At 71.6% G+C, this 230,686-nt stretch carries 182 protein-coding genes and 3 pseudogenes (2 of these 185 running past the window's edge); 102 read left to right on the forward strand and 83 right to left on the reverse strand.

All coding sequences use genetic code 11. The features are described 5' to 3' along the window. Both OG746_RS44415 and OG746_RS44420 read right to left on the reverse strand, forming a co-directional pair. A protein-coding gene (locus tag OG746_RS44415) for a glycoside hydrolase family 28 protein (RefSeq protein ID WP_266725163.1) crosses the window boundary here: on the reverse strand, positions 1-1,272 show its 5' portion. 138 nt of this gene lie to the left of the window's left edge; only the first 1,272 of its 1,410 coding nucleotides appear in the window; the start codon lies at positions 1,270-1,272; its stop codon lies beyond the left edge, outside the window. Then, positions 1,269-2,975 carry a glycoside hydrolase family protein gene (locus tag OG746_RS44420; protein WP_266725165.1) on the reverse strand — a complete coding sequence of 569 codons (1,707 nt, stop codon included), beginning with the start codon at positions 2,973-2,975 and terminating at the stop codon, positions 1,269-1,271. Before OG746_RS44420 ends, OG746_RS44415 begins: the two co-directional genes overlap by 4 nt. A gap of 259 nt (positions 2,976-3,234) precedes the next feature. Between OG746_RS44420 and OG746_RS44425 the strand changes: the two genes are divergently transcribed. The 6 genes from OG746_RS44425 to OG746_RS44450 are packed head-to-tail and all read left to right on the forward strand — an operon-like array spanning position 3,235 to position 14,743. Next, positions 3,235-5,826, forward strand: coding sequence for an alpha-L-rhamnosidase (locus OG746_RS44425; RefSeq protein ID WP_266725167.1), 2,592 nt, complete (start codon positions 3,235-3,237; stop codon positions 5,824-5,826). Further along, complete coding sequence (locus OG746_RS44430) at positions 5,816-8,725, forward strand: glycoside hydrolase family 2 TIM barrel-domain containing protein (RefSeq protein ID WP_266725169.1); 2,910 nt, start codon at positions 5,816-5,818, stop codon at positions 8,723-8,725. Before OG746_RS44425 ends, OG746_RS44430 begins: the two co-directional genes overlap by 11 nt. Beyond that, positions 8,722-10,236 (forward strand): alpha-L-fucosidase, encoded by a 1,515-nt coding sequence (locus OG746_RS44435; protein WP_266725171.1) that lies wholly within the window; start codon positions 8,722-8,724, stop codon positions 10,234-10,236. Before OG746_RS44430 ends, OG746_RS44435 begins: the two co-directional genes overlap by 4 nt. Before the next feature lie 10 nt (positions 10,237-10,246). Further along, positions 10,247-12,979 carry a family 78 glycoside hydrolase catalytic domain gene (locus OG746_RS44440; protein WP_266725173.1) on the forward strand — a complete coding sequence of 911 codons (2,733 nt, stop codon included), beginning with the start codon at positions 10,247-10,249 and terminating at the stop codon, positions 12,977-12,979. Next, the gene (locus OG746_RS44445) at positions 12,951-13,919 is read left to right on the forward strand and encodes an aldo/keto reductase (protein WP_266725175.1); all 969 of its coding nucleotides are present in this window, start codon (positions 12,951-12,953) and stop codon (positions 13,917-13,919) included. Before OG746_RS44440 ends, OG746_RS44445 begins: the two co-directional genes overlap by 29 nt. After that, positions 13,916-14,743, forward strand: a complete 828-nt coding sequence (locus tag OG746_RS44450; protein ID WP_266725177.1) for an amidohydrolase family protein — start codon at positions 13,916-13,918, stop codon at positions 14,741-14,743. The genes OG746_RS44445 and OG746_RS44450 overlap by 4 nt, the downstream gene beginning before the upstream one ends. Before the next feature lie 40 nt (positions 14,744-14,783). Here the strand turns inward: OG746_RS44450 and OG746_RS44455 are convergent, their stop codons facing one another. Together OG746_RS44455 and OG746_RS44460 are read right to left on the reverse strand one after the other, a co-directional pair. Continuing rightward, entirely contained in the window at positions 14,784-16,142 is a 1,359-nt protein-coding gene (locus OG746_RS44455) for an MFS transporter (protein ID WP_266725179.1), read from the reverse strand. A gap of 150 nt (positions 16,143-16,292) precedes the next feature. Next, the gene (locus OG746_RS44460; RefSeq protein ID WP_266725181.1) at positions 16,293-16,958 is read right to left on the reverse strand and encodes a TetR/AcrR family transcriptional regulator; all 666 of its coding nucleotides are present in this window, start codon (positions 16,956-16,958) and stop codon (positions 16,293-16,295) included. 125 nt (positions 16,959-17,083) lie between these two features. Between OG746_RS44460 and OG746_RS44465 the strand changes: the two genes are divergently transcribed. Both OG746_RS44465 and OG746_RS44470 read left to right on the forward strand, forming a co-directional pair. After that, positions 17,084-17,986 (forward strand): shikimate dehydrogenase, encoded by a 903-nt coding sequence (locus OG746_RS44465; RefSeq protein ID WP_266725185.1) that lies wholly within the window; start codon positions 17,084-17,086, stop codon positions 17,984-17,986. 119 nt (positions 17,987-18,105) lie between these two features. Then, positions 18,106-19,914 carry a sugar phosphate isomerase/epimerase and 4-hydroxyphenylpyruvate domain-containing protein gene (locus OG746_RS44470; RefSeq protein ID WP_266725187.1) on the forward strand — a complete coding sequence of 603 codons (1,809 nt, stop codon included), beginning with the start codon at positions 18,106-18,108 and terminating at the stop codon, positions 19,912-19,914. A gap of 4 nt (positions 19,915-19,918) precedes the next feature. Here the strand turns inward: OG746_RS44470 and OG746_RS44475 are convergent, their stop codons facing one another. After that, positions 19,919-20,497 carry a DinB family protein gene (locus tag OG746_RS44475; RefSeq protein WP_266725189.1) on the reverse strand — a complete coding sequence of 193 codons (579 nt, stop codon included), beginning with the start codon at positions 20,495-20,497 and terminating at the stop codon, positions 19,919-19,921. 83 nt (positions 20,498-20,580) lie between these two features. Between OG746_RS44475 and glsA the strand changes: the two genes are divergently transcribed. Beyond that, entirely contained in the window at positions 20,581-22,383 is a 1,803-nt protein-coding gene (glsA, locus tag OG746_RS44480) for a glutaminase A (protein ID WP_266725191.1), read from the forward strand. A 67-nt stretch (positions 22,384-22,450) separates the two neighbouring features. Here the strand turns inward: glsA and OG746_RS44485 are convergent, their stop codons facing one another. Continuing rightward, a complete protein-coding gene (locus OG746_RS44485) occupies positions 22,451-23,170 on the reverse strand; it encodes a GntR family transcriptional regulator (RefSeq protein WP_266725193.1) in 720 nt (239 codons plus the stop codon). Between the two features lie 168 nt (positions 23,171-23,338). Between OG746_RS44485 and OG746_RS44490 the strand changes: the two genes are divergently transcribed. From OG746_RS44490 to OG746_RS44515, 6 genes are all read left to right on the forward strand, one after another. Further along, a complete protein-coding gene (locus OG746_RS44490; protein ID WP_266725195.1) occupies positions 23,339-24,370 on the forward strand; it encodes a BMP family ABC transporter substrate-binding protein in 1,032 nt (343 codons plus the stop codon). Beyond that, positions 24,367-25,929 (forward strand): ABC transporter ATP-binding protein, encoded by a 1,563-nt coding sequence (locus tag OG746_RS44495; protein WP_266725197.1) that lies wholly within the window; start codon positions 24,367-24,369, stop codon positions 25,927-25,929. The genes OG746_RS44490 and OG746_RS44495 overlap by 4 nt, the downstream gene beginning before the upstream one ends. Before the next feature lie 172 nt (positions 25,930-26,101). Continuing rightward, positions 26,102-27,244: an ABC transporter permease gene (locus tag OG746_RS44500; protein ID WP_266725199.1), complete on the forward strand. Its 1,143-nt coding sequence runs from the start codon at positions 26,102-26,104 to the stop codon at positions 27,242-27,244. Then, on the forward strand, positions 27,241-28,167 hold the full coding sequence (locus OG746_RS44505) for an ABC transporter permease (protein ID WP_266725201.1): 927 nt from the start codon (positions 27,241-27,243) through the stop codon (positions 28,165-28,167). Before OG746_RS44500 ends, OG746_RS44505 begins: the two co-directional genes overlap by 4 nt. Before the next feature lie 48 nt (positions 28,168-28,215). Next, on the forward strand, positions 28,216-29,211 hold the full coding sequence (locus OG746_RS44510; protein WP_266725203.1) for an ornithine cyclodeaminase family protein: 996 nt from the start codon (positions 28,216-28,218) through the stop codon (positions 29,209-29,211). Between the two features lie 42 nt (positions 29,212-29,253). Then, entirely contained in the window at positions 29,254-30,471 is a 1,218-nt protein-coding gene (locus OG746_RS44515) for a 4-hydroxybenzoate 3-monooxygenase (protein ID WP_266725205.1), read from the forward strand. Between the two features lie 68 nt (positions 30,472-30,539). On the opposite strand, the gene OG746_RS44520 is transcribed toward OG746_RS44515, so the two are convergent. Both OG746_RS44520 and OG746_RS44525 read right to left on the reverse strand, forming a co-directional pair. Continuing rightward, the gene (locus OG746_RS44520) at positions 30,540-31,274 is read right to left on the reverse strand and encodes a dienelactone hydrolase family protein (protein WP_266725207.1); all 735 of its coding nucleotides are present in this window, start codon (positions 31,272-31,274) and stop codon (positions 30,540-30,542) included. Positions 31,275-31,386: 112 nt separating this feature from the next. Next, a complete protein-coding gene (locus tag OG746_RS44525) occupies positions 31,387-31,902 on the reverse strand; it encodes a hypothetical protein (protein ID WP_266725209.1) in 516 nt (171 codons plus the stop codon). Positions 31,903-32,092: 190 nt separating this feature from the next. On the opposite strand from OG746_RS44525, the gene OG746_RS44530 reads away from it, so the two are divergent. After that, complete coding sequence (locus OG746_RS44530) at positions 32,093-33,373, forward strand: low temperature requirement protein A (protein ID WP_266725211.1); 1,281 nt, start codon at positions 32,093-32,095, stop codon at positions 33,371-33,373. 34 nt (positions 33,374-33,407) lie between these two features. Here OG746_RS44530 and OG746_RS44535 read toward each other — a convergent pair whose 3' ends face one another. The 8 genes from OG746_RS44535 to OG746_RS44570 form a co-directional block, all read right to left on the reverse strand. After that, a complete protein-coding gene (locus OG746_RS44535) occupies positions 33,408-34,985 on the reverse strand; it encodes a glycoside hydrolase family 13 protein (RefSeq protein ID WP_266725213.1) in 1,578 nt (525 codons plus the stop codon). Beyond that, positions 34,982-36,202, reverse strand: a complete 1,221-nt coding sequence (locus OG746_RS44540; RefSeq protein ID WP_266725215.1) for a Gfo/Idh/MocA family protein — start codon at positions 36,200-36,202, stop codon at positions 34,982-34,984. The genes OG746_RS44535 and OG746_RS44540 overlap by 4 nt, the downstream gene beginning before the upstream one ends. Continuing rightward, positions 36,199-37,284 (reverse strand): glycoside hydrolase family 130 protein, encoded by a 1,086-nt coding sequence (locus OG746_RS44545; RefSeq protein ID WP_266725217.1) that lies wholly within the window; start codon positions 37,282-37,284, stop codon positions 36,199-36,201. Before OG746_RS44545 ends, OG746_RS44540 begins: the two co-directional genes overlap by 4 nt. 8 nt (positions 37,285-37,292) lie before the next feature. After that, positions 37,293-38,147: a carbohydrate ABC transporter permease gene (locus tag OG746_RS44550; RefSeq protein ID WP_266725219.1), complete on the reverse strand. Its 855-nt coding sequence runs from the start codon at positions 38,145-38,147 to the stop codon at positions 37,293-37,295. A 1-nt stretch (position 38,148) separates the two neighbouring features. Continuing rightward, positions 38,149-39,039 (reverse strand): carbohydrate ABC transporter permease, encoded by an 891-nt coding sequence (locus tag OG746_RS44555; RefSeq protein WP_266725221.1) that lies wholly within the window; start codon positions 39,037-39,039, stop codon positions 38,149-38,151. Further along, complete coding sequence (locus tag OG746_RS44560; protein ID WP_266725223.1) at positions 39,036-40,328, reverse strand: extracellular solute-binding protein; 1,293 nt, start codon at positions 40,326-40,328, stop codon at positions 39,036-39,038. Before OG746_RS44560 ends, OG746_RS44555 begins: the two co-directional genes overlap by 4 nt. A gap of 112 nt (positions 40,329-40,440) precedes the next feature. Beyond that, entirely contained in the window at positions 40,441-41,463 is a 1,023-nt protein-coding gene (locus OG746_RS44565; protein ID WP_266725224.1) for a LacI family DNA-binding transcriptional regulator, read from the reverse strand. A 214-nt stretch (positions 41,464-41,677) separates the two neighbouring features. Then, the gene (locus OG746_RS44570; RefSeq protein ID WP_266725225.1) at positions 41,678-42,940 is read right to left on the reverse strand and encodes an MFS transporter; all 1,263 of its coding nucleotides are present in this window, start codon (positions 42,938-42,940) and stop codon (positions 41,678-41,680) included. A 134-nt stretch (positions 42,941-43,074) separates the two neighbouring features. On the opposite strand from OG746_RS44570, the gene OG746_RS44575 reads away from it, so the two are divergent. After that, positions 43,075-43,968, forward strand: a complete 894-nt coding sequence (locus OG746_RS44575; RefSeq protein ID WP_266725226.1) for a LysR family transcriptional regulator — start codon at positions 43,075-43,077, stop codon at positions 43,966-43,968. Positions 43,969-44,322: 354 nt separating this feature from the next. Here OG746_RS44575 and OG746_RS44580 read toward each other — a convergent pair whose 3' ends face one another. Genes OG746_RS44580 through OG746_RS44590 form a run of 3 tightly spaced genes read right to left on the reverse strand, consistent with a single transcriptional unit; the run spans position 44,323 to position 48,135 of the window. Continuing rightward, on the reverse strand, positions 44,323-45,975 hold the full coding sequence (locus tag OG746_RS44580; protein ID WP_266725227.1) for a thiamine pyrophosphate-binding protein: 1,653 nt from the start codon (positions 45,973-45,975) through the stop codon (positions 44,323-44,325). 2 nt (positions 45,976-45,977) lie between these two features. Next, the gene (locus tag OG746_RS44585; RefSeq protein WP_266725229.1) at positions 45,978-46,796 is read right to left on the reverse strand and encodes a cyclase family protein; all 819 of its coding nucleotides are present in this window, start codon (positions 46,794-46,796) and stop codon (positions 45,978-45,980) included. 49 nt (positions 46,797-46,845) lie between these two features. Continuing rightward, positions 46,846-48,135 (reverse strand): glucarate dehydratase family protein, encoded by a 1,290-nt coding sequence (locus OG746_RS44590; RefSeq protein WP_266725231.1) that lies wholly within the window; start codon positions 48,133-48,135, stop codon positions 46,846-46,848. A 262-nt stretch (positions 48,136-48,397) separates the two neighbouring features. Between OG746_RS44590 and OG746_RS44595 the strand changes: the two genes are divergently transcribed. Further along, positions 48,398-49,780 carry an MFS transporter gene (locus OG746_RS44595; RefSeq protein WP_266725233.1) on the forward strand — a complete coding sequence of 461 codons (1,383 nt, stop codon included), beginning with the start codon at positions 48,398-48,400 and terminating at the stop codon, positions 49,778-49,780. Between the two features lie 54 nt (positions 49,781-49,834). Here the strand turns inward: OG746_RS44595 and OG746_RS44600 are convergent, their stop codons facing one another. The 7 genes from OG746_RS44600 to OG746_RS44630 all read right to left on the reverse strand — a co-directional run bounded on the left by OG746_RS44600 (position 49,835) and on the right by OG746_RS44630 (position 58,142). After that, a complete protein-coding gene (locus OG746_RS44600; RefSeq protein WP_266725235.1) occupies positions 49,835-50,380 on the reverse strand; it encodes a DinB family protein in 546 nt (181 codons plus the stop codon). Positions 50,381-50,543: 163 nt separating this feature from the next. Next, positions 50,544-52,106 carry a PucR family transcriptional regulator gene (locus OG746_RS44605; protein WP_266725237.1) on the reverse strand — a complete coding sequence of 521 codons (1,563 nt, stop codon included), beginning with the start codon at positions 52,104-52,106 and terminating at the stop codon, positions 50,544-50,546. Continuing rightward, entirely contained in the window at positions 52,103-53,170 is a 1,068-nt protein-coding gene (locus tag OG746_RS44610) for a DUF917 domain-containing protein (RefSeq protein WP_266725239.1), read from the reverse strand. Before OG746_RS44610 ends, OG746_RS44605 begins: the two co-directional genes overlap by 4 nt. A 207-nt stretch (positions 53,171-53,377) precedes the next feature. After that, positions 53,378-54,481 (reverse strand): S-methyl thiohydantoin desulfurase family protein, encoded by a 1,104-nt coding sequence (locus OG746_RS44615; protein WP_266725241.1) that lies wholly within the window; start codon positions 54,479-54,481, stop codon positions 53,378-53,380. A gap of 37 nt (positions 54,482-54,518) precedes the next feature. Further along, positions 54,519-56,072 (reverse strand): hydantoinase/oxoprolinase N-terminal domain-containing protein, encoded by a 1,554-nt coding sequence (locus tag OG746_RS44620; protein WP_266725243.1) that lies wholly within the window; start codon positions 56,070-56,072, stop codon positions 54,519-54,521. A gap of 12 nt (positions 56,073-56,084) precedes the next feature. Continuing rightward, complete coding sequence (locus OG746_RS44625; protein ID WP_266725245.1) at positions 56,085-57,497, reverse strand: purine-cytosine permease family protein; 1,413 nt, start codon at positions 57,495-57,497, stop codon at positions 56,085-56,087. Positions 57,498-57,611: 114 nt separating this feature from the next. Beyond that, positions 57,612-58,142 (reverse strand): TIGR03086 family metal-binding protein, encoded by a 531-nt coding sequence (locus tag OG746_RS44630; RefSeq protein WP_266725246.1) that lies wholly within the window; start codon positions 58,140-58,142, stop codon positions 57,612-57,614. 104 nt (positions 58,143-58,246) lie between these two features. On the opposite strand from OG746_RS44630, the gene OG746_RS44635 reads away from it, so the two are divergent. Then, on the forward strand, positions 58,247-59,056 hold the full coding sequence (locus OG746_RS44635) for an SAM-dependent methyltransferase (protein ID WP_266725247.1): 810 nt from the start codon (positions 58,247-58,249) through the stop codon (positions 59,054-59,056). Positions 59,057-59,077: 21 nt separating this feature from the next. Here OG746_RS44635 and OG746_RS44640 read toward each other — a convergent pair whose 3' ends face one another. Both OG746_RS44640 and OG746_RS44645 read right to left on the reverse strand, forming a co-directional pair. Next, the gene (locus OG746_RS44640) at positions 59,078-59,362 is read right to left on the reverse strand and encodes a cupin domain-containing protein (RefSeq protein ID WP_266725248.1); all 285 of its coding nucleotides are present in this window, start codon (positions 59,360-59,362) and stop codon (positions 59,078-59,080) included. Between the two features lie 256 nt (positions 59,363-59,618). Further along, positions 59,619-60,056 (reverse strand): VOC family protein, encoded by a 438-nt coding sequence (locus OG746_RS44645; protein ID WP_266725249.1) that lies wholly within the window; start codon positions 60,054-60,056, stop codon positions 59,619-59,621. Positions 60,057-60,237: 181 nt separating this feature from the next. On the opposite strand from OG746_RS44645, the gene OG746_RS44650 reads away from it, so the two are divergent. Next, the gene (locus OG746_RS44650; RefSeq protein ID WP_266725250.1) at positions 60,238-62,817 is read left to right on the forward strand and encodes a beta-L-arabinofuranosidase domain-containing protein; all 2,580 of its coding nucleotides are present in this window, start codon (positions 60,238-60,240) and stop codon (positions 62,815-62,817) included. A gap of 52 nt (positions 62,818-62,869) precedes the next feature. Here the strand turns inward: OG746_RS44650 and OG746_RS44655 are convergent, their stop codons facing one another. From OG746_RS44655 to xsc, 4 genes are all read right to left on the reverse strand, one after another. Further along, a complete protein-coding gene (locus tag OG746_RS44655) occupies positions 62,870-64,330 on the reverse strand; it encodes a sodium:solute symporter family protein (RefSeq protein WP_266725252.1) in 1,461 nt (486 codons plus the stop codon). After that, positions 64,327-64,587 (reverse strand): DUF3311 domain-containing protein, encoded by a 261-nt coding sequence (locus OG746_RS44660; RefSeq protein WP_266725254.1) that lies wholly within the window; start codon positions 64,585-64,587, stop codon positions 64,327-64,329. The genes OG746_RS44655 and OG746_RS44660 overlap by 4 nt, the downstream gene beginning before the upstream one ends. Further along, the gene (locus OG746_RS44665; protein ID WP_266725255.1) at positions 64,584-66,263 is read right to left on the reverse strand and encodes an amidohydrolase; all 1,680 of its coding nucleotides are present in this window, start codon (positions 66,261-66,263) and stop codon (positions 64,584-64,586) included. The genes OG746_RS44660 and OG746_RS44665 overlap by 4 nt, the downstream gene beginning before the upstream one ends. A 97-nt stretch (positions 66,264-66,360) precedes the next feature. Continuing rightward, positions 66,361-68,187 carry a sulfoacetaldehyde acetyltransferase gene (gene xsc, locus OG746_RS44670; protein ID WP_266725257.1) on the reverse strand — a complete coding sequence of 609 codons (1,827 nt, stop codon included), beginning with the start codon at positions 68,185-68,187 and terminating at the stop codon, positions 66,361-66,363. Between the two features lie 269 nt (positions 68,188-68,456). On the opposite strand from xsc, the gene OG746_RS44675 reads away from it, so the two are divergent. Next, positions 68,457-69,227 carry an IclR family transcriptional regulator gene (locus OG746_RS44675; protein WP_266725259.1) on the forward strand — a complete coding sequence of 257 codons (771 nt, stop codon included), beginning with the start codon at positions 68,457-68,459 and terminating at the stop codon, positions 69,225-69,227. A 3-nt stretch (positions 69,228-69,230) separates the two neighbouring features. On the opposite strand, the gene pdxR is transcribed toward OG746_RS44675, so the two are convergent. Further along, positions 69,231-70,721, reverse strand: coding sequence for a MocR-like pyridoxine biosynthesis transcription factor PdxR (pdxR, locus tag OG746_RS44680; RefSeq protein ID WP_266725261.1), 1,491 nt, complete (start codon positions 70,719-70,721; stop codon positions 69,231-69,233). Between the two features lie 253 nt (positions 70,722-70,974). Here pdxR and ald point away from each other — a divergent pair, with 253 nt between their 5' ends. The 8 genes from ald to OG746_RS44720 all read left to right on the forward strand — a co-directional run bounded on the left by ald (position 70,975) and on the right by OG746_RS44720 (position 80,916). Next, complete coding sequence (gene ald, locus OG746_RS44685; protein WP_266725263.1) at positions 70,975-72,090, forward strand: alanine dehydrogenase; 1,116 nt, start codon at positions 70,975-70,977, stop codon at positions 72,088-72,090. 19 nt (positions 72,091-72,109) lie between these two features. Continuing rightward, positions 72,110-73,510, forward strand: coding sequence for an aspartate aminotransferase family protein (locus tag OG746_RS44690; RefSeq protein WP_266725265.1), 1,401 nt, complete (start codon positions 72,110-72,112; stop codon positions 73,508-73,510). Positions 73,511-73,662: 152 nt separating this feature from the next. Next, positions 73,663-75,102 carry an amino acid permease gene (locus OG746_RS44695; RefSeq protein WP_266725267.1) on the forward strand — a complete coding sequence of 480 codons (1,440 nt, stop codon included), beginning with the start codon at positions 73,663-73,665 and terminating at the stop codon, positions 75,100-75,102. Positions 75,103-75,119: 17 nt separating this feature from the next. Further along, positions 75,120-75,428, forward strand: a complete 309-nt coding sequence (locus tag OG746_RS44700; protein WP_266725269.1) for a hypothetical protein — start codon at positions 75,120-75,122, stop codon at positions 75,426-75,428. A gap of 169 nt (positions 75,429-75,597) precedes the next feature. Next, a complete protein-coding gene (locus tag OG746_RS44705) occupies positions 75,598-77,043 on the forward strand; it encodes a CehA/McbA family metallohydrolase (RefSeq protein ID WP_266725271.1) in 1,446 nt (481 codons plus the stop codon). Continuing rightward, positions 77,040-78,044: an extracellular solute-binding protein gene (locus OG746_RS44710; protein WP_266725273.1), complete on the forward strand. Its 1,005-nt coding sequence runs from the start codon at positions 77,040-77,042 to the stop codon at positions 78,042-78,044. Before OG746_RS44705 ends, OG746_RS44710 begins: the two co-directional genes overlap by 4 nt. A gap of 21 nt (positions 78,045-78,065) precedes the next feature. Further along, positions 78,066-79,757 carry an ABC transporter permease gene (locus OG746_RS44715; protein ID WP_266725275.1) on the forward strand — a complete coding sequence of 564 codons (1,692 nt, stop codon included), beginning with the start codon at positions 78,066-78,068 and terminating at the stop codon, positions 79,755-79,757. Positions 79,758-79,773: 16 nt separating this feature from the next. Then, positions 79,774-80,916, forward strand: coding sequence for an ABC transporter ATP-binding protein (locus OG746_RS44720; protein WP_266725277.1), 1,143 nt, complete (start codon positions 79,774-79,776; stop codon positions 80,914-80,916). Here the strand turns inward: OG746_RS44720 and OG746_RS44725 are convergent. After that, positions 80,861-81,550 carry a FadR/GntR family transcriptional regulator gene (locus tag OG746_RS44725; protein ID WP_266725279.1) on the reverse strand — a complete coding sequence of 230 codons (690 nt, stop codon included), beginning with the start codon at positions 81,548-81,550 and terminating at the stop codon, positions 80,861-80,863. The two genes, OG746_RS44720 and OG746_RS44725, sit on opposite strands and share 56 nt — an antisense overlap. Before the next feature lie 188 nt (positions 81,551-81,738). Between OG746_RS44725 and OG746_RS44730 the strand changes: the two genes are divergently transcribed. From OG746_RS44730 to OG746_RS44775, 10 genes are all read left to right on the forward strand, one after another. Then, positions 81,739-82,905, forward strand: coding sequence for an aminotransferase class V-fold PLP-dependent enzyme (locus OG746_RS44730; RefSeq protein ID WP_266725281.1), 1,167 nt, complete (start codon positions 81,739-81,741; stop codon positions 82,903-82,905). Between the two features lie 30 nt (positions 82,906-82,935). Further along, positions 82,936-84,444, forward strand: a complete 1,509-nt coding sequence (locus OG746_RS44735; protein ID WP_266725283.1) for an APC family permease — start codon at positions 82,936-82,938, stop codon at positions 84,442-84,444. A 346-nt stretch (positions 84,445-84,790) separates the two neighbouring features. Further along, positions 84,791-86,122, forward strand: a complete 1,332-nt coding sequence (locus tag OG746_RS44740) for an ABC transporter substrate-binding protein (protein WP_266725285.1) — start codon at positions 84,791-84,793, stop codon at positions 86,120-86,122. Further along, a complete protein-coding gene (locus tag OG746_RS44745; RefSeq protein ID WP_266725287.1) occupies positions 86,119-87,099 on the forward strand; it encodes a carbohydrate ABC transporter permease in 981 nt (326 codons plus the stop codon). Before OG746_RS44740 ends, OG746_RS44745 begins: the two co-directional genes overlap by 4 nt. Before the next feature lie 29 nt (positions 87,100-87,128). After that, on the forward strand, positions 87,129-87,941 hold the full coding sequence (locus tag OG746_RS44750; RefSeq protein ID WP_266725288.1) for a carbohydrate ABC transporter permease: 813 nt from the start codon (positions 87,129-87,131) through the stop codon (positions 87,939-87,941). A gap of 51 nt (positions 87,942-87,992) precedes the next feature. Further along, positions 87,993-91,163 (forward strand): glycoside hydrolase family 38 N-terminal domain-containing protein, encoded by a 3,171-nt coding sequence (locus tag OG746_RS44755; RefSeq protein WP_266725289.1) that lies wholly within the window; start codon positions 87,993-87,995, stop codon positions 91,161-91,163. Between the two features lie 48 nt (positions 91,164-91,211). After that, entirely contained in the window at positions 91,212-92,882 is a 1,671-nt protein-coding gene (locus OG746_RS44760; protein WP_266725291.1) for a DUF8485 domain-containing protein, read from the forward strand. Next, a complete protein-coding gene (locus OG746_RS44765) occupies positions 92,879-93,808 on the forward strand; it encodes an ROK family protein (protein WP_266725293.1) in 930 nt (309 codons plus the stop codon). Before OG746_RS44760 ends, OG746_RS44765 begins: the two co-directional genes overlap by 4 nt. Before the next feature lie 29 nt (positions 93,809-93,837). After that, positions 93,838-94,878 carry a LacI family DNA-binding transcriptional regulator gene (locus OG746_RS44770; protein ID WP_266725295.1) on the forward strand — a complete coding sequence of 347 codons (1,041 nt, stop codon included), beginning with the start codon at positions 93,838-93,840 and terminating at the stop codon, positions 94,876-94,878. Positions 94,879-94,936: 58 nt separating this feature from the next. Beyond that, positions 94,937-96,112 carry a damage-control phosphatase ARMT1 family protein gene (locus tag OG746_RS44775; protein ID WP_266725297.1) on the forward strand — a complete coding sequence of 392 codons (1,176 nt, stop codon included), beginning with the start codon at positions 94,937-94,939 and terminating at the stop codon, positions 96,110-96,112. Between the two features lie 9 nt (positions 96,113-96,121). On the opposite strand, the gene OG746_RS44780 is transcribed toward OG746_RS44775, so the two are convergent. Continuing rightward, positions 96,122-97,504 (reverse strand): sugar porter family MFS transporter, encoded by a 1,383-nt coding sequence (locus OG746_RS44780; RefSeq protein ID WP_266725298.1) that lies wholly within the window; start codon positions 97,502-97,504, stop codon positions 96,122-96,124. Positions 97,505-97,640: 136 nt separating this feature from the next. On the opposite strand from OG746_RS44780, the gene OG746_RS44785 reads away from it, so the two are divergent. The 3 genes from OG746_RS44785 to OG746_RS44795 all read left to right on the forward strand — a co-directional run bounded on the left by OG746_RS44785 (position 97,641) and on the right by OG746_RS44795 (position 101,293). After that, positions 97,641-98,822 carry an ROK family transcriptional regulator gene (locus OG746_RS44785; protein ID WP_266725300.1) on the forward strand — a complete coding sequence of 394 codons (1,182 nt, stop codon included), beginning with the start codon at positions 97,641-97,643 and terminating at the stop codon, positions 98,820-98,822. A gap of 63 nt (positions 98,823-98,885) precedes the next feature. Further along, a complete protein-coding gene (locus tag OG746_RS44790) occupies positions 98,886-100,361 on the forward strand; it encodes a sulfatase family protein (protein WP_266725796.1) in 1,476 nt (491 codons plus the stop codon). Then, positions 100,361-101,293, forward strand: a complete 933-nt coding sequence (locus tag OG746_RS44795) for a formylglycine-generating enzyme family protein (protein ID WP_266725302.1) — start codon at positions 100,361-100,363, stop codon at positions 101,291-101,293. The genes OG746_RS44790 and OG746_RS44795 overlap by 1 nt, the downstream gene beginning before the upstream one ends. Here the strand turns inward: OG746_RS44795 and OG746_RS44800 are convergent. Next, complete coding sequence (locus tag OG746_RS44800) at positions 101,281-101,982, reverse strand: B3/B4 domain-containing protein (RefSeq protein WP_266725304.1); 702 nt, start codon at positions 101,980-101,982, stop codon at positions 101,281-101,283. The two genes, OG746_RS44795 and OG746_RS44800, sit on opposite strands and share 13 nt — an antisense overlap. Before the next feature lie 51 nt (positions 101,983-102,033). Further along, positions 102,034-102,870: an EamA family transporter gene (locus OG746_RS44805; RefSeq protein WP_266725306.1), complete on the reverse strand. Its 837-nt coding sequence runs from the start codon at positions 102,868-102,870 to the stop codon at positions 102,034-102,036. Between the two features lie 133 nt (positions 102,871-103,003). Here OG746_RS44805 and OG746_RS44810 point away from each other — a divergent pair, with 133 nt between their 5' ends. From OG746_RS44810 to OG746_RS44825, 4 genes are all read left to right on the forward strand, one after another. Continuing rightward, positions 103,004-103,585 carry a helix-turn-helix domain-containing protein gene (locus OG746_RS44810; RefSeq protein ID WP_266725308.1) on the forward strand — a complete coding sequence of 194 codons (582 nt, stop codon included), beginning with the start codon at positions 103,004-103,006 and terminating at the stop codon, positions 103,583-103,585. 177 nt (positions 103,586-103,762) lie between these two features. Then, entirely contained in the window at positions 103,763-105,151 is a 1,389-nt protein-coding gene (locus OG746_RS44815) for a C4-dicarboxylate transporter DctA (protein WP_266725309.1), read from the forward strand. A 90-nt stretch (positions 105,152-105,241) separates the two neighbouring features. Beyond that, entirely contained in the window at positions 105,242-106,147 is a 906-nt protein-coding gene (locus OG746_RS44820; protein WP_266725310.1) for a LysR family transcriptional regulator, read from the forward strand. Positions 106,148-106,322: 175 nt separating this feature from the next. After that, the gene (locus tag OG746_RS44825; RefSeq protein ID WP_266725311.1) at positions 106,323-107,405 is read left to right on the forward strand and encodes a tartrate dehydrogenase; all 1,083 of its coding nucleotides are present in this window, start codon (positions 106,323-106,325) and stop codon (positions 107,403-107,405) included. A gap of 161 nt (positions 107,406-107,566) precedes the next feature. On the opposite strand, the gene OG746_RS44830 is transcribed toward OG746_RS44825, so the two are convergent. Further along, a complete protein-coding gene (locus OG746_RS44830; RefSeq protein WP_266725797.1) occupies positions 107,567-108,589 on the reverse strand; it encodes an endonuclease/exonuclease/phosphatase family protein in 1,023 nt (340 codons plus the stop codon). A 20-nt stretch (positions 108,590-108,609) separates the two neighbouring features. Further along, a complete protein-coding gene (locus OG746_RS44835) occupies positions 108,610-109,272 on the reverse strand; it encodes a M15 family metallopeptidase (protein ID WP_266725313.1) in 663 nt (220 codons plus the stop codon). Between the two features lie 87 nt (positions 109,273-109,359). Here OG746_RS44835 and OG746_RS44840 point away from each other — a divergent pair, with 87 nt between their 5' ends. The 8 genes from OG746_RS44840 to OG746_RS44875 all read left to right on the forward strand — a co-directional run bounded on the left by OG746_RS44840 (position 109,360) and on the right by OG746_RS44875 (position 117,282). Continuing rightward, on the forward strand, positions 109,360-110,049 hold the full coding sequence (locus OG746_RS44840) for a response regulator transcription factor (RefSeq protein WP_266725315.1): 690 nt from the start codon (positions 109,360-109,362) through the stop codon (positions 110,047-110,049). 4 nt (positions 110,050-110,053) lie between these two features. Next, positions 110,054-111,130 (forward strand): sensor histidine kinase, encoded by a 1,077-nt coding sequence (locus OG746_RS44845; protein ID WP_266725798.1) that lies wholly within the window; start codon positions 110,054-110,056, stop codon positions 111,128-111,130. 59 nt (positions 111,131-111,189) lie between these two features. Next, positions 111,190-112,698 carry an MFS transporter gene (locus tag OG746_RS44850; protein ID WP_266725317.1) on the forward strand — a complete coding sequence of 503 codons (1,509 nt, stop codon included), beginning with the start codon at positions 111,190-111,192 and terminating at the stop codon, positions 112,696-112,698. Further along, complete coding sequence (locus OG746_RS44855) at positions 112,695-113,252, forward strand: TetR/AcrR family transcriptional regulator (protein WP_266725318.1); 558 nt, start codon at positions 112,695-112,697, stop codon at positions 113,250-113,252. The genes OG746_RS44850 and OG746_RS44855 overlap by 4 nt, the downstream gene beginning before the upstream one ends. Positions 113,253-113,369: 117 nt before the next feature. Continuing rightward, on the forward strand, positions 113,370-114,086 hold the full coding sequence (locus OG746_RS44860; protein WP_266725319.1) for an MIP family channel protein: 717 nt from the start codon (positions 113,370-113,372) through the stop codon (positions 114,084-114,086). 95 nt (positions 114,087-114,181) lie between these two features. Next, positions 114,182-115,186: a non-homologous end-joining DNA ligase gene (gene ligD, locus OG746_RS44865; protein ID WP_266725320.1), complete on the forward strand. Its 1,005-nt coding sequence runs from the start codon at positions 114,182-114,184 to the stop codon at positions 115,184-115,186. A gap of 103 nt (positions 115,187-115,289) precedes the next feature. Next, a complete protein-coding gene (locus OG746_RS44870; protein WP_266725321.1) occupies positions 115,290-115,961 on the forward strand; it encodes a GntR family transcriptional regulator in 672 nt (223 codons plus the stop codon). Between the two features lie 43 nt (positions 115,962-116,004). Further along, the gene (locus OG746_RS44875) at positions 116,005-117,282 is read left to right on the forward strand and encodes an MFS transporter (RefSeq protein WP_266725323.1); all 1,278 of its coding nucleotides are present in this window, start codon (positions 116,005-116,007) and stop codon (positions 117,280-117,282) included. On the opposite strand, the gene OG746_RS44880 is transcribed toward OG746_RS44875, so the two are convergent. The 5 genes from OG746_RS44880 to OG746_RS44900 form a co-directional block, all read right to left on the reverse strand. Beyond that, the gene (locus OG746_RS44880) at positions 117,260-118,243 is read right to left on the reverse strand and encodes an Lrp/AsnC family transcriptional regulator (RefSeq protein WP_266725325.1); all 984 of its coding nucleotides are present in this window, start codon (positions 118,241-118,243) and stop codon (positions 117,260-117,262) included. The two genes, OG746_RS44875 and OG746_RS44880, sit on opposite strands and share 23 nt — an antisense overlap. Before the next feature lie 117 nt (positions 118,244-118,360). Beyond that, complete coding sequence (locus OG746_RS44885; protein WP_266725327.1) at positions 118,361-120,703, reverse strand: DHA2 family efflux MFS transporter permease subunit; 2,343 nt, start codon at positions 120,701-120,703, stop codon at positions 118,361-118,363. A 266-nt stretch (positions 120,704-120,969) separates the two neighbouring features. After that, positions 120,970-121,668, reverse strand: coding sequence for a GntR family transcriptional regulator (locus OG746_RS44890; RefSeq protein WP_266725329.1), 699 nt, complete (start codon positions 121,666-121,668; stop codon positions 120,970-120,972). 36 nt (positions 121,669-121,704) lie between these two features. Continuing rightward, a complete protein-coding gene (locus tag OG746_RS44895; RefSeq protein ID WP_266725331.1) occupies positions 121,705-122,475 on the reverse strand; it encodes a maleate cis-trans isomerase family protein in 771 nt (256 codons plus the stop codon). A gap of 121 nt (positions 122,476-122,596) precedes the next feature. Next, entirely contained in the window at positions 122,597-123,499 is a 903-nt protein-coding gene (locus OG746_RS44900; protein ID WP_266725333.1) for a maleate cis-trans isomerase family protein, read from the reverse strand. 371 nt (positions 123,500-123,870) lie between these two features. On the opposite strand from OG746_RS44900, the gene OG746_RS44905 reads away from it, so the two are divergent. Both OG746_RS44905 and OG746_RS44910 read left to right on the forward strand, forming a co-directional pair. Continuing rightward, on the forward strand, positions 123,871-124,878 hold the full coding sequence (locus OG746_RS44905; RefSeq protein WP_266725335.1) for a D-2-hydroxyacid dehydrogenase: 1,008 nt from the start codon (positions 123,871-123,873) through the stop codon (positions 124,876-124,878). After that, positions 124,875-126,347, forward strand: coding sequence for an amidase (locus tag OG746_RS44910; protein ID WP_266725337.1), 1,473 nt, complete (start codon positions 124,875-124,877; stop codon positions 126,345-126,347). Before OG746_RS44905 ends, OG746_RS44910 begins: the two co-directional genes overlap by 4 nt. A 34-nt stretch (positions 126,348-126,381) precedes the next feature. Here OG746_RS44910 and OG746_RS44915 read toward each other — a convergent pair whose 3' ends face one another. Beyond that, the gene (locus OG746_RS44915; RefSeq protein WP_266725339.1) at positions 126,382-127,350 is read right to left on the reverse strand and encodes an alpha/beta hydrolase family protein; all 969 of its coding nucleotides are present in this window, start codon (positions 127,348-127,350) and stop codon (positions 126,382-126,384) included. 72 nt (positions 127,351-127,422) lie between these two features. On the opposite strand from OG746_RS44915, the gene OG746_RS44920 reads away from it, so the two are divergent. Continuing rightward, positions 127,423-127,800 (forward strand): MerR family transcriptional regulator, encoded by a 378-nt coding sequence (locus OG746_RS44920; protein WP_266725341.1) that lies wholly within the window; start codon positions 127,423-127,425, stop codon positions 127,798-127,800. 9 nt (positions 127,801-127,809) lie between these two features. After that, entirely contained in the window at positions 127,810-128,325 is a 516-nt protein-coding gene (locus tag OG746_RS44925) for a putative immunity protein (protein WP_266725343.1), read from the forward strand. A 7-nt stretch (positions 128,326-128,332) separates the two neighbouring features. Here the strand turns inward: OG746_RS44925 and OG746_RS44930 are convergent, their stop codons facing one another. Then, positions 128,333-131,497: an amidohydrolase family protein gene (locus tag OG746_RS44930; RefSeq protein WP_266725345.1), complete on the reverse strand. Its 3,165-nt coding sequence runs from the start codon at positions 131,495-131,497 to the stop codon at positions 128,333-128,335. Positions 131,498-131,705: 208 nt separating this feature from the next. Between OG746_RS44930 and OG746_RS44935 the strand changes: the two genes are divergently transcribed. From OG746_RS44935 to OG746_RS44960, 6 genes are all read left to right on the forward strand, one after another. Next, entirely contained in the window at positions 131,706-132,662 is a 957-nt protein-coding gene (locus tag OG746_RS44935; protein WP_266725347.1) for a LysR family transcriptional regulator, read from the forward strand. A 168-nt stretch (positions 132,663-132,830) separates the two neighbouring features. Then, positions 132,831-134,123 (forward strand): FAD-dependent oxidoreductase, encoded by a 1,293-nt coding sequence (locus OG746_RS44940; protein ID WP_266725349.1) that lies wholly within the window; start codon positions 132,831-132,833, stop codon positions 134,121-134,123. A 12-nt stretch (positions 134,124-134,135) separates the two neighbouring features. Continuing rightward, positions 134,136-135,818, forward strand: a complete 1,683-nt coding sequence (gene ilvD, locus OG746_RS44945; protein ID WP_266725351.1) for a dihydroxy-acid dehydratase — start codon at positions 134,136-134,138, stop codon at positions 135,816-135,818. Continuing rightward, positions 135,815-137,095: an aconitase X gene (locus OG746_RS44950; protein ID WP_266725352.1), complete on the forward strand. Its 1,281-nt coding sequence runs from the start codon at positions 135,815-135,817 to the stop codon at positions 137,093-137,095. Before ilvD ends, OG746_RS44950 begins: the two co-directional genes overlap by 4 nt. Beyond that, positions 137,092-137,538 carry an aconitase X swivel domain-containing protein gene (locus OG746_RS44955; protein ID WP_266725353.1) on the forward strand — a complete coding sequence of 149 codons (447 nt, stop codon included), beginning with the start codon at positions 137,092-137,094 and terminating at the stop codon, positions 137,536-137,538. Before OG746_RS44950 ends, OG746_RS44955 begins: the two co-directional genes overlap by 4 nt. Next, positions 137,535-138,971, forward strand: a complete 1,437-nt coding sequence (locus OG746_RS44960) for an MFS transporter (RefSeq protein WP_266725355.1) — start codon at positions 137,535-137,537, stop codon at positions 138,969-138,971. Before OG746_RS44955 ends, OG746_RS44960 begins: the two co-directional genes overlap by 4 nt. 69 nt (positions 138,972-139,040) lie before the next feature. Here OG746_RS44960 and OG746_RS44965 read toward each other — a convergent pair whose 3' ends face one another. Together OG746_RS44965 and OG746_RS44970 are read right to left on the reverse strand one after the other, a co-directional pair. Next, positions 139,041-139,562, reverse strand: coding sequence for a DUF3830 family protein (locus OG746_RS44965; RefSeq protein ID WP_266725357.1), 522 nt, complete (start codon positions 139,560-139,562; stop codon positions 139,041-139,043). A 68-nt stretch (positions 139,563-139,630) separates the two neighbouring features. Next, positions 139,631-141,115, reverse strand: coding sequence for an NAD-dependent succinate-semialdehyde dehydrogenase (locus tag OG746_RS44970; RefSeq protein WP_403722490.1), 1,485 nt, complete (start codon positions 141,113-141,115; stop codon positions 139,631-139,633). A 165-nt stretch (positions 141,116-141,280) separates the two neighbouring features. On the opposite strand from OG746_RS44970, the gene OG746_RS44975 reads away from it, so the two are divergent. Beyond that, positions 141,281-142,549, forward strand: coding sequence for an aspartate aminotransferase family protein (locus OG746_RS44975; protein ID WP_266725359.1), 1,269 nt, complete (start codon positions 141,281-141,283; stop codon positions 142,547-142,549). 306 nt (positions 142,550-142,855) lie between these two features. Next, positions 142,856-145,801, forward strand: a complete 2,946-nt coding sequence (locus OG746_RS44980; protein ID WP_266725361.1) for an FAD-binding and (Fe-S)-binding domain-containing protein — start codon at positions 142,856-142,858, stop codon at positions 145,799-145,801. 42 nt (positions 145,802-145,843) lie between these two features. Here OG746_RS44980 and OG746_RS44985 read toward each other — a convergent pair whose 3' ends face one another. Continuing rightward, positions 145,844-146,053, reverse strand: a complete 210-nt coding sequence (locus tag OG746_RS44985; RefSeq protein ID WP_266725363.1) for a hypothetical protein — start codon at positions 146,051-146,053, stop codon at positions 145,844-145,846. Between the two features lie 155 nt (positions 146,054-146,208). On the opposite strand from OG746_RS44985, the gene OG746_RS44990 reads away from it, so the two are divergent. Next, on the forward strand, positions 146,209-146,781 hold the full coding sequence (locus tag OG746_RS44990; protein ID WP_266725364.1) for a dihydrofolate reductase family protein: 573 nt from the start codon (positions 146,209-146,211) through the stop codon (positions 146,779-146,781). An 18-nt stretch (positions 146,782-146,799) separates the two neighbouring features. Here OG746_RS44990 and OG746_RS44995 read toward each other — a convergent pair whose 3' ends face one another. After that, entirely contained in the window at positions 146,800-147,633 is an 834-nt protein-coding gene (locus tag OG746_RS44995) for an oxidoreductase (protein ID WP_266725365.1), read from the reverse strand. A 103-nt stretch (positions 147,634-147,736) separates the two neighbouring features. Here OG746_RS44995 and OG746_RS45000 point away from each other — a divergent pair, with 103 nt between their 5' ends. After that, positions 147,737-148,708: a LysR family transcriptional regulator gene (locus OG746_RS45000; protein WP_266725366.1), complete on the forward strand. Its 972-nt coding sequence runs from the start codon at positions 147,737-147,739 to the stop codon at positions 148,706-148,708. Here OG746_RS45000 and OG746_RS45005 read toward each other — a convergent pair. Then, positions 148,623-150,116 (reverse strand): UbiD family decarboxylase, encoded by a 1,494-nt coding sequence (locus OG746_RS45005; protein ID WP_266725368.1) that lies wholly within the window; start codon positions 150,114-150,116, stop codon positions 148,623-148,625. The genes OG746_RS45000 and OG746_RS45005 overlap by 86 nt on opposite strands. Before the next feature lie 137 nt (positions 150,117-150,253). On the opposite strand from OG746_RS45005, the gene OG746_RS45010 reads away from it, so the two are divergent. Beyond that, positions 150,254-150,745: a MarR family winged helix-turn-helix transcriptional regulator gene (locus OG746_RS45010; protein WP_266725370.1), complete on the forward strand. Its 492-nt coding sequence runs from the start codon at positions 150,254-150,256 to the stop codon at positions 150,743-150,745. Positions 150,746-150,757: 12 nt separating this feature from the next. Here the strand turns inward: OG746_RS45010 and OG746_RS45015 are convergent, their stop codons facing one another. After that, a complete protein-coding gene (locus OG746_RS45015) occupies positions 150,758-151,888 on the reverse strand; it encodes an LCP family protein (RefSeq protein WP_266725371.1) in 1,131 nt (376 codons plus the stop codon). Between the two features lie 275 nt (positions 151,889-152,163). Here OG746_RS45015 and OG746_RS45020 point away from each other — a divergent pair, with 275 nt between their 5' ends. After that, the gene (locus OG746_RS45020; protein WP_266725373.1) at positions 152,164-152,712 is read left to right on the forward strand and encodes a putative immunity protein; all 549 of its coding nucleotides are present in this window, start codon (positions 152,164-152,166) and stop codon (positions 152,710-152,712) included. An 84-nt stretch (positions 152,713-152,796) separates the two neighbouring features. On the opposite strand, the gene OG746_RS45025 is transcribed toward OG746_RS45020, so the two are convergent. Beyond that, positions 152,797-153,270, reverse strand: a complete 474-nt coding sequence (locus tag OG746_RS45025) for an SRPBCC domain-containing protein (protein ID WP_266725375.1) — start codon at positions 153,268-153,270, stop codon at positions 152,797-152,799. A 109-nt stretch (positions 153,271-153,379) separates the two neighbouring features. Here OG746_RS45025 and OG746_RS45030 point away from each other — a divergent pair, with 109 nt between their 5' ends. Beyond that, positions 153,380-155,056, forward strand: coding sequence for an isocitrate lyase/phosphoenolpyruvate mutase family protein (locus OG746_RS45030; protein WP_266725377.1), 1,677 nt, complete (start codon positions 153,380-153,382; stop codon positions 155,054-155,056). Between the two features lie 67 nt (positions 155,057-155,123). Here OG746_RS45030 and OG746_RS45035 read toward each other — a convergent pair whose 3' ends face one another. Continuing rightward, complete coding sequence (locus OG746_RS45035) at positions 155,124-155,915, reverse strand: thioesterase family protein (protein WP_266725379.1); 792 nt, start codon at positions 155,913-155,915, stop codon at positions 155,124-155,126. A 70-nt stretch (positions 155,916-155,985) separates the two neighbouring features. Beyond that, complete coding sequence (locus tag OG746_RS45040; RefSeq protein ID WP_266725381.1) at positions 155,986-156,642, reverse strand: TetR/AcrR family transcriptional regulator; 657 nt, start codon at positions 156,640-156,642, stop codon at positions 155,986-155,988. Between the two features lie 201 nt (positions 156,643-156,843). Here OG746_RS45040 and OG746_RS45045 point away from each other — a divergent pair, with 201 nt between their 5' ends. Next, entirely contained in the window at positions 156,844-158,016 is a 1,173-nt protein-coding gene (locus OG746_RS45045) for an acyl-CoA dehydrogenase family protein (protein ID WP_266725384.1), read from the forward strand. Continuing rightward, on the forward strand, positions 158,013-159,371 hold the full coding sequence (locus tag OG746_RS45050) for an MFS transporter (protein ID WP_266725386.1): 1,359 nt from the start codon (positions 158,013-158,015) through the stop codon (positions 159,369-159,371). Before OG746_RS45045 ends, OG746_RS45050 begins: the two co-directional genes overlap by 4 nt. Positions 159,372-159,377: 6 nt before the next feature. Here OG746_RS45050 and OG746_RS45055 read toward each other — a convergent pair whose 3' ends face one another. From OG746_RS45055 to OG746_RS45110, 12 genes are all read right to left on the reverse strand, one after another. After that, positions 159,378-160,361 (reverse strand): twin-arginine translocation signal domain-containing protein, encoded by a 984-nt coding sequence (locus OG746_RS45055; protein ID WP_266725388.1) that lies wholly within the window; start codon positions 160,359-160,361, stop codon positions 159,378-159,380. 35 nt (positions 160,362-160,396) lie between these two features. Beyond that, a complete protein-coding gene (locus tag OG746_RS45060; RefSeq protein WP_266725390.1) occupies positions 160,397-161,680 on the reverse strand; it encodes a TRAP transporter large permease subunit in 1,284 nt (427 codons plus the stop codon). Between the two features lies 1 nt (position 161,681). Beyond that, positions 161,682-162,287 carry a hypothetical protein gene (locus tag OG746_RS45065; RefSeq protein ID WP_266725392.1) on the reverse strand — a complete coding sequence of 202 codons (606 nt, stop codon included), beginning with the start codon at positions 162,285-162,287 and terminating at the stop codon, positions 161,682-161,684. After that, the gene (locus OG746_RS45070) at positions 162,284-164,410 is read right to left on the reverse strand and encodes a hydantoinase/oxoprolinase family protein (protein WP_266725394.1); all 2,127 of its coding nucleotides are present in this window, start codon (positions 164,408-164,410) and stop codon (positions 162,284-162,286) included. The genes OG746_RS45065 and OG746_RS45070 overlap by 4 nt, the downstream gene beginning before the upstream one ends. A 49-nt stretch (positions 164,411-164,459) precedes the next feature. After that, entirely contained in the window at positions 164,460-166,058 is a 1,599-nt protein-coding gene (locus OG746_RS45075) for an FAD-dependent oxidoreductase (RefSeq protein WP_266725396.1), read from the reverse strand. Between the two features lie 89 nt (positions 166,059-166,147). After that, positions 166,148-167,236: a LacI family DNA-binding transcriptional regulator gene (locus tag OG746_RS45080; protein WP_266725398.1), complete on the reverse strand. Its 1,089-nt coding sequence runs from the start codon at positions 167,234-167,236 to the stop codon at positions 166,148-166,150. Positions 167,237-167,445: 209 nt separating this feature from the next. Next, positions 167,446-170,571, reverse strand: a complete 3,126-nt coding sequence (locus tag OG746_RS45085) for a discoidin domain-containing protein (RefSeq protein ID WP_266725400.1) — start codon at positions 170,569-170,571, stop codon at positions 167,446-167,448. Positions 170,572-170,761: 190 nt separating this feature from the next. Beyond that, entirely contained in the window at positions 170,762-172,558 is a 1,797-nt protein-coding gene (locus tag OG746_RS45090; protein WP_266725401.1) for a sugar-binding domain-containing protein, read from the reverse strand. 48 nt (positions 172,559-172,606) lie between these two features. Further along, positions 172,607-173,230, reverse strand: coding sequence for a hypothetical protein (locus OG746_RS45095; RefSeq protein WP_266725402.1), 624 nt, complete (start codon positions 173,228-173,230; stop codon positions 172,607-172,609). Positions 173,231-173,239: 9 nt separating this feature from the next. Beyond that, entirely contained in the window at positions 173,240-174,076 is an 837-nt protein-coding gene (locus OG746_RS45100; protein WP_266725404.1) for a carbohydrate ABC transporter permease, read from the reverse strand. Then, positions 174,073-175,041 carry a carbohydrate ABC transporter permease gene (locus OG746_RS45105; RefSeq protein ID WP_266725406.1) on the reverse strand — a complete coding sequence of 323 codons (969 nt, stop codon included), beginning with the start codon at positions 175,039-175,041 and terminating at the stop codon, positions 174,073-174,075. Before OG746_RS45105 ends, OG746_RS45100 begins: the two co-directional genes overlap by 4 nt. After that, complete coding sequence (locus tag OG746_RS45110) at positions 175,038-176,375, reverse strand: ABC transporter substrate-binding protein (protein WP_266725408.1); 1,338 nt, start codon at positions 176,373-176,375, stop codon at positions 175,038-175,040. Before OG746_RS45110 ends, OG746_RS45105 begins: the two co-directional genes overlap by 4 nt. Before the next feature lie 211 nt (positions 176,376-176,586). Here OG746_RS45110 and OG746_RS45115 point away from each other — a divergent pair, with 211 nt between their 5' ends. Next, entirely contained in the window at positions 176,587-177,630 is a 1,044-nt protein-coding gene (locus tag OG746_RS45115; protein ID WP_266725410.1) for a LacI family DNA-binding transcriptional regulator, read from the forward strand. A 113-nt stretch (positions 177,631-177,743) separates the two neighbouring features. Here the strand turns inward: OG746_RS45115 and OG746_RS45120 are convergent, their stop codons facing one another. Continuing rightward, a complete protein-coding gene (locus tag OG746_RS45120) occupies positions 177,744-178,421 on the reverse strand; it encodes a GntR family transcriptional regulator (RefSeq protein ID WP_266725411.1) in 678 nt (225 codons plus the stop codon). A gap of 319 nt (positions 178,422-178,740) precedes the next feature. On the opposite strand from OG746_RS45120, the gene OG746_RS45125 reads away from it, so the two are divergent. From OG746_RS45125 to OG746_RS45135, 3 genes are read left to right on the forward strand one after another with little or no spacing between them, the layout of a single operon-like run. Further along, positions 178,741-180,153: an amino acid permease gene (locus OG746_RS45125; protein WP_266725413.1), complete on the forward strand. Its 1,413-nt coding sequence runs from the start codon at positions 178,741-178,743 to the stop codon at positions 180,151-180,153. A gap of 30 nt (positions 180,154-180,183) precedes the next feature. Next, on the forward strand, positions 180,184-181,458 hold the full coding sequence (locus OG746_RS45130; RefSeq protein WP_266725414.1) for an aminotransferase family protein: 1,275 nt from the start codon (positions 180,184-180,186) through the stop codon (positions 181,456-181,458). Further along, entirely contained in the window at positions 181,445-182,929 is a 1,485-nt protein-coding gene (locus tag OG746_RS45135) for a purine-cytosine permease family protein (protein ID WP_266725415.1), read from the forward strand. Before OG746_RS45130 ends, OG746_RS45135 begins: the two co-directional genes overlap by 14 nt. Positions 182,930-182,980: 51 nt before the next feature. On the opposite strand, the gene OG746_RS45140 is transcribed toward OG746_RS45135, so the two are convergent. Beyond that, positions 182,981-184,561, reverse strand: coding sequence for an APC family permease (locus OG746_RS45140; RefSeq protein ID WP_266725417.1), 1,581 nt, complete (start codon positions 184,559-184,561; stop codon positions 182,981-182,983). Positions 184,562-184,706: 145 nt separating this feature from the next. Between OG746_RS45140 and OG746_RS45145 the strand changes: the two genes are divergently transcribed. From OG746_RS45145 to OG746_RS45160, 4 genes are all read left to right on the forward strand, one after another. After that, on the forward strand, positions 184,707-186,098 hold the full coding sequence (locus OG746_RS45145; RefSeq protein WP_266725418.1) for a flavin monoamine oxidase family protein: 1,392 nt from the start codon (positions 184,707-184,709) through the stop codon (positions 186,096-186,098). Between the two features lie 6 nt (positions 186,099-186,104). Continuing rightward, positions 186,105-186,983, forward strand: coding sequence for a TetR/AcrR family transcriptional regulator (locus OG746_RS45150; protein ID WP_266725420.1), 879 nt, complete (start codon positions 186,105-186,107; stop codon positions 186,981-186,983). A gap of 153 nt (positions 186,984-187,136) precedes the next feature. Beyond that, positions 187,137-188,519, forward strand: a complete 1,383-nt coding sequence (locus OG746_RS45155) for a cation:dicarboxylate symporter family transporter (protein ID WP_266725422.1) — start codon at positions 187,137-187,139, stop codon at positions 188,517-188,519. 165 nt (positions 188,520-188,684) lie between these two features. Then, positions 188,685-190,358, forward strand: coding sequence for an APC family permease (locus OG746_RS45160; protein WP_266725424.1), 1,674 nt, complete (start codon positions 188,685-188,687; stop codon positions 190,356-190,358). 451 nt (positions 190,359-190,809) lie between these two features. On the opposite strand, the gene OG746_RS45165 is transcribed toward OG746_RS45160, so the two are convergent. The 5 genes from OG746_RS45165 to OG746_RS45185 form a co-directional block, all read right to left on the reverse strand. After that, entirely contained in the window at positions 190,810-191,883 is a 1,074-nt protein-coding gene (locus OG746_RS45165) for a glycoside hydrolase family 130 protein (RefSeq protein ID WP_266725426.1), read from the reverse strand. Positions 191,884-191,970: 87 nt separating this feature from the next. After that, positions 191,971-195,039, reverse strand: a complete 3,069-nt coding sequence (locus tag OG746_RS45170) for an alpha-mannosidase (RefSeq protein ID WP_266725428.1) — start codon at positions 195,037-195,039, stop codon at positions 191,971-191,973. 70 nt (positions 195,040-195,109) lie between these two features. Beyond that, a complete protein-coding gene (locus tag OG746_RS45175) occupies positions 195,110-196,018 on the reverse strand; it encodes a carbohydrate ABC transporter permease (protein ID WP_266725430.1) in 909 nt (302 codons plus the stop codon). Further along, positions 196,018-196,944, reverse strand: coding sequence for a carbohydrate ABC transporter permease (locus OG746_RS45180; RefSeq protein WP_406514614.1), 927 nt, complete (start codon positions 196,942-196,944; stop codon positions 196,018-196,020). The genes OG746_RS45175 and OG746_RS45180 overlap by 1 nt, the downstream gene beginning before the upstream one ends. Next, complete coding sequence (locus OG746_RS45185) at positions 196,941-198,317, reverse strand: extracellular solute-binding protein (protein WP_266725432.1); 1,377 nt, start codon at positions 198,315-198,317, stop codon at positions 196,941-196,943. Before OG746_RS45185 ends, OG746_RS45180 begins: the two co-directional genes overlap by 4 nt. Positions 198,318-198,582: 265 nt before the next feature. Between OG746_RS45185 and OG746_RS45190 the strand changes: the two genes are divergently transcribed. Next, positions 198,583-199,824, forward strand: a complete 1,242-nt coding sequence (locus OG746_RS45190) for an ROK family transcriptional regulator (protein ID WP_266725434.1) — start codon at positions 198,583-198,585, stop codon at positions 199,822-199,824. 138 nt (positions 199,825-199,962) lie between these two features. Here OG746_RS45190 and OG746_RS45195 read toward each other — a convergent pair whose 3' ends face one another. The 3 genes from OG746_RS45195 to OG746_RS45205 form a co-directional block, all read right to left on the reverse strand. Continuing rightward, complete coding sequence (locus tag OG746_RS45195; RefSeq protein ID WP_266725436.1) at positions 199,963-200,433, reverse strand: DUF3291 domain-containing protein; 471 nt, start codon at positions 200,431-200,433, stop codon at positions 199,963-199,965. A gap of 55 nt (positions 200,434-200,488) precedes the next feature. Next, complete coding sequence (locus tag OG746_RS45200) at positions 200,489-201,148, reverse strand: helix-turn-helix transcriptional regulator (RefSeq protein WP_266725438.1); 660 nt, start codon at positions 201,146-201,148, stop codon at positions 200,489-200,491. Positions 201,149-201,251: 103 nt separating this feature from the next. Continuing rightward, positions 201,252-202,850, reverse strand: coding sequence for a serine/threonine-protein kinase (locus OG746_RS45205; RefSeq protein WP_266725440.1), 1,599 nt, complete (start codon positions 202,848-202,850; stop codon positions 201,252-201,254). Positions 202,851-203,015: 165 nt separating this feature from the next. On the opposite strand from OG746_RS45205, the pseudogene OG746_RS45210 reads away from it, so the two are divergent. Next, positions 203,016-203,126: pseudogene (locus OG746_RS45210) on the forward strand (TetR/AcrR family transcriptional regulator); the annotation flags it as partial. Between the two features lie 4 nt (positions 203,127-203,130). On the opposite strand, the gene OG746_RS45215 reads toward OG746_RS45210, so the two are convergent. Further along, the gene (locus OG746_RS45215; RefSeq protein WP_266725811.1) at positions 203,131-203,451 is read right to left on the reverse strand and encodes a hypothetical protein; all 321 of its coding nucleotides are present in this window, start codon (positions 203,449-203,451) and stop codon (positions 203,131-203,133) included. A gap of 453 nt (positions 203,452-203,904) precedes the next feature. Between OG746_RS45215 and OG746_RS45220 the strand changes: the two genes are divergently transcribed. From OG746_RS45220 to OG746_RS45230, 3 genes are all read left to right on the forward strand, one after another. Further along, a complete protein-coding gene (locus tag OG746_RS45220; protein ID WP_266725442.1) occupies positions 203,905-204,486 on the forward strand; it encodes a hypothetical protein in 582 nt (193 codons plus the stop codon). Next, a complete protein-coding gene (locus OG746_RS45225) occupies positions 204,474-204,866 on the forward strand; it encodes a hypothetical protein (RefSeq protein ID WP_266725444.1) in 393 nt (130 codons plus the stop codon). Before OG746_RS45220 ends, OG746_RS45225 begins: the two co-directional genes overlap by 13 nt. A gap of 523 nt (positions 204,867-205,389) precedes the next feature. Further along, positions 205,390-206,019 (forward strand): hypothetical protein, encoded by a 630-nt coding sequence (locus OG746_RS45230; RefSeq protein ID WP_266718562.1) that lies wholly within the window; start codon positions 205,390-205,392, stop codon positions 206,017-206,019. 897 nt (positions 206,020-206,916) lie between these two features. On the opposite strand, the gene OG746_RS45235 is transcribed toward OG746_RS45230, so the two are convergent. Next, entirely contained in the window at positions 206,917-207,672 is a 756-nt protein-coding gene (locus tag OG746_RS45235) for an alpha/beta hydrolase family protein (protein WP_266718564.1), read from the reverse strand. Positions 207,673-208,358: 686 nt separating this feature from the next. On the opposite strand from OG746_RS45235, the gene tap reads away from it, so the two are divergent. After that, complete coding sequence (gene tap, locus OG746_RS45240; RefSeq protein ID WP_266718566.1) at positions 208,359-210,812, forward strand: telomere-associated protein Tap; 2,454 nt, start codon at positions 208,359-208,361, stop codon at positions 210,810-210,812. Then, a complete protein-coding gene (gene tpg, locus OG746_RS45245; RefSeq protein WP_266718568.1) occupies positions 210,809-211,366 on the forward strand; it encodes a telomere-protecting terminal protein Tpg in 558 nt (185 codons plus the stop codon). The genes tap and tpg overlap by 4 nt, the downstream gene beginning before the upstream one ends. Positions 211,367-212,508: 1,142 nt before the next feature. Here the strand turns inward: tpg and OG746_RS45250 are convergent. Together OG746_RS45250 and OG746_RS45255 are read right to left on the reverse strand one after the other, a co-directional pair. Beyond that, positions 212,509-213,183 (reverse strand): class I SAM-dependent methyltransferase, encoded by a 675-nt coding sequence (locus tag OG746_RS45250; protein ID WP_266718571.1) that lies wholly within the window; start codon positions 213,181-213,183, stop codon positions 212,509-212,511. 454 nt (positions 213,184-213,637) lie between these two features. Further along, entirely contained in the window at positions 213,638-214,060 is a 423-nt protein-coding gene (locus OG746_RS45255; RefSeq protein ID WP_266718573.1) for a MerR family transcriptional regulator, read from the reverse strand. Positions 214,061-214,115: 55 nt separating this feature from the next. On the opposite strand from OG746_RS45255, the gene OG746_RS45260 reads away from it, so the two are divergent. Together OG746_RS45260 and OG746_RS45265 are read left to right on the forward strand one after the other, a co-directional pair. Then, complete coding sequence (locus OG746_RS45260) at positions 214,116-215,087, forward strand: oxidoreductase (protein WP_266718575.1); 972 nt, start codon at positions 214,116-214,118, stop codon at positions 215,085-215,087. Positions 215,088-215,497: 410 nt separating this feature from the next. Next, a complete protein-coding gene (locus OG746_RS45265; protein WP_266718577.1) occupies positions 215,498-216,157 on the forward strand; it encodes a hypothetical protein in 660 nt (219 codons plus the stop codon). A gap of 1,053 nt (positions 216,158-217,210) precedes the next feature. Here the strand turns inward: OG746_RS45265 and OG746_RS45270 are convergent. Both OG746_RS45270 and OG746_RS45275 read right to left on the reverse strand, forming a co-directional pair. Further along, positions 217,211-217,867 (reverse strand): hypothetical protein, encoded by a 657-nt coding sequence (locus OG746_RS45270; RefSeq protein WP_266718579.1) that lies wholly within the window; start codon positions 217,865-217,867, stop codon positions 217,211-217,213. Between the two features lie 498 nt (positions 217,868-218,365). Next, positions 218,366-218,569, reverse strand: a complete 204-nt coding sequence (locus OG746_RS45275; protein ID WP_266718581.1) for a cold-shock protein — start codon at positions 218,567-218,569, stop codon at positions 218,366-218,368. Between the two features lie 554 nt (positions 218,570-219,123). On the opposite strand from OG746_RS45275, the pseudogene OG746_RS45280 reads away from it, so the two are divergent. From OG746_RS45280 to OG746_RS45335, 12 genes and pseudogenes are all read left to right on the forward strand, one after another. Then, positions 219,124-220,737, forward strand: a pseudogene (locus OG746_RS45280) (MFS transporter). Beyond that, positions 220,734-221,786, forward strand: a complete 1,053-nt coding sequence (locus OG746_RS45285; protein ID WP_266718583.1) for an NADP-dependent oxidoreductase — start codon at positions 220,734-220,736, stop codon at positions 221,784-221,786. Before OG746_RS45280 ends, OG746_RS45285 begins: the two are co-directional and overlap by 4 nt. 3 nt (positions 221,787-221,789) lie before the next feature. After that, a complete protein-coding gene (locus tag OG746_RS45290; protein ID WP_266718585.1) occupies positions 221,790-222,659 on the forward strand; it encodes a polysaccharide deacetylase family protein in 870 nt (289 codons plus the stop codon). A gap of 169 nt (positions 222,660-222,828) precedes the next feature. Beyond that, positions 222,829-223,836: an AraC family transcriptional regulator ligand-binding domain-containing protein gene (locus tag OG746_RS45295; protein WP_266718587.1), complete on the forward strand. Its 1,008-nt coding sequence runs from the start codon at positions 222,829-222,831 to the stop codon at positions 223,834-223,836. Positions 223,837-224,008: 172 nt separating this feature from the next. Beyond that, positions 224,009-224,334 (forward strand): annotated as a pseudogene (locus tag OG746_RS45300) (methyltransferase, FxLD system); the annotation flags it as partial. Positions 224,335-224,630: 296 nt separating this feature from the next. Continuing rightward, positions 224,631-225,839, forward strand: a complete 1,209-nt coding sequence (locus OG746_RS45305) for an ATP-binding protein (protein WP_266718589.1) — start codon at positions 224,631-224,633, stop codon at positions 225,837-225,839. A gap of 20 nt (positions 225,840-225,859) precedes the next feature. Then, positions 225,860-226,675 carry a roadblock/LC7 domain-containing protein gene (locus tag OG746_RS45310; protein ID WP_266719214.1) on the forward strand — a complete coding sequence of 272 codons (816 nt, stop codon included), beginning with the start codon at positions 225,860-225,862 and terminating at the stop codon, positions 226,673-226,675. After that, positions 226,668-227,051, forward strand: coding sequence for a DUF742 domain-containing protein (locus OG746_RS45315; protein WP_266718590.1), 384 nt, complete (start codon positions 226,668-226,670; stop codon positions 227,049-227,051). Before OG746_RS45310 ends, OG746_RS45315 begins: the two co-directional genes overlap by 8 nt. Position 227,052: 1 nt before the next feature. Then, on the forward strand, positions 227,053-227,616 hold the full coding sequence (locus OG746_RS45320; protein WP_266718591.1) for a GTP-binding protein: 564 nt from the start codon (positions 227,053-227,055) through the stop codon (positions 227,614-227,616). A gap of 10 nt (positions 227,617-227,626) precedes the next feature. Beyond that, on the forward strand, positions 227,627-229,057 hold the full coding sequence (locus OG746_RS45325; RefSeq protein ID WP_266718592.1) for a cytochrome P450 family protein: 1,431 nt from the start codon (positions 227,627-227,629) through the stop codon (positions 229,055-229,057). A gap of 89 nt (positions 229,058-229,146) precedes the next feature. Beyond that, complete coding sequence (locus OG746_RS45330; RefSeq protein WP_266718593.1) at positions 229,147-230,397, forward strand: cytochrome P450; 1,251 nt, start codon at positions 229,147-229,149, stop codon at positions 230,395-230,397. Continuing rightward, on the forward strand, positions 230,394-230,686 hold the beginning of the coding sequence (locus OG746_RS45335) for an enoyl-CoA hydratase/isomerase family protein (protein WP_266718595.1). 463 nt of this gene lie beyond the right edge of the window; 293 of the gene's 756 nt are visible here — the first part of the coding sequence; its start codon is at positions 230,394-230,396; the stop codon falls past the right edge of the window. Before OG746_RS45330 ends, OG746_RS45335 begins: the two co-directional genes overlap by 4 nt.

The raw sequence follows: 230,686 nt of genomic DNA on the forward strand, positions 1-230,686 counted from the left end.
GCCGAACAGGGTCCAGGCGCGCGGTCCGCTCGCGGCCGTCAGGCGCCGCACCTCGATGCCGCGCACATCGGGGTAGTACGCCCCGGTGTCGATGTTCTCGTAGTTCAGCGCCACCTCGACGACGACGTCGCCGACCTGCCCCACCTCGATGTCGGTGCACAGCACGTCGCGTACGTAACCGCCGCGCACAGGATTGGACTTGATGCGGATCGCCCGGTCCAGGTCCGGACTGGACATGCGGCAGTCGCGGGCCACGATGTCGCCGACACCGCCGGTCGTCTCGCTGCCGACGGTGACACCGCCGTGTCCGTCGCGCATCTGGCAGCCCTCCACCAGGGCGTGCTCCATGGGGACGTTCACGCGCCGTCCGTCGGCGTTCTTTCCGGCCTTGAACGCGACGCAGTCGTCACCGGTGTCGAAGACGCAGTCCTTGATGTGGACGTAGGAGCAGGACTCGGGGTCGATGCCGTCGTTGTTGGGTCCGTTCGGACTGTCGACGGTGACGCCGCGCACCGTGACGCTCGTGCACAGCACCGGATGGATGTTCCACATCGGCGAGTTGCGGACCGTGACGCCCTCGATGAGCACGTCGCGGCAGCGGTAGAACTGCAGCAGATTGGGCCGCAGACGGTGGCCCTCGCCGAACACCCGCTGCTCGACCGGCACTCCGGCCTCCGCCCACGCGAGCAGCTGCTGCTTCTCCGGTGACTCGGGCGAGGGCCCGCCGTCGACGCCCTTCGTCCAGTCCCACCAGTGCGTGGCGTCGGCCTGCCCCTCCAGGATCCCGGCGCCCGTCACGGCGATGGTCCGGCAGCCGTACGCGTACACGAACGGCGAGTAGTTCATGCACTCGGTGCCCTCGTAGCGCGTGTACACGGCGGGCAGATACGCGGCCGGGTCCTGGCGGAAGCGCAGGGTGGCGCCCTTCTCCAGGTGCAGATCGATGCGGTCGCGCAGATGCACCGCTCCGGTCAGCCAGTCGCCGGGCGGGACGACGACGCGCCCGCCGCCGGCCGCGGCGCAGGCCCGGATGGCGTCGCGGATCGCGGCGGTGCAGTCGTGTACGCCGTCGCCGACCGCGCCGTGGTCGGTGATGGACACGGTGCGGCGCGGGAACCGGGGAACGTGGATGCCCGCGAGGATGCGCCGCGCGCGGCGGTCCGCCTCCGCCTCCGCTCCCGAGGACGCGGCCCGCGCGACGGCGGGGGAGACCAGTAGCGCGGCGCCGGCGCCCGCGGCGGCGAGGAAGGCTCTGCGGCCGGGGGCGCTCACCAGGACCACTCCTGGTCCGGGACGTGCAGCGTGTGCTCGCGCAGCTTCGCCTGCGGCTCGATCGTGCGGGCGGTGTACATGGGGCGGGTCCTGCCTTCCGGTTCGATGCCGATGACGTCGTCACCGCGCCAGCGCACCTCGTACGCGCGCCCGGCCGCGGTCTCCTCGGTGACCCGCTCCGGCAGCGGGAACGTGACGGTGATGAGCTCGCCCGCCCGCGGCGCCGCGAGACGCAGCATGCCGTCCGGCGCCCACAGGCCCGGCTCGGCGCCGTGCGCGGTGTGCCCGGCGCGCTCGACCCGCAGCCGCGCGTACCCGGCCCACTCGGGCACCCGCATCCGCACCTCGCCGCAGTCGGCGCGTACGTGAAGGTCCACGCGACCTTCGTGCGGCAGATGACTGTGTACGTCGACGTGGGCGCTGCCCCGGTTGAGCAGCAGGTTCACCCGGACCAGGCGCGCGTCGCCGGTGACGGCCGCCGCCCACCCGGTGAACAGGCCGCGCACCCCTGAGCCGATGCAGCACGCCTGCACGTCGGCGGTGTGGCCGCGGCCGAGCACGGCGTCGTTGACGTAGTCGTTGGGCGCGCCGTATCCGGCGAACGCCCCGCGCACCCGCTCGCCCACCCGGTACCGGGTGATCCAGCCGGGCTCGTCGAGCGACCGGTCGGGCGCCGAGCGCACCCAGGACACGTCGGTGAGCTGGGATGCCGTCAGATGGTTGCGCAGGAACCGTTCGACGACCGGCCAGTACGCGTGGTGTCCGGCTCGGGCCAGTGTCGTGCCGATGCCGATGAGGTCCACGAGCGAGCACGTCTCGTGCTCGAAGCGCTGCCCGGCGAGATCGCCCGGTGTCCAGCCGTACGCCGTGCACCGGCCGAGCGCCCAGTCGAACGCCCGCCGTACGAACGCGGTCAGGGCGTGGTCCCCGGTGAACAGCGCGTACTTGGCGATGCCGTCGAGGGTGCCGAGCCGGGTGTGGAAGTGGCCGCTGCGGTAGGCGAGCGCCGAGTTGAACGAGCCGTCCTCGCCGAACACCCCGCTGTGATGGGTGATCAGTCGCGTGAACCAGCCGCACAGCTCCAACGCCTGGGCATTTCCCGTGAGTTGGTGCCAGCGCAGCAGCGGCATGATGAGGCGTCCGCAGAACGACGCGGGATCGGGCGCCAGGTGCAGCTGCACCGCGTGCGCCGACGGCCAGCCGTCGCGGGTGTACTCCGAGGCCGGGAAGTACCAGACGTCGCGCTCCTTGACCGCGATCCGGTGCAGCGCAGCGACCTGCCGGTCGGCCGCCTCGGCGACGGCCGGGTCCCCGTCGTCCTGGTACCAGGTGGTGAGCGCGAGCAGCGTGGCGCGCTGGTCGATCAGCCCTGCCGTCGCCTCCCAGTGGCCGCGCGGATGGGTGCGCCGCCAGGTCAGGCCGTCCGGGCCGAGCAGGTCGAGGAGTGTCTTCTTGTACGCCTTCTCGGTTGCCGCCCACCAGTCGGCGCCGGTCATCCGGCGGGCCAGTATGCAGGCGTCCGTGAGCCGGCCGTGACTGGAGCCGTAGTCCCAGTCGCCGTGCCGCAGTTCGGCCGGTTCGGCGAGCAGATCGGCCATGAAGAAGGGGATGCCGTCGAGATCCGGGTCGGCCAGCTGAACGACGGCGTTCATGGCGAGCTCGGCGCGTTCTTCCAGAAGCAGGGTTGCTGGTATGCCAGTCATCTGTGTCTCGCCGTCTCGAAGTCCGAAGGAGCGGTGCTGAGGGCGAACGCCAAGAACGCTAGGCGGGCCGGTCAGGAGCGTCAAGAGGCCGGAAAGCGCAGGACAAGGCCAAGTCGACGGCTTTGAAGGGGTGTTGACGCCGCGTGGGGGCGCGCTTACGGTTCGGGATGTCCGTCGAGGAAAGGTGGCATGCCACCTGGCACGGCGGTGCGGGTCGCGGGCCCGCGCCACCCCGCCCCGCCACGAGGGAGGCCCGACCATGACCCGGCAACCGCCGCCCCACACTCTGCGTACCGCCCACCTCACCGACCCCCTGGGCGTCGACGACCAACACCCGGACCTCGCCTGGCAGTTGGCGCGCGGCCGACAGGCCGCCCATCAGGTGCAGGCCGCCACCACGGCCGCCCTGCTCGCCGACGGCACCTGCGACCTGTGGGACAGCGGCCGCGTTCCCGGCACGGTCCATACCGGCGTCCACTACGACGGCAAGGCGCCCGGCGCGCGGCAGCGCGTGTGGTGGCGGGTACGCGTGTGGGAGTCGCGCGCACCGGACCACGAGGAGGACGGTCCGACCGCCTGGAGCGCACCCGCGACCTGGGAGACCGGACTACCTACCGCCGACGACTGGGCGGACGCCGAGTGGATCACCGCACCGGACCTCCGCCCCGGCGACCCCCTGCCCCTCCTCGTCCGCGACCTCACCCTCCCCGCCACCCCCGTCCGCGCCCGCCTGTACGCCACCGCACTCGGCGTCTACGAGGCCTTCGTCAATGGCGCACACGCCGGCGACGCCCGCCTCGAACCCGGCTGCACCGCCTTCGACAAACGCCTGCTCTACGCCACGTACGACGTCACCGACACGCTGCGGGCCGGAGCCAACACGATCGGCATCGCCCTCGGCAACGGCATCGCGCGCGTCCTCGAATCCGACGGCCGCTACACCAAACTGCGCGCCGACCACGGCAGCCCCCGCGCCCTCGCGCTCCTGTACGCCGAGTACGCGGACGGCACCACGACCACCGTGGTCACCGACCCGAGCTGGCGCACGCATCCCGGCCCGGTCACCCTGTCGGCCTGGTTCGGCGGTGAGGAGTACGACGCCCGCCTCGAACCCGACGACTGGCACCGCCCCGGCGCCGACCGCGGCGGCTGGCGGCCCGCCGTCCCCGCGCCGCTGCCCACCGCCGTCGCCCTGACGGCGCGCGCCCATCCGCCGGTCGAGGTCGTCGACACCCTCACGCCCGTCTCCGTCAGCGAGCCGCGGCCCGGCGTGCACGTCTTCGACCTCGGCACGAACATCGCGGGACGGCCGTGCCTCGACGTGACCGGGCCCGCCGGCACCTCCGTGGTGATCCGGCCGGCCGAGCTCCTGGCGCCGGACGGCACCGTCAACCAGCGGTTCACCGGCACGCCCTGCTTCGACCGCTACACCCTGCGCGGCGACCCCGACGGCGAACGCTGGCGACCCGCCACCGTCTACCACGGCTTCCGCTGGCTCCAGGTCGAAGGGCTGCCCGCACCACCCGCGCCGGACACCGTGAGCGGCGAGGTGATGCGCGTAGCCAACACCCCAGCGGGCGGCTTCCGTTGCTCGTCCGAGCTGCTCAACGGGGTCCACCGGCTGATCGACCGCGCCGTCCAGAGCAACATGTACAGCCTGCTCACCGACTGCCCGCACCGCGAGAAGCTCGGCTGGCTCGAACAGGTGCACCTCGTCTTCCCCGCCGTCGCCCACGGCTACGACGTCGCCGCGCACTACCGCAAGCTGGTGCGCGACATGGCCGACGCGCAGACCGCCTCCGGCCTCGTACCGGACATCGCCCCCGAGTACACCGTCTTCGAGGACAAGTTCCGCGACGACGCCAACTGGGGCGGCGCGCTGGTCCTCGCGCCGTGGTGGCTGCACCGCACCTACGGCGACACCGCCACGCTGCGCGCCCACTACCCGCGCATGCTCCGCTACCTCGACCATCTGCACTCCCGCTCGCCCGACGGGCTGATCCTCGAGCACGGGCTCGGCGACTGGATGGCCTTCGACACCTCCACCCCCAAGGCCGTCACCGCGACCTTCGCCCACCAGCGGATCGTCACCGCGCTCGGTGACATCGCCGAGGCGATCGGCGCGCACGGCGACGCCGCCGCCCACCGCCGCCTGGCGAGCGACATCGCCGACGCCTTCCACCGGCGGTTCCACGACGCGGACCGGCACACCTACGGCAGCGGCAGCCAGGCCTGCGACGTGCTCGCCCTCGCGGCGGGCGCCGTCCCTCCCGAAGAGACGCGAGCCGTCCTCGACCACCTCGTCGCGGGCATCCGCGCCGCGGGCGACCACGTGACCGTCGGCGAGATCGCCCTGCCGTCACTGCTGCGCGCCCTGTCCGACCACGGCCGCGACGACGTCGTATGGGATCTGCTCAGCCGCACCGACAACCCCAGCTACGGCTACCAACTCGCCCACGGTGCGACGGCGTTGACGGAACGCTGGGACGGCCCGACCCGAGGTTCCTCGCAGAACCACTACATGCTCGGCGCGGCCTCCGAGTGGCTGGTCGGCTCGCTAGCTGGTCTGCGTCAGGCCCCGGACTCGGTCGCGTACGAGCACATCGTGGTTCGTCCCGCCCCCGTCGGTGACCTGACCTGGGCGAGCGCCTGGTACGACACCCCGCGCGGCCGGGCCTCCGTGGCCTGGCACCGGGACGCGGACGTCTTCCGTCTGACGGTCACGCTGCCGCCCGGCGCCGACACCCGGGTGGAGCTGCCGCTGCCCAACGGCGACCGTGACGTACGCCAAGTGCCGCCAGGTAGCCATGAGTTCACGGTGCCCGGAGACTGGAGCCCCGATGTCGCCTGACGACCGGCAGGCGCACCGCATGCCCTACTGGGCCGACTTCACGCCCGGCACAGGCCTGCGCCGCCCACCTCGCATCGCCCCGCTCCCGTCCGACGCCGCCCGCCTCGACCTGGGCGGGGCCTGGTCGTTCCGGCTCTCGCCGACCGCCCGCGCGCCACTCGACTTCCTGACCGGGCCGCCGGCCCACGGCGCGGACGCCTGGTCGCCGCTGCCCGTCCCTTCGCACTGGGTGCTGCACGGCCACGGCGTCCCCCGCTACACCAACACCGCCTATCCGTTCCCCATCGACCCGCCCCATGTCCCCGACGCCAACCCCACGGGCGATCACCACCGCACCTTCGACCTGCCCGACGGCTGGCGCATCGGCGGCAGCGTCCTGAGGTTCGACGGAGTCGACTCGGCCTGCAAAGTCTGGCTCAACGGGCAGGAGTTGGGCACGTCGAAGGGGAGCCGGCTGCCCGTCGAGTTCGACGCGGCCCACGCCCTGCGCCCCGGCCGCAACGACCTTGCCGTTCGCGTCCACCGCTGGTCGTCCGGCAGCTACCTGGAGGACCAGGACATGTGGTGGCTGCCCGGGATCTTCCGCGACGTCACCCTCCTGGAGCGCCCTCCGGGCGGCATCGACGACTGCTTCGTGCACGCGGACTACGACCATGTGCGACGCGAAGGACGACTGGGCGTCGACACCTCGGCACCGGACGCCAGCCTCACCGTCCCCGAACTCGGCATCCATGAGCATCCCGCCGGCCGGAGCCTCACCCTGCCGGGCGTGGAACCCTGGAGCGCCGAACAACCCCGTCTCTACGACGCCGAGTTGTGTACCGACACCGAACGCGTACGGCTGCGCATCGGCTTCCGTACCGTCGCGATCGTCGACGGCCGCTTCACCGTCAACGGCGCCCCCGTACTGCTGCGCGGCGTCAACCGGCACGAGCACGACCCCGACCGGGGCCGCGCCCTCGACCTCCCCACGATGCGTCGCGACGTCGAGCTGATGAAGGCGCACAACATCAACGCCGTGCGCACCGCCCACTACCCGCCGCACCCCGCCTTCCTCGACCTCTGCGACGAGTACGGACTGTGGGTGATCGACGAGTGCGACATCGAGACCCACGGATTCATCTACGCCGACTGGGCGGGCAACCCGATCGACGACCCGTGCTGGCGCCCGATGCTCCTGGACCGGATGCAGCGCATGGTCGAACGGGACAAGAACCACCCCAGCGTCGTCATCTGGTCCCTGGGCAACGAGAGCCACGCAGGAACCAACCTCGCCGACCTCGCGACCTGGACCCGCGACCGCGACCCCTCCCGCCCCCTGCACTACGAACGCGACCGCACCTACCGCCACTCCGACTTCTACAGCCTCATGTACGCGCCGGTGGATGACGTCGACCGCATCGGCCGCCGTGCCGACCCGGCGACGCCCGAGAACACGGACCATCCCGAACTGGAGGAGCGGAGGCGCCAGTTGCCTTTCCTGCTGTGCGAGTACGCACACGCCATGGGCAACGGGCCGGGATCCCTGGAGGAGTACCAGCGCACCCTGGAGCAACACCCGCGCTGCGCCGGGGCGTTCGTGTGGGAGTGGATCGACCACGGCTTCCGGCGCACCACCGAAGACGGCCGGGAGTTCTTCGCGTACGGAGGCGACTTCGGCGACCGGCCGCACGGCGGGACGTTCTGCGTCGACGGCCTCGTCCACCCCGACCGCACTCCGTCTCCGGGCCTCGCCGCGTACAAGAAGGCCATTGAACCCGTCGGCATCACTATCGAGTCGGCTGATCCGGGGCGGATCACCGTGCGCAACCGCCACGACGTCCGCGACCTGTCGCACCTGCGCTTCACCTGGACAGCCGAGCGCGAGGGACTGCCGTGTGCCCAGGGCGAGTTGAAGGTTCCCGCCGTGGCCGCCCGTCAGTGCGTGGACGTGCCGCTGCCCACCGTGGACACCACGGGCGACGGGGAGGTGTGGCTGACCGTACGTGCCGTACTCGCCGCGGTCGCACCTTGGGCACCCGCCGGGCACGAGGTCGCCTGGGCGCAGGCCCGCCTGGCCGGTCCACGCCACCGTGCGACGGCCGCGCCTTCCGTACCCGCGACGACGGCCGCCCCGCTCCTCGACGGCCCCCACCTCGACATCTGGCGCGCCCCCGCCGACAACGACCGCGGCATGGGCGACAACTCCGTGCTGCGCGAGTGGCGTTCGGCCGGCCTCGACCGGCTCGTGCCCCGCACCCTGGCCGAGGGGCCCCACGGCGCCGAGGTCCGGCTGGCGCCCGAGGGGTTCCCGCACGGCCTGCGCATGCGGCACGAGTGGACCGAGGAGGGCGACGCGTGGCGCCTCGCCGTCGAGATCACCCCCGAGGGACCCTGGGGCGAGCGCACCCTCCCCAAGGCCGGCGTCCGCTTCACCCTGCCCGACCGCTTCGACCGGATCCGCTGGTACGGCAAGGGCCCGGGGGAGGCGTACCCGGACAGTGAACACGCCGTCCGCGTCGGCCTGTTCACCTCCACCGTGGCCGACCTGCAGACCCCGTACGTCGTGCCCCAGGAGAACGGACGGCGGGCCGACGTCCGCTGGGCCGAGCTCACCGACCCGGCCACCGGCGAAGGCCTGCGCGTCGAGGCCGCCGACCCCGACCACCCCTTCGGCCTCACCGTCCGCCCCTGGAGCACCGAGGCCCTGGAAGCCGCCGCCCACCCCTGCGACCTCACCCCCGACGGTCGCCTCCACCTGCACATCGACATCGCCCAGCACGGACTCGGCAGCGCCTCCTGCGGTCCCGGCCCGCTGCCGCACCACCAACTGCACCCGCAGCACTGGCGGTTCGCCCTGCTGCTGCGCCGCCCGGAAGCGCCCGCACCGGGGCCGACATCAGGAGAGGCAACCGTATGAGCAGCGTCGAAGAGCTCCGCCCCGCGACGACCGGGCGGGCGCCCTACACCCCCGACTGGGCGTCCCTGCGCCGGCACCGCGTCCCGGACTGGTTCCTCGACGCCAAACTGGGCATCTGGTCGCACTGGGGCCCGCAGTGCGCGGCACGCCGCGGCGACTGGTACGCCCGCCACCTCTACGGCCCCTACTCCGGCACCGAGGACTTCGAGGTCGAGCGCACCGCCCGCCAGACCGCCCACCACCGCGCCCACTACGGGCACCCCTCCCACTTCGGCCACAAGGACCTGTGCCACCAGTGGCGCGCCGAACGCTTCGACCCCGAAGCGCTGATGGACCGGTTCCGGCGCGCGGGCGCCCGCTACTTCGTCTCCCTCGCCGCCCACTGCGACAACTTCGACCTGTGGGACTCCGCGCACCAGCCGTGGAACTCCGTCAACGTCGGCCCGCGCACCGACATCGTCGCCCGCTGGGCCGTCGCCGCCCGCACCGCCGGCCTGCGCTTCGGCATCTCCATGCACGCCGGCTCCTGGACCTGGCGTTGGCTCGACGCCGCGTACGGAGCGGACGCCGAAGGCCCGTACGACGGTCACCTCACCGCCGCCGACGGGCGCGGCACCTGGTGGGAGGGGCTCGACCCGCGCGACCTGTACGGGCCGCCGCGCAAGCCCGGCGACGTACCCACGGCCGCGTTCGTCGACGACTTCTACGCCCGGCTGCGCGACGTCACCGAACGCCACGACGCCGACCTCGTCTACCTCGACGACTCCCGGATGCCCTTCGACGAGGGCAGCGTGTGCGTCGCCGACGGGCCGAGCCGCCGCCGCGGCCCGGAGTTCCTCGCCGACTACTACAACCGCACACCGGACGGGGCCGTCAGCATCAAGACCATCGCCGACGAGGACCGCGGCGCCGTCCTCCTCGACGTCGAACGCCACCAGCTCAGCGGCATCGACCCGCACCCGTGGCAGTACGACACCAGCATCGGCGACTGGTTCTACCGCGACGGCGAGCAGTACAAGAGCGCACAGGAGATCGTCCACCTGCTCGTCGACACCGTCAGCAAGAACGGCTGCCTGCTCCTCAACGTGCCCCAGCTGCCCGACGGCACCCTCGACGACGAGGTCAGCAGCGTCCTCGACTCCCTCGGCGCCTGGATGCGGGTCTGCGGCCGGGCGCTGTACGGCAGCCGCCCCTGGACCGTGTACGGCGAGGGCCCCACGAACGTGAGCGGCACGAAGGCCCGTGAGAGCCACCTCGCCTACACGGCGCGCGATCTCCGCTTCACCCGCGCCCCCGACGAGGAGGTCGTGTACGCGTTCGTCATGTCCTGGCCCGACGACCGCAGGATCCGCATCCACAGCCTCGCCGGCGCCACCCCGCCCCGCGAGGTCACGCTGCTGGGCGCGCCGGAACAGCCCACGTGGACGGCGGGGCCCGAAGGACTCGACGTACGGCTGCCCGACCGGCCGCCCACCCCGTACGTCCAGGTCCTCCGCATCGACTGGACCTGAGGGGGTGCGCATGGGCCGGGTCACCGCCCCCGTCTTCGAGCACCACCGCGAAGCCCTCGGTATCGGAGAGGCGGCTCCCCGCCTGAGCTGGCGGACCGAGACCGACGAACCCGACTGGACCCAACTCGCCTACCAGGTAAGGGTGATCGGGGGCGACGGTGACGTCGTCGCGGACACCGGACGCGTGGACAGTCCGGACTGCGTCCTCGTGGACTGGCCCGGCCCCGCGCTCACGTCCCGGCAGCGCGCCACCGCCCGGGTCCGGGTCTGGGGCGGGTCCGACGGCGCCGCCACCGACTGGTCCCCGCCCGCCACCGTCGAGGCCGGACTCCTGACCCGCGCGGACTGGCACGCCCGGCCCGTCACCCCGGACCGCGAACCGCCGGACGGGCCCCTGCCCGTCGCCCTGCTGCGCCGCGCCTTCACCGTCGACGGGCCCGTCCGCTCGGCCCGCCTCTACACCACCTCGTACGGCGTCCACGAGACCGAGATCAATGGCACCCGCGTCGGCGACGACGTCCTCGCACCCGGCTGGACCTCCTACCACCACCGCCTGCGCTACCGCACCCACGACGTGACCGGCCTGCTGCGCCGCGGCGAGAACGCGCTCGGGGCGCTGCTCGGCGAGGGCTGGTACACCGGCCGCCTCGGCTGGGACGGCGGACGCCGCGCCCGCTACGGGCCGCACCGTGCCCTGCTCGCCCAGCTGGAGATCCGCTACGCCGACGGCCGCACGCACACCGTCGCCACCGACCCCGACTGGCACTGGACCACCGGGCCACTGCTGCGCTCCGAGCTGTACGACGGCGAGGAGTACGACGCGAGGCGCGAACGCGACGGCTGGTCGAACCCGGGCCACGAAGACCGCGACTGGCAGCCCGTACAGGAACTGCCCTTTCCTGCGGCCGAGTTGGTGGCGCCCACCGCGCCGCCCGTACGCCGCGTGCGCACCGTCCCCGTCCGTGCCGTGCACACCACCCCGTCGGGGCGCACCGTCGTCGACTTCGGCGAGAACGTCGTCGGCCGACTGCGCATCCGGGTGACCGGACCCGCCGGACACACCGTCACCCTGCGGCACGCCGAGGTCCTCGACGGCGGTGAACTCGCCCGCCGCCCCCTGCGTGACGCCGCCGCCACCGACACCTACGTCCTGCGCGGCACGGGCAGCCTGGAGACGTACGAACCGCGCTTCACCTGCCACGGCTTCCGGTACGCCGAGATCGACGGCTGGCCGGGGGAGTTCGACCCGGCGTGCGTGGCGGCCGTCGTCATCCGCACCGACCTGCGCCGCACCGGCTGGTTCCGCTGCAGCGATCCTCTGGTCGACCGGCTCCACGGCAACGTCCTCGCCTCCCTGCACGGCAACTTCCTCGACCTGCCGACCGACTGCCCCCAGCGCGACGAACGCCTCGGCTGGACCGGCGACATCGCCGTCTTCGCGCCCACCGCCGCCTTCCTGTACGACTGCACCGGCATGCTCGGCGGCTGGCTGCGCGACCTCGCCGCCGAGCAGTTCGCCCGACCCGACCGATCCGTGCCGCTCGTCGTCCCCGACATCCTCGACCCGCCCATGGCGGACGGCGTGCACGCGCTATGGGGCGACGCGGCGGTCCTGGTGCCGTGGGCGCTGTACCGGGCGAGCGGCGACATCGAGGTGCTGCGGGCCCAATACCCGTCCATGGCCGCCTGGTTGGCGCTCGGCGCCGCGCGCGCCGAGACGGGCGGCGGGGTGTGGCGCGACCCCGGACAGCTCGGCGACTGGCTCGACCCGGCCGCGCCGCCCGACGATCCGGCCGCCGCCCGCACCGACGCCGACCTCGTCGCCTGCGCCTTCCTCGTGCACTCCGCCGACCTCGTCGCCGAGGCCGCCGAACTGCTCGACGAGAAGGACGACGCACACCGCCACCGCGAACTCGCGGCGCGACTGCGCACCGCCTTCGCCGCCGAGTTCGTGACGCCCGCGGGCCGCCTGTCCTCCGACTCGCAGACCGCCTACACGCTCGCCCTGAGCTTCGGTCTGCTCACCACCGCGGACCAGCGGCACACCGCGGCCCGCCGCCTCGCCCACCTCGTGCGCCGCTCCGGCTTCCGCATCGCCACCGGCTTCGCGGGCACCCCGCTGATCTGTGACGCGCTCTGCTCCGTCGGCGAGCACCGACTCGCCCACCGCATGCTGGCGGAGCGGCACTGCCCGTCCTGGCTGTACCCGGTGACCATGGGCGCCACGACCATTTGGGAGCGCTGGGACTCGCTGCTGCCCGACGGCACGGTCAACCCCGGCCAGATGACCTCCTTCAACCACTACGCCCTCGGCTCCGTCGCCGACTGGCTGCACCGCACCGTCGCGGGTCTCGCCCCCGCCGAACCGGGCTGGCGCCGCATCCGCGTCGTGCCCAGGCCCGGCGGCACCCTCACCCACGCGTGGGCCGCGCACCTCACCCCGTACGGGAGGGCGGAGTCCGGGTGGCGGCTCGACGGCGGCACCCTCACCGTCGACGTCCGTGTGCCGCCGGGCGTCCGCGCCGAGATCGCCCTGCCGGGGAGTGACACCACGCTCGAACGTGGCGCTGGACGACATGAGTTCACGATTCCGTACGACGTCCCGCCCCGGCCGGTCACCGAGATCGGCCACCCGCTCGTGCCGCGCGAGCCCTGCGACTGCGGCACGGCCGCCCCGATGCCACCGACGCCCGCGACGACAGGGAGACCTCCTGGTGAGCCACAGCCCCACCACGCTTCGTAGCCGCACCCTCGGCCGCAGTGGCGTGCCGGTCACGGAGCTGGTCCTCGGCACCGCCGCCCTCGGCCACCTCTACACCCCGGTCGAGGACGACCAGGCCCACGCCGCCGTGGACACCGCCTGGGACGTCGGCGTACGCGCCTTCGACACGGCGCCGCACTACGGGCTCGGGCTGGCCGAACGCCGCCTCGGCGCCGCGCTCGCCGACCGGCCCCGCGACACGTACGTCGTCTCGACCAAGGTCGGCCGCCTGCTCGTACCCGGCGACGGAGGGCAAGAGCCGCGCCGGGTCTGGGACTTCAGCGCCGACGGTGTCCGCCGCAGTCTGGAGGAGAGCCTCACCCGGCTCGGCCTCGACCGCGTCGACATCGCCTACCTCCACGACCCCGACGGACACGAGGAGCAGGCGTTCGCCGAGGCCTACCCGGCGCTGGAGAAGCTGCGGGCGGAGGGTGTCGTCCGGGCCATCGGCGCCGGAATGAACCAGACCGCGATGCTCACCCGCTTCGTGCGCGACACCGATGTCGACGTCGTGCTGTGCGCGGGCCGCCACACTCTCCTCGACCCCGGTGCCCGTGCGGACCTGCTGCCCGCCGCCCAGCGGCACGGCGTCGCCGTCCTCGTCGGCGGCGTCTACAACTCGGGCCTGCTCGCGGACCCCCGCCCCGGCGCGACGTACGACTACACCGAGGCGCCCCGCGCCCTCGTCGGCCGCGCGCTGCGACTCAAGGAGGCCGCGGAGCGCCACGGCACGACCCTGCGCGCCGCGGCCCTCGCCTTCGCGGCGGCCCCGGGCGCCGTGACCGCCCTCGTGATGGGCGCCCGCTCGGCAGCCGAAGTGCACGATTTCGTACGGCAGTTCCGAGCGGCTCGCGACGTTCCCCCGTCACTCTGGAGCGAACTGGTCGAACGTGGACTGCTGGCCGAGATGGACGACCGGTGAGCGATCCCCGGCCGTCCCTGATCGACGCGCACCATCACCTCTGGCAACTCGGCGTACGCGACCAGCCCTGGATCAAGGGGCCCCAACTCGCGCCGCTGCGCCGCGACTTCACGCTCGACGACCTGCGGCGGCAGACGATGCCGGCGCGCGTGGACGGCACGGTCGTCGTGCAGACCGTGCCCGACCCGGCGGAGACCCGTGAGCTGCTCGCCCTTGCCGTGAGCGACGCGCTCGTCAGGGGCGTCGTGGGGTGGATCGACCTCACGCGCCCCGACGTCTCCGACGCACTCGCCGGGCTGCGCGAGGAACCGGGCGGTGGCCGTCTGGTCGGCGTCCGCCATGCCGTGCAGGCCGAACCCGACCCGGAGTGGCTGCTCCGCGCGGACGTGCGGCGTGGACTGGGCGCGCTCGCCGACGCGGGACTCGGCTACGACGTCCTCGCCCGTCCGGCCCAGCTGCCCGCCTGCACACGGGCCGCCGCCCGCCACCCCGACCTGACCTTCGTCCTCGACCACGCCGGAAACCCGCCGGACGAGGCCGACGGGCGCGGGGAGTGGGAGCGGGCGGTCCGGGCGTTCGCCGCCCTGCCGAACACGGCGTGCAAGCTGTCCGGCGCGGCCCTCGCCTGCGCCGACGCCCCAGCGAAGAGCCTCGACGCGTTCGGCCCGACGCGCGTGATGTTCGGCTCGGACTGGCCCGTGAGCACCCTCACCGCCTCGTACGCCGAGGTCACGGGCCGCGTCGAGGAGGTGACCAAGGGGCTCGCCGCGGGGGAGCGGGAGGCGGTGCTGCGGGGTACGGCTCGGCGCGTCTACCGGTTCTGAACGGACCGGCGCCCGACCGCGGGGCCGGGCGCCGGTGTTCTCAGATGGCTGCCTTGCTGGCGTCGCCGAGGGGAGCGGGCACAGCGTCCCGCTCGCCCAGCTGCGCGGTCGGCACCTTCGCCGTCTCGCGAGCCGTGAGACCCGCCACCACCGGCAGCACACACAGTGCCGCGGTGAACAGGGCCACCGCGCCCCAGTTGTCGCCGCCCGGGCCCGCGATCTGCGCCGCGAACGTCACCGCGAAACCGGATATGGCGAAGCCGATCTGGGTGCCGATCGCCATTCCCGAGAGTCGTACGCGGGTCGGGAACATCTCGCCGTAGAAGGCCGGCCACACGGCGTTGGCCGCGCTGTAGACGACGCCGAAGGCCAGGATGCCGAGCACGAACGTCAGCGCGTACGAGCCCGTGGAGATCGCCCACAGGTAGCCGAACATCAGCAGCGCGCTGCCCGCGGCGCCCGTGACGAAGACCGGCCGGCGGCCGATGCGGTCGGCGAGCTTCGCCCACAGCGGGATCGCGGCGAGCGCTACGAGGTTGGCGAGCGCGCCGACCCACAGCATGGCGGAGCGGTCCATGCCGACCGCGTCGCTCGTCGCGTACGACAGGGCCCACACCGTGAAGATCGTGCTCACGGAGGCGACCAGCGCGCCCCCGATCACGCGCAGGACGTCCACCCAGTGGTCGCGGAAGAGCACCGCGAGCGGCAGCTTGGCGACCTCGCCGGACTCGGCCTTGCGGGCGAACTCGGGCGTCTCGTCGAGCGAGCGCCGGATGACGTAGCCGGCGATGGCGACGCCGAGGCTCAGCCAGAACGGGATGCGCCAGCCCCAGGACAGGAGCTGGTCCTCGGGCAGCGCCGCGATCGGCAGGAAGACAATGGTGGCGAGGAGCTGCCCGGCCTGGGTCCCGTTGAGCGTGAAACTCGTGAAATACGCGCGACGATCCTCTGGCGCGTGTTCCAAGGTCATCGAACCCGCGCTGGACTGCTCCCCGGCGGCCGAGATGCCCTGCATGATGCGGCAGAGCACGAGCAGCAACGGCGCGAACCCGCCGACCTGGTCACGGGTGGGCAGACAGCCGATCAGGAACGTCGACAGGCCCATCAGGACCACGGTGAACACCATGATCTTGCGGCGGCCCAGGCGGTCGCCGATGTGACCGAGGAAGAACGCGCCGACGGGGCGCGCGGCGTACGCGACGCCGAACGTGGCGAGCGAGAGCAGGGTGGCGTCGGCCGGGTCGGACTCGTCGAAGAACACCTTCGGGAAGACGAGCGCGGCGGCGCTGCCGTAGATGAAGAAGTCGTAGTACTCGAGGGCACTGCCGCTCCAGGCGGCGAATGCCGCCTTGCGGGGCTGGCCCTGTGGTGCGCGCGGTGATTCTGCGGGGACGGACACGCGGGCTCCTTGAGGGCTGGGTGGATCAACCCGGTGGCCCTGAGCCGGCCGGGTTAATTAACCCACTGGATAGTTAACAGCTGATGGCCAGCGATGTTGCGCCCGTGTTTCCCGCCTGTCAAGAGGTTGCGACGAGGACGTACGAGCCGGTCAGCGCTTGTCGCCGCCCGCCGTCAGGTACGCGATCACCATGTCGCCCAGCATTGTGCGGTAGTGCTCGCGGCGGTCCTGCGCCGTCAGATCGCGGCCGAACAGGGCGCCGAACGTATGCCGGTTGGAGACCCGGAAGAAGCAGAACGAGCTGATCATCGCGTGCAGATCCACCGCGTCCACGTCCGCCGTGAAGACGCCCTCGGCCCGGCCCGACTCCAGGATCCGGCCGATCACGTCGATCGCGGGCGAGTTGAGCGAGCCGATCGTCTCGGACGCCGTGATGTGCTCGGCGTCGTGGATGTTCTCGATGCTCACGAGGCGGATGAAGTCCGGGTGCTGCTCGTGGTGGTCGAAGGTCAGCTCGGCGAGCCGCCGGATCGCGGCGACCGGGTCGAGATCCTCCACGTCGGCGTCCTGCTCGGCCTCGCGGATCACCGCGTAGCTGCGCTCAAGGACGGCCGTGAACAGCTGCTCTTTTCCGCCGAAGTAGTAGTAGATCATCCGCTTCGTGGTGCGGGTGCGGGCCGCGATCTCGTCGACGCGGGCGCCCGTGTACCCGGCGCGGGCGAACTCCTCCGTGGCGACCTTGAGGATCTCGGCCTTGGTGCGGGCCGCGTCGCGGATGCGTCCCGCGCGGCGCGCCGGCTCTTCGACAGTGGTCATCCGGCGATTGTAGGAGCCGTGCCCGGGGGTGGTTCCGGTCAGTCCCTTCCCAGAAGGGCATCGGGCTTGATATGAGTAACGAACCAGTTCGTACATTAAGTGTGACGCTCGGCCAGGAGGACCCCGTGCCCCAGGACTCTTATCTCGTCGGTCTGATCGGCGAGGGGATCGGCCCCTCGCTCAGCCCCGCCCTGCACGAGCGGGAGGCCGACCGGCAGGGCCTGCGCTATCTGTACCGGCGGCTCGACATCGGTGAGATCGGTGTACGGCCCGAGGATGTGGGGGAGTTGCTGCGGGCCGCCCGCACCGTCGGTTTCGACGGCCTGAACATCACGCACCCCTGCAAGCAGCTCGCCATCGAGCACCTCGACGAGCTGTCGCCGGGGGCCGCGGCGCTCGGCGCGGTCAACACCGTGGTCTTCGACGGCGGCCGCGCCATCGGCCACAACACCGACGTGACCGGGTTCGCCGCCTCCTTCGCCCGCGGGCTGCCCGAGGCCCGCATGGAGCGCGTCGTCCAGCTCGGCGCCGGGGGAGCGGGCGCCGCCGTCGCCCACGCGGTGCTCACCCTGGGCGTCGGCCGCATCGTGCTCGTCGACGCGCTGCCGGAGCGGGCCGCCGCCCTCGCCGACTCCCTGAACCGGCACTTCGGCGAGGACCGCGCGGTGCCCGCGGGAATGGACGAGCTCGCCGCGCACATCGCCGGGGCCGACGGCATCGTGCACGCCACCCCCACCGGCATGGCCGCCCACCCCGGCCTCCCGTTCCCCGCCGAACTGCTGCACCCCGGCCTGTGGGTCGCCGAGGTCGTCTACCGGCCGCTGGAGACCGAACTCGTGCGCACCGCACGCAACCTGGGCTGCGCCGTCCTCGACGGCGGCGGCATGGCCGTCTTCCAGGCCGCCGATGCGTTCCGCCTCTTCACCGGGCGCGAGCCGGACGCCGCCCGGATGCTCACCCACTTCGCCGAACTGGCGGGCACGGAGGCGGCGCTGCGAGCAGCCACATCAAGCCCCGGCACCGATTGAGCAGCCGTATTGAGCCCCGCCTTCGGACGAGAGCCAGCGGGGTACGGGGCAGAGCCCCGATCTTTTCAACCCCCGCCGCCGCCCCACCCCGCAGACCCGCCCCCTCCGGAAGGAGCCCCGTGCGCACCTCCATCGCCACCGTCTCGCTCAGCGGATCGCTCACCGAGAAGCTCACCGCGGCCGCCCGCGCGGGCTTCGACGGCGTCGAGATCTTCGAGAACGACCTGCTCGCCAGCCCCCTCACCCCCGAGGAGATCCGCGACCGCTGCGCCGACCTCGGCCTGAGCATCGACCTGTACCAGCCGATGCGCGACATGGAGGCCGTGCCCGCCGACGTGTTCGCCCAGAACCTGCGGCGCGCCGAGCACAAGTTCCGGATCATGCAACGCCTCGGCACCGACACCGTCCTTGTCTGCTCCAGCGTCTCGCCGCTCTCCATCGGCGACGACGCACTCGCTGCTGGCCAGCTGCGCCAACTCGCCGAGCGGGCGAGCGACTTCGGGGTCCGTGTCGCCTACGAGGCGCTCGCGTGGGGCCGGCACGTCAACACGTACGACCATGCCTGGCGCATCATCGAGGCCGCCGACCACCCGGCGCTCGGCACCTGCCTCGACAGCTTCCACATCCTCGCCCGCGGCACCGAGGGCAAGGACCTCGAAGGCATCGAGGACATCCCCGGCGACAAGATCTTCTTCCTGCAGCTCGCCGACGCGCCGCTGCTCGACATGGACGTCCTGCGGTGGAGCCGCCACTACCGCTGCTTCCCCGGTCAGGGCGACCTCGACGTCGCGGGCCTGCTGCGCCACGTGCTGCGCGCCGGTTATCGGGGGCCGCTGTCGCTGGAGATCTTCAACGATGTGTTCCGGCAGGCCGAAGCAGGGCCCGCCGCCGTGGACGCGCTGCGCTCGCTGCTCGCCCTCCAGGAGGCGGTGGGTGTTCAGGACGTCGTGGGTCAGGGCGAATTGCCCCCGCCCGTGGTGCCGACCGGTGTCGCCTTCACGGAACTCGTCACCCCCGACGTCGCCCCGGCCGCCGACCTCCTCGCCGCCCTCGGCTTCACCCGCACGGGCCGCCACCGCGGCAAGCCGGTCGACCTGTGGGAGCAGGGCGAGGCCCGCGTGCTGCTCAACACCGGGCCCGCCGCCCGCCGCGACGGCACCGTCCTCGCCGCCGTCGGCCTGGAGTCCTCGGACCCGGCCGCCGCCGCCCGCCGCGCGGAGGCCCTGCTCGCCCCGGTCCTGCCACGCCGCCGCGGAACCGGCGACGTACTCCTCGACGCCGTCGCCGCGCCCGACGGCACGGAACTCTTCTTCTGCGCCACCGACCGCGCCGAACTCCCCAGCTGGATCCGGGACTTCGAGCCGACGGGGGAGCGGCCCGCCGAGACCGACGTCACCGGCGTCGACCACCTCCAGCTCACCCAGCCCTGGCACCAGTTCGACGAGGCCGCCCTGTTCCACCGCAGCGTGCTCGGCCTGGAACCCCGGGCGAGCGTCGACGTCGCCGACCCGTACGGACTGCTGCGCAGCCGCGCCGTCGCCACCGCCGACGGCGCCGTCCGCATCGCGCTCGGCGCGGGCCCCGGCCCCGGCGAGGACCAGGACCGGGCCCAACACATCGCCCTCGCCACCAGCGACGTCGTCGCGGCCGCCCGCCGCTTCCGCGCGGCGGGCGGGGAGCTGCTGCCGATGCCGGGCAACTACTACGACGACCTGGCGGCGCGCTTCGAGTTCGCGCCCGGCGAGCTGGAGACGTACCAGGAACTCGGCATCCTCTACGACCGCGACGCCCACGGCACCTTCCGCCACTGCTACACCCGCACCGTGGGGCGCGTCTTCTTCGAACTGGCCCAGCGCGAGGACGGCTACCAGGGATACGGGGCGCAGAACGCACCGGTGCGGCTCGCGGCGCAGCACGCGGCGAACTAGGGGACTAACCCTTGAAGCGTGCCGCGATCTCCTCCAGCCGGGCATGGTGCTGCTGCCACTCCAGGGGCGGCAGGCCGTCATTGCCCGGCTGGTAGCCGATCAGGCCGTCGAGGCCCTCACGGAGGATGTCGGCCTGGCCCACGTGGCGCTGCGTGTCGGAGATGACCCGGACCAGCACATGGTGGAGCGTGACCTGGTTGCGCTCCTTCGGCCACCACGAGACCGTGCCGATGGTGTCCAGGGGCAGCTCCCTGACCGAGGCGTCCGTGTGCGTCCAGGCGCGCCGGTAGCGCTCGATGATCTCCTCGCGGGACTCGTCGGCGGTCGCGAACATGTCCGCGTTCTCTTCCGCGGCCTCCTCGAGGGCGGGCAGCGGCTCGCCGTGCGCCCGGCCGAAGGTGTCGCAGAGGTAGCCGAGCTCCACCCCGGCCAGATGCTTGAGCAGGCCCAGCAGGTTCGTGCCCGTCGGCGTCAGCGGGCGCCGCACGTCGTACTCGGAGAGCCCGTCGAGCTTCCACAGCAGGGCGTCGCGGGCCTCCTGGAGGTAGTGCAGGAGATCGTTCTTGCGGTCGGTTTCGGTCATGCGGACACTCTGCTGCCTCGGACGGGCGTGGGACAGGGGTTTTCGGGAGGCAGCGGCGCACCTCATGCGATTCGATGGACGAGATGGGACACAAGCCGGAAAAGCCCGCTCACGATCCGCTGACCGCACTCCTCGACGGCGTGCGGCTGCGGCTGCGCGATCTGAACGACGGCGAGCCCGCCTCGTACATCCCGGAACTCGGTCGCGTCGACCCCCGCCTGTTCGGGCTCAGCCTGTGCACCCTCGACGGGCAGGTCTACGGGAGCGGGGACACGGCCGTCCACTTCACCGCGCAGTCCGTGTCGAAGCCCTTCGTGTTCGCGCTCGCGCTCGCCGACCACGGCCTGGAGAACGTCCTGGCGCGCGTCGGCGCCGAGCCGAGCGGCGAGGCGTTCAACTCGATCCGCCTCGAGCCCGGCACGGGGCGGCCACCGAACCCGATGGTCAACGCGGGGGCCATCGTGACCAGTTCGCTCGTCGCGGGCGACACCCCGAAGGCCCGCTTCGACCGCATCCTGGACGGGCTCGGCGCCTTCGCGGGGCGCCCTCTCACCGTCGACGAGGCCGTGTACGCCTCCGAGTGCGCCACCGGTGACCGCAACCGCGCCCTCGCCTACCTCATGCACAACGCGGGCTCGCTCACCGGCGACGTCGAGGCGGAGCTCGCGGTCTACTTCCGCCAGTGCTCCGTCCTCGTCACCTGCGACGACCTCGCCGTGATGCACGCGACGCTCGCGGGCGGCGGCATCAACCCGGTCACCGGCGAACGCGTCGTCGCGAGTCGGCATGCCCAGCACGTCCTCGCCGTCATGGCCACCTGCGGCATGTACGACGCGTCGGGGCAGTGGATGCTCCGCGTCGGGATGCCGGCCAAGAGCGGGGTGTCCGGTGGGATCGGGGTCGCGCTGCCGAGCCAGTTCGGGATCGGTGTCTTCAGCCCGCCGCTTGAGGAGAAGGGGAACAGCGTGCGCGGCATCGCCGCCTGCCACCTGATCACCGACCAGTTCGGCCTTCACCTGATGCGGGCCACGTCCCACGAGCGCCGGCCGCTGCCGCCCCGCTCCCTGCACGCCACCCCGCTGCGCTCCCTGCGGCACCGCACCCGCGCCCAGCGGGCCGCACTCGACACCCGCGCGGAGCGGATCCGCGTCCACGTGCTCCAGGGCGACCTCGACTTCGCCACCGCCGAGCAGACCGTGCGCGCCGCCCTCGACCTCCCGGACGCCGTCGGCTGGTTCGTCCTCGACCTCACCCGTGTCGGCCGCATCGAACCGGTCGCCGCCGACCTGCTGCGCGGACTCGCCGAGGAGCTGCGCTCGCGCGAACTGCGCATGGTGCTCGCCGACCCGGACGAGCGGCAGGCCCTGGCCCGCACCACGGACGAGTTCCCCGACCTCGGCCGGGCCCTGGAGGCCTGCGAGGACGAGCTGCTCACGGGGATCGGGCTCGACCCGGACATCCCCGTGCCGCTCGCCGACTGCGACCTGTTCGGCGCGGCCGACACCGGCCTGCGCGCCGCCCTCGCCGAGGCCTTCGACACCCTGGACCTCGCGGCGGGCGAGTCCGTCGCGCCGCCGCAGACGGCGCCGCTCGACCGGATCGTCCTCTGGTACGTCGAGTCGGGCCGGCTCGCCGTGTGCGCGGACGCCGCCGACACGGTGACGACGAGCCGCACCTGGTCGGCGGGCCCCGGCGCGGCCCTGACACCCGCCGACTTCCCACCCGGCCGCACCCGCAAGGTCCTCGCCGAACGCGACACACGCTGCCGCACCCTCACCGCCGCCGGTTTCCGGCGCCTGCGGGAGCGGGAGCCCGACGCGGTGGCGTTCCTGGAGCGGGCGCCGCTGGAGGGCGCGGAGACGGTGGACCGCGCCGACGTCACCTGACGCGAGGCACCTCGCGTCGCGTGGGAGTGTCGTGGCCTTCCGCCTCTCCGCACCGGGGCGCCGCGGTTCACGAACCGCGGCGCCGCCGCCGTGCGGCGACCGCCTGGGGGTCGATCTCCGGGTGGGACCAACGCTCGGCGAGCGCCAGGGACTCGGCCCGGCCGTCGGCGACGTGTTCGAGGGCCAGGTCGGCGGCCCGGTCCGCGTCCCCGGACGCGATCGCCGCGTACAGCTCCTCGTGCTCGGCGCACTGCCGGGCCGGATCCCGCTGCGCGGTGAGCCGGAACAGCCAGTGCGTACGCGCCGCCAAGGGACGCATCATGCTCGTCAGGAGCGGGTTCGCGGCCAACTCCACGATGTCCGTGTGGAATCCCGCGTTCGCGGCGGCGATCGAGGCGCGGTCCCGGTCGTGGGTCGCGGCGCGTGCGGCGTGCAAGCGGGCCTCCAGGCGGGCGAGCCCCTCCCCGTCCGACCGCTCGGCCGCGAGCCGCGCCGCCAACGACTCGAGGGATTCCCGTACGTCGAACAGATCGCGGACGTCGGCCGGCGTGAACGGCGAGACCAGCGCGCCCCGGTGAGGCACCAGCAGCACAAGACCGTCCGCCTCAAGCCGGCGCAGCGCCTCGCGCAGGGGGATGCGGGAGACGTCGAGTTCTGCCGCGAGGTCACGCTCCACGAGCCGTTCGCCCGGCTGGAGTTCGGCCTCCAGGATGCGCCGGCGCAGTGCGTCGTACGCACGGTCGCGCAGCGATCCGCGTCCCGGCCCCGCCGGCTCTGCCGCTGTCACCAAGGGTTTCCTCCGCTCAGATACCGCTCTCACAGTAAGCGGGCCGGCGGCGGGGGAGCGTACTGCTAACCATCCGCTAACACGTGGGCAACACAAGGCTCCCAGACTGAGGGCGCGTAACGGTATACCACTATCGGGCTCGCGGGCCCCTCCCCTGGAGGCATCTCAGTGGCACACACCCATCCACGTCGCGCGGGCGCCGTCGCGGCCGGACTCGGTCTCGTCCTGCTCACCGGGTGCGGCGGCGCCTCGTCCGCGCAGAGCGGCGACGGCGACGGCGGTTCCGGTTCGGGCTCAGGCTCGGGCGATCTCAAGGTCGGCGTCCTGTTCCCGGGTTCGCTCTCCGACGACGGGTTCATGGAGTCGGCGTACCGCGGCTATCGTCGCGCGGCCGAGGAGCACAAGGGCAAGGTCGCGTTCAGCAAGGTCGAGCAGGTCCAGGCCGCCGACTACGAGCAGGCCCTCGTCCGCTTCGCCACCACCTCCGACCTCGTCATCTCGCTCGGCGGCCAGACCGACGCCGACGTGCGCAAGGTCGCCGCCCGCTTCCCCAAGGTGAAGTTCGCCGAGATCGGCGGCCCGGCCGACGGCAAGCCCACGGCGAACCTCGCCCTGTACGACCCGCAGCAGGCCCAGGCGGCGTTCCTGTCCGGCGCGGCGGCCGCACTGCTGACGAAGAAGGGCACGGTCGGCTTCGTCGGCGGCGCCGAACTGCCCGCCATCGTCAACGCGGCGAAGGAGTTCGAGAACGGCGCCAAGGCCGCCGAGCCGAAGGTGAAGGTCCTCACGCCGCAGTACGTGGGCGACTTCAACGACGCCGCGAAGGCCAAGCAGTCCGCCCTCGCCGACTACGGCGCGGGCGCCGACGTCCTCGGCCAGGTCCTCAACCTCGGCCACAAGGGCGTCGCCCAAGCCGCGAAGGGGCGCGGCGGCACCCTCATCGGCGGCCCCGTCGCCCACGAGTGCGGCACCGACAAGGCGTACGCCGGATACGTCGAGACCGACATCGGCGCCGAGCTCGAGTACGCCACCGACCAGCTGGTGAGGGGGAGTTGGAAGGCGGAGTCCGTGCACTTCGGGCTCACCTTCGACGAGCCGCACAACGACATCGTGCTGTGCGGGGACGCCGACCCGGCCGTGACCAAGAAGCTCGACGACCTGAAGGCGAAGATCACATCCGGGAAGATCACCACCCGATGACGGCGGCATCCGCACTGGCGATCACCGGACTCACCAAGTCCTACGGCGGAGTACGGGCGTTGGACGACATCGGCCTCGTCGTCGACGCCGGAACCGTCCACTGTGTCCTCGGCGAGAACGGTGCGGGAAAGTCCACCCTGTGTCACGCCGTCGGCGGCTCGCTCACCCCGGACAGCGGCAGTCTGCGTCTGTACGGGGCGCAGTACGCGCCGCGCCGTCCCGCCGACGCGCTCGCAGCCGGGGTCGCGATGGTGCACCAGCACTTCAGCCTCGTCGCGACCCTCACCGTCGGCGAGAACCTGCGCCTGCTGCGCCTGCCCGATCTGGACCGCCGTGTCGCCCGGGTCCGTGACGAGTACGGACTCGACCTCGAACTCGACGACGTGGTGGGCGAGTTGCCGGTCGGCGTACGTCAGCGCGTCGAGATCGTGAAGGCGCTGCTGCGCGAGCCGCGGCTCCTCGTCCTCGACGAACCGACCGGCGTCCTCGGCCCCGCCGAGACCGACGCGCTGCTCGGCACGTGCCGCCGCATCGCGGACGCCGGGCACGCCGTCGTCCTCGTCACGCACAAGCTCGGCGAAGCGGCGCGGGCGGGCGACGCGGCGACCGTGCTGCGCGGCGGCCGGGTCGCGGGCGGCGGCCGCCTCGCAGAGCTGCCCGCCGAACGCCTCGTCCCGATGATGATCGGCCGCGCCGCCGGCACCCTCGACGCCTCGCTGGCCGGTGCGGTCGGGCTCGGCGCCCCGGCGCCCGCCACCCCGGACGAGCGCGCCGCACCGGCCGGCTCCGCCCTGCGCCTGCACGACATCACCGTGCGCCGCCCCGACGGCACGTACGCGCTCGACGGGGTCGCACTCGACGTCGGGCACGGCGAGATCGTCGGTGTGGCCGGCGTCGAGGGCAACGGGCAGAGCGAGCTGATGGCCGTCCTCGGCGGCTCCCGGGCGCCGGGGCGCGGCCGGGTGGAGATCGGCGGCCGGGATCTGACCGGGGCCGGGCCCGCGGTCCGCACCCGCGCGGGTCTCGGAGTGGTGCCCGAGGACCGGCACCACGAGGGGTGCGTCCCGCAGCTGTCCGTCGCGGAGAACCTGCACCTCGGGCGCCTCGGCCGGTTCCGCAGGCTGGGCTTCCTCCTGGACCGGGGCGCCCTCGCGCGCGCCACGGCCGAGGTCCTGTCCGACCATGCCGTCCGCGCCGCCGGGCCCGACGCGCCGATGGCGTCGCTGTCCGGCGGGAACCAGCAGAAGGTCGTCCTGGCCAGGGAGTTGGCGCTCGATCCGCTGGTCTGCCTGGCCGCGGCGCAGCCCACGCGCGGCCTCGACATCGGCGCGGTGGACGCCGTGCACAGCCGCATCCGCGAAGCCGCCGGACGCGGTGCGGGCGTGCTCGTCGTCTCCGCCGAACTCGACGAGTTGCTGGCGCTGTGCGACCGCGTCCTCATCGCCTACCGAGGCCGCCTCCTGGGCCCCGTCGACCCACGCGACCCCGACGCGCGGGAGCGGATCGGGGAGCTGATGGTGGGCGCCGACGTGGGCGCGGGTACTCGGGCGGGAGTCTGACGCCACGGTCCGCGCGGCGAGGGGGCGGTCGGTTTCCGCAGCTCAGTGGATCGACGCACGGCGCCTCGGGTCCTTCACGCGCACCGCGCCCCGCCGCCCCTCCCTCCTTCATACACACGCGCCCCCACTCCGCCACCGGCCCATCCGGACCCCGACCCGCTCAAGGACCGCCATGCCCCTGCCCGTCACCGCCACGCCACCGCCCCCGGCGGCCCCGCCGCCCTCCGCCGCCCGCACCGGGCCCGGCCGTGACGCCGTCCGGCTGCGCGGCCTGGCCCGGCACCCCGTGTCCGTCGCCGCGTACGCCGGACTCTTCGCCGTCGGAGTGGGCCTCGTGCTTGTCGTGGGCGCGGGCGCCGACCCGGCCGTCGCCTGGGCCGCGCTCAACGAGGGCATGTTCGGCTCGGCGTACGCCGTCGGCAGCTCCCTCAACTCCGCCGCCGTGCTCGCCCTCATCGCCACCGGGTTCACCGTCGCCCACCGCGCAGGGCTCGTGAACGTCGGCGGCGAGGGCCAGTTGTGCGCGGGCGGCGTCGCGGCCGCCGCCACCGGGCTCGCTCTTCCCGCAGGCACACCGGGCGTCCTCGGAGTGCCGTTGATCCTCGCGGCCGGGTTCCTCGCCGGGGCCGGATGGGCGGGTATCGCCGCATGGTTCAAGGTGCGGCGCGGCACCAGCGAGGTGATCACCACGCTGCTGCTCAACTTCGTGGGCATCGGCATGGTCGCCGTCGCCGTGCACGAAGAGGCGCTGCTGCGACAGCCCGTCACCTCCTCCGAGACGCTGCCGCAGTCGGCTCCGCTGCCGGCCGGCGCCCAACTGCCCCTGATCGGCGGCGTCGAGTCACCCGCGACGGCCGTCGTCGTCATCGCCGCCGTCCTCGCCGTGGCCACGGGCATCGTGCTGCGGCACACTGCCGTCGGACTACGCCTGACCGCCGTCGGGCACTCGCCCGCCGCGTCGGCCAGGCTCGGGTTGCCCGTGGGCCGGCTCGAAGGCGGCGGCCTCGCCTTCGCGGGCGGCCTCGCGGGCGTCGCGGGCGCCTCCCTCGTCGCCACCGCCCCGTACGTCCTCGCCGAACACTTCTCCTCCGGCTACGGCTTCTCGGGCCTCGTCGTCGGGCTGCTGGCCCGCGGCTCCTTCACCGCCGTCGCCGCCGCGAGTCTCCTCTTCGGCTTCCTCACCAGCGGCGGCATCAACCTGCAACTCGCCGCCCAGGTACCCGCGTCGACCGTACAGATCGTGCAGAGCGTGCTCGTCCTGTGCGTCGCCGCAGCCATGCTGATCACCCACCGCCGCCCCGGGAGCCCGTCATGAGCGCCGTCGTCGACGAACTCGCCTCCGGTGGCGTCCGGATGGCGCTGCCGCTGCTGCTCGCCTCCTCCGGCGAACTCCTCAGCGAACGCGCCGGAGTACTGAACCTCTCCGTCGAAGGCATGATGCTCACCGGCGCCTTCGCGGGCGCCGCCGGAGCGTACGCCTCAGGCAGCGCGGGCATCGGCGTGCTGACCGCACTCGGCGCGGGACTCCTCTTCGCCGCGCTCCAGGCACTGCTCAGCGTCACCCTGCGCGCCGATCAGATCGTCACCGGCATCACCGCCAACGCCCTCGCGCTCGGCGCCACGACGTACGGATCCCGGCTGCTGTTCGGCGACGACGCGCGGCAGAACGCGCTGCCCGGCTTCGATCCGCTGCCCGTCCCCGGACTGCACCGCATCCCCGTACTCGGCCCGGCCCTGTTCGAGCAGACCCTGCTCGGATACGCGGCGCTCGCCGTCACCGCCGTGCTGGCCCTCGCATTGAGCCGTCGTACGACATGGGGGCTCATCGTCGACGCGGTGGGCGAGGACGCCGGAACCGCCGACCGCTGCGGACTGCCCGTCCGTACGGTCCGGTACGCGACCGTGCTCCTCACCGGCGCCACCGCCGCCCTCGCCGGTGCCCAGCTCGCCCTGGCCGAGGTGCACGCCTTCAGCGACAACATCACCGGCGGCATCGGCTACCTCGCGGTCGTCGCCGTGATCGCGGGCCGCTGGCGCGCCTGGCCGACCCTGCTCGCCTGCCTCGTCTTCGGGCTCGCCCAGTCCCTCCAGTTCGCGGCGCCCGCGCTCGGTCTGCACCTGTCGGCGCCGCTCCTGACCACCCTGCCGTACGTGTTCGCCCTCCTCGCCGTGAGCGGACTCGTGGGCCGCAGCCGCGCCCCGTCCGGGCTCACCACCCCCTTCGTACGCGGCAGTTGACCCGCACACCCCGCCCGCACCCGTACCTCGTCGAGGAGACCCCGCACGATGACCCTGATCCTCACCCGCTCCACCATCCGCGCCCTGCTGGCCGACCGGGCCGAGGCGGTGGAGGCGGCCGTGGCGCGCGCCCACCGCGACCTCGCGCACGGCCGGGCCGTGCTGCCCGCGCCGCCCGCCATGCGCCTCCCGGACGGCGACGGCGCGTTCGTCGCGATGGCCGCCGCATCGGCCTCCGACCGGCTCGCCACCGTGAAGCTCCTCGCCGACCTCCCCGGCAACCGTGCGGCGGGACTGCCCGTGCAGCGGTCCACCGTGCTCGCGATGGACGCCGACACCGGCGCCTGCGCGGCGCTTCTGGACGGCGCCGAACTCACCCGCGTACGCACCGCGGCCGCCACCGCCGTCGCCACCCGCGCCCTCGCCCGCACCGACGCGACGACCCTCGGCCTCATCGGCACCGGACCCCTGGCCCGCGCGCACGCTCGCGCACTGCTCCCCGGCCGCCCCTACGAGCAGGTCGTCCTGTGGGGCCGCACCCCGGAGCGCGCCCACGCCCTCGCGGCCTGGATCACCGCCGAACTCGGGCTCCCCGCCAAGGCGTTGGACGAGCCGCGCGCCGTGACCGAGGCGGCCGACGTGCTGTGCACCCTCACCCCGTCCCGCGAACCGGTGGTCCGCGGCGCCTGGCTTCGCCCGGGGCAGCACATCAACGCGGTCGGTGCCCCGCCCAGGCCCGACCACCGCGAACTCGACACCGAGGCCGTCGTGCGCTGCCGCGTCGTCGTCGACGCCTACGACACGGCACGGGCCAAGTCCGGTGAGGTCCTCGTCCCGCTCGCCGAAGGAGCCCTGAGCGAGGACGACTTCCGCGTCGAACTCGGCGACGTCCTCACCGGCCGGGCCCCGGGCCGCACCACCGACACGGAGCTGACGCTGTTCAACTCGGTGGGCGTGGGCCTCCAGGACCTGGCCGTCGCACGGATGCTGATCGACCTGGCGGGGGAGCGGGGGACGGGTATCCCGGTCGACCTGGGATCGTGACCGTCAGCAGTCCAGGTCACCCGTCGGGCAATAATGAGTCACATGACGGACATGACGCACCCCAACACGCCTGCGCCGGAGCGGAGTTCGGTGGTGATCGTCGGTGCGGGCCCCGCCGGACTCACCGTCGGGAACATTCTGCGGGCCGCGGGCGTCGGCTGCGTGGTCCTGGAGTGCGAGAGCCGTACGTTCATCGAGCGGCGGCCGCGGGCCGGTGTCATCGAGGAGTGGGCGGTGCGCGCCCTCGACCGGCGTGGCCTCGCCGCGCAGTTGCTCAAGGGCGCGGAGCGGCACACGGAGTGCGAGTTCCGCTTCGCGGGTGAGCGGCACCGCTTCGGCTACACCGAACTGACCGGGCAGCACCACTTCGTCTACCCCCAGCCGCTGCTCGTGACCGACCTGGTGCGGGAGTACGCCGACGTGCGCGGCGGCGACATCCGCTTCGGTGTCCGCGACGTACGCCTCCACGACCTGGAGGGAGAGCGCCCCTCGGTCTCGTACACCTGCGGCGACACCGGTCAACGGCGGGTGCTGCACTGCGAGTTCGTCGCCGGGTGCGACGGGGCCCGTGGGGCGACGCGCGAGGCGCTGCCCGCCGGCCGGGTCCGCGTCGCGCGGCACGACTACGGCATCGGCTGGGTGGCGCTGCTCGCCCAGGCGCCGCCGTCGACGGACCGTGTGCTGTTCGGCATGCACGAGGAGGGCTTCGCCGGGCAGATGCCGCGCAGCCCCGATCTCACCCGCTACTACCTGCAGTGCGCGCCCGGCGACGACCCGGAGAGCTGGTCGCACGAGCGGGTGTGGACGCAGTTGCGCAAGCGACTCGCCGCAGAGGGCGCCGCGCCGCTCACCGAGGGCGAATTGATCGAGAAACGCGTCCTCGACATGCACGACTACGTCACCGAACCCATGACGTACGGGCGCCTCTTCCTGGCCGGGGACGCCGCCCACCTGGTCGCCCCCATCGCGGCCAAGGGCCTCAACCTCGCCCTGTACGACGCGTTCCACCTCGCGGACGCGATCGTGGCGCACGCGGCGGGCGACAGCAGTGGTCTCGAGGGGTACGGCGAGGCATGTCTGCGGCGCGTGTGGGACTACCAGGAGTTCTCGCAGTGGCTGTCGGAGGTCTACCACGGCGCGTCGTTCGGCGACCCGTTCCGCACGGGCACGACGCTGGCCCGGCTGCGCCGCCTGTTCACGTCGCGGGCGGCGGCGACGGCGTTCGCGGAGCAGTATCTGGGGTCGGCGGAGGGGTACTGAGAGAGGGCGCGGCGGCACCGACGACGTCTGCACGAAGCGGACGCCGCGCCCCATGTGGCGCGTAGCTCTCAGCCGGTCCGCAGGGCGCCGTCGAGGAGCGGCAGCAGCCGGTCCCAGTGGCGCTTCAGCGCCTCCGCGGAGAAGGCGGAGGTGTCGGCCATCGTGAAGCCGTGGACGCTGCCGGGGTAGAGCTCGATGGAGTGCTCGACCCCGGCGGCCTCGAAGGAGCTGTTGAGCTCGGCGACGGCCTCGGGCTTCAGATCGCCCTCGGCGAGCCCCAGGTGCACACGGGCGGTGACCTTGCCGACAGCGAGGTGCGGACTGTCGGGGGCGTCGGTGACGAGCATGCCGGGGTGGAATCCGGCGACGGCGCCCACCCGGTCGGGACGGGCCGCCGCGGTGCGCAGCGCCAGGGCGGCGCCCATGCAGTAGCCGGTCGTGCCGATCGGGCCCTCGGCGACCTCGGGCTGGGCGCAGAGGTAGTCGACGAAGGCCTCGGCGTCGCTCAGGGCGCGCTCGGCGGTGTGCTCCTGGAGCAGCGGCGTCAGCCGGCCGATGACCTCCGGCCGGTTCTCCTCACTGATGTGCTCGGGAATCTCGACGACGGGCGAGGCCCCGCGCCGGTAGTAGACGTTGGGCACGAGCACGTAGTAGCCGTGCCCGGCCAGCTCGCGGGCCAGCTCCTCGATCACGGGCCGCACGCCGAAGGCGTCCATGTAGAGCAGTACGCCCGGGTGCCGCGCGCCGTCGTCGGGGAAGGCGACGAAGGCGTCGGCCCGGCCGTCCGCGGTGGGTATCTGCACTGTCTTGCTGGTGACGATGGCGGATCATCCTTCCTGGAACAACCGATACCCGTGCACAGTACAGTTGTCTGCCGCGACGGCCCTTCGCGCGGGTGGCCAGAGGCGGTGGGGCTCAGTGGCTGTGCCGCTTGCTCGCCCAGAAGACGGCGCGGGCCGCCCTTATCCGCTCGGCCTGCCGGGCGGGATCGAGGGCCGACTTGAGGGCGGTGCGCAGGAGCTCGGGGTCGACCAGCTTGCCGCTGCCGTCCGGCGGGGTGCGCCACAGGAACGAGTGGTGGCGCACGCCCGTGATGCCGTCGGCGTCCGGGGACGGCATGCACAGGTCCTCACCCGCGGTGAGCAACCGCACGTCCTCCGTCTCCGGCCAGGCCACCGAGGCGCCCGTCGGGTCGGGGCGCGTGAGGATGTAGAACACCGGGCGCGGCTTGGCGTGCTCCTCGAGCACCGGCACGGCGTCCGCCTCCTCGCCCAGCTCCCACAGCACCGTCAGACCGAGCGGCTGCTGCACGCGTAATGCGTCCCAGTCGCGGCCCGCCGGGAGCTTCGCCAGAAACGGCGACTGCTCCCATGCGGCATATGCCTCGCTCGGCTTTCGGTGACAGGAGGCCAACCACTGCGCTCCGTCCATTGGGTGACCATACGTCAACTGCCCTGTCTGGTCAGCGGATTCATCAATCCTTTGGCCTCACTCCGTGAAGGTTTGGCCATGACTGCCGTGTCGGGGGCGGACTTCGCAGTTGGCACATGCCGGAACGCGTGTGAGGTTGCTGCGCGCGGGGATCCACGTCAAGAGCGCCCATTGTGTAGATAATTCCGCTATGCCGGATTCTCTCGACGCAGTGGACGAACCCGTCCCCGAACGCCACGCCTCTTGGCTGGAACTGTTCTTCGATCTGATCGTCGTCGCGGGGGTGGGGCAGCTGTCCCATCTGCTGCACACCGGGCCGACCTGGGCGGCGCTGGGCGAGTACGGCCTGCTGTTCCTGGCGTTCTGGCTCACTTGGGTGATGTTCACGATGTACGGGAACGTGGCCCAGGACCGGGCGCGCACGCTCGTCGTCATCGTCGCCATGTTCGGGATGGCCGTGATGGCCGCGGCCGTGCCGGGGGTGCGGGAGTCGGACGAGAAGGCGTTCGCGTTCGCCCTCGCCTACGTGGTGGTGCGCGTCATCGCCTCCCGCGCGGCGAACCGGCCGGGACGGGTGATCGTCGATCTGCCGATCCTCCAGCTCAGCGGCGGGCTCGTGCCGTGGATCGTGTCGCTGTGGGTGGGCGGGGACGCGCGGCTCTGGCTGTGGGCGCTGGGGCTTGCCATCGACGTGTTCGTCATGGTGAGGGTCTCGCGCGACGCGATGCAGGATGCGGTCGACGAACGCTGGGACACGGCCAAGCAACGTGTGCAACGGCGCCTTGAACAGGAGGAGCGCAGGAGTGGTGCCGGGCACCCCGCCCACGACATCGGCGAGCGCGGCCGCCGCGCCCTGACGAAACCCGAACTGGTGACCGCGGACGTCACGCATCTCTCCGAGCGCCTCGGACTGTTCGTGCTGATCGTCCTCGGCGAAGGACTCGTCCAGTCCGTCGACGCCGCCGGGGAGGCGGAGTGGAACGGCTCGGTGCGAATCGTCGCAGTCGGCGCCTTCGCCATCCTCGTCCTCGTGTGGGTGCTGGCGCTGCTCGGTGGCGCGCACGGGCTGCCGCTGCTGGTCCCGGAGGCGCTCCCCGTGCACCTGGTGCTGCCGCTGCACTGCCTGTTCGCGGGGGCCGTGGCGGCGCTCGCGGCCGTGCTCGGCAGGGCGGTGGCCGACGCGGACGGCGCCCTGCCGGGGCCCGCGCGGATGCTGCTCGGCGCCGTCGTCGCGCTGATCCTGCTCACCGCGGCGGTGTGCGCGGCGGTCTCCGGTCGAGGGTGGCGGTGGACGGCGGGAGCCGTGCTGCCGGCCCTCGTGGTGGCCGGTCTGCTGACCGTGGGCCAGGGGCCGTCGGTGTCCGAGGGCCTCGGAACCGGGCAGGCGGTCGTGCTCGCGGTGGTCGCGGTCGGGTGGCCGGTGGTGTGGCGGGCGCGACGGGGCGCGGCCGAGCCCGCCACGGCCGGCTGAGCCCGCCGCCCCATCACGCCGTCGCCGTCCACGCTCAGGCCGGTGACACCAGCCACACGGCCGTGTCCTTCGGCAGCGCGCCCGCCGTGAGGGGCCCGCTGGTGAGGAGCGGAGCGCCGGTGAGGCCGAGCGTAGAGAGAGGGAGCGGGTGTTCGCCCAGGTTCACCACGCACACCAAGTTCCCGCGGCGGAACGCGAGATGGGACGCGCCGGGCGCGGAGAGCCACTGCGGGGGCGCCGCGGGATCCGGTGCCGGGTGGGTGCGGCGCAGCCGAAGCGCCCGCCGGTACAGGGCGAGCGTCGAGCCCGGGTCCGCCTGCTGCGCGGCCACCGTGAGCGGCGCCCAGTCGTCGGGCTGGGGCAGCCAGGTCGCCTTGGGCGCCGCGGTGCTGAAGCCGTACGGCGCCGCAGTGCCGTACCAGGGCAGCGGGACGCGCGCGCCGTCACGGCCCCGCTCGGTGTGCCCGGAACGTTCCCACAGCGGGTCGAGGATGCGGGCGTCGGGCACGAACGCCTGCGGAAGACCCAGCTCCTCGCCCTGGTAGAGGTACGCGGACCCGGGCAGCGCCAGCATCAACAGCGCGGCCGCACGGGCGCGCGCCAGGGAGCCGTGCCGGGTGACGGGTCGCGGCGCGTCATGGCTGGAGAGCAGCCAGGTCACCGCGGAACCGGGCACCGCGAACGAACCGTCGATCACCTCGCGCAGCTCCGCCGCGTCCCAAGCGGCCTCCAGGAAGGCGAAGTTGAAGGCCTGGTGCATCTCGTCGGGGCGGATGTAGCGCCCGAGCCGGGCGGGGTCGAAGACCGCCGACTCCGCGACCATCACCCGGTCCTCGGGCGCCACCGCACCCGGCGGCGCGGGGTGCGTGTCGAGGAGGGTCCGCCACTCGCGGTAGAGCGGGTGCAGTTCCTCCTGGTCGTAATAGGGCATGAGGTGGTTGCGCAGCGGGTCGGTGTGCTGCCCCGGGCCCGCGTCGGGCAGGCCCTCCGCCTTGAACAGGGCGTGCGCCACGTCCACCCGGAACCCGTCCACGCCCCGGTCGAGCCAGTGCCGCAGCACGTCGGCGAAGGCGTCGCGCACCTTCGGATTGCGCCAGTTGAGATCCGGTTGCTCGGCCGCGTGCAGGTGGCAGTACCACTCGCCGTCCGCGACCCGCGTCCAGGCGGGTCCGCCGAACGCCGACTGCCAGTCGTTGGGCGGCAGTTCACCGTCCGTGCCCCGGCCCGGCCGGAACAGATACCTCTCCCGCTCCGCCGAACCGGGCCCGGCGGCCAGCGCCTCCAGGAACCAGGGGTGCCGGTCGGAGGTGTGGTTCGGGACGAGGTCGACGATGAACTTCAGGTCCAAGGCGTGGGCGCGGGCGGTGAGTTCGTCGACGTCGGCCGTCGTCCCCAGGTCCGGGGCCACGCCCGTGTAGTCGGCGATGTCGTAGCCGCCGTCGGCCAGCGGCGACGGATAGAACGGCGTGCACCACACCGCGTCGGCGCCCAGGTCCTTGATGTGTTCGAGGCGCTGGGTCAGCCCGCGAAGGTCCCCGACGCCGTCGCCGTCGGAGTCGGCGAAGGCCCGCGGATACACCTCGTAGCAGACCATGTCCTGCCACCAGCTCATGCGACGACACCTTCCGAAGCCCATGGGAACGAGGGGAGGACCGACTGTTCGCGGCCCGTCGCGGCGGCGACCGTGGCCGCCTCGGCGACCGCCACCGCGCCGAAGCCGCTGCGGGCGTCCGCCGCCGGCGGTGTGCCTTCGCGCACCGCCCGTACGAGGTCGGCCATCGCGGCGCGCACGCTCTGCGCGTACACATACGGCTTGCGGGCCTCGCCACCGAGGTCGATGACCGCGTGGACGTGGTGCGGCGCGGTGCGCCGCTCACCGCGTCCACGGGCGGGAGTGGCCGGTCCCGCGTCGCGTTCGACGTGGACGGTGAGCTGTTCGTCGCCGTGCGGCCGGAACCCCTCGACCGTCAGCAACGGGCCGAGCTGGAGCGGCAGTTGCTCCCAGCGGCGGGCGCCCGCCTCGTCGGTCCACGCCGAGATCTCCGCGTAGGCGGGGATCCAGCCGGTGATCCGCGTCTCCTCGAACCCGTGGTCCAAGCGCATGAGTTGACGCTCGGCGCGGTGGGCGTGGGTGAAGGAGTGCAGGTGGGAGGCGAGGACGCCGCCGGGGTGCACGACATCCGCGCTCACCATGTCGACCGGCCCGTCCGGCCGCGCCACCGCCGTCGCTCGCACGCTCACCGGGTCCGTGCCGAGCAGCGCCCGCGCCGCGTCGAAGAAGTGCACGCCGTGCTCGACGAAGATGCCACCGGAGTGCGCCGGGTCCCAGAACCAGTGGTCGGGGCCCAGGTCCTCGTCGGCGGCGTCGTTCTCGAACAGGAACCGGCGGACGGGCGCGAGCAGCTTCCGCTCCGTCAGCCGCTGGACCGCCCGCAGCAGCGGGTTGTAGCGCAGCACATGGTCCACGACCAGGACACGCCCTGCGCGGCGCGCCTCGTCGGCGACGGATGCCGCGTCCTCCGTCGTGGTGGCGAGCGGCTTCTCGCAGAAGACATGGCGTCCCGCACGCAGCGCCTGGGTGGCCATCGCGGCATGGGTGGCGGGCGGCGTGGCGATCAACACCGCCGCCACGTCGTCCCGTTCGAGCAGTTCGTCGAGCGAGTCGAGTGCAGGGACACCGTGCCGCGCGGCGAGCCGTGAAGCCCGCTCGCGCGACGGGTCGGCGACCGCCACCAGGCGCAGGCCCGGCAGTCCGGCGACGGCGTCCAGGACGAACTCGGCGAAGCCGCCGCAGCCGACCAGGCCGACACCCAGGGGAGGGGGTGTCATGCGGTGCGCTCCAGGAGGGCCACGCCGATGTGCGCGTCGGCCATGCCGTAGAAGACGTACAGCTCGCCGTCGATCTCCTCGATCGCCGTCGGGAAGACGACGTTCGGGACGGTGCCGGACATCTCTTCCTCGGTCTCGGGGGCCATCAGCGGCTGGTCGGAGCGGGCGAGGATCTTCGACGGGTCGGCCGGGTCGAGGATCATCGCGCCGGCCGCGTACGACACCTTCTGGTTCTGCGCCCAGGGGTCCTCGATGGTGCCGGAGACGCCGTGGTGGATGAGCAGCCAGCCTTCGGGCACGCGGATCGGGGCCGGGCCGCCGCCGATCTTCAGGGACTCCCACTCGTACTCGGAGAGCGCGACGAGCGTGTGCTGTCGCGGGCGGACGAGGGCGCGGATGTCGGCCTCGACCTCCTTGACCGGCACGTACGAGATCCAGATGCCGGGCCGCTCGTCGGTGACACCGGCGGGCAGGTGCACGCCCTCGCCCTCGCGGAACCAGCCGAGGTCCCACATCGGGCGGTGCAGCATCGCGTACGACAGCTCGCCGTCGGGGGCCGGGACCGGCTCCGGGAAGTGGACGACGTCCTTGTTCGGGAAGAGGTTGAGGTCGGTGTCGAGGTCGGTCTGGTACGCGAACTGGATCGGGCCGAGGCGCGTCCAGTCGGTGAGGTTCTCGGAGACGGCGAGCGCGGGCTTCGGGCCGAGCGGGCCGTAGGCGACGTACGACATGACGTGCTTGCCGAGCGAGGGGACCCAGGTGATGCGGGGGTCCTCGACGCCCGCGTTGTTCTTGCCGCGCTCCCAGCCCTCGTCGGGGGCGAGGACGACGCCGCGGCGCTCGACACCGTTCGGCACGCCCTGCTCGTCGAAGGTGACCTCGGCGAGGCCGACGCGGGAGACGTTGCCTTCGGAGACGAGGCGGGGGAGGAGGTGCAGTGTGCCGTCGGGGGTGCGTCCTGCGGCAGGGTTGAGGACGCCCTCGACCTCGTTCGCCTCACCGGCGAGGGGCGACATGACCACGCCCTTGCGGACCATGCGGTAGGGGATCGTGGTGGCAGTGTCGTCGGTGGGATTGCTCATGTGCGGATTCAGCCCTTGGTAGCGGAGTCGATGTCGGTGGAGGTGAAGTGGCGCTGGAACACGAGGAACAGGACCACCGCGGGGAGAGCCAGCACACACGCGCCGGCCAGCAGGGCGCCGGCCGGGTTGGCGACCGTGCCCTGAAGATTTGACAGGAAGCTCGCGAGGGAGACCGCGAGGGGCTGCATGTCGGCGTTCTTGGTGACGAGGAACGGCCACAGGAACTCGTTCCACGGCCCGATGAACGTCAGGAGCAGCACGGTCAGGATGGCCGGCTTGGCCATCGGCAGCGCGATCTTCCACAGGATCCGCAGCTCGCTCGCGCCGTCGATGCGCGCCGCTTCGAAGAGGGACTGCGGCATCTGCGAGAAGAACTGCCGGAACAGGAAGACGGCCGTGGAGTTGATCGCGAACGGCAGGATCATGCCGAAGTAGTTGTCGCCGAGCCCGTAGTCGCGGACCACGAGGACGTACAGCGGCAGCGTCAGGAGCTGGAACGGGACCATCTGCACGAGGAGCAGCGCCCCGAACACCGCGCCCTTGCCGCGGAACTTCAGCACGGCGAGCGCGTATCCGGCGAGCACACCGAAGACCAGCGTGCAGATGAGGACGCCGATCGTCATGATCCCGGAGTTGAGCAGCGAACGGCCCAGCGAGATCGTGCTGTTGATCGCCGCGTAGTTGGCGCCGGTCAGGCCGGAGGGGACGGCCGCCGACAGATCGCCGGCCGTGACCTTCCGCAGCGAGCCGACGACCATGTAGTAGAAGGGGAACAGGAAGACGACCGCGCCGAGCGACAGCAGCACGTAGCGCAGGGCCTTCCCGCCGACGCGGCGGCCGGGCGCGGGAGTGGTGGCACTCATGTCAGTTGCCCCTCTCGGTGAGCTTGCGGGCGGCGAGCGAGACGACCATGACGAAGGCGATGAGGACGACGCCGAGCGCGGCCGCGACATCGGGGTGCCCCTGCTCGATGCCCTTCTGGTACATGAGCAGCACCGGCGACGTGGACGCGTGGTCCGGGCCGCCGCCCCCGGTCAGCAGGTAGGGCTCGCTGAACATGTTGGCGCCGGTGATGATCGCGTAGATGACGACCAGCGTCGTCGCGGGACGCACGCCCGGCACGGTCACCGAGAAGAACTGCCGCACCTTGCCGGCGCCGTCCATCGCGGACGCCTCGTACAGTTCCTTGCCGACGTTCTGAAGTGCGGCCAGGTACAGCATCACGAAGAAGCCGAGCTGCTTCCAGGTCACGAAGACGGCGATCATCGGCATCGCGAGATGCGTGTTGACCAGCCACGACGGGTCCGGTGCGTGCGAGCCGAGCAGATGGTTGACGAAGCCGTCCTGGCCGAAGAGGAACTGCCACACCGCGACGAGCGCGACGCTCGCGGTCACGTACGGGAGGTAGAACGCGGCGCGGAAGAACGCCCGCCCTCGCATCTTCGCGTTCAGCGCGGCGGCCAGGACCAGCGAGAGGCCCACGGTCAGCGGCACGTTGATGACCAGGAAGATCAGGATGTTGAGGAACGCCTGGCCGACCACCGGGTCGGTGAACACGTCCTTGTAGTTGGACAGGCCCACCCACGGCGCGTCCACGTCCGTGCCGGGAGCCGTGAAGTAGAAGCGGTGGAAGGACATCCACACCGTGTAGACCAGCGGGATCGCGAAGACGACGAGCAGGAACAGCACGTACGGGGAGACGAACAGGGTGCCGATCCGGGATCGCTGGGAGCCCTTCTCGATGTTCACGCTCATGACGCGTCTCCGTACTCGTTCAGCAGGTCGGTGATCTCGGACGAGGCGTTGCGCAGACCCGCGCTTGTGGATTCGCGGCCGAAGACGACCGACTTCGTCCACTCGTCGCGGAAGGCCTGCCAGATGTCGACCGAACCCGGCACGTTCGGCACCTCGACGACGCGCTCCGCCTGGTCGGCGAAGGCCTTGTACGTGGGGTGCTCGGCGAAGTAGTCGGCGTAGCGCTTCGTCAGGTCCTCGCGCATCGGCATCTGGCCGGTCGTCTCCAGGAACCTGCCGTCCTGCGCGCTCGACGTCGCGAACTTCAGCAGGTCCCAGGCCGTGCCCCGGTTCTTGCACGCGCTGAACATCGCCACCGACTTCTCGTCGCTGAACGAGTGCTTGCCGCTGCTGCCGTCGGAGGTGGGGACCGGCGCGACACCGATGTCCACGGCGTTCTTGTACGCGGAGACGGCCCACGGCCCGACGGTGGCCATCGCGGCCTTCCCGTCGTTGAGGGCGTCGCCCGGATACGCCTCCTGCGGCGCCAGCTTCTCCGCGTACAACTCCCGCCAGAAGGACGCCACTTGGCGCCCGGCCGCGGAGTCGAACTGCGGTTTGCCGTCCTCGATCAGCTGCTTTCCGCCGCTCTGCGCGGCGAACGCGGGATAGAAGTCGTACCAGGGCTGGAAGAAGTCACTGGACGGCGAGGGCCAGATCGCCGCTTTCGCGGCGCCGCTGTGCACCAGCGTGCGGGAGGTCTTCAGGAACTCCTTGTACGTGGCGAGCTTCGGGTGCTCCGGATCGAGGCCGGCCTCCTTGAACAGCTTCTTGTTGTAGAGGATCATCACCGGGTTGCTCTTCCAGGGCAGCTGGTAGAACTTGCCGTCCGGCGACTTGTACTGGTCGGCGAGGCCGCCGCTGCGCCCGGTGACGTACGACGTGCCGCCGGGGAAGTCGTCCAGCGGGACGAGCCCGTTCTGCTTCTGGAAGGTCGGCACCGCCGCGGGCGAGGTGTTGAAGGCCAGGCAGGCCGACGTGCCCGCGATGATCGAGGCGCTGATGGCCTCCTCGGACGTCTTGCCCGCAGGGATCTGCTGGGCGGTGACGTGCTGATCGGGATGGCGCTTGTTCCACGCGGCCACCATCTGCTTGCCCCACTGCACCTCTTGGGCGTTGTTGGACAGCCAGACCGTGATCGGTCCGCGCGCGTCGGCGGCGACGTTCGCGTCGGGGGCGGCCCGGCCGCAGGCTGTCGCCGCTCCCGCGAGCGCGAGCACGAGCAGCGAGGACGCCGTTCTCCTCAGCATGATGATCTCCGAACTGTTCACGCGCGGCCTCGTCGCCGTGCGCAATTCCCGGTCCGCGCACGGCGCGGCCGAAGCCTGTTGCTCCATCGCTTTGTCGCTCTGTCGTGCGGACTCAGTCGCGCGGGGCGGGACCGATCGACGCACGGGGAATGAACTCGGCGGGCGGCAGCGCCACGTGCGCCGCGCCCTCGTCCCCGGCGAGCACCGCGTCCAGGGCGCGGGCCGCGGCCTCGCCCCAACCGCGGGCGTCCGCACGGGCGGAGGAGAGCGGCGGATAGCTGTAGCGGGTCAGGGGCGCGTCGTCGTAGCCGACGACCGAGAGCCGCTCGGGGACCGGGACACCCAGCTCCTGGGCGACCGAGAGCCCGGCCATCGCGGCCAGGTCGTTGCCGTAGACGATCGCGGTCGGCGGGGTGTCGAGCGCGAGCAGCTCACGGGTGGCCCGGGCACCGCCCTCGGCGCTGAACCCGCCGGGCAGTACCGGGCCCTCGGGCAGGCCCAGGTCGCGCAGCGCCTGCTCCCAGGCGAGGCGGCGCCGGTGTGCGTGCCGGAACTCGTGGGGCCCCTCGACGTGCGCGATGCGCCGGTGGCCGAGGTCGGCGAGGCGGCGGACCGCGGCGGAGTAGGCGGGCTCGTCGTCCAGGCTGACCGTGGGCAGGCCGCCGCCCCACTCGGGCTGGCCCACCACCACGGCGGGCAGGCCGAGCCGGCGCATCAGCGGAGGGCGCGGGTCGTCGTGCCGGAGGTCCGTGAGCAGTACGCCGTCGACCTGGCGCTCGGCCGCGAGGCGCTCGTACACGCCCTGCTCCTTCTCCGGCGTGGTCACGTGCACCATCAGGCCGTCGCCGCGCTGCCCGATGACGGCCTCGACGCCCGCGATGAATGCCGGAAAGAAGAGATCTGCCCCGATCTGTTCCGGTTCGCGGGTCAGGACGAGGCCGAACGCCCCTGCCTTGCCGAGCGAGAGGGCGCGGGCCTGGCGGCTCGGCGTCCACCCGAGGTCGGCGGCCGCCGCGAGCACGCGGGCCTTGGTGTCCTCCGCGATGCCGGGGCGGTCGTTGAGGGCGAAGGAGACGGTGGCGCGGGAGACCCCGGCGTGGCGTGCGACGTCCGCGATGGTGGGCTTGCGGGCCATGCGTGCGCAACTCCTTGAGGGCGGCCTCCGGATGGACGTTCAAACCGGTTTGAACGGCCGAACGGCGTTGACTAAACCGGTTTGAACGTGGAGGCGTCAAGAGGTTGGCCGATGTGATCTGCGTCGCTGCGCGGTGGGTGGCGCCGGTGGTGTCGTGGCGTCGCGCAACGCCTGCCGTTCGAGCGACGGTCAAGGTCTGTCGTGCGTGCGACGGTCAACGACCGCCGTGCGAGCGGCGGTTGAGCACGGCGACCGTCGCCAGGAGGGCGAAGAGGGCCACGGCGAACCAGGTCATCGCCGAGGTCGCCGTGAGCGAGAGCGTGGCGACACCGAGGGCGACGGCCGGGCCGCTCAGTCCCAAGTAGGCGACGAGGAACAGGCCCGCGAGCGCCTCGCCGCGCCGCTCGGGAGCCGCCATCGCGACCACGGTCCCGACCGCCGCCTTGAACAGCAGCCCCGCCCCGACGCCCGCGACCGCACCACCCACCAGGAACGTGGCGAGGTCGGCGGTGTGCATCCCGACGACGAGCGTGACGAAGCCCGCGCCCTCCGCGAGCAGCCCCAGCGTCGACTTCGCCCGCGGCGCGAGGCGGTTGGTGAGGATCTGGGCGAGGGCCGCGCCCCCGAACACCAGGAACGAGATCGCCCCGGCCAGGAGGTGCGACGGGTGGTGCAGAGCGTGTGCGACGAACCCGGCGGCGATCGACGAGAACAGGCCGAACACCGCGAAGGACGCGAACGCGCCCGCCGCCGCGGCCACATACCCGGCCCGGTCGCCATGGTCGGCGCTCACCCGCTGCGGCCGGTAGCGCGGCCTGACCGGCAGCTCGCGCACGGTCTCCGGAGTGCGGGACAGGGCCACCGCCACGACGGCGAGGAGGACGGCGAACACGAGATACGGCAGCCGCAGCGGAGCCGTCACGTACTGCGCGAGGAATCCCGAGACCAGCGGGCCGAGGCCGAGTCCGCCGATGTTGGCGGCCGTCGACACCGTCTCGAACCGCCCCGGCGATGCGGCGGGACGGTGCGCGCCGTGCAGTTCGGCCAGGTGGGCGGTGGCCGTCGCACTGAGCATGCCGATGCCGAGACCGCTCACGAACCGGGCGACGAGCAGCACCGGAAGCTCCGGACTCGACAGGAACAGCAGGGCGGCGACGAACTCGAGGCCGAGCGCCGGCAGCAGGATCTTCTTGCGCCCCACCCAGTCCGACACGTGCCCGGCCAGCAGCAGGCTGACGACGACACCCACCGCGTACACCGCGAAGACGACGGTGACCATGAAGGTCGAGAAGCCGTCCCGCTCCTCGTACAGCGGATACAGCGGGGTGGGCACCGTCGAGAACGCCATCGACGTGAGGAAGGCGAGCGCCACGATCCAGAAGCCGATGCCGTGCCGGCGCGAACCGGTGGCGGGGCGTGCGGTGGGCCGGGCGGTGGGGGAGTGGGACGGGGTGCGGACGCGCGTCGGCGTGGCCATGCGGCAGGAGTCCGTTCGGCTGGAGGAGGTGCGGGCGGGTACGGTCCACTCTCCGCGCGCACAGCCATCACGTCCAACGAATCTTCGCGCTGGTGACGATCGCGAGGACAGATGGTTGCTGCGATAGTCGACGAGTGGAACTACGTCATCTCGAGTACTTCGTCGCCGTGGCGGAGGAGCAGAACTTCACGCGCGCGGCGGCCCGTCTGCACATCGTGCAGTCCGCGGTCTCTGCCGCAGTCAAAACGCTGGAGCGGGAACTGGACGCGCGGCTGCTGGACCGCAACTCCAAACGGGTGCTGCTGACCGACGAAGGGCGGGCGCTGCTGCCACGTGCCCGGATCGTCCTGGAGGCCGCGCGCGACGCCGCGGACGCCGTGGCCGAGGTGCGGGGCGCGCTGCGCGGCACCCTGCGCCTGGGCACCCTCACATCGATCCGGCTCATCGACCTGCCGGGTCTGCTGGGCGAGTTCCACCGTCGTCATCCGGGGATCCAGGTGCAGATCACCGTCGCGCCGACCGGGTCCCAGGGGCATCTCACGGCACTTGCGGAACGCCGTCTCGACCTTGCCCTCGTGTCCCTGCCGGGGGCAAGTCCTGCGGAGGTCGAGCTGACGCCGCTGGCCGGCTCGACCCTCGACCTCGTGGTGCCGGCCGACCACCCGCTCGCCGGGCGCGAAAGCGTGGCGATCCGCGAGCTGGCCGGGCTGCGTTTCATCGACTGTCCCGTCGGCTACGGGAACCGCTCCGTCGCCGACCGCGCCTTCGCCACGGCGGGCGTCCCGCGCCACGTCACCATCGAGATCACGGACCTCGCGACCAGCGCCGATTACGTCAGGGCGGGCCTGGGCGTCGCCCTGGTGCCGCGCTTCCTCGCCGACACCGCGCACGGCCTGGCCGTCCTGCCGGTGACGGACGCGGACCTCGGCTGGTCGCTCTATCTCGCGACCCCGGCGGACCGCCCGCCGAGCGCGGCTGCCCGCGCGCTCACGGACCTGCTGCGGAATTCGGCCGACACCATCGCATGACGGCGCGAACGAGGGCTTGAGGCGCCTCTGGCATGTGCCATACGTTTGGATGCGCCGAAGAGGGTTACCCTCTTCAACGCCCCTGGACCCTGGGCAGCTTGGCTGAAGACGCCACAGTCGCATCGCCGACAACGCGACTGTGGTCCTCCGTCCGAGACGCGCCTGCTGGGGCTTCCTCCCGCGGTCCCGCGGCGTCACTGGACGGAACAGGCGAGGAAGCGCGTGAAGGGGAGCCGTGCTTTCTCGTGGGTGGCCCCCGCCGATGTTCGGAAGCGATTTCCGGCGGGGGTCGCTGCTGCCTTCCCGGGCGGCCGGGCGGACGTCAGTGGCCGACTTGTGAGGCCGGGTGAATGGTCAGTGGCCGAACGCCTCCTGCAGCCACCAAGAGCCCTCGTCCCGCGTCGTCTTGGCGTCGATCACCATCGGCCGGTCCGGGGCGGCGAGCCACTCGGCGAGCGGCGACAGGTCCTCCGGCGCCGTCACCGTCAGGGCCGCGCAGCCGTGGCCGCGGGCGAGCGCCGCGATGTCGGTGTCGGGAAACGTGACCGTGGACAGGTCCGCCGCCTCGGTGGGGTGGCCGAAGTGGTGGACCTCGGCCCCGTACATGGCGTCGTTGTAGACCACCACCAGGAGCGGCAGGCCGAGGCGCACGGCTGTCTCCAACTCCGAGACGCCCATCAGGAATCCGCCGTCGCCGCAGGCCGCCACCGGGAGCCGCTCGGGCCGGGCGAGCGCCGCGCCGATCGCCGTCGACAGGCCGAGGCCGATCGACTGGAACGCCTGCGTGAAGCACAGCCCGTACTGGTCGGGCACGTCGAGGTACATGCTCGGGTAGCCCATGAAGTTGCCCGAGTCGACGGCGACCGTGCGCTCGGCCGGGAGCATGTCGTTGAGCGTGAGTGTGAGCGCCCGAGGGTCGATGCGGCCGTCACCCGTGCCGTCCTCGAACGGGACCTGGGGCCAACGGCCCTCGGCGGCAAGCCGCTTGGCGACGTCCGGCGTGCGGTATCGGCTCGCCGCGGGATCGTCCGCCAGGAGCGCGGCGACCTCGCGCGCCGTCTCCGTGACACCGCCCCACAGGCCCAGGTCGATGTCGCGGGTGCGGCCGAGGGCGTCGCGGTCGACGTCCACCTGGACGACCTTGGCCGTGTCCGAGATGAGGCGCCCGTGCCGCATGGTCCACATGTTCAGGGCGCAGCCCCAGCCCACGATCAGGTCGGCGCCCGAGATGAGTTCGGCGGCCAGCGGTGTGGAGAAGCCGCCGGCCACGTCCAGACACCACTCCTCGCCCTGCCGCCCGTTGAACAGCCCGCGCGCCACCGCCGACGTGGCGAGCAGCGCTCCCGTCCGCGAGGCGAGCGCCGCGATCGCCTCGCCGGCCTCGCCGGAACGGGCGCCGCGACCGGCCACGAACACCGGGCGTTCGGCGCGGCGCAGCAGCTCCGCGAAGTCCTCGGCGTCGGAGGCGGCCGGGCGCGGCAGACCGGGGGCCGGGCGGCGCCGCGGAGCCACCGCGTCCTCGGGCAGCGCCTCGTCCTGTACGTCGATGGGGACGTTGAGGACCACCGTGCGGCGCTCCTCGGCGCACAGCCGGAACGCGCGGGTGACGTCGTCCAGCGCCGTGCGCGCGGAGCGGACCCGCGCCGACACCGCCCCGACGCCCTCGGCGATGGCCGGCTGATCGACGTAGAAGTTCGAAGTCCGCTCGGTCGCCTCCGCCGCCACGACCAGCAGCGGAGTACGGCTCTTCGCGGCCTCGGCCACACCAGTAAGGGAGTTGGTGTAGCCGCAGCCCTGGTGCACGGAGAGGACGGTGACCTCGCCGCTGGTGCGGGCGTGCGCGTCCGCCATGACCGCCGCGCCACCCTCGTGCCGCGCTGCGACGAAGCGCGCGCCCGCGGCCACGAGCGCGCCCGTCACATGAAAGTTGCCGCTGCCCACCACGCCGAACGCGGTGCGCACACCGAGCCGGTGGAGTTCGCGGCCGATGGCTTCCCGTACGAGCATGCTCACTTGCCTTCCGAGGCGGGCGTCAGCGCCAGGACGCGCGCGGGGCTGCCGGAGCCGCCGACGATGCGCAGCGGCGCGACCACGAGCACCGCGCCGACCGGCGGAAGCTCCCCGACGCCCCGCAGCTGCGTCACGCCGTACTTCCCGTTGCCGAGCATGAAGTGGTGGACGGGGAAGGGCGGTTCGAAGCGGAACGCCTGACCCGCGTCCGTGCCCACGGTCTCCACGCCGATCCCCACGATGCCGGTCTCCTCGGCCAGGTAGCGGGCGCACTCCGGGGTGAGGCCCGGGGTGTGCGGGCCGTTGTCGTCGGCGTTGAGGAACGCGGCCTGGTCGTCGGAGCGGGTGTCCCAGCCGGTCCGGTACACCAGCCAGCCGCCCTCGGGCAGCGTGCCGTGCTCACGTTCCCACGCCTTCAACTCGTCGAGGCCGAGCAGATAGTCGGGGTCCTTGGCGCACTCGGCCGACTTGTCCACGACAGCGGCGGGCCCCACGAGCCGCGCCGCCGGCACACTGCCCACGTCCTCCAGGTGGCGCCCGGACGACCAGTGCACCGGGGCGTCGAAGTGGGTGCCCACGTGCTCGCCGGTGTGGATGTGGTTCTGGAAGGAGATCTCACCGGGATCGTCCCAGTCGTTGAGCCGCTCCAGCTCGAAGTGGGGTATCGGGTGCATAGGTTCGGGCAGCGGAAGGATCGGCGTCCCGGAGGAGAGGGGCGCCGTGAGGTCGACGACGCGGACGGAGCCGGTGGCGAGCGCGGCCGCCAGATCGCGTGTCGACGCGTTCCCCACGCCGGGTGTGTTCGGTGCTGAAGTCATGGTCATCATCATCGACGCTTCCGCCGCCCGAGCCAATGGCCGGGGGTGGTCACCAACGGGGCAGCCCCGGCCGGAAGTCCGGTTGGACACGGCGCATGTAGCCGCTGTCGTCGCGATCCCGGATGCCGGACTCCAGATAGACGCGGTGCATCCGTTCCAGTGCGTCACGGTCGAGGGTGACACCGAGACCGGGCCCTGTGGGCACGCGAACCGCCCCGTTCTCCAGCTTCAGCGCGCCCGGCTCCACGATGTCGCTGTCGGCGTTCCACGGGTAATGGGTGTCGCAGGAGTGGTCCAGGCGAGGCAGTGAAGCGGCGACGTGGGTCATCGCGGCGAGGCTGATACCGAGGTGGGAATTGGAGTGCATGGAAAGGCCGAGCCCGAACGCCTCGCAAACGGCGGCGAGTTCACGGGTGCGGCGCAGTCCGCCCCAGTAGTGGTGGTCGGTGAGCAGGACCTGGACGGCGTTCTCCCGCACCGCCGGGCGCAGATGCTCCCAGGCGATCACACACATGTTGGTCGCCAGCGGCATGGGGGACCTGCGGGCCAGCTCGGCCATGCCCGCGATGGTCCTGGTCGGATCCTCCAGGTACTCGAGGGTGCCGGCGAGGCGCCGGGCCACATATGCCGAAGTCTCCACGGTCCAGGCCGTGTTCGGGTCAAGGCGCAGCGGCGCGTCCGGGAAGGCGTCGCGCAGCGCCTCGACGGCGGCGATCTCCTCGTCGGGCGTGAAGACGCCGCCCTTGAGCTTGAAGGACTCGAAGCCGTACAGCTCCCGCATGCGCCGCGCCTGCGCGACGATGCCGTCCGGAGTGAGCGCTTCCCCCCACTCGTCCGCGATCGCCGGGCGTCCGTCGAGGGCGGGGTGCTGGGCCCATTTGTAGAAGAGATATCCGGCGAAGGGCACGCTGTCGCGCACCGCGCCGCCCAGGAGGTCGCTGACCGGGCGGCCGGTGAGCTTGCCCTGTGCGTCGAGGCAGGCCACCTCGATCGCCGAGGTGGTCCAGCCGCGTTCGTGCGCGCTCGGTACGTCGGCGCTCAGCGCGTCGTCGACGGCGGCGCACAGGGCCGTGGTGTCGAAGACGTCCCGGCCCGGAAGTATCTTCGCGGCCCGCTCCAGGCGGGCGAGCCGCGCGCTGCCGCCGGGTGATTCGCCCAACCCGACGGTGCCGTCCTCCAGGACGAGTTGGAGGACGCAGCGCAGCGCGAGGGGCTCGTGCACCCCGTCGGCGTTGAGTAGGGGAGGGTCCGCGAAGGCGATGGGCGTGACGATGAGTTCACGGATGCGGCTGCTGGCGTCCGGGGGAGCGGTATCCGGGTGAGCGGTGGACGACTTCATGCCTCGGGCCCTTCTGTCCGGTGGTCTGTTCGCGGGAGCGACGGCCATTCAGATAAGAGCACATGATTCGTATCCGTGAACAGTCCGAGCGGTCCCCGTGGGCCTGCCAGGCAGCGTGACAAGGCCTTTCACGTGCGTGAATCCCCGGTTCTGTGTGATCCATTGACGCTGTGACGGTCGGTCCGTAGGGTGCCCACGATCTTGATCAGCATTCAGAAACGCGAACCACCGTCCCCACGAGGCACCAGACTTGGGAGCCCGCATGGCCGCGCAACCGTTCAAGTGGAAGACCCGGGCCGAAAGGGCCGCGGCGGCGGCCGAACGCACCGCTGAGCAGCGTGCGATCAGGAAATTCCTGACCAGAATGCTGCCCGTGCTCGTCCTGATGCTGGTGATCAACCAGATGGACCGGACGAACGTGGGCTTCGTCCAGGACGACCTCCGTGCGGACGTCGGCGTCAGCGCCACCGCGTACGGCCTGGGCGCCGGCCTCTTCTTCATCGGCTACGCCCTGTTCGAGGTGCCCAGCAACATGCTCCTCGAGCGGCTCGGCGCACGTGTCTGGCTCACCCGGATCATGATCACGTGGGGCGCCGTGATCCTCGGGATGTGCTTCATCCACGACGTGTGGGCCTTCTACGGGCTGCGCTTCCTGCTCGGCGTCGCCGAGGCGGGATTCTTCCCCGGCGTCATGCTGTACTTCACCCAGTGGCTGCCGAACTCCCACCGGGGCAAGGCCAGCGCGATCTTCCTGGGCGGTTCGGCCACCGCGTACATCGTGACCGGGCCGATCACCGGGGCCCTCCTGGAGATGCACGGCATCGGCGGCATCGCCGGATGGCGCTGGATGTTCGCGCTCGAAGGCGGCTTCTCGATCGTGTTCGGCATCTTCGCCGGCTTCTTCCTCGTCTCTCGCATCCGTGACGCCCGCTGGCTGTCCGACGAGGAGAAGGAGGCGCTGAGTTCGGCGGTCGAGAGCGACCGGAAGGAGCGCACCCGTGCCCCCGGCACCAGCGGCATCAAGCTCCTCTTCCAGGGGCAGGTCGCCGCGCTGACGTGCGTGTTCTTCGCCATGGCACTGACCGGCTACGCCATCACCTTCTGGCTGCCGAGCCTCGTCGAAGAGATCGGCGGACTGTCTCCCTTCCAGGTCGGGCTCATCTCCGCGATCCCGTGGATCTTCGCCGTCATCGCGATGTACACCACCAACCACTTCACCGACCGGCTCCCCGACCGGCGCCCCTACTTGGCCGCGGCGCTGGTCCTGTCGGCTCTCGGCACCTTCCTGGCAACCCTCGGATCGCCCTGGTTCGGGCTGGTCGCGATCACTCTGGCCGCGGTCGGTGGCAAGGTGGCCGCGGGTGTGTTCTGGCCGATGGCCCAGCACGGCCTGGACGTGAAGATCGCCGCTCCGGGCCTGGCCCTCGTCAACTCGCTGGGCAATCTGGGCGGCTTCGTCTCACCGACCCTCTTCGGCTACCTCAAGGACACCACGGGAAGCACCAACGGCGGCCTCTACACCCTGTCCGCGGCCTCCCTCCTCGCCCTCATCGGCGTGGCCCTCATCCGCAACCACGGCCGCGGCCCCTCCGACCCGGTCCCCGCGAACGCCCCGAAGGACCGACTCGCCGCGGGAGATGCGTGAGGCCTCACGGCGCGCCCACGCGAGCGCGCCCTGAGGCTGGGGCCCGGCAGGGTGCTAGCCCATGCTCTTCGAGCCGTCCAGGGACTCGCGGATGATGTCGGCGTGGCCCGCGTGCTGCGCGGTCTCGGCGACGATGTGCATCAGGACCCGGCGGACGGACCACTGGGCGCCCGGCTCGTTCCAAGGGGCCTTCGGCAGCGGCCACTTGCGGTCCAGGTCGGGCACGGTCGCCACCAGTTCGTCGGTCGTGGCCGCGGCCTTCTCGTAGTCGGCCAGCACGCCGGCCAGCGTCTCGTCGGGCAGCAGCCGGAAGTCGTCCGCCCGGGCGGCGAAGTCCTCCTCGGTCATCGCCGAGAAGTCCGGCATGGCGGACGGGCCTTCGAGGATGAAGCCCACCCAGCCGCGCTCCACCCCGGTGACGTGCTTGATCAGGCCGCCGAGACACAGCTCGCTCGCCGTGGTCCGCTGCCGGGCCTGGTCGTCCGTCAGATCCCGCGTGGTGAAGGCCAGGAAGTGCCGCTGCTTGGCCAACGACTCAAGGATGTCGGCGCGTTCGCCGGTGACGGTGGGGCCCTGGGGGGTCGGCTCGCTGGTGGTCATGGTGTCAGCCTCTCGCGTGGAATCCCGCTTGGTGTTCGGTTCCGTCACAGTAGCCAGCAAATAGGTCTGATCGTGTCCTAGTTCGCTTCCTGCTCCGTTTGATTCTTCTCTGCTTGAATCGTCTCGGCTTGATCCATCTCCGTTTGATCCATGGCTGTTTGATTCAACCGTCCATGGCCGTCCGGCACGCCAGGTGCAGGGCCAGGCGCTCGTCCGGATCCGCGAGGTCCACGCTCAGAAGCTGCTGTACGCGGGCGATGCGCGCCGCGACCGTGTTGCGGTGCACGCCGAGGACCGCGGCGGTCTCGGCCGTGGAGGACTCCGCGTCGAGGTACGCGGTGAGGGTGTGCACCAGGTCGCCGGGCTCGCCGGACAGCGGTTCCAGCAGGGAGCGGGCCGCGGGCTGGAAGGTGTCCGTGCGGGTCCAGGCGAGGAGGAGCTGGGCGAGGCCGAGGCGGTCGACGTGGAAGAAGCGGCCGCTCGCCTCCCGGCCCTGCGCGAGCCGTGCGGCGTCGGCCGCCTCGCCGAGGCTGCGGGCGATGCCGGTGGGTCCCGGGTGGGCGCGGCCCACCCCCACGTACGCGTGCAGCACCTCGGGCAGGCGGCGCTGTACGCGGCGCACGGCGGCGGCGTGCCGCTCGATGTCGCGGGTCGACGGCTCCTGGTCGGTGCTGGTCCAGGCGGACCAGCCGTCGCCCTGCTCGACGACCTGGGCGCCGAGCCGCTCCGCCGCGAACGCGTCGGTGACCTCGGCGCGCAGGCCCGCCACGTCCACATCGGGTCCGGTGCCGATGCGGATGCCCGTGTGCCAGCCGTCCAGGCGCCAGCCGAACTCGACCGCGTGCCGGCGCACCGCGTCCGGGATCTCGCCGCCCGCCGGGCGCAGCAACTCGCCGAGCAGGGAGGTGCGGTGGCGGGCGCTGCGTTCCAGGTCGAGGCGGCGCAGCGCGAGACGTTCCCGTACGGCGCCCGACGCCACCTCCAGGGCGGCCGCCACCGCGTCGGCCTCGGGGGCGAGTCGGGCGGGCAGGCGCACGACGAGGCGGGGCGGGACGCGTTCGGTGCCGACGGGGTGGGTGAGGAGGCGGGCGCCGCTGGGGAGGTCGAGCGGGCGGGGGAGCGGCGGCCCTGCCAACTGCCGTGCCACCGTGTCCTGCTCGGCGGGCGCCACGGTCGCCGGGTCGCCCGCCAAGTGCCGGGCGTCCGCGGTGAGCAGGGCGACCGGGCGGTGCAGCAGCGCGCCCAGATCGGTGAGGAGCGCGTCCACGGTCTCGTCCGCGCGGGCACACACCCGCGCGGTGCGCAGGGTCGACTCGGCGCGCAGCAGCCCCGGTTCGGCGGTCATCCGCTCCAGGGCGAGGTACGCGGCCAGCGGGTCGGGGGAGCCGAGGACGGGCAGCCGCAGCCGCTCGGCGAGCAGCGTCGACGACATGCGGAGCGCCGTCACCCCCGGGACCAGCAGCGCCGCGACACCCGCGCCGTGCGCACGGCGCAGCAGCGCGTCGAGCCGCCAGTCGCCGCGGTCCGCGCCGCCGAGCAGGACGAGGAGCCTGCCGGTGGGTTCCTCGGGGAGCGGGTGTGCCAAGTCCTGTGCCGCCACGGGGTGTTGGATGCTCCGGGTGTCCTCGGGGCCCGCGAGGAGGGTGACGTCGTGCCACGTGGGGTGGGCGAGCATGGCGGAGAGGGGGATGCCGGCGGAGGAACCACTTCGGGCCGTGCTGGTCATGTCGTGGCCGCCTCGAATCCGACGACCCCCGCGTCCAGGCCGAACGCCCGGGGCGAGACGTACGGCTCCGTGTCAGGACGCCGCCAGAATTCGGGCCCTGGCAGGGTCGCCGCGATGACCTCCTGGCCGGGGCGCACCCGGTCGATGGCCACGGGGAGCGCCGTGCGACGGTCCAGGAGGCAGATGACGTCGGGGACGGTCGCCGCGAGCTCGCCGTCGCGCAGGGCGAGCAGGATCTCGTTCTCCGTCTCCAGGCGGACGACCGCGCCGGAGGCGGCGTCCGTGACCGTGACACTGCCGCGCCCGAATCCGGGGCCCCCGCTGCGCGCGACCTCCCGGATCCGGCCCGCCGCGAGTACTCGGCAGCCGAGCGCGGCCTCCACGGCGTCCCTGTCCGGGCGGTGCGGAAGCTCGGCGTGCGCGCGGCCCAGGGCCAGGGCGCGGGTGAGGGAGCCGTGGACGCAGGCGTCGCGCACCGCGCTCAGCCGCACCGGGGCGAGCGCGAGTGCGGCCCAGCCGCCCGCCGCCGTGAGGAATCCGCGCACCGTGCGTTCCAGGCCGCGCGCGTCCGTTCGGTCCACGACCAGGATCTGGCCGCCCGGTTCGGCCAGCGCGCACGGGGTGACCGGGAGGCCGCGCACCGCCCAGCTGAGCTGGTCGAGGCGGGGGAGGGCGCGGCCCATCAGGTCGACGTCGACGACGGGGAGGCGGAGGTCGAGTGCGGCCAGCAGCACGGTGAGGGCGTTGGGGCCGCCCGCCTCCACGGCCATCAGGGCGTCGGGGGCGGGGCTGCCGGTCCAGCGGGTCACCGCGGTGATCGCCTCGCGGAACTCCTGGCCGTTCGGGAGCTTCTCGCTCAGTACGTTCACCGCGCCCACGACGCCGACCGGGGCGATGACGGGGTCGTGGGCGCCGGCCTCGTGCCAGGTGACCGTGCCGGTCTCGCCCAGTGAGTGGCGCAGCATCGACGCGAAGGCTGCCGCGTCCCCGCCTCCGCCGCAGCCGAGTACGTTCACGCCTGTGACCAGGGCGGGGACGTCTTCGGCGGTGATGGTGTGGGGCACGCCCCTGATTCTCGCAGCGGGCCACTGGGCGTGCGCGGGCAGCACCGTGGTTACGGTTGCGGGGCTCTGCCCCGGACCCCGCTGCTCAATCGCCGCAGGGGCTTGAAATGGGCACCCGCCGCCGAAGCTCGAAGTTTCGAACCCGCCGCAGGGGCTTGATTTGCGCACCCGCCGCTGGGGCGCGATGTCAGGCTCCGGGGCGCAGGCTCAAGACAGCTCCAGTGTCTCCTCCACCGGACGGAATTCGTACGGGAGGCCGAAGCAGGAGGGGCCGAAGACGGACAGGGCCTCCGGGGTGCGCATGATGGCCGGTGCGGCGATGCCGATCACCGTGACCCGCTGGCCGTAGCGGAGCGCCTCCGTGGTGATGGGTTCGCCCGTGTCCGCCTCCAGGACGCACACCAGGTCGGGGACCACGCAGATCGGCTCGCCGTCGCGGAGCGCCGCCAAGTGCTCGTTCTGGAACCGGAGTTCGAGATCCGAGTCGCCCTCGAACGCCGCGAACGTGGCGCGGCCCCGCGCGAAGCCGCCCTCGGTGCGGCGCTCCACATCGGTCACCTTGCCGTGGAACAGCACCCGCAGGTGACCGTAGATCGTGCCGCCCACCGCTTCGCCGAGCGCCTCCACCGGGTCCCGGTGTGCCTCGCGCGCCTCACGGACCGCCCGGCCGAGGGACAGTGCGAGGGTCAGTGTGCGCGGCACCGCGGTGCGCTTGAGCTGCTCCCCGGTCATCGAGTACTCGGCTATCGAGGCGCCGCCACCGAGCCCGACCGTGACGCGGCGGGCCAGGTCCTCCAGGCGCTTGGTGTCCTTGCCGGTGTCGAACACGCAGGTCTCGCCGTGTTCGCCGGCCATCGCGAGCGGCGAGGCCGGGATCCCGTAGACGTGGAAGGTCTCCATCTGGAGTTCGGGGAAGGCGCGCCCCATGCCGTCCGCGTCGACGACAGGGAGGCCCGTGCGGGCCGCGACGATCAGCGGGATCAGCGAGTTGCTGCCGCCGCACTCGATGGGCATCGTCGCGTCGGCCTTGCGTCCCGTGAACGTCTCCAGGGCGCGCAGCGCGGCCACCGGCTCGTCTGCACCGGGCAGCTTCTCGACCATCACGGTGGGCGCGCCCATGTTCGCGACCGGGATGACGAACGCGTCGTCGGCGACCTCGTCGGGGTCGAGGACGGTCACCGGGCCGTACTCGCGCATCGCCTCGCGGACGAGGAGGCGGCCGATGGTCGGGTCGCCGCCGCCTCCGGTGCCGAGGATCGCGGCGCCGCGCGCCAGGTCGTCCAGCTGCTCGAGGCCCAGGGTCCAGCTCATGTGCTCGTTCTCTCCTTACGTGGGTGGGGCGCGGGGCTCAGTCGACCTGTTGCAGGTCGCCCACGGCCTTGCAGCGGATGCGGGTGGCGTTGCCCGGCAGGTAGGGGACGGGGACCTCGTCGAACTCGACGATGCGGACCCCGGACGGGTTCGCGCCCGCGGCGACGGCCCGGTCGACCGCCTCCTGCCGGGCCTCGTCGAGCACGGTCTCGCGGCGCCCCGCGTCGATCGCGTAGACCCGGTCGACCTCGCCGCCGACCTGCGCGATGGCCGCGCCGATCGCGTTCGCGACCGCGAAGTGGTCGGGCCGGTGGACCGTTCCGGAGCCCGGCAGGGTGTCAGGGAGGAGGACCGAACCGCCGCCCACCGCGACCACCGGCAGAGGCTCGGGCGAGGTCCGCATCGACTCCACCGCGCGGGCGATGTCGGCGGCGATCGTGTCGAGCGCCTCCTTCACCAGGCGCGCGTCGAGATGGGCGACGGCCGAGCGGTCACCGATGTCGGTGAGCCCCGCCGCGACCGCGACATCGGTGGCGGTCAGCGTGGAGCCGCCGAACACGAGGGCCTCGTCGGTGAGCCGGTAGCCGACCGAACGCGGGCCGACCGTGACCCGGCCGCCGTCCTCGACGACCAGCGAACCGCCGCCGATGCCGATGCTGTGCACATCCGGCATACGGAAGTTGGTGCGCACCCCCGCCACGTCCACGGCCGTCCCCGCCTCGCGCGGGAAACCCTGCGCCAGGACGCCGACGTCGCTGGTGGTGCCGCCGACGTCGACGACCGCGCAGGTGTCGAGACCGGACAGCACCGCGGCGCCGCGCATCGAGTTCGTCGGGCCCGAGGCGAAGGTGGCGACCGGGTAGCGGCGCGCGTACTCCAGGTCCATCAGCGTGCCGTCGTTCTGGCTCAGATACAGCGGCGCGGTGATGCCGAATCCGGCGACCGCCCCGGCAAGACCGTCGACGATCCCGGCGGCCAGCTCACGCAGCGCCGCGTTCACCGCCGTCGCGTTCTCCCGCTCCAGGAGGCCGATGCGGCCGATCTCGTGGGACAGCGAGAGCGCCACGTCCGGGCCCAGCTCGGCGCGCAGGATCTCCGCCGCGCGCACCTCGAACTCGTCGCTGACCGGCGAGAACACCGAGGAGATCGCCACCGACCTGATGCCGTGGGCGGCCATGTCGGCGGCGTGCCGGCGCAGCTCGTCCTCGTCCAGGTCGGCGATCTTCCGCCCGTCGAACTCGTGCCCGCCGTGCGCCAGGTACGGCCGTCCGGCGACGGCCCGCGTCAGGCGCTCCGGCCAGTCCACGAACGGGGGCAGCGCGGACGTCGCGGGCAGGCCGAGGCGGAGCGCCGCCGTCGGGGCGAGGCCGCGGGCCTCGACGAGCGCGTTGAGGAAGTGGGTGGTGCCGATCATCACGGCGCCGACCGCCGCCGGGTCGAAGGCGTGCTGCGCGCGCAGCGCCTCGAGCGCGGACACGATGCCGGACGTGACGTCCTGGCTGGTCGCGGCCTTGGTGGTGGCGAGCACCCGCGATCCTTCGAGCAGGACGGCGTCGGTGTTGGTGCCGCCGACATCGATTCCGATACGCACGGAACTCTCTCCTTAGCGGGAGGCGCCGCTGGAGGCGGCGGGGACGTGAGGGGCGGGGGAGTCGGGGGAGTCGCCGCTCGCGACGCCCGGGGTCTCATCGGACACCGGAGCACCGGCTCCCATGTCGCGGGACACACCGACGCCGCGCACGAGGCCGAGCCGGCCCAGCACGATGTAGGCGACGAACGCGAAGACGACCGAGTTGATGCTGGGCAGGCCCCAGTCGAGGAATTCACCGACGCAGAAGGCGAGCACCCACACGACGAGCGTCGCCGGGACCCAGGTCGGCGCGGTCGCGGGCAGCGTGCCCGAGGACCGCGAGGCCTCCAGGTCGCCGCGCCACCGCTTGACCACGAAGTACTCGGCGATCATCACAGCGGCGATGGGCGGGAAGGCGACGCCGAGCAGCGTCAGGAAGTCGGCGAACCGGTCGAGGATGCCGGCCGCCGCGAGCAGGCTGCCGATGACACCGAGCAGGACGGTGACGGTGGCGCGGTTGACCTTGCGGCCGAAGACCGACTCGATGAAGTTCACGACGCCGAGGCCGGAGCTGTACAGATTCCAGTCGTTGATCTTCAGCGCGCCCATGATGACGACGAGCGTGCCGACCCAGCCCACCGAGGACACGGCGATCGCGGTCACGTCGGCGGACCGGGTGGCGTGCGCGAGGAGCACTCCGGCGAGCCCGACCACGTACTCACCGAGCGAGATGCCCACCACGGTCTGCTTGACGACATCGGCGGTGGACCGGTTGAAGCGGGTCATGTCCGGCGTGATGATCGCGCCCGCGATCGCGCCGCCCGCCACGAGCGTCGTGCCCTGGACGAGGGAGAGCTGCGGCCCCGGCGGTGCGGAGGCGACGAGGTGCCCGATGTCGAAGCGGGCCAGCTCGTGCACCGTGGACCAGCCCACGAGCAGCAGGAACGCGGGCACGGTGACGTACGCGGCCCAGTTCATGGAGCCGAAGCCCCACAGCACGACGGCCGTCACACCGAGCCCGAACAGGACCGACCACACGGGCGCGGGGAACACCCCGACGAGCCCGGCGAGCGCGTCGGCCGATATCGCCGACTGGATGCCGAACCAGCCGATGAGGCTCAGCGCGATCGCGAGCCCGATCAGCGAGGACCCGACGCGCCCGAACCCGGTCCAGCGTGCGAGCACGGACGTCGGAAGCCCCTCCCGTACGCCGATGATCCCCACGAAGATCGAGAGCACCTCGACGATCACCGAGCCGAGGGTGAGCGCCCAGAACGCCGTCCAGAAGTCCATCCCGAAGCCCAGCGTCGCGCCGAGCACGAACTGGCTGAGCCCGGAGATCTGCCCGAACCGCTGCAGGGCTACGGACCACCAGCTGTATCGGGCGGTGGTGGGCACTCTGGTCAGGGCGTGGTCGTCCACCCCGACGGCGCGTGCGGCGGCCATCGAACCTCCAAGCGACTGCGGTTGCCCGCACGCTACGGCGGCCGCCGGAGGGGTGGGGTGGGCGCAGTGCCCGGTGGGACGGAGGTGGCTGTGCAGAGTGCACGGGGAGCAGGGTCAGGGGCGGCGCCCCGTGAAGCCCACGATGCGGTCCATCAGCGGTGCGTCGGTGGGTGTCTCGACCGGCGGTCCCCACAGCTCCGGCAGTGGCGCCGCCGTCACGAAGCCGCTGACGTGGTCGTGGCAGGCGCGCAGGGTCTCCTCGGGCAGGTCGAAGGGCTGTCCTGTGGCCTTGGCGAGGTCCCAGCCGTGCACCACCATCTCGGTGAGCGCCACCTTCCCCCACGTCTCGTTCGGCAGCGTGAACCCCGGCCCGTCCGAATCGCCCTGCCAGGCCTCGGGGTCGTCCCAGGCGTCGCCGAGCGCCCGCACGCTCTTCGCCGTGCTCTCCCGCCGGTCGCCCGGCTCCTCGGGCAGGGGCGTTTCCTTGCGGGCGAAGCCGGTGAAGGCCCGTGCCGCCTCGTCGACGTGGGCGATGAGCTCGCGCACGGAGTACTCGGAGCAGGGGGTGGGCAGGGTCAGCTGATCGTCGCTCACGCCGGTCAGTACATCGGTCATCCGGCCGCAGGCCGGCTTCAGGTCGATCACGGTAAGTCCTCCTCGGGTGGCATGCCGTGGTGATACTGGTGCAGACCGCTCCCAGGCCCCGAACTCATCGGTGCGCCCGGCGTGTTGTGTGTGAAGCTGAGGACATGGATCACACGCATGGCGAACTCCGCGACAGGCTGCAGACCGACCGCCCGCACTCCGCCCGGGTGTGGAACTACCTTCTGGGCGGCAAGGACAATTACCCCGTCGACAGCGAGGTGGGCGAGGCCATCCTCGCCACGTTCCCCGAGTTCGCCACCGTCGCGCGGCTCCAGCGGCAGTTCCTCGTGCGCGCGGTGCGGTACCTGGCGGGCGAGGCGGGCATCCGGCAGTTCCTCGACGTCGGCACCGGCCTCCCCACGGCCGACAACACGCACGAGGTGGCCCAGCGCATCGCCCCGGACAGCCGGATCGTGTACGTGGACAACGACCCGCTGGTCCTGACCCACGCGCGGGCCCTTCTCACCAGCACCCCCGAGGGGGCCTGCGCCTATCTGGACGCCGATGTGCGGGACCCGGAGCGGATCCTTGCCCAGGCGCGCGAGACCCTGGACTTCGACCGGCCGATCGGGCTGACCCTGCTCAGCATCATGGGGCAGCTGTCCGACGAGGACCGCCCCGCGGAGGTGGTGACCACGCTGCTGGACGCGCTGCCGCCCGGCAGTTACCTGGCCCTGACCGACGGCACGAACAACAATGACGCGCTGAACACGGCGGTCGCCGGCTACAACCAGCAGTCGGTGCACACCTATCACCTGCGGTCACCGGAGCGGATCGCCGCGTTCTTCGACGGCCTCGACCTCGTCGAACCGGGAGTCGTCAACACGTCGGCCTGGCGCCCGGAGCCCGACGCCCAGCGGCCCGAGGCGTCGGCGGTCGAGGCGGCGGTGTGCGGGGTCGGGCGCAAGGCGTGAGGACGCCGTGGAGGCGGGGCGCTACTTGCGCTCCACCTCCACGAAGGCCAGCGGTTCCTGGCCCGCGTTGACGACCTCGTGCTCGCTGCCCGCCGAACGCGCGTAGGAGCGGCCCGAGAACAGCTCGTTGCGCGTGACCGTGCCGTCCGGGGTGATGACATCGGTGTGGCCGTCCGTCACCGGGACCACGACGTAGTCGTACTCGTGCACGTGGCGGCCGGTGCTCTGCCCCGGCTCGAAGTCCCAGCGGGTGACCCGCGTGCGCTCGTCCTCGTGCTGCACGGTGGCGCGGGCGGTGGTGCTCATGTTCACGGCTCTTTCGTCGGGGTGGAACGGTGGCGACGGGGGATCGCCGCAGGTGGCAGGCCAGGGCCCTTCTGACGGATCTTGCTGGAGTCGCGGGGTCTGGCACGCACATCTGCGGCGTTGTCGTCGGTTGCCAACGCTCCGCGTTGACGCCCTCCTCCGCCTTGCAGCTGCACGCACCAGACCCTGTTTGTCGGCGCCGGACATTCACGGCCGCCCGCATCCAGCCTGATCCGTCAGAAGGACCCTAACCGGATCAGACCGCGAAGAGCTGCTCGAGGTCGGCGAAGGCCTTGAACTCCAGGGCGTTGCCCGCCGGGTCGAGGAAGAACATCGTCCACTGCTCGCCCGGTTCGCCCTGGAAGCGCACATAGGGCTCGATCACGAAGTCCGTGCCGGCGGCGGTGAGGCGTTCGGCGAGGCGCCGGAACTCCGGCACCGGGAGCACCAGGCCGAAGTGCGGCACCGGCACCTCGTGCCCGTCGACCGGGTTGGTGCCCGCGACGGCCTCGTCCCCGCCGCGCGGTGTCCCGTCGCCGACCTGATGGGTGACCACTTGGTGGCCCCCGAAGTTCCAGTCGATCCACCGGGTGTCCGAGCGTCCCTCGGCGAAGCCGAGCACCTTGCCGTAGAAGTCGCGGGCGGCCGCGAGGTCGTCGACCGGGATGGCGAGATGGAAGGGTGCGAGCGGCATCGGAAACTCCTTGTGCGGGAGGTGGGTCGGGGCCGAGTGATCCCTGTCCCGGTGGGCGGGCCGGTATGCGTGGGAGCGGTGCGCGGGGTGTTGACCATGGGGTGGGGCGAGCCTATCTTCGCGTCCGGAGTCCCGTTCAGTGTCCGAAATCGCGAACAAATAGCCGCGCGAGGAGCACGACGTGAGCCGCACCGAGAGATCCAACGGATCGTCTTCTTCGCAAGTCACCCCTGGCAGACGGCAGTTCATCGCTGTCGCCGCCACCGGGGTCGCAGCCGCCGCGCTGCCCACCGCCATGGGCACGGCGGCGTATGCGAGCCCGGCCTCCGGTACCGATGCCGCACCCCGAGCCGCGACGGGCGCCGTCGAGCCCTTCCCCCTCGACGCCGTCGCCCTGCTGCCCGGCGTCTTCCGCGACAACCAGGCGCGCAACACCGCCTATCTGCACTTCGTCGACATCGACCGGCTGCTGCACACCTTCAGGAAGAACGTCGGCCTGCCGTCCGACGCCGAGCCGTGCGGCGGCTGGGAGGGGCCCGACGTAGAGCTGCGCGGCCACAGCACCGGACATCTGCTGTCCGGGCTCGCGCTGACGTACGCCAACACCGGCGACACCGGCGCCCGTGACAAGGGACGCAAGCTGGTCGCCGCACTCGCGGAGTGTCAGGAGGCCTCGCCGAAGGCGGGCTTCGGCAAGGGGTATCTGTCCGCGTTCCCGGAGAGCTTTTTCGACCGGCTCGAAGCCGGGTCCGGGGTCTGGGCGCCGTACTACACCATCCACAAGATCATGGCGGGGCTCGTCGACCAGCACCGTCTCGCCGGGAGCGAGCAGGCCCTCGACGTGGTGCTGCGGCAGGCGGCCTGGGTGGACAAGCGGACCGGGGCGCTGAGCCACGACCAGATGCAGCGGGTGCTCCAGACCGAGTTCGGCGGCATGAACGACGTGTTCGCCGATCTGCACGAGATCACCGGTGACAGCAACTGGCTGAAGGTCGCCGAACGGTTCACCCACGACGTCGTCTTCGACCCGCTCGCGAAGAACGAGGACAAGCTCGCCGGGCTGCACGCCAACACGCAGATACCCAAGATGGTGGGTGCCCTGCGCCTGTGGGAGGAGGGCCTCGACGACCGCTACCGCACCATCGCCGAGAACTTCTGGCAGATCGTCACCGACCACCACACGTACGTCATCGGCGGCAACAGCAACGGCGAGGCCTTCCACGAGCCGGACGCCATCGCCGCCCAGCTCTCCAACGGCTGCTGCGAGAACTGCAACAGCTACAACATGCTGAAGCTGACCCGCCTGATGCACTTCCACGCGCCGCACCGCGTCGACCTGCTCGACTACTACGAGCGCACCCTCTTCAACCAGATGCTCGGCGAACAGGACCCCGACTCCGCGCACGGCTTCAACATCTACTACACCGGCCTCGCGCCGGGCTCGTACAAACAGCAGCCCTCCTTCATGGGCGAGGACCCCAAGGCCTACTCCACCGACTACGACAACTTCTCCTGCGACCACGGCAGCGGGATGGAGACGCACGCGAAGTTCGCCGAGACCGTCTTCTCGCACGACGACGAGCGGCTCCTGGTGAACCTGTTCGTACCGGCGGAGGTGAAGTGGAAGGCGAAGGGGGTGAGTTGGCGGCAGACGACCGGCTTCCCCGACAAGGCCTCCACCACGCTCACCGTCACGGCAGGCACCGCCGAGCACGAACTGCGGGTGCGGATCCCGTCCTGGACGAAGGGGGCGCGCGTCACGCTCAACGGCCGGGCCCTCGGCGACCGTCCCAAGGCGGGCAGCTGGTTCGCGCTGCGCCGCCGCTGGAAGGCCGGTGACCGGATCGAGGTCACCCTCCCCATGCGGCTCGTCATCGAGCCGACGCCCGACGACCCGGACGTACAGGCCGTGTTGTACGGGCCGGTGGTGCTCGCCGGGCAGTACGGCGACCGGGGCGCGATGCGGATGCCCCGGCTCGACCCGAAGTCGGTGAAGCAGACGGCCGCCGCGCCGATGAGATTCACGGCGCGGGCCGACGATGAGAACGTCACCCTCCTGCCCATCGCCCGCACCCACCACGTGTACTACACGGCCTACTGGTTGACGGGCGAACCGCCGCCCCCGCCACCGGAGTTCGCCGCCTGGCACCGCTTCGACGAGACCTCCGGAACGACCGCCGCCGACGCGACGGGCAACGGCAAGACCGCCCAGTTGGTGGCCGGCGCGACCTGGACGACCGGCGGGAAGACCGGCGGCGCCGTCGCCCTCAACGGGTCCGACGGCTACGTGAAGTTGGCCGACGACATGCTGGCCGGCGCGACCGCGTACTCGGTGGCGACCTGGGTGAAGCTCGACGGGACGCCCGAGACGTGGACACGCGTATTCGACATCGGCAGCGGGGCCTCCGCCAACCTGTTCCTGACACCACGCTCCGACGCCGACACCCTGCGGTTCGCGATCACCGCCGGCGGCGCAGGGGCGGAGGAGCGCATCGACGTCGACCAACTCCCCACCGACACCTGGGTGCACGTGGCGCTGACGTACGGGAACGGCACGGCCGTGCTGTACGTCGACGGCGAGGAGAAGGGCCGCAACGAACATGTCACCGCGCAGCCGGACATGTTCGGCAACCACATCCGCGCCGGATACCTCGGCAAGTCCCAGTACGCCGACCCGTATCTGAAGGGCGCGCTCGACGACCTCCGGGTGTACGGGAAGACGCTGACGGCCGCGGAGGTGGCCGAACTGGCCGGGGCCTGAGGACCGCGGGGCGGGTGGGGGCACGCCGATCCCCACCCGCCCCGCTCCACCGTCAGCGCAGCGCGGCCGGCTCCTCGTCCGGGGTGTCCGCGGCTCCCGGCCGGGGCGCGGGCACCGACACCAGCGGCGGCTCCGTGGCACACGGCCGGGACCGGGCGAGCGCGCTCAGGCCGAAGGTGAGCAGGGCGTTCAACACCACTGTGACGAGGCCCGCGTTGACCCCGCCGAGGTCGGGCTCGACCACGTACAGGACCAGGGAGGCGGCGACACCCGCGATCATGCCGGTCGCCACCGCCCACGCCCGCACCCGCCGGAAGAACAGCAGGGCGAACCAGCCCGGGATCAGCTGGCCCAGCAGGTAGTACGTCAGGTTGAGCACGGTCAGCATCAGCGACGACGCCGTCAGTGTCAGCACGGCGGCCGCCACCAGGAACACCGCGACGGCCAGCGTCGTCCACCGCCGCTGGGCCTCCGGGCGCAGGTTCGGCGCGAGGTTGCGGGAGACGATGCCACCGATCGACAGCGCCGTCACCGCGAGGACCAGCACCCCGGAGAGGCCCGCGCCGCCCGCGACCACACCCACCAGCCAGTTCGGCAGCACATCACGCACGACCTCCATGAACACCGTGTTGGGATCGGCGACATGCTTGCCGGCCGTGTACGCGAAGTAGGCCGTGGCCACCAGGAACGGGTACATCAGCATGTACGACGGCATCCACACCGTCGAGGACTTGATGGCCCGCTCGGAGCGTGCGGTGAAGATGTAGCCCGCGGAGAAGCCCAGATAGAAGGTGACCGCCTGGAAGACGATGGTGGTCAGCGCGAACACCATCGGGCTGCCCGACATGGTGACCTGCGCGCGCGGCACGGCCGCCGGATCCGTGACCGCCTCGATGCCACCGCCCGCGACGAGCGCGGCGACACCCGCGGCCACCACACCCAGCACCATGAGCCCGTCCTTGAGGATGGACACGAACGCCGGGGACCGCACCCCGGACACGGCGACGTACAGGAACGCCATCACGCCCGCGAGGATCACCGCCTGCACCGGCGTGATCGGCAGCCCGAGCGCCGTAAGGACCACCTGCATGCCGATGAACTGGTACTGGCCCCACGGCACCAGGGCCACCAACAGGGCCAGCGCCGTGATGAGTTCGAGGCCGCGGCTGCGGAAGTGGCGGCCGAACACGTCGGGGATGGTCATCGCGTCGTAGCGCACCCCGGCCCTCCAGATCAGCGGAGCCACGTAATAGCCGAGCGGATAGGCCAGCAGGATGTAGCCGAGGAACCAGACGCCGTAGCTGGCGCCCTTGGCGTAGATCCCGGCCGGGAAACCGATCATCGTGCCGATGCTGTACACCTCGCCGACCGCGAGGAAGTACAGCAGCCACGGCGGGAACGAACGGCCGCCGACCAAGTACTCGCTGATGGACACCTTGCGGATGCCGCGCCGGGCGCTGAACGCCACGAGGACCGAGAGCACCATGATGACGAAGAAGACCGTGGCGATCATCGGGACACCTCTTCCGAGGAGTTCGGTGTGTCCTCGGGGTAGTGCTTCCGGTCCATCCGCCACGCCAGCTTCAGACACAGGGTGGTCAGCGGGAAGCAGGCGAACACCCACAGGAACAGCAGCGGGATGCCCGCCACGTACACGTCCGTGTTCGCGAGCAGCGGCATGACCACGAGGAGCGCGAACGAGGGGACACCGAGGCCCAGCCAGAGGCTGCGGGGGAGACGGCGTGTGGGCTCGGTCGGTGGTGAACTCATCGCGCGCCTCCGGGAGTTCGTTCCCAGACGACGTCGCCGCCGATGACCGTCGCCTCGACCGTCAGATCGCGCAGGCTGAGCTCGCCGCCGGCAGTCGGGTCCTCGGACAGGACCGTGACATCGGCCAGCTTGCCCGGCTCCAGGGTTCCCTTGCGGTCCTCCTCGAAGGCCAGCTTGGCCGCCTCGCTGGTGTAGGCGCGCAGCGCGGTCTCCGCGTCGACCCGCTGCTCGGGGCCGAGTTGGTGGCCGTCGTGGGTCATCCGGTCGACCGCACACCACATGCCCTCGAGCGGCGGCACCGGGACCACGGGTGTGTCCGAGTGCAGGCCGAAGGTGACGCCGTGACGGCGGGCCGAGGCCAACGGGTCGATGCGGGCCGCCCGTTCGGGGCCGAGGAAGCGGTCGCGGTGCCGGTCGCCCCAGTAGTAGACGTGCTTGACGAAGAACGAGGCGTGCACACCGGCCCGAGCCATGTCCGCGAGCTGCCGCTCACCCGCCATCTGGCAGTGCTCGATGCGGTGGCGCCGGTCCGCGGACTCCGGGTCCAGGCCCAGCTTCTGGTACGCGTCGAGGATGGCCTGGATCGCGCCGTCGCCGTTGCCGTGCACGGCGACCTGCCAGCCCGCCTCGTGCAGCGTCGCGATCCGCCGGGACAGGTCGTCCGGCGGGAAGATCAGCAGCCCGTGCTTGTCCGGGGCGCACGCGTAGCCGTCCGAGACACACCCCGTCAGGCCCTGGATCGAGCCGTCCGCCCACATCTTGACGCCGGCCACCCGGAACTCGTCGTCCCCGAGCCCCGCGACGGCCGACTCCACGGGGCTGAGCCGCCCCTGTGCCAGCTCCGGGAACAGGTCCTGCACCAGGTACGCCTGGATCCGGTTGCGCAGCCGACCGGTGAGCCGGGCCCTGCGGTAGGCGTCGAGTTCGCCGGGGCCGCCTTGGAGGCCGAGTCCCGTGTCGTGAACCGTGGTGACACCCGCCGCCAGATACGCGTCACCGGCCCGCCCGATCGCGTCGGCCAGGTCGTCCACGCCGGGCTTCGGCATGCCCGCGTACGCGGCGAACGCGGCGGTCTCCGCGAGCACACCGGTCGGCTCGCCCTTCGCGTCGCGGACGATGACACCCCCGACCGGGTCGGGGGTGTCCCGGTTGATGCCCAGGCGCCCGAGGGCCGCCGAGTTGAGCACGCAGAAGTGGCCCGAGATGTGCTGCAGACACACCGGATGATGCGGCGAGACCGGGTCCAGATCGGCGCGCGTGGGGTGCCGGTCGTCGGCCAGGAGCGTGTCGTCGTAGCGGTAGCCGCGGATCCACTCGCCCCGCTCGGTGTGCCCGGCGGCCTGCTCGACGCGGGCCACGATGTCCGCGATCCGGTCGTTCGGCGGACTGCCCGCGTCGACCTCCGCGGCGAGGGTCAGGCCGAAGAACGTGGGGTGGTTGTGGGTCTCGATGAACCCCGGCACGGCGCACCGGCCGCTCAGATCGCGCAGCGTGGTGGCGGGACCGGCGAGGGTGAGGATGTCGGCGTCCGAACCGACGGCGAGCACCTTGCCGTCGCGGGCGGCCAGCGCCGTGCCGGTGTGCCCGGCGCGGTCCAGGGTGCGCACGGTGCCGCCGTGCAGGATCGTGTCGGCGGCGTGCAGGGGATCGGCGGGGCGGGGGAGGAGGCTCGGCACGGATGATCACCACCAGGGGAGAGGGACGGAGGGCGGGGCGCCCGCACCGACCGCGGGCGCCCCGGACGTGCTCGTACAGCGATCGGACGTACAGCGATCAGACGTAGTCCTGGTACTTGTCGAGGTGCCTGACCGGCTTCGACAGGGCGTCGCGGCGGAACGGGTCGCCCAGCTCACGGGTCGTCATGACCTCGATGACCGTGGTGCGCCCCTCGTCCATCTGCGCCGCGACCGCCTTGCTCAGCGCCGGGCCGACGTCCTCGAGCCGGTCCACGATCACGCCGTCGGCGCCCATCGCGCGGGCGATCCCGGCGAACGACTCGCTCTCCAACTCGCCCGCGACGAACCGGCGGTCGTAGAAATCGACCTGGTTCTTCTTCTCGGCGCCCCACTGCCGGTTGTGGAAGACCACCGCGGTCACCGGGATGTCGTGCCGCACCGCTGTCATGATCTCGCCCATGCTCATGCCCCAGGCGCCGTCGCCCGCGTAGGCGACCGCCGGGCGCTCGGGCGCGGCCAGTTTGGCGCCGATGATCGTCGGCAGCGCGTAGCCGCAGTTGCCGAAGGACATCGGGGCGAAGAAGGACCGCGGCTCCTCGAAACGGAGATAGCTGTGCGCGATCGAGTTGATGTTGCCGATGTCGGTGGAGACCATCACCCGCTCCGGCAGCGCCTTCTCCAGCTCGCGCAGCACCTGACGCGGGTGCAGCCAGGAGCCGTCCTCGCCGTCCTGCTCGGCGATCATGTCGAGGCTGTACGCGTCCGTCTCGTGGATCCAGCCGTCCAGCTCCTTCTCCCAGGCGTCCTTCTCCGCGTGGATGGTCGCCGAACGCCGGGCGCGGGTCCCCTCGCAGACGAGGTCACGGCCGTCGAGCCGGTGCACGAGGGACTGCGCCGCGGCGCCCGCGTCCCCGCAGATCCCGACCTCGATCTTCTTGACGAGGCCCAGCATGCGATGGTCCGCGTCGATCTGGATGATCTTGGCGTTCTTGGGCCAGTACTCCATGCCGTACTGCGGCAGCGTGCCGAACGGGCCGAGCCGGGTGCCGAGCGCGACCACCACATCGGACTGCGCGAGCAGCTTCATGCCCGCCTTGGAACCCTGATAGCCGAGCGGTCCGCACCACAGCGGGTGACTCGCGGGGAACGAGTCGTTGTGCTGGTACGAGTTGACGACCGGCGCGCCGAGCCGCTCGGCCAGCGCCTTCGCCTGCTCGACCGCGTCGCCCATGACGACACCGCCACCGGAGATGATCACCGGGAACTCGGCCTCGGCGAGCAGCCGCGCCGCCTCCTCCAGGCTGCGCTCACCGCCAGGGCCCCGGTCGAGGCGGGACGGGCGCGGGATCTCGGCCTCGATGTCGCCGTAGAAGTGGTCGCGCGGGATGTTGAGCTGCGTCGGACCCATCTCGCTCATCGCCCGGTCGAAGGCGCGGCCCGTCAGCTCCGCCATCCGGCGCGGATTGTTCACGTGCGCCTGGTACTTGGTGAACTCCTCGAACATCGGGAGCTGATTGGTCTCCTGGAAGCCACCGAGCCCCATGCCCATCGTGCCCGCCTCGGGCGTGACGACGACAACGGGGGAGTGTGCCCAGTAGGCCGCCGCGATCGCGGTGACGCAGTTGGAGATCCCCGGACCGTTCTGGCCGATCACCACGCCGTGCCGGCCACTGGCCCGCGCGTAGCCGTCCGCCATGTGGCCCGCGCCCTGCTCGTGCACGACCGGGATCAGCTGGATGCCGGCCGGCGCGAAGATGTCCATCGCGTCCATGAAGGCCGAGCCCATGATGCCGAAGATGTCCTTGACGCCGTGCGAGACCAGGGTCTCCACGAACGACTCGGAAGGGGTCATCCGTTGCACGCCGGCGGCCACCTGACGGCCGTCCTCGGTCGTGAACTGGGGTTGGGGCGCACTGCTGGTCATGGAGTTTCCACCCTTCGACGTGCTGTCGGTGCTGGTGCGGGGTGGCGCATGTTCAGTGGGGGCGAGCAGGTTCCGGGATCCGGTACGCGGTGTTCCCAAAAGCGGGACACGTCGAGGACCGTAGAGCGGGCATCTCGGCAGCGTCAACCGTGCGTACCGAAATCCGGGACGTGCTGCTACGTTCGGGGGCCTGTTCAGGGGTCTGTTCAGTGGCCTGGTCGGAGAGTCGCCAACTGGCCATCGGTGAGGGAGAGTTGAGGATGGTGCACATGGAGGACGGAACCCCGGCCCTGCGCCTGTTCGCCCTGCTGGAACACATCGCCCGCACCGACCGCCTGGTCACCCTGACCGAGCTGGTTGCCGAGACCGGCCTGCCCAAGCCCACCGTGCACCGGATGCTGCAGCAGCTGGAGGGCGCGGGGCTCCTCGACCGACAGGGCGACGGCCGCCGCTACGGCGCGGGCGGCCGGCTGCGCACCTTCGCGGAGGACCTGCTCAGCCACGGCGCCCACCACGCGGCCCGGCATGCCGTCCTTCGCCACCTCGTCGACGAGATCGGCGAGACCTGCAACCTGACCGCGCCGGCCGGGCCGGAGGTCGTCTACCTCGACCGCGTCGAGACCCCCGAGCCGCTGCGTTTCGCCCTGCGGCCCGGCTCCCGCGTCCCGGTGCACTGCAGCGCGAGCGGAAAGCTGATCCTCGCGTTCCTGCCCGCCGCCCAGCGCCGCAAGATCCTCACCGCGGCCCCGCTGAAGGCGTTCACCGCGCGCACCCGCACCGACCCCGACGCCCTGGAGGTCGAGCTCGACCAGGTGCGCAGGGATGGATTCGCCCTGGACGACGAGGAGTTCCTGCCCGGCCTCGTGTGCGCCGCCGTGCCCGTGCCCCGCGAGCCGGACGGTGACCCGGCCGGATCGCGGGTGCGTCAGTGCGTCGCCCTCCAGGCGCCCGCCGTACGGGTCAGTGTGGAGCGGGCCGTCGAACTGGTGCCAATGCTGCGGCAGGCGGCCGAACGCATCGCCCGGGTCGAGGCGGACTGAAGGTCACTGCGCCGGCAGCAACTCCCGTACGACGGCGCCGAGGATCGCGATCCCGGGCTCGATGACCTCCGCCCGTGGCGCCGCGAAGCCGACCCGGAAGTGCCGCAGCGCATCGAGGTCCGGGCCCGCCAGGAATTCCGGGCCCGCCAGGAAGAAGATGTCACCCCGCTCGATCAGCACGCCGCGCTCGCGTGCCCGCCGCACCAGCTCCCGGCAGTCGAGCCCCTCCGGCCCCGACATCCACAGGCTGACCCCGCCCGGTGCCGGTGAACTCGCCCACGGCAGCGACGCGTTCGCCGCGTCCCGCATGAGCCGCCACTTCGTTCCGAGGCGCGCCCGGCTGCGCCGTACGGCCAACTGGTAGTCACCCGATTCGATCAGCAGGCCCAGCGCCCGTTGCAGATGACCGGAGGGGTGGCGCACCGAGTAGCGACGCAACTCCCGCAGGTGTGCGACGAGTTCGGTCGACCCGACGAGATAGCCCAGCCTGAGGCCCGGCGCGAGGAACTTGGAGAACGTGCCCAGGTACACCACCTGCCCCGTGGTGTCCTGCGACTTGAGCGCGGGCGTGGGACTGCCCTCGTAGCGGAACTCGCTGTCGTAGTCGTCCTCCACGACGACCGTGCCCGCCTCCCTGGCCGCCGCGAGCAGCGTCTGCCGTCGCCCCGGCCCCAACGTCACATTGGTCGGGTGATGGTGACTGGGTGTCACATGCAGCAGGTCGACGCCGCGCAGGGTGTCCGGCGGGCGCAGTCCGTCCGCGTCGACGGGCAGGGGGTGCAGCCGGGCCCCGGCCCGCAGGAAGATGTGCCGTGCGTCCAGGTACCCGGGGTCCTCCACGGCAGCCACGGAGCCGGGCCCGAGCAGCGCCCGCCCCAGCAGGTCAAGGCCCTGCTGCGAGCCGATGGTGATCAGCACCTCGGACGCCTCCGCCGCCATGCCGCGTGCGGGCAGCAGGTGGGAGCGGACCATCTCCACCAGCAGCGGATCGTCGTCGGCCACGCAGTCCTGCAACGACCAGGCGGCGTGCGGCCGGTCGAGTGCCCGGTTCAGCGAGCGCACCCAGGCCCGCGCCGGGAAGGCCCGCGGATCGACCTGCCCGGCGGGGAACGGGTACGGGTAGCGCGCCCAGTCGTGATGCTTCTCGATGTGCGGAAGCCGGTCCCCTTCGCGGCCGCGCAGCCGCCCCGACCAGTCGAAGGCGTGCTCCTGCGGAGGCGCCGGCTCCGGCTCGGTACGAGGCGGCATCCGCGGATTGACGAACAGGCCCGAACGGGCCCTGCTCTCCACGAAGCCTTCCGCCACCAGCTCCTGATAGGCCGCGGTGACCGTGTTCCGTGACACGCCCAACTCCTGGGCCAGGAGCCGCGAGGACGGCAGCCGGCCGCCCGCGTCGAGCCGCCCCGACGCGATCCCGTGCTCGATGGCCTGCCGCACCTGCCGGTACAGCGGCTCCCCGCGGCCCCGCTCGATCTCGATCAACGTACGCGGCACGTACCGCCTCCGTCTCGCCGTCGGCCTGGCACCATCAGCGTGCACGCAACTGGACCTGTTGCGGTCGCCGTCTCGTTCGGCACGGTAGCCGTGGTGGCCCCGGCGCACGAGAGTGCACGGCCGACGCCGCCTTCCACGCAGGCTCTGTCCCGACGTCGCAGCCTCCACCCCAACTCGTGTCGAGCGCGCCAACCCACGCCTGTCGCACCGCGTCCGCGCCGCATTCCGGGCCGGGCCAGAGGGGAGTCGAACCGTGAGGATCGGTATTCCGCGGGAAGTGAAGAACAACGAGTTCCGCGTCGCCCTGACCCCCGCAGGGGTCCACGAACTGACCGCACACGGCCACACCGTCACCGTCGAGTCCGGCGCGGGAACCGGCTCCGCGCTGCCCGACGCCGACTACGCAGCGGCCGGCGCCCGGGTCCTGCCGGGGGCCGACGACGTGTGGGCCGGGGCCGACCTGGTCCTGAAGGTGAAGGAGCCGGTGGCAGAGGAGTACCACCGGCTCCGCCCCGACCAGGTGCTGTTCACCTACCTCCACCTCGCCGCGTCCCGTGCCTGCACGCAAGCGCTGCTCGACGCCGGAACCACCGGTGTGGCCTACGAGACGGTGCAGGCGGCGGACGGCTCGCTGCCGCTGCTCTTCCCGATGTCCGAGGTCGCGGGCCGGCTCGCGCCGCAGGTCGGGGCGTACCACCTGATGCGCGGCGGGGGCGGGCGCGGCGTCTTGACCGGAGGCGTGTCCGGCACCCGCCCGGCCCGCGTCGTCGTCATCGGCGCCGGAGTGGCGGGCATGAACGCGGTCGCCGTGGCCACCGGCATGTGGGCGGACGTCGTGCTGCTCGACACCGACGTGAACAAGCTGCGCGCCGCCGACCGGATGTACCAGGGCCGCATCACCACACTCGCCTCGAACCGCCTCGCCCTTGAACACGCAGTCCTCGATGCCGACTTGGTGATCGGAGCCGTCCTCGTCCCCGGTGCCAAGGCACCCCGCCTCGTGAGCAACGACCTTGTCGCGCGTATGAAGCCGGGCGCCGTCCTCGTCGACATCTCCGTCGACCAGGGCGGCTGCTTCGAGGACACCCGGCCCACCACCCACGCCGACCCCGTGTACCCGGTCCACGACACCCTCTTCTACTGCGTCGCCAACATGCCCGGCGCCGTCCCGCACACCTCCACCCACGCCCTCACCAACGTGACGCTGCCCTACGTCCAGGCCATCGCCGACCACGGTCTGCGCGCGGCCGCGGCGGCCGACCCGGCGCTGAAGCGGGGCATCAACACGCTCGGCGGGCGGCTCACCTACCGACCGGTGGCCGAGGCCCACGACATGAAGCACGTGGACGTGGACCAAGCCCTGCTGTGAACACGAACGCGAACGTGACATGAACGTGAACGTGACCGCGAAGGAGCGCACCGTGCCCCAGGACCCCACCCTGCGTGCCAAGGCCCAGCGTCACCTCGGCCCGCACTTCACCCGCAAGGACAGCTGGTACGACAACCCGCCGCCGGTCTACGTCCGCGGCGACGGCTGCCACCTCTACGACGACGAGGGCAGGCGCCACCTCGACGGCCTCTCCGGACTGTTCTGCGTGAACATCGGCCACGGCCGCGCCGATGTGGTGGCCGCGGGCGCCAAGCAGATGGAGACCCTCGCGTACTCCACCAACTGGGGCGCGGCCCACCCGCCCGCCATCGAGGCGGCGAGCCTGGTCGCCGAACTCGCGCCGGGCGACCTGGACGTGACGTACTTCGTCAACTCCGGTTCGGAGGCGGTCGAGACGGCGATCAAGTTCGCACGCCAGTACCACCGTTCGCAGGGACAGCCTGAACGTACGAAGATCATCAGCCGGTCGATGGCCTACCACGGTGTCACCCTGGGCGCCCTGTCCGTCACCGGCCTCCCCAAGATCAGGGAACCCTTCGGGCCGCTGCTCCCGGGCATCCGTCACGTCCCCAACACCCTTGGATTCACCGGCGATTGCGGACCAGCAGCGGAACTCGACTGCGTCCGCGCGATAGAGCGGGCCATCGCCGAGGAGGGCCCGGAGACGGTCGCCGCGGTCTTCGCCGAACCCGTGCAGAACGGCCGCGGCGCCCTGGTCCCCCCGGACGGCTACTGGCGCGAACTGCGCCGCATCTGCGACGAGCACGGCATCCTGCTCGTCGCCGACGAGGTCATCTGCTCCTTCGGCCGGCTCGGCCACTGGTTCGGCAGCGCGGCCGAGGGCGTCGTCCCCGACCTGATCACCTTCGCCAAGGGAGCCACCTCGGGCTACGCCCCGCTCGGCGGCGCCATCGTCCGCGAGCCCCTGGTGCGCGGACTGTACGACTCGCCGCTCGGCGGCACCTTTACCCACGGCGCGACCTGGGGTGGGCACCCGGTGTCCACGGCCGTCGCGGTCGCCAACATCGGCGCGATGCGGGACGAGGACATCCCCGGCAACGTGCGGGACCTCGGCCCGGTCCTGCGGGCCGGACTCGACGAGGTCGCGGCACGCCACCCGGTCGTCGCCGACGTCCGCGGCACCGGCTTCTTCTACGCGGTCGAATTCACGGCCGACCGGGAAAGCGGCCGGGAGCTGACCGAGGAGCAGTCGACGCGGATCCTGCGCGAGGTGCTGCCGGACGCGATGCGCCGCACCGGCGTGATCCTGCGGCCCGACGACCGCGGCGCGACGATGCTGATGGTGGCTCCGCCGCTGGTCGCGGACCGGGCGGTACTCGGCGAGCTGCTGGAAGGCGTCGACGAGATGGTGGCTTCGGTCGCCCGCGCCGTGGCCTGAGACGTCGTTCGTTTCGACCGTGTGAACGGTTCGTTGAACGCGCCCGGCAGACCCGAGGGCGTGCTGAAACTGTCCGGCGGCACCGCCACATGATCATCATGTGCCGGCGCCGCCGGACAGGCCCACGCCAGACCGACGGAGAAGAGGCGGACGTGACGGACACCAGCGACAGATCCCTGCGGGACGACGGCACGACCGAGCCCTCCGGCGGCCCAGGTCTGCGCAGCGCCCTCAAACAGCGCCACATGACCCTGATCGCGATCGGCGGTGTCATCGGCGCCGGACTCTTCGTCGGCAGCCGCGTCGTCATCCAGGACACCGGACCCGCCGCCGTGATCTCCTTCGCGCTCGCCGGCGGCCTGGTCATCCTCGTGATGCGGATGCTCGGCGAAATGGCGGTGGCACGCCCGGCCGTCGGCTCCTTCCACGCCTACGCGCGCCTGGCCCTCGGCCCGCTGGGCAGCTTCACCATCGGCTGGCTGTACTGGTACTTCTGGGTCAACGTGGTGGCCCTCGAAGCGGTCGCCGGCGCCGAACTCGTCCGCGCCTGGCTCCCCGGCCTCCCGCTCTGGACGATCAGCCTCGCCCTGATGCTGATCCTGACGGCGGTCAACATGCTGTCGGTGAAGACCTTCGGCGAGTTCGAGTACTGGTTCTCGTCGATCAAGGTGGCCGCGATCACGGTGTTCCTCGTCGTCGGCCTCGTCTTCGTGGTCGGCCTATGGCCGGGAGCCCACGACGCAGGCGGCGTCGACAACCTCACCGCACACGGCGGCTTCCTGCCGATGGGGGTGGGGCCGGTCCTCACATCGATCATCCCGGCGGTCGGCTTCTTCACCGGCGCGGAGATCGCCGCGCTCGCGGCCGCGGAATCCGCCGAACCCGGCCGCAACGTCGCGCGGGCGACCCGCTCCGTCGTCGTGCGCGTCCTGCTCTTCTACGTGGGCTCGATCTTCCTGGTCGTCGCGATCGTCCCGTGGAGCTCGGACAAGCTGAACGGCGGCCCGTACATCGCGGCGCTGCAGGAGATCGGCATCCCCGGCGCCGACACCATGATGCGCATCCTGATCCTGATCGCAGTCCTCTCCTCGCTCAACGCGGGCCTGTACTCGGCGTCCCGGATCGTCTTCGCCCTGACGCGGGAGGGCGAGGCACCACGCGGCCTCACAAAACTCAGCCGCAGCGGAGTCCCACGCCGAGCCATCCTCCTCGCGACGGTCCTCGGCTACGTGGCCGTGGTCTTCGCCTACGTGTCCCCGGACACGGTGTTCTCCTTCATCGTGCACTCCTACGGAGCCGTCGCCCTCTTCGTCTACCTCCTGGTCGCCCTCTCCCAACTCCGCCTGCGCAAGCGTCTGGAACGCGAGGACCCCGACTCCCTCACCCTCAAGATGTGGGGCTACCCGTACCTGAGCTGGTTCACGATCGGCGCGATGGTCGTGGTCATCGCCGCGATGGCGATCCTCCCGGCAACCCGCGCGGACTTCGCCGCAAGCCTGCTCACGGTCGTGGTTGTCCTGGCCTCCTACGCCGCCCTCCGCAGACGCCGCCGCGCACAGGCGGCGGCAGGGCTTGACCTCAAGTCCGATTGAGCTTCTAGGTTCGCCCCATGAAGACACTTGTGCTGGGAAGGACGCCCGCGAGGGTGACGGAAGTGCTGTCCACGCTCCACGCGGACGGTTTCGACGCGGAGGGGGTGAGCACGGACGACGAGGCCCGAGACCTCCTTGAGACCGAGGAGTTCGGTGTCCTGATCATCGGCGGGGGAGTGGGGCCCGAATCCCGCGTGACGCTCAAGGAGTTCGCGGCACAGCACGGAATCCGACAGGTCATCGACGGCGCGCTGACGGCACCGTTCGACGCGTACGTCCGCCGGGAGTTCGAGCCGCGAATCCGGGAGGCCGCGGCCTGGGCGTGACGGCGGACCGCACCGCCCGGCCCGCCGAACAATTCTGCTCACTCGCTGGCGCGCCGCGAAGAAGCGTGCTCAACTATGCGCACGTTCTTGCAAGTTGGTGAGCGAGTCTGCGCGGCCCGGGTGATCGCCGGGGCCGGCGGCGCTCATGGTGGCACTTCAAGGAGGCCGGGTGAGCAGCCGCCGTGTTCTGCGGGAGACCCGCACCATCGACCCCGCGTCGATCACGGAGCAGTATCTGGACCGTGTCCTCGCCCTCCCGGAGGGCGCCGGCACGCTCCGCGTCGAGTTGGACTTCGAGAAGGTCACCGACTGCTTCCAGCTCTACGCGGCCGCCCTCGACCCCGACGGGTTCCTCCGCGGCCACGTGCAGTGCCCCGGTGACCCCGGGCCCCGCCGGTTGTCCTTCGAGGTGGGGGAGGAGCACGCCGACCTCGGGTGTCACGCGGGGCCGCTGCCCGCCGGGGAGTGGACCATCCGCATCGACCTCGACCGGTTCACGCAGGGCGGGAGCTACGAGCTGCGGGTGTATGTGGACGATGCGGATGCCGCCGCCGTCACACCTGTCAGGCGTACGCGAGGTGAACGCGTGGCCCCGGCATCGCAGGCGCCCGCCACCTGGCTGCGCGGCGAGCTCCACTCGCACTCCCTCCACAGCGACGGCTCCGCCGACCTCCCCGCCCTGCTGGACGCCGCCCGCGCCGCCGGGCTCGACTTCCTTGCCGTCAGTGACCACTTCACGTCGAGTCACTGGGCGGAACTCGCGCGCCTGGAGGAGCAGGGGGCCGCCGACGGGCTCGTACTCCTGCGGTCCATCGAGCTGACCTCGCACTTCGGCCACGCCAATCTGCACGGCCTGTCCCGGTGGCCCGGCACCTACGTCGACGCCGAGGGCTGGGACTTCGCCGACGCCGCCCGCGAGGTGCACGCCCAGGACGGGCTCGTGGGTGTCAACCACCCGTTCAGCGGCCGTCAGGCGTGGCGCAGGGACGACCACACCTGGGACGACGTCGATCTCTTGGAGATCGACAACTTCGGCCAGGGTGCCAACAACGACGCGGCCGTCGGCCTGTGGGACCGGCTGCTCGCCGCTGGGCATCGCATCACCGGCGTCGCCGGCACCGACTGCCACCACCCCCAGAAACCCGAACACCGGCTCGGCCAAGTCACCACCGTCGTACGGGCGGAGCGCAGTCGCGAGGGCATCCTCGGCGCGCTGCGGGCGGGCGAGGCGTACGTGTCCCGCGGGGCCGAGCTGCGGTTGTCCGCCCGTAGCGACTCCGGCGAGTGCACGATGGGTGGGACCGTGGCCGTGTCACCGGGCGGGGCCGTCCATCTCGACGTAGAGGTCGACACGTCGCGGCCCGCCGTCCTGTTCATCCTGCGGGGCGGGCTGCTCTGGCACATGGAACCGGTGGAGGCCGGAGGGCCCGCGCGCATCCGTGTGAGCGACCCGCGCCCGCTCCCCGGCCACTACCGCGCCGAGCTGCACGCCTCCAGCGACGACCCCTACTTCTGGGCCTCGTGCAATCGCTCGCACGCCTCCTCGCTCGCCGTCTCCAACCCCGTGTGGGTCGCCGCCACGACCCGGCGGGAAGCAGAAAGGCACTCCGCATGAGATCCGTACGTGTCTGTGTCCTCGCCGTCACCGCGCTCGCCCTCACCGCATGCAGTTCCGTCGTCGGCGGGCAGAAGTCCGGTGACAGCAAGGGACTTGTCGTCTACACCTCCTCCGGGCCCGAGGTGACGGCCCCCATCGTGAAGGCCTTCGAGAAGGCCCACCCGGACATCAAGGTGACGCTCACCGCGATCTCCGGCACCGGCCCCCTGATGAGCCGTATCCAGGGAGAGAAGGCCAACCCCCTCGGTGACGTCGCGTGGGGCGGCTCCATCGAGAACTACAAGGCCGTCGCGGGCAAGGGGATCTGGGCACCGGCCGAACTCGGCCAGGACAAGCACATGGTGGCCACCGACCCCAAGCACCAGTGGCACGCCACCGATCTGCTCTACCAGGCCATCGCGGTCAACACCGACCGCGTCAAGAACCCGGCCGACTACCCGAGGACGATGAAGGACCTCGCCGACCCGAAGTGGAAGAAGGAGGGCGGCATCGGCTTCGCCAACCCCCGTTCCTCCGGGACCGGTTACTCGGTTCTCGCTGCCATGGTGAGCAAGTACGGCTGGGACTACGTCGACAGGTTCCTCCCCAACGCCAAGGTCACCGACAGCAGTGACGCCATGTTCAAGGGCGTACGCAATGGCGAGTTCCCGGTGGCCTTCATCAATGAGGACCTGGGAAATGCCTGGGTGAAGGCCAAGGCGCCGCTCAAGCTGGTCTATCCGACCGACGTGGTCTCCAACCAGATCGGCGCCGCGGCCGTCATCAAGGACGCGCCCCACACCGCGAACGCGAAGACCTTCGTCGACTACCTCATGTCCGCCAAGGGACAGCAGGTCATGAGTGACGCTGTCGGGCGCCGCTCGGCCCGCACCGACCTGCCCGCGCCCGCCGGACTCGCCGAGGGCAAGAGCCTCCATCTGGCCAAGTCGCCCGAGGAGTTCGTGAGCGAACAGCCGAAGGTACTCGACACGTTCGACGCCGCGTCGGGCGCCAAGTAGCGGCGGGCCCCGGAACGTCACATGACCACGACCGACACCCCGCCCGAGGCGAAGACGGTAACCGCTGCCCGGCGGCCCCGCAGACGGCCCGGCATCTGGGTCCTCATCGCCGTACTGCTCACCTTGCTGCTGCTCGCCATCGTCGTGCTGCCCCAACTGCGCATCGTCACAGCGGCGTTCAGTGACGGCCACGGCGGGGCGACCCTCGCGCACTTCGGGGAGTTCTTCACCACCGCCCGCTTCACCGAGGCCCTGTGGCACTCGGTGCTGGTGTCCCTCGTCGCCGGGCTGCTGTCCTGCCTGGTGGGAATCCCGGCGGCGTATCTGCTCGCCCAGTACGACCTGCCGCGGCGCAGCCTCTTCCTCACCCTCGCGACGATGGCGACCGTCTCGCCGCCGTTCCTCGGCGCCTACGCCTGGGTCATGCTGCTGGGGCGCGGCGGCATCCTCACCGATGTCGTCCCGCTGCCGTTCGACACCATCATCGGGCCGGGCGGCATCATCTGGGTGACCATCTGGGCCACCCAGTCGATGACGTTCCTGATCGCCTACGACACCTTCCGGTCCATCGACCCGAGCCTCGACGAGGCCGCCGCGAGCGTGGGCAGCAACCCGTGGCGCACCCGGCTGCGCATCGTCCTGCCGCTCTCCGTTCCGGCCCTCGTCACCGGCTTCTACACGGCCGCGATGAAGATCTTCGCGGACTTCGGCACCCCGCTCATCATCGGCGGCGGCTACCGCATGCTCCCGGTGCAGGTCTACAACGAGTTCCTGAGCGAGGTCAGCACCAACCCCGCCCTCGCCTCCTCCGCGAGCCTCGTCATGCTCACGGTCGCCGGAGCCACCCTCGCCGTGCAGCAGTGGGCACTGCGGCGCAGGACCTACGCCTCCGTGGGCGTGCGCACCCGGCCGCTGCAGCCGGTCGGCCGGGCCCAGAAGTACCTCATGACCGGCTGGCTCTGCCTGATCTTCTTCGTCTCCTTCGTGCCCCACCTCGTCGTCATCGGGACCAGCTTCCTGACCTGGCAGACCGGCATCCTGACCTGGACGCCCACCCTCGCCAACTACCGGCAGCTGTTCGCCGAGGACCTGGGCACCATCCTCACCAGCTTCGTCCTCGCCGGCATCGGCTGCGTGCTGTGCATCCTCGTCGGCGTCCTCACCGCCTACATCACGGTGCGCCGCCGCTACCGGGTCCTCGCCCCGGCGCTCAACATCATGGTGATGATCCCGTACATCCTGCCGGGCACCGTCCTCGCCATCGGCCTCATCCTCAGCTTCAACAGCGCGCCGCTCATCCTCACCGGGACGGCGACCATCATCGTGCTCGCCTATCTGACCCGACGCCTGCCGTACTTCATGAAGTCCGTCGAGGCCGCCATGACCCAGGTGCACCCGGCCCTCGAAGAAGCCGCGATCAGTGTCGGCGCCAAGCCCCTGCGGGCGTTCCGGCAGGCGACGCTCCCCGCGATCCGGCCGGCCGTGGTCTCCGGCGGCACCGTCGCCTTCCTCCAGATGATCACCGAACTGAGCGCCACGATCATGGTCTACGCGGTCCCCTTCGTCACGATGACCGTCGTGATCTTCAATAACGCGGTGCAGCCCGGCAGCCCGTTCGGTGTCGCCTCCGCGATGACCGTCGTCCTGATGGTCAGCGTCTACGTGCCCCTGTACTTCGTCCGGCGCCGCTTCTCCGACCTCAGAACCTCGTGACGGGACTCCACCCAACATGGCCACAGACCTGCCCGCTTCCGTCGCCTCCGTGGGCGTCACCATCTCCGGTGTCCGCAAGCAGTTCCCCAAGCACCTGGCGCTGGACGGCATCGACCTGTCCGTCCCCGCAGGATCTTTCACCACCCTGCTCGGGCCCTCCGGCTGCGGGAAGACCACGCTGCTGCGCATCCTCGCCGGGTTCGAGACGGCGACCAGCGGTTCGGTGAGCTTCGGGGACCGCGACGTGGCGACCGTCCCGCCCTGGAAGCGCGACGTCGGATTCGTGTTCCAGAACTACGCGCTGTGGCCGCAGATGAGGGTGAGCGAGAACGTCGCGTACGGCCTGAAGCTCCGCAAGCTGGCCAAGGCCGAGATCGCCCGCCGTGTGCACGCGACCCTCGACCAGGTCGGCCTCGCCCAGCGCGCCGACGCCTTCCCCGGCCAGCTCTCCGGCGGCCAGCAGCAACGCGTGGCGATGGCACGGGCGTTGGCGCTGCGCCCGACCGTCCTGCTGCTCGACGAGCCGCTGTCCAACCTCGACGCGAAGATGCGCGTCGACATGCGCCACGAACTGCTCACCCTGCAACGCGAGGCCGGGATCACCGCCGTCTACGTCACCCATGACCAGGAGGAGGCGCTGGAGATGTCCGACGTCGTCGCGGTCATGAACAACGGCCGCATCGAACAGGTCGGTTCGCCCTCCGACATCTACGAGCGTCCCGCGACCTCCTTCGTGGCGTCCTTCGTCGGCCAGGTCACGCTGATCGCGGGACGGCGCACACCGACGGGCTTCGTACCCGACCTGCCGTCCGCCCGGCCGCTCGCCGAGATCGCGGAGCGCGCAGGCGGTCTCGATGACGCGCCCTGCCAACTGGCCCTGCGCCCGGAGGACCTGACCGTGGTCGAGCCCGGGCACGCCGAGTGCCACTGGGAGGGCACCCTCGAGCGCACCACGTACCACGGCAGGGGCCGCACCAGCTCGGTCCGTCTCGCCGACGGCACCCGCTGCCTGGTCGCCCATCGCGCGCCGCTGACGGCCCGCCCCGGGGACACGGTCGGAATCCGCGCGCTCGGGGGCTGCCTCGTCCCGCTCGACCGCTCCGTCAGCCCGGTTCCGGCGCAGGGCGCAGCTGCCGCAGCCACCTCTCCGTCCGGGTGAGGTGCGCGCCCGCCGCCGCTGCCGCCGCGGTGGGGTCGTGGGCGGCCAGCGCGTCGATGAGCGCCTCGTGGCCCTGGTCGCTCGCGGCGCGGACCGCCGTGCCCTGCGCGGAGCCGTACACGTTGTAGTGGCGGCCCCGGGAGCGCAGGACGCCGGCGAGCGCGGCCAGGGTCTCGTTGCCGGAGGCGGCGCAGATCGTGGTGTGGAACTCGTGGTCCAGGTCGTGGAGTTCCTGCTCGTCCTCGGTCGCGCTCAGGCGCGCCTGCAGCTCCCGCAGCCGCGCGATCACCTTCCCGTCGGCGCGGGCCGCCGCCAGCGCGGCCGCCTGGCACTCCACGGCGCGCCGGGTGTCGAAGAGTTCCAGGATGCCGTCGAGGGGGAGTACGTCGACCATCGCGGCGAAGCCCGCCAGCATGTGCGCCGGACGCAGCGCGGAGACGAACGTGCCCGCGCCGTGCCGGGGTTCGAGCATCCCGAGCGCCGCGAGCGAGCGCACCGCCTCGCGCAGCGAACCGCGTGACACCCCGAGCCGGGCGCACAGGTCGGGCTCCGGCGGCAGCTGCGCGCCCGCAGCCAGTTCACCGCTCGCGATCATCGCCCGCAGTCCCGCTGCCGCCGTGTCGGTGGCCGTCATCGTCCTGCCCCCTTTGTCCTCGCGTCTTGTCCTCGTGTCGTCCGAGGAGTCATCCGATGAATCTGGCAGGTGGTTGTGAGGAAGATTTCAGGATTCCCAACCACCCCTGTTCAGCGAGCAATTTACCGCCTACGGTCCTGCGAGTACGACCCGACCGGACACAGTCATCGGATGACTCGCGGAGTGACATGCCTTCCCACCCCCTCGACGCCTGGGCGCTCGACCCCGACGTACGCCACCTCAACCACGGCTCTTTCGGCGCCGTGCCCCGTGTCACCCTCGACGAGCTGCAAGCGCTGCGCACGGAGATGGAGACCAACCCGTGCCGCTGGTTCCGCGGACTCCCGGAGCGCGTGGCGCGGGCCCGCACCGACATCGCCCGGTACCTGCGCGTCGCCCCGGACACCCTCGCGCTCGTGCCCAACGCCAGCGCCGGGATCAGTACGGTCTTGAGCTCGCTCGAACTGCCGCCCGGCAGCGAGGTGTTGCTCACGGACCACTCGTACGGCGCCGTCACCATGGGAGTGACACGGGCCGCCGAGCGCGCGGGCGCGCACGTACGGACCCTGCACATCCCGCTCGACGCGACACCCGCGCAGATCGACGCGCTCTTCGCCGATGCCCTCGGTGACACCGGCGCGCCGATCTCCCTCGTGGTCGTCGACCAGATCACCTCGGCCACCGCCCGCCTCTTCCCTGTCGCCGACATCGTCGCGCACGCCCACGCGGCAGGAGCCCTCGTGCTCGTCGACGGGGCGCACGCGCCGGGCATGCTCGCCGACCCCCTCGCCGACGCGGGCGAGGCCGACTTCTGGGTGGGCAACCTGCACAAGTGGCCCTGCGCGCCCCGCGGCACGGCCGCCCTCGTGTCGCGCGGCGACCGGGCGCAGCGCCTGCACCCGTTGACCGACTCCTGGGGCGCCCCCTACCCGTTCCCCGAGCGCTTCGACCAGCAGGGCACGGTGGACCTCACCCCCTGGCTCGCGGCGCCGCGCTCCCTGGACTTCATCGAGGAGCGGTTCGGCTGGGACGCCGCGCGCCGGGACATGGCCGAACTGGCGGGGGAGGCCCAGCAGTTGCTCGCGGACGCCCTGGGCGTGGAGCTCGCCCCGGTCGGCGGCAGCCCCGCCCCGGCCATGCGCCTCGTGCCGCTGCCAGAGGGGGCGGCGTCGGACCAGGACGCCGCGCACGCGCTGGGACGCCACCTCGCCGACACGATCGGCTGCGAGACGGCCGTCACGACGTGGAACGGCCGCGGCTTCCTCCGCCTGTCCGCACACCTCTACAACGACCGCAAGGACTACGCGTACCTGGCCGACCAGCTGCCGGCGGCACTGGCCGCGACTGCCTCGTAACCCACGTCCGCTCCCGAAGGGCCAGTCAGCGTGCGCACCAAATCCATCGAGGCGACCCTGCGGGACGCCGAACGTCCCACGACCCGGCTCACCCGCACTCTGGGGCCGCTCCAGCTCACCATGATGGGCATCGGAGTCACGATCGGCGCGGGCATCTTCGTGCTCACCGGCACCGCGGCCGCCAACTATGCGGGTCCCGCCATCGCCCTGTCCTATCTGCTCGGCGCACTCGCCTCCGCCCTGGTGGCGCTCTGCTACATGGAGTTCGCCTCCACCGTGCCGGTCGCGGGCAGCGCGTACACCTTCGCGTACGTCTCGCTCGGCGAGCTGGTGGCGTGGCTGATCGGCTGGGACCTGATCCTCGACATGACGATGGGCGCGGGGGCGGTGGCCAGTGGGTGGGCGCAGTACGTCGCCGACTTCCTCGCCACGTTCGGTGTGCACCTGCCGTCGTCGATCGTCGGGCCCGACGCGGTGGTCAACGTGCCGGCCGTTCTGATCATCCTCGTCCTCACCGCGATCCTGGCCTCCGGCGTGCGCACGACCGCCCGCGTGAACACGGTCATGACGCTGGTCAAGCTCGTCGCGATCGTCGTGTTCCTGTGTGTCGGCGTGTTCCACATCGATGTCGCCAACTGGTCGCCGTTCATCCCCGATTCGCGTCCGCCGGGCGGTGACGGCGACTTCTGGGAGCAGCCGCTGCTGGGCTGGGCGGGCATCAGCACCAACGCCACGTTCGGCTTCGCGGGCATCCTCACCGGCGGGGCGATCGTCTTCGGCGCGTACTCCGGTTTCGACATCATGGCCAGCAACGCGGAGGAGGCCAAGCGGCCCCAACGCACGCTCCCCATCGCGCTGATGGCGACCGTGGCGGTGTGCGCCACCCTGTATGTCGCGGTGGCCCTCGTCATCACCGGCATGCGCGCGTACCCGCACCTGAACACGGGCGCCCCGGTGACCGCCGCTCTCGCCTCCGTCGGCGCGGACTGGGCGGTGCGGGTCGTCGGCATCGGCGCCATCTGCGGGCTCACCACCGTCGTCATGATCATGCTGCTCGGGCAGAGCCGGGTCTTCCTCGCGATGAGCCGCGACCGGCTGCTGCCCGAGTGGTTCTCCCACGTCCACCCGGCCACGCGCAGCCCGCGCCGCATCACGTGGACGCTGGGCCTGATGGTCGCCTTCATGACGGCGGTCCTGCCCATCCAGGACCTCGCCGAACTCGGCAACATCGGCATGCTGACGTCGTTCGTGGTCGTCTGCGTCGGCGTGATGTACCTGCGCCGCACCCGCCCCGACCTGCCGCGCGGCTTCCGTACGCCGTGGGTTCCGGTCGTCCCCGTCGTGGCACTGCTCCTGTGCGTGGTCCTCGTCGGCAGCCTGCCGCTGATCACCTGGGTGCGGTTCCTGGCGTGGATGGCGGTGGGCCTGGTGATCTACGGGGTGTGGGGGCGCCGCAACAGCCGTGTCGCCTCGGGGGAGTTGTCGGACGAGGCGGCGGTGACGCGGTCCCCGGAGCCCGAGGAGACCCTGCGCACGTAGCCGTAGCCGTAGCCGCCGTCCGCCACCAGAGCCGGACATGCCGCCCGTTCCTCGCGCGGCGTGTCCGGCTCTCGTGTGTGGCCGCTCGCTACGGCCGCCGACACCTCGTCGCTGTGCGTGGAGACACCACGTCGTCACCGCCGCCGACACCTCATCGCTGTGCGTGGCACCACCACCCGCCCCCGCCGCCGACACCCCGTCACTTTCCGCGGGAACACCACGTCACACCCCCACCCAAAGATTCGCCCTGACGCGCCCATTGACGCCCCGCTCGTGCACACGCCATGCTCCCGGCATCGCGTGTTATCGATAACACGATCTTGAGTCCGCCTGAGGGAGCCGCCCCATGACAGGCCGTCAGCCGTCCGTCGGTCCAGCTCTTCCGGCCGCAAGGCCCGGCAGACGCGCCCTGCTGCGGGCGGCTGCCGCCGGTGCCGTGGCCACCGCGTCGGCGCCGCTCCTCTCGGCGTGCGGCACCGCCGCCGGGCAGCCTCCCGGCGAAGTGGCCCTGCACGGGGACAACCAGACGTGGGCGCCGCCGATCAAGGCGGCGGGGGAGGCGATGCGCAAGGTCGACGGCATCGGGCTCGTGCCCGAGGTCATTCCGTCCCTGGAGTCCTTCGAGCAGGTCGTCAAGTCCTCGCTGCGCACCAACAAGACACCGGACATGCTCAAGTACTGGTCCGGCTACCGGCTCCAGGACCTCGCCCGCACCGGCGGCATCGAAGACCTGTCGGACCACTGGGCGGGCGCCGTCCGCAAGGGCTGGGCCGACCCGGCGCTGCGCTCCGCGCTCAGTTACCGCGGCCGTGTCTACGGGCTGCCGATGAACCTCGCCTACTACGTCTTCTTCTACAACCCGGAGGTCTTCCGGGCCAACGGCCTGAAGAAGCCGGAGACCTGGGACGACTTCCTGCACACCGCCGACCGCCTCAAGCGCGCGGGCATCACGCCGCTGCACGCGACGACGGCCGGCCGGTGGCCCGCGTTCATCTGGTTCCAGGAGATCCTCACCCGGCAGAACCCGCAGTTCTACGACGACCTGATGAACGGCCGCGCCCGCTACACCGACGAGCCCGCCCAACAGGCCATGCGCACCATCGCGTCCTTCGCCGACAAGGACTGGTTCACGTCACTGGACATGGACCACTCCATGGCCGCCGCGCGTGTGGTGCACGGCAAGGTCGGCATGGTGGCCTGCGGGTCCTGGCTCGGCGGGACCTTCGCCGGGGTCGGCGGCAAGCCCGGCAAGAACGTCGACGCGTTCGTGCTGCCGATGCAGAACACCCGCGTCCGCCCCGCCGTGGTCTTCGAGACCAGCGCCCTGGTGTGCACGGTCCGCGGACCCGACCGCGCGGAGGCGTTGCGGGCGGCGGGCGCGTGGACACACCCCCGGGTCATGAAGGCCTTCTCGCACGCCCTGCAGGACGGCTGCCCCAACCCGGCCGTCCCGCCCGCGAACGTGATGATCGACGGTGTCACCCGGACCGTGCGCGAGACGAAGGCCCGCAAGTTCAACCGCTTCTGGGAGCTGGGCCCGCCCGAACTCGTCGAGTCGACCGTCGACGACCTCGCCGCCGCCCTGATCGACCCGTCCTCGTACCGGTCGGTGCTGCGCACGATGCAGGGCCGCGCCGACGAGGCATGGCCGGTGTGGCGGGAGGCGGAGAAGGCATGACCGAGACCGTGCGTACGACCGCACCCGTCGAAGCCGCCAAGGTGACACCGCCCCGGCGCCGGATCCCCACCCGCACACCCCACCAGGCGGGTGGCGGACGGAAGGGTGCGGGCCGACTCGGTGGCCCGCTCTCCGGCGTCCCGTGGGCGCTGCCCGCCCTGCTGTTCGTGGGTGTGCTCCTCGTGTACCCGTTCCTGCGCAGCATCTACGGCAGTTTCTTCGAGGACAACGGCTTCACCAGCCACTACACGGGACTCGACAACTTCACGCGGCTCGCCGACGACCCCATCTTCGGCCGCTCGCTGCTCAACACCCTGATGTGGGTGGTGGGCACCCTGCTGCTCCCGGTCCTCGCGGGCCTCGCCATCGCCGTGGCCACACACCGGATGCGCTTCGGGCTGATCGCACAGTCCGTCATCGTGCTGCCGTACGCGGTCTCGGGCGCCGCGACCGCCGTGCTGTGGAAGTTCATCCTCACCTCGGAGGGCTCCCTCAACCAGGTCCTCGACGCCATCGGCCTCGGCTCCCTCGCCCAGCCATGGCTCCTGGAGTGGCCGCAGAACACCCTCTCCATGATCGTGGCCAGCACCTGGCAGGCCACTGGGCTCAACGTGGTCCTCTTCGCCATCGGCCTGCGCGCCATCCCGCGCGAGACCATCGAGGCCGCCGAGCTGGACGGGGCGCGGGGCTGGCGGATGTTCCGGCACATCACGCTGCCCCAACTGCGGTCCGTGACCGTGGTGGTGGTCGGCATGGCCATCGTCAACAGCCTCAAGGCCTTCGACATGATCTGGGTCCTCACCCAGGGCGGCCCCGCCCGCTCCTCCGAGACCCTCGCACTGACCATGTACCGCGAGGCGTTCCGGCTCTTCCACATCGGCTACGGCTCCGCGATCGCCCTCGTCCTGTCCGTCATCGTCGTCGCCTCCTCGTGGCTGTATCTGCGCAGGCAGCTTCCCGAGACGTCCCCGCGCTGACCCGAGCCGTCCGACAAGGAGTGACACCCGTGGGAAAGACCTTCCGCAATCTCTTCGTCGCCGGCTGCGTGGTGCTCTGGCTGGTCCCGCTGTACCTGCTGGTCGTGAACGCGCTGACACCCGTCGGCTCGTACAGCGGCAACGCGGACTGGGCGCCGAACGGCTTCGCGCTGTGGGACAACCTCGTGACCGCCTGGAACGAGGCGGGCATCGGCGAGAGCTTCCTCGGCTCCCTGATGTACGCGGTGGTGTGCGGCGCGGCCGCCGTGCTCGTCGCCGCCATGGCCGCGTTCGCCGTGGTGGTGCTGCCCATTCCGAGGCCCGCGTTCTGGTTCTGGCTCATCTACTCGGGGACCCTCTTCCCCCTGCAGATGTTCCTCGCCCCGCTGTTCGGCATGTACGCCGACGGCAACCTCTACGACACCCGGCTCGGCCTCATGCTCATCTACGTGGCATGGTCGATCCCCTTCGCCTTCTTCCTCATCCGCAACCAGATGACCACGATGCCGCCCGAGATCACCGAGGCCGCGATGATCGACGGTGCCTCGTTCCGGCGGATCTTCTGGCGCATCCATGTGCCGCTGATGGGCTCCAGCCTCGCGGCGGCGTTCATCTTCCAGTTCACCGCCGTCTGGAACGACCTGCTGTTCGGCATCACGCTCAGTCGCAGCCCCGACGTCCAGCCGGTGATGGCCGCCCTCACCAGCCTCAACAACGCCTACGCCTCGTCAGGCCCGCCCGTCATCCTGGCCGGCGCGCTGATCGTCTCCCTGCCCACCCTCGTCGTCTTCCTGACGTTCCGCGGCCTGTTCCTGCGCGGTGTCACCGCCGCCACCCGCTGAGCCGTCCGCCCCTCGATCTCCGTCCCCACCGCCAGAGTTGGAGAAGTCCGCATGACCACACGGGCCCTCGTCCGCACCACCGACTGGGACAACGACCGCATCCGGGAGAGCCTGCGCGGCTCCGTCGTGAGCGCCGAAGGCAGCCTGTCCGGCAGCCCGTTGCGGCTCACCGTCGAGCCACTGATGCGCCGCGCGGAGGACGGCGGACTGCTGCAGTCGCTGCGCGTGGAGGCGGTGAACGGGGGTGCCGTCCCCGCCGAACTCGCCGTGCGCACCGAGTCCGGGGCGCCGCTGCCCGCCGAGCGCATCGCCGGGCCGAACGGCTCGGTGCGCCTGCTGCTGCCCGCCGTCGATACCGCGCAGCGCGTCACCGTGGCCGGGGCGGGCGGCGACGGCATCGACGTCACCCTCACCCCGCAGCGCGAGTGGACCATCCACCTCGTCCACCACTCGCACCTCGACATCGGCTACACCGACCCGCAGGGCCGCGTCCTCGCCGAACACCTCTCGTTCCTCGACTCCTGCCTGGAGCTGACGCAGGCCACCGACGACTGGGAGCCCGAGTCCCAGTTCCGTTGGTGTGTCGAGTCGTTGCTGTCGTTCCAACAGTGGGCCGACGCCCGCCCGGCCGAGCAGGTCAAGGAGTTCGTACGCCGCGTCCAGGAGGGCCGCATCGAGCTGACCGCGCTGCCGTTCAACCTGCACAGCGAGACCTGCTCCACCGACGAGCTGCACGAACTGCTGCGCCTCGCCCACCAGGTGCGGGACGAGCACGGCGTCGACTTCACCTCGGCGATGCAGACCGACGTACCCGGCCATGTCGTCGGCATGGTCGACGCGCTGAGCGCCGCGGGAGTCAAGTACCTTTCGGTGGCGCACAATTGGGCCGGACGCTCCGTGCCCCACCTGGTCGGCGGGGAGAAGCTGCCGCGGCTGTTCCGCTGGCAGGCGCCCAGCGGCAACAGCGTGCTCGTCTGGATGACCGACACCCCGCACGGCCTCGCGTACATGGAGGGGCCGCTGCTCGGCTTCGACACCGACTACTCCTCCGTCGACGATCTGCTGCCCGCCTACCTGACCTCCCTCGCCAGCAACCCCTACCCGTACCGCGGTGGCGTCTTCGGCTGGGCCATGGACGAGCGGGAGATCAAGCGCGAGCCGTACCCATGGGACGTCCTGCACCTGCGCGTCCAGGGCAAGTTCGGCGACAACGCGCCGCCGCGCCGCATCATCGCCGACACCGTGCGCCGCTGGAACGAGACCTGGGCCTACCCGCAGCTGCGCCTGTCCCGCAACGAGGACTTCTTCACCGACGCCGAGAACCGGCTCGGCGACAAGATCCAGACCTTCGAGGGCGACTGGACCGACTGGTGGGTCGACGGCGTCGGCTCCGGCGCCCACCCGCTGTCGATGGCCCGCACCGCCCAGTCCGTCGTCGCCGACGCGCAGACCCTCGGCACGTTCGCGGGCGTGCTCGGCGCGGAAGGGGCGGCCGACGACACACGTGACTCGGCGGGTGTGTACGAAGCGGTGTCCCTCTTCGACGAACACACCTGGGGCGCGGGTGACCCCTGGACCCACGGCCACGACCACAGTCACTCCGGCGAGCAGCAGTGGCACTGGAAGTACGGCCAGGCCGTGCGCGCCCGCGACGACGGTCAGTCCCTCCTCAACCGTGCGAACGCCCGCCTCGGCCAGCGCCTCGCCCGGCCCGCCGACACCCCGGCCGCGTACCACGTGGTGAACACCTGCTCCTGGCCGCGCACCGAGGTCGCCGAGCTCTTCCTGCCGGAATCCAGCGTCCCGCTCGAACAGGCCGTGACCGTCCACGACGCCCGCACCGGCGCCGAGTTGACCCACGAGGAGCGGCCGCAGGTCAACGAGGAGCACCGCGACGCGGGCCGCTTCCTCCTCGTCCGCGTCGACGACGTACCGGCCGCCGGCTCCGTACGCGTAGACATCCGCGCCGCCGACACCGCGGGCAGCGCCGCGCAGGAGACGACCGCCGTCAAGACCGCCACCGGCTGGAACCCCACCGGCGGCAGCGAGCGCGAGAACCCGGCCGACACCGCCGCAGCGGCCCACGCCCACACCGACCCACTGCTTCTGGAGAACGAACACCTCACCGTCCGCGTCGACCTGGCCCGCGCCTGCATCGCCTCCGTCGTCGACAGGGCGACCGGCCGCGAACTCGTCCGAGCCGACGCCATCACCGGCTTCAACGCCTACATCCACGACAGCTACACCACGTCCGGAGGCTTCAACCACAACTCCAGCCGCACCACCGCCTCGGACCGCCTGGAACACCTCGGCAAGCGCTCCGTCGCGCCGCCCGCCGCGCTCATCGCCCGCCGCTCCACGGCCACCGCCGAGACCCTCACGTACGAGACCCGCCCGCCGGGCGCCAACCGCGTGCGCACCACGCTCACCCTGCCGCACGGCATCGGCCGCCTCGACATCGAGAACCAGGTCGACAAGGACGCCACCCTCGGCAAGGAGAGCGCCTACTTCGCGTTCCCCTTCACCTTCGAGACACCCACCGTGCGGATGGAGGCCTCGGGCGGCGCGACCGGCACCGACCTCCCCGTGGTTCCCGGCTCCGCCCTGCACATGCGGGCCGTGCGCCGCTGGATCACGCTCCAGGAAGACGGCCTCGCCGTCGGCTGGGCGACGCAGGACGCGCCGCTCGTCCAGTTCGGCAACATCGCGCTGCCGTACGCACCGTTCCCGAAGACGATGAACCACGACGAGCCCGCCACCGTCTACTCGTGGATCCACAACAACCTGTGGGACACCAACTTCCCCAGCGAGCAGGCCTTCGAGTTCACCTTCCGGTACTCGCTCTCCTGCGCCACCGGCGCCGACATCGCGGGACTCGGCCCGCGCACCGCCGCCGGCACCTCGCGTCCGCTGCACGCGGTGCGGGCCCGCGGCGCCGTCAGCGCGGACGCGGCCGACCGGTTGGCCTTCGCGAGCGTCGGCGACCCGCGCGTACGACTCGTCGGCGCCACCACACCGGACGCCGAAGGAGCCGTGCTGCTGCGCCTCCAGTCCTTCGCCGAGGAACCCGTGGCCTGCCCGGTGCGCGCGCTCTTCCCCGTCGCGTCGGCGCGGATCGCGGACTATCACGGCCGGGCAGGAGACGAACTCTCCCTGGAGGACGGCGAGGTCACCGTTGACGTCCCCGCCTTCGGCACCATCGCGGTGCTCTTCCGACGTTGACGGCGTTGGTGACGCCGACACGGCGCACCTCTGCGTAAAGGAGACTCTGTGTACCGGCACGACCCGCGTTACGCCCCCGCTCCCGACGCCGTCCTCGCCGCCGGCTGGGAGCAGGTGGCGGCTCAACTCCCGTCAGCACCGGCGGTATTGGCGATCGACGGGCCGCCGTCCGTCGACTGGGACGCGCTCGCCGCACACCTGTCGGGCGCGACACTGCTCGACGTACGGGACCACTACGCGCCACCCGCCGAAATCCGCGCCCGCGTCGGCCACCCGGAGGGCGCGGACGACCCCTACTTCCGCAACCTCGCCGAGAACCCGCTCGACGACCTCTTCGACACGGTGCCCACACCCGAGACCCCCGCCGAGGGACTCCTCGTCGTGTACGGGCCGGGCGCCGCCCTCGTCGCACGCGACCTGCTCTGGTACGCCGACGTACCCAAGCGGCACGCGGAAGCGGCCACGGTCGCGGGCACCCCGGGCACGAACCTCGGCCTCCCGGGCGAGAAGCCGGACCCGCGGCGGCTGTTCTACACCGACTGGCCCATGCTCGACCGGCACCGCGACACCCTCGCCCCCCGCATCGACGGCTGGCTCGACCTCCAGGACCCCGGCAACCCGACCTGGCTCGACGGCCCCGGCCTGCGCGCCACCTGCGCCGCCCTGGCCCGCCAACCGGTGCGCACCCGCCCCTTCTTCAACTCGACGCCCTGGGGCGGGCATTGGGCGCAGAACGAGCTCGGCTTCAACCCCGGATCCCGCAACACTGCGCTCGGCTACGAACTCATCGCACCCGAGGCGGGCATCCTCGTCGGAACCGGCCCCGAGGCGCAGGTCGAGGTGCCGTTCCAGCTGATGTGCGCACTGGAGCCGGACAGCGTCCTCGGCGAGGAGCCACACGCCCGCTTCGGCACCTCGTTCCCCATCCGCTTCGACTACCTCGACACCGTCGGGGGCGGCAACCTCTCGCTGCACTGCCACCCCCAAGAGACGTACATGCGCGCGAAGTTCGGCTGGTCCTACACCCAGCACGAGACGTACTACATGTCCATCGGCAGCCCCGACACCAAGGTCTTCCTCGGCCTGCGCGAGGACACCGACGTCGACGCCTTCCGCAAGCAGGTCGAGGCGGCAGCGGCCCAGGGCACACCCATGGAGGTCGAGGACCACGTCCACGCCTTCCCCGCCGAACAGGGGCAGCTGTTCCTCATCCCGGCCGGCACCCCGCACGCCAGTGGCGCCGGCAATCTGGTCCTGGAGATCAGCGCCACCCCGTACCTGTACAGCCTGCGCTTCTACGACTGGCTCAGGCCCGACGCCGACGGCAACCCCCGCCCCCTGCCGTACGAGCACGGCTTCGCCAACCTGGACACCACACGGCGCGGCGAGGCCGTCGCCCGCGACCTCGTACAGCGACCGCGCACCCTGCGCGAGGGGGACGGCTGGCGCGAGGAGGTCATCGGCGCGCTCGACGAAATGTTCTACGAGGTGAGGAGGTACGCGCTCGACGCGGGCGCCGAGGCCCAGGACGACACCGCAGGGCGCTTCCACGTACTGAACGTGGTGGACGGCGACGGTGTCACCCTGCACACCGAGGCAGGTGACACCCACGCGTTGTCCTACGCGGAGACACTCACCGTGCCCGCGGCCGTCGGCCGGTACCGGCTGCGCGCGGCCGACGGAGGCCCAGTACGGGTCGTGAAGGCGCTCGTCCGGTGATCCCGGTCATCGAGGTCGGCGGCACCCATGTCACCGCGGGCCTCGTCGACCCGGCCGACGGCAGGGTCGAGCGGCGCACCCACCGGCCGCTCGACCCGGGCGCCCGCGCCGAGGCCATCCTCGGCGCGGTGTGCCGCTGCGCCGACGCGCTGGACACCCCCGCGGGAACCACCTGGGGCGTGGCCCTGCCCGGACCCTTCGACTACGCGCGCGGCATCGGACTCTTCGCGGGCGTCGGCAAGTTCGAGGCGCTCTACGGGGTGGACGTACGCGCCGCGCTGCTCGACGGCATGGCCAAGCGGCCGGGCGGAATGGTCTTCCTCAACGACGCGCACGCGTTCCTGCTGGGGGAGTGCGCAGCCGGAGCCGCCACCGGGCACACCCGCGTCGTGGGCATCACCCTCGGCACGGGAGTCGGCTCCGCCTTTCTCGGCGACGGCCGCATCCTCGACCGGGGCCCCGGAGTTCCGCCCGAGGGCCGCATGGACCTGACGACCGTCGACGGCAGACCACTGGAGGAGTCCGTGTCCCGCCGCGCCCTCGTCGCCCGGTACGGCGAGGAGGGCGTCGACGTGCGCGACATCGCCGAACGGGCCCGCGCCGGGGAGCGACTTGCCCGCCGTGTCCTGGACGAGGCGTTCGGGACACTCGGCGCCGTCCTCGGCCCGCGCCTCGCCGCGTTCGAGGCGACCGCACTCGTCGTCGGCGGCTCGATGGCACGCTCCTGGGACCTCGTCGCACCGGCGCTGCACACCGGGCTCGCCAAGGGAGGCTGGCCACCCGAGGCGGCCGACGTGAGCGGTCGGCCTCCGACGCGGCATACTCGTGCGATGCGCCCCGCCGTCCTCGCCGGCGACGCGGCGCTGCTGGGCGCGGCGCGCGCGGTCGCCGCCCGGGACACGAACCGCACAGGGTCGGGTCGGTAGCGGCCACCAGGACCGGCAAGGGGGAGACATTGGGCACGTCCGGCGCCGGCGCCGCCAAGGACCCGCATCCGACGGTGCGGGACGTCGCGCAGCGGGCGCGGGTCAGCGCCATGACGGTCTCGCGCGTGCTGCGCGACGACCCCAAGGTGCTGCCCGCCACCGCGGAGCGGGTCCGTGCCGCGGCGGCCGAACTCGGCTACCGGCGCAACGAGATGGCGCGCAGCCTGCGCCTGGGCAGCGGTACCGGACTCGTCGGACTCGTCGTCACCAACCTCGCCAACCCCTTCTACTCCCGGCTCGCCCTCGGCGTCGACGCCGTCGTCGGCGGGCACGGCCTGAAGACCGTCATCGGCAACACGGGACACGACCTCGACAGCGAACGCGGCCTCGTCGAGGACCTGGTCGCCCGCCGTGTCGACGGCATCATCGTCGTGCCCGCCGACGACGACCAGCGCCACCTCGCCGCGGCCGCGGCCGGCGGCGTGCCCGTCGTCGTCGCGAGCCGCCCCCCGAACGGCTTCGACGCCGACTGTGTCCTCGTCGACGACCACGGCGGAGCCCGGTCCGCCACCCGGACACTCCTCGACGCCGGACACCGCCGCATCGGCTTCCTCGGCTCGCCGCCCGCCGTCTACACGGGCACGGAACGCCTACGCGGCTTCACCGACGCCCTCGCCGAGGCGGGCATCGAGCGGGAGCCGGACCACGTACGCCTCGGACAGCAGCAGACGGTCGAGGCGACACGCGCCGCCGCCGAGCTGCTGGCCCTTCCCGAGCCACCGACCGCGCTGTTCTGCTCCAACAACCGCAACACCATCGGCGCCTTCCGCGCCATCAGGGCCGCCGGAGCCCCCACCGCGCTCGCGGGTTTCGACGACTTCGAACTCGCCGACGTCCTCGGCCTGCCGCTGACCATCGCCGCGTACGACAGCGACGAACTCGGCAAGGAGGCGGGCCGGTTGCTCGTCTCGCGGCTCGGCGAGCGCGCGGCTGCGGGCGGCGGACAGGCCGGCACTCCGGCCGCCGCACGGCGCGCCGTGGTGCCCACGACCCTCGTCCACTACGGCTAGGGTCGGAAGGCCCGCAGGGGCTAAATAGCCCGCCCCACCTCGGAGGAGCCCGCCACCGATGTCCGACACCTCGACCGCCCCCGTCATCCACGGCAACGTCCCCGGCTCCTTCGCCCGGGGCGTCCTCGTCGAGCGGCACCCCGCGCTCATCGAGAAGGTGCGCGCCGCGTTCCCGTACGGACCCGAGCAGCACCGTGCCCTCGACGCCCTCCTGCGGAACACGGCGGACGGTGTGATCGAGTCGCTGGGTGACGGGGCGCCCGACCGGGAGCGCTGGGACGCGTGGGGGAGCGAATGGTTCGGGGAGTCGTGGTTCGACGCGCCTTTCCTGTGGGCGGAGAGCTACTTCTACCGCCAACTGCTCGACGCCGTCGGTTACTTCACGCAAGGCCCCTGGCGGGGCGTCGACCCCTTCCGGCCGTTCAAGCAGGCCGAGCTCGACACCCCCGAGACCGACGCCGAGCTGGGTGCGGTCGACCGTCTGGCCTCGGTGTCCGTGGCGGAGCGGGAGCGCGGGCTGCTCCTCGGGGCACTCTGGGGCAACCGCGCCGACCTCGGCTTCCGCGTCACCGCCGACGGCGACGAACCGGGCGCGGACACGCAACTCGTCGCCGACGACTCCGACGCGTTCTGGGCCGCACTGCCGCAGGGCGGTGGCGCCACGGTGAGCCTAGTGGCGGACAATGCCGGGCGCGAACTCCTCGCCGACCTGCTGCTCGTCGACCACCTGCTGCACAGCGGGCGCGCCGCACGCGTGATCGTGCAGGTCAAGCCGTACCCGTACTACGTGTCCGACGCCATGACCGCCGACGTCGTCGACTGCGTACGACGCCTTACCCGGGCGGGCGGTGCTGCGGCCGAGGCCGGCGGGCGGATCTGGGAGGCGATGGGGGACGGGCGGCTCGAGGTCCGCGCCCACCCCTTCTCCTGCGCGCCGCTGCCGTACGCCGACATGCCCGACGACCTGCGCGCCGAGTTCGCGGCGACGACGCTCACCGTACTCAAGGGAGACCTCAACTACCGGCGCCTGGTGGGGGACCGACTGTGGGAGCCCACGGCGTCGTTCGCCGAACGCGTCGCGTACTGGCCCACCCCCGTCGTCGCGCTCCGCACGCTCAAGTGCGACGTGATCGTCGGCCTGGAGGCGTCCGTCCGGGGCGCACTGGACGCCGCCGAACCGCACCAGAAGTGGCGGGTCAGCGGCGCCCACGCGCTCGTACAGGCGCGCATGTGACGTGACGGGTCAGGCCGCCGCCCGCTCCAGCGTCTCCAGGGACCGGCCCGCCGTCTCCCGGACGAACACCGCCGTGAACGCGAACGCGAGGACGCAGATCCCCGCGAAGAGCGCGAAGGCGATGCCCGCCCCGGCCGTCAGCAGCACCGGGAAGACCAGCGAGACGGCGAAGTTGGCGGCCCAGTTCGTGCCCGAGCCGACACTCACGCCGACGCTGCGCACCCGCAGCGGGAACAGCTCCGGCAGCATCACCCACAGCAGCGGCGCCCAGCTCAACGAGTACGCCACCTTGAAGACGGCGAGGCTCGCGACGGCCGCGACCTGGCCGAGCGTCTGGTGCAGCAGACCGAGCGAGAACACCGCGCACAGCGTGCTCATGCTGACGACCATCAGGACGAGCCCGGTGAGCAGCAACGGCTTACGGCCGACCCGGTCCACCAGCCGGCCGGTCACGAAGGTCGTGACGATCGAGAGGACGCCGAGCCCGACGCTGTTGAGCAGCGCCGCGGAGTCCCCGAAACCGGCCGCCTTCAGGATCGTCGGCGCGTAGAAGACGATCGTGTTGGAGCCGATGATCTGCTGGATCACCGCCATCGCGACGGCGATGCACAGACCGCGCCGCACCCGGCGGTCGGCGAACAACTCCCGCAGACGGCCCCGGCGTTCGTGCCCGCCGTGCGCGGCGGCGCGGATGTCCGCGAGCTCGACCTCGGCCTCCTCCTCGGTGCGCAGGCGCAGCAGTACCGTGCGGGCCTCGTCCTCGCGGCCGTGCGCGACGAGCCAGCGCGGGGTCTCCGGCTGCGTCCACATCCCCGCGAACAGCACGGCGGCGGGGACGAGCGCGAGCCCGAGCATCCAGCGCCAGGCGCCCGCGTCGGACAGCAGGTAGGAGATGAGGTACGACACGAAGATGCCGACCGCGATCATCATCTGGTTGAGCGTCGACACCCGGCCGCGGATGGCGGTCGGGGCCAGCTCGGAGAGATAGCTGGGGATCACGGACGAGGACAGGCCGACGGCCACACCCGTGATGACCCGGAACGCGATGAGTGACCAGGGCCCCGTGGCCACCGCCATGCCCAGCGCACCCGCGCCGAAGACGACGGCCGTGCAGAGCATGACCGGGCGGCGCCCCCAGCGGTCGGTGGCGGGCCCCGCCGCGAAGCAGCCGGCGATGGCGCCGATCATCAGCGAGCTGACGAACGCGCCCTGCATCCAGGCGCTCAGGCCCAGGTCGCGGGTGAGGAACAGCTGGGCACCCGCCACGATCCCCATGTCGTACCCGGACAGCAGGCCGCCGAAGGCGCCGCAGAGATAGAGCAGAAGCGTGCGGCGTGAACGGACGTCCGCGCTCGGTGCGTCGGACACCGAGGTCCTGGTGACGGCAGGCATGACGAGCTCCCTTGCTGGTCGGCTCCGCATCATTAGCGTCAACACTCCGACGAAAATCAAGAGGGTTCGGACCAGCAGTTTTGATTTCTGTCGGGAGTCTTGACGTAAATGCGCGATGCGGGGGAGTATCCGACCCATGGCAGTGGTCAAACACCCCACCGTGCTGCGCCAGTTGCGGTACGGGAACGTGGAGCGGGTCCTCCAGGTGCTGCGCAGGCAGGGCCCCAGCAGCAGGGCCGATGTGGCCACCGCCACGGGCCTTTCGCGCACCACGCTCTCCGGCATCGTCGGGCAGCTGCTCGCCGACGGTGTCGTGACCGAGGAACCCGCGGGCCCGCCCTCCGGCCGCGGCCGCCCGGTGCACCGGCTCACGCTCAACCCGCGCTCCGCCCAGGCGGTGGGCATCGAGGTGGGCCGCGAGCGCATCACGGTCGCGATCGCCAATGCGGCACACGAGGTCACCGCCTTCGCCGGCACCCACCACGCCCAACGCTCCGGAGCCCGCGAACAGGCGGGCGCCGCCCTGGAGTTGCTGCGCGACCTCGCCGCCACCGAAGGCATCGACCTCGCCGGACTCGGCGGTGTCGGCATCGGCACACCGGGCCCCGGAGACACCACGGACCGGCGGCAGGCCGTCGCCGACGCCGTCTCCGAAGCGCTCGATGTGCCGGTGCTCGCCGACAACAACACACGGCTCGCGGCGCTCGGAGAGGCCATCTGGGGCGCGGCCCGCGGCGCGGGCGACGCCCTGCACCTCACGCTCTCGTACGGCATCGGCGGCGGGCTCGTCGCCGGCGGCCTGCTGTTCCGCGGCGCGCACGGCGCGGCGGGCGAACTCGGACACATCAGCGTCGACGTCGAAGGGCCGCGCTGCTGGTGCGGCGGGCACGGCTGCCTGGAGCAGGTCGCCGCCGTGCCCGCGCTGCTGCGGGCGGCCGGGCGGCGCAGCTGGGAACGCTTCACGGAGGCGTTCGCGGCCGGAGCCGACACCGAGCGCGCGGTCGTCGATCGTGCGGCGCTCGCCGTCGGACGTGCGCTCGCCGCCGCGTCCAGCACCGCCAACCCCCGCCGCATCGTGCTCGGCGGCGAGGTCGCCGAGCTCGGCCCGGTCTTCCTCGGACGCGTCGAAGAAGCCTTCCGCCGGTACACCGCCACCCGCGTCCACGGCAGCGTGGAACTCGTCCCGGCCGCGCTCGGCGAGCGATCCGGAGCGCTCGGCGCGCTCGCCCTCGTCTTCCACGAGTCACCACTGCTCGCGGGGTACGCGACGGCGGAGGCGGTGGCACCCCGGGTGGACACCGCCACCCACGCCTCGTAGCACCTGTCCTGAACCGAACCACCCCCCTCGTACGATCCGAAAGGCACCGCCGTGCGCCACAACATGCTCTTCCTGATGACCGACCAGCACCGGGTCGACACCCTCGGTGCCTACGGCAACCCGCACGTGCGCACCCCGAACCTCGACCGGATCGCCGCCGAGGGCACCCGCTTCGACAGCTGCTACACACCCACCGCGATCTGCACCCCGGCCCGCGCCAGCCTGCTCACCGGTGCCGCCCCCTTCCGGCACAAGCTGCTCGCCAACTACGAGCGAAACGTGGGGTACTTGGAGGACCTCGCCGACGGCCAGTTCACCTTCGCCGAGCAGCTCAAGGGTGACGGCTACAACCTGGGCCTGATGGGCAAGTGGCACGGCGGCGTCAAGCGCACCGCCGCCGACTACGGCTTCGAGGGCCCGAACCTCGAAGGCTGGCACAACCCCGTCGACCACCCCGACTACCTCGACTACCTCAAGGAGCGGGGCCTGCCCGAGTACGCGATCAGCGACCGGATGCGCGGCACCACCCCCAACGGCAGCCCCGGCAACCTCCTCGCCGCGCGCCTCCACCAGCCCGTCGAAGCCACCTTCGAGTACTACCTGGCGACCCGCACCATCGAGATGCTCGAACGGTTCGCGAAGGACGAGAACGGCGGCGAGGGCAACCCGTTCTTCCTCGCCACCCACTTCTTCGGCCCCCACCTGCCGTACATCCTGCCGAACGAGTACTTCGACATGTACGACCCGGAACTCGTCGAACTGCCCGCCTCCATGGCCGAGACCTTCGCGAACAAGCCGCCGGTGCAGAGCAATTACAGCCAGCTGTGGGCGTTCGACACCATGCCGCTGGAGGACAGCCGCAAGCTCATATCCGCCTACTGGGGCTATGTGACACTCATCGACGAGCAGATCGGCCGCATCATGCAGGCCGTGCGCGACCTCGGCCTCGACGAGCGCACCGCCGTCTGCTTCACCGCCGACCACGGCGAGTTCACCGGTGCCCACCGGCTGCACGACAAGGGACCCGCCATGTACGAGGACATCTACCGGATCCCCGGACTGCTCCGCGTCCCCGGCGGCGAGGCGGGCCAGGTCCGCGACGAGTTCGTCTCCCTCACCGACTACACGGCGACCATCCTGGAGCTCGCCGGCGCCGACGCCGCTCCGGCCGTCGACAGCCGCAGCCTGCTGCCTCTGGCTCACGGCGAGCACCCCGAGTGGGACGAACACCACCTCGCCGAGTACCACGGCCACCACTTCCCGTACCCTCAGCGCATGCTGCGCACCCGCCGCTACAAGCTCGTCGTGAACCCCGAGTCCCACAATGAGCTGTACGACCTCGAAGCCGACCCTGACGAGTTGCAGAACCGCTACGGGCACCCCGAACTGCGCGAGGTGCGCACGCAGTTGATGCACCGCCTGTACCACCTGCTGCGCGACCGCGGCGACAACTTCTACCACTGGATGACACCGATGTACGACGTGCCGACCGACTACGACACGACGCTGTCCGCGTTCGAGTCGGAGGGTGTGGCGTAATGAGCGGCTGCACTCCCGACCCGGCCCCCTCCTGCTGCGCGCCCTCCCGCGAGGGCGGCCCGGAGGTCACCGGCACGGGACCGGTCACCCTCACGCTCACGCCCCGCGACGAACCGGCCTACGACACCCGCGTCGACCTGCCCGGCGGCACCTTCCGCATGGGCAGCGAGGACTCCGACGCGAACCCCGGGGATGCGGAAGGCCCGGTGCGCGAGGTACATGTGAAGGCCTTCGCGATCGACGCGTACGCCGTCACCACCGCCCGATTCGCCGCGTTCGTCGAGGCGACCGGGCACCGCACCGAGGCCGAACGCTTCGGCTGGAGCTACGTGTTCGCAAAGTTCCTGCCCGGCCACCTGCGCAAGATCTCGCCGCGCCCCGACGCCACCCCGTGGTGGTGCGGGGTGGAGGGCGCGACCTGGCGCACCCCGGAAGGCCCCGGCAGCGACCCCGAAGGCCGCTGGGACCACCCCGTCACCCACGTCGGCTGGTCCGACGCCGCCGCCTACGCGAAGTGGGCGGGCGGCCGGCTGCCCACCGAGGCCGAGTGGGAGTACGCGGCGCGCGGCGGCCTCGACCAGGCCCGCTACGCCTGGGGCGACGAGCTGACCCCGGGCGGCGAGCACATGTGCAACATCTGGCAGGGCACCTTCCCCACCAAGAACACGGAGGAGGACGGCTACGCGGGCACGGCCCCCGTCCACGCCTTCCAGCCCAACGGCTACGGCCTCCACAACGTCGCCGGCAACGTGTGGGAGTGGAACGCCGACCTGTGGGAGCAGGGCGGAGACCCGAACACCCGCGTCATGCGCGGCGGCTCGTACCTCTGCCACCACTCGTACTGCAACCGCTACCGCGTGGCCGCCCGCACCTCCAACACGGCGGACAGCACGTCGGGCAACACCGGGTTCCGGGTGGCCTACTCGGCCTGAGCCCCGGCGACGTACTCCACCGTGACCTGCTCGGCGTGCGCGGCGAGCAGGTCACGTAGTTCCTCGGCCGCGCTCTTCAGCAGATGTCCGTCCCGGTCCGCCCGGACGGTCTCCATGAGGAACGCGACGCGGGTCGAGTCCTCGGTGACACAGGTGCGGTGCGCGTCGCGGTGGTTCCAGTGCCGGGTCAGTACGCCGGTGGAGTCGGCGTAGATGATCTCGCCGGGCTTGGGGTTCTCGACGGTGTCGGGCTCGCCGAGCGGGGTGAACTCCTCGGTTCCGTCCGCGTAGCGGATCTCCACCACGTCACCGGTGACGTGGTCCAGGTCGAAGGCTCCGGCGGGCAGGCCGTGCCGTACGGAGACGACGTTGTAGGAGTCGACCGCCGGGTTGATGCGCGGCAGCGCGCCCTTCTTCGCCATGCGGCGGCCGAGCGCGTCGACGCTGGGCCGGATGCGGCGCGGGTTGGTGCCGAAGGAGCGGTACGCGGTGTGCCACGCCTCGATGCGGGGGTCGGACTCGTCGGCGGGCTGCCAGGAGCCGTCGGCGAGCTCGCGCTCCAGGTCGCCGAGCGCGGTGACGGTCTCCGGCCAGGGCTCGCGCCCGCGCAGACCGGTGGCCGTGACGACGGCGATCAGGGTGTCGGGGAAGGCGTCGGCGACGGCGGGGGTGAGGCGGAAGGCGGGCATCGGAGGCTCCGTATCTGGGGGAGTGCGAGGGGTGCGACGGGTTCGGAGGGGTCAGGTGAGGGCGAGGAGGCTGACGGCGACGGCGGCCGTGCCCAGGCCGACCAGCTGCCCCCGGTGGATCCGCTCAGCCAGCACACCGCGCGCGAGCAGCACCGTACCGGCCGGGTAGAGGGCGGTGATCACTGCGACGACCGTGAGGTCCCCGCTGCGCGCGGCCAGCAGGAACAGCAGGTTGGCTATCGAGTCGAGCACACCCGCGGCCGCCGAGATCCCGTACGCGGGCTTCTCCGCACCGAGCCGCCGGTGCAGCACGGCGGCCGCGCCCAGCGTGACGGCCGACGACACCGCCCTGCCGACGATCAGCGGCGCCACGCCACTGTCCGACGGCGCCTGGTGCAGACAGACCAGCTGCAACGCGATGGCCGCGCCCGCCCCGAAGGCGAGCAACAGCGCCGTGCGCGAGGGACGGGACGAGCCCGCGCCGCTCCCGGCACTGACCAGGACCACGGCGACGAGCGCGAGCGGCAGCCCGACGAGCCCCGCCGCGGCGAGGTGCTCGCCCTGCAGCAGACCCACGGTGACCGGCAACGCGGCGGACACCAGTGCCGTCACGGGGGACAGCACGTTCATGGGCCCGATGGCGAGGGTCTTGTAGAGCATCGCGAACGCGGCGGCCGACGCGACACCGGAGGCCACGCCCCACCCCACGGTGGCGGAACTGAACGAGGCGCCGAGGAACGGCCACAGCAGCAGCTCGACCGCGAGGCTGGCGGGCGCCGCGACCATCACGGTGCGCAGCACATGGGCCTTCCGGGCGCCGAGACCACCGAGGAAGTCGGCGCATCCATAGGCGAGAGAGCTGCCCAGGGCCAGCAGCAGAGCGATCACGAACCTCATCCTTGCCATCTTCGTGCTTCAGCGGAACGACCAAACCGTACAATGAACCGACCGTGATGTGTCAACCGAACGACCGCGCGGTACATTCCACTGGCCAGTCGGTGGTGAAGCGGAAGGTGGTCTGGTGACCGAGACAGAGGCAGCCCTGCGCACGCTCGCGCACAACGTCAGGACGGCCCGCACCCGCGCGGGCCTCTCCCTGGACGAGCTCGGCCGCCGCGCCAAGGTCAGCAAGGGTGCCCTCGTCGGCCTGGAGAAGGCGCAGGGCAATCCGAACTTCGCCACCCTGGTCCGGCTCGCCGACACCCTTGGTGTCTCGGTGTCGGCCCTGATGGAGGGCCCGACCGAAGGGCGCGTGCGGGTCGTGTCCTCGGACGAGGTCATGCCGCTGTGGGCGGGGGAGCGGGGCGGCGAGGCCCGGCTCATGCTGACGACCACGGGCCCGGCCCCGGTCGAAGTGTGGCGCTGGCGCCTCGAACCGGGCGAGGAGTACCCCAGCCACCCCCACCAGGCCGGAGTCATCGAGACGGTGAGTGTCACCAGTGGCCGTATGACCCTCGTCGTCGACGGCACCGAACATGCCGTGGCGGCCGGCCAGACCGCCACCTTCGACGGGGACGCCGCACACACCTACCGGGGCGCGGGTGAGGAAACCTGCCGGCTGATCATGACGGTGCAGCTGCCGTCGGGGCAGGCAACGGGCTGACCTGTCGCCGAGGCAGTCAACAGGCCGCCGCCGGGGTCATAGGCGCCACCTATCCGGGGCATCGATTTTTGGTCGTGGACCTCCGCGCACGCAAACCGCTTCACTGACGCGGTAGTTGGGGCGGCGCCGGACGGGCCCGGTGCCGCAGTTCCCAGCCGTGCCCGGATGGAGGTTGCAATGACGCACGCCCCGGACGCCGCCGCAGGCGCCACCCCCGAGGTGAAGGCCAAACCGTGGTACCGGCAGCTGTATGTGCAGGTGTTGGTGGCGATCGTCGTCGGCATCGTGCTCGGCTGGCGGTGGCCCGACCTGGGCACGGCGATGGAACCGGTCGGCACCACCTTCGTCACGGCGATGAAGATGCTGATCGGCCCGATCGTCTTCCTGACCATCATCGGCGGCATCGCGGGCGTGGCCGACCTCAAGAAGGTGGGTCGCACGGGCGTCAAGGCGCTTGTCTACTTCCAGGTCGGCACGATCGTGGCGCTCGGCTTCGGGCTCCTCGCCATCAACCTGTTCCCCCTCGGCGACGGCGTGCACGCGGACGTCGGCGGCCTGCACACCTCGGGCGAGGCGAGCCAGTACGTCGAGCAGGGCGAGGCCCAGCACTGGTGGGAGTTCCTCACCCATCTCGTCCCGGACAGCTTTTTCGGCGCGTTCGTCGAAGGTGACATCCTCCAGGTCATCTTCCTCGCCGTGATCTTCGGGATCGCCCTGAAGATGGTCGGCCTGGTCGGCGAACCGATCATCGCGTCCGTCAACCGCCTCACCGAGGTGGTCTTCAAGGTCCTGTCGTTCGTGATGAAGGCGGCCCCGTTGGGCGCCTTCGGTGCGATGGCCTTCGCGATCGGCAAGTTCGGCCTGTCCACACTGGCCAGCCTCGGCTCGCTGATCCTGCTGTTCTACGTCACGTCCATCGTGTTCGTCGTCGTGGTCCTCGGCGCCGTGCTCTCCCTGTACGTGAAGCTGAACCTCTTCCAACTCCTGCGCCACTTCAAGGAAGAGCTGCTGCTCGTCCTCGGCACCTCGACGGCCGAGCCCGCGCTGCCGGGGCTGATGCGCAAGCTGCAGTTCATGGGCGTCGACCGGTCGACGGTCGGCCTGGTGGTGCCGACCGGCTACAGCTTCAACCTCGACGGCGCCGCGATCTATCTGTCCCTCGCCACGCTGTACATCGCCCAGGCCACCGACACCACGCTCTCCCTCGGCCAGCAACTCGGCCTGCTGGCCGTCATGTTGCTGACCTCGAAGGGGGCGGCCGGGGTCGCGGGCGGCGGGTTCATCGCACTGACCGCGACGTTGTCGACCGTGGGACATGTGCCCGTCGCGGGCATCATGCTGATCTTCGGCATCGACAAGTTCATGTCCGAGTGCCGGGCCCTGGTCAACTTCTGCGGAAACGCCGTGGCCACCCTCGTCGTCGCCCGCTGGGAGAACGCGCTGGACCTGGAGCGGGCGCGGCGGGTCCTGACGGGGGAGGAGGTCGAGGCGCTGCCCGCGGCGCCGGCCGCGACCGCGACGGTGCCCCGGCAGAAGGCCGTCCCGGCGCCCGTCCCACCGGCCTGAACCGCGGCCGCCCGTCCCGCCCCTCCCCGCGGAAACGCCGTGTAGACCTGTCGATAGGTTGCCCTTATGGCAGCAGGTGGAGGAGGCAGGATGGACGCGCGGCAACTGCAGTACTTTCTCGCCATCGTGGAGCACGGCGGCTTCAGCAAGGCCGCCGCCGCGCTCCACGTGGCGCAGCCGTCGTTGTCGCAGGCGATGGCCAACCTGGAGGCTGACCTCGGGGTCTCGCTCTTCCACCGGATGGGCCGCGGCGTCGTCCTGAGCGAGGCGGGCGCCGAACTCCTGGAGCCGAGCCGCCGCGTGCTGCGCGACCTGGCCGCCGTACGCGAACGGGCCGCCGCCCTGACCGGTCTCGGCAGCGGCACCGTGGAAGTGGCCACCATGCCCTCACCCGGCATCGAGCCCATGGCCACGCTGATCCACCGGTTCGCCCAACTGCACCCGGACGTCACGATCAGCACCCGCGCCGCCTTCACCCCCGAGGAGACCGTCGAACTGGTCCGCAGCGGCGCCTGCGAACTGGGGCTGCTCGGCGCCGACAAGCCGGTGACCGCGCCCGGCATCGACATGTTGCCGGTGGAGGAGCAGCCGTTCGTCGTCGTGGGCGCGGCCGACGGACCCTTCGCCGACGGCGCCGTGCTGCACCCCCAGGACCTGGCCGGGCACAAGCTGATCGCCTCACGGACCGGCAGCCTGATGCGCAGCATCGTCGACGACATCACCGCCCGCGGCGGGGACACCGAGATCGTCGCCGTCGTCGACCACCGCACGTCCATACTCCCGCTCGTGCTCACCGGCGTGGGCGTCGCCGTGCTGCCCGCTGCCTGGACCCGGCTCGCCCGCCGCTGCGGACTCGCGGTCGCCTCACTCGTACCGACCGCACATCTGCACGTCGCGATGATCAGCCTGCCCGCGCACCTGACACCCGGGGCGCGCGCCTTCCTGGAGCTGACCCGCTCGCTGGCCGAACGCCGCGCGCGAACCCCGTCGACGTAGCGCACACGCACCGGCCGTCCGACCCATCAGTCACGCCTATGTGTCGCATCGGAAGCATGTCTTGGACGCACCGCGAACCGGCCTGTTGACTCGGGAACACACCAACCGCCGCCCGGCCAGGCGCTCTTGAGCACCCCCTTGAGCACGGGCGTTTCCCGTACCGCTGGAGGCCCTCGTGTCCGAACTCCGCACCTTCCGCATCGCCGCCATCCCCGCCGACGGCGTCGGCACCGAGGTCGTCGCGGCGGGGCGCGCCGTCCTCGACGCCCTCGCCGCCGGCTCCGAAGGGGCCTTCGCCTTCGACTGGCAGGAGTTCGACTGGGGCTGCGAGTACTACGCCCGTACGGGCAAGATGATGGCCGACGACGGACTCGACCGGCTCAAGGACTTCGACGCCATCTACTTCGGCGCGGTCGGCTGGCCCACCGTCCCCGACGACGTCAGCCTGTGGGGCCTGCGCCTGAAGATCTGCCAGAACTTCGACCAGTGGGCCAACGTCCGGCCCGTGCACTTCCTGCCCGGCGTGGTCAGCCCACTGCGCAAGGCCGACGACACCGAACTCGACTGGGTCGTCGTCCGCGAGAACAGCGAGGGCGAGTACGCGGGTCTGGGCGGCCGCAACCTCTCCGGGCGCGGCCCCGGCGGCGAAGTGGCCGTCCAGTCCTCGCTGTTCACCGAGGTGGGCTGCGAGCGCATCATCCGCTTCGCCTTCGACCTGGCCCGCACCCGCAGCCGCCGCAAGGTCTCCTCGGTCACCAAGTCCAATGCCCAGCAGTACGGGATGGTGCTGTGGGACGACGTGTTCAAGCGGGTGGCCGCCGAGTACCCGGACGTGGAGACCGAGAGCGTGCTGGTCGATGCCATGTCGGCGAAGTTCGTGCTGAAGCCCGAGGACCTGTCCGTCGTGGTGGCGTCGAACCTCAACGCCGACATCCTCTCCGACCTCGGCAGCGCGCTCGCCGGCAGCCTCGGCCTCGCGGCCAGCGCCAACCTCAACCCCGAGCGGCGCTTCCCGAGCATGTTCGAGCCGGTGCACGGCTCGGCCCCCGACATCGCGGGGCAGGGCCTGGCCAACCCGATCGGCGCGGTGGGCAGCGCGGCGCTGATGCTGGAGCACTTCGGCCTGCCCGACCAGGCGGCCCGCCTGAACAAGGCGATCGAGACGGTCACCGGAGCGGGAATCCTCACCCGCGACGTCGGCGGCACGGCCTCCACCGAGGACGTCACCAAGGCGCTGATCGACGCACTGGGCAACTGACCCCCGCACGGCGTCACGATCCGTCCCCGCCGGTCCCCGCGCGGCGACACCATCCGTCCCGGCCGGTCCTCGGGTCGCGCCAACAGGCCGGGACGGCCGCTCCGAAGCGGCCACCCATGTGCCGGGCCCCGCTCGTTGTGGGGCCCGGCACGCGCCGTTGTCTACCAGCTGACCCCGGCCGCCACCGGCCGGTGGTCGCTGCCGGTCGCGGGCAGCACCCAGGAGCTGTCCGCCGTGACGCCCCGCACCAGGATCTGGTCGATACGTACCACCGGGAAGTCCGCCGGATAGCTGAACCCGAAGCCGTCGCCCGCCTCCTCCTGGGCCGACCGCAACTGCGAGGTGAGGCCGTCGAACGCGCGGTCGTCCGTGCTGCCGTTGAGGTCACCGAGCAGCACCACCCGCTGGCTGTCCTCGGCCGCGATGGCCTTGGCGAGGGCCTGTGCATTGCGGTCCCGGCTCTCCGTCCAGAAGCCGCCGCGGGGCATGACGCGTACGGAGCCCAGGTGGGCCACGTACACCGCCACCGGACCACGGTCCGTGGTGACCGTGGCGCGCAGCGCCCGGTTCGAGGGCAGCTTCTCGGCGGCCGACTTGGTGGCGCCCAGCGGTCCGACGTCCATCGCGGTGTCGACCGGCTCGACGTCCGACAACGGCAGCTTGCTCCACAGCCCGACCGTCCCCTGCACCGTGTGGTGCGGATACGCCTCGGCCAGCTCCTTCTCGTACGTGGCGCGGCCCTGCGCCGTGATCTCCTCGAGCGCGAGCACATCGGCGCCGGAGGCGGCCAGATCGTGGGCCGTCCCCGCCGGATCGCGGTTGTCGGCGCGGACGTTGTGGCTGACGACGGTGAGGTCACTGTCGTTCGCGTGCGCCTTGTCGCCGAGTGCGCCGCCGAAGAGGCCCGTCCACACCACGGCCGGCAGCAGCACCGCCACCACGGCGGTGGCGGAGCGCCGCCACAGCGCCCCGGCCAGCAGCACCGGCACGAAGAGACCGAACCACGGCAGGAACGTGTCCACCAGACTGCCGAGGCCCCCGCGGTCCGTGACCTGCGCGTGCAGCAGCAGAAGCAGCCCGAGCAGCAACGCGAGGACCGCGATGACCCGGCCGCGCCTCCAGGGACCCGGCCGGGAGAGAGCACGGAGGAGAGCACGGGAGAGGGCCGGGATCGACCGGGTCATCCGTGCACGCTTGCTGTCGGTCACTGCTGCATCCTCGGGTCCTCGGTGGGGTCGGCGTACTGGGCCGGGCAGCCGTGATCCACGGCCTCGGTACGCAGTTCGTAGTGCCAGGGCTCGTTGCCGTAGATCTGGCAGAGCCCGTACGCGGCGCCGTGCTCGGACAGCCACGCCGTCGCCCCGGAGCGCCCGAGGTCGACCGCGTCGCCGGACACGTGCGGTGAGGTGTCGGCGGTGGCCACCCATTGGGCGGCCTCGGCCTCGGAGCCGTACTTGTCGACCGCCTCCCTGAGCAGCCGGTTCTGGTACTCGGGGGAGCGCCAGCCGCTGTTCACGGAGAACGTGACGCCGTCGCCGGAGGCATCTGTCGCCGCCTGACGGAGAGCCTTGAGCAGGTCCGGGTCGAGCCTGCCGACGGCCGGGGTCGTGTCGTCGAAGACCGTCACGCCGTCGGGGACCACGCCGTCGGCCTCGCCCACCGCGTTCTGCCCGCCGCGCTCCCGCGATTCCATGGGAGAGGGCGCCGAGGTGGACGAGGGCGTTACCCAGGCCTTCGTCGGCGGCGAGGCCGACGAGGACCTGGGTGACCGGAGGCCGAGGACCGTGGCGACCACCGCCGCGATCACGACGAGGCCGATGACGAGGAGCAGTGGACGCGGCCGACGGGCCGTTGGGTTTCGAGTCATGCCGCCAGTCAAGGCAGCGCGATGTTGCCACAACGTCTGCGCTTTTCGATACGCCGACGATACGCGCCGACTCGTAACGTGAAGGGCATGCGTGTGCTGATTGTCGAGGACGAGCGGTATCTGGCGGAGGCTGTGCGCGACGGGCTGCGCCTGGAGGCGATCGCCGCCGACATCGCGGGGGACGGGGACACCGCCTGGGACCTGCTGAGCGTCAACACGTACGACATCGCCGTCCTCGACCGCGACATCCCCGGGCCCTCCGGTGACGAGATCGCGGGACGCATCGTCGCCTCCGGCAGCGGCATGCCGATCCTCATGCTGACCGCGGCCGACCGCATCGACGACAAGGCCTCCGGGTTCGAACTCGGTGCCGACGACTACCTCACCAAGCCGTTCGAGCTCCAGGAACTCGTGCTCAGGCTCCGGGCGCTCGATCGCAGGCGCGCCCACAACAGGCCGCCCGTTCGGGAGATCGCGGGTGTGCGCCTCGACCCGTTCCGCAGGGAGGTCTACCGGGACGGCCGCTTCGTCGCGCTGACCAGGAAGCAGTTCGCCGTGCTCGAAGTCCTCGTGGCCGCCGACGGCGGAGTCGTCAGCGCCGAGGAACTCCTGGAACGCGCGTGGGACGCGCACGCCGACCCGTTCACCAACGCCGTCCGCATCACCGTCTCCGCGCTGCGCAAGCGGCTCGGCGAACCCTGGATCATCGCCACGGTGCCGGGCGTCGGCTACCGCATCGAGGCGCAGCCGGAGACCGGGGGAGAGGCTCGTGGATAGCGCCGTGGACAGGGAGCGCGGGCTCAGCGTCCGGCTCAAACTCACCCTGAGCTACGCCGGGTTCCTCATGCTCGCCGGTGTCCTGATGCTCGCATCGGTGTGGTTCTTTCTGCTGAGGGACCTGCCCGACGTCAAAGCCGGCATCGGCGGACTCCAGGTCCGCAGGGAGCTCGCGCTCAACTTCGCGTCGGGGGCGGCCGTCGTCATGGCGTGCCTGCTGGTGTTCGGCCTCCTGGGAGGCTGGCTGCTCGCCGGCCGGGTGCTCGCCCCGCTGTCCCACCTCACCGACGCCACACACCGGGCCGCGAAGGGGACGCTCTCCCACCGGATCCGGCTACGGGGACGCAAGGACGAGTTCCGCGACCTCGCCGACGCCTTCGACTCGATGCTCGGTCAGCTCGAGGCGCACGTCGCCGAACAGCGCCGCTTCGCGGCCAACGCCTCCCACGAGCTGCGCACCCCGCTCGCCGTCTCCAAGTCGCTCCTCGACGTGGCCCGCGCCGATCCGCACCGCGACACCGGCGAACTCATCGACCGGCTCAGCGCCGTCAACACCCGCGCGATCGACCTCACCGAGGCGCTGCTCCTGCTCAGCCGCGCCGAACAGCGCACCTTCACCAGCGAGGACGTCGACCTCTCCCTCGTGGCGGAGGAAGCCGCCGAAACGCTCCTCCCGCTCGCGGAGAAGAGCGGCGTCACCCTCGAAACCCGCGGCGACATCACCCACGCGCCGGGATCGCAGCCGCTGCTGCTGCAACTCGCCACGAACCTCGTGCACAACGCGATCGTCCACAACCTGCCCGAGCAGGGCACCGTGTGGATCAGCACCGGCACCCGCCCCGGCTCGGCGGTGCTCACCGTCGAGAACACCGGCGAGATCCTGGCCCCGGAGCTCGTCGCCACCCTCACCGAACCCTTCCAGCGCGGCACCGAACGCATCCGCGGCGACCACGCCGGTGTCGGGCTCGGGCTCGCCATCGCGCAGTCCATCACCCGCGCCCACGACGGCACGCTCACCCTCACCCCCCGCCCCTCCGGCGGCCTCCGCGTCACCGTGGAACTTCCCGCGGCCGACATGTGACGTAGACCACCGAAGCGGCTTCGAAGGGCGGAAACCCCAGGTCACCGTGTCATCATGCGATGACATCGCTTGATGACATGAACGGGATGAACGTGCAGCCCTCCATACCGACGCCCGCCCCGACCCCTGCCCCGCTCCGCCACCCCCGCGCCCTCGTACCGGTGCTGGTCAGCCTCGGGATGCTGGTCGCCGTCGTCAGCAGCCTCGGCGCGCCGCTGATCCCCACCATCGCCGCCGAGGACCACGTCGCCGTCTCCACCGCGCAGTGGGCGCTCACGGTCACCATGCTGGTCGGCGCCATCGCGACGCCCGTCATGGGACGGCTCGGCGACGGGCCGCACCGCAAGCGCGTCATCCTCGGCGGGCTCGCCGCCGTCTTCGTCGGCAGCCTGCTCGCGGCGCTGCCGGTCGGATTCGCCTGCCTCCTGGCGGGCCGGGCGCTGCAGGGCGTCGGCATGGGCCTCGTCCCGCTGGCCATCGCCACCGCGCGCGACGCGCTGCCGCCCGAGAAGGCGCGCGGCGCCGTGACGACGCTGTCGCTGACCACCGCGGCGGGCATCGGCCTCGGCTACCCGATCACCGGGCTCTTCGCGGAGTACCTCGGCATGTACGCCGGATTCTGGTTCGCGCTCGCCACGGCGGCCGCCGCGTTCCTCGCCGCCCTCCTCGTCGTGCCCAAGCCGCCGCACCGGCCCAGCACCCCCATGGACGTGCCCGGAGCGCTGCTGCTCGCGGGAGGCATGGCGGCGCTGCTCCTCGCGCTCGCCGAGGGGGAGCGGTGGGGCTGGCTCTCCGCTCGCCTGTTGGCCCTCGCGGTCGCGGCGGTGGTCCTCCTCGGCGGATGGATCGCCCACTCGATGCGCTCCACGCACCCCCTCGTACGCGTCCGCCTCGTCAAGGACCGCGGCGTCCTCGTCGCCAACCTGACCACCATGGTCGGCGGCGTCGGCACGTACCTGCTGATCTCCCTGGTGACCCGGTACGTGCAGACCCCCGAGTCCGGCGGCTACGGCTTCGGCGCGTCGATCGTCGTCACCGGACTGCTGCTCGTGCCGTTCTCCGCCGCCAGCCTCGTCACCGGGCGCCTGGTGCGGGCGATGGGCCGGGCCGCGACGCCCGGTCGCATGCTGCCGCTCGGCTGCCTGCTCTCGTTCGGCTCGCTCGTCTGCTTCCTGCTCGCCCGCTCCAGCCTGTGGGGCATCGGCGCGATGATGGCGCTCGCCGGCCTTGGCGTGGGCGTCACCTTCGCCGTCACGCCCGGCCTCATCGTGGGCGGCGTGCCCGCGGCGGAGACCGGCAGCGCGATGAGTTTCAATCAGGTCGTGAAGTACATCGGTTACTCGACGGGCAGCGCGCTGAGCGCCGTCGTCCTGCAGGCATCCACGCCTCTCGGCGCCGTGCTCCCGACCGACGACGGCTACCGCAACGCCGGCCTCGTCGGCTGCGCCGCCTTCCTCGCCACGGGTGTCATCGCCGTCGCGCTCACCCGCGCAGGCGCCCGCCCGCGCCCCTCCGTCGTCGCGGCGGGCGCGGTCGCCGAGGCCCGCACCGAACCGAGCCGCACATGACCGGCGAGGCCCCCGACCGGCGCCGCAGCAGCGCCCGCAGCCGCGAGGCGCTGCTGCGGGCGGCGACCGAACTGTTCTCCGAGCGCGGCTACGACCGCACGACCATCCGCGAGATCGGCGAACGGGCCGGCGTCGACGCGGCCCTCATCTCCCGCTACTTCGGCAGCAAGGCGCTGCTGTACGTGGAGGTGCTGCGCGCCGAACACGGCGACACCGCCCCGGACGACCTCCTCACCGAGCCCCGCCTGCGCGAGGTCGCCGAACGCGCGGAGCGCCGCGGCCCGGTGCCGCTGCTGCGCGTCGCCGTCCAGTCCTCGAGCGACCAGGCCGCGCAGGACGCCGCCCGCGCCGCCCTCCAGGCCCGGCTCGTCGAGCCGCTGCGCGCCCGCTTCACCCGCGAGGGCCGCGACCAACCAGGACTGCGCGCCGACGTCCTGGTCGCCTCGGTCGCCGGAGTGCTCCTCGCCCGCCACTCCGGCGCCTTCGACGACCTGGCGGACGCCGACCTCGACGCGATCGTCGACGTACTCCTGGAGGCGTGGGGAGGCGCCTGACCCGGCACCTTTCACCCGAGTGGCGGTATTCAAACCGCCTCGCCCTGCGCCGAGCGCCCAGGCGCGTGAGCCTCGCAAGTAACTGACCGTACTTTCGAGGTGGTGGAGATGCAGGAGATGCAGACGAGAGCTCTCGTTTCAGAATTTCTCGGCACGTTGCTGCTGGTGTTCTTCGCCGTCGGATCAGCGGTCCTGGGAGCCCAGTTCATCGGCACCCTCGGCATCGCCCTCGCCTTCGGCTTCACCCTGCTCGCCCTGGCCTACGCCCTCGGCCCGATCTCCGGCTGCCACGTCAACCCGGCCGTGACGCTGGGCATGCTCTGTGCCCGCCGCATCGACGTCGCGACCGCCGTCCGCTACTGGATCGCCCAGTTCGTCGGCGGCATCGTCGGCGCGGCCCTGCTGTTCCTGCTCGCCAAGCAGGTGCCCGGCCTCAAGACCGACGGGGCCTTCGGCTCCAACGGCTACGGAGACCGCTCCGACGTGCACATCAACATGGGCGGCGCGTTCCTCGCCGAGGTCGTCCTGACGTTCCTCCTCGTGTTCGTGGTGCTCGCCGTGACCCACCGCGTGGCCGTGGTCGGCTTCGACGGACTGCCCATCGGTATCGCCCTCGCGGTGATCCACCTGGTCGGCATCCCGCTCACGGGTACGTCCGTCAACCCGGCGCGCAGCCTCGGCCCGGCGATCTTCGCCGGTGGCGACGCGCTCTCCCAGCTCTGGCTGTTCATCGTGGCGCCCCTGGTCGGCGGCGTGATCGCGGCCCTGGTCCACCAGCTCACCCACCCCACGGGCGAGGAGCGCACCATCGCCGACGAGGCGTCCGCGGCCTGAGCGGATGACGGGCGGCCGGGGAAGCGGGAGCAGGAGCGGCGACCCCGGCCGAAGGGAGCGATCGTGAGCGAGAAGGACCGGCTGCGAGACGACACATGACCGGCCTCCTCGACACGCTCCCGCCCGAACTGGAGAAGCGCGTCGGCGACGCGGCTCCCGGCGTGGAACTCGCGGCCTCGCCGATGCTCGCGACGCTCAGCGACCGCCGCGAGTTCGCGAAGGGCTGGATCTTCGAACGCAAGCTGGACGGCATCCGCGTCCTCGCCGTCCGCGAGAACGGCCGCACCACGATCCGCTCCCGCTCGGGCCGCCGCCTCGACGTCACGTACCCCGAGATCGTCGACGCCCTCGACGCACAGGAAGCCGCGGACTTCACCATTGACGGCGAGATCGTCGCGTACGAGCACGGCCGCACCGACTTCTCCCGCCTCCAGCAGCGCATGGGGCTGACCAGACCCCGGGACGTCGCGGCGAGCAACGTGGCGGTGAAGTACTACGTCTTCGACCTGCTGCGGATCGACGGCGCGGACGTACGCCGCCTTCCGCTGCGCACCCGCAAGTCCCTGCTGCGGCAGGCACTCACCTTCACCGACCCCCTCCGCTTCAGCACCCACCGCAACGAGGGCGGCGCCGAACTCCTCGCCGACGCCTGCGAGCGCGGCTGGGAGGGACTCATCGCCAAGCGGGCCGACAGCACGTACCAGCCGCGCCGCTCCGGCGACTGGCTGAAGCTGAAGTGCGCCCACGGACAGGAGTTCGTGGTCGGCGGCTTCACCGAACCCACCGGCAGCAGGGAGGGCATCGGCGCGTTGCTGATCGGCTACTACGAGGGCGACCGGCTGCGCTACGCGGGCAAGGTCGGCACCGGCTTCGACCGGCGCACCCTCCGCGCCCTGCGCGCACAACTCGACGAACTCCAGCAGTCCCGCTCGCCGTTCACCGACCGCGTCGCCGAGCGCACCGCGCACTGGGCGCGGCCACGGCTCGTCGCGCAGATCGAGTTCTCCGAATGGACCCGCGACGGCATGCTGCGCCACCCCCGCTACCAGGGGCTGCGGGACGACAAGGATCCGACCGACGTCGTCAGGGAGCACACGTGACCAGGGTCGACGACAAGAAGGTGTGGTGCCTGCGGCGGGCCGTCCGAAGGCAGGGGAGGGGACATAGATACAAGCTTGTATCTATGCCTGTTAGGGTCCAGGCATGCCCCGGACACAGCCCCAGCAGTCCCCGCCCCAGCACGCGAAACCCGCCTCGGCGGCCACCACGGTCTACGCGGTCACCAAGGAGCTGATCCTCACCGGCGAGCTCCCCGGCGGCAGCCTCATCAGCGAGGGGGAGATCGCCGAGCGCGTGCAGGTGAGCCGGACTCCCGTACGGGAGGCGTTCCTGCGGCTCGAGTCCGAGGAGCTGCTGACGCTGCATCCCAAGCGCGGCGCCGTCGTCGTACCCGTCCCGCCGGGGGAAGCGGCGGACGTCCTGGAGATGCGGCAGGCCGTCGAGCAGTCCGCCGCCGAACGCATCGCGCGCGTCGGCCTCGCCCCCGAGCACGAACAGCGGCTGCGTGAACTCATCGTCCGCCAGCGGGAGTTGGCGGCAGAGGGTGACGTACGTGCCTTCGCCGTCGCCGACGAGGCCTTCCACCGCGGTGTCGTGGAGGCCTCGGGGAACGGGATCGCCGCCCGCTTCTACGAGACCCTCGGCGACCGGCAACGCCGCATGAGCGTCTCCGCGCTCGGCCATCGGCCCGAGCGGCTGCCCGGCCTCGCCGACGAGCACGAGGCGCTGCTCGACCAACTCGGAGCCCGGGACGGCGCCGCGTTCGCCGAGGCCCTGCGCGCCCACCTGGCCGCCACACACGGCCACCAGCACTGAACAAACCCGCACCACCCACCCCTGAAAGAGCCCTGCCCTCATCATGCTCGACACGCACACCACCCAGCAGCCGGCCGAACCAGCGGCTGCTCCCGTCCGGTCCGGCCAGTGGATGACCGTCGCCGCGGCGATGTTCGTCTGCGGCTGGGGCGGCAACCAGTTCACGCCGCTCCTGCTCATGTACCGCGAACTGGGCGGCTATTCGACACTCAGCGTCGACGCCTTCCTCGGCGCCTACGTCGTCGGACTCGTCCCCGGCCTGCTGCTCGCCGGGCCGATATCCGACCGGCGCGGCCGGCGCCCGGTGATGATCGCCGGAACCCTCGCCTCCATCCTCGCGAGCCTCGTCCTGTGCTTCGGCGAACACAGCGCCTGGCCCATCTACGTAGGCCGTCTGATGACCGGCGTCGCCGTCGGCATCGCCATGGCAGTCGGCAGCAGCTGGGTCAAGGAACTGTCGACCGGGGCGGACACCGGGGCCGCCGCGCGCCGCGCCTCCCTGTGCCAGACGGCCGGCTTCGCCCTCGGCGCGGGCGTCGCCGGCGCTCTGGCCCAGTGGGGCCCCTGGCCGATGGTGATGCCGTACGTCGTCCACATCGCGCTCACCGCCGCGGTCCCGGTGCTCCTGCTGCGCATCCCGGAGACGCGGACCGCGGTGCGCGGCGCGGCGGGCTCGCTCCGCGCGCTGCTCGGTGACCTCGCCGCCGACCTGCGCATCCCCGCCCCCGCCCGCCGCCGCTTCCGCTGGGTGGTGCTCCCGATGGCACCGTGGGTGTTCGGCGCGGCGGGACTGGCGTACGCCGTCATGCCCCAGCTCGTCGACAACCGTGTCGGGCACTGGGGCCTCGCCTACGCGACCGCGCTCACGGTCCTGACCCTGGGCACCGGCGCCGCCGTGCAGCCACTGGCCAAGAAGCTCGACAGCCAAAAGGGCCCGCGCGGCGGACGGGCGCCGGTCGCGGCCATGTCCGTCATGCTGCTCGGCACCGTGCTGTGCGCCGTCAACTCCGCCGTGCTGTCACCGTGGCTGGCGGCGGCCGCAGCCGTCGCGCTCGGCGCCGGATACGGCATCGCCGTCGTCTCCGGGCTCCTGGAGATCCAGCGGATGGCGGGGCCCGACGACCTCGCGGGCCTGACCGGCATCTACTACACCCTCGCCTACTCCGGGTTCCTGCTGCCCACTGTCCTCGCGACGCTGTCGGCGTGGCTGCCCTACTCGGTGATGCTCGGCGCAATCGCCGTCGTCGCCCTCGCCTGTCTCGTGCTGGTCACCGTCGGCGGGCGTGCCACCCGGGAGGTCAGCGGCCCGGCTCGTACGTGAGCTGCTTGACCTGTCGCACGAAGAGGGCGCTCTCCACGGACTGCACGCCGGAGAGCGCCCCGATGCCCTCGCTCACGTACGTGTACAGCTCGCGGGTGTCGCGGTGCACGGTCGCGGCGAACACCCCGGCCACCCCGGTCACCGCCGCGGCGAACCGGACCTCCGGGTGCGCCGCGAGGGACTCGCCCACGGAGGCCAGCGCGGACGGGGCGACGGTCAGCCACAGCGCCGCCATGACGGAGCGGCCGAGCAGTTCGTGGGTGTGCTGTACGTCGAAGTAGAGGACGCCGCTCGAGCGCAGCCGGTCCAGGCGGCGCTTGACGACCGACTCCGACTGGCCGGTGGCCGCCTGGAGTTCGGTGAGCGCCACCCGGCCGTCCCGGCGGAGCAGGGCCAGGAGGGTCTCGTCGACCTCGTCGGGCACCGGGGTCGGAGCGGACGGTTCGGCGGACGGCGCCCGCAGCGCCGCCTCCTGCTCCGCGTCGAGCGCGTTGATCTTGTTGAGCCAGCCGACCGGGCCGCCGTAGAAGGGGTGCAGAACGCACTGCGCGGTCGCCGACGTGACGAGCGGCGTGCGCTGGAGACGGGCCAGGAGCAGCTCGTCCTCCTGCCCGCCGCGCGGCCTGATCGAGCACAGCACTTCCGTGCCCCCGGAGAGCAGACCCACGTACGACGTGTCGGGGCGCCGCGCGAGGGCGCCCGCCAACTGCTCCGCCCCGTCCGGCGCACAGCGCAGCCGGACCAGCCAGCTGCTGCGCCCGAGCAGCGCCTCGTCGGTGACGCCGAGGACCCGCAGGCCCACGCTCCCGCGCAGCCGCCGGAACCGGCGGGCGACGGTCTGGTCCGAGACACCGAGGACGGCCGCGATCCGGCTGAACGGGGCCCGCCCGTCGAGCTGCAGGGCCTGCAGCAACTGCAGGTCGAGTGCGTCGAGCACGTGCGGCTCCGGGGGCGTGGTCATGACTGATGGGCGTACGCGTGATCGTAAAGGAGTTGGAGTTGCGGCGGGCGGCGGCACCCTGCGAAAACGGACGAGCCCGGGACCGTGTCACGCGGTCCCGGGCTCGTCCGTTTCCCCTCAGCCGTGCGGGTGCGCCAGGTCCAGGTCGAGTGCCTCCACCGCGCGGCCGTTCACGGACACCGCCCGGGTCGAGGCCGGGTACCCGCTGGCGACCAGCGAGTACTCACCCGCGTCCAGATCGCCGAAGGCGTACGCGCCGTCGGAGCCGGTGGTCGAGGTGCCCACCACGTTCCCGGCCGCGTCCAGCAGCGTCACGCGTGCGTCCGACAGCGGGCGGAGCTCCGCCTTCGTACGGATCCGACCCTCCAGGCGGACGCCCGGCCGGAGCGCGATGTCCGGCTGGACGGTGGCGGACTTGGCGGCCTGCGCCGCGACGGCGGTCGGCCGGAATCCTTCGGCCGTCACGGAGATCGTGATCTCGCCCTCGGCGATGTCCCCGAAGACGTAGCTCCCCGACGCGTCGGTCATGCCGGTCGCCAGGACGTCGCCGCGGGCGTCCGTCACGGTGACGACGGCATGCGCGAGGGGGAGCCCGTCGTCCGCGCCGACGACCTTTCCGGTCATGCTGCCCGCGCCGGACAGCAGGATGTCGTGCTCCGTCGGACGGTCGGCCAGGACGAGGTTCGTCGCGTGCGGGTGGTGGCCGTCCGCCGTCGTGATCAGCACATGGGCGCCGGGCCCGGGAACCGGCAGGCGGTAGTGCCCGTCGGCCCCGGCGACGGCGCGCGCGAGCTGCCGGCCCGTGGGCGAGATGAGGGTGAGCACGGCACCCGCCAGGCCCGCGCCCGCCGCGTCGCGCACGGTGCCGGACAGAGCGGGCTCGGTGGCGTCCACCGCTTCGACCGGCTCAGGTGCAGGTGCGGTCCGAGGCGCCGACTTGGGCCGTCGCAGCAGCACCGCACCGACCAGCGCCGCGAGCACGGCCAGCGAACCGGCCACGATCAGGCACAGCTGCATCCCGTCGAGGAACGACTCGGACAGCGCACCGAGCGCCCGCCCACGGTCCGCCCCGAGATCCAGCTGGGCGACCGCCCCGAGCCCCTGCGCCTCGGCCGCACCGACGACCCGCTCCGCCGCGGACCCGGTGACCCCGGCATCGGCCAGGTGCTCGCCCAGCGACCCGGTGGACTTCGACGTGAGCAGCGCGCCGAGGATCGCCGGACCGAGCGCGCCGCCCACCTGCCGCAGCGCGTTGTTCCCGGCGGCGGCCATGCCCGCCAGGTGATGCGGCACGGAGGACACGGCGGTCGCCGTCATGGGCGTGACGACGAGACCCATCCCGAGCCCGAGCAGGGCAAGACGCCAGGCCATCGGGCCGAACGAGGTGTCGGCGGTGAGCGACGTAAGGGAGAACAGCGCACCAGCCGCGCACAGCAGACCGACGCTGATCAGCACGCGCGGCGAGATCCGGTGCATCACACGCCCGGCCACCGGACCGACGAAGAAGCACACCCCGGTCACCATCAGCAGCCGGTACCCGGCGTCGAGGGTGTCGAGCTGCTGCACCATCCCGAAGTAGAGGCTGAGCACGAAGAAGAACCCGATGAGCCCCATGAAGGTGATCATCGCGATCAGGCTCGTCGCGCTGAATCCCGCGCTGCGGAAGAGCCCCAGGTCGAGCATCGGACTGGCGCTGCGCCGCTCGAAGACGACGAAGGCGATCAGGCCGACCACGGCGAGCCCCAGCGCCACCAGCACGCGGGTGTCCGTGAAGGAGCCGGCGCCACCCTCGATCACCCCGTACACGAGCGCCGTGATGGCGACGGTGGCGGTGATCTGCCCCGGCCAGTCGAGCGCTCGGGCATGTGGGGCGCGGGACTCCGTCACAAGCCGGGCGGCGACCGCCATGGCCAGCAGCGCCACGGGTATGGACGGCAGATAGATCCAGCGCCACTCCTGGTGGGCCAGGATCACGCCCGAGATGAGCGGGCCGACGGCCAGCGCCGCCATCAGGGACGACGCCCACAGGCCGACGAACTTGCCGCGCTCACGCGGATCGGGCACGGCCTGGCTGATCATCGCCAGCGTCGTCGGCAGCAGAGCCGCCGCGCCGATCCCGGCCAGCGCCTGACCGACCCACACCACCTCGACCGACTGCGCGCACAGCGCCGTCGCGGCGCCGATGGCGGTGAACGCCAGGCCCGCCTGGAACACCTTCTTGCGCCCGTGCACATCGCCGAACACGCCCGCCGTCAGGATGAGCGCCGCCATCGGCAGGACGAACGCGTCCGACACCCACGACAGCTCCGAGGTGGACGCGCCCAGCGCGCGCTGGATCGCCGGGAGACTCACCGACACGGAGGTCACCGGCAGATAGGCGACGAACACCCCGACACAGGCCATGACGAGGGTGACGGCCCGCCGCTCCTGTGTTCCGTTCGCCGTTGTCGCCACGTTCACGAAGACCCTCTCCTGCGGCGCAGTGCGCCGCGCTCGACTTTCCGACCTGGTGAACCCTCCGTCCTCGGGCGGCATCGGGGCCAGCCAGGGTCGCCGAACCCCGGAAAACCGATGCCGGGGTGCCCGGATCCACGGATTTCCGACAAGCCGCAGGCCATGCGTGCGCACCTCTTCTGGACACACGAACTTCACGCGAACCTTCGGACACACGAAAGGCCCCCGGCGACAGGTCGCCAGGGGCCGTGGACGCTCGTGCGCGCGGCGGGTCAGCCCGCCACCGCGTCCGGTTCGGCCGCCACCTGCGCGGCCTCGCCCGTGAGCCGGGTGACCGCGTCCTGCATGTGCGCGTCGAGGAGCATGAGGAGGCGGTCCTCGTCCTCGTCGCGCATCGCCTCGATCAGCTCCGCGTGCTCCTCGACCAGCGCGTCCGGATCGGGGTGGTCGTCGGTGAGGACCGACAGGCACATCCGCGTCTCCACGAACAGGGTCTGCGCGATGCGCTGCAGGCGCGGGCTGCCGGACTCCTCGACGAGCACCTGGTGGAAGTCCATGTCGGCGGCGCTCAGCGCCGCCTCGTTGCCGCGCCGCGCCGCCGACTCCATCCTGCGGTGCACCTTCTCCAGATGGTTCGCGGTGGTCTGCGGGTCCTGCTGCAGCACGAGCCGGCAGGCCGCGGACTCCATGGCGGTGCGCGCCAGATAGATGTCGCGCACGTCGTCCTCGTCGAGGCGGGTCACGAAGACGCCGCGATGCGGTGCACTGACGGCGATGCCCTGCTGCACGAGGCGTTGCAGTGCCTCGCGCAGCGGACCCCGGCTCACGCCGAGCTGGCCCGCCAGCTCGGCCTCGCCGAGCTGGGTGCCCGGCGCCAGGGTGCCGTCCATGATCGCTTCGGTGAGCCGGGCGGCGATGACGGTCGCCGCGGGTTCACGCTTGACCGGTCGCAGCGTTTTCGCAGTGGCCATATTAAGTTCGGTCCTCTGATCAGCGCGGCCGCCGCCTCAGGCGGTCGCGGGGGTCGGGGAATGGGGTGTGCGGGAGAGCCGGAACAGCGAGCCGAGGCCCTCGCGCGGCGTCTCGTCGCCCGCGAGTCGCAGGCCTTCCCAGGCGGTGACCTGGTTGGCCGTCAGGACGGGCTTGCCGACGGCCTCCTCGAGGTCGTCGAGCCAGGCGGCGCTGTGCAGCGCCGTGTCCGGCAGCAGGATCGCCTCGGCGTCCGGGTGGTCGTTGTCCCGCGCCAGTTCGATGACCTGCTCGCGGCCCAGCGTGCCGACCTCGGCGGCGGTGATGATGCCCTGCCCCGACACCGAGACGACCTCGGAGCCGTGGTGCTCGAGGAACCGGACGAAGTAGCCCGCCACGTCGTCCGGGTACGTCGCGGCGATCGCCAGGCGGCGCACCCCGAGCGCCTGGACGGCGTGCGCGAACGCGAAGGACGTGGAGGAGGCCCGCTCGACCGGAAGGCCCGCCGCCTCGGCGAGTTCGGCGACCTGCTTGCGGGCGCCCTCGGGGCCGAAGATGAAGCTGGCGCTGGTGCACGACCAGATCACCACGTCCTGCGGCTGGGCGAGCAGCTCACCGAGTGCCGCCTTGAGACGGTGTGTGGAACCCATCTCCAGGAGGTCGTCCACCCGGTGCGCGTCCACGCCGATGTCCGTGTGGACGAGCGTGAGCCGGGCTCCGCCGCCGATCATCCGCTCGAGGCGCGGGTAGTCGTCCTCTGCGGAGAATCCGGGGTACAGGAACCCGACTCGGGTGGTCTTCTCGCTCATGCTTTCGACGTCCTTTCGTGCAGGCAGTGTACCGGGAATCCGGTCAAATGTAGATTGTTGACAGTACGAAGAGCAGCAGCGCCACGGGTGTGGCGCTGCTCAGGGGCCGGGGCCCAGGGGGTCAGCCGAGGTCGAGGTCCGCGATCGGCTCGTCCGGGGGAGCGGCCGCGGTCGGCTCGGGAGCGGCGATCTGCTCCCAGTCGGCGGCCTCCCGCACGACGGCCGCCGCGGCGGCGGGCGGCGGGGGAGCGATGCCCCGTCCGAGGTAGGGCGCGAGCGCCGCACGGGCCGCCGGGTCGATCAGCGACTGGTAGTCACCCGCCGCGCCGGCTCCCGCGTGCCGCAGCGCGGACCACATCGTGACCTGGTTCGCGGAGATCACCGGGATCCTGAGCTCCGCCTCCAACTGCGGGATCACGTCGTACGTGGACAGGTTGGTGCAGCTGATGAAGAGGCAGTCGGCGTTCGTCAAGTCCGCGGAGCGGGCCAGCTCCACCACGTTGCGATAACCGACCTTCCAGATCTCCCCGGTCAGGCCCATGTACTGGCGGCCGACCACGTCCACGTCCGCCTCGCCCAAGAAGTCGGCGAGCGAGTCCGTCAGCGACGCGGTGTACGGCGTGATGACGCTGACGCGGCGCGCTCCCAGCTCGCCGAGGGCCTCGAGGAGCGCCCCGGATGTGGTGACGGAGGGGGCGCCGCCGGCCGCGCCGCTCATGGACACGCACATCGCACGTTCGTGCGCGGTGCCGCCGACGAAGCTGCCGGATGTGCAGGCGTACGCGTAGGACGCGGGCCGTACCGCGTCGAGCGCCATGACGGCGTTGTGCAGGGTCTCGTGCTCGCTGATCAAGCGAGCCATGTCCACGCTGACCTCCACGGGAACGTACGGGGTGCGGGTCAGGTGGAGGGAGATCTCCTCGGGGGTCCAGCGCCACAGCTCACGATCGAGCGCGAAGTCGAACGGGGCGACTACGCCGATGCCGAGCTGCGGGACGGGTCCGCCGAAGGTCGTGATGTCCAATGCAGTGCCCCTTCGTGGCTGCACGCGTACGAGAAGCGGTCCGTACGCCTGAGGTGGACGTGTAATGGCAGGTGGTGCGAGGGGGAGAGGTGTTTTGCCGGACGGTCCACGGGTAGCAGAGTGGGCCCGCGGTTCGCCTGTAGATTGTTGACAACGTAAAGATCGGCTGCTTAGCGTGTCAATCCCCTACGCGGGGCGGCTCGTTCGTCGTGGTGAAAGCCTCGGTAAAGAGCCGGGGAATTCAGCCCAGGGGATGGCCCTTCCCCAGCCCTTACGGGGCTTCGTCCCTCCATGGTCAACCCTCGTACCGCACCTCGCATACCGTCCGCTCCAATCGTCGCCGCATTCGTCGGGCGACCAGAAGGACCGCCGTGCCGAAGACCGAGAAATCCCGCGTTCTGGTGCTTGCCGACCACCGGCCGAACGGCCTGGAGGAGGTGGCCGACCATGCCGAGCTCGTCTGCATCCCCGAGGACCGTCTCGCCGCGGAACTCCCGCACGCCGACGCGCTGTTGGTGTGGGAGTTCGGCACCGAGGCGCTGCCCGGTGCCTGGCCCGAACACGGCGGACCGCGCTGGGTGCACACCGCGAGCGCCGGCGTCGACCGGCTGATGTTCCCCGCGCTGCGGGACTCGGACGCGATCCTGACGAATTCGCGCGGCGTCTTCGAACAGCCCATCGCCGAGTACGTCGCGGGCCAGATCATCGCCCTCGCGAAGGACTTCGCCGGCACCTACGACCGGCAGCGCGACCACGTCTGGCGGCACCGGGTCACCCAGCGGGTCTGGGGGACGCGCGCCGTCGTGCTCGGCGGCGGGCCCATCGGCCGCGCCGTCGTGCGCACCCTGCGCGCGCTCGGCATCGAGACCGACCTGGTCGGACGCACCCGCAGGGAGGGCGACCCCGAAGTCGGCACGGTGCACGCCTTCGACGAGCTCGACGCGCTGCTCACGCGCGCCGACTGGGTGGTCTGCGCGGCGCCGCTGACCGAGCAGACCCAGGACCTGTTCGACGCGGCCACCTTCGCCCGAATGAAGCGCGGCGCCCGCTTCGTCAACGTGGGGCGCGGCCCGATGGTCGTCGAGAAGGATCTGCTCTCCGCCCTGGAAGAGGGCCAACTGGGTGGCGCGGCGCTCGACGTGTTCCGGGAGGAGCCGCTGCCCGCGGACAACCCGCTGTGGGACGCACCCAACCTGCTGGTCTCCCCGCACATGTCGGCCGACACCGACACCTGGCTCGACGACCTCGCCGAGGTCTTCGCGGACAACTTCACGCGCTGGCGCGCGGGCCGCCCGTTGCGCAATGTCGTGGACAAGGAACTGGGCTACGTACCGGTCGCGGACGCCCCGCAGGCCGCAGCAGAGGAGGGCTCCCGATGACGAGCACGACCGACGCCACCCCCGCGACCGCCACCAGCACCCCCGCTCTCCAGGAGCCGTACGCGCTGACCGCCACCGAACTGCTCGCCGCCTACGAGAGCGGCGACCTGTCCCCGGTCGAGGCCACCGTCTCCGTGCTCGACCGCATCGAGTCCGTCGACCCCAAGCTCAACGCGTTCTGTCTGGTCGACCGCGACGAGGCGCTCGCGCAGGCGAGGGCGAGCGAGGAGCGCCGCCGGCGTGGGGAGGCCCTCGGCCTCCTCGACGGCGTGCCGACGTCCATCAAGGACCTGATGCTCACCAAGGGCCACCCCACGCTGCGCGGCTCGCTGTCCATCGCGGCCGACCGCGAGTGGGACGAGGACGCGCCGTGCGTCGCCCGGATGCGGGAACAGGGCGCCGTGTTCGTCGGCAAGACGACGACGCCGGAGTTCGGCTGGAAGGGTGTCACCGACAACCCGTTGACCGGCGTCACCCGCAATCCGTGGGACCCGTCGACCACGGCCGGCGGCTCGTCGGGCGGCAGCGCGTCGGCCGTTGCCGCGGGCATGGCCCCGCTGTCCATCGGCACGGACGGCGGCGGCTCGGTGCGGATCCCGGCGGCCTTCTGCGGCATCTTCGGCATGAAGCCCACGTACGGGCGGATCCCGCTCTACCCGGCGAGCCCGTTCGGCACCCTTGCGCACGCCGGGCCCATGAGCCGCACCGTCGAGGACGCCGCCCTCCTGATGGACGCCATCACGGGCTTCGACAGCCGCGACTGGTCGGCCCTCGACGCCCCGCACGGCAGCTACCGGGCCGCCGTCACCGAGGCCCTCACCGACGGCTCCCTGCGCGGACTGCGCATCGCCTACGCCCCGACCCTCGCGGGCGCCCCCGTGGACCCGCAGATCGCCGAGCGCGTCGCCGCCGTGGCCCGGCTCCTGGCCGACCTCGGGGCGGACGTCGAAGAGGCCGACCCGGGCTTCTCCGACCCCGTGGAGGCGTACCACACGCTGTGGTTCGCCGGCGCGGCCAAGGTCGTCGAGCACCTGGGCGCCGATCAGTTCGCCCAACTGGACGCCGGGCTCCAGGAGGCGTGCCGCGAGGGCGCCGCGAAGAGCGCGCTCGACTACCTGGGCGCCGTCGACACGCGCATGGCGCTCGGCGTGCGCATGGGCCGCTTCCACGAGACGTACGACCTGCTGCTCACGCCCGCCGTGCCGATCCCGGCGTTCGAGGCGGGCGTCGAGGTGCCGGCCGGCAGCGGGCACAAGCGGTGGACGGGCTGGACCCCGTTCACGTACCCCTTCAACCTCACGCAGCAGCCGGCCTCCACGGTGCCCTGCGGCGTGACCGAAGCGGGCCTGCCGGTGGGCGCGCAGTTGGTCGCGGCGCGCCACGGCGACGAGTTGGTGCTGCGCGCGTCGGCGGTGCTGCACGCGGCGCTGCGCGGGTCCGGGGTGGTGGACACGGCGCCGGTCGGCTGAACATCAAGCCCCCGGCGAGGCCCGACACGCGCCGTCAGGACGGGGTTCCGGGCGTGCCCTTGGATTCCAGGCGGCCCAACGGGTGGGCGCCCGCGGTGAGTTCGGTCCGGGCCGCCGCCCAGTCGGCGTCGCCGAGGTCGAGCGCATGGCGCAGGTAGGCCGTCGTGACGCGCCGGACCAGGGCGACGTGCGCGGGGTTCTCGTCGGTCGTCTCCGCGGCCTCGTATCCCGAGATGCCGCCGAGGAAGTGCTCGGCCCCGAACAGGGTCAACAGGCTCTTGTCGCCGGGGCCGAGCGTGTACGGGTCCGTCGTCCAGTCCGCGCCCCGGACGGTCATCGGCAGCTCGTCCTTGTCTCCCGCGACGACCAGCGCGGGAGCGCTCATCCGCGTGAAATCCGGGTGCCGCAGCCAGGGAAGGTGCTCGGCGGCGTAGGGCGTCAGGGAGTCGCCGCCGCTCCCGGCCGTGGCAAGGAGCACGCCTGTCCGCACGCGTGGATCGGACAGGTCCTCCGCCACCCCGGTCACCGGATCGCCGACCCGCAGCCCGAGCAGCATGCCGGCCGTCTGCCCGCCGAAGGAATGCCCGGCCACAGCGATACGCCCCTGATCCAAGCGGCCCCGCAGACCGGGAACGGCCGCTTCGAGCACGTCCAAGTGATCGAGCACGATCCTCATGTCCTCGACGCGATACCGCCAGGTCCGGGGCCCACGCGGGTCGTCCGCCGCGAGGCCGAGCGTCCTGGAGTCGAGATGCGTGGGCTGGACGACGACGAAGCCGTGCGCGGCCCAGTGGTCGGCCAGCGGCCCGTAGCCCTCCAACGACGAGCCGAAGCCGTGCGCGAGGAGAACGACCGGCAGGCCCCGCCCGGCCACCGGCGCGGTGACGCGCACGCGCAGGCCTCCGTCGTGGTGCGGCGCAGGAAGTACCACCGGCTTGACCGAGACGATGGGCGTGGGTGCGGGTGCGTTGTCCCGGGATTCCGGGAGGTCCAAGGTGTCCATGCGCGTACGCTAAAACCTGACGTCGACGTCAGAGGCAAGGCCTGGCGTCGGACCGGCCAGGGAGGCGCACGGGTGCGTATCGGAGAGCTCGCCGCCAGGACCGGCGTCAGCGTCCGGGCGCTGCGCTACTACGAAGAGCACGACCTGCTCGCCGCGGAACGCAGCCCCAGCGGGCAACGGCTGTACGCGCAGGATGCGGTCGACCGGGTCCTGCTCATCCAGCAGCTCTACGCCGCCGGCCTGTCGAGCCGCACCATCGTCGAGCTCCTGCCGCGCGTCGTCGACGGCAACGCCACGCCCGAACTGCTCGACCGCCTGTCGACCGAGCGGGACCAGATCGACCAGAAGATCGCCGAGTTGGCCGACACCCGCAGCCGCCTCGACTCCGTCCTCGCCGGCGCCACGAAGAACCTCCGCACCGGCCGGTCCTGCCGCGGATCGGCGCCGTAATGTGAGCCCGTGATCCTTCCCCAGATCCGCGACCCCCGCTTCATCACGCTGCGCCGCGGAGGGACGCTGACGGACGACGACCATCACCTCCTGGCCCTGTGGGCGGCCGACTGCGCCGAGCACGTGCTGCCGCTGTTCGAGGCCGTGGTGCCGGCCGACCCACGGCCTCGCCAGGCCATCGAGCAGGTCAGGGTGTGGGCGCGCGGCGAGATCAGGATGTCGGACTCCCGGTCGGCGGGCGGGCATGCCATGGCCGCGGCCCGGGTGCTGAGCGGGCCGGCCCGCCACGCGGCGTTCGCCGCGGGACAGGCCGCCGTGGTCGCGCACGTCGCCGCGCATGAGCTGGGCGCGGCGGCCTACGCCATCAAGGCCGTTCGCGCGGCGGCGCCCAAGGACGAGGCCGAGAAGGCGGGCCGGGACGAGTGCCGATGGCAGCGCGACCGGCTCCCGGACGCCATCCGTGCACTCGTCCTGGACGACCAGCGCCTGCGCAACGACATCTGCTGGTCGGTCTTCGACTGCTGACGCCGCGTCAACAGCAGCTGTGCACCGCGTGCTCGGGCCGGTGCCACCAGTAGCGTTCGAGGACGGGGCCTTGCGGTACGTCCTCGGCGGAGGCGCTGCGCAGCATCGACGGCGAGGTGGCCGCACCGTCCGAACCCTTCGTGCTCTTCGCACTCTTCGCCGAGGCAGGCGCCCCGTCCGCGACCAGGTCGGACACGTCGTGCACCACGCCCCCGGCGACCACCGTGCGGACCGCCGCCGCGGCGGTGACGTCCTTCAGCGGATCGCCCTCCACCAGCACCAGGTCGGCCAACTTGCCCGGCTCGATCGTGCCCAGGTGCGCCGTCGCCCCCAGAGTGCGGGCGCCCTCCGCGGTCGCCGAGCGCAGGGCGTCGGCGGGGGAGACCCCGTAGCGGACCATGGCCTGCACATTGAGGTGGTAGTAGACCGCCGGAGGCACCAGGGGACTGTCCGTGCCGACATGGACGTGCGCCCCGCCCTCGATCAGGCGCCGCACGGTCGCCCCGTGCCGGGCGACGAAACCGAGTTCGGCCGTGGGCTCCTCGGCCTGCGCGGCCCGCACGCCGTCGCGGAACTCGTCGTAGGCCTCCGTGGGCAGCAGCGCCTTCAGGCGCGCGTCGTCGAGGGCCCACCCGGCGTACCGGTACAGCGCCGCCCGCACCGACGACAGGCCGAGCCCGGACAGGCCGAGTGTCGGGGTGAAGGCCATGCCGGAGGCGATGAGCGGGGCCGTGACGTCGTCGTAGGAGTGCCCGAGGTGGGTCTCCTTCTGGCGGCGGCCGTAGCGGCTGGTGCCGCCCACGTGCTCGGCGCCGTCGGCCCCGAGAGCCAGCGGCCCGAACAGGTAGTGCGAGGTGGCGGGCAGGCCGAGCCGGTGGGCGCCGGCGATGGCCTCCGCCTGCATGTCGTACGGCAGCCTGACGTATGTCTTCACCAGGTCGTGCCCGAGCGCCTCGTGCTTGTCCAGCTCGCGCCGCAGCTGCTCGCGGTCGGTCACGGGCCGCGCCGAGGAGTAGTACACCCGGGAGCCGTCGATCAGCTCGCCGGCCGTGAAGACCCGCGGCCCGACCCGCCGCCCCGACTCCACGGCCTCCTTCGCCTCCACCAGGTGGTAGTGGCCGCTGCCGGGTGAGCGCACCGAGGTGATCCCGAACGCCAGCCACAGCCGGGACGTCGCGTCCAGCTCCCACGGCCCGTGCTCGTGCGCGGCGATCATGCCGGGTATCGCGGTCAGTTCACCCGCCTTCACCACCTTGTCCCCGGAACGGACGGCCGTCGTGCCGGCCTCTTGGACCGCGGCGATACGGTCGCCGTCGAGGACGATCTCGACGTCGCGGCGAAGCCGGGACCCGGTGCCGTCCCACAGCGCGCCGACGCGCACCACCGTCCGCCCGGTCGGCTTCGCCGGACGCCATGTCAGGTCCAGGGGGACCGCGGCGCCGTGTCCGCCGCGCGCGTCCGCGATCCGCAGCCGGCCCGCCGACAGGTACAGGAGTGAGCGTGCGTCGCCGCTGAAGGAGGGGAAGTCGGCGCTCTCGCTGTTGACGGTGCGGGCCTTGCCCGCGGGAAGCCCGGCCGCGTCCACCGGCACCACGCGCAGGGTGCCGTCCACGACGCAGGCCAGGTGCTTGCCGTCGGGGGAGTACACCGGGCCCGCGTACTCCCGATTGCCCAGCGAGGAACCCGGAACGGGATCGCTGTAACGCGCCTCGCCGGTGGCGAGTTCGACGGTGAGGACGCGGTTGTGGCCCTCCCTGAAGCGCGGGGTGACGGGCGCGAGCGCCGCCAGCGAGACACGGCTGCCGTCGGCGGTGAAGGAGGGGCGGCCGGGCGAGTTGAGCGGTCCGACGACCTTGCGGACGGCGCCGCTCTCCACATCCAGGGTGTGCACGCTGGAGTCGGCGACGAAGGCGACGGCCGCCCCGTCGTGGCTGACCGCGGGCAGCGTCGCGCCGCCCACGTCGGTCAGGCGCCGGGTCCCGCCGTCGGCAAGGGTGCACCGCCACAGTTCCTGTGTGCCGGAGCGGTCGCTGACGTACACGAGGGAGTCCCCGTCGGGGGACCAGGTCGGCGACGTGTTGTGGTGTCCGTCGGAGACCACCGCCCGGGGCCGGCCGCCGCGGCGCATCAACCAGATGTCACCGAGCGCGGCGAACGCCACGCGCTTGCCGTCCGGGGCGAGTTCGGGCCCGACGACGCCGCGCACGGGCCGGGCGGCCGTGGAGTCGAAGGCCCTGGCCGTGGGGCGCTCCTCGATGGTGGGCACCTGCACGTCGGCCGTGAACGGAATGTCCTTCACCGCCTGCTTGCCGAGCGAGCGGCGCCGGATCTTCCCGTCCGCCGTGTACAGCAGCTCGTCCGCGCCGACCCACCGCACCGGCAACGGGAAGACGTCCTCGTCCGCGCCGGAGACCGCGTCGCCGTCCACGACGACGGAGGTTCCGGCGCTGGTCAGGTGCACGTAGGCGAGCCGCCCGCCGTCGGGGGAGAGGGAAGGGCCCGCGACGAAGCCGGAGTCCACCTTCGCGAGGACCTTGCGGCTGCCGTCGGCCTCGACCCGTTCGATCGTCTGCGGCGCGCTGTCCTTGCCGGAGGTGAACACGATGGACTTGCCGTCGGGGGCCCAGGCGGGCTGTGCCTCCTGTGCGCTGCCATCGGTCCAGACCCGGCGCTCGCCGCCTTCGGCGGACAGTACGTGGACGGCATAGCGGTTGCCGGTCTCGACGGCGCAGGCGATGCGCGTGCCGTCGGGGGACCAGCAGGGCTCGCGGTGATCGTCGCCACCGTCGGTGAGTTGACGCAGTCCGTGCCCATCGGCACCGACGACCCACAGATGGAAGCCACCGTCGGTGTAGGCGGAGAACACGATGTGCCGGCCGTCGGGCGAGTAGTCCGGCTCGACGGCCTCCAGCGCGCCGCCGGTCAGCCGCTCGGCGTCGCCGCCCTCGGCCGGCACCGTCCACAACGTATTGAGCAGGTCGAACACGACGGTGCCGCCGTCGGGCGACAGCGCGGCCGAGCCGTTGGTCATCCCGGTCACCGTGACCGCCGCGCGTCTCCCGGCGGCCGCCGCACCCGGCGCGGACGCCACCGCGCCGCCCGACCCGACCAGCGCGGTCCCGGCGGCGACGAGGCCGCTCCGCTTGACGAAAGCACGGCGTGTGAAAGCCACAGTCGTCCAACCTCCCGAAGATCAGCAACAGTTGACGGGAGGCTATGCACACCGCGCGTCACAGCGTCCGCACGCGCGGTAGATGTGACGTGAAAGTAATGCGCTGCCGCCGCGGCTCCACGTAGCGGCGAACCCGGCCCCGAAAAGCCTTCCGTCGGGCGGAAGCCCTGGTGACCCGGCGGGATCGCTACGGCACAATACGGCGCCCATGAGCCACCGTCAGCCGGTCCCCGCGCACCTTGCCAACCTCGACCTCAACCTGTTGGTGACCCTCCGTGCTCTGCTGCGCGAGCGCAACGTCACCCGCGCCGCCCGGCAGCTGGGCGTCACCCAGCCCGCCGTCAGCGCCACGCTGTCCCGGCTGCGCCGGCACTTCGGGGACGAACTGCTCGTGCGGGTCCAGGGCTCCTACGTGCTGACGCCGCTCGCCGCGCAGTTGGCCGGGCAGGCCGAGGCGGTGTGCGCGGCGGCCGAGCGGCTCTTCGCGACCGGCCGTGCCTTCGATCCGGCCACCACGGAACGGGAGTTCACGCTCCTTATGGCCGACTACCCGGCGAGCGTCCTGGGCCCCGCGCTGTCCCGTCTCTTCGACCGGGAGGCGCCGCACGCGGCGCTGCATCTGCAACTCGTCAGGGAGACCATCGGCAGCGGCGCAGGAGAGACCATCCGGCTCGTCGACGGCATGGTCTCGCCGCCCCTCGGCCACTTCCGCACTCCGGGCGTGGCCTCCGTCCCGCTCTTCACCGACCGCTGGGTCTGCCTGGTCTCCGCGGGCAACCCGCTGTGCGAGGCCGGGGCGTTCGGCATCGAGGACCTGGCGCGGCAGCCGTGGGTCGTGCCGTACCACCGCGACGACGGCTATCCGTCGGCCGCCCCGGCGACCCGGCAGCTGACCGCCCTCGGTATCCGGCCGCGGATCGCCGTCCGCGTGGAGAGCTACCGCGCCGTGCCCGACTTCGTCGCGGGGACCCGCAGGGTGGCCCTCGTGCCCGAGCGCCTCGCCGCGCCGCTGACCTCCGTGCACGGCCTGCGCATACTGAACTGCCCGGTCCCGCTCGACCCGTTGGACGAACACCTGTGGTGGGACGCGAGCCACGACGAGGACCCCGCACACAGCTGGCTGCGCGACCTCGTGGTCCGGGCGGCAGCCGGCATCGCACCATAAACGCCGTTGATGGTGGCCAGTCGAACGCTCTATTGACCTGGGCATTCCCCCCGGCGACGGGTGCTCCCTACGGTGCGCAGGAGCGGTGGGAACCACACACACCCGCACCACACACCTGCATCGCACACCAGGCCGCACACCCGCACCCCCTCGCACCGGGAGACCTCCATGCCCCATGCCCTGACCGAGCTGAAGGTCCGCACCGTGACCAGGCCCGCGGGCGCCGCCCGACACGACCTCGACGCCGATGTCTGCGTGGTCGGGGCGGGTGTCGCCGGCGTCTCGGCCGCCGTGGAGAGCGCCAGGCTCGGCCGCGACGTCGTCCTCGTCGACAGCCTGCCCGTGCTCGGCGGGCAGATGGTCAACTCGCTGATCGGCCTGTTCTGCGGCGTGTACGGCAACGGCCCGGACTACCGGCAGCTCACCCACGGCATCTTCGACGGGATCTTCGCCGACCTGGGAGCCTCCGGCGATCTGCACCACAACCGCAGCCACACCATGACCGTCAGCTACGACGAGGTGGCCCTCGGCCGGTGGGTGGAGCGGCGCATCCGCGAACTCGGCATCCGCGTCGTGCTCGGAGCCTCGCTCACCGGCGTCGAACGCGAAGGCCGGCGCATCAACTCCGCTTCCTTCGCGACCCGTTACGGCCCCGTACGCGTCGCCGCCCCCGGCTTCGTCGACGCCAGCGGCGACGCCGCCCTCGCCTGGGAGGCCGGACTGCCCTGCCGGGTTCCGGAGCGCACGATCTACGGCTCGCAGCAGATCGTCCTGGAACACCTCGACGAGGAACACAAGCCGGGCCGCGAGGAACTCGCCGAGCGCGTCCACGGCCAGGCCGCCGACTGGGGCCTGATCCGCCGCGACGGCCTCGCGTTCTTCTTCCCCGGCCGAGGCACCGCCGTACTGAACATGACCCACGTCCCCGCCCCGCTCGACCCGGTCGAGGCGTCGTCCGCCCAACTCGACGGGCGCGAACAGGCCGACCGTGTGGTGGAGTTCCTGCGCGCCGAGTTCCCCAAGGCGTTCGGCAGGGCGAAGGTCCGCTCGTACGGCTTCCCCGGGCGGCGCCAGACCCGCTGGATCAAGGGCGTCCACCAGCTGTCCCTCGACGAGGTCCGCGCCGGCACCCGCTTCGACGACGCCGTCGCCCGCACCGCCTGGCCCGTCGAACTGCACGACCGCGCCGACGGATACGTCTGGGAGACCTTCGGCCCCGACCATGTCCACTACGTGCCGCTGCGCTCCCTGCTCTCGCCCGACTGCGACAACCTCGCCGCCGCGGGGCGCTGCGCCGACGGCGACGCCGCCGCACTGTCCAGCGTCCGCGTCATGGGCCCCTGCGCGGCGATGGGCGTGGGCGCCGCGCACGCCCTGGACCTCGCCGGGCCCGACGGCAGCGTGCACGCCATCGACCTCTCCGCCCTGCGCGCCCGCCTTGCCGCCAACGTCGACGACTGAGGGAGCCCGCTCATGACCGACCTCCGCAGCAACTACACCCCGGGAACGTCCCCGTGGGCCGTCCGCAGGGCCCAGTGGCGGGCCCTCGGCCTCACCGACGAGGACATGGCCAAGCCGAAGATCGCCATCGTCAACTCCTCGTCCCAGCTCGCCACTTGTTACAGCCACCTCGACGCCGTCGCCGCTGCCGCCAAGGAGGCGATCGACGCGGCGGGCGGCATCGGCTTCGAGGTCCGCACCGTCGCCCCCAGCGACTTCATCCACAGCGCGGGCGGCCGCGGCGGCTACATCCTCTCCGCCCGCGACCTGATCAGCCACGACATCGAGGCGGCCGTCGAGGGCGCCCAGCTCGACGGCATGCTCACCCTCGCCTCCTGCGACAAGACCGCCCCCGGCCAACTGATGGCGGCGGCCAGGCTCGACCTGCCGACCGTCGTCGTCGGCTGCGGCTACCAGCCCTGCGGCACCTTCGCCGGACGCCACTGCGACATCGAGGACGTCTTCCTCGGCGCGGGCCACCACGCCCAGGGCCGCATCACCCTCGACGAGCTGACCGGCATGAGCGAGAACGCCGTCGCCGGGCCCGGTGTCTGCGCCGGCATGGGCACCGCCAACTCCATGCACATCGCCTGCGAGGCCCTCGGCATGGCACTGCCGGGCTCCACGCCCGTGCTCGCCAACAGCCCGAAGATGTGGGACGACGTGCGGGCCGCGGGCAGCCGGATCGTCGACCTCGTACGGCAGGACCTGCGTCCGCGCGCCCTGCTGACCCGCGAGGCCTTCGAGAACGCGGTCACCGCCATGCTCTCCGTCAGCGCCTCCATCAACTCCGTCAAACATCTGCAGGCGGTCGCCGAGGAGGCGGGAAACGGCGTTGATGTCTACGGACTGTACGAACGCCTCGCGGACCGGGTGCCGCTCCTCGCCGCCGTGCGGCCCAACGGACCCGTATCCATCGAGGAGTTCGAGGCGGCGGGCGGCGCGGCCGGGCTGCTGTGGCAACTGCGCGACCTGCTGCACACCGACGCCCGCACCGTCACCGGACGCACCCTCGGCGAGGACCTCGACGGCCGCGGGCCCGCCGACCCCGAGGTGATCCGCCCGCTCACCCGGCCGCACGGCCGCCGCCCCACGATCGTCCTGGTCCGCGGCTCGCTCGCACCCGCCACCGGCATCGTCAAACTCGCCGTCGACGAGGATCGCCCGCCGTCGTTCACCGGCCCCGCCAAGGTGTACGACACCCCGCAGGACGCCCTCGACGGGCTCAAGGCCGGCGACGTGCGGCCCGGACAGGTACTGGTGCTGCGCGGCCTCGGCCCCACCGGCACACCCGGCATGGGCATGGCCTCCCGGCCCGTCTTCGCACTCGACGGCGCCGGACTCACCGGCAAGGTCGCCGTCGTCACCGACGGGCAGCTCTCCGGCCTCGTCAACAAGGGCATCGTCGTCGGCGAGGTGTCCCCGGAGGCCGCCGCGGGCGGTCCTTTGGCCCTGGTGTGCGACGGCGACACGATCTCCATCGATCTCACCACCCGCCGCGCCGACCTGCTCGTACCGGACGAGGAACTGGCCGCCCGCACCCCCGTCACCGCGTACGCGGACGGCGGACGCGGCTGGCTGGCCGTCTACCGCCGCACGGTCCGCCCCCTGCAACAGGGCGCGGTCACCATCGAGGAAGGACCCACGCCCGCGTGAAACTCAGCGACACCGACAAGGCCCTGCTCGACGGCGCCGAGGGCCCCGCCGCCGCGGCCGCCATGGACCTCCTGGTCCGCTACGGCCGCGCCCTGGACGCCGAGGAACTGTGCGACGTGCGCAACGTCGCCGGCACCATGACGCAGCCCTCGCCCGCCAAGGCCCGCCTCGTCAAGGAAGGCGGCTGGAACAAGGCGTACGCCGTCCTCAACCTCGACAGCGACGACGACTTCGCCGTCCCCGACATGAAGGTGCCGACCTGCCAGCTCCAGCAGAGCTTCGGCCCCGACGCGCAGGGCACCGCTCCCTACCCGAAGGAACTCGTCGAACTGCAGACGGACGCCGAGGCCTTCTACAGCAGCAAGGGCGTCAGCATCCTCGCCACCTGCACGCCGTACCAGGTCGGCAACATCCCCGTACGCGGCGAGCACGTGGCCTGGATGGAATCCTCCGCGGTCGTCTACGCCAACTCCGTGCTCGGCGCCCGAACCAACTGCGAGGGCGCCGCCTCCACCGGAGCCGCCTCGCTCACCGGCCGCATCCCGTGCTGGGGCAACCACCGCGCCGAGAACCGCCACGGCACCCACCACATCGATGCCCGCACGCCGATCTCCGGGGCGCTCGACTGGGGCATGCTCGGCTACTTCGCGGGCGGCCTCGTCCAGGAGGAACGACCGGTCGTCACAGGCGAGTTGGCCCACCCTGACCTGCTCGACCTCAAGCACTTCGGAGCGGCCGCCGCCTCCTCCGGCGGCGTCGAGATCTACCACCTCCCGGGCATCACCCCGGAGGCGCCCGACCTGCGGACGGCCTTCGGCGGGCGCGCCGTGCCCGAGGCCGTGCCGTACGGGGAGCGCGAGCGCCGCGCCGTCTACGAGGACCTCAACTCCCAGGGCGACAGCACCGACGTCGACTTCGTCCTCCTCGGCTGCCCGCACGCCTCCCTGGACCAGGTCCGCGACACCGCCCGGCTCCTCGAAGGGCGGCGGCTGCACTCCTCGACCCAGCTGTGGCTGATGGTGCCGCGCGCCCTGCGGACCGTCGCCGACCGCAACGGCTGGACGGCGACCATCGAGCGCGCGGGCGCCCGCGTCCTCACCGACTCCTGCCCGGCGATGTCCCGTTCGGCGCCGCCCGGCACCCGCGTCTTCGCCACCGACTCGGCGAAACAGGCCCACTACCTGCCCGCGATCCTCGGCATCGAGGCCTGGTTCGGCACCCTCGCCGACTGCGTCGACGCGGCCGTCACCGGCACCTGGAAGGGAGAGCTGCGATGAGCGCCCCGAGCGTCGTCCTGCACGGCAGGACCGTCGTCCCCGGCGTCGTGGAGGGCGAGGCACTGGTGTCGCCCGAGACGATCTCCGGCTGGGGCGGCATCGACCCGGCCCGCGGCGTCGTGATCGAACGCCGGCACGCCCTGTACGGCGTGTCGTTCGCGGGGAAGATCCTGGTCTTCCCCGGCGCCAAGGGTTCCTCCGGCTGGTCCGGCTTCTTCCAGGCCACACGGCTCGCCGGTACCGCGCCCCTCGGCATGATCTACACGACGACGACCAGCAAGGCCGCGCTCGGCGCCGTCGTCACGCGCGTCCCCACCGTGACCGATCTGGACCGCGATCCCCTCCTCGCCATCCGCACCGGCGACCGCGTCCGCATCGACGCCGAGCACGGCACCGTCACGGTCTACCCCGCCGCACCACCGTCCCCCGAGGAGACCCCGTGAGAGCCTCACCACCCGTCGTGGAGCTGGCCCCGGTCATCGAGCGCCAGCACGCGAGCCGCCGCTGGCTGCTGATGTACGCCGTCTGCTTCGTGATCACGTTCCTCGACGGATTCGACTTCCAGATCCTGTCGTTCGCCGCCACCTACATCCGCAAGGACTTCGACCTCACCGGCACCCAACTGGGCACCCTGGGCACGGTCGGTCTCTTCGGCACCATGATCGGCGCGCTGATCATGGGCTACCTGGCGGACCGGATGGGACGGCGCCCCACCATCACGATCTCCGTCGCGGGCTTCGGCATCTTCATGATCGCCTTCGCCCTGGCGGACACGTACGGGCATCTGTTCGTGCTGCGCTTCGTCTCCGGACTTTTCCTCGGTGGCGTGCTCCCGCTGACCTGGGCGCTGGCGGCCGAGTTCGCGCCGAAGCGGTTCCGGGTGACGTCCGTCGCGATCATCATGGTCGGCTACACGCTCGGCGGGGCGGCCGGCGGCCCGGTCTCCAACTGGCTGATACCGGAACACGGTTGGCGCACGGTGTTCGTCGTCGGCGGCGTGTGCTCGCTGCTGACCCTCGCCGGGGTGCTGACGCTGGTGCCCGAGTCGGTGCGGTTCCTGGCGCTGAAGTCCCGCCCCGGCAGCGACGAGCGCATCGCACGCATCCTCGTCCGCTTCCAGCCGGGCCTGTCCTTCGAGCCCGGGACCCGCTTCACCGCCGAGACCCCGGGGCAGGCGTTCGCGGGGAAGCGGTTCACCCCCGCACAGCTCTTCCGCGGCCACCTCGCCGCCATCACGCCCCTGTTGTGGCTGGTCTACCTGCTGTCGTCCGCGCTGATCTACTTCCTGGTCTTCTGGACGCCGATGATCAACGAGCAGATGGGCTTCAGCGTCAGCGCGGCCGCCACCATCGCCGCTCTGGCCAGCGTCGCGGGCGCCGTCGGGCAGCTGTTCATCAGCCGCTTCGTCGACAAGAAGGGCGCGGGCACGATTCTGTGGATGCCGTTGGCCGCCGTCGTCTGCATGCTCGTGCTCGGCAGCGGCGTGCTCGCACCCGCCGTGTACGTCGGCTTCGTCATCGGCGCGAAGATGTTCGTCAACGGCGGGCACGGCGGTATCACCAGCATCGCGGGCACGTTCTACCCGACGGAGATCCGCGCCAACGGCGCAGGCTGGGCGTCCTCGGTCGCCAAGGCCGGCGCCATGCTGGGTCCTTGGCTCGGCGGCGTCATCCTCGATGCCGGTCTCGGGGCACAGGGCGCGTTCAGTATCTTCGCGATCTGCCCCGCCGTGATGGTCCTGGTGCTGTTCGTACTGGGCCGGGTGCAGCGCAGAATGCCGGCCGACGCCGAGGGTGCGTTGAGCGGTGCGGCGGTGGACGCGGCGCCCGTCGCACCGGTCACCCCGTCGTCGCGGGCGGGTTCGTCCCCGGCCTGAGTGCGGAGGAACGGCGAAAGGGGCGGGCCGGAGAATCCGGCCCGCCCCTTTTCTTCCCTGCCTAGGTACTCACTCCGCACGCTTGAACTGCAGCGACTCCCCGACAGCGCCCGTCCGCCACAGGTCCTGACACGCCTCGGCGAGCCGGTCGAGGCCCTCGACGACCGTGCCCCAGACGATGCCGGGAACCCAGCCCTGGTCACCGTTGATGAGGAGGTTGTTGCGCTCGTAGAACAGGGCGAGGTCGACGACGATGTCGCGCTCCGCGTGCGCAGCCTGGTTGCCCTGCTGCTCGGCGGCGGCCTCGTAGCCGTAGGAGGCCGTGCTCATCTGGGTGTTGGAGAACGTGAAGTAGCACAGGTCGCCGGGGATCGGCGTGATCGTCGGGTTCTCCAGCGGGGGCTCCTGCGGGGCGAAGGCGGGCACCAGGGTGTAGATCTCGTTGCGCGCGTACTTCGCGTGGTAGACGTCGCTGCCCAGCGGCAGGGCGTTCCAGATCGCCTCGCAGGTGATCGGGGCGCGGTCGTCGAGCAGCTTGGCGGTGGCGGTGACGCCGCGCTTGGGCAGGGAGACCTCGATGAAACGGTCCATGGGTGTCGTCGCTCCGGTCTGATCGGTGATCAACGTAGGGGCAAGGTAAGTGGGTTCGAGGCCGCCTGTCAGCCGAGCGGCATCGCCAGGTAGCGCGTCTCCAGGAACTCGTCGATGCCGACCCGGCCGCCCTCACGGCCGAGGCCCGAGGCCTTGACGCCGCCGAACGGGGCCGCGGGGTTGGAGACGACGCCCTTGTTGAGGCCGACCATGCCGGTCTCCAGACGCTCGGAGAGCCGGAAGGCGCGCTCCAGGTTCTCCGTGAACAGGTAGGAGACCAGGCCGTACTCGGTGTCGTTGGCCGCGGCGACGACCTCGTCCTCGTCGGTGAAGGTGAGGATCGGGGCCACGGGGCCGAAGATCTCCTGGCTCATCAGGGCGGAGTCGGGGGAGACGCCGGTGAGGACGGTCGGGGTGTAGAAGTAGCCCTCGCCCTCGGCGCGTTCGCCGCCGGTCAGGACCTTCGCGCCACGCTCGACGGCGTCGGCGACCAGCTCCTCCACCTTGCCGCGGCCGTCCTCGTCGATCAGCGGACCGACCGTGACGCCGTCGTCGGTGCCGCGGCCGACCGCGAGCGAGGCCATCCGGGCGGAGAGCTTCTCGGCGAACTCGGCGGCGACGGACTCGTGCACGTACAGGCGGTTCGCGGCCGTGCACGCCTCGCCGATGTTGCGCATCTTGGCGGCCATCGCACCCTCGACGGCCTTGTCCAGGTCGGCGTCCTCGCACACGATGAACGGCGCGTTGCCACCCAGCTCCAACGACACCCGCAGCACGTGCTCGGCGCTCTGCTCGATCAGGAGCCGGCCGACGGCCGTGGAGCCCGTGAAGGACAGCTTGCGGATCGTGCCGCCGCGCAGCAGCGGCTCGACGACTTCACCGGGGCGCGACGTGGTGAGCACGTTCAGAACGCCCGCGGGCACGCCCGCGTCGGTCATGATCTCGGCGAGCTTCAGCATCGTCAGCGGGGTCTGCTCGGCCGGCTTCACGATCATCGTGCAGCCCGCAGCGATCGCCGGGCCGATCTTCCGGGTGCCCATGGCGAGCGGGAAGTTCCACGGCGTGATCAGCAGCACCGGGCCGACCGGGCGCTTCATCACGACGAAGCGGTCCTTGCCGTCGGGGGAGGCCTGGTAGCCGCCCTCGATCCGGACGGCCTCCTCGGCGAACCAGCGGAAGAACTCGGCGGCGTACGCCACCTCGCCGCGCGCCTCGGCCAGCGGCTTGCCCATTTCGAGTGTCATCAGAAGGGCGAGCTCGTCCTGGCGCTGCATGAGGAGCTCGTAGCCGCGGCGCAGGATCTCGCTGCGCTCGCGCGGCGCCGTGGCCGCCCAGGACTCCTGCGCGGCCGCCGCTGCCTCGGCGGCGGCGCGCGCGTCCTCGGCGCCCGCGTCGGCGACGGTGCGCAGCTCACGGGCGAGAGAGGGGTCCTCGACGCCGAAGGTCGCGCCGGAGGCCGCCGGACGCCAGCTGCCGCCGATGAACAGTCCGTCGGGCACGGAGGCGACGACGGTCCGCTCGCGCTCTGTCTGCTGTTCGGTCACTGCACTCACTTCGACTCCCGTGGTTTTGAAACTCCCGGCCCGGCTCACTCGTGGACAGCCGCCGAATTGCATGCTTGCATGAGTGTAGGTTGTTGACAATCCTACGACGCGGCCTGATGTTGATCTCCGTAGAAGATCCGTGAATCACCGCGGTCACCGAGCGAGGAGCCGTCCATGAGTGCCTTGTCCCCCGTCCTCAAGCAGGCCACCCCCGTCCTGGCCGAACGCGGCGAGGGCGTCCGTCTCTACGACGAGTCGGGCCGCGCCCACCTGGACTTCACCGCCGGCATCGGCGTCACGTCCACCGGGCACTGCCACCCGAAGGTGGTGGCCGCAGCACAGGAGCAGGTCGGCAAGCTCATCCACGGCCAGTACACGACCGTGATGCACAAGCCGCTGCAGACCCTCAGCGCGCGCCTGGGCGAGGTACTGCCGAACGGACTCGACTCGCTCTTCTTCGTCAACTCTGGTTCGGAGGCCGTCGAGGCCGCGATGCGCCTCGCCAAGCAGGCCACCGGTCGGCCCAACATCGTCGCCTTCCAGGGTGGCTTCCACGGCCGTACGCTCGCCGCCGCGTCGATGACCACGTCGGCCACCAAGTTCCGCTCCGGGTACGGGCCGCTGATGTCGGGCGTCGCGCTCGCGCCGTTCCCCAACACCTTCTACTACGGCTGGGACGAGGAGACCGCGACCAAGTTCGCGCTGCGCGAGCTGGACCAGCTGCTCGCCACCGTCACCACGCCCGCCGACACCGCCGCGTTCATCGTGGAGCCGGTCCTCGGCGAGGGCGGCTACGTTCCCGCGAACACGGCCTTCCTGCGCGGCCTGCGCGAGCGCGCGGACCGGCACGGCATCCTGCTGATCATCGACGAGGTGCAGACCGGCTTCGGGCGCACCGGCAAGTTCTGGGGCCACGACCACTTCGACGGCAAGCCCGACATCATCGTCACCGCCAAGGGTCTGGCCAGCGGCTTCCCGCTGTCCGCGATCGCCGCGTCCAAGGAGCTGATGGCGCGGGCATGGCCCGGCTCGCAGGGCGGCACGTACGGCGGCAACGCGGTGGCGTGCGCCGCCGCCATCGCCACGCTCGACGTGATCCAGGAGGAGAAGCTCGTCGAGAACGCCGCCGAGCGCGGCCAGCAGCTCTTCGCCGGACTGCGCGAGGTCGCGGAGGCCTACCCGGTCGGCGGGCAGGGCGGCATCGGCGACGTCCGCGGCCTCGGCCTCATGGCGGGCACCGAGTTCGTCACCGCCGACGGCGAGCCGGACGGCGCCACCGCCGCCCGCGTGCACGCCGCCGCGTCCGAGCGCGGTCTGCTGCTGCTCACCTGCGGGACACAGGGCCAGGTCGTCCGGATGATCCCGCCGCTGGTCGTGAACGGCGAGGAGATCGACGAGGGCCTGGGGCTGTGGCGCGAGTCGGTCGCGGCGGTCCTCGGCTGACACCTCCGGCAGGACCGGGGGCGGCGTCGCCCTTGAGGACCACTGTCGCCCCGGCCGGCCGCCGCCGTGCCGGGGCGACAGTGCGTTGCGCCGCCATCCCTGTGGGCTTCGGACCGCCGCCCCTGTGGGCAATCGGGCCGCCCCAGAGGGGCGGTCCCGGTGCGGGCAGCACCTCCCCACCGCCCACCCCGAACCCCGCACGACCCGCGATGACCAGTTCCGTCACATCGGCGCAACGATCTTGAGACCCTCAACCCACCACCCCGCCCGCCCGCGCAGCCCACCGCCCCGCCCGAAGGAGCCACCATGTCCGCCCCCGTAGCCACGACCGGATCCGCCGCGCCCCGCCCGGACGCGCCCGACCCGGCGACGCTGCAGAAGCTGGAGCGCGCACTGCGGGAGGCCGTGCCGCACGGCGAGGTCGCCTTCGGGAAGCGGCGGCGCTCCGAGTACGCGCAGGACGCCTCCGTGTACCGGCAGGTGCCCGCGGCCGTCGTGCTGCCCGCCGACACCGACGAGTTGGCCGCGGCGCTCGCCGCCTGCCACGCCCTCGACGTCGCCGTCACCCTGCGCGGTGCGGGCACCTCAATCGCGGGGCAGGCCGTCGGCGACGGCGTCGTCATCGACACGTCGCGCAGCCTGAACCGCATCGTCGAGATCGACGCCGAGGCGCACACCGCCCGCGTCGAACCCGGTGTCGTCCTCGACCGCCTCCAGGACGCCTGCAAGCCGCACGGCCTGCGCTTCGGCCCCGACCCCTCCACGCACGCCCGCTGCACCATCGGCGGCATGATCGGCAACAACGCCTGCGGCACCCACTCGGTGGCCTGGGGACGCACCGCCGACAACGTCGTCGAACTCGAGGTCCTCACCTACGACGGCGAGCGCATTCGGCTGCGCTCCCTCGACGCCGACGAACTGCAGCACGTCATAGACGAGGGCGGCCGCACCGGTGAGATCCACGCCCGCCTGCGTGATCTGCGCGACCGGCATCTGGCCATGCTGCGCACGGAGTTCGGCCGCTTCCGCCGCCAGGTCTCCGGCTACAGCCTCGAACACCTGCTGCCGGAGAGGGGCTTCGACCTCGCGGCAGCGCTGGTCGGAACCGAAGGCACCTGCGCGGTCGTCGTCTCGGCCACCGTCAAGCTCGTCGACCTCCCGGCCCGCCGCACCCTCGTGGCCCTCGGCTTCGCCGACCTCCCGGCCGCCGGCGACGCGGCCCAGCACGTGCTGCGCCACGAACCCATCGCCTGCGAGGGCCTGGGCGGCGACCAGGTCGCGGCGCTGCGCCGCAACGTCCCCGACGCCCGCCCCGAGGAGATGCTGCCCGAGGGTGCGGGCTGGCTGCTGTGCGAGTTCGGCCACGCGGACGCGACGCCCGACCCCGAGGCCGAACAGGCCCGCGCCGACGCCCTGTTGAAGGACACCGGCGCCGTCGACGTACGCCTCGTACAGAGCCCGGCCGAACAGGCCGCCCTGTGGCGCATCCGCGAGGACAGCTCGGGCCTCGCCACCCGCGCCCCCGACGGCTCCGAGGCGTGGCCCGGCTGGGAGGACTCCGCCGTCCCCGTCGAGCACCTCGGCGACTACCTGCGCGACCTGGCCGGGCTCCTGGAATCGCACGGCCTCCAGGGCACCCCGTACGGCCACTTCGGCGAGGGCTGCGTGCACATCCGCATCGACTTCGACCACGCGACGGCCGAAGGCGTGCGCACCTTCCGTACGTTCATGAAGGACGCCGCCGAACTCGTCGCCCGGCACGGCGGCACGCTCTCCGGCGAGCACGGAGACGGGCAGGCCCGCGCCGAATTCCTCCCGCTCGTCTACAGCGAGGAGGCCATCGACGCCTTCGGCGAGTTCAAGGCGATCTGGGACCCGGAGAACCGGCTCAACCCCGGCATCCTCGTCCACCCCCGCCCCGCCGACGAACGCCTGCGCATCACCGCGGGCCACCGCCCCACCCTCTCGCTCACCACCACGCTCGCCCTCGCCGAGGACGACGGCGACCTCACGAAGGCGCTGCGCCGCTGCGTCGGCATCGCCAAGTGCCGCACCGCGTCCGGCGGCGTGATGTGCCCCAGCTACCGCGCCACCGGGGACGAGAAGGACTCCACGCGCGGGCGCGCACGCGTGCTGTACGAAATGGTGCAGGGCGACGTCATCACCGACGGCTGGCAGTCGGAGGAGGCCGCCGAGGCACTCGACCTGTGCCTGTCCTGCAAGGGCTGCAAGAGCGACTGCCCCGTGGGCGTGGACATGGCCTCCTACAAGGCGGAGTTCCTGCACCACCACTACAAGGGCAAGCGCCGCCCCGCCTCCCACTACGCACTCGGCTGGCTTCCCCTGTGGTCCCACCTCGCGGGCCTCGCACCGAGCCTGGTCAACGCGGTGACGCGCAACAAGAAGGCCGCCACACTTCTTAAGAAGGCGGGCGGCATCGCCCCGGAGCGCCCCGTCCCGCCCTTCGCCGGGCGCCGCTTCCGTACGAGCTTCAAGAAGCGCCGCAACGCGCCGGCACCCGGCAGCCGGGGCAAGGTCCTCCTCTGGCCCGACACCTTCACCGAGTTCATGTCGCCCGAGGTCGGCCGCGCCGCGGTCCTCGTCCTCGAACACGCCGGCTTCGAGGTGGTCCTGCCGCCCGACCGCCTGTGCTGCGGCCTGACCTGGCACACGACGGGCCAACTCGACATGGCCAAGAAGGTGTTGGACCGCACCCTCAAGGCGGTCGACCCCTACCTCCAGGAGGGGATGCCGCTGATCGGCCTGGAGCCCAGCTGCACGTCCTTGTTCCGCACGGACGCCACGGAGCTGTTCCCCGACGACCCCCGCGCCAAGCGCCTGGCGGAGCAGACCATGACGCTCGCCGAACTCCTCGACCAGCGCGCCCCCGACGTCGACTTCGGCCGCCTCGACGACGTCACCGCCCTGACCCAGACCCACTGCCACCAGCACGCCACGCTCGGCAGCAAGGCGGACGACCGGGTGCTCGCCCGCGTCGGCGTGGACAGCGGCCGCCTCGACTCCGGCTGCTGCGGCCTGGCCGGCAACTTCGGTTTCGAGGACGGCCATTACGACGTGTCGGTCGCGGTCGGCGAACAGGCCCTGCTGCCGGCCCTGCGCGAGGCGGCCGACGACACGGTGGTCCTCGCGGACGGCTACAGCTGCCGCACCCAGATCACCCAACTCTCCGACCGCCGCCCACGCCACCTCGCGGAACTCCTCAGGGACGCGCTGCGGGCAGCGTCGAGGTGACCGAGGAGGTGCGCGCAATGTTCGGCGAGGCCCGCAGGGACGTCAGTTGACCTGCTCTCCCTGCGGCTCGCCGAGCTCGGCCGTCGGCACCCGGAACGTCTCCCGCAGCCCCCACGCGCACAGCGCCAGGACGAGCGCGGCCGCCGCGGAGTAGAGCCCGACGCCGATGGGGTTCCCGTCGAAGGCGAGCAGGAGCGCGGTCGCCGTATCGCCTGTACGGAACCGGCCGCTCCGCGCATCACGCAGGCGCATTTGAGGGAGCGGGAGTCGACGCGGCGATGAGCCGGGTGACCGATTCGCGTCCGCGACCCGCCGTATACCGATGAGTTCTGCCGCGCACGCCGGTCCATGAGTGTTAGTTGGTGCAGAGCCGACCGATGACGAGTGAAGAATCAGGGAGATCCGACATGCGTACGCTGATCAGCACGGCCTTCGTGTCCCTCGACGGAGTCATGGAGGCACCGGGCGGCGAGCCCGGGTACCGCAACTCCGGGTGGACCTTCAAGGGTGTCGACTTCGTGCCCGAGGCGTTCGAGATCAAGGGCCGGGAGCAGACCGAGGCGAGCGCGATGCTCTTCGGCCGGGTCAGCTACGAGGCGTTCAGCCCGGTGTGGCCGGGCATGGAGGAGTTCGCCGAGTACAAGCCGATGCCGAAGTACGTCGTGTCCACCACCCTCAAGTCCGGTGACATGGTGCCCGGTTGGGGCGAGACGTCGATCCTGCGCTCGCTCGACGAGGTCGCCGCGCTGAAGGAGACCGAGGGTGGCCCGATCATCATGCACGGCAGCGCCACCCTCAATCAGAACCTGTCGGACGCGGGCCTCATCGACCGCTACCACCTGCTGGTCTTCCCGCTGCTGCTCGGAGCGGGCAAGCGACTTTTCAGTGCGACGGACAAGGACACGCAAGCCCTGAAGCTCGTCGAGCACGAGGCGTACGCGAACGGGCTGCAGAAAAACGTCTTCGACGTCGTGCGCTGAGGTCCTCGCGGCGTTCCGTCACGCGTCGAAGTCGGTGGAGCGGGCGAGCTTCTCCCAGGTGGCCAACTCGGCGCGTGTGCCGTCGAGTTGGGCGGTGATCGCGTCGACCGCGTCGTTGCCGAGCGGCAGGCGCAGCGGCGGCTCGTCGGCGTCCACGGCGGTCAGGATGGCGGCAGCGGCCTTGGCCGGGTCGCCGGGCTCCTGGCCGCTGCCGCCCGGCAGTCCGGAGACGACCGGGCCCACGGTGTCCTGGTAGGCGTCCATGACCGGGGCCGGGGCCACCGCCTCGGTGCCGGCGAAGCCCGTGCGGAACGCGCCGGGCTCGACGATCAGCACCTTGATGCCGAGCGGCGCGACCTCGGCGGCCAGCGCCTCGGAGAGCCCTTCCAGGGCGAACTTGGTGGCGCAGTAGGCGCCGACCCCCGCGAACGCGAACCGTCCGCCCATGCTGGTCAGCTGGACGATGGTGCCCGAGCTGCGGCGGCGCATGTGCGGCAGCACGGCCCGGGTGAGCGCGGCCGGGCCGAAGAAGTGCAGGTCCATCAGGTCCCGCAGCTCCGCGTCCGTGGCCTCCTCGACCGCCCCGACCATGCCGCGCCCGGCGTTGTTGACCAGAACGTCGATCCGGCCGTGCCGTGCGGCCACTCCGTCGACCGCGGCCTGCACGTCGTCGATGGCGGTCACGTCCAGCGCCAGCGTCTCGACCTGATCCGGGTGGGCGGCGACCAGATCGTCGAGCGGCGCGGTGCGGCGGGCGGCGGCCACCACGACGTCCCCCGCGGCCACCGCCGCCTCGGTGATCGCCCGGCCGAACCCGCTGCTCGCTCCCGTGACCAGCCAAACCCTGTTCATGCTGTTCTCCTCGAACCGGGGGAGCCGCCGCTGTCGGTGGCCCCGCTGTGAACTACCTTGCGGTACAGACCAGTTGCCCGTCCAAGATCTGACGTGATAGCCGATGGTTATGGACGTTCATGGGCGGGACCTCAGGTACTTCACCGCGGTGGCCGAGGAGTTGCACTTCACGCGTGCGGCCGAGCGGCTGTACGTCTCGCAGCCCGCGCTGAGCAAGCAGATCAGGATGCTGGAGAAGCAGGTGGGGGCCGCGCTGTTCGAGCGTGACCGGCGCGAAGTGCGGCTGACCGAGGCGGGGGCGGCGCTGTTGCCGCACGCCCAGCGGATGGTCGCCGAGTGGGAGGCTGCGCGGGAGTCGGTCGCCAAGGTGGTGGCCGAGCGGGCGTCGGCCCTCGTGGTGGGCATGAGCACCAGTCCGGGGCGCGGGGGCGTGCTGCCGGCGATCCGCTCCCGCTTCACCGCCGAGCATCCCGACACCCGGCTCAGGGTCCGCCAGGTGTCCTGGGACGACTCGACCGCGGGGCTCGCCGACGGCACGAGCGACGTGGCGTTCGTCTGGCTGCCGCTGCCGGAACAGGAGCGCTACCGGTGGTCGCCGGTCGCCGAGGAGCCCCGCCTGGTCGCCATGGCCGAGACGCACCCGCTCGCCGACCGCGAGACCATCGACTTCGCGGAGCTCCTGAACGAGCCGTTCCTCGCGCTGCCCGACAGCGCGGGCCCGCTGCGGGACTACTGGCTCGCCACCGACGCCCGCGGCGGGAAACCCGCGGTCATCGGCGCCGAGGTGGCCAGCGCCGAGGAGACGTACGAGGCACTGGCCGCGGAACTCGGCGTCGTCCTGCTCGCGCTCGGTAACGCGCCGCTGGTCACCCTCGGCGGCGTCGTCACCCGCCCCGTCCACGGCATCTCACCCAGCCGCTTCGTGCTGGCCTGGCGCGCCGACGACCGCCGCCCGCTGGTGGAGGCGTACGCGCGCGCCGCCGCGGCCCTCAGTGACGGAACCCGTACTCCGACCACTTCTCGACCACACGCCGCCGGATGTCCTCGGGGAACGAATTCCGGAACGAAGCGGTGATCCCCGGTGTGTCACCGGCCAGTTGAGCGGGGAGCAGGCAGCTGATGACGGCCTTGCCACCGCGGCCCGAGCGCACCTCCTCCGGAGTGAGGTAGGGAACCATCGGGATACCGGGCGCCTGCGGGTACACGTACTCGCCGGTGCCGGGGTGGTAGCGCGTCGCCATCGCCCACACCAACTGGTCGATGTCGGTGACGTCGATGTCGTCGGCGACCAGGATCACCTTCGGGACGAGCCAGCCGGTGTGCGAGCCGAACAGCACCTCGGCGACGGCGTCGGCCAGTTGGTGTTCGCTCATCCGCATCCCGGCCAGCCGTCCGATGTCCAGGGAGACGGCGATCCAGCACGTCGCGGCCTCGTACGAGCACCAGGCCATGGAGACGGGCAGCCCGCTGGAGCGCAGCAGGTCCAGGCTGGTCGCCGAGATCATCGTGCCCCAGATGGTGTGGTTCTCCTCCGGCGGAAGCCCCGCCACGCACACCGGCAGGATGGGCTCGTCGCGATGGGTGACGGTCTCCACGTGGAAGACGGGCTGCGGCTTGCTCTCGGCGAACGAATACCCGTGATATTCGCCCATCGGCCCCTCGGGGGCGGTCTCGTCCGGGCTGATCCAACCCTCCAGCACGATCTCGGAGTTGGCGGGCACATGCAGGTCGTGCAGCTCGGTCCTGACGACGTCGACGGGGCTGCCGGCGAGGGCGCCCACATATCCGTCCTCGTTCACCTCGGCGGGCAGCGGCATGCCCGCGGCCGCCAGCGCGGCGGGCGGCGCGCCGATGACCATCGCCCAGGGCGTGGGCTCGCCGCGCTCCCGCCACATCTGGTGGATCATGCCGAGGTGCTGCTGCGGCATGGCGGGCCCGACGAGGGTGCGCGGCCCGTGCAGCATCGTGCGGCTGACGGACCAGCTCGTCCACCGGCCGTCGGGCGTGCGCACCACATGGAAGCCGTACGTCCCGAAGTAGCGGCCGCCGTCCTCGGCGTGCAGCAGCGGGACGGGGAAGCGGGTGAGGTCGACGTCCTCGCCGGTCAGGACGTTCTCCTTGCAGGGGCCTCCGTCCACGACGCGCGGAGCGAGGGGCTCGGCGTGCATCGCCGAAATGAGACGTTCGAGGAGTTCGCGCGGCGTGGTCTCGCGGGGGAGCCCGAAGTGCGCGGCGAGCCGCCCGTACGCGCCGTCGGCGCGACCGGTGAGGCCGGCCGGGGCGCCGAGAATGCGATGCCCGGGCGCACCCTCGGTGAGGTTGCTGAACAGGGGGGCGGGGCCGCGGGTCTCGTACACACGCCGCGTGATCGCGCCGACCTCGAGGGTGGGGCTGACCGGTTGACGGATGTCGACCGCGTCGCCGGCCTCGATCAACTCCTCGACGAAGTCACGGAAGTTGAGCGCGCTGCCGCGTTGCGTCATTGCAGACCCTTTCCTGCGGGCGAGGGCCGGTGGAGCCGCCCCTCCCCGAAGACATCACACACAGTTATTACGTACACGTCCTTCTTTCCTCACGGTAAAGTACGTGTACGTCCTAATCAAGCGAGGGGTCCCATCCGATGTCCGGTTCGACATCCCGTCCGCCGTCCCGTCCGCCGTCCCGAAAGAGCGCGCACGCCGAGGCACTGGAGGCGGCACTCGACGGGGTCGGGCCGCTCGCGCGCCAGCTGAACCAGCTGCACACGCGGCTCTGGTACGAGCAGGTCCACCAGGACCTCACCGGCCCGCAGTTCACCGTCCTGAGCCTGCTCGACCTGCACGGCGACATGGACCAGGGCACGCTCGGCACCCTGGCCCACCTCGACAAGTCGACGGCCGCACCGCTCCTCGAGCGACTGCGCCGGCGGGGCCTGCTGGACCTCGAGAAGGACGAACGCGACCGTCGCCGCAAGCTGGTCCGCATCACGGAGAGCGGCCGTCACCTGGTGACCCGCCTGGCGCCCGGCGTGACGGACGTGAGCGACCAGCTGCTGGACGTGCTCTCGGCGGAGGAGCGGGAGGAGTTCCTGCGGATGCTGCGGCGGGTGACGTTGCGTCAGCAGGGCTCGTGAACCCTCACGTTGTCACTTCGAGTTCGACGAGTTCGACGAGTTCGCCGGGTTCTCCCGCTGGTCGTGCACGATCGACGACGGGATGGACGCGTCGTTCTTGAGCGCGTTCCAGACCTGGTCCGCGTCCGGGTTCTTGGGGGCGACGCGGTTGGGGTCGCTGGGGGCGGTCTCGGTCGGGAGGGTCACCTGGGTGACGTCGTCCGCGCCGATGCCGGTCAGGCTCTTGCCGAGGCCGAGGAGGGAGCTCACCGAGTCCAGGCCGGTGTCCGTGGTCAGGGACTTCGTCAGGTCGGACGCGAGGTCGTAGGCCTTCTTGGGGTGGGTGACCAGGTCGAGGTCCTTCACCTGGTCGATGACGGCGGTGGCCATCTGCTGCTCCAGGGTGATGCGGTCCAGGTCCGAGCCGTCGCCGACACCGTGCCGGGTGCGGACGAAGGCGAGGGCCTCGTCGCCGTCGAGGTGGTGGGTGCCGGCCGGCTCGTCGAAGCCGCTGTCGGGGTCGTCGATGTCCTCGGTCGTGGTGATGGTGACACCGCCGATGTCGTCGATGAAGTCCACGAAGCCGGAGAAGTCGAGCTCTACGTAGTGGTTCAGCTCGAGACCCGACATCTGCTCCACGGTCTTCACCGTGCACTCCGGGCCGCCCTCGCTGTACGCCGAGTTGAACATGGCGTCCTGATGCGCGGGGACCGTGTCGCCGTCGCTGTCGGTGCACGCGGGGATGTCGACGAGGGTGTCCCGCGGGATCCACACGGTCTCGGCCTTGGTGTGGTCCTCGTTGATGTGCACGACGGCCGTGGTGTCCGAGCGCGAGGTGCCGCCGGTGTCGCCCCCGGCGAGGTCGCCGTTGTCACCGGAGCGGGAGTCCGAGCCCATCACGAGGATGTTCATCGCGCCGGAGTCGTCGGTGTCGGTCAGCACCTTGGACAGGTCGATGCCGGACACGTTGTGGTCCAGACGCCAGTACGCGCAGCCGGCCGTGCCGAGGCAGACGACGAGGAGGAGTGCGACGACCCAGATGACCCGGCGGACGATGCGCTGCTTGCGCGTGCGTTCGTCCTTGCGCGTGCGCTCGGCCTTGCGGCTCTGCTTGTCCGGGTTCCGCTTGGGCAGGGGGAACCGTCGTCCTTCGCGCGTGGCCATCGGTGAGGAACCTTTCATGGAGGGGCCGGCCCGGACCGGCGGTGGTGCGTGCGGCGGCCTGCCGGGACTCTCGTCGTCGGTGCGGGGAGAGGCGCTCAGCCGGGCGTGACGTCGCCGGGCGGCCTTGGGTGGGCGGTCGTGCGCTGCGGTGCACACGGACACTCCACTTCCGTCCCTATTACGGTCGCCCAGGGGGCGGGGTGCAGCACAGAGGCGAAGGGCCCGACCGGCCCGGGGCTTCCGGACCCGTGTGGCCCCGGTGAGAGGATCGGGACATGGCGACGAGCACCGTGACCGGAGACTTCGACCTGACCATGGACGAGCTGCGCGCGGTCGCGCGGTACGCCGTGCAGAGCGCCGAGCAGGTCCTCCCCGTGTTCGAGGCCGCGGCGCCGGACGACCCGCGGCCCCGCGCGGCCGTCGACGCCGCGTGGGAGTTCGTCAACGGCGCGAACCGGACGCGGCTCCAGCGCGTCACCTCGCTCGACGCACACCGGGCCGCCGCGGCGGCGGACACCGAAGCCGTACGGCTCGCCGCGCGCGCCGCGGGCGACGCCGCATCCGCCGCGTATCTGCACCCGATCGCGAAGGCCACGCAGGTCGGCCACATCCTGCGCGCCGCCGCGTGCGCGGCCCGTGTGGCGGAGCTGGCCGCGGGCGGTGACCCGGAGGCGGGGGAGCGGGACATCGAGCGGGCCCGGCGGCGCGCCACTCCCGTCCTCGTCGACGTGCTGAGCCGGTACCCTGCGGCGCCTCAGGGGAAGGGGCGCGTGGCGCACCTGATGAGCGCGCTCGACGCGTCGTTGCGTGGTCCGCGCCAGTAACGCGGAGGCGGCACCTTCCGGTGCTGGTGCTGGTGCTGGTGCTGGTGCTGGTGCTGGTGCTGATGTCGGTGCGGGTGCCTGGAGTCAGCCGCCGAAGCGCGGGTCCGTTTCCACGAGCCGGGCGAGGTTCTCCAGTGCCATCCGTGTGCCCGTCTCGTTCTGGTCGGCGGGCACGACGTCGGGGATCCCCTCGTGCAGCATCCGCACCTCGGTGCCGCCGCCCGCGTCGGTGAGCGTGGTGGTCATCGTCATCGTGTCGCGCAGCGCGGGATCGGCGGACTCGAAGGCGAGCACCTCGACCACCTGCTCGTCCGGCACGAGCCTGGCGAAGTGTCCGTGGTACGTGTCGGTGTGCGAGGCCGACTTTCCGTTCCCGGTCGGCGCGTCGTAGGTGAGCGAGACGCGGAACTTTCCGCCCTCGCGGGCGTCGAACTCGTGCACACGACTGGTCATGCCGTCGGGCACCCGCCAGTGCGCGATCGCGTCCGCGTCGATGAGCGCCCGGTAGACGGCGGCACGTGGGGCGTTCACGTGCTGGGTGAGCTCGGTCGAGTACATCGGCCGAGCGTAGCGTTGGGCCTTCGACCGCCCCGGCAAGACGCGAGGGCGAGGGAACGCGGGGACGCTTCGGCCGGTCCCGAAGCGTTGCGCGCCTAGCGTCGGTGGCATGAACCGAACCGTGCATGAGATCCCCCGTTACGAGGACGCGCGTGCGGCGCTGGCCAACCCGGACCTGGTGCCGGAGGTGCCGCCCGCCGCCGAGGGGAAGGAGGGCGCGTCCATGGCCTGGTTGCGGGCCTCGGTGCCCCGGTTCAGTTCCGGCGAGACGCACGCGCGGCGCCGGGCGCTGGTGGAGGCCGAGCTGGCCCGCCTCGACGTGGCGCGGCTACGGAAGGCGGCCACCCGGTGGCCCGAGGCCGAGGACGCGGCCCCGTACGTGGTGAGCACCCTCGCCGAGGCCCTGGGATACCGGGAACCCCACGCCGTGGCGGAGGCGATCGGAACCGTGTCCCGTGTCTACTTCGGCGGCGAGGACCCGGAGGCCGACGCGGCGGTGGCGCGCCTGGTGGAGCTGCTGTCCCCGTCGGGGGAGCTGGTGGGCGAGAGCCTCCGGCAACCGGGCCCCGATGGCCCCCGAGAGCCGGACGGTCCTCGGCAGTCGGACGGCCCCCGACACCCGGACCGCACCGAACTCGCCGCCGCCCGCATCTGCCTCCTCGTACAGGCCCGTGACGCGACCGCGGCCCTGGTGCGCCATGCCGACGCCGCCCCCGCGGCCCCCGCCGACATCACCCCCGCCCCCGGCGACGCCGCTTCCGCCGACACCCGCCCCATCGAGCAGATCCTCCACGAAACCCTGCGCAACGACCCACCCGTCCGTGTCCTGCGCCGCGTCGCCGCCCGCGACACCCGCGTCGTCGGCCGGGACATCGCCGCCGGGGATCTCGTCCTCCTGGACGCCACGGCGGCCGCCCCCACGGACGCCGACGTGCCGCTCGCCTTCGGGGCTCCGCCGCGCGTCTGCCCCGGCCGGGAACACGCCATGGCCCTGGCCGCGGGGGCCCTCGCGTACCGGCAGCCCTCGGTCACCCCCTTCGCCCGCCTGCACCGCAAGGACGCGCCGCTGTTGCTGCCGAACGCCTGGGACTGCGCCTCGGCCGCCGCCCTGGCCGGCGCCGGGTTCGAGGCCGTCGGCACCACCAGCCTCGGTGTGGCCGCCGCGGCCGGGCTCCCGGACGGCGCGGGTGTCACCGCCGACGCCACTCTCGACCTGGCCCGCCGACTCGGGCGCACCCCGCTGCTGTTCACCGTCGACATGGAGGGCGGATTCAGCGATGATCCGGAGGAAGTCGCCGACCTCGCCCGCCAGTTGAGCGCCGCGGGCGCCGCCGGGATCAACGTCGAGGACGGTCGCGCCGACGGCAGCATCACCCCGGTCGACCAGCACGCCGCGAAGATCGCAGCGGTCAAGGCGGCCGTCCCCGAACTGTTCGTCAACGCCCGCACGGACACGTACTGGCTGGGCCGTGACCGTGCGGACACCGAGGAGCGCCTCGCCGCGTACCAACAAGCGGGCGCCGACGGGTTGTTCGTGCCGGGCCTCGCCGAGCCCGACCGGATCCGCGACATCGCAGCCCGCTTCGAGCTCCCGCTCAACATCCTCTACTCGCCCACCGGGCCGACCCTCGACGAACTCGCCGCGCTGGGCGTCCGCCGCGTCAGCCTCGGTTCGCTGCTCTACCGCAGGGCGCTCGGCGAGGCCGTGGCCACCGCGCGGGCCGTCCGCGAAGGACGACGGCCCACCGGCGACACCCTCTCATACGGGGAAGTACAGGGCCTGTAGCAGGCCCATGCCCATGCCCAAGCCCAAGCCCAAGCCCAAGCCCAGGAACGGTCCCTGTAGCAGGCGGTCAGCGCTCCGGCGCGCGATTCGCGAGCGCCGTCGTCGTGCAATAGCCGATCGGGCCCGCTGCGTCGTACAGCGTGCAGTGCCCGACGGCGATGCCGTCCTCGGCCGTGTGCCCCGTCGCCTCCAGGCCGATCTCGTCGCTGAGCGGGAGCCGGCTCAGGGACAGGGTGTAGTCGGCGTTGATGTAGCGCAGGCCGTGGTCGCTCGCGTGGGCGAGGGGGCTCGCGGTGTCGGCGGCCAGCGCGGCGCGAACGAGCGGGGACAGGGCCTCCCCGCCCACCAGCGGCCGGGCGTCGCGCATCCAGGACCGCCGCCGCTGATCGCCGCTCCACTCCCGCACGGGCCGGAGCTCATCGTCGAACCGCAGGAACTGGGTGCGCCCGTGCGGGGCCAGCAGCTCCTGCGCCGGCGGCGCGTCCCACGGACCGGTCGCGGGAATGTGTCCCGGCGGCGGTGTGCCGGTGCGCAGCAGTACGGCACTGGCCCGCGCCAGCGGCTTCCCGTCGCCGCCGCGTACGACCGCGTCGGCCACGCGGATCCGCCGCCCGTCGCGGACCCGCTCCGTGGTGACACCGACGGGAGCGAACGGCGCGGTGCGGAACAGATCGACGGTGAGCCGCGCGAAGTGCAGCCCCTCCTCGGCGTGTTCGCGCTCCAGCGCCCGCGCGGCGAGCCCGCCCAGGAGCCGGCCGTGCACCGTGTCGGGCGCCCACCAGCCGCGCGCGTGCGACTCGGGCACGAACGTGTCCCCGCTCCGGGTGAAGTAGGGCGCCGCATCCTCGGTCTGTGCCACGTGTGTTCCTTTCAAAGTGCCTGGTGCCTGGTGCCTGGTGCCTGGCTGAGTGCGTGCGTCGGTGCGCGCGTCAGTGCGTACGGGGGTGAGTCGTCCGGAGCGGATCGATGTGCAACGGATCCAGCCTGCGGATCAGCGCGAGCGTGGCGTGACAGATCGCGTCCGCGTCCCGCTTGCGCGCGCACGTGCCGATCTCCCTCCCCGCCTCGCCGATGACGGAGGTGAGGACGCCGACCACCAGCCGGTCCACGGGTTCCTTGCCCGCTTCGAGCAGCACCGAGTTCTGCCGGATCCACTCGCGGCCGCGCGCCCGGCGCATCAGCTCGAAGCCGGGCGGGCCGTCGCCGTCCATCCACAGCTCGATCAGGTCACGCCGCCGCCAACAGCCCTCCAGGAAGCTGCGGGTGCCGACCAGGAACAGCTCCAGCGGATCCGTCTCGCCCGCCGCCCGCGCCGCGGCCACCGCCTCGGCCGCCTCGCGCTCGCGGGAGTTCTCGTAGTCCTCCCACAGCGCGACGAACAGCTCCGTCTTGCCGCCGAAATGGTGGTAGAGGCTGCCGACGCTCGACCCCGCCCTGCGCACCACCGCGACGATCGCCGTGTCGGTGAACCCCTGCTCGCAGAAGACCTCACGGGCGGCGTCCAGCAGGGTCCGACGGGTCTGTTCCGTGCGGCTCCACTGCCAGGCGTTGTCCTTGGCCGCGATCCGCTCCGCCTTGCGTGTCACCCGGTCGTCACCCCCTCCGTACCCACTGTTGCGCACCCACTGTCGTACCGAACCGAATTTTAGAATCAGCCAATTCTCTGCGCCAGAACCTCGGTTGAACTCGTTCCGACCTCTTGACCGACCGCCGGGCCGCGGGCAACTTGAACTCATTCCTAGATTCCCGTTCCAGGATTCCCGCATTCGGATTGAGGGGGCACTTCCATGGTCGACTTCTCGCTGTCCACCGAGGAACGTCAGATCAGGGACACCGTGCGCGCGTTCATCACCAAGGAAGTGATGCCGCTGGAGCAGGACGTCCTGCGCAACGAACGGGCAGGTCAGCCGGGTGTCGAAGCCGAGGTCGTCGCCGAACTCCGCGCCAAGGCGCGCAGGTCCGGCTTCTGGGGCGTCAACACCCCGGAGGAGTACGGCGGGATGAACCTCGGCGCCGTCATGTCGGCGATCATCGCGATGGAGATGGGCCGTACGTTCGTCCCCTTCAGCTTCGGTGGCAGCGCCGACAACATCCTCTACGCCTGCGACGACCAGCAGAAGCAGGAGTACCTGCTGCCCACCATCGAGGGCGAGCGCCGCTCCTGCTTCGCCATCACCGAACCCGGCGCCGGCTCCGACGCCCGCAACATCCGCAGCCGCGCCGTGCGCGACGGCGACGACTGGCTGATCACCGGCGAGAAGACCTTCATCACCGGGGGCAACGAGGCCGACTTCGTGATGGTGTTCGCGGTCACCGACCCGGACAAGGGCGCCGACGGCGGTGTCACCTGCTTCCTCGTCGACCGCGACATGGGCTGGAAGTCCGAACCGATCGAGACCATGGGCCAGTGGGGCCCGGCCTCGCTCGTCTTCGACGAGGTACGCGTCCCCGGCCGCAACGTCCTCGGCGAGGTCGGCAAGGGCTTCGAGCTCGCCATGCAGTGGATCGGCCAGGGCCGCTACCTCATCCCCGCCCGGGCCATCGGCTCCGCCGAGCGCATGCTCCAGATGGGCGTCGACTACGCCCGCCAGCGGCACTCCATGGGCCGGCCCATCGCCGACTACCAGGCGATCCAGTGGCACATCGCCGACTCCCAGGTGGAGATCGAGTCCGCGAAGTGGCTCACCCTGTACGCGGCCTGGCGCGTCCAGCAGGGCCTCGACGCCCGGCACGCCTCCTCCATCGCCAAACTCAACGGAGCGGTGATGGCCAACCAGGTCGTCGACCGCGTCCTGCAGATCCACGGCGGCATGGGCTACACCAAGGAACTGCCCATCGAGCGCTGGTACCGCGAGCTGCGGCTGCTGCGCATCTTCGAGGGCACCGACGAGATCCAGAAGCGCACCATCGCCCGCAACCTCATCAAGGGGCACGTACGACTCGGCGGGATCGGCGAGTGACCGGGCGGCGCCCGCGCATCCGGATCTTCCGGGTGCGCGAGCTCGACCAGTACCCGGACGCCGGACAGCGGATGCGCATCCTGTCGATGGCGGTCCTCGCGGTCCTCATCGCCTCCTACGAGGGCCAGATCGCGCCCGTGGTGCCGCTGCTCCTCGACGACCTGGACATCACGCTGACCACCTACGGCGCCGTCTCCGCGACGGCGCTCGTCGCCGGGGCCATCGCGTCGATGGTCGGCGGACGGCTCACCGACACCGTGGGCCGGGTGCGGCTCATCGTGCCGCTGCTGATGCTCACCGCGGGCTGCTGCTTCCTGATGACGACCGTCCACTCAACCGGCCAACTCCTCGCCGTGCGAGCCGTGTTGTCGGTCGTCGACGGCATGGCCATGGCGGGCACCGCGCCGCTGGTGCGGGACTTCTCGCCGCGGATGGGCCGGGCGCAGGCCTTCGGCTTCTGGACCTGGGGCCCGGTCGGGGCGAGTTTCCTGGCCGCCGCGGTCGCCAGCCTCACGCTGCCGTTGTTCGACGACTCGTGGCGCTCGCAGTTCGTCATCATGGGGGCGGTGTCCCTCGTGCTCTCCGTGGTGATCGCCTTCAACATCGCGGACCTCTCACCGGAACTGCGCGCCCGCATCGTGCAGTCCGAGCGGGAGACCCTCGGCCGCGCGGATCACACCCAACCGGCCCGTTCCCGCGACCTGTTCAGGCACCGCGCCATCTGGGCCCATGTGATCGGCATCGCGTCCTGGCTCGTGCTGTACGTGACACTCGTCGTGTACGGGCAGACGATGCTCGCGGAGAGCTTCGACCTCGACGCCGCGACGGCCTCGCAGATCATGGCGGCGTTCTGGACGCTGAACATCTTCACCCTCGTCCTGTCCGGCCGGTTCTCCGACCGGCTGCAACTGCGCAAGCCCTTCTGCGTCGCAGGAACGGTGGGCAGTGTGCTGCTCACCGGGTACCTGGCGGGCCTCGTCGGACGCGACGACGTCTCGCACCTGCACATCGCGATCACCGGCGCGCTCCTCGGCGGAGTGATGGGCTGCGCCTACGGGCCGTGGATGGCGAACTTCTCGGAGAACGCCGAGGACGTCGACCCACGCCTGCAGGGCACCGCCTGGGGCGTCTTCACCTTCCTGACCAAGGCGATGGGCGTGGTGGTGCTCATCGCCGTACCCCGCGTCGTCGAATCGCACGGCTGGCGGGCCTGGCTGATCGTCTCGCTGTGCTGCATGGCCGTGTTCGTCCCGGCGTCGCTGCTCTTCCGCGGCCCGTGGCGCCGGGCGAAGGCGGCGCCGGTGGAATCCCCGCAGGACACTGAGACCCCGGCCGCCGCCCCCGCGGGCGAGTGACCCGGGTCAGCCCCGGGCCACCGCGATCGCCCCGGCGAGCCGCTCCCCGGCCTCGTACACCATGTAGGGCACCCCGCTCTGCGTGCCGAACGAGGGGGCGGCCGCCCGGCCGTTCTCCGGGGCCGAGGCGCCCGAGTTGTAGAAGACGCCGAGGTGCTTGCGGAGCGAGAAGTCGGCGCCGACCTCCGTGATCATGAGGTCGCCGCCGCTCTCCTTGTCCTTGTTGTAGACGACGTAGGCGGAGCCGCCGCGCGTGAGCAGGTGCGGTCCGCCCACATTGACCGCGTCGACGTCGGAGTGCCGCACGAGCGGGGTCTGGTCGAAGGTCCAGTCGCGGCCGTCCGCCGACCAACCCCAGCAGATGTCGCGGTGGTTGGTCGTGTTGTTCAGCATGAACAGCATCACGTAGTGGGCGCCGCGAGCCGGCAGCTCGTGAGCGAAGACACGGGCGTACGAGGTCTCGGTGGTGCCCGCCGGCATCATCGACGTCGACAGGACCACCTTGTCGTACGTGAAGTGGATGCCGTCCTTCGAGCGGGCGAGCCGCGTCGTGGTGTTCTCGCCGTGGAAGTACAGCCAGAACTCCCGGTGTTGGGGCATCCACTGCACATGCGGTGAGGAGACGTGGCTGACCGAGTAGTGCGGGGACCAGTCGTTCGACACGATCGGGTTGTCCGGGTACTCCGTGAACGGGCCCTCCAGCGAGTCCCCGTACGCGAGGCAGATGCCGCCGGGCGCGTCGTGCGGCGCGTAGTACAGGTAGTAGCGGCCCAGCGGCTCGGCCAGCTTGTCGAAGACGCCGCGGACCGTCGGGAAGATGATCTCGCCCGTCGGGTTGTACTTGAGGTCGGCGGGGGAGAGTAGCGTGCGGACGTAGGTGTAGTCGGGGAATCCGCCCGGCGCGGCCGAGGCCGAGGGGACCGGGAGCCCGCCCAGGGCCATGGCGGATCCCGTGACGGCGGCGGCGCGCAGGAAAGTACGACGTTGCATGAGCGCTCCTGATGTCGAGGGGTGGCGGAAAGAGGTCAGAGGTAGGTCGCGGCCGTGACGCACAGACCGCCGAGCGCCACCACCCACACGTACGGCAGCGTGCGCACCATCACCTGCTGCGGCGAGACACCCGCGTACTGGGCGCTCCACACCGTCTGGGTGCTGGTCGGGTCGGCGACGCCGAAGACCTGGTTGTACGAGGTGGCCATGCCGAGGACGGCGACGGCCGGGTAGATGCCGGTGGCGATGAGGACGCCCGCGATGCCGGCGCCGAGGCCGAACACATTGAGCGGACCCCGGTACAGGCACAGCGGCACCAGCACGGTGAAGACGAGGACGAACAGCACCGCGTTCTGCGGGCTGACCGCCTTCAACAGTGGTTCGAGCGCGTCGACCGCGCCCGGCAGGTTCACCGCGGCGAGCAGGATGCCGATCGCCACGAACAGTGTGATCGGCGGGGCCGCCACCTCGAAGCCGCCGTACAGGGTGCGCAGCAGGCGGCGGTTCATGTCGCGCGGCCGCGTCGTCGTCACCAGCGCGTACAGCACACCCGCCAACAGCGAGGGAATGATGGCCAGTTCGAAGCCGAGGGCCAGTACCAGCGGAACGATCGGCGTCAGGAGCGCGTACCACGGGGCGTCGCCGAGCGGCTTCCGTTCGCGCGCCCGCGGCTTGTCCTGGACCGACCGCAGCGACCATGTGTGCTCCACACCGCGTCGCCGCGACTCGATCAGCACGTAGGCGAGGGCCGCCACGAGCGCGAACGGGAACAGCTTCACCATGAAGCCGCGCACCGTCGGGATCGGCAGGTCGAGGGCGGTGGAGAAGAACTGCCACACCGGGAGCTCGAACGGGATGCCCACGGCGATCCCCATCAGGATCGTCCCGGCGGCCGTCACCTTCGGGACACCCACCGCGATCATCGCCGGGATCCCGATGAGCCCGGCGAGCATCGCCGCGGGCGCGGACCCGGTCACCGTGCCCACGAGCGCCGACACGACGAGCACTCCGAGCGCCACGAACACCGGCCGGTCACCGCCGAATTCGACGATCTTACGGACCAGGGTGCCCGCGATGCCGGTCTCCTCCAGGAGCTTGCCGAGCCACGAACCGAGCAGGATCGCGATCATCGTCGCGGCGAGCGCCGGGGCACCTTCTTGGAGGACCGTGTCCAGGACACTGTTCTTGCCGGTCAGCGGGGCGCCCGCAAGGAACGCGATCACCACGGCGAGCAACACGAGGGCGAACGCGGTGGGGAGTTTGCGGCTCAGCATGGCGGCCACTCCGGCCGCCATGACGAGCAGGATGACGACACCCATGTCACTTCTCGCTTCTGTCGGGGTGTACGGCTCTAGTGGGTTGTACGGTGCCGGCGTGTTGTGTCACGGCCGTGGCAAGCGCCTCCGTGAGCAGCAGCGGGCTGCGGCCCAGGCCGCAGGCGACACGCGCATAGGCGTGCGCGGCCAGCTCGTCGGCGCCCGCGACATGCGCGTACACGCGGCGCCGCCCGAGCCGCAGCGCCGTGTGGCCGAGCGCCCGCTTGAACTCGGCCCGCACGCGCGCGTGGTGGAGATGTTCGTGGGCCCGCTCGTGGGCGAGCGCCGCCGCCCGCACCGAACCCTCCGGGAACCAGGCGCGCCAGCCCCGCTCGTCGATGAGCCGTTCGGCGCGGTCGATGGTGTCGACGTACAGCTCGATCTGCGCGGGCCGCGACCGGAAGCGGGCAAGAAGCCCTTCGGTGAGGCCGCCGTCGCGCTCGACGATCCGCGCGGTCATCGCGTCGGGAACCAGGCGCGCCCCGAACTCCTCGGCGGCGAGCGCCCATTGGCGCATCAGGAGCGGATCCCGCCCCTCGTGCGTCGGGGTGCCGGCGAGCAGCCGTACCGCCAGGTCCAGGTCGTGGTCCCGGCCGGCGCCGCCGCTCATGCGCGGGACTCCACGACCGCCACGACCGGCTCGTCGGCCGCGCGCGCCCGCAACTCGCTGCGCGCCAGGGCCAGTAGCGCCTCGGGTTCGAGCACCCCCGACAGATCGGCGATCCGGCCGCCGACGAGCAGCCGCACCGCGGGCGCCCGCGTCCCGCCGTCCCCGTACGAGGTGGCGTCCCGCACCAGCGCCGCGAGCGCCTCGCCGGCCGCGCCCACGGTCGTCGTCTCCACCCGCGCGTCCGGCGCCCCGAGCCGCACGACACCGTCCGCGTCGACCACCCGCACCGGCCGCCGCGTGCCCCGGAGCCGGCGCCGCACCTCGGTGCCGTACACGGTGTACGCGTCGGTGCCCGCCAGCACGTCGACGGCGTCCTGCTGGGTCTTGAGGCTGGTGGCGGCCGCCTTCAGCCGCTCCGTTTCGTCGGCCCGGTGCGCCCGGTCCTGCGTGCGCAGTTCGGTGGCGCCGGTGGCGACGGCCCGCACCGTGCTGGTCTGCGGGTCGACGGTCACCTCGACCTCGACACCGTCGGCCGCGGCGCCCTGCGAGACGACCGCCCGCTCGGCCTCGGCGCGCACGGCGAGGATCTGCTCCTGCGTGGCACCCGGCACGATCCGCTCGACCTGCTCGCGCACCAGCGCGAGGGCCACGCCGATCGGGCTGATCACCTCGCTGTGCCGGGCGATCCGACCTTCCATGTCGGTGGTCGCCGCGAGATGCGGGGTCACGGACGCGGCGCCGCCGCCCCCGCCGACCAGGACCGCGGTGTCGCGGTCGAGCCGGTAGTCCTTGACCATCGCGTCCACGACCGCTTGCACCGGCGCGGCCCCCGCGTCGAGCACGGCACGCGCCGCCCCCGCCACGTCGGTGCCGAGCCGGGCGGCCAGCGGGGCCAGCGCGGCCCGCGCCACCTCCTGGTCGCAACGCGCGAAGTCACCCTCGGGCACCCGCCCGAGCGCGTTCGCCGCACACGTCATCGTGAGCGCGAACCGGCCGCCCGCCGCGTCGAGCACCACATGGTCGTCCGGGTCGCCGGTCATCGGCGTCACCGTGGCCAGCTTCGCGTCCCGCAGATCGTCGAGCGTGGCGAAACACGCGTACGGAAGCCCGGCGATGTGCGCGCTGCGCGGCCCGACGCCCGCCACCTTGTCCTGTCCAAGACGCACCATCGAGCCGCCGCCGACCCCGACCGTGCGCACATCAAGGGCGTTGAGATACGAGGTCTTGCCGAGGATCGTCGCGTGCCGCACGGCGACCTTGCCGCGCCGCACCACACTGATGTCCGTCGACGTGCCACCCGTCTCCAGGAACACCCCCTCGCTGATCCGCTCCTGCATCAGCGCGCCCGCGACCCCGGCCGCCGGACCCGACAGGACGGTCAGCAGGGGCCTGCGCCGCATCTCGGCGAGCGACATGACACCGCCGTCGCAGCGCATCACCATCAGCGGCGCGTCCACCCCCGCCTTGGTGATGGAGGAGTCGACGAGTTCCGCGGTCGCCAGCATCCGCGGCAGGATCGCCGCGTTCACCACCGCCGTACGCGTCCGCTTGTGCAGCCCGTACAGCGACGTGATCTCGTGGGCGGCCGCCATCGGCAGCCCTGAGGACTGCGCCGCGTCGAGCACGGCCTGCTCCCCGTCGGGACGGTCGACCCCGAACGGCTCGGTGGCGACGAGGACTTCGGCGCCCTCCTTCTGAACGCGGGTCACGGCGGCCCGCACCGCGTCGGTGTCGAACGGGTCCGGGACGTGGGCGTATGCGAGCGGCAGTTTCTTGCCCGGTGTGAGTTCCAGCTTGCCGAGCGCGGCGAGCCGCCGGGTCAGCACCGCGCCCGCGCCCGTGCCGATGCCGATGAGCCCGACCATCGCCACGTCGCCCTCCAGGAGCGCGTTCGTGGCCTGCGTCGTGCCGTGCGCCAGGAACGTCACATCGGCCGGAGTGCGGTCGACCTGCTCCAGGAGCCGGTCGAGTGCCTGCACGATGCCGTGCGCGACACCGTCCTCATGATGATGGCTCGTGGGCACCTTCACCTGGCCCACCAGGCCGAGCGTCGCCGCGTCGACGGCCACGGCGTCCGTGAACGTGCCGCCCACGTCGATCCCGACGCGTATCCGTGTGCTCATGTCGTACGCACCTCCTTGTGCGTTGTCGGTCGGAGCGCTGGCCGGTCGGTCAGTAGCCGCGCACATCGGGCCAGTGACGTTGCACACCCGACCGGTCGAGCAGCCGCCCGAACTCGTCGAACCACTTGTCCTCCGCCTGCACCTGATGCGGCGTCACGTCCTCGGCGAGACAGTGCGCGGCCAGCGCTCCCGCGACCTCGCCGATGTTCCACTCCACCGGGTGCAGCCGGTAACAGCCGTTGGTGATGTGGGTGGTGCCGATGTTCTTGCCGGCCGGCAGCAGATTGCGCACCCGCCGGGGAACCAGCGCGCCCAGCGGGATCTCGAACGGCACCGAGCCGACGTCGATGTAGTTGTCGCCGCCGGTCGAGGGGTGCAGATCGATGCGGTAGTTGCCGACACCCACCGAGTCCCGGTAGCGCGTCCTGCCGTACGGACCGACGACGTCGATGGCGACGTCCTGCTCCACGACCGTCGTCACCGCCTTGATGCGCCGCGACTCGCGGACGTACGGCGCCTTCGCGAGGCCGTCCGTCGTGCCGGTCACATCGGGGCGGATCCGCAGCCCGGGGAAGCCGGTGCCGCCGTCGGCGCGCGGGGCCCCGGTCTGCAGCCAGTACAGGACGGACAGCGACAACTGCCGCGCCTCGCGCAGCGCTTCGGCCTCCTGCCCGATGTACGGCTTCAACCAGTAGTCGTTCAAAGGCCAGTTGACGAGCGTGATGTCCGAGTCGAAGGCGCCCGGCTGATGCAGCTTGCGGGCGAGGATTCGCCGGAAACCCCACAGTTCCTTGTCACCCGCGTCGGCGCTCTGGTCAGCGCTCACGGCCAGCGGGTCGAGCGCCGGGTTCGGCACGAAGGTGCGGGGGACCGGTGCGAGGCTGCGCGGGTCGGGAGCCTCGAAGCCGAGCAGCGGGCCCGGCCAGAAATCCGGCCGGTAGGAGCGCCAGAAGTCGTAGTCCTCGGGCCGGTCGATGGTGTGGTCCTCACCCTCGTGGTGCGAGAGTGCGAAGCACACCGTGATGCCCTGCTGATTGTCCGGCTGCGCCTCGGCGGGAGCGTGCGGCTCACCGAACTCCCCTTGCGCCTCGGCGCCGTTGGCGTGCTCGACATCCGCGAGGGCGAGCAGCTCGCCCGTCTCCGTGGCGTCGATGACATAGGGAGGAGTGAATCCGCGGACGATCCCGGTGCGCAGATCCTGCACGGAGACCGCGGTGATGACATCGTTGTCCGACTCGGCGGACACCGCCCGGTGCTCCGTCAGAACGGTCAGCAGCCCGCTCGCCCGGTACGGCGCGAGCATGCCCTCCAGGACGGCGAGCGCGATCCGCGGCTCGTGACACAACTTGCTGACCCGGCCCGCGCCCGGGTTGAACTCGGGCAGGGCGAGCGCCTCGCCGCGCAGCGGATACCACTGCCGGTAGTACGCGCGGATGCCCTCGCGCAGCGCCCGGTACGAGGCCGTCGTGCCGAACTGCTCCACCCACGGGTGCTCGTCCGGCGGCACGGCCTGCGCGGTGAGCTGCCCGCCGATCCAGTCGGTCTCCTCGGTGAGCACGACACGGCGTCCCGCGCGGCAGGCGGCAAGCGCCGCGGCGACACCGCCGAGGCCGCCGCCGACGATGAGGATCTCCGGTTCGGGAAACACATGACTCCTTCGTGCTGTGCGTGCGCGTGTCGTTGTGTACGTGTGTCGCTATGTACGTGTGTGGGGGTGTGGCTCTGTGGGTGTGTCGCTTACGGGCGGGGTGCCGGCCCGGCCGTGAGTCCGGCCCGGAACTCGCAGGCCACCAACGGCTCGTCCGCCTCCTCACCGGCCACCTGGGTCGACAGCAGCCGTACCGCCGCCGCGCCCAACTCGTGCCGTGGCACGTCGAACCCGGTCGGTACGGGACCCGCGGCCAGCTCCGGCGGCGGGCTGCCGAGCAGCGCCAGGGAGACATCCCCCGGACACGAGAGCCCGGCCTCCGCCACCGCCCCGCTCAGCGCCTGCCACGCCGCCCCGGTGTCCGTCTCCTCGGCGACGAACGCCGTCACGCCGTCCGCGACCAGCTCCCGGACCCGCTCGGCCGTCATCTCGGCCACCGGGTCCGCGCACCGCAGCACGGAGCCGGGACCACCCGCGAGCCCCGCCCCTTCGAGCCCGTCGAGGAAGCCCTGCTGACGGTCCGTGGAGGCGGGGGCGTCGTCGTCCTCGCGCACGAGCACGATGCGGCGATGCCCCAACCCGGCGAGATGCGCGACCACGTCGCGGCTCGCGCTCACGTAGTCGGCGCCCACCCAGGCGAGCCCTTCCAGCTCCTCTCTACGCCCGAGGTGCACGACCGGGAACCCGTCGGCGACGAGCCGCTTCAGTTCGGCGCGCGGCACATGCCGGCCGAGGAAGAGACAGCCGTCGGCGAGCCGCACCCGGCTGAGCGCGTCCGGACCTCCACCGCTGGACGCGGTGAAGAGGACCAGGTCGTAGCCGCGCGCGGCGGCCTCCTGCTCCACACCCACCAGGAACGGGTAGTACGAGTGCTGCACATCGGTCGGGAACGCCGACGTGAAGCTGAAGACGCCGAGCAGGTTGTTGCGGGCGGCCGCGAGGCGGCGGGCGGCCGGGTCGGGAACGTAGCCGAGGTTGCGCGCGGCTTCGAGGACGCGCTGCCGGGTTTCCTCGGAGATCGTCGCGCCCTTGCCGTCACGCCGGGCGTTCAGGACCAGCGAGACGGTCGCCTGCGACACACCGGCGAGCCGCGCGACCTCGGCCTGCCGGGGACGGGACTTCCGGCCCGCCGGAGCCGGGGCACGCCCCGGCTTTGCCCGCTTCCTGGGTTGCTCCACGCCTGCCGCTCCTCGGGGTGTCCGCCGTTGGTAATGCGTATTAGGTAATGCGCATTAACGGGTACTGTGCGGGCGCCTCCCGTGCGGGGTCAAGGGGTTGTACGGAGATTTCTGATGCTCAACGAGAGTGCTGCGCACACCGGTTGAGCACGCCGAGGAACCCGGCCGCGGACGGCGACCGGGTTCCTCCAGAGACGGCGATACGCAGGTCAGCGCACGGAGAGCCGAACCAGGCGCGCGTCCGTGGCCCGCTCGCCGGTCACCTTGAAGGCGACGTAGCGGGCCGTGGCCGAGCCGAGCGACAGCGCCCGGTCCGGCCGCTTCCCGTCGAGGCGGCCCGCGAGCCGGTAGTCGAGCCCGTCGGTGCTGAGTTCCACCTCGGCGGCGGGCGCGTCGCCGACCGTCCACTGCGCCTCCACGGTGCGCAGCGCGACCTCTTCGCCGAGGTCGACGACCAGCCGACCACCGGGCCCCGGGCGCCACGAGGTGCCGGGGTCGCCGTCCACCGCTGTCGCCGGGTCGGACATGCCCTCGGGCAGCGGGCTGGTCGGGAAGACGGTCCGGCCGAGCGCGCGGTCGTCCGACGGGAAGGCGGTGGCGCCGGGGAGGTGCAGCGTCGTCTCCCGCGTATGGGACACCGTGGCCACGGCGTGGCGGCCCTGTGCCTCCACACGGACCCGGCAGGCCGCGCCGGAGAGCCGGAGGGTGGCGCCGTCGACGACCCGCACGCGCAGACCGGCAGGCAGCCGCCCGCCCGGCAACGGAGCCAGCGTGAACCGGGGAGCGAGCAGCACCGTCTCGGCCGCGTCGAGGTCCGCGCGGTAGGTGACACCGTCGTCGGTGACGCTCTGGTCGCCCTGGAACACGGTGCGACGGTCGCCGGACTGCGGGACGTGGGCCGTGGTGGCGACCCGCTCGCCCGACAGGTTGAACAGGCTCAAGTAGCCGTCTGTGTAAGCTACTTGGACCTCGTCGGCCTTCGTTGTGGGGGCGGGCGTGCGGGCGACCGCGCGCAATGCGCTCGCCGACGAGTCGGCGAAGCCCTCGACCACGACGGGCGCCGCCGGACCGTCGGACGCCACGATCGTGTCGCCGAACACCGTGAGCGGGTGCTTGCCGCCGCGGACGACGAGTCCTGCCCTGCCGTCGACGTCGAGCCAGCCGCCACGGCTGCTCACGTCCGGCTCCGGCCAACTGGCGAGGTCCTCCCAGGTCTCGCCGTCGGACGAGCCCTGGATGAGGTAGGCGCGGCCCGCGGCGGCCTCCCAGCGCAGTGTCACCTGGTCGATGTCGTGCTTCGCGCCGAGGTCCACCGCGAGCCAGCTGTCCGCGCGCGGACGGTCGGCCTTGGACACGGCCCACCGGGTCGCCGGGGCACCGTCGACGGCGAGCCCCGGCCCCTTGCCCGTTTCGCTCGACGACGCGGTCGCCGCCGCGCCGCGCGCGAGGTCCGCCCCGTCGGCGCCGTCGCGCACCTCCAGGGCGAACAGCGAGTACCCGTACGTCGGATCGGGCCGCACTCCGAGCATCCGGATGTGCCGCACGGCCGTGCGCGGGACATCGACCTTGTCGACGCGCGCCGCCGTGCCCGAGCCGTCCTGCGCCCGCACGGAGACACTGCCCTCCTCGAAGCGGTACGTACGCGACCCGTCGAGCCCCGCCATGCCCGGCATCGTGAGGTTGTGGATCTCCAGGTGGCCCTCGCCCGCACCGGTCCCGGTCGTCGCGTAGACGACCGAGCCGGTCGGGAGCGTCGCGAACCCCGCGTAACCGCCGTCCAGTTGGAGGACGCTCGCGCTGCCGTCGAGGCCGTCGCGCAGGGACTCGTAGAGCCGCACCGCGCGGTGCGTGACCGTGCCCTTGGAAGAGGGAAGGAACATCGGCGTCGCGCCGCTCAGCTTGAACAGCCAGTCGTCGTGCCCCGGCTGCCAGGCGAACTTCACGAAGTCGGGCTTGCTGACGGTGCCCGCCCAGGCGGCCGGTGTCTGGTGCGAGACGAGACCGGGCCCGGTGCCGAAGTCCGTGACCCCGGACGCGTGGGCGAACAACTCCTCCGCCGAGTACGGACGGACCGGATCGCGCCCCTCCTCCGCCGCCCACACATGCAGCAGATAGCTGATGGCCAGCTCGGCACGCGCCTCCGGCTCGTACTTCGGTTCCCCGGAGAACTTGGCCAGACGGTGCTCCGGCGGATACTTCTGGTACGCCTCGAGCCGCTCGGCCAGCGCCTGTTCGGCACGGGCCGCCGCCCGGTCGCCCACCACCTGCGCGAAGAACGCGAGCGGGATGACGTCCCGGCCGTACAGGTGCTCGCGGTCGTTCACCATCGGCATCAACGGCTCACCGGCGTCGCTCATCACACCAAGGAGCGTGCGCCACAGCGGATCCGCGTTCGGCTGCTTCGTCAGCACCTCGGGCAGCGGCCGGCCCGCCGCCAGGAAGTGCGCGGCGTTCCGTCCCGAGGTGCGCCACAACTCCTCCTGGTAGTGCGGGCCGAAGGAGCCGTGGTTCTCGACGATGAACGTGTCGTACAGGTTCCTCGCGGTGTTGCGCGAGACGCGCACGCCGTCGACGACCGCCGGATTGGCCAGGTCGGCGGGCGGAAGCCCGGCCTCGTTGCGCGACCACGTGCCGTAGCCGGACTCCCAGTCGCCATGGCGCGGGTCGTCGGGGGCCCAGGCGAGGGCAGGCGCGAGGGTCTGCGCGTACAGACCCATCTCCTCCAGCTTGGTGTCACCCACGTGCCCGCCCTTGAGGCCGTTCGGTGTCCAGTCACCCGAGTCGGGGTCGTCACCCGTCCCCAACGACGTGGTGTACGCGGCCTGTTCGCGCGTGATGGTGTCGATCCGGTCGCGCGTCGTGTCGTCGAGCTCGTCCCACAGGAGGCGCGCGGCGAGCACGAAGTACGACTGGAAGGTGGTGTCGAAGAACAGCTTGCGGCCCCATTCGGTGCCGCCCGTGAGCCGGTTCGACGCCGCGAAGTGCCGGATGGTGGCGAGCGTGCGCGCCTTGAGGGTGTCCCGGTCGATGCCGGCCCGGTCACCGTCGTACGTGCCCTGCGTCAGCAGGACCGCGTTGCCGAGGACGACGGCGAATCCGAAGTCCTTGGCCGTGTAGTGGCCGAGCGTCGCGTCCCACTGGGTCTCGGACCAGCGGGTGTGGTCGAGCAGCACCCGGTGGTACGTGGCCGCGATGCCGTCCGGGGGAGCGGCCGAACGGCCCGCCGCCCGCGCCGGGTTCGTGCCGGCGAGGGCAGGGAGTGCTGCCATGGCGCCGGTGAGGCCGACGGCCTGCAGGAACCTGCGGCGATGGAGCTGCGGGAGGTGGTGCGGCATGGCCAGGACCTCTTTCGCGAATCACGAGACAACGTTGTCAGGTGGAAGGGGCTCAGTATTCGATCTCTGTCGGCGGGCGTCAACGGTCGGACGGGGAGGGCGTGATGGCCTGTACGTGCCCACGGACGAGATCCTGTACGTGCCCGCGGACGAGACGTCGTCCGCGGGCAGGCACAGGCCATCACCGAGGTCAGTCGCGGGTCCGGGTGAGGATCGCGCGGAGTTCGGGCACGGGGAGCTTCGGTTCGCGGTCCGCCGTCAGCAGGCCGTTGACCTCCTGCTCGGTGTCGGTGAACTGGGTGTAGCAGAAGCCGGCGAGCCCCGAGTTCACGGCGGCCCCCACCAGCGAGGACAGCCGCTCGGCGAAGTCCTTGTCGGTGGCGACGGTGTCGTAGCCGAACCACTCGGCGCCCTCGGCCGGTTCGAAGGTGGCGCCGCCGAACTCGCTGAGCACGACCGGCTGCCCCTGGTGGCGCACCCCGTCCAGCGTGAGGCGCCGGACGCCGGGCCACTGCTCGGTCAACTCACCCTGGCGCAGGGACGCATGGCCGTAGCGTTCGCGCAGCACATCGGCGCTCTGCGTGTAGTCGTGCACGCCCCACATGTCACCGGCCGAGATCTCCCAGCCGTCGTTGGAGACGGCGGGCCGCGAGGGGTCGAGGGCCTTCGTCAGGTGGTACAGGGCGTCCATGAAGTGGCGCTGCTCGGGGACGAGCGCCGGATTGGGTGCGGACCAGGATTCGTTGAGGGGAATCCAGGCGACGATCGAGGGGTGACTCAGGTCGCGCGAGACCGCCTCGGTCCACTCGGCGACCACCCGCTCGACGGTGGTCGTGGAGAACGCGTACGCCGACGGCATCTCGCCCCACAGCACGAGGCCGAGCCGGTCCGCCCAGTACAGGAAGCGCGGATCCTCGATCTTCTGGTGGATGCGCAGCCCGTTGAGGCCGATCTCCTTGGCCAGTTCGGCCTCCCGCCGCAGCTCCTCCGCCGACGCCGCGAGGTGCGAGCCCGACCAGTAGCCCTGCTGCAACGCGAGCCGCAGGAAGTACGGCTTGTGGTTGAGCAGGAAGAGTCCGTCGTCCCAGCCGATGTCACGCAGCCCGAGGTACGACGAGACATGATCGACGGCCGCGCCGTCCGCCGCATCGTCGATGTCGACCGTCGCGTCCACGAGGTGCGGGTGCTCCGGGCTCCACAGCACACCGTCCAGGTCCTGGCCGTTGCGCAGCGCGGGCACCGCGATGTCGAACGTCGTCTCCTGTCCTTCGGCGAGGGTCCGCTGGTCGGCGAGGACGCGCCCGCCCAGCGCGAGCCGCACCGACACATGCACGGGCGACGCCGGCCACCCGCTCAGGCGCACCCGGCAGCGGACGCGGGCGTTCGCGACATCGGGAGTCCAGTGCAGCGTCGTCACGTGAAGTTCGGGCACCTCCTCCAGCCACACCGGCTGCCAGATCCCCGAGGTGCGGTGGTACCAGATGACGTGCGGGTCGTGGTGCCAGTCCTGCTTGCCGCGCGGCTGCGTCACGTCGAGCGGCTGGTCCTCCGCGCGCACCACGAGGACGTGCTCGCCGTCCCCGTCGAGCACGTCCGTGACATCGCAGGAGAAGCCGGTGTGTCCGCCCTCGTGCCGGCCGACCAGGCGGCCGTCCACCCAGACCTCCGCACGGTGGTCGACCGCACCGAAGTGCAGAAGCAGGCGGCGGCCCGGGGCGGGCCGTGTCACGTCGATCGTGCGCCGGTACCAGAGCACGGGGTGGAAGCCGGCGTCCCGCGCCCCGGACGCCTCGGACTCGGGCGGGTAGGGCACGGTCACGACGCCGGTGAACGGCGCGGTGACCTCCGGGTCCATCCAGCGCTCCGCGCGGCCGCGGTCGGCGTCGTCACGGGCGAACCGCCACGGACCGCTCAGGTCGTGCCAGTCCGGGGCCCGGACGAGCTGCGGCCGGGGGTGTCCTGCGACGTCGTGGTGGGTGTGAGACAAGGAGAACTCCGGTGGTGTGGTGCGCTGTTCAGGGGACGGGTCGGGGTGTCAGGGCGCGGTGCGGACCGTGGGGGAGCGGAGGTCGACGGCCGTGGCGGCGAAGGCCAGCGGGCCGGGCAGCAGTGGGACGAGCATCGGCATCGCCCACGCGAGGAGCGCGGCCAGGACCACGGCGCCCGCGAGGAGCAGGCTGCCGCGCGGATCGGCGACCGAGCGGACGAGACTCTCACGGGCGGACAGCCGATGCGGTTCCTCCAGCGCCGTGGCGCGCAGCCCCACGACCGCGGCGCCCAGGGCGAGCAGCAACAGGGCGGGTGCCAGCACCTGCGCTCCGGGCAGGTCGGCGCCGAGCAGCCGGCTGTCGAGGAACAGGAGCAGGGCGAAGAGCGGCGGGACGAGGCCGGCCAGCAGCGTGCGCGCGCCGAGGCGTGCGCGCAGCTCACCGACGTATCCGCGGACACTGATCTGGACGCCGCTGCGTGCCGTACCGCGCAGCGTCGCCGACGCGGCCGAGAAGGCTGCGGGCGCCGTGACGACGGGCAGGCAGGCGACGCTGGTCAGCAGGCCGACGAGCAGCATGTCCGCGAAGAGCGAGAAGCCGCCGCCGAACACCTCGCCGGGCTCCCGGCGTTGCCGTCCCGTGCCTCGTGGCGCGACAGGTGTGTGAGTCATGTGTGTGTCTCAGCCCTTCAGCCCGGAGGTCGCCATGCCCTGGACGAGATAGCGCTGGAAGACGAAGAAGAACAGCACGATCGGCAGGACGGAGATCACCGACATGGCGAACATCGGCCCGTACGCGGAGGTGCTGCCCTGGTCGACGAAGCTGCGCAGGGCGAGGGTGATGGTCGACTTCTCCGGCGAGAACAGATAGATCATCTGCGTGAAGAAGTCGTTCCACGTCCAGATGAACGTGAAGATGGCCGTGGTGATCAGCGCCGGACGGCTGAGCGGCAGCGTGATCGCCCAGTAGGTGCGGAACGGGCCGCAGCCGTCGATCCGCGCCGACTCCTCGAGCTCCCGCGGAAGCCCCCGCATGAACTGCACGATGAGGAACACGAAGAACGCCTCGGTGGCAAGGAACTTCGGCAGGATCAACGGCCAGAACGTGTCCGTGAGGCCGAGCCGGTTGAAGATGATGTACTGCGGGATCAGTACGACGTGGTGCGGCAGCATCAGCGTCGCCACCATGAACCCGAACATCGGCTTGCTCATCCGGAACCGCAGCCGCGCGAAGGCGTACGCGGCCAGCGAGCAGGACAGCACATTGCCGAGAACGGCGCCGCCGGCGATCAACAGGGTGTTGCCGAGCAGCCGGCTCACCGGCACGCCCGACACCCCGTCGAGCGCGGTCGTGTAGTTGCCCCACTCCAGGTGGCTGGGCCACAGGTCGAGGCTGGCGATGACCTCGTCGGCCGGCTTCAGCGACGTGGCGAGCAGCCAGGCCAGCGGGTACAGCAGCACCAACAGGCCCACGGCGGCGATCGTGTGCGGCACCCACCGCTTCGCGGCGATGTTCATCGGCCCTCCTCGTCGGCGTAGAAGACCCAGGACCGGGACGTCCGGAAGAGGATCAGGGTGACCACGCCGATCGCGATCAGCAGCAGCCAGGCCATCGCCGAGGCGTAGCCCATGTGCGAGGCCGTGAAGCCGCGCTCGTACAGGTACAGCGTGTAGAACAGCGTGGAATCGGCGGGCCCGCCGTCGCCGCCACTGACGGCGAACGCGGGGGTGAACACCTGGAAGGAGTTGATGACTTCGAGGACCAGGTTGAAGAAGACGACCGGGGACAGCATCGGCACGGTCACCGACACGAACTGCCGCCAGCGGCCCGCCCCGTCGAGCGCCGCGGCCTCGTACAGATCGGGCGAGATCTGCTGCAGACCCGCCAGGAAGATCACCATCGGCGCGCCGAACTGCCACACCGTCAGCAGGACGATCACGTAGATCGAGAGGTCGGCGTTGCCCACCCAGCCGCCCGTGTGGATGCCGATCGAATCCAGCGCGCGGGAGATGGTCCCGCCGTCGTTGAACAGCACACGCCACACCAGCGCGATGGACATGCTCGCACCGAGCAGCGACGGGGCGTAGAACGCGGAGCGGTAGAAGGCCCGGCCCCGGCTGAGGTTCTTCAGCAGCATGGCCGCACCGAGGGCGAGACCCAGCTTCAGCGGGACGGCCACGACGACGTACAGCATCGTGGTGCCCACCGAGCGCCAGTAGCGGGGGTCGTCCGTGAGCATGTCGGTGTAGTTGCGCAGGCCGATCCACTTCGGCGGGTCGAACAGGTTGTAGTCCGTGAACGACAGATACAGCGACACCGCCATCGGTACGAGCGTCAGCACGACCGCGCCGATCATCCACGGCGAGAGGAACACGTAGGCGGGCCACTGCTTCTCGCGCACCCGGCGGACGCGGCCGCCGGACGTCGACCGCTCGGGGTCCTGGTGTGCGGGGGCGGGCGCCTTGGTGGTGAGTGCGCTCATGACCTCAGCTCCTTGTTGGCCTCGTCGACGAGTTCGCGCGCCGCCTGGCGGGGAGTGGCCTTGCCGTACATCACGCGCTGGTACACGCGGTTGAACGTGGGCTGGATCGCCAGGTCGGCGGGCGGCGGGGCGGTCGGCGGAGCGTCGAGGCCGTACTTCTCCATCGTCTGCGCGTAGCGGTAGATCTCCAGCTCGGGGCCCTTGAGGGTCTTGCCGACGCGTGCGGCGATCGTCCGGTTGGGCGGGGTGGACCGGGAGAACCCGAGAATGTCGCCGACCCGGCTGTCGTTGAGCAGGAAGTCGACCAACTGGGCGGCCTCCTTGGGGTGCGCGGAGTGCGCGCCGATCCCGACCAGCATGCTCGGCTTGAAGTACGCGCCCTGCCTGCCGTCGGTCGTGGGCACGGACGCGTAGTGGATGTGGTCGCCGAGCAGGTCGACATAGCCGGGGAAGGGCGCGTCCCACGTGAAGTCGGAGGCGGCGAGGTGGCGGCCCATCGGGGTCATCTCGGTGTTCTTGGCCTGCACGGAGTCCCGGGGCTCGGCGACCGCGCCCGCCTTGCGGAGGCGGTCGTAGAACGTCCAGAACTCGGCGAGATCGTCCTCGGTGAAAGCGAGTTCGGTCTGGCTCTTGTAGAGCTTCCCGCCGCGGCCGCGTAGCCAGTCCTCGAAGATGTCCTCGTTGCCGCCGCCGTCGTTGGAGCCGCGCAGCGTGCGGCCGTCGGGGGCCTTCAGGCCGAGGGCGGTGATCTTCTTGTTGGCCTCCGCCCACTCCTGCCAGGTCCAGTCGGTGGGAGGTGTGCCGATCCCGGCCCGCTCGAAGATCTTCGAGTCGTAGGCGAACCCGGTGATGCCACGGCCCATCGGCAGGGCGTACTGGCCACCCCGGTACGTGCCGGTGCGCAGGAAGCTGTGGTCCATGTCGGACGTGTCGATGGTCCCGCGCTTGATGGCGTCGTCCAGGGACAGCAGCGCGTCACCGCCGGCGTACTGGGACACCTGTCGGTAGTCGAGCTGCACCACGTCGGGGATGCCGCCGCCCGCGGCCTGCGTGGCCAACTTCTGGAGGTACGCGCCGAATTCACCGTTCGACGTGCGGACGGTGACGCCGGGGTGCTCCTTCTCGAAGAGGCGCACCGCCTTCTCGGTGCGCGCGGCACGGTCGTCATTGCCCCACCAGGAGAACCTGAGGGTGACACCGCTCGACGTGCCGCCGCTCGCGGTGGAACAGCCGGACAACGTGCCGGTCAGCGCGGCACCGACCCCGGCGGCCGCGGTGGTCAGGACGGCCCGGCGGCTGAGATGGGGGCGCGGGCCGCTTCGGGGCTCGGGCATGGGAGACCTCTCGTGAGGCAGGCGTGTGGGGCACCGGGGGTGGCGCGCAGGGGCTGCGACGCGCTCCGACGGCTGCGGATTCCAACGTTGTAACCAGTGGGTGTCGTCGAGGTCAACCCTCTGACGTAAATGAACGCGGACCGGAACCAGGGCTGTGAATGGCGGGCGCCACGTGCATAATCAGGGGCAACAACATGAGGGGAGCCGGGCAGTGGCAGCAGTGACGCTGAAGGACGTCGCCGAGCGGGCGGGGGTGTCGATCAAAACGGTTTCCAACGTTGTACGGGACGCGCCACGGGTCTCGGAAGCCACGCGGACCCGCGTGATGCGCGCTGTGCAGGAGCTGGGGTACCGGCCGAACCCCTCGGCCCGCAGGCTGCGGACCGGGCGCAGCGGCCTGATCGCCCTCGCCGTCCCCGACCTGGCCACGCCCTACTTCGCGGAACTCGCCCACCATGTGCGCACGGAGGCGGCGGCTCTCGGCTTCACCGTCCTCATCGAGGAGACCCTCGGCGACACCAAGGAGGAACTGCGCCTCGCGACGGGCGTGGGCGCGTCACTCCTGGACGGTGTGATCCTCTCCCCGCTGCATGTCTCGCCGCACGAACTCGCCCCCGTCACCGACCAGTTCCCCCTCGTCCTCCTCGGCGAGCGCAGCTACCAAGGCGACCGCGTGGTGGCGGACCACGTCCTCATCGACAACGTGGCGGCCGCCCGCGAGGCCACCGCACACCTCGCGAGTCTTGGCCGCACCCGCATCGCCGCGATCGGCGTCGACAAGGCGGGCTCCGCCACCAGCCGGCAACGCCTGGAGGGCTTCCAGCAGGCCCTGCACGACGCGGGCCTGACCTACGACCCCCGCCTCGCACCCCAGATCAAGGACTTCGACCGCCGCAACGGCCTCCAGGCGATGCGTACCCTCACCGCCCTCCCCGAGGATCAGCGCCCGGACGCGGTCTTCTGCTTCAGCGACCTCCTGGCCGTCGGAGCCCGCCGCGCCCTGCACGAAGCGGACCTGACCATCCCCGGCGACGTGGCCCTGGCCGGAGTCGACGGCTCGGAGGAGGCCCTCTACGGCACCCCGTCGCTGACCTCGGTGGTCCCCGACAAGTCGGCGATCGCCGCGCTGGCGGTGAAGTGCCTGGTCGACCGCGTCCGTGCGGAGGACCCCCCGCCGTTCGAGGTGCATGTGGCGCCGCATTGGCTGGAGGTGCGGGAGTCGAGCGGCGGCGAACGGAAGCCGTTGGAGCCCTGAACGCTCCTGCTCAGCCACGCCGTTCGCCCCTCGTTGGAGTCTTGAACGCTCGTGCACAGCCCGTCCGTTCACCCCTCGTCGGAGTCCTGAACGCCCGCGCCCCGCCCCGCCGTTCACCCCTCGAAGGACGCCGCCAGAATCTCCTGCACCCGCGCCGCGTTCGACGCGATGTGATGCCGTGCCTCCCGCTGCGCGCGTTCCGCGTCGCCCGCGCGGATCGCGGACATGAGAGGTTCGTGCTCGCCGAGCAGCTTGCGCGGGTTCTCGTTCTCGCGTTCGTGGGCGGACAACGCCATGAGGTAGAAGCGCAGTTCACGGGTGAGCCCGGCGTAGAACGCGTCGAGGCGTGCGTTGCCGAGCGTCGCCACGATCGCCCCGTGGAAGGCCAGGTCCGCGGCCACGATGTCGGCACGCCGCAGTGAGCCCGTGACCGTGACGAGGTTCTCGTACGCCGCCTCCACAGCGGCGAGTTGAGCCGTGCCGAGGGGTGCCGCGAGGGCCGCCGCCTCCAAGTGCTCGCGCGCCGTGTAGAGCTCGTCGACGCTCCGCGGTGTGGGGGAGATGACCACGGCCCCGCGGTTGGCCTGGAAGCGGATCAGACCGCCGTGCTCCAGCAGACGGACGGCCTCGCGCACCGTGTTGCGGGCGATGCCGAGTTCGGCGGCGATGGCGCTCTCGCGCAGGCGCTCGCCCGGCCGGAAGGAGCCGGCGAGGATCCGCTCCGACAGACCGTCGGCGATCTGCTGTGCGGTCGTGGTCCGCTGGGCCACCAGCCCTTCAAGTGCCGTCATGGCGTCATCGTAGCCACCCTGTGACCCTAGGGTCCTTCTGGCGGATCCTGCTGGAGTCGCGTGCCCTGGCACGCACATCTGCTGCGTTGTCGTCGGTTGCCAACGCTCCGCGTTGACGCCCTCCTCCGCCTTGCAGCTGCACGCACCAGACCCCGCTCGCCTGCACCGCACGTGGACGCCGTCCGCATCCAGCCTGATCCGCCAGAAGGGCCCTGGTGCCGAACAGTAGAACTGTTCTACAGTTGCGCACTGCTTCGGCCGCTCACGGCCCGTCGCCTGCGTGACCCACTGAACCGATGTTGCAGGAGGGCTCTCCACAGTGCGGACAACTCGCGAGAACGACAGGATCGATCCGGGTGAGGGGGCGGCCCCCGAGCAGCAGCCCTCCGACGCGCCCCGCACCCTCAGGCAGCGGCACGTCCGCATGATCGCCCTCGGCGGCATCGTCGGCGCCAGCCTCTTCGTCGGCAGCGGCGCCGTCATCCACACCGTCGGCCCGGCCAGCATCCTGTCCTACGCCCTCGGCGGCCTCCTGGTCATCCTCGTCATGCGGATGCTGGGCGAGATGGCGACCGCCTCGCCGACTCTCGGCTCGTTCATGGAGTACGCCAGGACGTCCCTCGGTGGCTGGGCCGGATACACCATCGGCTGGCTGTACTGGTACTTCTGGGTCGGTGTCGTCGCTTTCGAGGCGGTCGCGGGCGCCAAGCTGCTGATGCTCTGGATACCCGGCGTACCGCAGTGGCTCTTCTCCCTGGTCCTGATGACACTGCTGACCGCAACGAACCTGGTGTCGACCCGCTCGTTCGGGGAGACCGAGTTCTGGCTGGCCTCCATCAAGGTCGTCACGATCGTCGTGTTCCTCGTCGCGGGCACACTCTTCGCGCTGGGGCTGTGGCCGGACGCGAAGCTGTCGGTGGGCAACGTCGCCCTCGACGGATTCGCGCCCAACGGTGTCTCGGCCATCCTGCACGGCGTCGTCCTCGTGATCTTCTCCTACGTCGGCACCGAGATCGTCACCATCGCCGCCGCCGAATCCGACAACCCTGTGAAGTCCGTCGTCAAGGCGACCTCCTCCACGGTGTGGCGGGTCATCATCTTCTACGTCGGCTCGGTCACCCTGTTGGTGATGATGACTCCGTGGGACCGGATCCCGACCGAGACCAGCCCGTACGCGGCCGCCTTCGGCAAGATGGGTGTGCCCGCGGCGACGACGATCATCAATGTCGTGGTGCTCACCTCCGTCCTCTCCGTGCTCAACTCCGGTATCTACACGGCCTCCCGCATGCTCTTCGCCCTCCAGCGCAACAAGTGGGCGCCCCGCTGGGTCGCCCACCGAAGCCGCAAGGGCACCCCGTGGAAGGCGATCCTGGCCTGCACGTCCGTCGGGTACGTGGCCGTCGCCATGAGCTATGTCGCCCCTGACACCATCTTCAACTTCATCATCAACTCGGCTGGCGCCGTCGGCCTGTTCGTCTACGCGATCATCGCCGGCTCGCAGCTGCGCATGCGGCGGCAGCTGGAACGCGAGTCCCCGGAGCGGCTCAAGCTGCGCATGTGGGGCTATCCGTACCTGAGTTGGGCCACCCTCGCGGCCATCATCGTCGTCCTGAGCTCCATGCTCCTGGTCCCCGACGCCCGCTCGCAGCTGTATCTGAGCGTCCTGAGCCTGGCCGCCATTCTCGCCACCTACGTGCTCGTACGGTCCAGGCGGCGCAGCACCACACACTGACCGCCCACCCCCACACCTCATGGAGACCTCATGGCCCAGGAGAACCCGCCCGTCCTGCCCGGCCCCGCCCTGTGGAGCGCGCAGGCCCACCTCCCGTCCGTCCTCGGACGCCAATTGACCATCGAACGCGCCGAAGGCAGCTACCTGTTCAGCACGGACGGCCGCCGCCTCTTCGACGGCACCGCCGGCCTGTGGCACGCCAACGTCGGTCACGCACGCCCCGAACTCGCCGACGCCGCCCACGACCAGATGCGGCGCCTGGAGACGTACCACGTGTTCGGCCGCTACCTGAACGACCGCGCCGTCGCCCTCGGCGAACGCCTCGCCGCCCTGTCACCCATCGACGACCCCAAGGTCATCCTCAACAGCGGCGGCAGCGACGCCATCGACGTCGCCTGCAAGCTCGCCCGCAGGCACTGGCAGCGCGAGGGCCGCGAGGACAAGACCATGATCCTCAGCCGCGAGTTCGCCTACCACGGGCTGCACGCCTACGGCACGAGCATCGCGGGCCTCGAGTTCAACCGGACCGGATACGGCACCGAGTCCCTGGTCCCGGAGACCGCGCGCGTGTCCACGTACGACATCGACGCGGTCGAGCACACCGTGCGGGAGATCGGCCCCGAGCACATCGCGGCGATCGTCGCCGAACCCGTCCAGGGCACCGGCGGTGTGATCCCGCCCGCGCCCGGCTACCTCGAAGGCCTGCAGCGCATCTGCCGGGAGAACGACATCCTGCTGATCATCGACGAGGTCATCACCGGATTCGGGCGCACGGGCCACATGTTCGCCACCGAACGCTACGGCCTCACACCCGACCTGATCACCTTCGCCAAGGGCGTCACCTCCGGCTACGCCCCGCTCGGCGGCGTCTTCGTCGCCCCGCACATCTGGCAGCCGTTCTACCGGGACGCCGACGACACACCCATGTTCCGGCACGGTGCCACCTACTCCGGGCACGCGACCGCCTGCGCCGTCGCACTGCGCAATCTCGACATCCTCGACGAGGAGAAGCTGGTGCCCAGGGTGGCCGAGCTCGAGCAGGTGCTCGCCGACGAACTGCGGGTCCTGGGCACGCGGGAGTCCGTCGTCGAGACACGTGTCGCGGGACTGCTCGGCGGTGTCGCCCTCGTCGACGACATCAGCGCGGAGGCGGTCACCGACGAGCTCGTCGAGCACGGCTTCGTCACCCGTCCGCTGCGCGGCAACACCGTGCAGATCAGCCCGCCGTTCATCACCACCGACGAGGAACTGCGCGGGCTCGTGACCGCCATCGGCACGGTGCTCGCGGCACATGAAGGCCGGTGACGCGATGCCGATGACGCAGGGGCAGTCCGGCGGCCTGGTCGAGTCGCGGTCGATCGACGTCGTGCCGGACGAGGAACGGCACGGCACCGCGTTCAGCCAGTTCACGCTGTGGGTGGGCGCGAACCTACAGATCACGGCCGTGGTCACGGGCGCCCTCGCGGTGGTGCTCGGCGCGACCGCCTTCTGGGCGGTCATCGGGCTCCTCGCCGGGAACCTGCTCGGCGGCTCGGTGATGGCCCTGCACTCGGCGCAGGGCCCCCGGCTCGGCCTCCCACAAATGATCTCCTCGCGGGCCCAGTTCGGGGTCCGCGGCGCGGTGGTGCCGCTCGTCCTCGCGGTGTTCATGTTCATCGGCTGCACCGCGAGCGGCACCGTCCTCGCGGGCGAGGCGGTCGGCGAACTGACCCACCTGGGACCCGTCGCGGGCATCCTCATCTTTACGGCAGTCACCGCGGTGGCGGCCGCCGTCGGCTACCGCCTCATCCACTTCCTGGGCCGCCTCGCCGGAGTGGTGTGCGGCGTGGCATTCGTCTACCTCGGCGTACGCCTCCTGCAGCACGACGACATGGGTACGGTCCTCGCCGACCACAGCTTCGCCCTGCCGGCGTTCCTGCTCGCCGTCTCGCTCTCGGCGTCCTGGCAGCTGTCGTTCGGCCCGTACGTCGCCGACTACTCGCGCTATCTGCCTCGTTCGACCTCGGCCCGCGCGACGTTCGGCTGGACGCTGGCCGGGACCGCGCTCGGAGCCCAGTGGTCGATGGCCTTCGGGGCGCTCGCCGCGGCCGCCGCGGGGGAGGCGTTCGTCGGCCACGAGGTGACGTACGTGGTGTCACTCGGCGGGGCGGGCCTGATGGCGGCGGTGCTCTACTTCGTCATCGCCCTCGGCAAGCTGACCGTCACGGTCCTCAACACCTACGGCGCGTTCATGTCGACCGTGACGAGTGTGACCGGGATGCGGCGGCGGGGCGCGATGCCCCACCGGCTCTCGCCGCGCGGGCGGGTCGGCTACATCGCCGCGATCATCGTGGCGGGCGCCGCCCTCGCCCTCGCGGGGCGGGGCGACTTCCTCAACACGTTCTCGACGTTCCTGCTCATCGTGCTGGCCTTCTTCACTCCATGGAGCGCGGTGAACCTGGCCGACTACTACCTGGTCGCGAAGGAGCGCTACGACATCCCGGCCCTCAACGACCCCGACGGGCGCTACGGATCCTGGCGGGCACCGGCCCTGGTGTCGTACGGAGTGGGTCTGGTGGTCCAACTCCCGTTCATGGCAACGGACCTGTTCACCGGCCCGTTCGTCGCGCCGCTGGGCGGCGCGGACATCTCGTGGATCGTGGGTCTCACGCTGCCGGGAGTCCTGTACTGGTTCCTGGCCCGCCGCGAACGGCACCGGATCCCGGACCGGATGATCTACCCGGAGGATGCGATGCCGAGTCAGGCGTCCCGGGGCGCGACGGAGGTGCCCGCCTAGCGCGGAGTCACCTGCGCGGCCCCGCTCTCGGCGATCAACGGATGGTGACGGTCACTGCGGGACGGATTCGTGCGGGGGAGAGGCGGGCACCGGCTCCTCCCGGCGGGCCGTGCGGTCGAAGAACTCCGGGGCCACACGTGCGTAGCCGAGCATCAGCAGCCAGCCCAGGAGGAGCGTGCCGACGCCGATGAGGAAGACGCCGCCGATGTGCCAGTGCGGTGCGAAGGGCAGCGTCCAGGAGGTGTAACTGTTCGCCGGGTCCCAGTCGTTGCGCAGGCTCCACAGGCCGGCGGCGACCAGTATCAGGCCACCGATCGCGGGCAGTACGACCCGCAGCCACAGATCCCCGGCGCTGCGGCGCCACTGGTCCCGGTACGCCCAGGCCGAGGTCAGCCCGGTGAGTCCGTAGTAGAACGCGATCATCAAGCCGCAGGAGGAGACCGCGTCGCCGATCACCTGCCCGTCGCTCAGGAAGTTCATGACGATGTAGCAGATCGCGCCCGCGATCCCGGTGGCGATGGTGCCGAACTGCGGGATCGCGTACCGGGGATGCACCTTTGCGAGGATCCGCGGGCCGGCGCCGCGCCGCCCCATCGCCAGCATCGTGCGCCCCAATGTCAGGACGGTCGTCTCGGTGGAGGCCGCCGCGGACGACAGCACCATAAGGACGAGCAGATGCCACAGGAAGGACCCGAGGCCGCTGTCACCGAAGACGGCGCGGCCGATGGCGGAGAACACATCACCGAAGTTGTCGGGGTTGCCGAGGCCGACCCCCGTCGTGCCGATACCGGCGAACGCCAAGGTCGCGATGGTGGCCACCAGATAGAGCCCGAGGAGCGTCAGCGTGGACCAGGCGGCGGCCCGGCCCGGCGTGCGGTGCCGGTCGGTCGTCTCCTCGTTGACGGTGAGCGCCGTCTCCCACCCCCAGTAGATGAACAGCATCAGTACGAGCCCGCTGACGAAGGCGCTCGGCGAGGGGATCTCGAAGGGGTTCAGCCACGACAGCTGCGGATGGTGTGCGCCGGGGCCGGCGCTGCCGGAGTAGACACGCACGAGCGCGACCACGGAGAGCACGGCCAGCATCCCGAACTCCAGGAACAGCAGCGCGCGTTGAACGGCAGCCGCCACCTCGATGCCCCGATAGCAGACGGCGCTCATCAGGGCGATCCAGCCGAGCCCCACCAGCAGCACCCACGGGCTCGACGGGTCCGCGCCGACCCCCTCGGCGCCGAAGAGGATGAAGACGTACTGGCCCGCGACCTGCGCCAGGCTCGCGAGGACCAGCACGAACGAGGTGATGATGGCCCAACCGCCCATGAAGCCCACCCGCGGCCCGAGCACCCGGCTCGCCCAGGTGAAGATCGTGCCGCAGTCCGGCTCCTGACGGTTCAACGCCGCGTACCCGAAGGACACGAACAGGATCGGCACAAAGGCCAGCACGACGATCGACGGTGCCTGGAAACCGACGAACGCCACGATGAACGCGAGCGTCGCCGCGAGGCTGTACGCGGGAGCGGCCGACGCCACCGACAGGATCAGGCTCGTCGTCATGCCGAGCGCATTGGCGCGCAGACCCTGCTGAGGCGGGTCACCAGAAGGCTCGTCGGTGGTGGTGCGTGGGATGACCGGCACGGTCGAACTTTCCTGTCGGGGATAGGTGAATCGCAACGTTGACGCGAAGATCAATCATGCGCGCGACGCGCGGCATGTCAAGGGTGTCGGGCGCCCCGGTCGCAACATTGACTGAATGATCAGTGTTGCGACATGCTCTTCTGTCATGTGGGAACAGAGCGAAAAGAACCTGGTCGAGACCGAGGTCGTCATCGTCGGCGGCGGCTACGCGGGTCTCGCCGCGGCGCTCCAACTGCACGACCACGGCGTCGACTTCGCGCTCCTCGAGGCGGCGGACCGGGTCGGCGGCCGCGTACACACCGAGTCCCGGAGCGGCCTGCGCCTCGACCACGGAGGCCAGTGGATCGGCCCCACCCAGACCCGGCTGCACGCCCTCGCCACCCGCTTCGGCTGCGCCACCTTCCCGACCTGGGAGACCGGAAAGCACATCGAGGTGTGGCACGACGGAGCCACCGTCCCCTACCTCGGTGCGGCGCCCGCCGACGGGCCCGGAATCGCCGCGTACACCCACATCACCGAAGCCCTCGACACACTCGCCCGGACCGTGGACACCACCGAACCGTGGCGCACCCCCGGCTTCGCCGAACACGATGCGCAGACCGCGCAGTCCTACTTCCGCGCGCACACCGACGACCCGGACGCGCTGCGCCGACTCGCGCTCGCCGTCCAGGGTGTGTGGTGCGCGGAGCCGTACGAGATCTCGCTGTTCCACGTGCTCTTCTACGTCGCCGCGGCCGGCGGCTGGGAGCAGCTCATGGAGACCGGCGGCTGCGCCCAGGACAGCCGCTTCGTCACCGGCGCCGCCGGACCTGCCCGAGCCGTCGCCGAACTGCTCGGCGACCGGATCCGCCTCGGCGTCGCGGTCCGCCGCATCGAGCACGACACCGACGGCGTACGCGTCCACACCGCCGACACCGTGTACGAGGCCCACAGGGCGGTCGTCGCACTCCCGCCGCCCGCGGTCCGCGCCGTTGAATTCGCCCCGGCGCTGCCGGTCAGCAGGGAGGGCTGGCTCTCGCACAGCCCGATGGGGCGCGTCGCCAAGGTCCACGCGGTGTACGACACCCCGTTCTGGCGCGAGGCGGGCCTCTCCGGCATCGCCACGCTGTACGACGACGGTCCGCTCGGCGTCGTCTTCGACAACTCGCCCGCGGACGCGGCGCAGGGTGTGCTCGTCGGTTTCGTCTACGGCGACCGGCTCTCCGAGTGGAGCCGCCTCGACGACGCTGCCCGACGCGAGGCCGCCCTCGCGAGCCTCACCAGCGTCGTCGGGGACGCGGCCGCCCACCCCCTCGACTACACCGAGAAGAACTGGTCGAAGGACCCGCACGCACGCGGCGGGTACGAGGCCTACGTGACCCCCGGCGGCTGGACCGGCTACGCACGTCACGGCTGGCGGACACCCACCGGGACGCTGCACTGGGCCGGCACGGAGACGGCTAGTGTGTGGAACGGCTACATCGACGGCGCACTCTCCTCCGGGATCCGGGCGGCCGACGAAGTCATCACGTCACTCCCGGCGCAGGCGGAAGGCTGAATCAGCATGGGCCCCGACACCGAGGGCGAGGAGACGCTCGTCGAGCGGGCCCGCCAGGTGGTCCTCTCCGCACCCATGAGTCAGCGGGAGTTCGCCGACCGCGTCGGCATGGACCCCACCGCCCTCTCCAAGGCGCTGCGCGGCAACCGCCGTCTGCGGGACGTCGAGGTCGCCGCCATCGCCCAGGTCGGCAAGGTGTCGCAGCGCTATCTGCGGACCGGCGTCGGCCGGCCACCCGTCCCGCGGCAGGGCACGAACGGTACGCAGAGCACCCGCAGGCGCGCCGACGCCGTCGACGCCGAACTCCGGCGCACACAGATCCTGGAGGCCACGGCCCGGCTCATCGCCCGTCGCGGCTTCCACAAGGTGCGCGTCGCGGACATCGCCGAGGCCTGCGGCACCAGCACCGGCACCGTGCACTACCACTTCCCGACGAAGGACGCCGCGCTGCGCGCCGCGCTCCTCTTCTACGCGGACCGCTTCCACACCCGTCTGGAAGCCGAGTTCGCGACCGCCGACAGCACCGTCGAGAAGCTGCGCCGCCTGATCGAGGTGCAGTTGACGACCACGGAGGAGGACGCCGACGAGTGGTCGGTGTGGGTGCAGTCGTGGAACGAGGCGATCCTCGATCCGAGCCTGCGGGACGGCCAGCGCGGTGTCTACGCCGGCTGGCACGGCGTCGTCCTGGACCTGGTGCGCACCTGCCGGCGCGAGGGCATGGCCGAAGGCGTCGACGCGGAGGCCCTGGCCGCCCGCTTCACGGGACTCGTCGACGGCCTGGCCATCCAAGTCCTGGCAGGAACGGGCGACATGGACGCGGCGCGCATGCGGGAACTGCTCCTGGACGCGTTCGAGCCGTACATCAGCCTGCGAAAGGGCAGTTGAGCGCGCCGTTCGCACGTGGGTTCTGGAGTAATCTCCAAGATCTTATGCGGAGTTGATGTGGGGGCTTCCGCGCCGGATGGGTCTCAACGATAGTGATGCACCGCGGAATTGATCTTCCGTGATGCAGAATATCCACCCATGTAGGAGTGCCCCATGGCGCACGCCAATGGAAACATCGCACGCCGCGCAGGCCGTCTCCTGCGCACCAGTCTCTTCGCTCAAGTACTGCTCGCCCTGCTGCTCGGCGTCCTCGTCGGACGCCTGTGGCCGGACGCCGGATCGGCCCTGCAGCCCCTCGGGGACGGCTTCGTCCGGCTCATCAAGGCGATGATCGCGCCCCTGGTGTTCTGCGTCGTCGTCGCGGGCATCACCAAGGCCGGTGACCTGAAGGCCTTCGGCCGGATCGGCGTGAAGGCGCTGATCTGGTTCGAGGTCGCCACCACCGTCGCCCTCGTCATCGGGCTGCTCGCCGGCAACATCCTGGCGCCCGGCGCCGGCATGAACGTCGACCCGGCAACCCTGGACAAGGGCGCGGTCGACGAGCAGACCGGCGGCGGGCATCTCCCGTCCACCGCCCAGTTCGTCCTGGAGTCCCTGCCGGACAGCGCCGTCGGCGCATTCGCCGAGAACTCCCTGCTCCAAGTGCTCGTCCTGGCCTGCCTCGTGGGCGCCGCGCTGCTCCACCTCGGCCAGCGCAAGGTCCCGCAGATCCTGCCCTTCATCGAGCAGGCCCAGGATGTCGTGTTCACCATCGTCGGCTACATCATGAAGCTCGCCCCGCTCGCGGTCTTCGGAGCCACCGCACACCTCGTCGGCGAATACGGCGTGGGTGCGATGTCGACGTACGGAAAGCTGATCGCCGTCTGCTACGGCGTCGCCCTGCTCTTCCTGGTGCTGCTCGGCCTCGCCCTCAAGGCGGTCACCGGTCTCAGCCTGTGGAAGTTCGTCCGCTACACCCGCGAGGAACTGCTGCTCGCCCTCGGTACCGGCTCCAGCGAGACCGTGATGCCGCGGATGATGCAGAAGCTGCGCGCGGCGGGCTGCCGGGACGACGCGGTCGGGCTCGTCCTGCCCACCGGGTACTCCTTCAACCTCGACGGCGCCTCCATCTACCTGTCCATCGGCACCCTCTTCATCGCCCAGGCCGTCGGCGTCGACCTCAGTCTCGGACAGCAGGTCACGGTCGTCCTCGTGCTCATGCTGACCAGCAAGGGCATGGCGGGCGTGCCCGGTTCGGCGTTCCTCGCGCTGTCCGCGACCGCCTCCGCCCTTGGTGTCATCCCGGCCGCCGCGGTGGCGCTGCTGCTCGGCGTCGACCGGATCATGGACTCGATGCGCGTCGCCACCAACCTCCTCGGCAACTGTGTCGCGGTGTTCGCGGTGTCGCGCTGGGAGGGAGCCCTGGACCGGGTCACCGCGAAGCGGGTGATGAACGGCGAGGAACCGGGTGCGGCGCCTGCGGCCACGACCGAGGGCGTGACACCTGCCGAGGACGTGACGCCCGCAGGCGAGGCGGCGCCCGCCAAGGACAGCTGACGCCCGGCCATCACCACATCAACCAACTCCCTTGCCACGCCCAACATTTGGCAAAACTAGATTCATGCCGCATGGATCTCGACCGGCAGGGCAGACGGCCGCCCAGTAGCAGATCAAGCGAGCGACCTCGAAAGAGTGGGCCGCAGATCAGGGACGGATGTGGTGATGGCCACGCTGACTGAGTCTTCGGGCAAGACCTCGGAGCAACAAACAGCGCTACGCAGAGACATGGGTCGCATCAGCCTGCTTTTCGCGGGCGTGGGATCCATCATCGGGTCCGGCTGGCTCTTCGGCGCGTTGAACGCGGCGAAGATCGCCGGGCCCGCTTCCATATTCTCGTGGGCGATAGCCGCCGTGATGATTCTCCTCATCGGGCTGTGCTTCGCCGAACTCGGAACCATGTTCCCGGTGTCCGGGGGAGTGGTGCGCTTTCCACACCTCTCCTTCGGCTCCTTCGCCAGCTACACCATGGGCTGGATCACCTGGATCGCCGCCGCGACGGTGGCACCCATCGAGGTCGAGGGCGCCCTCCAATACGCCACGAAGTGGGCGCACTTCACCGATTTCCACAAGGCGAACGGCGCCTACACCCTGACCACACTCGGCTATGCCGTCGCGGTCGTCGCCATGGCGTTCTTCGTGCTGCTGAACTACTACGGCATCCGCTGGTTCGCCCGCGTCAACAATGTCCTCGTCTGGTGGAAACTGCTCGCCATCGCCCTGGTGATCGTGGCGTTCTTCGTGACCGCATTCCACGCGCACAACCTCGGAGCCGCCGAGTACGGTGGCTTCGCCCCCGGCGGCGCCAAGGGCATCTTCACGGCCATCTCCACCGCGGGCATCACCTTCTCCTTTCTGGGCTTTCGGCAAGGCGTGGAACTCGCGGGCGAGACCGACAATCCGCGGCGCAACGTCCCGTTCGCCGTCATCGGCTCCGTACTGCTCACCGGCCTGATCTACGTACTCCTCGAAATCGCCTTCCTCGGCGCGGTCCCCAAGAGCGACCTGCAGCACTCGCACGGCTGGCTCAACCTGGCCTTCGCCAACGACTTCGGACCGCTCGCCGCCATCTCCAGCGCCATCGGCCTGGGCTGGCTGGCCTACATCCTCTACGTGGACGCGGTGATCTCACCGGCCGACACCGGCCTCATCTACACCACCGTCACGGCCCGTATCTCCTACGCCATGGCCCGCAACCGCAACGCGCCCGCAGGGCTGGCCAAGACGACGCCGAAGGGGGCGCCGTTGGTCAGCCTGGCCGTGACCTTCGTCCTCGGGCTGATCGTCTTCCTGCCCTTCCCGAGCTGGCAGGAACTGGTCGGCTTCATCACCTCGGCCACCGTCCTGTCCTTCGGGTCCGGCCCGCTCGTCCTGGCCGTGATGCGCCGTCAGATCCCCGAGCGCGAGCGGCCGTACCGGATTCCAGGCGGCGACATCATCCCGTTCCTCGGCCTCTACTCGGCCAACCTGATCGTGTATTGGGCGGGCTGGAACACCAACTACAAGCTGTTCCTCACCATTTGCATCGGCTTCGTCGTCCTGGCCGTCCTCCAGGTGCTCGACAAGGGACACGCTCCGAAGATGGACTGGAAGGCGGGCGCGAGCTGGGTGCTGCCGTGGCTCATCGGCCTCGCCGTGATCAGCTGGCTCGGCGACTACGACGGCGGCCTCGGCTGGATCGGCCTCGGCTGGGGCTTCGTCGCCAACCTCGCACTCACCGCGCTCGTCTACCTGCTGGCCCTGCGCGTACAACTCCCGCGCGAGCGCGTGCTGGAGAACATCGAGGAGGCGCGCGAGGAGTCCCGTATGGAGGACGCGGAACTGGGCGCGACGCACTGACCGTGCCTGGCCGATCCCAGGCCCACGCACCACATGTGGAGGCCCGCCCGACAGTCCGGGCGGGCCTCCACATGTGGTGCGGAACGGCTCCTCGGATTCGCCCCTCCCCGGAAAATCGCCCAGATCGCGATATCAGTGGCAATCCCTAGCGTTACGGAATCATCACATCATCACGACCATAGGGCTTCAGGTACGGGGCAGGCGAAAAGGGAGAAGTCGAGGAAAGGAAGCCACCGATGCTGATCGTGGCTCTTTTGCTCCTGCCGGCCATGGCACTGCTCTTGCTCGGCATGGACCGCATAGAGGACCGAATGGGCGGAGTGACCCGCCCGGGATCCGGACACCATCGACTGAGTCATCTGCGCCTCGTCCACGGTGACGAGCAAAGCAGCCGAGATACGGACACCACGAGAAGGTCCGACCGTGAGGCCGCCTGAAGTGCCCGGCACGCTCAGGCCGCGTGCCCGGGCCGCCACATCGCGACACCGAGCACCGAATCCGCCATGCCGTAATAGAGGAACCAGGCATCGCGGAACCGCACCAACCCCTCGGTGAACACCACGTGGTTGACCTGGCCGTCCTGCTCGTCCGCCGACGTCGGCACGAGGAACGGCCGCTCCAGGCGGGCCACCGCCTTGGTCGGGTCGGCCGGGTCGATGAGGAGCTGACCCGTGGAGTACTGGCCCTTGGTGTACCCGCCCTTGCCGTCCGAGCGGGCGTTGTAGACGAGCAGGATGTGTCCGTCGTCCGTACGCAGCGGCGGCGGACCGGGCTCGATCAGGGACCCCTCCCAGGCGTGCACGGGCTTGGCCACCGGATCGTCGTTCCCGACGGTCTCCCAGTGGATCAGATCCTTCGACCGGGCCCAGAAGACGTTGGACTCACCGAAGTACATCCAGTACGTGCCGTCGATGGGCGTACTGAGGATGGCACCCGACTTGTTCCAGGGCTTGTCACCATGGATCGGGTCGTGCAGCTCGGGGAAGAGCGGCCCGTGCTTCTCCCAGTGCACCAGGTCCTTCGACGTCGCCAGGCACAGCAGCGCGCTCGTCCCGTCGTAGCCGGTGTACGTCATGTAGAAGGTGTCACCGATGTGCACCACCCGCGGATCCTCGCACCCACCGGGCAGCTCGTACGGCTCGCTCGGCGTGAGCACCGGCTCCGCCCTGCGCCGGAACGTGATGCCGTCATCGCTCCAGGCGAGCCCGATGCTGGACCTCTTCGCCTTGTTCTGCGCCCGGTACAGCAACGCGATCCTGCCGCCGACCACGAGGGCGCAGGGGTTGTACAGATACGCCGACTCCCACTCGTGTGCCGGCTCGGGACGCAGAATCGGATTCGCGTCGCTCTTGGTGAACGGCCCCATGGGGAACGTCGCCGGGCCGCGCGGGAACCGTTCGGGCGTGTCCGCGGCCGCGGCGCTACCCGCGCCGGCGAGCGACCCCGTGAGCGCCGCGCCGACCACGGTCGCCGAGGCCTTGAGCATGCCGCGGCGCCCGTGCGCCTGCCGGTCGTTGTGCTCCATGTCGGGTGAACCTCCTGGTCGTCGAGTTCTCGAAAGGACGGGGCCCCGCGCACACGCACGCGGGGCCCCGTCACACCTGCCGCGCACTCAGTCTCGTACGGCTGCCAAACGCACCGTCAGGATCTGGAACGGCCGCAGTCGCAGCCGCACCCCGTCGTCCGTGACCTCGCACGCGGGCTCGTCGGCAGCGCGCGGGCGCTCCAGCAGGTCCGTGGCCGTCGCCGAGGCGAGGCGGAAACCGGGGGTCAGGAGAGCCGTGGCGCGGGCGCCCCGGGACTCGTACAGGCGGACCACGACGTCGCCCGAGCGGTCGTCGGCGAGCTTGACCGCCTCGACCACCACGGCGGGGTTGTCGATGGCGACCAGCGGTGCCACCTCCGCCGAGCCGGACACCGTCCGCTCGGGCAGGTTGAGGTGGTAGCCCTCGCGGATCGCGTCGTCGACGTCCGCGCCGATCAGCAGGGCATAGCGCAGCCGGTGCGTGCCCTGGTCGGTGTCGGTGTCGGGGTCGGGGAAGCGCGGCGCGCGGGCCAGGGACAGCCGGACCGTCGTCGTGGTGCCGCCGTCCTCGCGGACGTCACGCGTGACGTCGTGCCCGTACGTCGAGTCGTTGACCAGGGCCGCGCCCCAGCCCCGCTCGCCGACGTGCACGAAGCGGTGCGCGCACACCTCGAACTTGGCGGCGTCCCAGCTGGTGTTGGTGTGCGTGGGCCGTTCGACATGCCCGAAGGGCACCTGCGCCGTGGAGTGCCCGGCCCGCACGTCCAGCGGGAACGCCGCCTTGAGCAGCTTCTCCGTCTCGTGCCAGTCGAGGACCGTGTCGACGTCCAGGCGGCGGGTGCCCGGCGCGAGCGCGAGGGTCTGCTCGATACGCGAGTCACCAAAGGCACGCACGATGCGGACGCCGCCGTCCACGGCGGTCACCGACTCCGCTGCCGTCAGATCCGTGACGGTGTTGCGGTAGAAGGCGTCCAGGTCCCAGGCGTCCCACTGGTTCGGGAAGTCCTGGTGCAGCTGGAGCAGGTTGGCCACCGCACCCGGCGGCAGCGCCTCCCGCTCACCCTCGATGTCGTACGCCGAGGTGACCAGGCCCCGCTCGTCGATGACGATACGGACCAGGCCGTTGTCCAGGACGAATCCGCCGTCCTGCGCCTGCGGGTCGACCGTGACCGCCTGGGGCTCGCGGCGCACCGTCGTGCCCAGGGCGGCGGCGCCCGAGCGGGCGTGCGGAGCGGCGTTGAAGACGACCCGCGAGCCGTCCTCGGCGGCCGGCCCCGCGAGAGCTTCCTGCGCCGACCCGATCAACTCGCCCAGCTCGGCCGCGACCTGACGGTACGTCTCCTCCGCCTCCCGGTGCACCCACGCGATCGACGTACCCGGCAGGATGTCGTGGAACTGGTGCAGCAGCACCGTCTTCCACAGCCGGTCGATCGCCTCGTACGGGTACGCCACCCCCGTGCGCAGCGCCGCCGTCGCCGCCCACAACTCGGCCTCCCGCAGCAGGTGTTCGCTGCGCCGGTTGCCCTGCTTGGTGGCGATCTGGCTGGTGAGCGTGCCCCGGTGGAACTCCAGGTACAGCTCGCCCACCCACACCGGCGCGTCCGGGTACTCCTCCAGGGCCTTGGCGAAGAAGTCGCCCGGCTTCTCGATCTCGACGCGCGCCGAACCCTCCAGGTCCGCGAGGCGCTCGGCGCGCGCGAGCATCTCGCGGGTGGGGCCGCCACCGCCGTCGCCGTAACCGAACGGGGCGAGCGAACGGTTCGCCGCGCCCTTGTCCTGGAAGTTGCGCACACTGTGCGCGACCTCCGCGCCGGACAGATCACTGTTGTACGTGTCGACCGGCGGGAAGTGGCTGAAGATACGGGTGCCGTCGATGCCCTCCCACCAGAACGTGTGGTGCGGGAACTTGTTCGTGGTGTTCCACGAGATCTTCTGCGTGAGGAACCAGCGCACCCCGGCCAGCTTCATCAGCTGCGGCATCGCCGCGTTGTAGCCGAAGGTGTCCGGCAGCCACATGTCCTCGGTCTCGACACCGAACTCGTCGAGATAGAACCGCTTGCCGTGGATGAACTGGCGGGCCAGCGCCTCACCCCCGGTGATGTTGGTGTCCGGCTCCACCCACAGGCTGCCCGTGGGCACGAACTGCCCCGTCTTCGCCTTCTCCTGGGCCCGCTCGTACACCTCGGGCCGGTGCTCCTTGAGCCAGGCCAGCTGCTGCGCCTGGGACATCACGAAGCGGAACTCCGGATGCTCGTCCATCAGTTGGGTGACATTGGAGACGGTACGCGCGACCTTGCGCACCGTCTCGCGCAGCGGCCACAGCCACGCCGTGTCGATGTGGGCGTGCCCGATCGCCGAGATGCGGTGCTCGCCGGCCGCGGCCTGTGAGGCGAGGGCCGGGGCGAGGATCGCGCGGGCGGCGGCCGCGGTGCCGCCGATGTCCTGGAGGTCCACGGCGTCCAGCGCGGAGGACAGCGCCCGCAGGATCTGCCAGCGGCGCGGCGACTGCTCGGGCAGCTCCCGCATCAGCTGGTCGAGGACCTCCATGTCGTGGACGAGGTCGTACACCTCCGCGTCGAAGACGGCCAGGTCGAGGCGGCGCAGCCGGTAGATCGGCTCACCGTTCGAGGCGCCCTCCTCGTCCAGCCACGGGGCGCGACCGCCCAGCGGCGTGATGGCGAAGGTGCGGTCATCGGGCCCCGAGTGCATGACGAGCGGGTTCGCCGCGGCCTCGACGTAGCAGACGAACTCCTCGCCCCCGACGGCCTGTGCGGCCACCGGCAGCCAGGTGTTGCGCGGGTTGAGCGCCTTCACGGCCGTGCCGTCGGGCCGGTACGCCAGGCCCTCGGCGGAGAATCCCGGCTCGGTGGTACCGAAGCCGAGGTCGACGACGGCCTCCACACGCCGGCCCGCCCACTCCTCGGGGACGCGGCCGCTGACCTTGAACCAGTTGGTCGTCCAGGCGGGGCCCCAGGGCGCGCCCACTTCGGTGGGCCGGTAGTCGGCGGCGAGACCCTCGGCGACGGGGACGGGCTCGCCCGGCACCTGCCAGATGCCGATCTCCAGGGGGACGGAGGTGGCGTGGACGGCGGGCCGGATGCGTTCGTCGAGGACGCGCCGGAGGCGGTGCTGGACGATGTCGCGGTCGGAGTGCACAGAACACCTTTCGAAGAGCGTTGAACAGGACTGCACGGGAGGGAAGTTGGGACCTCCCGGGGGTGCGGGCTCAGCCCTTGAGGGCGCCGCCGAGGGCGAACCCGCCGCCCAGCTTGCGGGTCAGCAGCAGGTACAGCATCACCACGGGCAGCGTGTACACGAGGGAGAACGCGGCCAGCTGCCCGTACTGCGTCTGGTCATGGGCACTGAGGAACGTGAACACACTCACCGACGCCGGCAGCTTCTCCGGCGACAGCAGCAGCACGAACGGCACGAAGAAGTTGCCCCACATGCTGATGAAGGTGAACACGGTGACGACGGTGACACCCGGCCACATCAGCGGCAGCACCACACGCCCCAGCGACTGCATGGCGTTCGCGCCGTCGATCCGCGCGGCTTCCTCCAGGACGATGGGCACCCCGTCCATGAAGTTCTTCATCAGCCAGATCCCGATCGGCAGCGCGGAGGCCGCCAGGAACAGCGTCGTCGCGAACATCGAGTCGATCAGCTCGACCTGCACGAACATGCTGTACACGGGGATCATCACGGCGGTGATGGGCAGCCCGGTGGTGAACAGCACGGTGTACAGGAACGGGCGGCGCAGCCGCGAGCGGTAGCGCGAGAGCGGATACGCCGCCAGGATCGACGTGACCACGCACAGCAGGGTCGCCCCGCCGCACAGCAGCAGCCCGTTGAGCAGCGGCCGGAACGTCGTTTCGGTGTTCAGGATCGCGTGGAAGTTGTCCAGCGTCGGCGGCGAGGGAACGCTCAGCTCGAAGCTGGCCGTCGAGCTGAACGACGCGAACACCATCCACACCAGCGGCAGCACGAACAGCAGGCTGATCACCAGCAGGACGACGTTGACGGCGATACGTCCGGGACGGATCCGGCGGCGTGCCGTGCCCGCCGCGGGAGACGGCCGGGCGCCGCCGTCGGCGCGGCCGGCCTCGGCAGCGGGCAGCAGATCGGTGGTCGCCATCAGTCCTCCTCCACCTTGAGCAGCTTCAGATACACGGCGGAGAACAGCGCGCCCACGACCAGCAGCACCAGCGCGATCGCGGTGCCGTAGCCGATCATGCTGTTCTGGAACGCCTGCTGGTACATGAACACCGGCAGGGTCTGGCTCTTGTTGCCGGGCCCGCCCCGCGTCATGGCGTAGATCAGCCCGAAGACCGAGAGCGTCTGCAGGGTGATCAGCATCAGGTTCGTCATGATGGTGCGGCGGATCACCGGCAGCGTCACGTGCCACAGCCGGTGCCACACACCCGCGCCGTCCATCTCGGCGGCCTCGACCAGCTCGCGCGGCACCTCGTTGAGCGCGGCGGAGTACACCATCATCGAGAACGCGGTGCCGCGCCACACATTGGCGAGACACACCGCGAGGATCGGCAGGGTGTACAGCCAGTTCTGCTGCGGCAGCCCCAGGAAGCCGAGGACGTCGTTGAGCGCGCCCTGCTTGTAGAAGAACGCGTACATCAGGTACCCGGCTACCACCTCGGGCAGCACCCAGGCGGCGATCACGACACCGTTGGTGAGCGTACGCAGCGGCTTGGTGGCCTTCTCGGCCATCACCGCGAGGCTCAGGCCGAGGGTGTTCTGCCCGATGACGGCGGAGCCGACGACGAACACCAGGGTCAGCCACAGGGCGTTGAGGAAGTTCGGATCGTCGAGCGCCCGCGTGAAGTTGTCCAGGCCGACGAAGTTCGTCTCGGCGGCACCCGTCAGCTGGGCGTCGGTGAACGCGTCGTAGACGCAGTACAGGATCGGTCCGGCCAGGAACACGGCCAGCAGGACGATCGACGGCAGCAGCGGCATGCCGCGCAGCAGTGAGCGACTCGCGGCGCTGCGGCCCGCCGCGCGCCCACCGGGGGCGGTGGAACCGGCGGTGGCGACGGCGGATTTCATCGGGCGCCCTTGACGGTGGCGTCCGGGCCGACGGCCGTGGCCAGGTCCTGGTCATAGGTCTTGGCGGCCTCGCCCACCGAGGCCTGCCCGGTGGTCACGGACTCCATGGCCTTGGTGACGGCGTTGGAGACCTGCGGGTACTTCGGCAGCGCCGGGCGGAAGTGGGTGTACTTCACCAGGTCGGTGAAGAACTTGTTGGTCGGCGTGGCGTTGAGGTACTTCGGGTCGGCGGCCACGTCGGTGCGCACGGCGGTCGTGGACTCGATGATGTTCCACTTCACCGAGTTGTCCTTGTTCTTGATCGCCTTGGTGAACTGCCAGGCCAGATCGGGATTCTTGGCCTTCGACGGAATCGACCAGGCCCACCCGCCGGACATGCTGACCTTGCCGGGCGCCTGACCGTGTTGAGTCGGCATGGCGGCGGACTTCATCGTCTTCGCCCAGTCGGGCCACGGGCTCGGGCCGGTCTTCAGCCAGTTGTTGGCCATCCAGGAACCGTCGATGTTGATGGCGAGCTTGCTCTTCGGCAGCAGCTTCGTACCCACCTCGGTGCCCGCGTTCGGGCCGAGCGCGGTGGACTTGTCCAGGCCCAGGTCCTCGTCGTAGACGCTGTGCACGAACTTCAGCGCGTCCTGGAAGCCCTGCGAGCCGACGATCCACTTCTTCTTCTTGGCGTCGTACAGGGAGTCACCGGCAGCATCGGTCCCGTACAGCAGCATCTCGAAGCCCTGCATGGTGGACTGCTCACCACCGGCCTGACCGGTGTAGAGATTCATCGGAATGACACCGGGCAGCTTCTTCTTCAACGTGCGCGCGGTGTCGAGCAGCTCCTGCCAACTCTTCGGCTGCCAGGGCGTCTTGATGCCCGCCTTCTTCAACAGCTTCTGGTTGTACCAGATGCCACGGGTGTCGGTGTCGTCCGGAACGGCGTACGTCTTGCCGTCGGTGGGGGAGGAGACGGCGTCCTTGGCCGCCTTCGCGAACTTGCCCCAGTCCGACCACTTGGACACGTACTCGTCGAGCGGCTTGAGATAGCCGCTGGCGATGTCGGAGTTGATCAGCGCGGTGTCCTCGTAGACCAGGTCGGGCGCGGTCGAGGGTGACCGCATCATCAGCTGGATCTTCGTGTAGTAGTCGTTCTCGGAGGCCGTGACCGGAACGATCTGGACCTTCTTGCCCGGGTGGGCCTTCTCGAACGACTTCTTCATCGAGGCGAGGAATTTCTGCTGCTTGTGGTCGTTCTGATCCAGGTGCTGCCAGTAGACGACCTTGATCGAGTCGCCACCGGCGGAGGATCCGGAACCACCGCAAGCGGTTGCGGACAACGTTGTCGCGATGGTGACCGCGAGGGCGGCGAAAAGCTTCTTGCGCAAGGGGTTCCTCCAGGAGGTGGCGGCTCGGCACCCGAAGACGGGCGCTCAACTGCAGGCGGTACCAGAGGTGTTGCGATGCACCGGTCGGGTGGCGATGCGGAAGCCACCGACGATGCGGGCGTTGTGCGTGATGCGTTGGCGATTACCTAAATCCAATGGATGGACTAAGTCAACGCCTGCTGCATAATCTCGACGCCGAAACCCGGTGCGCCGGCCACGAGTTGGCGGGAGTGCCGGGGCGGACTTGCCCGAAGGGAGGAACGCCATGGCGCGCAGCGGCACCAACCTGCCCAGGGTCGGCGGCTACAACCAGGCCGTCGTCCTGGCCGCCATCCGCACCAAAGGGCCGGTGAGCCGCGTCGAGTTGGGCCCACTGACCGGACTCACCAACCAGACGGTGTCCAACGTCGTACGCAGACTGCTCGACGAGGGCCTGATCGCCGAGTCGGGCCACGCACCCTCCAGCGGCGGCAAACGCCGCACCCTGCTCACCCCGCGAGCCGACGGCGCCTACGCCCTCGGGGTGCACCTCGACCCGGACGCCGCCGTGATCGTCCTCGTGGACCTCGCCGGATCGATATTGCTCAGCCGCCGCTTCGCACTGCCACGCCCCAGCGATCCCGCCGAGGTGGTCGACCGGGTGGCGCGCGCGGCGCTGCGGCTGCCGGAGCGCGCCGCGATCGACCGCAGCCGGCTCCTGGGCCTGGGCATCGCGGCGCCGGGCCCCATCGACGCGGAGACGGGCGCGGTCGTGGACCCGCCCAACTTCGACGGCTGGCGGCGCGTACCCCTGCTCGACATGTTCGCGCAGGCGACGGGCATGCCGGTCGCGATGGACAACGATGCGACGGCCGCGGCGATCGGCGAGCGCTGGATCGGCGGCGAGAAACGCGCGGACGGCTTCCTGTACCTGTACATGGGTGCGGGTATCGGCGCGGGCGTCATGCTGGGTGGTCATGTGCTGCGCGGTGATTCGGGCAACGCGGGCGAGATCGGCCACGCCCAGACCGAGCCGGGTGGCCGCCGCTGCGACTGCGGTAGCGACGGTTGCCTGGGCCCGTACTGCAACCCCGCCGCGCTGGTCGAGGACCTGTTCACCCGACACGGAGGTACGGCTGCACGACGGATCGGCCTGAGTGGTGTCCCTGGTGCGGTACGCGCCGACTGGAAGCTGTTACGGCGCGCGGCGGGCGCGGGGGACGAAGCGGCGCTCGATGTGGTGCGCCTGGCGGGGCGTCGGATGGGGCAGGCGGTGCGAGGGGCGGTGGCGCTGCTCGACGTGAGCCGGGTGGTACTGGGCGGCGAGGCGCTCGTCGGGGTGGAACAGGTGCTGGGCGAGGAGATCGACAAGGCGATCAATACGACGTCGGTGGCTCGTGCGTTGGGTGGTGTGGTGGTGGAGCCGAGTCTGATTGGTGAGACAGCGGGGGCAGTAGGGGCGGCGTCGCTTGTGCTGTATGGGCGTTACGCGCCGGGGTGGGGGATGTTGACAGAGGTGTCGGGGTGAGGGGGCGCTTGTACGCGGGGGAGCGGCGCTCCGGCGCGGGATGCCGCCCACGGAACGTCCCTCGCTCCCGCTCCGGCTCCCGCCACCGGCGGCGACACGGCGGCGCCCGCGCCGGTCACGGTGGTGACAGCCTGCCTGTCACCGGCCGGCGGTCGCGGCTGGTGCCGGATAGGGGGCGCGGAAGGTGAACGCCTCGGGCCCCGGACCGTGTTGACGGATCCGTGAGACCCGCTCCATCGCCTCGGCGGCGCTCGGCCGATGGCCGGCCGGCACCCACCACAGGGCCTGGTATGCCTCGGCCATGCGCTGGAACCACTCGCGGCGGCGGCTCAGCACCCGCAGGTGATCGCTGTGGTACGTGAACGCGCGCAGCGCCTCGACCGACTCCCAGACGGAGCAGTTGATGATGACCATGTCGTCGTCGCTGTCGGGCCGGAGGTCGGTGGCGTCCTCCCCTTCGTCGCCGACCATGCGCCAGATGAATCCGGGGCTGCCGTCGGCGAGCGCGTTGATCTCGGGGAGCTGTGCGACGAAGTCGGCGAGCTCGGGTCCGGTCAGCGGGGCGACGAGGCGGCCGATGTTGACCTGTGCGAGGTGGAAGTCGGTCATGGGCTCAGCATGGCCGAGCCCGTTTCTATAGTCAACACTCGCTTGTTTTAGAAATTCACCCGGATTCGCGAGCGGAATCCTGCTCGGAGTTCCGGCGGAGCGCCACGCAGCAGCCGCCCGGGCGCGGATCCATCGCCGGCGACCACGCCGCGGGTGCGAGTCCCTCCAGAAGTGCGAGATTCATCCCGCAGATGAGGGCGGGGAACTCCTCGGCCAACGAGTGGAAGGGGCAGTTGCGCAGCCGCAACGTCTCCTCGTCCCAATAGGGTTGATAACCGCGCTCGCTCAGCACGTCGACCAGATCGTCGGCGGCCACGTCGGGCTGCGCCGCCCCCGCGGACCGGGCGGCCTCCTGCAACTCCCGGTCCAGGCCCGCGTTTTCCACGGTCGAGGCGAGCAGATGACTGACGGAATCGTAGGACCGGGGCGGGAGGGACACGGCGTGCTCGCCCTCCCCGCGCCGGTACACCTTCGCCGGCCGCCCCGCTCCTGGACCGGTGCGCCCGGACAGCCGCCGCGACGACGGGACGAGCAGCCCCGCCTCGACCAGCTTGTCCAAGTGGAACGCGGCAAGCGACCGCGAGACACCGACCGCCTCCGCGGCCGCGTCACGTCCTACGTCGTCCGGTTGGGCGGCGACGTAGCGGTAGAGGCGACGGCGTACGGGGTCGCTCAGCGCGCCCACTGCTGCGAATGCGGAATCGTCATTGGTCACGCGTCGAGTCTATGACCAACGAGGGCCCCCGATAGAGCGCGAGGCACGAGGCGCGAGGCATGCGGCGCGAGGCGTGCGGCGCGCGGTCGGGTCCGCTGCGTCCTCAACACACCGCGAGGCCCGGCACCGGCTGATCGTTCTTCCCGCCGGTGAGATACACATCGCTGACGAACACCCCGGAGTTGCCGCTGTCGTCATCGGTCTTCGCCCACCAGGCGTTCGTCCACTCCCCGTGGGTTTCCCGCTGCGGCCGCTTGGCCTGGCAGTAGAAGTAGTTGGTGCCCGGGCGGATGGTGCCGACGGGGCGGTGCTGGGAGTCGTACGAGGTGGCGGAGCGCCACACGCGGCAGTTGGACCTGCCGCCGCCGATGTGTGTGCAGGCGGGGGAGGGGGTGGCACTCGCGGAGACGCTGGGAGCGGCGCTCGTGGAGGCGCTGGGGGTGACGGTCGCGGGAGGCGTTGCCGACGGGGTACCGGACGGCGGGTCGGAAGGCGAATGTGACGGCGGCGTCGGCGACTTGGAGCGATCTGCGGCGACGGTCCCCGCCGCACTTCCGCTCCCCTCGTCGCCGCCCTGGCTGGTCACGAGGTACGTGGCGCCGGCCCCGACGAGCAGCGCCGCGGCGACCGCGACGGCGACGGTGCCGCGTCGCCGAGTGTCGCCACGCTGCGCGCTGAGGGTCTCCGCGCCGGCCGGTCCGGGGTGTCGCGGTGGAGCGGCCATGGGGGACGCCCCGGCGGCGAAGGCATGGGGGTCAGGTCCGGACACCTGCTGCTCTGCCTGTGTCTCTGTCCCTGCCTCCGGCCGGCGCAGCCGCATGGTGTCGGGGGATCGGGGTGGCAGCGGCTCACCCGCGGCCGTGGCCCTCAACAACTGCGCGGCCCGCACGGCGTCGGCCCGCAGCGCCGGATCCTTGTCCAACAGCTCGGCCAGCGCGGGCGCCAGAGGCCCGGCTCGCCGCGGTTCGGGCAGCGGTTCCGTCACTATCGCCGTGATCGTCGACCACGTGGAGGTCCGCCGGAACGGCGGCGCACCCTCGACGGCCGAGTACAACGAGGCACCCAGCGCCCACACATCCGTGGCGGGCCCCACGTCGCCGCCGCGAGCCTGCTCGGGCGCGAGGTAGTCCAGCGAACCCACCAGCTCGCCACTGCGCGTGATCCGTGTGGCGGCGCCATCATCCGGCTCCTGGAGCGCGGCGATCCCGAAGTCGGTGAGCACGACCCGGCCACCGTGCTCGAGCAGAATGTTGCTGGGCTTGACGTCCCGGTGCCACACCCCGGCCCGGTGTGCGGCCGCGAGCGCGTCCGACACCTCGGCGCCGATACGAGCCGCCTCTACGGGATCGAGGGGGCCACGCCGCTGCAACAGTCCCTGGAGCGACTCGCCGTCCACCAACTCCATCACGATCACCGGACGGCCCTCGTGCTCGACGACGTCGTGCACGGCGACCACACCGTGGTGGCGTACCCGCGCGGCCGCCCGCGCCTCGCGCTCCATCCGCAACCGCTGCTCGGTAGGATCAGGCCCGTCGGCGCCGTCGAACGACCGAAGCTCCTTGACGGCGACCTCGCGCCCCAGCCGCTCGTCGACGGCCCGCCAGACGGTCCCCATCCCGCCACTGCCGAGCCGCCCGACGACGCGATAACGCCCGGCGATCACCCGTCCGTGCCCCGCGCCGCTCGCACGCTCGTCCCCCATGGCCCGCACTCCACCCGTCTCCTGTCGGCCCTTCAGGTTCCTGCCGAACCTTGAAGCCTGGGCAATCTCACCACCACCGTAGACACCAGGGACCCCGATGAGTACGCCGGCCCGTATCGGCCCCGCGATTCAACCAGGAGGATGAGGGGACCGCCTCCGTCGCCTCGGCGGTGGCGGGACGTGGTTGTGGGCCGCTGGGAACGTCAGGGTGACCACTGCCCGTTGGGCTCCTTGTTCCTTCAGGTCGGTCGGTCAGGACCCGGGGCGCGGGCCATCGGCCTCATGCATCGCTGTCCGGTCGGCCGTCCTCGGCCTGAGCGGCCTGCCTTCTGGCGAGTTCGGCCTCGTAGCGGCGTACGCGCTCGGCCAGCGGCAGCGGCGCCTCGTCCAGACCGGTGGTCGACCCACTGGCCATCCGGGCGCACACGCCCCGGCACGCGAGCGTCGGTCCCTCATCGCCGCGCGAGACGACGAAGGCGTCCGCGGTCGGCGTGGTCCGGTAGTCCGTGCCGCAGATGACGCAGGTCAGACCGAAGAGTGCCTCTTCGGTCGGTGTCGAGCGACCGCTGCGACGGCTGGAAATCGAGGATTGCGAATACATCGGTCTTCCGTCCTCGGGAGCCGGCGGGCTCCCCGGCTTGCCATTCCCCGAGAGCGACACCGAAAAGGGCGACGGCATGCGACACACACCCGGTACTGGCACCGTACTCCGCCGCGTGCCGGGCCCGTGGGCAGAGCCAGATCGGGCCGAAAGTCAGAGGGCATCGAGGCGGAGCGCTTCCTTGGGAACACGTTCCGTTCAGTTCATCGGACTACATCAACCCGGTTACGGAAGTCTCGTACTGTTTTGGTGATCAAGACCGGGGGTTGGCGTGAAGGCCTGACGGTGATGAGGGGGCCGGATGGGCGCTGAGCGGGAGTAGTTCGGGGTGCTGCGGGAATTCCGGCCGGCCGCGTCGCTGACCATGGAGGCCTGGCGGAGGCCTCGGGCGTCAGCGTCCGCGGCATCGGTGACCTGGAGCGGGGACGGAAGGCCGCGCCGCAACGGCGTACCGTGGCCGCGCTCGCCGACAGCCTCGGACCGAGCGGGGCGGTCCGGGACCGGCTCCTGGAGGTCGCCCGCGGCGATCGCGGCACCGGATACAGCCCCACGGGCGTACGGTCCTTCCCCCGCGGCATCGACGACTTCGTCGGACGCGAACAGGAACTCGCCCAGCTCACGAAACTCGCGGAGCGCGTCGCCTCCCAGGGCCTGGCCGAGGTGACCAGCGGACCGTGGAGCGCGCGGTCCCACCCGGTGGCGGTCGCGGTGTCCGGCCCACCGGGAACGGGCAAGACGACGCTCGCCCTCCACGCCGCACGGGACCTCGCGGACCGGTTCCCGGACGGGCAGCTGGTAGTGGACCTGCGCGGCATGGACGAAGCGCCGCCGGACCCCGCCGAGTTGATGCTCGGCGTCCTCAAGGCGCTCCAGGTCGCCGACCGGGACCTCGCGAAGGCCGGCCCCAGGGACACGCCGGACTGTACCGTCGCCTGCTGGCCGACCAGCGGGTCCTGCTGGTCCTCGACAACGCCCGGGACGAGGCCCAGGTGCGCCCGCTGTTGCCGGGCGCCGGAGCGGGCATGGTCGTGGTGACGAGCCGGCGCATGCTCACGGGCCTGGAGAGCGTGCACCGCATTCCGTTGGGCGAACTGAGTCCCGACGAGGCGGCCGCGTTCCTGACCACGCTCGTCGGACCGGAGCGGGCGCAGGCCGATCCGGCCGCTCTAGCCGACGTCGCCCGGTGCTGCAGGCATCTTCGGTTGGCGCTGCGCGTGGCGGCCGCCTTCGACCTGTCCTACCGTCAGCTCACCCCGGCGGGCGCCCGCCTCTTCCGCCGCCTCTCCCTCGTTCCGGGCCCGGACACCGGTGCCCCGCCCGCGGCCCGACTGACCGGACAGCACCTGTACGACGCCGAGGACACCCCCGAGGAACTGGTGGAGGCAGGGCTGCTCGGCACCGACCGGGACCGCTAGCGCCTGCACGATCTCTTGTGTCTGTTTGCCTGTGATTGTTTTGGGGTTGGTTGGAACTGGTCCATGGTGCTCCGGCTGCCGGCTGCCGGCTGCCGGTTGGTGCGGCGCTGTGGGCCTGTCCTCGGCCGGCAGTGCGCTGGAGTGGCTGAGGGCCGGGAGTGCCGACTGGCTGGCCGTCTTCCGTGCTGCCGTGGCGGCTGGTCGGCAGGCCGCTGTGGTGGGGGTGGCTGGGGTGTTGTGCTGGTTTTTTGGTCGGTGGTTGTTCTGGGGGTGCTGGTCCGAGGGTTTTGCCAGGGTGGTGCTGGGTGGTGGGTGCTGGGTGGTGGGTGGTGGGTTTCTGGGGGTGATTCTTTTGGTTGTGTGTGTGGGAGGTTCGGGTGGGGCTGGGAATTGTGTGGTGGGGGGTCTTTTGTTGGGTTGTGTGGGTGTTGCTGGGTGTGTTGTTGTGGTTGCGGGGTGTGTGTGGTGTTTGCAGGGTGGCGGGGTGTAGTGCTCGTCAACCGCAATCGCGAAAAGGTGGGTTATGCGTTTTTCCCGGAAGGTCGGTGTCTTGGGGTCCGCCGTGTTGTGTGGTGCGCTCGCGTTGGGTGTGGCCGGTCCGGCCGGTCCGGCGTTCTCGTCGGTGATGGATTCGCGGGCCGGTGGTGTGTCCGGTGCGTCCGTTGCTCCGGTTCCGGGGGCGGATGCGCTGGCGAAGCAGAATGCGGCGCTGGCGGGGGCGGGCGCGGTTCTGCAGCCGGTGACCGGCCTTGTTGCCGGTGTGCTGAAGGCGCCCGGCGGCAAGTTGTCCAAGGAGGAGGCCGCCGGGCATGCGGCCGGCGTGAAGAAGGCGCTGGACGGTCTGACGGCCGGTGCGAAGGCGGCGGCTGACAAGGGGGGTGCGCCGGGTGCCGGTGGGCAGGCCCCGGGCGCCGAGCTTGTCGCGAAGGCGGCGGCGGACCTGCAGGCCAAGGTGGACGCTTTGGTGAAGGCGTCGGCTGCGGGGGATGCGAAGGCGACGGCCGCGGCGCTGCAGGCGACGTTGACCGGGACGGTGAATGTGGTGGTTGCGATCGTGCTCGGTGGTGATCTGCCGGCGCCGGACCTGAAGGGTCTGCCGAAGCTGCCGTCGCTGCCGGGCGTCTCCCCGGCACAGACGCTGCCGTCGTTGTAGGTGCCTGGGGCAACTCGAGGTGGGGGGAGGGGCCGGCCCGCACGGGCCGGCCCCTCCCTTGCGGGCGACCGGGAGCGGTCCGTTCACCGGTAGCCGGCAGAGCGCACCGGCATGGGTGGCTGGACGGTGCCGGTGCTGGCACACGACGTCAGGAACGGTTGTGGCCGAGCTTCCTGTCCCGGGTCGGGGCGAGGGCGCATGCCGCTTCTGCTCGGCCGGCGGCTTGGGGCGTGAGGGCTTGCGGCCAAGGGGTTCCGTCTCGCCGGTCGCGCGCGGGGATCCTGTTCGCGTGCGTCCTGGTGCGGCCCGCGGGCGCCGAATTGGGTGGTGCCGGAGACGGGGACGGGGTGGATCCCTTTCCATCTCAACCGGGGGAAAGGTGCGCGGGCTTGGGCTGCAAGGCCACTTCCGCCACGCCGTCCCCATGGGTGGCGAAGCCGCGCCATTGCCGAAGGTTCTGTCGTCAAACTCCCGTCTGCCCGGCGGCGTCTGACACGCTCGCGGCGTTGCCGAAAGGCCTGAGTAGCTCCGCTACGAGGGCTTTCCGGCGCCTTGCGGTCGCACGTTTCCCCAAGCTCTCGGCTTCGCTCGAGCAGGGGTGGCCCCATTAGGCCGTCGGGCCGCCCTTGGGGCGACGACGGGAGTTTGACGACAGGTCTTAAGAAGGCTGGCGCGCCGCTCGATGGTGTAGTGCTGCGTGTGTGTCTCGCGCTCGGGAGCCGGTGGCGTGCTGTGCCGTGTCCGGCCGCGGGGGGTGGGGCCGGCCGGGACCGGAGCGACGGTGTACCGCGTGTGGCCTGGTTCACGTCTCACGGCGGCGGATGCCCGTCTGCTCGAGGGCCGGTCGGTGCGCCGGGGCGGGCGATCAAGTGCCGGCCCCGGCGTGGGGCGGTGTGGTCAGGGCCGTGGCTCGTCGAGGTACTGGTCGGCCCAGGCGCTGATGATGTGCGCGGCGCGCTGCGCCTGCCCCCGCGCGGTCAGCAGGTGGTCGGCGCCTTCGAGGGAGATGAAGCTGCGGGGGTGGCGGGCTTCCTGGAAGATTTCCGCGGCGTTGTCGATGTCGACGGTGGAGTCGGTGGGGGAGTGCGCGACCAGCAGCGGAAGGTTCAGTTCGCCGATCGTCTCGCGCAGATGCGCCTTGCGGACGTCCTCGACGAAGGCACGTTTGAGGACGAGGGTGCGTCCGCCGACGAACCATTCGTGGGAGCCCTCGCTGAGTACGCGGTCCAGGACCGTGTCGTACTGGCGCTCGACGTGGCTGGGGTCGACGGGTGCGGCGATGGTGGCCAGGGCGCGCAGGCCGGGGATGTCGCGGGCGGCGGCGAGGGCGGCGGCGCCGCCCCAGGAGTGGCCGACCAGCAGATCCACGGGAGTCCCGCGCTCGGCCATGAAGGCCGCGGCTTGGATGGTGTCCTGGACCTTGACGGTGAAGGAGCCGTCTCCCCAGTCGCCGTCGGAGCCGCCGATGCCGAGGTTGTCGAAGCGGAGCATGCCGATGCCCTCGCGGGCCAGTTGCTTGCTGACGCGGGAGGCGGCCGGCGAGTCCTTGCCGAGGGTGAAGCCGTGCGCGAAGAGTCCCCAGCCGCGGACCTCGCCCTCCGGCAGGTCGATCACTCCGGCCAGTTCGGGGCCGACGACGCTGGGGAATCTCACTTTTTCTTTCATCTGTGGTGCTCACCTAGGCAGGAACCGGTCGGGGGACGGGGGCGCGCGTGGCACCGGCCGGTGCCACGCGCGAGCCGGTGAGCAGCATGTCACGCGCTGATCACTCCTCTCGACAGTTCAACTGCTGACCGCTCAGGGGGAGGGCCGGGCGGCCCCCGCCGGCCCCCGTCGGCGCACACGGTCCGGCGGGCACCGGGCGCCGGGCCGGCACATACCGGCCCGGGCGGGCACGGGCCGGCGCATAGCGGTCCGGGCGGGTGCCGGTCCGGCGTATAGCGGTCCGGCGGGTGCCGGTCCGGTGGTTTCGCCGGGCGGTGGTGGCGTGGTGTGTGGAGCAGGGGTGGTGTGGCTGGGCCGAGGGGGAGTCGGGGCCGGGCCCGCCGGGTTCCGCGCGCAGACCGCCCGGACAGCCCGGACAGCCCGGACGGTCCGGACGGTCCGGGCGGTCCGGGCGGTCCGGGTGGCGGCAGTGGCCTGCTCGTGGGTGTCGTTGTCTGTGCCGGTCGTTAGCTGTACGGCGTTGCCGGGAAGTGCCATCACCACCGGTGCGCGGCCACAGCGCTGCACGGGCGGCCCCTGAACAGCCCGCCTTCCCCCGTTCGTACGCTTTCCGTACGGTCGATGTACGCGATGTGTGCGGTTGGTGGGGTAGGGTCTGGGGTGGGAGGTGTTCCATGTCCGAGTCCGGGTCCGGGGCTGAGTCCGGGGCTGATTTGTTTGATGCGGTCGATGCGCTGGTGGCGTCGCGTGCGTCGTTGCCGCCCGCGCAGGAGCGCAAGCGGTTGCGCGTGGCGCATGGTCTGACGCTGGATCAGGTGGCGGTGGCGTTGAAGGTGCGGCGGGCCACGGTGTCCGGCTGGGAGTCGGCGAAGAAGCCGACGGAGCCGCGTGGTCCGGAGCGGGAGGCGTATGCGCGGCTGCTGGGCCGGCTCGCGGAGCTTTATCCCGCCCCGGCGGAACCGGGCGCGCCGGTGTCCGCCGCGTTCACCGTCGCGCCCGGTCCGGCGCACGCGCGGAGTCTGTCCCCGGGCCGGGCCCCCGGGGCTGCGGCCGTGACTGCAGCCGAGACTCGCCAGCCCCAGCCCCAGCCCCAGCCCCAGCCCGCGGCCCCGGCTGCGACGGCTTCGGCCCCGGATCCCGCGGCCGCGGTCGTGTCCGGGGCTGGGACGGCTCCGGGCCCCGCGCGGCGTGCGGCGCGGAGCGCCGGGCCGTCGTCGACGCCGCGCCGCCCCGGTGCGAAGAAGCCGGCCCCGGCGGCGAACTCCCCGGCCCCGGCGGCCGATTCCCCGGCGCCGGCGGCGAACACCCCGGCGCGGGCGGCGGATTCCCCGGCCCCGGTGGCCGGTACCGCGGTGGCCGGTGCCGGTGCCGGTGCCGGTGCGCGGTTCGCGAACGGCCCGCTGGCTGTCGTCGATGTCGATGCGGAGGGGCGGGTGGTGGCGTACTGCACCGGCGGTCTGGTCCTGGACGTGCCCGCCAGGTCGATGCCGGCCCTGGTGGAGTGGACGCTGACGGAGGCGGAGCTCGGGCAGCCGAAGCTGTCCGGGCCGGGCCGGGACGCCGACCCGCTGCTCGTGCTCACCGAAGCCGCCCTGGAGCGTTACGGTCTCCCGGCCACCCTCACGGAACAGGAACGGCTGGCCGGCCGTCTCCCGGACAGCCACCGGGCCGTCAGGCAGCTGGCCCGCGCGGAGTGGAAGCTGACGAAGCGGGGTTTCGGGCCGTGGGCACGCATCTACCGGCCCGCCACCGGTGCTGGGCGGGCGTGTGTGCAGCTGTGCATCCCGTCCTGGCACGCCCTGGATGCCCGCCACTGGGGTACTGCCGCCGAGCTGGCGCCGGCGGAACTGGCGCGGGTGCTGGGCGTGTACGCCTCGCGGGTGATGACGCCGCGCGGTTCGACGGCGGTGACCGGTCTGGAGCTGATGACCGCGCTGCACCCGCCGACGCGGGCCTCGGGTCCGGACGGCGACGGTATCCGGCACTCCGAGCACAATCCCGGCTCGCTGGGCAGGGATCCGGTCGATCCGGCGCCGTGCGAGGCCCCCGACGGCCACCCGCTGCTCAGGGACCTGCCCCGTTTCCACGTCCGCGGCCCGGGAGAGAAGCTGTTCGAGGAGGCCCTGGACTGGGCGCGGCCGATGACGGACGCCGAGTGCACGCTGCGTCATCTGGTCGGCATCGACGTCAATATGGCCTTCGCGGCCGGCGCCAACGGCCTCCATGTCGGTCTCGGCGCGCCTGCGCATGTCACGGACCCGGTCTTCGACGCGAAGCTGCCCGGCAGTTGGCTGGTGGATCTTTCCCACGTCGATCTGTCGAGGGTGAAGTCCGGCAGGGACCGGTGGGTGGAGCTGGACGGTTCGCTGCTGCCCTCCCCGTTCACACCGAAGGGCGAACGGCCGACGGGGCCGGCCTGGTATGCGACCCCGACCGTCGCCTACGCGGCCGAGCTCGGTTACGAGGTCCGCCCAATCGAGGCGTGGGTGCGCTACGACAGCGGCCGCTATCTGGACGGCTGGTACCAGCGGCTGCGCGACGCCTACCTCGCCACGATGGCCGACCTCGGCGTCGCCGCGGACCTGCCGCCCGGGGACTTCCTGGCGGCGATGGACGGCTACCGGGACCGCGACCCCCAGCTGGCGATCGTCGGCTCGGCGATCAAGGCGACCGTGAAGGGTGGTCTGGGCAAGCTGCGCGAGCGTCCCCGCGGGGAGGGCTGGCGGCCGGGCGAGCCGTGGCGTGCGCTGGCCCGCCCGACCTGGCGCCCGGACATCCGCGCGGCGGTCATCGCCCGCACCCGCATCAACCTGCACCGCAAGATCGTCAAGCATGCGGCGTTCACGGGGCAGTACCCGGTTGCGGTGCTGTCCGACTGTGTCGTCTACGCCGCGGGCGGGCCGGGTCCGCTGGATTTCCTGCCCTACCGGGACGGCAAGCCGCTGCCCGGCGGTTTCCGGCTCGGCATCAACCCCGGCCTGGTCAAGCACGAGGGCACCCAGTCCGTTTTGTGGGGTGAGGAGGTCCGCGAGCGGTTTGACGCCCCGGAGCTGAACCTCGCCCGTTACATCAAGGACGGCACCGTCACCGACGCCGACACCGGTGAGCAGGGGAGGGGAGGGCGATGAGCCTGTTCGCCGATGGTCTGGACGCCGCGGTGCAGAAGGCGTTCACGCGCCCGGCACCGAAGAGGGCGGGCCCGCAGATGCGCTACCTGGTCAGACAGCTGGGCGGCACCAGGAAGGCGGCCCAATTGCTGGGCGTCTCCCAGCGCACCGTCGAGCGCTATGTGAAGGACCAGATCAAAAGGCCCCGCCCGGATCTCGCCGCGCGCCTGGAACGCGAGGTGAAGAGGCGCTGGCAGCCGCAGGTCCGCGCCAAGGCGCGGCAGAAGGCGGCCAGCACGGACGGCCTCGTCATCGACACCCGCGCCCGCATGGGCTACACCGCCCCGATCGGCACCACCGACCAGGACCGCATCCGGCACCTGACCGTCGCGCTGCCGCCCGTCCACGCCGGCCGCCTCTTCGATGCCCGGCAGGCCGGCGCCTCCGATGAGGAACTCCGCCGGATCGCGGCCGACGCGCTGCGCGAGGTGTACTTCCAGGACGGCGGCCGCCGCGCGGGCAGCCTGGAAGAGGTCCGCTTCACCGACATCGAGCACCTGGAGTTCGACCTGTAGCGGCCGTTGCTCCGAACAGCCCGCGGGGGCCTGCCGGACGGCCCCCGCGGGCAGGCGCGCCGTGCCCGGCGGCATCCGGCCCTGCCGGCGACGGGCGGCCACGGGCCCGTCCCCACGCGCCTGCCGCTCGCACAGCTGCTGGATGGGGGGCAGGGCGGTCTTCGCCGCCCGGCGTGCCGGAGCACCCGGGCGGCGTCTGCCGGTCTGCAGGGTGTGAGCCGTCCGCGTCCGTCCGCGCCCGTCCGCGTCCGTCCGCGTCCGCTCGTGTCCGCCGTACGTACCGCTGGTCCCGGCCGTGCCGGCACGGGAACCGGCGGCGTTCCTCGGCCCGGTGCGTGACCGGCTTCCCGAAGCCTGAAACGGCCCCTTCTGCCGGACGGTCCGGCCCCGTCGCAGATCACGGCTGGAGCAGGGAAGACAGAGGGGGCAGCAGAGGATGATCCGGGATCGTCCCCGAAGCCGAAGCCGAAGCCGAAGCCGAAGCCGAAGCCGAAGCCGAAGCCGAAGCCGAAGCCGAAGCCGAAGCCGAAGCCGAAGCCGAAGCCGAAGCCGAAGCCGAAGCCGAAGCCGAAGCCGAAGCCGAAGCCGAAGCCGAAGCCGAAGCCGAAGCCGAAGCCGAAGCCGAAGCCGAAGCCGAAGCCGAAGCCGAAGCCGAAGCCGAAGCCGAAGCCGAAGCCGAAGCCGAAGCCGAAGCCGAAGCCGAAGCCGGGTTCCCGGTCCGCATCCACGTCCTCCTCTGTGCGCGCTGGAATGACGTCCTGGCCCGGCGCGCCCATTTCCTGCCTCGTCCTCCCAACCACCCGGCCACCTGGCACCGGCAGTTCCTGGAGCGAGGGCCTGGGGCCGGCCGGCAACGTGGCCGCGACGGGTACCGGCCAGGTCCTGGCCACGTGCCCGGCAGTCACAGCCCGGTGATGGACTGCGAAGTCCTGGTCCGTGGGCTCCTCGCAGCAGGCGTCAACAGGCAGGGAGGAACGGGGGAACGGGTGCCCGGATGCATGGGACGCCGCCGGGCGTGGTGAGGGCGCCGGGGGAGTCCTCGGGCCGCGCGCCGGCGGAACCTCGCCGCCCTCGCCGCGCCCGCCGAACGGCCCGGGAGGAGGCGGAGGCGATCGCCGGCGGTCCGGCCCGGCGGCCTCGCCTCAGGGACGGGCCCCGGCAGTGCCCATCACATCGGGCTTGCGGGCCAGGAGGCAGGCGTGCGGCCTGGCCACGCGTTTGCCGGGTTCCTGTTCCAGTCGTGCGGTGACGGCGAGTCCGGCCTGCTCCAGCAGGCCGGCCATGCGGTCCAGGGGCAGGAGGTACGACTCGTAGGACACCGGTCGGCCGTAGCCGTGGGTCGGCTGCAGCCGCTCGTTGCCGACGTAGTCTCCCCAGAGCAGGTGGCCGCCGGGCGCGAGCGTGCGGTGGAACTCGGCGAACACCGCCGGCAGCCATTGCGGGGGCGTGTGATGGGTGGAGTACCAGGCCAGGATGCCGCCGAGTTCGCCGTCCCCCGTCTCCAGCGCGGTCATCGAGCCCTCGGTGAACCGCAGCGTTGGGTAGGCGCGTCTGGCCGGCCCGACCATCTTCGGCGACAGGTCGACACCGAAGGCGGGCACCCCCAGTCCGGCCAGGTGCGCCGTCACGCGGCCGGGGCCGCACCCCAGGTCCGCGACCGGCCCCAGAGCGGCCATCCGCACGAGTTCGGCGAACCCGGCCGGCATCGTGCGGGACAGCGGGTCCATTGCGGCGGGCGGCGGGACGCGTTGGACGTAGTCGGCGGCGACCGTGTCGTAGGACTCGCGGACGGCGGTCAGGTAGGAGAGCTCAGCCACGCGGGCGACCCCAGAGCAGACAACTGACAGGCCGTGCCACGCCCTTCAGCCGGCCTGCGCAACGCCCACCACTGTCGCCCCCAGCCGCCACCCCACCCCGCCCCGGTGATCGTTCCCGGCCACGGCACGGCGGTCACCGCCATGCCCTCCATCCCCTCCCCGGAAAGTCCGGCGCCGCACGGCACCCCGCCCGCTGAGAAGCTGCGCGACACACCCCCTGTCTTGCTCTTGCTGCAGATCGATCGGGTGGTGCTTGGCCGCGGATGGCGCTCTGCTCAGCGTCACAGCGTTCCCGGACGGCGAGCCGCACCCGGCAGCATCTGGCCGGCCGGGTGCGGGCCGTGGCTTGCATCAGTGCCCGGGTGCGGCTCCAGCGGTGCCCGGCGAACCCGAACGCCCGCGTGGGGGCCGGCATTTCACTGTCGTGCGGAGCAGCACGGGGCGGGCGGTTGCCTCAGGCGGTCGGGTCCCACAGGCCGCCGGCTTCACCGCGGGCGAGGTGTTCGGCGTAGACGCCGGTCTTCCAGGCGATGAGGGACCGGCACTCTTCCAGGGCCTGGATCTGTGCGTCGACGCGTCGGCGGTGGGTGTCCAGCAGCCGCAGACGTTCTTCCTCGTTGCCCGGTCCGTGGCGGACGAGTTCGGCGAAGTGTTTGAGGTCGGCGAGGGGCATGCCGGATGCGCGGAGCTTGACGCAGATCAGCAGCCAGTCGACATCGAGGGCGGTGTAGCGCCGGCGGCCGCCGGATGTGCGCTGGAGAGGCCCGACGAGCAGGCCCTCGCGCTCGTAGAAGCGCAGGGCGTGCACGCTCAGCCCGGTCCGTTCGGCGACCTCGCCGATGCCCAGCGACTGCATAGGAGCCCCGGTGCTGGTCATGCCGCTCACTCCCGGACTTGATCTAGACCTTGCTCTAGATCGTAGCGTCCACGGCATGTCCTTCACCGATCAGCAGCAGCCCCTCGGCTCGCCCTTCTCCGCCTCCAGCACCGCCGAAGACGTCATGGCCGGCCTCGACCTTTCCGCAAGGACGGCCGTGGTGAGCGGGGGCTACTCGGGGCTCGGCCTGGAGACCACCCGGGCGCTGACGGCCGCCGGAGCCCGGGTCATCGTTCCCGCACGCCGCCCCGACGCCGCCCGTGCCGCGCTGAAGGAGGTGAACAACTGCGAGGTCATTGCCATGGACCTGGCCGACCTCGCCGGCGTCCGCGCAGCCTGCGCCCACATCGGCGACCGTTTCGGGCGGCTCGACCTCCTGATGGCTGTCGCCGGGGTCATGGCCACAGCGCAGCGGCGCGTCGGGCCCGGCTGGGAGGGCCAGCTCACCGCCAACCACTTCGGGCACTTCACCCTCGCCTGCGAGCTCTACCCGCTGCTGGCCGCCGCGGACGGCGCGCGTGTCGTCGTCAACAGCTCCGCCGGACACGCCCTGAGCGGCATCCGCTGGCACGATCCGCACTTTCGTACCGGCTACGACAAGTGGCTGGCCTACGGCCAGGCCAAGACCGCCAACGCCCTGTTCGCCGTCCACCTCGACGCCGTCGGGCAGGGCGACGGGGTGCGGGCCTTCGCCCTGCACCCCGGCAGGATCATCACCGCTCTCCAGCGGGAGATGACACTCCGGGAGCAGATCGACCGCGGCTGGGTGGACGAGCACGGCACGGTCGTCGGCGACGGTTTCAAAACCCCCTCCCAGGGGGCCGCCACCGGCCTGTGGGCCGCCACGTCCCCGCTCCTCGCCCACCGGGGCGGCCTCTACCTGGAGGACTGCGACGTCGCCCGCGTCTGCGCCCCCGGCACCCCCATGGACGACGGCGGCGTCCGCGCCCACGCCGTCGACCCCGGCGAGGCGGCCCGGCTCTGGGACCTGTCCCTCGCCGCGACCGGCGCCACGCCGGTCACCTAGCCACCCCGGGAGCCCCGGCGGATCAGCGCCGAAGCCACGCGGCCACCGGAGCACCCCGACAACCAGGACCAGCAGCCGGGCAGACGCACCCCTGGGCCGCATCACCGGACAGAACCCGGACCCGCAGACACGGCAGGCCCGGCAGGCCCGGCCGGCGCAGAGCCGGGCGCGGCGCGGGACTCCAGGTCCTTCTCCGGCCGGGGCCAAGGTCCCGCCACAGCCGGGCAGTTACTCCCTATGTGCGCACTTTCAAGGCGCTGTCACATGTCTGTGATGTTCTGTGCGGAATGCCTTGATGTGTGCCGCCTAGCTTCATGAGTACGCGGTCCACACGACGCGTTCGACTCAGCCAACTCAGCCAACTCGTTCGACTCGCTCGACTTGTTCGACTCATGGAAAGGGGCCGGCGCATGCAGACCTCTCGTATTCTCCGCACGTCTCTGGCATCCGCCGTTCTCGGCCTCGGTGCCGTGACCGCCGTCGCCGCCACCGCCGAGGCCGCTCCGGCGTCCACCGGGCCCGCGGCCGCCGCCTCCGCCGCCCAGCACACCGCCACGGCGGGCCGTACCCAGACGCTGCCGCTCAGCGACGGCAGCACCGCGCATGTCACCCGGCTGGCGAACCACACCTACCAGGCCTGGATCACGCACAAGGGTGTGCGGATCGCGGCGCTGGACTCCGCGCACAAGACCCAGCGCGTGCACGGCTACACGTATGCGCTCAACCAGGCGAACGGCTTCGTCGGCGTGGTGCACCCAGGCGGCTGGCACAGCGAGCAGAACGTGCCCCAGCACCCGGCGAAGAAGCACACGCACCACAAGAACAACGACCACAAGAACAACGACCACCAGAACAAGCACCACAAGAGCCGGGCCGGCAAGACCCACGACGTACGGCTCGCGGACGGCGCCACCGCCCACGTCACCAAGCTGGCGAACGGTACCTACCAGGCCTGGATCAACCGGCACGGGGTGCGCATCGCCGCCCTGGACGCCGGCCACAGCACGGCCCGCGCCCACGGCCACCACTACACGCTGAACGCCCACACCGGAGCCGTCCACCTGCGCTGACACTCCCGCAGCCCCACCCCCACCCCCACCCCTGCCCCCTGCTCTCTGCGCCCGCCGGGGAGGGCAGGGGCGGGGCCGTGACAGTCCGGACACGGAGCCCGAGCCACGCCGTTCGCGGGAGGGGTGTGCAGACACCCGTGCGCTGCGGCCGGCCCACGGCGCACGCACCACCCGGTCCACGTGCATCGAGCGCGAAGCCGCTCGCCGCGCCGAGCGGCTCGCTGAGAGAAGAGAGACAGGGGGGAACGGCGCCGCGATTCCGGGGTGCACCAGGACCACGAAGACTCAAGAAGCAAGAAGACCCAAGAAAGCAAGAGGCGTTCTGCGCGCGATGCGCCGGCGCAGACACCGGAGCCAGACAGGCGGGGTGACCTGTGCACCGCCCCGTATTCCGGGTACGTGTACGTCGCGACGCCCCGCACGGCGCCACCGTGCAGGGCGTCAGGTCATGGTCCCGCCTGCACAATTGGGCAAGAATGATCTTGGCCGAGGGGTGCTGGGTGCCCCGCTTTACGCCGAGAAGCCCAAGAACCTGCGGAGTACACCCGACAGTGAGGGCGAACGCCTGCCCACCGCTCCGACGGCAAGGGCGTCCTGCCGGCCGAGGCCCCGCCCCCTCCTCTACGGCTGCCGGGGATGGGGGAGCGGCCGCCTGTCGCCCGCCGGCTGCTGGACTGCAAGAGTCCCGATGGCGGCAAGCGGTGGGAGTTCGGCGTGACCGGCCAGGGCACCGGCAGCGGGCAACCTGCCGCACACGTCGCTGGCTTGATCCACACCGGTGACCGCGGCTTCCGCGACCGCGAGGCCCCTTCGGTATCCAGCCGCCCGACGCCCGGCGCTGGATAGACCGAACAGGCCCCGTCCCCTTCGCATGGAAGACACCGCGCAAACCGGATCACTGTCGACTGGGATGACGCCGTCGCACCCTGCGCCACGGCCGACTCGATGCCTACCGCGAGGCGACCGGCGCGGCCCCCAAGGAGGCCAAGGACGAAGCCGACCGCACCGCTACCGGCCCCGACGCCAGAGGGGGGCAACGACGCCGACCGGTGGTCAGTGCCGGCGGTTGCGGCGGCGCACGAGCAGCAGTACCGCCGAGCCCGCGGCGATCAGTGCAACGGCCGTACCTCCCACGGCGGTTCGCATGGTGGACGCCCCGGTCTCCGCCAGGCGCGGGTGACTGCCGGTGCCGCCCTTCGGGGGTGTGGGCAGCGGCGCGGCCGACCGGGACGAGGTGCCGGTCGGCCGCGGGGGAAGCGTGGGGGTGTCGGTGGGAGACGCCGCGGGGGACCGCGTGGGAATGGGCTTGACCGTCGGGGTCGGGGTTGGGGTGGGGGTGGGGGATGCGGCGGCCTCGACGTTCACGGTTACCAGGTTCGCCCTGGTCTCGGCTCCGCTCGGGCTCACGCAGAAGGCGTCGAAGAGGTGCTCCCCGGGGGGTGTGTCGGCGGGGACCGTATAGGGGCCGTAGGTGCCCTGCTTCCCGTGGGAGCTGGCAGTCACGCCGACGAGCGGGAAGTCCCGCTCGATGTCGACCACGTCGTCGGCATGGGGGCATGTGAGGCGCACGGTGTAATGGCCGCCGGCCGCGACCGGGTCCGGGTCGGTGGTCCGGAATACGAGGTCCTGGGGTACGGCGACGGCCTGCGTGCCGCCGAGCCCTGCCAGGAGACCGGCGACTGCGGCCGCCGCACACCTTCCGAAGGCCATGAGGAAGCTCCCTGATCGACGGCGCTGCACCCCGACAGCGTGAGGCCGGCTCGTCGGACCACTGGATCAACGCGCCGCACAGGCAAAGGGAGAACCCGCACGGCGTAGACGCGCATTGCGGCCGCGGGAACGGGGACGCCCCGGAACCCGCTCGTGCAGCCTGCACGCCAAGCGATCCGTTGCGGCAGCCGGCACGGCACGGCACGGGGCCGGGCATCGACGGCCGGCCCCCTTGTGAGGACAGCGTCACGTCCCTCTCGCTCTGCGCGCCCTGTGCCGTCGCGGCCTTCCCTTGCGGACGGAGCAACGGCGGTGATGGCCGGGCTCACGCCCCGTCCGTCCTGCGCGGGCCCGCTGCTCCGGCAGTACTTAGTGCGCGCACGACAGCTGCTGGAGCGCCCACAAAGACAGACGAGACAGACAAGACAGAAAGGGCAGAAAAGGCAGGACGGGGCGCCCACCGTTTTGGTGGACGCCCCGTGCTGGTGCGGGCGAGGGTTAGCCGCGCACGATGTTCTCGGCCTGCGGGCCCTTCTGGCCCTGGGTGACGTCGAAGCTGACCTTTTCGCCCTCGGTGAGCTCGCGGTAGCCGTTGCCGGAGATGTTGGAGTAGTGGGCAAACACGTCGGGGCCCCCGCCGTCCTGCTCGATGAAGCCGAAGCCCTTCTCGCTGTTGAACCACTTCACGGTGCCGCTGGCCATACGTCAGTCCTTCACATCACTCGAGCCGTTCCGTGGCGGATCGGCTCGGTTTCCACGAGCGTTCCCGGGTGGGACGCTCGGACGTCATCCTGCCCCAAACACGTCGGTGCTGGCCAGGACTTCGAGCGTCGACAGGATGCACGAACACACCGCAACATCCTTGAAGGGCCCCGCGCACCGCTTCGCACGCCGCGCGGGGCCCCGCCTTTCGACGTCGCGCCGGCGGAGCAGACCGCGACGCCGCCTGCCGGGCCAGGCCGGTGGCACGAACCCACAGCCCACATCCGACGCCCCTCCAGAGGCTCTCTGGTGCCGCACACCCGCACACCCGCGGCTCGCGGCCCGCGGATCTGGCGTCTCGCTCTCCGTGCCACCGCCGCAAGCCCGGCCACAAGCGGACCCCCTCCACAAGCAGGCCCCCTTACCGCGAACCGACCGCGAACTGACCGCGAGCACCGGTCAGGAGGCCGGCGCGCCGGAGGTGGCGCGTTCGGTCCGCGTCGTGGCGCCTTCGGCCCTCCTTGCCGCGCCCTCCCCCTTCGTAGCGTCGTGGCATGGACACACACGTTGCCCGGAACGGGGCTTCAAGGGCGGGCCTGCGGCAGTGGGTGGGACTGAGTGTTCTGCTGCTGCCCACCGTGCTACTCACCGCCGATCTCGGCGTGTTGTGGCTGGCCACCCCCGATCTGACCGCCGAACTGCGCCCGAGCAGTGTCCAGTTCCTGTGGGTCACCGATGCCTACGGCTTCATGACCGCGGGGTTCCTCGTGGTGATGGGCGCACTCGGCGACCGCATCGGCCGCCGCCGGCTGCTGCTCTTCGACGCCGGCGCCTATCTGGGCGCGGAGTTCATGATGCTGGCCGCGGCGCACGCCGCCGGCCCGGGGCTGCTCATCGTGGCGCGCGCGGTCCTCGGTATCGCGGGGGCCGCGATCCTGCCCTCGACGCTATAGTTGATCACCGTCATGTTTCCCGATCCGGTTCAGCGCACCCGCGCCATCTCGGTGTGGGCGACCGCGCTGGCGCTGGGCATCAGGCTGGGACCGGTGCTGGGCGGGCTGCTGCGCACTGTGGTGGGGGCTGGTGCCCCGGTGATGGTGCTGGTCCTCGTGGCCGGTCCGGTGCTGCTGCCCGAGTACCGCGACCGGGCCGCCGGGCGGATGGATTTGGTGAGCCCGGCGCTGTTCCTCCTGGGCATCCTGCCGGTCGTCTACGCCGTCAAGCGCGTCGCGGAGCTGGGCCGGCAGGGCTTGGACGTATCGGTCGGTGTGGGCGGCGTCGTCTTCGCCGTCCTGTTCGTGCGCAGACAGCGCCGGCTGGAATCCCCGATGCTGGATCTGCGCCTGTTCGCCGACCGGGCGTTCAGCGGCGCGCTCGCCGTCCTCTTCCTGGGCATGCTGGCACTGAACGGTGTGGAGTACCTGGTTCCCCAGTACCTGCAACTGGTCGGCGGGATGGGCCCGGTGACCGCGGGGGTGTGGCTGCTGCCCTCCGCCGCCGCGTTCCTCGCCGGCTCGCAGCTCACCCCGCTGCTGGCGCGCCGGCTGCGGCCCGCGTACGTCATCGCCCTCGGCTCGGCCGTCTCGCTGGCCGGCTATCTGCTGGCGCTGGTGAGCGAGCGCCCCGTCGAAGCGGCGGCAGTAATGACCGTCATCATGCTGGGAGTCGGGCCGGTCAGCGTGCTCGGCACCGCCCTGGCCGTCGGCGCCGCCCCGCCCGGGAAGGCGGGCTCCGCCGCCGCCACCGGGCAGACGGCGTACGACCTCGGCCTGGCGCTGGGCATCGCCGTCCCCGGCAGCCTGGCGGGCGCCGTCTACCGCGAGGAGATCACCGCCGGCGCGCCGCCGGGCCTGCCCGCCGACGTGGCCGCCGCGTCGCACGACACCCTCGGCACCGCGGTCAAAGCCGCCGAGAGCCTGCCCGCCCCGCTCGCCGGCCGGCTCGTCGAGGCGGCGCGGGAAGCGTTCCTGTCCGGCTTCGCCGCCGCGGCAGCGGTCAGCGCCGGCGTCGCCGTCGTGGCAGCCGCCATCGTGCTGGCCACACTCCGCCACATCCCCGCCACCGGCAGAAAACCGGAGACGACGGAGACGACGGAGACGACAGGAACGGCCGGGTCCAAGGAGCTGTCCGAGACCCCCGCACCGCCCAAGGAAGTGACCCCCGCATGACCACACACCCCACCCCCACCACCGTCATCAACCGTCAGGTCCAGCTGGCCGCCACCCCGGTGGGCACCCCGCGCCCGCACGACTTCCAGCTCGTGCGCACCGACCTGCCCCGGACCGGTCCCGGACAGCTCCTCGTGCGCAACACCTGGATGTCGGTCGACCCCTACATGCGCGAGGCGATGAAGGGCGTACCGTATCTGCCGCCGCTGCGGCCCGGGGACGCCCTGTACGGGGCCGCCGCCGGCGAGGTCGTCGTCTCCCGGGCGCAGACGGTCCCCGTGGGTGCGACGGTCACCCACTTTTCCGGCTGGTGCGACTACGCCGTCGTGGACGCGGCCGGGGCGAGCGTCGTCGACACCGCTGCGGCACCTGTGCCCGCATACCTCGGCGTGCTCGGCGCCACCGGCCTGACCGCGTACGCGACGCTCACCGAGGTCGCCCCGGTGCGCCCGGGGGACGTGGTGTTCGTGTCGGCCGCGGCCGGCGCGGTCGGCAGTGTGGCGGGCCAGATCGCCCGCGAGCTGGGCGCCGCGCGGGTGATCGGCTCGGCGGGCGGGGCGGACAAGGCGCGGACGCTTGTCGCCGAACTCGGCTTCGACGAGGGCCTGGACCACCGCGCCGCGCCCCTGTGCGAGCAACTCGCGAAGGTGGCCCCGGACGGCATCGACTACTACTTCGACAACGTCGGCGGCGATCACCTCGAAGCCGCCATCGGCGCCCTGCGCGAACGCGGCCGGATCGCCATGGTCGGCGCGGTCAGCACCTACAACGCCACCGAGCCGCCGCGGGGCCCGGCGAACCTGTTCGTCCTGTCGTCCAAGAACGCGAGCCTGCACGGCATGCTCGTCGGCGGTTACACGCACCTGCACCCCGAGTGGATCGGACGCGGCACCGCCTGGCTGGCCGCCGGCGTCCTGCGCACAAGGCAGACCGTCGTCGAGGGACTGGAACAGGCGCCCGCCGCGCTGATCGGCGTGCTGCGCGGCGCCAACACCGGCAAGATGCTCGTCCGCCTCGCCGCGGCGCACCCGCACCGAGAGGAAGCCTGAGTCATGGACAACGAGCTCTACGACTACAGCCCGATCACCGAGCGGGAGCCCGTCCGCTGGCCGAACGGGGCCCGGGTCGCGTTCTATGTCGGCCTGAACATCGAGCACTTCACGCTCGGCGTGCCCTCCACCAGCCTCAACGAGGGGACGGCCGGCCTGGTGCCGGACGCGCTGAACCACGGCTGGCGGGACTACGGCCCGCGGGTCGGCATCTGGCGGGTGATGGAGGCGCTCGACCGGTACCGCGTCCGGGCCAGTGTGCTGCTCAACTCCGACGTCACCACCCACTACCCGCAGATCATCGAAGCCGGCCGGGCCCGCGGCTGGGCCTGGCTCGCGCACGGCCGCACCAACTCCGTCCTGCAGGCCGGCATGACGCCGCAGGAGGAGCGGGAGTACCTCACCGACGTCGTCACCACGATCGAGAAGGCCACCGGGCGCCGCCCGCGCGGCTGGATGGGCCCGGCACTGACCGAGACCTTCCACACCCCGCGGCTGCTCGCCGAACTCGGCCTGGACTACGTGCTCGACTGGACCGCCGACGACCAGCCGTTCCTGCTGAACGAGCCCGGCATGCTGAGCGTGCCGTACTCCGTCGAACTGAACGACCTGGCACTGTTCACCCTGCACGGCATGACGGGTCCGGACTTCCTGCAGCTGGTCAAGGACCAGTTCGACCAGCTCTACGCCGATGCGGCGGACAGCGGCCGGGTGATGGCGCTGGCCCTGCACCCGTTCGTCATCGGCCAGGCGTTCAGGACCAGATACCTCGCGCAGGCGCTGGCGTACATCTGCGGGCACCGCGGCGTGTGGCTGACCACGAGCGACGAGATCGCCGAGCACTACCGCCGTACCGCGCAGAAGAGGCCGTAGCGGCAACGGCACGCAGGCGCCGAAGCCGACGACGGCACCCCTATCACCCATGACCGCGGGCCGAGTTGGACCGCACGCACCGCACCGCACCGCACCGCATCCACCCGGCCGGGGCCTCCCGGCGCAATACAGCGTTGTCCCCGGCCAGGGCCTGGAATAGAGTCCGGGCGTGTCCGCATCCGGCCGGGTTCCGGCCGGAACCGTTCCCCCGCACGTGACGCGGCTGCTGCTGCGCGCGGGACAGGCGGCGGGACTGGACCGAAGCCGGCTGGCGAAGGTGGCCGGGCTGGCAAGCCTGGACGACGAGGCCGTACGGCTGCCCTCGGCCTCGCTCGTACGGATATGGGAGGAGTGGGCGGCTCAGCTGCGCGACCTCGGCGGCGGCTCGCTGCCCTGGCGGCTGTGGCGCCCCGGCTCGCTCGGCGTGTGGGACTACCTGTTCACCAGCGCCGATACGCTCACGGAAGCATTCGAGCACGCCGACCGCCACGCGGCAGTCGTCACCGACCCGTCGGAGTCGTTCACACCGGTGCACGACGCCGCCGGACTCACCGTCACCTTCCACGGCCGGTTCGCCAGCCACCCGATCTTCCCGATCATCGCCGAGTTCGCCGTGTCGATGATCCTCACCGCGGCCGCCTCGGGCGCCGGCCGCCCGCTGACCCCGCTCCGGGTGACCCTCACCGGCCCTGCGCCGCGCCGGCACGGGCACCTGGCCGAGACGTACGGCACCCGCAACATCGCGTTCGGCGCGGAGACGCCCTCCGTCACCTTCTCGGCCGCCGACACGAACCGGCCCCTGCCGCGGGCGGATCCGGTACTGGCAGCCATCCTGCGCGACCACGCACGCACCAGGGTGGCCACCTCCCGCACTGTGCTGTCGTGGCTCGACCGCTTCCGCGGCGAGGCCGAACTGAGCCTCACCCACATCGCCCACAGACTGGGGATGTCACCCCGCACGGTGCAGCGCCGCCTCCACGAACAGGACACCACCTGGCGCACGGAGCTGGAATGCGCCCGCCGGCGGCGCGTGGAGCAGCTGCTCGCGACCTCACTGACCGTGGAGTCGATCGCGACCCGCACCGGCTACACCGACCCGCGCTCCCTGCGCCGCGCCCTCCACCGCTGGTACGGCCAGGGCCCCGCCGAACTGCGCCGCCCCCGCACCTCGCCGTAACCCCCCAGGAACCCAGCCACCCCGGGGAGCCGGCACACACTCCGACGCACCCCATGAAAGACAGCGAATCGGGGAGAGCAACGGCCAACACAGGGCGCGGTGGCGCGACGAGGACGACGCGGCACACCGCCGGGCCAGCTCCGGGCGCCGTGAGCGCCGCGTGGATGCGGCCATGAACACCTTCATGCCGCTGCGCCGCGGGAGCGCCGAGGACGCCCGCCGGAGCGTGCCGCTCACCGGCGGCGGCACCGTACGCCTCCAGACCTCGGCCGTCCTGCGGCTGGACGAGAACGCGTTCGCCGACGTACTGACGCAGCCACGCATCGAGGAGTGGACCGGCATGACGGTCCACGCCATGGGGTCCCCGGGGCGGATGGAGCTCTTCCCGGCCTGCCCTCTGCCGTCCGGACCGATCCGAATGCTGTTGCCGAAGACCGCCAGGGGCAGGCTGCTCACCGAGGCCCCCTGCCCTCGTCCACGGCGGCCGTGAAAGGTGCCGATCGGTCATCTCGCCGCTTGCCGTGAGCGCCGAGGCAGGAATCCTCCCGGGCCGCGCGGGCACACCTGGCTGAAATCTGGTGGGTGTGTGGCTGGGATCATTCGGGTGCCGGGCGGGTCAAACGGAATCTTCCAACAGGGGTGCTGGGCAGGCAGGTTGAGGCGAAACGGTCCTGATAGCATCCCGGCGGCGATCTTGATCAACTCATCCAGCGTGCCGACTTGACACGTGCCTGCGGGGTGAGAGCGGGGGTACGGGTCGCCAGTTCCTCCTGCCCGTGCCACGAGAGGTGTCCATGACCCACGCACTTGTGTGGACCCTGGGTGCGATTGCGCTGATATCCGTCGCCGCGAATGTCGCACTCATTACCCGCAACCGAGCGGTGACCGCGAAGAGACGCCAGGCCGAGGCCGCGCAGAAACAGGAGCTGAGCCGCGCCACCGCGCAACTCGCGGCCCAGCAGGGCGAGTTGGCCGCGGCCCGCTCCGAGCGGGAGAGCGTCATCGCCGGGGCGCGCGAGGCCGCGGAGGACAGCACGAAGAGCGTCCTCAAGGGCGCGGCGAGCTTCCTGCAGAGCCTTGCGGCCGAACAGACCGCCCTGCTGGACACCGTGCAGCGCAAGCACGGCGGCCACGAGGTGCTCAGCGACCTCCTCGACGTGGCGCACGCGAACGCCCAGATGGCACGCAAGGCACAGGGCATCGCGGTGATGTGCGGTGCGCCGCTGGGCCGCCGCAACCGGCCGGCCAGCGTGTACGACGTCGTGCAGAACGCGAAGGGCCAGATCCGCAACTTCCAGCGCGTGTCGATCATGCAGCAGAGCGGCCTCGCCCTCAAGGCGTCCGCGGTCACCCCGGTGGCCCTGGCGGTCGCCGAGCTGCTGGACAACGCGGCGAGCTTCTCGCAGCACGACGCTCCGATCGAGGTCACGTTCCAGCGTGTCCAGGGCAACCTCTGCATCGTCATCGACGACGCCGGCGTCAGCATGAACGACGAGGACCGGCAGCGGGCGACCGCCCTGCTCTCCGGCGACGAGGCGCCGCGGCTGCAGCAGCTGGGCACGCAGCCCAAGTTCGGTTTCCCCGTGATCGGCCTGATCGCCCGTCAGCACGGCTTCCAGGTGGACGTCACCGGGGTCTCCCGCTACGGCGGAGTGCGGGCCGTCGTCCGACTGCCCGAGGAGTTGTGGACCATGGAAGAGGCGACCCCCAAGGCCGCGGCGCCGGCTCCCGCTCCCGCCCCCGCCCCCCACCCTGCACCCGTACGGCAGGGTCCGGGCCCGTCCGGGGTCGCTCCCCAGCGCACCGCGCACGGACTGCCCAAGCGCGCTGCCCGGCAGACGCCGACGGCCTCCCCGGCAGCAGTCCGCGCGCCCCGTCCGGTGGACGAGGCCACGCAGACAGGGCCGCGGGCATCCAGCCGGGGCCTGGGTGCGTTCCAGCGCGGCACCCTTGAAGCCCGCGCCGATGAGTCCCCCCTGGGCGAAGGGTCTGATGAGCGGTGAGCACCTCCGACCTGTCATGGATGCTCGATGACATCGTTAACAACGTGCCCGGCGCGCGCCATGCGGTCCTGCTGTCCGCCGACGGCCTGCCCCGTGCATCCACCGAGGGCCTCGGCGAGCGGGACCTGGTGACCATCTCCACGGCCATGTCCGGTATCCAGGCCCTGAGCCGGGCCACGGCGCCCTTCGTCGGAACCGCGCCGGCCGCGTCCTGGACGCAGACCATCATCGAGTTCCAGCACGGCTGGATCTTCCTGATCGGAGCCGGTCAGGGCGCCTATCTGGCGGCGGCCGCGGAACCCCATGTGGACATGCAGCAGATCAGTTACCGCATGCACCGTCTGGTGGCCCGGCTGGGACACAACATGACGTCCGCACCTCGCGTGGACGGTCCGCAGGCAGGCCGGCGCGGCAGCCCCGAGCCGGCGCCCGGTGAGGAGACGGCCGATGTGCTCAAGGAGCTCGATGTGGCGCTCGCCGACGTGCACGGCGCCCGCCACGCGGTGCTGCTGGGCGGCGACGGACTGCCGCGCGGCGGCACCTCGGGCCTGCCGCGCGATCTCGCCGACCGGATCTCGGCGGCCATGACCGGCATCCACGCCAACAGCCGGGCCGCCGCGCAGTTCGCGGGCGCGACCGCGGACGTGGCGTGGCAGCAGACGGCCATCGAGTTCCAGCACGGGTGGATCTTCCTCATCGCCGCCGGTGACGGGGCGCTCCTGGCGGCCTCGGCCGACCACGACTGCAACATCGAGCACTTGACGTCCCAGCTGCATGCGGCAGAGCTCAGGATCGCGGCCTCTGCCGGGGCCGGCAGGGTGCCCGGCAATGTCTGAGCCCAGCGGTCCGGACCTCGAGCTGACGTCCGACCTCGTCCCGCTCTTCGTGATCACGAACGGGCGGTCCCTGCCCCCCGAGCACGAATTCGAGCACACCGCGATGGTGACCTCTGCCGACGGGTCCGAGGCCGCCCTGCGCGCCCTGACGCCCGAGGCCCGCAGGGTCATGGAAGTGGTCACCGGCGGGGTCCTGTCCGTCGCCGAGGTCGCCGGCCACACCCGGTTCCCGATCGGCGTCGTGCGCATCCTGCTGGCCCAACTCGCGGAGGCCGGCCTGCTCGACGTCCGCCAGCCGGTCCCGGCCGCCGAGCTGGTGGACATCGACCTCGTCCGTGCTGTGCGCACCGGCCTGCAGAAGAAATTCGGAGTGTGACGTGTACCTGGATCCCTCTGTCAGCCAGGCCGTGAAGGTGCTCATCGTGGGCCATTTCGGCGTGGGGAAAACCACCTGCATCGGCAGTCTCTCGGAGATCAAACCGCTGCGGACCGAAGAGCAGATCACGATGGCCAGTGTGGGGCTCGACGACCTCACCAGCACACCGAACAAGACGACCACCACCGTGGCCATGGACTTCGGCCGCCTCACCCTCTCCGACAGCCTGGTCCTCTACCTGTTCGGCACGCCCGGCCAGGAGCGGTTCACCGAAATGTGGGAGGACCTCTCGCGCGGCGCACTGGGCGCGCTCGTCCTGGTCGACCCCGCGCGCATCGACGAGTCCTTCGCCGTCCTCGACCTCGTCGAGTCGTTCGGACTCACCTACACGGTCGGTGTGAACTCCTTCGCGGGCGGCACCGAGTACGCCCTCAAGGAGGTGCACGAGGCACTGAACCTCCACCCCGAGACCCCGATCGTGCGGTGCGACGTACGCGACGAGCGTTCCTCCGCCGAGGCACTGATCACCCTCGTGCAGCACCTCATGACCCAGCTCGCCGCCTAGGAGCCCCTGCATGTCCCAGCCGACCGACCCCCGCCTGATACCGCCCGGCTGCCCGGCGCACGCCCAGGGCGGCAACACCCAGCTGTACGGGACCGATTTCGCGGCCAACCCCGAGGCCTACTACGCGCACCTGCGACAGGCCGGGCCCAGCGCGCCCGTCGACATCGCCCCCGGCGTCGAGGTCGAACTCGTCACCAGCTACGACGCCGCCCTGCACATCCTGCAGAACCCGGCCACCTTCCCGCGCGACGCGCGCCGCTGGAACGCGCTGAACGAGGGGCGGGTGCCGGCCGACAGCCCGGCCCTGCCGATGATGGCCTGGCGGCGCAACGCCCTGTTCGCCGACGGTGCCGACCACGCCAAGCTGCGCCAGGCCGTCACCGCTGCCCTGGCCACCGTGGACGAGCGTGCGCTGATCCGCCAGACCCAGGCCTCCGCCGACTACCTCATCAGCGGCTTCAGCTCGGACCGGCACGGCCGCGCCGAGCTCATGGCCGAGTACGCCGGCCCCCTGCCCCTCTTGGTCTTCTCCCACCTGTTCGGCTGCCCTCCCGAGATCGGCGACCGGGTCATCACCGGGATCTCCGGCATCTTCGAGGGCGCCGCCGGCGCGGACCAGATCCTCGGCCAGGCGCTCGCCGAGCTGATCTCGCTCAAGCACCGCCGGCCGGGCGACGACCTCACCACCGAGCTGATCCGCCAGCACACCCTCCTCACCAGCGACCGGGCCGAGGCCGACGAGGCCGTGCTCCAGCAGCTCGTCACGCTGCTCTCCGGCGGCACCGCCCCGCTCGCCGCGGCCATCGGCACCAGCGCCGCCCTGTACCTGGGGGAGGACTGGCCCACCGGCCTTCCGGTCGAGGACGCCGTCTCCCAGGCCCTGTGGTCCTACGCGCCGATCGCCAACTACGCCGGTCACTACCCGACGGTGGACATCGAACTCGGCGAGCGGAGGCTGCGGGCCGGCGATCCGGTGCTCATCTCGTTCGCCGCGGCCAACACGGATCCGCGGCTGACCGAGCACCGGGCCCAGCTCAACTCGAAGGCCCATCTCGCGTTCGGGGCGGGACCCCACGCGTGTCCGGCGAAGGACCCGGCGCTGCTGATCGCGGTGACGGCGGTCGAGTGCCTGCTCAACCGGCTGCCCGACCTGGAGCTCGACAGGCCCTTCTCGGCGCTCGACTGGGTGCCCTCGCCGTGGAGCCGCGCGCTGGCCGCGTTGCCCGTGCGCTTCTCCCCACGGGCCGTCTCCACCGCCTCCGCCCCGTACGAGTCCGCCGCCCCGGCGGTGTCCCGGCCCACGCCCGGCCTCCAGCCGCCCGCGGCCGAACCGGCCGCCTCCGCTTCCACCGGAGCCGGCGTCGAGGACGAGTCCGGCCAGGGCAAAAAGCGCAAGGCGGGACTGTTCAGCCGCTTCGTGGCATGGACCAGGGGCGAGTGACGCAGGCAACTCCACTTTCCTGCGGTGCCATTGGATACTCAAATGATCTTGTGGGTATTCATGGCGGCTGATGCTCGGAAAGGAGCACAGTGGGAATCGCCGTACTGCCGCAGGATCTTCGCCGCGCCACCGTCAGAGTCTTCTCGCGCCTGCGCACCCCCCAGGGGCAGGCAAATCCACTCCCTCACTACGCCGAACTCGCTGCATCAGGACCGGTCAGCCCCGCACCCTGGGGCGGCCACCTGGTCACCGGGTTCGCCGAGTGCGACCAGGTCCTGCGCGACCGGCAGTGGTGCGAACCCGACCGGCGCTGGCGCGAGCGGCAGGGCCCAGGCACCCGCTGGGCCGCGCCGTCCTCGCAGGAGATGAGCCACGCCCTGCCCAACCTCAACGGGCCGGAACACGCCCGAATACGCCGGGCGGCCGACGGTTTCGACCGCGCCGCCATCGGCCGTCTCCGCCCCGTCATCACGACAGCCACCGACCGCCTCCTCGACACATTCCACGAACAACTCCGCCACGGGGAGGCCGACTTCGCAGCCCTGGTCGGCGAGGAGCTCCCCATCGCCACGGTCGGACACTGGCTGGGCTTGCCCCGCGCCGACTGGCCCCGGCTGCGCGAGCTCACCCACGACCAGGTGTTCACCCAGGAACTCCTGCCGACGGCCAGTCAGCTCGCCCGCTCCGACGCCGCAACCGTGGAACTGCGCACGTACTTCACCGACCTCGTCCGCGCTCGCCGCGCCCGCCCGGGAGACGACCCCGTCTCGCAGTGGATCCGCACCTGGGACACCCTCGAAACCGACCGCGACCAGGCCGACCACCAGGTCTACCACCTGGCCCGCTTCGTCCTGCTGGCCGCGCTGGAGACCACCGCGACCCTGCTGTCGCAAGCGGTCCTCCACCTCGTCGAACACCCCCTGCACTGGGACGCGGTCGCCGCCGACCCCGAACTCGTCCCGGGCGCCGTGGAGGAGAGCCTGCGCTACGACCCGCCCACCCATGTGATCAGCCGCGTCGCCTCCCACGACATGCGCCTGGCCGGCCGCGACATCCGTGAGGGCGAGATGGCCCACCTCCTGATCGGCGCCGCCCACCACGACCCGCACCGGCACGCCGACCCCGCCACCTACAACCCGCACCGAAACCCCGGCGGCCACCTCGCCTTCAGCGGCGGCGTCCACTACTGCCTCGGCGCCCCCCTGGCCCGCCTGGAAGCACAGACCCTCATCACCCAACTCACCCGCCGCATCCCCCGCCTCACCCTCGTACGCCCGCCCACCTGGGCGCCCCGCGTCGCCTTCCGCCGCCTCCTGAACCTGGACCTCACCCTCGCATGACCGACCACCTCCAGCCCTCCGACGGCTACAAAACCCTCCACCTCGACCAGGACGGGCCCGTCCTGCACGCCCGGCTCCACGCCGGCCGCACGGACGCCGTCCTCGACGTCGCCGCCATCGACGACCTCCTGCGACTGCTCGACAGCCTCACCGAGCGCACCGACGTGAAGGTCCTGGTCCTGTCCTCGCTGGCCGACGACTTCTGCCTGGGAGCCGACCGCAGCGAGTTCGCCGACGCACGCAAGGCCGACCCGACCGGCGCGGCCCTGCGCCGCATCGTCGACAAGGG

Source organism: Streptomyces sp. NBC_01016 (assembly GCF_026341035.1).
Taxonomy (GTDB): Bacteria; Actinomycetota; Actinomycetes; order Streptomycetales; family Streptomycetaceae; genus Streptomyces.

Bases quoted from the DNA above. Each gene is read 5' to 3' on its own strand.
- OG746_RS44420 (WP_266725165.1), bottom strand. From the start codon at position 2,975: ATGACTGGCATACCAGCAACCCTGCTTCTGGAAGAACGCGCCGAGCTC.
- OG746_RS44425 (WP_266725167.1), top strand. From the start codon at position 3,235: ATGACCCGGCAACCGCCGCCCCACACTCTGCGTACCGCCCACCTCACC.
- OG746_RS44430 (WP_266725169.1), top strand. From the start codon at position 5,816: ATGTCGCCTGACGACCGGCAGGCGCACCGCATGCCCTACTGGGCCGAC.
- OG746_RS44435 (WP_266725171.1), top strand. From the start codon at position 8,722: ATGAGCAGCGTCGAAGAGCTCCGCCCCGCGACGACCGGGCGGGCGCCC.
- OG746_RS44440 (WP_266725173.1), top strand. From the start codon at position 10,247: ATGGGCCGGGTCACCGCCCCCGTCTTCGAGCACCACCGCGAAGCCCTC.
- OG746_RS44460 (WP_266725181.1), bottom strand. From the start codon at position 16,958: ATGACCACTGTCGAAGAGCCGGCGCGCCGCGCGGGACGCATCCGCGAC.
- OG746_RS44475 (WP_266725189.1), bottom strand. From the start codon at position 20,497: ATGACCGAAACCGACCGCAAGAACGATCTCCTGCACTACCTCCAGGAG.
- glsA (WP_266725191.1), top strand. From the start codon at position 20,581: ATGGGACACAAGCCGGAAAAGCCCGCTCACGATCCGCTGACCGCACTC.
- OG746_RS44495 (WP_266725197.1), top strand. From the start codon at position 24,367: ATGACGGCGGCATCCGCACTGGCGATCACCGGACTCACCAAGTCCTAC.
- OG746_RS44500 (WP_266725199.1), top strand. From the start codon at position 26,102: ATGCCCCTGCCCGTCACCGCCACGCCACCGCCCCCGGCGGCCCCGCCG.
- OG746_RS44505 (WP_266725201.1), top strand. From the start codon at position 27,241: ATGAGCGCCGTCGTCGACGAACTCGCCTCCGGTGGCGTCCGGATGGCG.
- OG746_RS44510 (WP_266725203.1), top strand. From the start codon at position 28,216: ATGACCCTGATCCTCACCCGCTCCACCATCCGCGCCCTGCTGGCCGAC.
- OG746_RS44515 (WP_266725205.1), top strand. From the start codon at position 29,254: ATGACGGACATGACGCACCCCAACACGCCTGCGCCGGAGCGGAGTTCG.
- OG746_RS44525 (WP_266725209.1), bottom strand. From the start codon at position 31,902: ATGGACGGAGCGCAGTGGTTGGCCTCCTGTCACCGAAAGCCGAGCGAG.
- OG746_RS44530 (WP_266725211.1), top strand. From the start codon at position 32,093: ATGCCGGATTCTCTCGACGCAGTGGACGAACCCGTCCCCGAACGCCAC.
- OG746_RS44535 (WP_266725213.1), bottom strand. From the start codon at position 34,985: ATGAGCTGGTGGCAGGACATGGTCTGCTACGAGGTGTATCCGCGGGCC.
- OG746_RS44540 (WP_266725215.1), bottom strand. From the start codon at position 36,202: ATGACACCCCCTCCCCTGGGTGTCGGCCTGGTCGGCTGCGGCGGCTTC.
- OG746_RS44545 (WP_266725217.1), bottom strand. From the start codon at position 37,284: ATGAGCAATCCCACCGACGACACTGCCACCACGATCCCCTACCGCATG.
- OG746_RS44550 (WP_266725219.1), bottom strand. From the start codon at position 38,147: ATGAGTGCCACCACTCCCGCGCCCGGCCGCCGCGTCGGCGGGAAGGCC.
- OG746_RS44555 (WP_266725221.1), bottom strand. From the start codon at position 39,039: ATGAGCGTGAACATCGAGAAGGGCTCCCAGCGATCCCGGATCGGCACC.
- OG746_RS44560 (WP_266725223.1), bottom strand. From the start codon at position 40,328: ATGCTGAGGAGAACGGCGTCCTCGCTGCTCGTGCTCGCGCTCGCGGGA.
- OG746_RS44565 (WP_266725224.1), bottom strand. From the start codon at position 41,463: ATGGCCCGCAAGCCCACCATCGCGGACGTCGCACGCCACGCCGGGGTC.
- OG746_RS44570 (WP_266725225.1), bottom strand. From the start codon at position 42,940: ATGGCCACGCCGACGCGCGTCCGCACCCCGTCCCACTCCCCCACCGCC.
- OG746_RS44580 (WP_266725227.1), bottom strand. From the start codon at position 45,975: ATGCTCGTACGGGAAGCCATCGGCCGCGAACTCCACCGGCTCGGTGTG.
- OG746_RS44585 (WP_266725229.1), bottom strand. From the start codon at position 46,796: ATGACTTCAGCACCGAACACACCCGGCGTGGGGAACGCGTCGACACGC.
- OG746_RS44590 (WP_266725231.1), bottom strand. From the start codon at position 48,135: ATGAAGTCGTCCACCGCTCACCCGGATACCGCTCCCCCGGACGCCAGC.
- OG746_RS44595 (WP_266725233.1), top strand. From the start codon at position 48,398: ATGGCCGCGCAACCGTTCAAGTGGAAGACCCGGGCCGAAAGGGCCGCG.
- OG746_RS44600 (WP_266725235.1), bottom strand. From the start codon at position 50,380: ATGACCACCAGCGAGCCGACCCCCCAGGGCCCCACCGTCACCGGCGAA.
- OG746_RS44605 (WP_266725237.1), bottom strand. From the start codon at position 52,106: ATGACCAGCACGGCCCGAAGTGGTTCCTCCGCCGGCATCCCCCTCTCC.
- OG746_RS44615 (WP_266725241.1), bottom strand. From the start codon at position 54,481: ATGAGCTGGACCCTGGGCCTCGAGCAGCTGGACGACCTGGCGCGCGGC.
- OG746_RS44625 (WP_266725245.1), bottom strand. From the start codon at position 57,497: ATGGCCGCCGCACGCGCCGTCGGGGTGGACGACCACGCCCTGACCAGA.
- OG746_RS44635 (WP_266725247.1), top strand. From the start codon at position 58,247: ATGGATCACACGCATGGCGAACTCCGCGACAGGCTGCAGACCGACCGC.
- OG746_RS44640 (WP_266725248.1), bottom strand. From the start codon at position 59,362: ATGAGCACCACCGCCCGCGCCACCGTGCAGCACGAGGACGAGCGCACG.
- OG746_RS44645 (WP_266725249.1), bottom strand. From the start codon at position 60,056: ATGCCGCTCGCACCCTTCCATCTCGCCATCCCGGTCGACGACCTCGCG.
- OG746_RS44655 (WP_266725252.1), bottom strand. From the start codon at position 64,330: ATGATCGCCACGGTCTTCTTCGTCATCATGGTGCTCTCGGTCCTCGTG.
- OG746_RS44660 (WP_266725254.1), bottom strand. From the start codon at position 64,587: ATGAGTTCACCACCGACCGAGCCCACACGCCGTCTCCCCCGCAGCCTC.
- xsc (WP_266725257.1), bottom strand. From the start codon at position 68,187: ATGACCAGCAGTGCGCCCCAACCCCAGTTCACGACCGAGGACGGCCGT.
- OG746_RS44675 (WP_266725259.1), top strand. From the start codon at position 68,457: ATGGAGGACGGAACCCCGGCCCTGCGCCTGTTCGCCCTGCTGGAACAC.
- OG746_RS44690 (WP_266725265.1), top strand. From the start codon at position 72,110: ATGAACGTGAACGTGACCGCGAAGGAGCGCACCGTGCCCCAGGACCCC.
- OG746_RS44700 (WP_266725269.1), top strand. From the start codon at position 75,120: ATGAAGACACTTGTGCTGGGAAGGACGCCCGCGAGGGTGACGGAAGTG.
- OG746_RS44710 (WP_266725273.1), top strand. From the start codon at position 77,040: ATGAGATCCGTACGTGTCTGTGTCCTCGCCGTCACCGCGCTCGCCCTC.
- OG746_RS44715 (WP_266725275.1), top strand. From the start codon at position 78,066: ATGACCACGACCGACACCCCGCCCGAGGCGAAGACGGTAACCGCTGCC.
- OG746_RS44720 (WP_266725277.1), top strand. From the start codon at position 79,774: ATGGCCACAGACCTGCCCGCTTCCGTCGCCTCCGTGGGCGTCACCATC.
- OG746_RS44725 (WP_266725279.1), bottom strand. From the start codon at position 81,550: ATGACGGCCACCGACACGGCGGCAGCGGGACTGCGGGCGATGATCGCG.
- OG746_RS44730 (WP_266725281.1), top strand. From the start codon at position 81,739: ATGCCTTCCCACCCCCTCGACGCCTGGGCGCTCGACCCCGACGTACGC.
- OG746_RS44740 (WP_266725285.1), top strand. From the start codon at position 84,791: ATGACAGGCCGTCAGCCGTCCGTCGGTCCAGCTCTTCCGGCCGCAAGG.
- OG746_RS44745 (WP_266725287.1), top strand. From the start codon at position 86,119: ATGACCGAGACCGTGCGTACGACCGCACCCGTCGAAGCCGCCAAGGTG.
- OG746_RS44755 (WP_266725289.1), top strand. From the start codon at position 87,993: ATGACCACACGGGCCCTCGTCCGCACCACCGACTGGGACAACGACCGC.
- OG746_RS44775 (WP_266725297.1), top strand. From the start codon at position 94,937: ATGTCCGACACCTCGACCGCCCCCGTCATCCACGGCAACGTCCCCGGC.
- OG746_RS44780 (WP_266725298.1), bottom strand. From the start codon at position 97,504: ATGCCTGCCGTCACCAGGACCTCGGTGTCCGACGCACCGAGCGCGGAC.
- OG746_RS44785 (WP_266725300.1), top strand. From the start codon at position 97,641: ATGGCAGTGGTCAAACACCCCACCGTGCTGCGCCAGTTGCGGTACGGG.
- OG746_RS44790 (WP_266725796.1), top strand. From the start codon at position 98,886: ATGCTCTTCCTGATGACCGACCAGCACCGGGTCGACACCCTCGGTGCC.
- OG746_RS44795 (WP_266725302.1), top strand. From the start codon at position 100,361: ATGAGCGGCTGCACTCCCGACCCGGCCCCCTCCTGCTGCGCGCCCTCC.
- OG746_RS44800 (WP_266725304.1), bottom strand. From the start codon at position 101,982: ATGCCCGCCTTCCGCCTCACCCCCGCCGTCGCCGACGCCTTCCCCGAC.
- OG746_RS44815 (WP_266725309.1), top strand. From the start codon at position 103,763: ATGACGCACGCCCCGGACGCCGCCGCAGGCGCCACCCCCGAGGTGAAG.
- OG746_RS44820 (WP_266725310.1), top strand. From the start codon at position 105,242: ATGGACGCGCGGCAACTGCAGTACTTTCTCGCCATCGTGGAGCACGGC.
- OG746_RS44830 (WP_266725797.1), bottom strand. From the start codon at position 108,589: ATGACCCGGTCGATCCCGGCCCTCTCCCGTGCTCTCCTCCGTGCTCTC.
- OG746_RS44835 (WP_266725313.1), bottom strand. From the start codon at position 109,272: ATGACTCGAAACCCAACGGCCCGTCGGCCGCGTCCACTGCTCCTCGTC.
- OG746_RS44840 (WP_266725315.1), top strand. From the start codon at position 109,360: ATGCGTGTGCTGATTGTCGAGGACGAGCGGTATCTGGCGGAGGCTGTG.
- OG746_RS44850 (WP_266725317.1), top strand. From the start codon at position 111,190: ATGACATCGCTTGATGACATGAACGGGATGAACGTGCAGCCCTCCATA.
- OG746_RS44855 (WP_266725318.1), top strand. From the start codon at position 112,695: ATGACCGGCGAGGCCCCCGACCGGCGCCGCAGCAGCGCCCGCAGCCGC.
- OG746_RS44860 (WP_266725319.1), top strand. From the start codon at position 113,370: ATGCAGACGAGAGCTCTCGTTTCAGAATTTCTCGGCACGTTGCTGCTG.
- ligD (WP_266725320.1), top strand. From the start codon at position 114,182: ATGACCGGCCTCCTCGACACGCTCCCGCCCGAACTGGAGAAGCGCGTC.
- OG746_RS44870 (WP_266725321.1), top strand. From the start codon at position 115,290: ATGCCCCGGACACAGCCCCAGCAGTCCCCGCCCCAGCACGCGAAACCC.
- OG746_RS44875 (WP_266725323.1), top strand. From the start codon at position 116,005: ATGCTCGACACGCACACCACCCAGCAGCCGGCCGAACCAGCGGCTGCT.
- OG746_RS44880 (WP_266725325.1), bottom strand. From the start codon at position 118,243: ATGACCACGCCCCCGGAGCCGCACGTGCTCGACGCACTCGACCTGCAG.
- OG746_RS44890 (WP_266725329.1), bottom strand. From the start codon at position 121,668: ATGGCCACTGCGAAAACGCTGCGACCGGTCAAGCGTGAACCCGCGGCG.
- OG746_RS44895 (WP_266725331.1), bottom strand. From the start codon at position 122,475: ATGAGCGAGAAGACCACCCGAGTCGGGTTCCTGTACCCCGGATTCTCC.
- OG746_RS44910 (WP_266725337.1), top strand. From the start codon at position 124,875: ATGACGAGCACGACCGACGCCACCCCCGCGACCGCCACCAGCACCCCC.
- OG746_RS44915 (WP_266725339.1), bottom strand. From the start codon at position 127,350: ATGGACACCTTGGACCTCCCGGAATCCCGGGACAACGCACCCGCACCC.
- OG746_RS44935 (WP_266725347.1), top strand. From the start codon at position 131,706: ATGAGCCACCGTCAGCCGGTCCCCGCGCACCTTGCCAACCTCGACCTC.
- OG746_RS44940 (WP_266725349.1), top strand. From the start codon at position 132,831: ATGCCCCATGCCCTGACCGAGCTGAAGGTCCGCACCGTGACCAGGCCC.
- ilvD (WP_266725351.1), top strand. From the start codon at position 134,136: ATGACCGACCTCCGCAGCAACTACACCCCGGGAACGTCCCCGTGGGCC.
- OG746_RS44955 (WP_266725353.1), top strand. From the start codon at position 137,092: ATGAGCGCCCCGAGCGTCGTCCTGCACGGCAGGACCGTCGTCCCCGGC.
- OG746_RS44965 (WP_266725357.1), bottom strand. From the start codon at position 139,562: ATGGACCGTTTCATCGAGGTCTCCCTGCCCAAGCGCGGCGTCACCGCC.
- OG746_RS44975 (WP_266725359.1), top strand. From the start codon at position 141,281: ATGAGTGCCTTGTCCCCCGTCCTCAAGCAGGCCACCCCCGTCCTGGCC.
- OG746_RS44980 (WP_266725361.1), top strand. From the start codon at position 142,856: ATGTCCGCCCCCGTAGCCACGACCGGATCCGCCGCGCCCCGCCCGGAC.
- OG746_RS44985 (WP_266725363.1), bottom strand. From the start codon at position 146,053: ATGCGCCTGCGTGATGCGCGGAGCGGCCGGTTCCGTACAGGCGATACG.
- OG746_RS44990 (WP_266725364.1), top strand. From the start codon at position 146,209: ATGCGTACGCTGATCAGCACGGCCTTCGTGTCCCTCGACGGAGTCATG.
- OG746_RS44995 (WP_266725365.1), bottom strand. From the start codon at position 147,633: ATGAACAGGGTTTGGCTGGTCACGGGAGCGAGCAGCGGGTTCGGCCGG.
- OG746_RS45000 (WP_266725366.1), top strand. From the start codon at position 147,737: ATGGTTATGGACGTTCATGGGCGGGACCTCAGGTACTTCACCGCGGTG.
- OG746_RS45005 (WP_266725368.1), bottom strand. From the start codon at position 150,116: ATGACGCAACGCGGCAGCGCGCTCAACTTCCGTGACTTCGTCGAGGAG.
- OG746_RS45010 (WP_266725370.1), top strand. From the start codon at position 150,254: ATGTCCGGTTCGACATCCCGTCCGCCGTCCCGTCCGCCGTCCCGAAAG.
- OG746_RS45015 (WP_266725371.1), bottom strand. From the start codon at position 151,888: ATGGCCACGCGCGAAGGACGACGGTTCCCCCTGCCCAAGCGGAACCCG.
- OG746_RS45020 (WP_266725373.1), top strand. From the start codon at position 152,164: ATGGCGACGAGCACCGTGACCGGAGACTTCGACCTGACCATGGACGAG.
- OG746_RS45025 (WP_266725375.1), bottom strand. From the start codon at position 153,270: ATGTACTCGACCGAGCTCACCCAGCACGTGAACGCCCCACGTGCCGCC.
- OG746_RS45030 (WP_266725377.1), top strand. From the start codon at position 153,380: ATGAACCGAACCGTGCATGAGATCCCCCGTTACGAGGACGCGCGTGCG.
- OG746_RS45045 (WP_266725384.1), top strand. From the start codon at position 156,844: ATGGTCGACTTCTCGCTGTCCACCGAGGAACGTCAGATCAGGGACACC.
- OG746_RS45055 (WP_266725388.1), bottom strand. From the start codon at position 160,361: ATGCAACGTCGTACTTTCCTGCGCGCCGCCGCCGTCACGGGATCCGCC.
- OG746_RS45060 (WP_266725390.1), bottom strand. From the start codon at position 161,680: ATGGGTGTCGTCATCCTGCTCGTCATGGCGGCCGGAGTGGCCGCCATG.
- OG746_RS45065 (WP_266725392.1), bottom strand. From the start codon at position 162,287: ATGAGCGGCGGCGCCGGCCGGGACCACGACCTGGACCTGGCGGTACGG.
- OG746_RS45070 (WP_266725394.1), bottom strand. From the start codon at position 164,410: ATGAGCACACGGATACGCGTCGGGATCGACGTGGGCGGCACGTTCACG.
- OG746_RS45085 (WP_266725400.1), bottom strand. From the start codon at position 170,571: ATGCCGCACCACCTCCCGCAGCTCCATCGCCGCAGGTTCCTGCAGGCC.
- OG746_RS45095 (WP_266725402.1), bottom strand. From the start codon at position 173,230: ATGACTCACACACCTGTCGCGCCACGAGGCACGGGACGGCAACGCCGG.
- OG746_RS45100 (WP_266725404.1), bottom strand. From the start codon at position 174,076: ATGAACATCGCCGCGAAGCGGTGGGTGCCGCACACGATCGCCGCCGTG.
- OG746_RS45105 (WP_266725406.1), bottom strand. From the start codon at position 175,041: ATGAGCGCACTCACCACCAAGGCGCCCGCCCCCGCACACCAGGACCCC.
- OG746_RS45110 (WP_266725408.1), bottom strand. From the start codon at position 176,375: ATGCCCGAGCCCCGAAGCGGCCCGCGCCCCCATCTCAGCCGCCGGGCC.
- OG746_RS45120 (WP_266725411.1), bottom strand. From the start codon at position 178,421: ATGACGGCACTTGAAGGGCTGGTGGCCCAGCGGACCACGACCGCACAG.
- OG746_RS45130 (WP_266725414.1), top strand. From the start codon at position 180,184: ATGGCCCAGGAGAACCCGCCCGTCCTGCCCGGCCCCGCCCTGTGGAGC.
- OG746_RS45135 (WP_266725415.1), top strand. From the start codon at position 181,445: ATGAAGGCCGGTGACGCGATGCCGATGACGCAGGGGCAGTCCGGCGGC.
- OG746_RS45145 (WP_266725418.1), top strand. From the start codon at position 184,707: ATGTGGGAACAGAGCGAAAAGAACCTGGTCGAGACCGAGGTCGTCATC.
- OG746_RS45150 (WP_266725420.1), top strand. From the start codon at position 186,105: ATGGGCCCCGACACCGAGGGCGAGGAGACGCTCGTCGAGCGGGCCCGC.
- OG746_RS45155 (WP_266725422.1), top strand. From the start codon at position 187,137: ATGGCGCACGCCAATGGAAACATCGCACGCCGCGCAGGCCGTCTCCTG.
- OG746_RS45160 (WP_266725424.1), top strand. From the start codon at position 188,685: ATGGCCACGCTGACTGAGTCTTCGGGCAAGACCTCGGAGCAACAAACA.
- OG746_RS45165 (WP_266725426.1), bottom strand. From the start codon at position 191,883: ATGGAGCACAACGACCGGCAGGCGCACGGGCGCCGCGGCATGCTCAAG.
- OG746_RS45175 (WP_266725430.1), bottom strand. From the start codon at position 196,018: ATGGCGACCACCGATCTGCTGCCCGCTGCCGAGGCCGGCCGCGCCGAC.
- OG746_RS45180 (WP_406514614.1), bottom strand. From the start codon at position 196,944: ATGAAATCCGCCGTCGCCACCGCCGGTTCCACCGCCCCCGGTGGGCGC.
- OG746_RS45190 (WP_266725434.1), top strand. From the start codon at position 198,583: ATGGCGCGCAGCGGCACCAACCTGCCCAGGGTCGGCGGCTACAACCAG.
- OG746_RS45195 (WP_266725436.1), bottom strand. From the start codon at position 200,433: ATGACCGACTTCCACCTCGCACAGGTCAACATCGGCCGCCTCGTCGCC.
- OG746_RS45205 (WP_266725440.1), bottom strand. From the start codon at position 202,850: ATGGGGGACGAGCGTGCGAGCGGCGCGGGGCACGGACGGGTGATCGCC.
- OG746_RS45215 (WP_266725811.1), bottom strand. From the start codon at position 203,451: ATGTATTCGCAATCCTCGATTTCCAGCCGTCGCAGCGGTCGCTCGACA.
- OG746_RS45225 (WP_266725444.1), top strand. From the start codon at position 204,474: ATGGTCGTGGTGACGAGCCGGCGCATGCTCACGGGCCTGGAGAGCGTG.
- OG746_RS45230 (WP_266718562.1), top strand. From the start codon at position 205,390: ATGCGTTTTTCCCGGAAGGTCGGTGTCTTGGGGTCCGCCGTGTTGTGT.
- tap (WP_266718566.1), top strand. From the start codon at position 208,359: ATGTCCGAGTCCGGGTCCGGGGCTGAGTCCGGGGCTGATTTGTTTGAT.
- tpg (WP_266718568.1), top strand. From the start codon at position 210,809: ATGAGCCTGTTCGCCGATGGTCTGGACGCCGCGGTGCAGAAGGCGTTC.
- OG746_RS45255 (WP_266718573.1), bottom strand. From the start codon at position 214,060: ATGACCAGCACCGGGGCTCCTATGCAGTCGCTGGGCATCGGCGAGGTC.
- OG746_RS45260 (WP_266718575.1), top strand. From the start codon at position 214,116: ATGTCCTTCACCGATCAGCAGCAGCCCCTCGGCTCGCCCTTCTCCGCC.
- OG746_RS45265 (WP_266718577.1), top strand. From the start codon at position 215,498: ATGCAGACCTCTCGTATTCTCCGCACGTCTCTGGCATCCGCCGTTCTC.
- OG746_RS45270 (WP_266718579.1), bottom strand. From the start codon at position 217,867: ATGGCCTTCGGAAGGTGTGCGGCGGCCGCAGTCGCCGGTCTCCTGGCA.
- OG746_RS45275 (WP_266718581.1), bottom strand. From the start codon at position 218,569: ATGGCCAGCGGCACCGTGAAGTGGTTCAACAGCGAGAAGGGCTTCGGC.
- OG746_RS45285 (WP_266718583.1), top strand. From the start codon at position 220,734: ATGACCACACACCCCACCCCCACCACCGTCATCAACCGTCAGGTCCAG.
- OG746_RS45290 (WP_266718585.1), top strand. From the start codon at position 221,790: ATGGACAACGAGCTCTACGACTACAGCCCGATCACCGAGCGGGAGCCC.
- OG746_RS45305 (WP_266718589.1), top strand. From the start codon at position 224,631: ATGACCCACGCACTTGTGTGGACCCTGGGTGCGATTGCGCTGATATCC.
- OG746_RS45310 (WP_266719214.1), top strand. From the start codon at position 225,860: ATGCTCGATGACATCGTTAACAACGTGCCCGGCGCGCGCCATGCGGTC.
- OG746_RS45315 (WP_266718590.1), top strand. From the start codon at position 226,668: ATGTCTGAGCCCAGCGGTCCGGACCTCGAGCTGACGTCCGACCTCGTC.
- OG746_RS45325 (WP_266718592.1), top strand. From the start codon at position 227,627: ATGTCCCAGCCGACCGACCCCCGCCTGATACCGCCCGGCTGCCCGGCG.